The sequence below is a fragment of the Rhodanobacter hydrolyticus genome (assembly GCF_044904645.1).
On record NZ_JADIKK010000008.1, the window covers coordinates 458312 to 688997 of the forward strand.

Below are 230686 nucleotides of genomic sequence, written 5' to 3' on the forward strand. Positions count from 1 at the left end.
TACCGGCGAGATAGGCTTGCGGCGCCTTGGCCACGCGCAGCGTCATGCTGTCGTTGCGCACATGTACGTTGAGCGGACCTGCCGCCGTCGGCGGAGATTTCGCGAAAAGCGGAAGCATCAACAGGCTTCCGGCCGCGATCAACAGAAATCTCGTGCCATGTTTAGCAATGGAATCGGGCAAGTGGCTCGCCTCGTCTGGAACAAAGAGGCGAAGTGTCGCCCAATCGCGCTTGGCCTTGCATGAATGCAGACCACGCAGGTGTTCAGCGCAACTGACTGTCCTTGCTGCCGCGGCGGTTGTAGAGATTGGCAGCATGCTCTGCGTCGTGGGCCTGCTGGCAGCTCACACACAAGCGCACGCCGGCTATTGCAGTACGTCGTGCCGCTGGAATCGACGCGCCGCATTCCTCGCAATGGCTGAGACTGGGACCGCGCTTCAATTGATTGCGGGCACGCTGCACCGCATCGGCGACTGTGGCGTCGATCTGATCCTGTACGGCGCCATCGCCGGCCCATCCGGTCGCCATGGGAACCTCCGCGAGTTATGGCTGATTACACGATATGCGGGTGCCGCGCTCGGATTTCCAGCCGTTTCGGGGTCGCCGCCAAACGACGGATGATGCACCCGCTCGCCTCTTTGTCGTGTGAATCACTCACGCTGGAACTTGCGGAATAGCCGCGAACCGCGTGATTACGTCAACTGAACAGATAGCTGACGCCGCACTCCGCTTGCTGCTCGCTTCCGGCACAGCTGTGCCGGAGCTCCTCGTAGGGTACCAATTGCTGTTGCAGCCATTCGCGCATCTGCGGCCCGAACAGGCCCTCGGCCTTGCGCTTGGCCTTGCCAGGCAGGCCACTCACCGCGTCGTGCTTCCACGGTTCGTTGCGCAGGTCGGCAATGGGCTGGTTGCAGCTGGCGCCAAGCTTGGCTCTGGCGTCGATGTGCAGGAAGGCGCACAGGCGCCGCCACTCGTGGTGCATGTCGCGGGTAAGGTCGTCCAGGAAAACGAAATGGTGGTGCGGCTGCTGCGCGTGCCTGGCATGGATCTGCGCGGCACGGTTCCAGCGACGCGACCAGGGCACGAGGCCAATGCCCATGGTGTTGAAACCTGCGTAACGCAGGCTCGCATCCGTAATCGAAGCCAGTACGTCCTCGCCAGGGCGGATCACGTGCACGAAACGCGCGTCCGGCACGTGTCGCTCGATCTCCGGAATGTAAAGCAAGTGGCTCGGCGTTTTTTCAACCCAGGCCGTACGTCCCTCGGCCTGCGCCCGTGCATCGAGCGATCTTATAAAACCGCGCACGCAACTGCCGGTGCGCAACGGCCACTCCGGGAGAGCGAACATGTCTGGATCGATGTCGCGCAAGGGTTGCAACGCCCCGCGCGCCTGCTTGCGTGCGAAGCCGAGGTGCTGTCGCAGGCGGCGTCGCTGCGGCTTGGCATCAAGATCGCCCCAACGCCACGCCAGATCACCATACAGGTGCTCGAAAAACGCTGTTTCCGGCATGGTCAGAATCGTCGGATGCCGCGCCAACATCGCCTGCACGAGTGTAGTGCCGGAGCGAGGGCAGCCGACGATGAAAATGCGCTGCATGGTGATGCATACCTCTTTTAACGGCCGTACACAAACCTGACTGTACGCCAACGAGCAAGATCGTACGCGGTTGAATGCGTCATGTCACTTTACAAAACGCAACAGGTAATGCTCCTGGCAAAGTGCCGAGGGGCTCGATCCGCGTGTTTGCTAGGCTGCAGCCTTCACAGCGACGGAGCCTGCCATGACGCAAGGCATCCACACCATCGATACCGGCTTTGTGCGACCGCGCTTCGACGCGGCTTATCTCATCGTGGAAAACGGGCGTGGCGCATTCGTCGATTGCGGCACCAATCATGCAGTGCCGCGCATGCTGGCTGCTCTGGAGGACGCCGGTCTCCGACCAGAGGATGTGGACTGGCTGATCCTTACCCACGTACATCTGGATCATGCGGGCGGCGCTGGCGAACTGATGGCATGCCTGCCGAACGCAAAACTGGTGGTGCATCCGCGCGGTGCGCGGCACATGGTCGATCCATCCCAACTATGGGCCGGAGCCAGTGCGGTATACGGCGAACAGGTGATGGAATCGACCTACGGCCGGCTGCGCCCCGTGCCCGTCGAACGGGTGGTCGAAGCACCGGACGGTCACAGCGTCGATCTCGCCGGCCGGAGCCTGCACTGCCTCGACACACCAGGCCACGCCAAGCACCACCTTGCAGTGCATGACGCACGCACCAACGCCTGCTTTACCGGCGACGTGTTCGGCCTTTCCTACCGTGAGTTCGACACGGCGAACGGTCCCTTCGTGCTTCCCACCACCTCGCCGGTGCAATTCGATCCCGAAGCACTGCACGCTTCCTTGCGCCGCCTGGTTGCTTTGAACCCATCGGCGGTATACCTCACCCATTACGGCCGCGTCGAAGAAGTTGGCCGTCTGGCCGGCGACCTGCATGCACAGATCGATGCCATGGTGGCAATTGCGCGTGCCGCACATGGCAAACCAAACCGGCACGCGAGTTTGGTCGAGGCGCTCACTGCACTGTATGCGGCGCGCGCCATCGCGCATGGCTGGACCGAAGGGCGCGATGCGCTCGCTTCATTGCTGGCCATGGATATCGAATTGAACGCGCAGGGTCTGGAAGTTTGGCTGGATCGCGCTTGACGACACACCACGCCTGAAAGCCGCGAGCCTTACTTCAGTACCTTGCGATATACGTGCTGCGTCTTGACCCGCGCATACCCGAGATTTTCGTAAAACGGGTGCGAACGCTCGCGCGCCACGTTGGAACGCACGCCGATCGACTCGAAGCCCTGCGCGTGTGCCCATGCTCGCCATCGGCAACCAGTGCGCGCCCGATGCCCGTGCCGCGCGCCGCCGCATCCACCACCAACCCGACGATCTCGATACGTTCGCCCGATTCCAGCGTGAGACGGCGCTCGATCGCGATCCAGCCGAGCAGCCCACCATTCCCGTCTTGCGCCACGGTCACGTGGTGTTGCGGCAACGGCAGGATCGCGCGCAATCGATCTTCCATAGCGGCCACGCCCAGCGGATAACCCAATTCGCCGGCCAACCGCGCGATTTCCATAGCGTCATCGACGCGCGCGGTGCGCAGCGCGGCCATCTCAGGCCAGCCGCGTGCCGTTCGGTACCGGGCGTTCGATGGCGGTGAGCACCACGCCATCCGAGGTTGGGAATCCGGTCAGCAGGAACTGCGAACGGAACGGGCCGATCTGTTTCTCAGGGAAGTTGATGATGCCAACGATCTGCCGACCGATCAGGTCCTCGGACTTGTACAACGCCACGATCTGCGCACTGGTCTTCCTTTCGCCGTAGGGCCCGAAATCGGCCCACACTTTCCATGCGGGTTTGCGTGCCTCCGGGAACACCTCGACCTTAGTGACCGTGCCCGCCACGATCAGCACTTTCTCGAAATCCGCCCAGGTTATTTCCGTGGTCTCGCTCATCCTTCCAATCTCGTCTTTAATCCGTCGCGTGCCTGCTGCCACCAATAGTTGAGTTGTGCAGCAAGCAAGCCGAAGGGCTTGTGGGTACTGGCCAAACCGTAGTCGGCAAACTGACGCCAGCCATCGTCGCCCTCGGCGATGGCGGCGGCCAGCAATTCACCGAGCGCGCAAGTGGGCGCCAGGCCGTGGCCGCCGAAAGCTTGCGCCCACCATAACCCCGCATCGTCGCCTTCGCCACGGCCGAGTTGCGGCATCTGGTGGCGCGCATAGCTCATCAGACCCGACCACGCGTATTCGATCTTCGCGCCTTTGAGTTGCGGGAACACCTGCGCCAGGTCGTGCCGGAGAAGGCGCTGCACCGCTTGCGGCGACCGGTTGCGGATGGAGATGCGGCCGCCCCACAGCAAGCGCTTGTCGGGCAGCGGCCGGTAGTAGTCGAAGGCAAAACGGCTGTCGTACACCGCCGCGCGCGTGGCGAGGCATTCGTCGAGCCGTTCACCCAGCGGCTCGGTAGCCATCACATAAGTGGCGATGGGCAGCACGGCGCGGTCGATGGGCTTGTACAAGTCGGCGAGGTAGCCGCCGCAGGCGAGCACCACCTGCTCGGCAAGCAGCTCGCCCTGCGCCGTGCCAAGCAGCCAACGCGAACCTTCGCGCTTGAGTCGCCGCACTTCGCTCTGCTCGTGCACGCGCACACCCTGCCCAGCAGCGGCCGCGGCAAGACCGATGGCGTAGTTGAGCGGGTGCAGGTGCAATGCATTGTGCTCGTACAGGCCGTCGCTGTAGCGGGGACTGCGGACGCGTTCGCGCAGTTGCTCCTGCGGCAGCCAGTCCCAACCTACGCCATAGTGCTCGGACAGCAACTGTTGCCGACGGCGCAGCACCTCGGGATCGCGGAACCAGTTGGCCCAGATCACGCCTTCGTCGACCGCATCGCAGGCAATGGCGTACCGCGCAATGCGTGCGCGAATCCGTTCGACGGCCGCCGTCGTGAGGCCGAACAGCGCACGTGCACGCGTTTCGCCAAGCTGATCAAGCAACGCCTGTTCGCCCAGCGAATACCCGGCGAACACGAAGCCGCCGTTGCGTCCCGATGCTCCGAAGCCGACGCGTTCGCGCTCCAGCAACACCACGTCGCGCACGCCGCGTTCGGCCAGGCCCAGCGCGGTGTTGAGTCCGGCGTAGCCGCCGCCGACAACGGCGACACGTGCTTCCTGTCGCCCTTGCAGCGGCGCATACGCTTCGTATGGCGATGCCGTGGCTGCGTAGTACGACGAAACCGATGGTTGCTTCATGCGCGAGCGCCCCTGTGCGACGGCAAGGCGAGCGAGCATAGCCTATTCATTGCGCCAGCCTCATTGAACCAGGCTCACCTGCAGCGGCCGTTCATCGCTGCGCCCGTGGTCGTCCACCACGCGCACGCGGTAATCGCCTGCGTTGTGCGCTTGCCAGAACAGGCTGCTGCCGGGCCTGCCCTGCCCTACGTAGGCATCGTCCACGAACCAGTACAGTGCGTGCACGTCGGCATCAGCGTTAGCCGTGAACGCAATCGCCGTCCTGTCCCGCTGCCCGAGACGCATCGCATAGGTGCTGGCGCGCAGCGGCGAGGTGATCTGCGGCGGCGAGCCGATCGGGCGTCCTGCATCGACGCAAGCCGGATTCTGCGGCGGCTTTCGCCGCGGGATGCCGGCCTGCGCGAACACCTGCGCAAGATCGGACGGCCAGAACTCGAACACTTCCACGTGGGTGTGCTTGTCTGCGTACGGCGGGCAAGCGGGCAAGCCGGTCGCATCGTCGATCACCAGCGGACGGTGGATGGTGTCCACGCGGATCGGCGACTTGCCGGGAATGAACCACGTCCAGCCGCGCTGCGGACACCATTGGCTGGGCAGGTCACCGCTGGCGAGGCAGATTTCCACGCGCTTGAGATTGGCCGGCATGTGCCGCGACGGTTCCTGCATATGCGGGCGTTCCGCCCGCAGCGCATCGACCACCTGGAAGAACAGCGGCGCAGCGGCGTCCACGCCGACGAAGGCGGGGTTCGCCGAGCCATCGAAATTGCCCACCCACACCACCAGCACGTAGGGACCGAAGCTGCCCGCCGTCCACGCATCGTGGAAGGCCCACGAGGTACCGGTTTTCCAGTACACCGGCAGGCGCGTGTTCTCTGCACCGAAGGCCGCATCGGGACGCGGGTTCTGCCGCAGCATGTCCATCACCATGAGGCTGGATGCATCGCTCAGCAAGCGCGTGCCGCCCACCTGCGGGTCGCTCTCGCGCAGGCGCAACGGCTGCAGCACGCCGCGGTTGGCAAGCATCGCGTAGAGGTCGCCCAGTTCCTGCATGGTCACCTCGCCGCCGCCCAGCACAAGGGCAAGACCGTAGTGCTGTTCGCTGGCGAGGCGGCTGATGCCGGCTTCCCGCAGGAAATCGTAGAGGCTTGGCTGGTGCAGCTGCGAGGCCACCCACACGGCGGGGATGTTGCGGCTGCGGATCAACGCCTGAGTGGCGGTGATCGGTCCGAGGAAATGCCCGTCGAAATTTTCCGGCGTATAGGGACCGAACGAACTGGGTACGTCGCGCAGCACCGTCTGTGGATGCAGCACACCCTGATCGAAACCCAATGCGTAGATGAAGGGCTTGAGTGCGGAGCCTGGCGAGCGCTTCGCGTTCGTGCCGTTGTTCTGCCCTTCGATGCCGGCGTCGAAATAATTGGCCGAGCCCACCATCGCCTTGATGCCCATATCGCGGGTATCGATCAGCAGCGCAGCCGCATTGCGGATGCCGCGCGGGGCATTGCGCTGCACATAGTTGGACAGTTGCTGTTCTAGGCTGTGCTGCAGATCGAGATCGATGGTTGTGACTACGCGCGGCGGCAGGCGCTCGCCGCTCACGCGTTGCGCGGCGATCAACTGGTCCACGGCATGCGGCGCCTCGAATGGCAACCTGGCCAGGGGGTGCAGTGTGAGCGGCAGGTCGAACAGCGGCTTGAACGAGGCATCGCGCGGATGCTCTTGCAGCCAACGCGCATAGAGATCGTTGCGTGCCCGCGCCAAGGCGGGATTGATGAGCACGCCGCCCTTCTGCAGCGGACGCGAAGGCTCCTGCGGAATCACCGCCAGCGTCAGCGCTTCCGGCAGGGTGAGGTCGCTGGGTGGCTTGCCGAAATACACGAGGCTGGCCGCGCCCACGCCTTGCACGTTGCTGCCGTAGGGCGCGTCGTTGAGATAAGCCTCGAGGATCTCGCGCTTGGAATGGAACAACTCGAGCTGCAACGCATGCGCGATCTGGCGCAATTTTCCCGACGGCGTACGCGTATCCAGACCCCAAAGCAGGCGCGCAAGCTGCATGGTGATGGTAGAGCCGCCTTGCGGATGGCGATGCCGCACATAGGTGACCCACCCGCCACGCAGCAGGCCCCATGCGTTGAAGCCCGGATGCCACCAGTACCAGCGATCCTCGTGCAGCAGTACACCTTCTACGAGTTGTGGCGAGACCTGCTTCAACGGCACCCATTGGCGGTATTGCTCGTCGCTGGCAAGCGTTAATCGCAGCAGGTGGCCGCTGTCATCGTAGAACGCAGTGGAACTGGGCAGGCGCTCGCGCAATGGCTGGTGCGGCCATAGGCGGCAAGCCACGAGCACAGCCGCCAGCAGCGCAAAGCCGACCAACCCGTTCTGCCAGCGGATGAGCAGGCGCTTTAGCAAGCGTATGGCGAACACCCGCTCCTCGCCCCACTCGTCGCCTCGCTCCCCGGTGCCGCGGCCATCCATGGCAGCTCTCCGCGTGCCCCGGCAAGGAAGGGGTGTTCACGGTTGTGAATCACGGCTGTACCACGTCGAGCACGGCGCCTCCGGGAGCCTGTGCCTGGATGGCACGGTCGTACATCTGCTCGGCATAAGCCGGAGCGACCTGGAACTTGCCGGCGTTGGTGGCCTTGATGCGATAGACGAACTCACGTACGTCCGGCGTGGCCGTGCCGTAGATCACCACGCGATCCTCGCGAATGTCCGCGTACTCGGGCTGCCAGGTCGATGAGTCAAGACCGATGGGCGAACGCCACGCGGCAGGCTTGGGCGTGTCGCTGCCATCGCTGTTGCTGTTGTCGTCGCCACTGCCGTTGTCGCCGGCCGTATTGCTGTCCGCCTGTACCGCAGGTGGCGGCTGGATCACCGGATCGAACCCGCCCGGCAGCAGATCGACGATGGCCACGTTGCCCACGCCCTCGTCGCCGGTGGCGCGGATCTTGATGTGCACGTCGATTTCCTCGCCCACCGTGATCTTGTCCAGTGCCTTGCCGTCGGTGCCGGTGTACTCGCGCACGATCTCGATGCCGTTCTTGATCGCCTCCTTCGAGCTGCTGCGGTCATAGCCGCCCTGCGTGGCGATGCGCCATGCCGGCAGGCTGCCCTGGTTGGTGAAGCGCAGCGCCTTCGCCACACCGTCCCAACTACCGCCCAGCAACATGCCGCCTTGCACCTGGCCGATGGGCTTGGCGCTGCCGTCGGCCAGCACTTCGGCGATGCCCAGCTTGTCCAGGCCGGCGGCGGTGTCGTGCGCGTAGCTGTCCAGCGCCAGTACGGTCATCGCGGACGACAAGGTGTTGTAGTCGTTGTGCGCGAGCGGCCACGAGACGTTCTCGAACACGCGCGAGGGCAGCGACTTCGCCTCCTGCGGGAAGTGTTTGGCGATCAGGTAAAGCACGCTGGCATCGCGGGTCAGCGGGTCGTAGTAGTAGCCATAGTCGAAGTCCTCGGCGGCCTTGGCGCGGGTGAGCAGCTTGAGCGGCCCTGCCATCAGGCGATTCGCCTCGGCATCCTGCTTGAGCAGCTTGTACGAAGCAGCCAGCCATGCGGCGGCCAGGTCGTTCGTCCAATCCTTCGGATACTGGTCCTGCAGACGCTTCTGCACCGCGGCCAACTCATTGGTGGTGACGTTGCCCTGGCGGGTCAGCAGGTACACGGCGTAGGCACGCTCGCGCAGCTGGTCCAGCGTGTCCATGCTGTCGTTGGCGGCCAGTTGCCTGAGGTACTGGTTGCCGGCGTCGAGCATATCCTGCGGCACCGCCATGCCGCGTTCGCGCGCCTCGATCAGGAAGTTCATCGCGTAATCGGAGACGAACGGTTCGGCATCCGGCGTGGCCGACCAGAGGCCGAAACCGCCAGCACCGTTCTGCCGCGAGTGCAGCACGTCGAGGAAGTTCGCCAGTGCCTGGTCGTTGCTGATGGTCTTGTCGCCGAAGGCCGGCTGCAACGCGTGCGCGAACACTGGCACCACTGGCCACTTCGACACCACCAGCCGCGGCATCGCCGAACTCACGATCTGCTCGCTGCAGTAGTTCTGGTAGTTCACCAGATAGCTGGTGATGCCTTGCGCCAGCACGACTGGCAAGGAGGAGATCGCCGCATCACGCGAGGCGTAGGCGTCGTACAGCGGACGCAGCAGCTTCAGGTCGGCCTGGCTGCCCGATTCCACGCGGCCCACGTCGACCTGGGTGCGATAGGCCGATGCCGGCCGCACCGACACGTCAATGCCCTGCTGTGCCGACTTGCCTCCATAGCTGGCGGCGAAGCCCAGATGGCCGGAACCCAACTTGTCGGTTGCCCTGACGCGGAAGCGCAGCACGCCTTCGCGCATCGAGGCGAGGCTCACGTCCTGCGTGGCCGGCCCCAGCACCTGCAGCTGTGGACCGGTCTGCAGCGTTACTGCCACCGGTACCGCCTTCGTACCGATGTCCGTGAGGTTGTTGGCCACGCCCACGCTCACCTCGGCCTCGTCCCCTGGGGCCATCGTGGTCGGCACGTTGGGCGAAAGCACAAAGTCGCCGCGCACCGTGGTGGCGCCCTCCCACGTACCAATGCGGTCAGGCGACACCGCCACGGCCATCACACGCACGCGGCCATTGAAATAGTCGGGAACCGTGTAGCTGAAGTCCTTCTCGCCATCGACGTCGACGATGCCCGACCAGTAGGCCACCGGCTTGTCGCGCTTGCGCTTGAACGGGTTGAGCTGGCGGCTGATCGCCGCGTCGGCATCGCCACCGGCAGCGGCGGACAGCGCCATCAGCTTCTCGAACTCGGGCAGGATCAGGTCGAGGATCTGCGAGGTCTTCACCTCGAGCATCTTCTTTCGGAAAAAGTACTGCAGCGGATCGCCAAGTTTGTAACGTGCGACCTGCAGGATGCCCTCGTCCACCGCGAACAGCACCACCCTGGCCGGTTGCGCCGCATGCAGCTTGAAGGTCACGGTGTCGCCCGGTTTCACCAGCGCGGGCGTGTCCACCGTCAGTGCATCGCGCCGCGCGTCGAGGTTCACCGAGAACGGCTCCACGCCGTAGGACAGCGGACTCATGAAGACCTCGTCGGAGGACGGGTCGCGCACGAACTGCACGTTGACGTAGCCGTTGCCTTCGAAGTCCTTGGGCAAGGTGATGCTCTGCACCGAACTGGTGGTGTCGGCATGGAACCACGCGTGTGCGTAGACCTTGTCGCGCTCGATGGTGATCAGGCCACTGCCCGCGTACGGCGCGTGCACGGCGATATGGATGGTGTCGCCAGGCTTGTAGTCCTGCTTGTCCAGGCTTAGTTGCAGTTCGGCATTGCGATCCAACGAACGCGACAAATTGGCATTGCCAGCCACCGAATAGCTGACGCGGTTGACCTCCTTGCGGTCGTTGCCACGCAGGATCAGCAGCGCGTAGTCGCCGGGCTTGTCCGTGGCGAGCGCGTAATCCATGCCGCCCGCGGGAATCGCCAGCGGCTTCTCGTCCACCGGGATTTCCTTGAGCTTGGACTCGTACTTGTAGACGCCGGAGTCCTGCTTGGTGAGTATCGAGACGTAGCGTCGCTCGACCAATTGCGCCTTGAGACCGTCCAGCGCGATGGATTTCGCATCGGGGCCGATCGCCACCAGTCGCACCTTGCGCTCTGCATTGCGGCTCACGTAGTCCAGCGCGTCGTCGCTCTTGTAGCCCACCAGCCAGTCGTTGGAGGACACCAGGGTCTGCGTGGCGGCGGCCACGCTGCGGCCGCCGTCCGCTTCGTGCGCTTTGGCGAGGAAGTAGAGCTGGTAGGTGGCGTCGGCGTATTTCTTGAGGTCGAGGTCGAATTCGGCATGGCCCTTGTCGTCGGTCTTGCCGTCGGCAAGGTTCTCCTCATAACCCTCCTTGGCACGGCGGATGTCGTAGAAATGGTAGTCCGTCCAGCTGTGGAACGCCGGCCACGCCGGACGCAGCGTGAGCGAGGCTTCCACGCGGCGATCCGCGGCGGGCGTGCCGAACAGGTTCTGCGCATCGACCAGGCCCTTGAGCTGATCAGGCTTCACCCAACCCTCGGCGACCTGCTGAGAGAGCTTGGCGCTCACCTTCATGCGGTCGGGCAGGAATTCCTTCACCTGCACCGTGGTGCTGCCGATCTGCGTATCGGCCTTACCCCCGCGCACGATGTAGAGGTTCACCGCCCACGTGCCGGTGGGCGCGGTTTCCGCCGGCGTGTAGCTCAATTCGCCGAAGCCGCTGGAGTCCATCGCCAAGGGCTGCTGCTTCACCGTGACGCCGCGCGGGTCGACGATCTCGGCCTGCAGCGGAATACCCGCCACGTTGCGCGCCCATTCCGCAGCGCGCACGATCAGGCCGATGTGAAAGGTATCGCCGGGACGATAGATGCCGCGGTCGGAAAACAGATAACCGCTGAGCTGGCCGGCGTTTGCTGCATTTGCCTCGCCACCGATGTCGAAGCGCGAGAAGTCGAGCTGGCGGTCGGAGCTGCCTACCGGCAGGAAGGAAAGATCCTCGCCCTTGCTCACCACGTAGAGCGCGGGCTTCTTCTCGCGGTCCAACCCCTTGAGGCTGGGGAAATGCACCACGCCTTCGGCGCCGGTGGTCTGCGTGAAGAGCGTCTGCCCGTTTACCGCAAGCACCGACACGCTGGCGCCTGCCACCGGTTGGCCGTTGCCGATGGACTGCACGAACACATCCTGGCTCCCGTCCAGCGCCTGCTTCACCAACATGCCGAGGTCGGTGACCACGATGAGGCGGTTGTCGCTGGGCGAGGCATCATTGTTGCCATCGCCGTTGTCGCCGTCGTTGTTGTCACCTGCGTTGTCTGCAGCGTCGTCGGCTGCCGCTACCGTGGTTGCAGCAGCCGGCGCCGCCGCGGATCGACCGGGTGCAGGCGCCAGGCCCTGCTGCGCGAGCGCGCGTGCCTTCACCGCCTCGGCCGCGCGCTTGGCAGCGGCGGCCGGGTCGTAACTGGAAAGGTGCAGCCAGAACACGCCGCGACGTCCCGGCTTGAGGTATTGACCGAGGTCAACACCCTCGTAATGCGCCTGGCTCGGGCCGCCTTGCGGAAACGAACGCTTGATCTCGTAACGTTCGACGATGTGACCCTCGTCGAAGTCATAAGGCAACTGCGGATGGCTGTAGTCGCCCGAATTGAGGCTGACCAGATGCTGCAACTGGTCGGGCAGCACACGGCCGATCTCCACGCGCATGCCAGGCATGTTGCGCGAGACCACCGAGACGCGCTTGCTGCCACCCAGTGACAGCAGCGAACCGTCCGCCATGAAGCGCAGCAGCTTGGGATAATCCGGCACGGTGAACACGCGCGCCACCGGCCGGCCCAGCACGTAGCCGCCGAAGGACTTCACGTCCTTGCCGATGCGAACGTAGATGCGCTGGCCCGGCGTGGCCTGGTATTTGAAGCTCTGCAATTCCTGATAGTCGTTCTCGGTGGGCACCACGTCGAGCTTGAGCACCTGCGACTTGCGCAGCACGTCCTCGCCGACCTCGGATACATCCCACTCGTAAGGCTTGCCATCGTCGGAAGCCTGCTCACCTGGCTTGTTCGCCGGCAACACCCAGGCCTGGGTCACGTCAGCCACGTCGCTGCTGCGTACCGCGCCGCTGAAGTTGGCCACCATCACCTGTTCGGGTTCGTACTTGTCGTTGTTCACCAGCGTGGGTGAAATATCGTCCACCGTGAGGCTGTAGAGGCCGGGGATGCGCACACTGGCCTTGAGCGGATCCTTGGTGCCCATGCCGCCACGCGTGCTGCGCACGCCGCTGTCGATCGTGACCGCCACCGCGCCGTCGTCGTGCGGCAAGGCCAACGGCTGCGAGTGGATCCATGCATGCAGGCGGGTCTGGTCGTAGGTCACGGTGTACTTCAGCGTGTCGCCGCGCTTGCCATCCTTGTCGGCCAGAGCCAGCGCGATGCGCCGTTCGAATTGCGCGGCATCGATGGGATAGCTGAAGTCCACCGGCACGATCACCTGCTTGGCGGTGGCGTCCTGCGGGTCCTGGTAGAACTCGCCCCGTCCCAGCGTGGCGGTGAAGGGTGCAGTGTCGAACTCGAAGCCGTCATCCGCCATCAAGGCCTGCGGCGCGAAGGTCTTGCGCACGTCGAAGCGCACCTTGTAGTGCTGGCCGACCGGCCAGTCCGCCGCGGGCGTAAAGCGCAAGGTATGGTCGTCCACCCAAGTCCATTGGCCCTTGGTGTCCGGGCTCATGGCAATGCCCTCGGTCACCGGCTTGCCGACGCGCTCGATCGGCGCCGCCGATCCCGAGAACGCGAGCTCCAGCGGATGCACCACGACCGGTTGCTTGCCGTAGTCGGTGAGCGCCGGTGCCTGCACCGTCCAGGTGATCTGCTGCGGCTGCGGCGGACGCGGTCGGCTCTGGTACCAGCGCCAGCCGTACCAGCCACCGCCAGCCAACACGACTGCCGCCAGCAAGGTACCGGCCGAACGCAACGGGTTGCGGCGTACGACATGCATCCAGCCGGGTGCCGACCATTGCACGTTGCCGAGCAGCGGCCGCAAGATCCAGCCAAGGACATGCCCCGCCATGCGCAGCAGGCGCACTGGCAACAGGAGCAGGAAACGCAGCAGATCCATGATGCTTCCCTCGATTCATCCGTCGAATGACGCCGGCCCTTGCGGCCGGTGTCGGGGCTCCTGCCACAGGATCAGGCCCCGCACAGCATGCGAGGCCTGATTGGATGGATTTCCCCATGCGCATCCTGCACCACGAATATGGCAGGACGCAGCCGCGATTCTGGCACGGCCATGCCGCGCCAACCAGCGACGGCGGTCAGAGCGTAGCGGCGATCTCGCGCACCACCGGCGCCAGGCTCGGATCCTGCAGCGCCATGTGCATGGTGGCGCGTACCAGCCCTGCCTTGTTGCCGCAGTCGAAACGCGTGCCCTCGAAGCGGTACGCCAGCACCTTGCCCTGTTCCTTCAGCAAGGTATCGATCGCGTCGGTGAGCTGGATCTCGCCACCCGCGCCCGGCGTGGTCTGCTCCAGCAACTGGAAAATCCGACCCGGCAGCACGTAACGCCCCACCACGGCCAGGTTCGACGGCGCATCGGCCGGCTTGGGCTTTTCAACCATGTGGCGGATCTGCGCGCTGCGCTCGTCGATTCGCGTGGCGTCCACGATGCCGTATTTGTCGGTTTCGTTCTGCGGCACCTCTTCCACCGCGATCACGCCGGCACCTTCGCGTTGGCCCAATTCTGCCATCTGGCGCAGCGCGCCCTTGCCGGCACCGTTCCAGATGAGGTCGTCGGGCAACACCACGCCGAACGGCTCGTCGCCCACCACGGGCTTGGCGCACAGCACGGCATGCCCCAAGCCCAGTGCCTCGGGCTGGGTGACGAAGATCGCGCGCACGTGCTTCGGAAGCGTGCCCTGCACCAGCGCCAGAAGCGCGTCCTTGCCCTTCTCCTGCAACTTGGCCTCCAGTTCGTAGGCTTTGTCGAAGTAGTCGGCGATGGCGTGCTTGTAGCGGTTGGTGACGAAGATCAGCGTATCGGCACCGGCATCGACCGCTTCGTCCACCGCATACTGGATCAATGGCTTGTCCAGCACCGGCAGCATTTCCTTGGCCACCACCTTGGTGGCGGGCAGGAAGCGCGTGCCCAGGCCGGCCACGGGGAAGACCACTTTGCGCAAGGGCTTGCTCACTCACTTCTCTCCTGTTTCGTGGCGGCGGATCGACACCACGTTGTCGGGTTGCGGCGCTTCGCTCCAGCGGAACGACGGCAACAGGCCGGACACGCATCGCCGCAACTCTTCGTCGTTATCTGTTGCGACCATGTCGGCCGCCTTGTGCATCGTGGCTTGCAACAGCTCCCACGGTACTTGGCGATGCTGGGCCAGGAAGATCTTGGCATGCGTGGTGGCGCTGTACTGCTCGAGCGGATGGAACAGTTCCTCGAACAGCTTCTCGCCTGCCCGCAGGCCGGTGAAAACGATGGGCACCTCGCTGCCCGGCTTCTTGCCGGCCAGCCGGATCATCTGCTCGGCAAGATCGCGGATCTTCATCGGCTCGCCCATATCGAGCGCGAAGATCTCGCCGCCCTTGCCGAGGCTGGCCGCCTGCAAGATCAACTGGCAGGCCTCCGGGATGGTCATGAAGTAGCGCGAAACTTCTGGATGGGTCACGGTGACCGGGCCGCCATCGCGGATCTGTTTGCGGAACAACGGCACGACCGAACCAGCCGAATCGAGCACGTTGCCAAAACGCACGGTCATGAAACGCGTGCTGGCATGCGCGTCGAGGTTCTGGCACCAGATTTCGGCAATGCGCTTGCATGCACCCATCACGCTGGTGGGATTGACCGCCTTGTCCGTGGAAATCAGCACGAAGCATTCCACGCCCGCCTCGCACGACAGATCGGCCATGGCACGCGTGCCCAGCACGTTATTGAGGAAGGCTGCGCGCAACTGGTGCTGCAGCATGGGCACATGCTTGTAGGCCGCGGCATGGAACACCACCTGCGGCCGCGCCTCGGCCAGTACCCTGCGCATCTGCACGCAGTCCACGCAACTGGCGAGTACACCCTCGAGCAGCAGTTCCGGATAGTTGGCGCGCAACTCCCGCGTGATCTGGTAGAGGTTGTATTCGCTGTGATCGACGACGACCAGCGACAGCGCTCCCAGGCGCGCCACCTGACGGCACAGTTCCGAGCCGATCGAGCCACCGCCACCGGTGACCAACACACGGCGGCCGCCTATCGTCTCGCGGATCGCCGTCCAATCCAGCTCCACGGCATCACGCCCGAGCAGGTCCTCGATCGCCACTTCCTTGATCTCGCCAGGCTGCGCACGTCCTGCGACCACGTCGTCCAGCCTTGGAACCGTCCGGTACGGTAGATCGGTGGCATCGCACAGACTCACCACACGGCGCATCTCGCCCACCGTGGCGCTGGGCAAGGCGATCAATATCATCTCGACCGCCGCTTCGCGCGCGATGGCAGGCAATTGCTCGAACTGGCCCAGCACCGGATGTCCGTTGATGCTGGCGCCGCGCAATGCGGGACGATCATCGAGAAAGCCGACCACCGCGTAACCGCCGCTGCGGAGCAAGTCGCGCGAAAGCACCTCGCCGGCGTGGTCTGCGCCCAGAATGAGCACACGGCGCGTGGAGTTCAACCCGGATATTCCGCGGCGACTGTCCTTCCAATAGCGGTAGGCAAGCCGAGGCAGCCCCAGCGCCAGCGCCAGCACCACCGGATACAACAGCAACATCGTGCGCGGCACGCCCTGCAAGCGGTTGAACATCGACATCAGCAGCCAGATTGCCGCCGAACCCAGCGCCACGGCGCGCAGGATGTTCCACAAATCGGGCAGGCTGGCGAAGCGCCATACGCCCTTGTACAGGCCGGTCAAGCGGAAGACCAAGCCTTGCGCGAGCAGCACGATCGGCAGCTCGAACCAGCGAAAATGCACGACATCTTCCGGCCGCACCGCGTAACGCAACAACTTGGCGACCCACCAGGCGATCGCGGCCATGGCCAAGTCGTGCAACATGACCGCCACGCGAGGATGGATGAAGCCGACAAGCCTACGCAGCGACATGGCGGTCCTTGGTCGGGTGGCGCCGCAGGCAACGTCGCTTGAGCATCAACCAGAGCGCCGCCGCAGCCAGGTAGGCGACGATGCTAATCGGCAAAGCCAGCCGTGGATGACTCCAAGCCAACCAAGCCATCGGCGCAGCGAACAACAGATTCCATGTCATATAGATCGTCCCTCCCCAGGCATGCGTCAAACCGCGCCTGACCAGCCACTGGTACAGGTGTTCGCGGTGCGCACTGTACCAGCGTCGCCCCCGGAAATAACGCGTCAGCAAGGTCAGGCTGGCATCGGCGACGAAGGCCGAGGACAGGATCAATGCCGGCCACAACAGGCTCGCATCGACCCGCCACAGCATCGCTGTGAACGCGAAAATCAGCAGCCCTACGCTGCCGCTGCCCACATCTCCCATGAAAATACGCGCCGGCGAACGATTGAGGCACCAGAAACCCAGGCTGGCCGTGGCAAGGCAGCTGGCAGCCAGCGCCAACGGCCATTGCCCGGCATTCCACGCCAGCCACGCCAACCCGGCTCCCACGAACATGGCCTGCTGGGCCAGCAGGCCATCGATGCCGTCCATGAAGTTGTGCAGGTTGATGCTCCACACACCGGCCAGCAGCAGTGGCAGCAACCACCACCAGGACATGCCGCTTGCGCCCAACGCAACAGCAAACAGCAGTACGGCCAGCAACTGTGCGCCGAAACGCGGCAGGATCGGCAGGGAGCGATGATCGTCCCACCAGCCTGCCAGCGCCACCAGCAGCAGGGCCGCCAGCAAGGCAGCCACCACTGGCCAAGACCATGGCGCCCAGGTGCCAAGCAAGGTGCCGGGAAGACAGACCAAGTTGGCCAGGACGATACCGATGCCGCCGCCGCGCGGCGTGGGGATGGTGTGGGAACGTCGCTGACCCGGGCGATCCAGCATGCCGCGGCGATGCGCGTAACCAATCGCCACGCGTGCCGACATCCAGGCGATGGCGAAGGAGAGCAGCAACCATCCGATAATCCAAGCCACCGGCGTCACTCGTTGGCAACGCCATGGATGGGTCGGATCGTGCTCCAGCTCTTGCAACTGGGGCATTGCCAGTGGTGCGCCTTGGCGCCGAAGCCACAACGGCTGCAGCGATACATCGCCTGCCCCTCCAGCAATTTCTTGGTGAGATCGCGCAGGATCAAGAAGTTCTCGCGCGCCTCGCCTTCGATCCGATCCATCGTGGCGTCGATCAGCGCCATCAGGCCGCGCACCGAAGGACGCAGGCGCAGTTGCCCGGTCAGGAAGCCTACCGCCTCGCGCTGGCCGTCACGCTGCTGGTACAGCCTGGTCAATGCCAGCACCGGCGAGATGCCGTGGTAGCGCTCCAGCAGCTCGCGCAAGAAGCGTTCGGCGCGATCCATCTGCTGCGAACAGGCGTAGCTGTTCAACAATGGCGGCAGGATTTCCGGCACGAAGGCGATATCCGCGCCGACCGCCGCTTCATAGGCCTGCACTGCTTCGGCATGCTGCCCATCCTCGGCGTGCAAACGCCCGGTCAGCATCCAGGCACGCACGCAATCGGGCTGGCACCGGAAGGCATGCTCCAGGTAATCGCGCGCCTCGATACGCGCGCCGTGCTGACGCGAACGCTCGGCCAATTCGCAATAAAACTGGGCGATCATCGGCGACTCGTCCTCGCCGGTCATCGCCTCCAGACGGCGCGCATGCTCGATCGCCTTGTTCCAGTCGCGCTCGTGCTGGTAGATCGCGATCAGGTGGCGCAACGCCGACGGCGCGTGCGCATCCATCGCCACCAGGTCGTCGAACAGTGCTTCCGCTCGGTCGAGCAAGCCCGCGCGCATGTAATCCTCGCCCAGTTCCAGCAGGGCTACGGTCTTGGTCGGCTCGGACAGGTTCGGCCGCGAAACCAGGTGCTGGTGCAACCGGATCGCGCGATCCACCTCGCCGCGGCGGCGGAACAGGTTGCCCAGCGCGAGATGCGTCTCCACCGTGTCGCGGTTGTATTCGGCTAGGCGCAGAAACACTTCGATGGCCTTGTCCTGCTCCTCATTGAGCAGGTAGTTCAAGCCGCGAAAATAGTCGGACGAGAGCTCATTGACCGCCGCACCGGAACGCCTAGCGCTGGCGAATCGCGACGCCCACCAGCCCAGCCCAAAGGCGAGCACCGCCAACGGCAGCAACACGTACCAGGACATCATGCACGCGCCTGCTTCTTGCCGGCTTTCAGTCGGCGGCGATGCCGCAGGCTCACGCCGAGCCATGCGGTGAGGCCACCCAACAGCCAGCCCAGCACCAACGCGGCCAACAGCGCAGCTCCCTTGGGCATGGACACGCGCGCGAAGGCGAAGTCGTAGTCGACCAGGCCGGCATTGAGTGCGCCCACTACCACGCCGGCGGCAACGAAGAAGATGAGGACGAAGATCACGATCAAGCGCATCCGAGGACTTTACCCCATCGTCCGCACCCGGCACAGCAAGCAGACTGAGGCATGTTGCTGCAATTCAGCCGTAAAGACAGATGGAAAACGCAGTTTCGAAGAACCGTCGTTGGTCTCTTCGATCAAGGGGCATCCCAAAAACAAAAAGGCAGGATCGGCTCGCGCCTACCTGCCTTCATGAACTCACTTGGCGTTCCGCCTCAGCCGGTCGTGGCTTCTTCCAGCCGCAGGTTGACGCGTTCGCGCAGCTCCTTGCCGGGCTTGAAGTGCGGCACATGCTTGCCGGGCAACGCCACGGAATCGCCGGTCTTCGGATTGCGTCCCATGCGAGGCGGCCGGTAATGCAGCGCAAAGCTGCCGAAACCACGCACCTCGATGCGTTCGCCCTGCGACAGCGCCTGGCTCATCTGCTCGACCACGCTTTTGACCGCCAACTCGACATCGGCGAACGCAAGATGGGTCTGGCGCCTGGCCAGCGCCTCGATCAATTCGGATTTGGTCATGTTCCCCCAGTCCGCGAATGTGTTGCTGCGCTGCTGACCCGAGGCGGCTCATGCCGCCCCGGGCCATTCTTGCAACGCCTTAGTCGGCCTTGTTCATCTGCTCCTTGAGCAGAGCGCCGAGCTTGGTGGTGCCACCGGCCGCCGAGGAGTACTCGGCCAGCGCTTCCTGCACGTCTTCCTCGTCCTTTGCACGGATCGACAGCGACAGCTGGCGGCCCTTGCGGTCCATGCCGGTGAACTTGGCCTCGACCTTGTCGCCCACCTTCAGGTGCTGGGTGGCGTCGTCGATGCGCTCCTTGGCGATGTCGTTGGCACGGAGGTAACCCTCCACGCCCTCGCCCAGGTCAATCACCGCACCCTTGGCGTCCACTTCCTTCACCGTGCCGGTGACGATGGTGCCGCGCGGGTTGTTGCCCATGAACTGGCCGAACGGATCCTGCTCCATCTGCTTGATGCCGAGCGAAATGCGCTCGCGCTCCGGATCGACAGCCAGCACCACGGCCTCGATCTCGTCGCCCTTCTTGAAGTTGCGCACGAGGTCTTCGCCGGACATCTGCCAGGAGATATCGGACAGGTGCACCAGGCCGTCGATGCCACCGTCCAGGCCGATGAACACGCCGAAGTCGGTGATCGACTTGATCTGGCCGGAAACCTTGTCGCCCTTCTTGTGCATGGCGGCAAACGCTTCCCACGGGTTCGAGCGGGTCTGCTTGATGCCCAGCGAGATGCGGCGACGCTCTTCATCCACGTCCAGCACCATCACTTCGGTCTCGTCGCCGACCTGCACCACCTTGGCCGGATTGACGTTCTTGTTGGTCCAGTCCATCTCGGACACGTGGACCAGACCTTCGACGCCCGGCTCGATCTCGACGAAGCAGCCGTAGTCGGTGACGTTGGAGACCTTGCCGAACAGGCGCGAACCCACCGGGTAACGACGCGAGATGTTCACCCACGGATCATCGCCCAGCTGCTTCAGGCCCAGCGAGACGCGGTTGCGCTCCTTGTCGAACTTCAGCACGCGCACTTCCAGCTCGTCGCCGACGTTGACGACTTCGCTCGGATGGCGCACGCGCTTCCACGCCATGTCGGTGATGTGCAGCAGGCCGTCGATGCCGCCCAGATCCACGAACGCGCCGTAGTCGGTGAGGTTCTTGACCACGCCCTTGATGATGGCGCCTTCGACCAGACGCTCCAGCAGCTGCTCGCGCTCGGCGGAGAACTCGGTCTCGACGACGGCGCGGCGGCTGACCACCACGTTGTTGCGCTTGCGGTCGAGCTTGATGATCTTGAACTCGAGTTCCTTGCCCTCGAGGTAGGTCGGTTCGCGCACAGGGCGCACGTCGACCAGCGAGCCAGGCAGGAAGGCGCGGACGTCCTTGATGTCGACGGTGAAGCCGCCCTTGACCTTGCCGGAGATCATGCCCTTGATGGTCTCTTCCTTGTCGAACGCCTCTTCGAGGTCGTCCCACACCATCGAACGCTTGGCCTTCTCACGCGACAGCTTGGTTTCGCCGAAGCCGTCCTCGAGCGCTTCGAGGGCCACCTTCACGTGGTCGCCGACATTCACTTCGAGGGTGCCGTCTTCGCTCTTGAACTGCTCGATCGGGACGATGCCTTCGCTCTTCAGGCCCGCGTTGATCACGACGACGTCGTTGCGGATTTCCACCACGATGCCAGTGACGATGGCGCCGGGCTTCAGCTTGGCGATGGCCTGCTGGCTCTGTTCAAACAGTTCGGCAAAACTTTCGGTCATGTTGATTCCAGAATGGGAAAGGACGGTTGCGGCGCTCCGGACTGGAAACGCAACGGCAACGGCCCACCGGTTGGGGTGCCTTCGGAGCGCCCTTGCGGGGCACGCCTCGTCACCATGGCTGAGCCCCGGACGTCATTGACCGGGGAACGAAAACCGCCGCACAACCCGTTCAGGGCTGCACGACAGCAAGAACTTTTGCGACGACCTCGTCGATACCCATGCCGGTGGTGTCCACCAGTACGGCCTCCGGCGCGGGTTTGAGCGGCGCGACCGAACGCGACGCATCGCGATGGTCACGCGCCTCGATCTCGCGCTGCAGACTCGACAGTGTAACGCTGAGCCCCTTTTCCTTCAACTGCTTATAGCGCCTTTTGGCCCTCTCGGCGGCGCTGGCGGTAAGGAACACCTTGAACGGGGCATCGGGGAAGATCACCGTGCCCATGTCACGCCCGTCGGCGACCAGGCCCGGCTGCTTGCGGAAGCCCAACTGCAGCTCCACCAAGGCCTGCCGCACCGGGGCAATCGAGGCGATCGCGGAGGCTGCCGCGCCGGCGGTTTCGGTACGCAGTTCGGCGGTGGCGTCATGGCCGTTGACCAGGATGTGGGTATCGCTGCCATCGGCACTGGCCTGGAAACGGATCTTGGTGGTCTGCGCGCAGCGGGTCACCGCCTCGACATCGGACAGATCCAGACCCGCTGCCCCAGCGGCATAGCCCACCGCCCGGTACAACGCGCCGGAGTCCAACAGCCGCCAGCCCAGATGCTCGGCCACGCGCCGGCTGATCGTGCCCTTGCCAGAGCCCGAGGGACCGTCGATGGTCAACACGGGGACGGCGGCTGTTCGGCTCATGGCAGCTCCTGATCAAACGGGACGGGCATGGTATCGCGCCAGCCCCAGCGGCATCGCGTACCATGGCGAAATTCCGGGCCATTCCCCCGCCGATCCGCCATGAACGATCTCCGCCACGCATTCGAGCAGGCCGCCGAGGCCGTGAAACGGCTGGATTACCGCCCCGACAACGACACCCTGCTCAAGCTGTACGCGCTGTACAAACAGGGTTCGGAGGGCGACGCGCACGGCGACCAGCCCGGGTTCTTCGATTTCGTGGGCACCGCCAAGCACGAGGCATGGGCGCAATTGCGTGGCCTGCCGCAAGACGAGGCAATGCGCCGCTATATCGCACTGGTGGATCAGCTGCAGGCCTGAACCATGCAGGTGCCGCTTGCGTCCGAGTGTGGCAACAGGCACATTCATACGATCGTTTGAACACGGTCGTGCCATGAACTATCCCCATTTGTTCGCCCCGCTCGATCTGGGCCACGTCGTCCTGCCCAACCGCATCCTGATGGGTTCGATGCACACCGGCCTGGAAGACAAGGCGGCCGACTACGACAAGCTGGCCGCCTATTTCGCCGAACGCGCCCGCGGCGGCGTGGGCCTGATGGTCACCGGTGGCATCGCGCCCAGTATCCGCGGCTGGTTGAAGCCGTTCGGCGGCCGCCTCTCGATGCCTTGGCACGTGGCGCGCCATCGCAGACTCACCGACGCCGTGCATGCCGAAGGCGGCCGCATCTGCATGCAGATCCTGCATGCGGGGCGCTATGGCTATCACCCGTTGTCGGTGGCGCCATCGAAGATCAAGTCGCCGATCACCCCCTTCACGCCAAAGGCGCTCTCGGCGCGAGGCGTAGAACGCACCATCCGCGACTTCGTACGGAGCGCCGAGCTTGCCCGCGAGGCGGGATACGACGGCGTCGAGGTGATGGGTTCGGAGGGTTACCTCATCAACCAGTTCATCGCTGCCCGCACCAATAAGCGCAACGACGCATGGGGCGGGGACGCCGAACGGCGCATGCGCCTGCCCGCGGAAATCGTGCGCCGTACGCGCGAGGCGATAGGCCGCGACTTCATCATCATCTACCGGCTGTCGATGCTGGACCTGGTCGAAGGCGGCCAAAGCTGGGATGAGATCGTCACTCTGGCCAAGGCCGTGGAAACCGCCGGCGCCAGCATCATCAATACAGGCATCGGCTGGCATGAAGCGCGCGTGCCAACCATCGTCACCAGCGTGCCGCGAGCCGGCTTTGCGTGGGTGACGAAAAAGCTCAGGGGCGAAGTTTCCATTCCGCTGATCGCCACCAACCGCATCAACATGCCCGAAGTGGCCGAGCGTGTGCTGGCCGAAGGCGACGCGGACATGGTTTCGATGGCACGTCCGCTGCTGGCCGACCCCGAATGGGCGAACAAGGCCAGGGCTGGTCGCAGCGAGCACATCAACACCTGCATCGCCTGCAATCAGGCCTGCCTCGACCACGTGTTCCAGAACAAGCGCGCCAGTTGCCTGGTCAATCCGCGCGCCTGCCACGAAACCGAGCTGGTGGTCGCGCCAACAGAGCAACCAAAGCGCATCGCCGTGGTCGGCGCAGGCCCCGCCGGCATGGCTTGCGCCGCCACACTGGCCGAACGCGGCCATGCGGTTACCCTGTTCGACAAGTCCGCGGAAATCGGTGGCCAGTTCAACTACGCCAAGCGGATTCCCGGCAAGGAAGAGTTCCACGAAACCCTGCGTTACTTTCGCCATCGTCTTGCCGATGCAGGCGTCGAGCTGAAGCTAGGCCAGTTGGCCGATGCCGCCTCGCTCAAGGCAGCCGGCTATAGCGAAGTAGTGATCGCCACTGGCGTGATGCCGCGCAAGGTGCGGTTTCCAGGCAGTGATGACCCGCGCGTCCTCGGCTACCTCGACGTGCTGGCACACAACCGGCCGATCGGGCAAAGCGTGGCGATCATCGGTGCCGGCGGCATCGGCTTCGACATGGCGGAATTCCTGGTCGAACATCAACCCTCCCCCGCCACCGACGTGGAGCGCTGGTCGCGCGAATGGGGCGTGGACATCCGGCAGTCGCACCGTGGCGGCTTGCTGAAACCGCAACCGGAAGCGCCGCTGCGCCAAGTCTGGCTGCTCCAGCGCAGTGAAGGCCGCCCCGGCGCACGACTCAACAAGACCACCGGCTGGGTGCACCGCGCCACATTGAAGGCAAAGCATGTGACCATGCTGGGCCAGGTTGGCTACGAACGTTTCGACGACCAAGGCTTGCACATCACCGTCGATGGCCAGCCGCAACTCCTGCCCGTCGACAACGTGGTGATCTGCGCCGGCCAGGAGCCGGATCGCCGCCTGGCCGACGAACTGGCCAGGATGGGCATGACGGCGCACCTCATTGGCGGTGCCGACGTGGCTGCCGAACTCGATGCGAAGCGGGCCATCGACCAGGGAACACGACTGGCCGGCCAGCTCTGAGCGTAAGCAAAGGCGGTCGCGAGGAAAATTTGAAAGTGCGGCCATGAGTAGCCGCCCGTTAGCTCTTCGCGGTCATGGATCGATCGCGCAAGAACGCCACCCAAAAAAACGCCTCGCAGTGCGACGCATCGAAGAGGCCAGGGAGGGGGATGGCCGTTCGAATCCAGCGTCGCCGCGAGGCGTGGGTCGCCACCATCGGGGGAGGGGGGAGGATGGTGGGACGGGGGCATTTTATGAGCGACACATTCAAGTATCCAATATATATTTGGATCGATATTTATATGCGATCCCTATATGTTTGACTTCCGCCAGCTGCGCTACTTCGTCACGGTCGCCGAGGAATTGAGCTTCACGCGCGCGGCGCTCCGCCTGCACATCTCCCAGCCCCCGCTCTCGCAGCAGATCCAAGCCCTGGAGCGGGACCTCGGCGTCCTGCTGCTGGAACGAAGCAAGCGCAAGGTGGCGCTGACCGAGCCCGGCAAGGTTTTCCTTGAGCAAGCACGCCAGATCCTCGCCCAGGCCGAGCTGGCTCGCACTCGAACCGCTGATGCCGCAGCCGGCCACAGCGGCCAGCTGCGGCTGGCTTACACGTTGTCGGTATCGTTCCACCCCGCCCTGCCCCGTACCTTGCTGCGCCATCGCCAGATGGCGCCAGGCGTGGACGTCCAGTTGCGTGAAATGAACAACGCGCCGCAATTCGCCGCCCTTCTGGCCAACGAGATCGACGTCGGCTTCGTGCGCACCGAACCCCGCCACCTGCAAGACGCCCGCAAACTGCGGCTGCGCATGATCGACCGTGAGCGACTGATGCTCGCCCTGCCATCAAGCCATCCGCTGGCCGCCCGCGACAGGCTGCACATGAGCGAAGTGGCCGGGGCGGCCTTCGTCACGCAGCCACGCGAGATGGCCGCCACCCTGCACGACAAGCTCACCACGCTGGCCAACGCCGCCGGTTTCCAGCCCCGCACGGTGCAGCAGGCCCAACAGGTCAGCGGCCTGCTGGCATTGGTGGCCGCCGGCCTGGGTGTGGCGCTGGTGCCGGCGACGATGCGCGCGGTGCATCTAGCAGGGGTCAGCTACGTGCCGCTGGCCGACCACGGCGCCGAACTCCTGCTGGCCGTCGCCAGCAGAGCCGACGAGGCATCGCCGGTGCTGACGCAATTCCTGTCCACGGTGGACGAATTCGCCCGCGATTCCGGCAACTTGTGACTGACGATTCAGCAGGTTATACTTGCCCGCTGATTTTTTCCGTTTGGTATCAGGAGCTCGCCGTGAAGGTGCTTAACTCGTTGAAGTCCGCCAAGGCGCGGCACCGCGACTGCAAGATCGTGCGTCGTCGCGGCAAGGTGTTCGTGATCTGCAAGAGCAATCCGCGTTTCAAGGCTCGTCAGCGCTGAGCACAGCATGACGTGTCGATAAGAAAGGCCGCGTCGATGCGGCCTTTTTTGTGGCCGCATCCCTGGCAGCCACCTTTCGGCCAGCGCTAGCGCGATGTCAAAAATCGCTCTCGGCGATATTTTTGTTCCCGACTACGAGGCGGGAGCTAGGAAGGCAGACCGCCCGTTCTTCAGGCCTTCAACTTCGGTCGCCGGCACGACAACCAGAACAACACCGCGGATATGGACAACGACACCCAGTAATCACTGGGTGCCGGTCCCCACCAGTGGATATGCCATGGAATATAGCGCGGCGCGAAATGCGCTACGCCATAGGCCGGGTTCAGCACGAACCACAGGAAGTCCTCGGTGATCCAGAACAGCATGATGCAGGCGAACACGCGCGCCTCGGCACGCCAGTTCCAGCGGCCGGCGAAGATCAGCGGAAAATGGAAAAACAGCCCCATGCAGGGAAACAGCCATGCGTGATATCCGGTCATGGGCCGGCCGCCCCAGAAGATATCCAGCAGCCAGTGATGCTCGATGCGCCAGGTCGGCAGGTTCGCCGCCCAGCCGGCGGCGCCTTCGATCTGGATCTCCACGTTTGCGAAGAAGAAAGCCAGCAGCACGGTCCAACCCAAGGTCAGCACCAGCACCAGCGGACGCATGGAAACAGAGTCTTCTCCTGCATGCAGGAATCGTTGATCCATCTGGCGCACGCTCAATGCTCCACTGACCCGGTTACTGGCCGCCGGCCTTCGAGTTCGGCCTGCACGATCTGCAGTACACACTGCGCCGCCTGCGGCTGGCCGAGGCGACGTGCATGCTCGCGCATCCGCGCCAGGCGCTGGGGCTCGGCCAGCAGCTGGCGCACGCGGTATTCGAGCGAAACCAGATCTATCGCTTTCAACGCCGCCCCCTGCTCCAGCACATAGTCCGCGTTGCGCTCTTCCTGGCCCGGGACCGGCGCATACACCACCATCGGCACGCCCATCGCCAGGCACTCTGACGTGGTCAGCCCGCCCGGCTTGGTGATCACCAGGTCCGAGCAGGCCATCAGCTGCGGCACTTCATTGGTGAAGCCGAATGGGAACAGGCGTCCCGGATGTTCCGCGGCAAGCAACTTCAACTTGGCCAGCGCCGCCTCGTTGCGCCCGGCCAGCACGACGAGCTGGAAGTCCCCTTCGAGCCGCATCAGGGTGGCAGCCACCTCATCGAGCTTGCCGACCCCGGCACCGCCGCCCATCAGCATGATCGTCTGCCGCGCCGGGTCCAGGCCGAAGCGCCCGGCGCAGGTCCGGCGGTCCTGCGGCTGGGTGAACGCCGGCATCACCGGAATGCCGGTGGTGTGGATGTGCTCCGTCTCGATATGGTTGGCCTGCATGCGGAAAGCGATCTCATCGCTGGCGGCAAAAAAGCCCGTCATGCGCGGAATCACCCACATGCCATGCAAATCGAAATCGGTGACCTGGACCCACACTGGCACCGTGAAGCGCTCGCGCCGGATCTCGTGCATCAGCATTTCGGCGGGAAGGAAGTGCGTGCAGACGATGGCGTCCGGCGCAAACGCATTGATCGCCTTGCGCAGATCGCCCGTGCCCAGCCGCTCGATGGCCCGCCGCAGCTTCTGCATCGGCCCATTCGGATCGGCCTCCGAACTGCGCTGGTAGAGCAGCCCCCACAGGGTTGGGTAACTGCTTATCAGCGTGATGTAGAAATCGGTATAGAGCTTGCGGAATGCGGACGGCACGTAGTCCATCGCATCCAGGTGCCGGGTCTCGACATGCGGCAGCACCGCTTCGGCGGTCAGGCGCAGGGCCTCGGCGGCCCGCATGTGGCCTGCTCCGGCGGAAACGCTGAGAAACAGGATTTTCTGCTGCGGCATGGGGCGGACCGTTGTCAGGTGACCGTCGGCGGGAGCGGCCACGCCCCCGGTTGGCTTGCCAGGCTGGCCACCTCGGTGGCCAGCCGTTTCGCACAAACCCGCAGCCTAGCATTCAGGAATAGCGCACGCCTGTGATTTCGTAATGCTTGACGCCGTTCGGTGCGGTGAACTCGAAACTGTCACCTTCACTCTTGCCGATCAGGGCGCGCGCGATCGGCGAAGACACTGCGATCAGGCCCTGCTTGATGTCGGCTTCGAGGTCGCCCACGATCTGGTAGGTCACCTCGGCGCCGCTGTCTTCGTCCGCCAGGTCCACGATGGCGCCGAACACCACCTTGCTGCCCGGGTTGAGGCGCGACACGTCGATCACCTCCGCGGTGGAAAGCAGCGCCTCGAGCTGGCCGATGCGGCCTTCGATGAAGCTCTGCAGCTCGCGCGCGGCGTGGTATTCCGCGTTCTCCTTCAGATCGCCGTGCGCACGCGCCTCGGCGATGGCCGCGATGATGCGCGGGCGATCTTCCGACTTCAGCCTGTCCAGCTCGGCGCGCAGGCGTTCCGACCCTGCCTTGGTGATGGGGGCGCGATTGCTCATGCGCTCAATTCCTTGTGAAGTTCCTGCAGGCTGTGCACATCCGCGCTGTTGTGGAAGTCCAGCGAATGGACCAGCGCACGCGCGCCTGCAACGGTGGTGGAGTACGTGACGCGCTGCTGCAGGGCCTCGCGCCGGATCGAGAACGAGTCGGCGATGGCCTGCTTGCCCTCGGTGGTGTTGACGATATAAACGATCTCGCCGTTCTTGATCAGGTCGACGATGTGCGGGCGGCCCTCGGCCACCTTGTTGATGCGCTCGCAGGCCACGCCCTGCTCGGCCAGGTATTTCGCCGTGCCTTCGGTGGCGACCAGGCTGAAGCCCTTCGCCAGCGCCTCGCGCGCCACCGGCAGCAGGCGATCCTTGTCCGCGTCGCGCACCGACACGAACACCTTGCCCTTCGGCGGGGTCTTGATGCCGGCGGCGTCATGGCCGCGGGCAAAGGCTGCGCCAAAGCTGCGGCCCACACCCATCACCTCGCCGGTGGAGCGCATTTCGGGGCCGAGGATGGGATCCACGTTCTGGAACTTCAGGAACGGGAAGATCGCTTCCTTCACGGAGTAGTAGCTCGGAATCACTTCCTTGGTCGCGCCCTGCGCCTTGAGCGAACGTCCAGCCATGGCACGCGCGGCGATCTTGGCGAGCGGCACACCCGTGGCCTTCGATACGAACGGCACCGTGCGCGAGGCGCGCGGGTTCACTTCGAGGATGAACACGGTGTCGCCCTGGATGGCGAACTGGGTATTCATCAGGCCGATGACCTTCAGTTCCTTCGCCATCGCGGTGACCTGGCGACGCATCTCGTCCTGCACCTCCGGTGTCAACGAGTAAGGCGGCAGCGAGCAGGAAGAGTCGCCCGAATGCACGCCCGCTTCCTCGATGTGCTCCATGATGCCGCCGACCAGCACATTGCCTTCGGCGTCGGCGATGATGTCCACGTCCACCTCGACCGCATGATCGAGGAAGCGGTCCAGCAGCACCGGCGAATCGTTGGACACCTGCACCGCGTCGCGGATGTAGCGCGAAAGATCGGCGTCGCTATAGACGATTTCCATCGCGCGGCCGCCGAGCACGTAGCTCGGGCGCACCACCAGCGGATAGCCGATCTCGCGCGCCGAGGCCAGCGCTTCTTCCGGCGTGCGTGCCGTGCGATTCGGCGGCTGCTTCAGGCCGATCTTTTCGATCATCTGCTGGAAGCGCTCGCGGTCTTCCGCCAGATCGATGCTGTCCGGCGACGTGCCGATCACTGGCGCGCCGGCAGCTTCAAGCGCACGTGCAAGCTTCAGCGGCGTCTGGCCACCGTACTGCACGATCACGCCCTTGGGTTTTTCCAGATCCACGATTTCCAGCACGTCCTCGAGCGTGAGCGGCTCGAAATACAGGCGGTCGGAGGTGTCGTAGTCGGTGGAAACGGTTTCCGGATTGCAGTTGACCATGATGGTTTCGAAACCGTCCTCGCGCAGCGCGAGTGCCGCGTGCACGCAGCAGTAGTCGAACTCGATGCCCTGACCGATGCGGTTGGGACCGCCGCCCAGCACGATGATCTTGTCGCGGTTGGTCGGGTTGGCTTCGCACTCTTCCTCGTAGGTCGAGTACATGTAGGCCGTGGTGGTGGCGAATTCAGCCGCGCAGGAATCCACGCGCTTGTAGACCGGACGCACGCCAAGCGTGCGACGCAGATGGCGCATGGCGGCTTCGTTGGTGTCGAGCAATTCGGCCAGGCGAGCGTCGGAGAAGCCCATGCGCTTGAGCTCGCGCATGCGCGGCGCGTCGAGCGCGGTGACGCCCTGCTGCTGCACTTCCTTCTCGGTCAGCACGATGTCTTCGAAGGCGGCGAGGAACCAGGGATCGACCCGGCTGAGGCCATATACGTCTTCCAGGGACAGGCCGGCGCGGAACGCGTCAGCCAGATGGAAGACGCGATCCGGACGCGGCTCGCGCAGCTCGCGCTTGAGCGCGTTGATGCCTTCGTCGGAGGTCAAATCCAGACCGGTCGGGTTGAGGCCCGTCTTGCCGATTTCCAGTCCTCGCAGCGCCTTCTGCAGCGACTCATGGAAAGTGCGACCCATCGCCATCACCTCGCCCACCGACTTCATCTGGGTGGTGAGGCGCGCGTCAGCCGACGGGAACTTCTCGAACGCGAAACGCGGGATCTTGGTGACCACGTAGTCGATGGTCGGCTCGAACGACGCCGGGGTCAGGCCGCCGGTGATGTCGTTCTTGAGTTCGTCCAGCGTGTAGCCCACGGCCAGCTTCGCCGCGATCTTGGCGATCGGGAAGCCGGTGGCCTTGGAGGCGAGCGCGGACGAACGCGACACGCGCGGGTTCATCTCGATGACCACCACGCGGCCGTTCTCGGCATTGATGCCGAACTGCACGTTGGAGCCGCCGGTGTCCACGCCGATCTTGCGCAGCACCGCGATCGAGGCATCGCGCAGGCGCTGGTATTCCTTGTCGGTGAGCGTCTGCGCCGGCGCGACGGTGATCGAGTCGCCGGTGTGCACGCCCATCGGGTCGAGGTTTTCGATCGAGCACACGATGATGCAGTTGTCCGCCTTGTCGCGGACCACTTCCATCTCGAATTCCTTCCAGCCGAGCACGGATTCCTCGACCAGCACTTCGCCCACCGGCGAAAGATCGAGTCCGCGCTTGACGATCTCTTCGAATTCTTCGCGGTTGTACGCGATGCCGCCGCCGGAGCCACCGAGCGTGAAGCTCGGACGGATGATGGTGGGATACCCCACCTTCGCCTGCGTCACCAGCGCCTGCTCGAACGTGCGGACCACCTCGGCCTTCGGGCATTCCAGCCCGATTTCCTTCATGGCGACGCGGAACAGCTCGCGGTCTTCGGCCATGCGGATGGCTTCGCGCGACGCACCGATCAGCTCGACGTTGTACTTCTCCAGCACGCCGTTGTCGGCGAGGTCGAGCGCGCAGTTGAGGCCGGTCTGTCCGCCCATGGTGGGCAGCACCGCATCCGGGCGCTCCTTGGCGATGATGCGCTCCACCGTCTGCCAGTTGATCGGCTCGATGTAGACGGCGTCGGCCGTCTCCGGGTCGGTCATGATCGTGGCGGGGTTGGAGTTCACCAGGATGACGCGGTAACCCTCTTCCTTCAGCGCCTTGCAGGCCTGCGCGCCGGAGTAGTCGAACTCGCAGGCCTGGCCGATGACGATCGGGCCGGCACCGATGATGAGGATGCTCTTGATATCGGTACGCTTGGCCATCTCAGCGGGCCTCCTGCATCAGCTTGTCGGACATCATCTTTGCAAACCTGTCGAAGAGATAACCGATGTCGTGCGGTCCAGGGCTCGCTTCCGGGTGCCCCTGGAAGCAGAAGGCCGGACGGTCGGTGAGCGCGAAGCCCTGCAGCGAACCGTCGAACAACGAGGTGTGGGTGACGCGCACGTTGCCCGGCAGCGTGGCCGGGTCGACGGCAAAGCCGTGGTTCTGCGAGGTGATCAGCACGCGGCCGTCGTCCATGTCCTTCACCGGATGGTTGGCACCGTGGTGGCCGAACTTCATCTTCAGCGTCTTCGCGCCCAGCGCCAGACCCATGATCTGGTGGCCGAGGCAGATGCCGAACAGCGGGATCTTCGCGTCAAGGAAAACCTTGGTGGCGGCGATCGCGTAATCGCAAGCGGCCGGGTCGCCGGGACCGTTGGAGAGGAACACGCCATCGGGCTTCACGGCCAGCACCTCGGCGGCAGGCGTCTGTGCAGGCACCACGGTGATGTCGCAGCCCTGCTCGGCCAGCAGACGCAGGATGTTGTGCTTGGCGCCGAAGTCGTAGGCCACGACCTTGAAGCGCCTGGCTGGCTGGTTGAAGCGGGTGTGGTCGAGGTCGTAGACCCCTTCGTTCCACGGATACGACTGGGTGACACTGACCACCTTGGCCAGGTCCATGCCGTTGAGGCCGGGGAAGGCGCGCGCCTTCGCCAGCGCGGCCTCGGCGTCGATCGTCTCGCCGGCCAGGATGCAACCGCTGAGCGCGCCCTTGTCGCGCAGGATGCGGGTGAGCCGGCGTGTGTCGATGCCGGCGATGGCGACGATGCCGTGGCGCTTCAGGTAATCCGGCAGAGTTTCGCTGCTGCGCCAGTTGCTGGCGCGGCGCGGCACGTCGCGCACGATCAGGCCGGCGGCATGCACGGCAGTGGACTCGGCGTCCTCAGCATTGATGCCGGTATTGCCGATGTGCGGATAGGTAAGAGTGACAAGCTGGCGTGAGTACGAGGGATCGGTGAGGATCTCCTGGTACCCCGTCATGGCGGTGTTGAAAACCACCTCACCGACGGTTTCGCCGGTGGCGCCCACGGCGTGGCCGTGGAACACGCTGCCGTCTTCGAGGGCAAGCAGAGCAGGAATGGGCATGGGGAACCGCCTTTCAGGTGCAGCAAAGTCCGCAAGCCGCGAAAAGCAGGCTTGAGAACCTTGGAGGGGAGGACGTTCGGGCGGGTAACAATGATAGGCGTCAAGGCGCTTGCTGTCCACTTTGGCAGAGGCAGATCTCGCACTCTCGTCAACGTCACAACTCCTCACGACGTTACACTGCCAGGACGTTTTCCCAAGGAAGCTAAGGCCCAACCATGAGTCCGGACGCCCTGCTCGATGCCGCACGTTTCGATCGCCCGGACACGCTGGTGCAGCGAGAGCCGTTCCCCTTCATGGTGGCCCATGGCCAGTTGCCCGATGACGCGCGCGGTGACCTGGGTCGCGATTTCCCACGCTACCCCAGCGCCGGCTTCTTCCCGTGGGATCCGGCCGATTGCGGCCCTACGATCAATGCACTAGTCGAACAACTCACCACGCCAGACTTCGCCACCCTGGTTGGCAAAAAACTGGGCATCGACAATCTCGGCCAATATCCGACCCTGGTGACGCTGTGCCGCCTGCTCAACAAGCGCCACGGCACCATCCACACCGACAGCAAGTCCAAGGTGGCCACTGCCCTGCTCTACCTCAACCCGCAGTGGCCCGACACCAGCGATGGCTGCCTGCGCTTCCTGGGCAAGATCGACGATATCGACTCCACCGTGGCACCCGAGCTGCCGCCGCTGTACGGCGAGTTCGCCGTGTTCAAGCGCTGCGACAACTCCTTCCATGGCCACCTGCCCTACGAGGGCGAGCGCCGGGTGATCCAGGTGGCCTGGCTTACCAGCGAGGAGGAAAAGCTGCGCAAGACCAAGCGCGGCAAGTTCTCTCGCCTGTTCAAGAAGCTGTTCGGCAAGCTGGACACGCAGTACGGCGCCGGCCGCGACCGCAACGCCGCGCACCGGGACTGATCACCCCTCAGCGGGTGAAATGCCAGATCACATAGGCGGCGAACACGCCATACAGCAAACCTACGGGCAACAGCCGGCGCGCGTCCGCGCGACCGCGCCGGAAGAGCCACCATAGGTAAGCAATGGCGGTGGCAGTGAGCGCGCCGGACACGATCAGCGGTGTATCGAACAGCCAGGGCGTGGCAAAGATCGCCAGCGCGCTGGGGATGGTGGCCTGGATCATCATGGCGCCGGAGATGTTGGCCAGCGCCAAACGCTCCTTGCCCTGGCGCACCCAGATCAGCGCATTGAGCGTCTCCGGCAACTCGGTCGCCACCGGGCTCAACACCAGCGCCACCAGATGCGGCGGCCAGGCGAGCAATACGCCGATGGCTTCCAGTTGGCCCACAAACACACGCGAGGCCGCCGCGATCACCACGAGCGCGGCCACCGTTTGCAGCAGCGCCCACGCCAACGAGGGCTCCGCCTGACCCGGGCGCAACTTAAGCGGCTCCAGCTCCTCTTCAACGGGTGCCGTGTCCCCGCTGCGCACTTCGCGCCACACGTAGAGTGCATAGGCCAGCAGGAACACCCCGCCGAACGCAGGCTTGAAGGCAAAAGCCACCAGGCCAAGGCCGACCTTGAGCGCGAAGATCGCCAGGAACCATCCCTGGTCGCGGGCCAGCCGTCGATGATCGACCCGCACCAGCCCGTCAGTGCGTTGCAAGCGCCTGCGATGCAGCCACAACGCGACACCGACCACGGCATAGGCGATGGTGGCCAATACCAGCGGCCCACCCATCGCCGCACCCACGCCGATGTCACGCACTGCAGGCGTCTTGCCGAAGACGACCGCGACGAAGGTGACGGCGCTCTCCGGCAGGGCGGTGCCGAACGCAGCCAGCACGGTACCGGTAGCCGTGGCGCCTAGCTTGAGCCTGCGACCCAGCCATTCGACGCCATTGACGAAGTATTCGCAGGCGAGATAGATCGCGCCCGCCGAGGCAAAGAACAGGATGAGGATAAGCAGCATGGGATGCACAGGCCGGGCGAACAGGTGAACCCATGGCGCAACGACACGCGTTCGCCCGGCCGGGTGAACGCATCGCTGGCCAAAGGTCTCGCCGGGCAAGGCGTCGAAGGCGACGCCTACCGTTCGCACCATGGCGCCGCGAGGGCAACCAAGTCTGTTGATGCGAACGCCTCGGGGAAGAGGCTGGCTACTCCCCAATGACAGGCTGGCGATGCTAGCGACCACCGCTGGACATGGCAAGTTTTTGCGTGGTCAAACCGGCGGAGCGAGCACGTCTTCCAGCCGCCAGTGTCCGGAGGCGCGACCGATCAGCCACCGTGCCGCCTGCAGCGCCCCACGGGCGAAGATCGTGCGGTCGGTCGCACGATGCCCCAGCTCCAGCCGCTCGCCCGGCCCCACCAGCAGCGCCTGATGCTCGCCTACGATGTCGCCTCCGCGCACCACGGCAAAACCGATGCTTCCGGGAACGCGTTCGCCCGTGCGACCTTCGCGGCTGTATACCGCCGCGGCTTCCAGTGTGGTGCTGCGCGCAGCAGCAGCAGCCTGCCCCAGCGCCAGCGCTGTGCCCGAAGGCGCATCCTGCTTGCGCCCATGATGGGCTTCGACGATTTCCAGATCCCATTCCGGCACCGCAGCAGCGGCCTCGCGCAGCAGACGCGTCAGCAGTGCCACGCCCAGGCTGAAGTTCGCCGCGCGCAGCAGCGCGATGCGTGCCCCGGCGGCGTCCAGTCGTGCCAGCAGGGCAGCGTCGAGTCCGGTGGTGCCGCTCACCAGGGGAATGCCGTGCGCGAGACAATGGTCCAGCGCTGCCGCCAGACCGACGGGACCGCTGAAGTCGACCACCACGTCGAGGACAGGCGCGCGCGACCAATCGTGCGCATAGCGCAGGCCCTGCCCCAGCCAGACGGGCTCGCCGTCATGCACCGAGCCCGGCGACACCACCGCATGCGCCAGCTCGTACCGGCCATCGGCATGCAACAGCGACAGCAAGGCCTGGCCCATGCGGCCGGAGGCGCCGCTGATGGCGAGGCGGATCGGCGAACTGGTCATGATGGACATCCCGGCAGAAACGGCAAACGGACGTCCAAAGTTAGCTTACGAAGTCACCTTCGACCAGAACTGTTTCACGCCGTCGAACCAGTTGTGCGCGCGCGGCATGTGTTCTTCGGCCTTGCCGTCGTTGAAGCTGGCTTCGAGCTGCTCGAGCAATTCGCGCTGCTGCTTGGTGAGGCGGACCGGGGTCTCCACCACCACGCGGCAGATCAGGTCCCCGGCGCGGCCGTTGCGCACCGACTTCACGCCACGCCCGCGCAAGCGGAAGCTCTGGCCGGTCTGCGTCTCCGGCGGAATGGTGATCGGCACCTCGCCTTCCAGCGTGGGCACCGGCAGTTCCGCGCCCAGCGCCGCCTGCGAGAAGCGGATCGGCACTTCGCAGTAAAGATCGTTGCCCTCGCGCTGGAAGATCGAATGCTCGCGCACGCGCACTTCCACATAGAGGTCGCCCGCCGGCGTGCCTGCCGGGCCGGCTTCGCCCTGCCCGGTAAGGCGGATGCGGTCGCCGTTGTCCACGCCGGCGGGGATCTTCACCGACAGCGTGCGGGTTTCTTCCAACCGGCCTTCACCGTGGCACTTCTTGCAGGGCTTCTCGATGACCTGGCCGCTGCCGCCGCAATGCGGACAGGCCTGCTGGATCGAAAAGATGCCGTTCTGCATGCGCACGCGGCCGTGACCGTGGCAGGTCTTGCATTGCGTGGTCTTGCCATCGTCCGAGCCGCTGCCGTTGCAGTGGTGGCAGTTGACCTGTGACGGAATCTCGATCTTGCGCTCGATGCCGAACACGGCTTCTTCGAGGTCGAGTTCCATGATGTAGCGCAGGTCTGCGCCGCGTCGCGGCTGACGACTGCGCCCACCGCCGAAGATGTCGCCGAAGATGTCGCCGAAGATGTCGCCCATGTCCCCGAAACCGCCGCCACCGCGGCCGCCCATGCCGCCCTCGAAGGCCGCATGTCCGTACTGGTCGTACATGGCGCGCTTCTGCGCGTCGGAAAGCACCTCGTAGGCCTCCTTGGCCTCCTTGAACTTCTCCTGCGCCGCGGGATCGTCGGGATTGCGGTCGGGGTGGTACTTCATCGCCAGGCGGCGGAAGGATTTCTTCAGCTCGACCTCGGTGACGGTACGTTCGACACTCAGGACTTCGTAGTAATCACGCTTGCTCATTGCTTGATCCGCGATTCGATGCGCCGATCAGGAATGAACCAGATCGCTGCCACCGTGGCATAAAACAGACACGACACCCACGGCGCCACGAAGGCCAGCAGGATGCCACCCAGATACATGGCGACGGCGACCTTGCCTTTCCAGTCGCCACCCACCGCTTGCGCCAACAGCGAGGTCTTGCCGCCGTTGGCGCAGATCAGGCCGTATTGCAGCGGCAGCCAGGCGATGGCGCACATCAGCAACACGAAACCGTAGACCGCCACCGGCAACCGGGCGAACTGGTTTTCGCCCATCCACCCCGTGGTCACCGGCATCAGGGACAACCAAAACAGCAGATGCAGGTTGGCCCACAGCACGCTGCCGTCCACCCGCTTCGCCGCATGCAGGAAATGGTGGTGGTTGTTCCAGTAGATGCCCACGTAGACGAAGCTCAGCACGTAACTGAGGAACACCGGCCATTGCGCGGCCAGCACGTCCCAGCCTGCGCCGTGCGGCACCTTCAGCTCAAGCACCATGATGGTGATGATGATGGCCAGCACACCGTCGCTGAAGGCTTCCAGGCGCCCCTTGTCCATCACCTTCCCCTCGAGAAAGCTTGTGCGCTCATCCATGAACGCGAAAGTCAAACGGGCGCCACCTTGGCCGCACTTTCAAAAACGAGCGCCGCTCGCGCGGCGCCCGTTCCGGTTCTAGGTACGGTTACTTCTTGTCGTCCTTCACTTCGGTGAACTCGGCATCGACCACGTCGTCGGGCTGGGCCGACCCGTGCGGGCCGGGCTGCGCACCCGCATCGGCCGGGCCCTGACCCTGGGCGGCCTCCTGCAGCGCCTGGGCAGCCTGCTCGAGCTTGGAGATCTTCGACTCGATCAGCGCCTTGTCATCGCCGTCCTTGACCTTTTCCAGCTCCGACAGCGCCTCTTCGATGCTGCCGATCTGCGCGCCGACCTTGCCGCCGTGTTCCTTCAGCGCGCTGCGGGTGGCGTGCACGAGCTGATCGGCCTTGTTGCGGGTGCTCACCAGCTCGTGGAACTTCTTGTCTTCTTCCTTGTTCGCTTCGGCGTCGGCCACCATGCGGGCGATCTCCTCCTCGGAGAGGCCCGAACCCGCCTTGATCTCGATCTTCTGCTCCTTGCCGGTCTTCTTGTCCTTGGCCGACACGTGCAGGATGCCGTTGGCGTCGATGTCGAAGGTCACCTCGATCTGCGGCATGCCGCGCGGCGCCGGCTCGATGCCTTGCAGGTCGAACTTGCCCAGCGACTTGTTGGCGTTGGCGCGCTCGCGCTCGCCTTGCAGCACGTGCACGGTCACTGCGGTCTGGTTGTCGTCGGCGGTGGAGAACGTCTGCGCCGCCTTGGTCGGCACGGTGGTGTTCTTCTCGATCAGCTTGGTCATCACGCCGCCCATGGTCTCGATGCCCAGCGACAGCGGGGTGACGTCGAGCAGCAGCACGTCCTTGACCGAACCGCCCAGCACGCCACCCTGGATCGCGGCGCCCACAGCGACGGCCTCATCCGGGTTGACGTCCTTGCGCGGCTCCTTGCCGAAGAAGTCCTTCACCGACTCCTGCACCTTGGGCATGCGGGTCTGACCGCCGACCAGGATCACCTCGTCGATGTCGGACACGCGCAGGCCGGCGTCGTTGAGCGCGGTGCGGCAGGGTTCGATGGTGCGCTTGACCAGGTCTTCCACCAGCGCTTCCAGCTTGGCGCGGGTGAGCTTGATGTTGAGGTGCTTGGGGCCGGAGGCGTCGGCCGTCACGTACGGCAGGTTCACCTCGGTCTGGTGCGACGAGGACAGCTCGATCTTCGCGCGCTCGGCGGCGTCCTTCAGGCGCTGCAGGGCCAGCGGATCCTTGCGCAGGTCGATGCCCTGGTCCTTCTGGAACTCCTCGACCAGGTAGTCGATGACGCGCATGTCGAAGTCTTCGCCACCGAGAAAGGTATCGCCGTTGGTGGCCAGCACTTCGAACTGCTTCTCGCCGTCGACCTCGGCGATCTCAATGATCGACACGTCGAAGGTACCGCCGCCCAGGTCGTACACCGCAATCTTGCGATCGCCGCCCTTCTTGTCCAGGCCGTAAGCCAGCGCGGCCGCGGTCGGCTCGTTGATGATGCGCTTCACTTCCAGACCGGCGATGCGGCCGGCGTCCTTGGTGGCCTGGCGCTGGCTGTCGTTGAAGTAGGCGGGCACCGTGATGACAGCCTCGGTGACCGGCTCGCCGAGATAGTCCTCGGCGGTCTTCTTCATCTTCATCAGCACCTTCGCGGAGACTTCCGGCGGCGCCATCTTCTTGCCGTCGGCGGTCGCCACCCAGGCATCACCGTTGTCGTTGGCGACAATGGCGTAGGGCACGATGTGGATGTCCTTCTGCACTTCGGCGTCGGTGAACTTGCGGCCGATCAGGCGCTTCACCGCATAGAAGGTGTTCTTGGGGTTGGTCACGCCCTGGCGCTTGGCCGGCGCGCCGACCAGCACCTCGCCGTCCTTGCTGAAGGCGACGATGGACGGCGTGGTGCGATCGCCTTCCGAATTCTCGATGACCTTGGTGGTGCTGCCGTCCATCACGGACACGCAGGAATTGGTGGTACCCAGGTCGATGCCGATGATCTTGCCCATGTGTTAGCTCCCGAATCTCGTATGCGGCCCCATGGCCGCGCAATGGTTTTCCAGATGGGGCCCGCGTACGGCGAATCAATACCGACGGAGCTCCGGATGTGTCGCGTCCGGTGACGCGTTGTTCAGTCCTTCGCCACGGCCACCAGGGCGGGGCGCAGCAGGCGATCGTTCAACACATAGCCCTTCTGCAGCACGCTGACCACGGTGCCGGCCTCCGCGCCAGGCGACTCGACCATGCTCACTGCATGGTGGCGTTCGGGGTCGAGCGGCTGACCCAGCGGATCGACCTGTGCCAGGCCATGGTTCTCGCCCACCTTGAGCAGGGACTTCAGGGTGAGGCCGAGACCCTGGCGCATCGCCGCCACATCGGCGGTTTCCACCGCCAGGCCGCCTTCCAGGCCATCGAATACCGGCAGCAGCTCGTTCAGCAGCTTCTCGTTGGCGAAGCGGCGGGCCTGTTCCAGATCGCGGTGCAGACGGCGGCGCTGGTTTTCCAGTTCGGCCTTCTCCCGCAGCACGGACTCGCGCTGCTCGATCTTTTCCGCCTCCAGTTCGGCCACGCGAGCCTTTAGCGCTTCCACGTCGGCACTGTTCGCCGCGCTGACGGCATCGGCGTCCGGTGCCGGGTGCTGGTCGTTGTTCTGCATGAGTGACTCCAAACCTCGTCCGTGGCCGGCCATCTGCGCCGACCCATCCAAAAAATGCGGGCAAACCCGCTCCCGTGGCGACTTATGAGGCCGTCGCGGCTCGATTCAAGGCATCGCTGAGCAGCCCGGCGGTGGCCTGCACCACCGGGATCACCCGCTCATAGGCCATGCGCGTGGGGCCGATCACGCCCACCGCGCCCAGCACCCGCCCCGGCGTGCCATAGCTGGCGGTAACCACGCTGCAACCGTCGAGCGCGGCGAAACCGGATTCCTCGCCGATGAACAGCCGCACGCCGGGCGCCCGCGCGCACGACTCCATCAACTGCAGCAGCCCGTTCTTCTGCTGGAACGCTTCGAACAGCTCGCGCAGTCGTTGCAGGTCGGCCAGCTCGGCGCAAGCCATCAGGTTGGTCTGCCCGCTGACCAGCACGTCGTCGCCGTCGGCGTGTGGCGCGAACGAGGCCGTGGCCAGCTCGGTGGCATTCGCCACCAGCCGGTTCAGCTCGCTGCCTGCGGCACGCAGTTCGGCCAGCAGGTGGGCGCGGATATCGTCCACGCGCAGGCCGACGAAATGGGTATTGATGTAGTTCGCCGCCTGCTCCAGCTCGCGACCCTCCAACGGTTTGGCCAATTGCACCACGCGGTTCTGCACCTGGTTGTCGGAAAACACCAGGATCACCAGCACCCGTGCGTCCGGCAGCGGCACGAAATCGAGGTGGCGCAGCGGGAAATCCACCTGTCGCGGTACGGTCACCACGCCGGCGAAACGGGTCATCGCCGACAACAGGGCCGAGGCATTGCCCAACAGGTCGCGTGTGGTGGTCTGCCCCGGCGGCAATTCACGCTGCAGGCGAGCCATTTCCTCGTGCGGCAACGGCTGCAATTCGATCAGGCTGTCCACGAACAGGCGCAGGCCGCGCGGCGTGGGAATACGCCCCGCCGAAGTATGCGGCGAGGCGACCAGGCCAGCCTCCTCGAGGTCGGCCATGATGTTGCGGATGGTCGCCGGGCTCACGTCCAGACCCGACGATCGCGACAGCGTGCGCGACCCCACCGGCTCGCCATCGACCAGATACTGCGCGATCAGGCTGCGCAGCAGGCGCCGGGTGCGTGCATCGAGTTCATGGGAGTGGAGACGGGACATGCGCAGTAGCAATCGGTGAGACGACCAAGAGATAGGGTCTGCGCGCCTGTCATGCAAGCGCCGCGGCATTGTAGCGGGAGGCATGGAGCCTGCGGGGCCGAAGCCGTCTGTGGCGAAAGGGCTGCTGCGCGAGCCTCGCTTTTCGACAGTTCACCAGGAACGTGGCGGAAAGATGGATCGCGCGGCGGTCTTTGCGGCCCTTGCGGCATCTGCCGCGCAGGCTCCTATTACAATCGCCCGATCCCATACGGACTGCCGTCAGCCCGCCATGCTCATCTCGCTCCATGTCCGCCAATTCGCCGTCGTTGAACAGGCCGAAGTCGATTTCGGCGCCGGCCTCACCGTGGTCAGCGGCGAAACCGGCGCCGGCAAGTCGCTGCTGGTGGATGCGCTGCTGCTGCTCGCCGGCGCCCGCGCCGACAGCGGGATGGTGCGCGCCGGCAGCGACCGCGCGGAACTGTCCGCCGAATTCGATCTTGCCGCCCTGCCCGAGGCCCGCGCATGGCTGGCGCAGGAAGAGCTGGACGATGGCGAAGCCTGCCAGTTGCGGCGGGTGATCCGCGCCGAAGGCAGCTCGCGCGCATGGATCAACGGCCGTCCCGCCAGCGCCGGCCAGCTTTCCGAACTCGCCACCCTGCTGGTGGAAATCCATGGCCAGCACGAGCATCAGGCCCTGCTTTCGCGCGCGCACCAGCTCGCCCTGCTCGACGCCTGCGCCGGCCACGGCTCGCTGGCCGGCCAGGTGCGCGAGCTGGCCACGCAATGGCGCGACCTGGGTGCGCGTATCCGTCGCCTCAGCGGTGGCGCGGATCGCGAACAGCGGCTGGAACTGTTGCGCCACGAGCTGGCCGAACTGGAGCAATGGACGCTACCGTCCGCCGAGCTGGCCGAACTCGAAGCCAGCCACAAGCGCCTAGCCAACGCCGGTCGGCTTGCCGAAGGCGCCGCCGGCGTGGTCGAGCTGCTGGACGGCGACAGCGAATTCGCGCTGCGCCGCGCCCTGGGTCGCGCCCATGCCGAGCTGGGCAGGCTGGCCACGCTGGACGAAGCGCTGAATCCCGCGCTGGAGCTGCTGGACAACGCCATGATCCAGTTGGGCGAAGCCGCCGACACGCTGGGCCGCTACGCGCAGGACGTCGATCTCGACCCCGAGCGCTTCGCCGAAGTCGACGCTCACCTCGCCCGTCTGCATGAACTCGGCCGCCGTCACCGCCTCCCCATCGCGGAATTGCACGACAAGGCCACGGCGTTGCGCACCGAACTGGCCGAGCTGGAAGGCGCCGGCGAAGCACTGGAACAACTCGCCGTCCAGCGGGAGCGCGCCCGCACTGACTACGTGCAGGCAGCAGACAAGCTAAGCAAGTCACGTCGCAAAGCGGCAGACAAGCTGGGCAAGGAAGTCGGCGCATTGATGGCTGAGCTGGGCATGGCCGGCGGCGTGCTCGTGGTTGAACTGGAACCTGTCGAAGGCGAGGAGCCCGACCCGCAAGGCCGCGAACGCTGCGAACTGCTGGTCAGCACCAATCCCGGACAGCCGCCGCGGGCGCTGCGCAAGGTGGCTTCCGGCGGTGAACTGGCACGCATCAGCCTCGCCATCGAAGTCGCCACGCTGGGCAACGACAGCGTGGGCACCATGGTGTTCGACGAAGTGGACAGCGGCATTGGCGGCGCAGTGGCCGAGGTGGTGGGCCAGAAGCTGCGTGCACTGGGTGGCCAGCGCCAGGTGTTGTGTGTCACTCACCTGCCCCAGGTCGCCGCGCAGGGCCACGCGCACCTGTTCGTGAGCAAACACAGCGACGACGGCCACACCCGTACGCAGATCCAGCGGCTGGGCGCCGATGGCCGACGCGACGAACTGGCCCGCATGCTGGGCGGGGTGGAGATCACCCGCGAAACGCGGGCTCACGCGAAGCAGATGCTGGAACGCGCGCAGGCCTGAGAGCACGAAACTCGTGACGCTAGCCGCCGGGAAACGCTTAGCAGGCTCTAACCGCTGGCGGGCAGCAGCCCACGCTCGCTGGCCATGCGATACAACTCCAGTTCCGAACCGGCATTGAGCTTGCCCATCACGCTGGCGCGGTGGATGTAGACAGTCTTCTGGCCAATGCCCAGCTCGGCCGCCACCTGCTTGGGCGTGCGCCCGCAGGCCAGCAGCAGGAACACCTCGTGTTCGCGGGTGGTCAGGCGATGCAGCGGATCGAGCGCGGATTCCGGCTGCTCCGCACGGCGCTGGCGCAGGTCGGAACTCAGGAACTGCTCGCCCTGCATCACCGCGCGCAGGCCCGCCACCAGTTCCTCCGGCGCCACGCCCTTGGTTACGTAGCCGCTGGCACCGCGGCGCAAGGCTTCGGACACGTAGGGTTCGCCATCGTGCATGCTCAACACCACGATGCGCGTGCCGGGCGACACGCTGCCCAGGTGTTCGATCAAGGGAAGGCCGCTGCCGTCGGGCAACGACAGGTCCAGCGCCACCAGGTCGGGCCGGTGCTGCGCCACTGCCTCCACCGCGTCGTCTGCGCAGCGGCACTCACCCACCACCTGGAGATCGGGCTCCAGCCCGATCAGCCGCTTGAAACCTTCACGCACGATGGCGTGGTCGTCGACCAGGACAATGCTGTACATGGCCCTACTGTATATGGACCGGCGCCGGTCTGCGCCGGCACTGCCAAACGCCCGTGTACCATCCGCGGATGCGCCTGAAACCCTTCCGCCCACTGCACTCCGGCCCGCTGCTGGGGGCGATCTACGTCCTGCTGTGGCTGCTGCTGTGGCCGACGGAGCAACCCTATTGGGCACTGCCCTACGGTTTGCGCTTCGGCGCGTTGTTGCTGCTGCCCGTGCGTCGCTGGGGCTGGCTGCTGGGCGCCGAACTGATCGCCTCGGCCGGCATGAGCATGCACGATGGACTGCCGATGGGCTGGAGCGGCTTTTTCCTCGGCGACCTGCCCGAACCGCTGGTAACCGCGGCCAGCCTGTGGCTGCTGCGCAGGCTGAATCCGCATGCCGGCACCAGCCTGCACAACCCACAGGAAACGGCCCGCCTGCTGCTGGCCGCGATGCTCGTGGTGCTCGCCACCACGGCGGTGGACATCGGCCTGCTCACGGTGATCCACACGGCCGCGGCCGAAGACGCGCTGATCCACATGTTGGGCAACGAATTGCTGGGCGGCTATCTGGGCGTGCTGCTGATGGTGCCGGTGATGGTGCTGCTGCTGCGCGCCCCTCCCAGCCGCCATGCGTTGGCGGAATTGGCCCTGGACGGCCTGCAGGTGATGCTGCCGGCCATGGCCATCCTGCTGCTGCTTTCCGAACAGGCCACGTCGCAACCGCAGTTCGCCCGTGCGCTATCGCTGGCCCCCGTGCTGTTCTTTGCATTCCGCCATGGCTGGCGCGGCGCCAGTCTGGCCATCACCATCTCCAGTTTCGGGATGACGGTGCTGGATCAGCGCCTCGGCCACGCCCCTTCGGCGGCCGGCTATCTGTTCCTGGCCGTGGCCGGCACCGGAACGCTGATGCTGGGCTCAGCCACGGATGCTCTGCGTCGCAGCAAGCTGCAGGTAGCCGAGCAGAATACCCACCTGGCGGCAGTCAACCGACGGCTGGACCAACTGGCGCGGCAACTGCGAGCCGCTGCGCGCGGCAATCTGCAGGCGGAGGAAAACCAGCGCCGCCACATGGCCGCCGAGCTGCACGACGAGCTGGGCCAGAACATCACCGCGATCCAGACCCACGTGAAACTGGTGCAGGCGCGCCTGCAACAGGCCGGACTGGAAGATATCGGCACCTCGATCAACAGCATCCTCGCGCACATGCGTCGCGCCCTGCATCGCTTGCTGGACGACCTGCGTCCTGCAGTGCTGGACGAGTTCGGCCTGCTGCGCGCGCTGGACGAAGGTCCGATCCGCGACCTGCTGAAGGCTGCGGGCATCCACTATGTCACCGACCTGCATGGCGACCCGCGCCTGCTCGACGACGACACCCGCACCGCGATCTATCGACTGGCGCAGGAAAGCGCCACCAATGCAGTGAAGCACGCCAGGGCCAGCGAATTCCGCCTGCGCCTGCGCATCGGCGAACGCCACGGCGCGATACTCGCCCTACTCGACTTGCGCGACGACGGCATCGGATTGCCCGAGCGGCCGCCACGAGGTGGCCGCGGCCTGCAAGGCATGCGCGACCGTGTCACCTCGCTGGGAGGCCTGTTCCAGTTGCGCCCGGCACCGCGCGGCGTGCATCTGCGCGTATTGCTGCGCAGCAATAACGACTTGCCCGTCACATTTCGGCCTGTCTAGGAATTTTTCCGATACACAGGACGTGAAGGCTTCGTTAGCATCGATCCATCGATGTGGGGGAGCCGCCATCGTGAGATGGCGTACCGGAGTCCTCGTGGGGACGGTGACTCCGGAGAGACGGCAGGAGGCCGTCTGGTCGTTACCTTGGACACAGGCCTGGACGAGCAACTCGCCATGCCGAAACCCAGAAGGTACGAGGCAATCGCGAGGTGGACAGGAGTCCTCCCTCGCGATTTTTTTGTGCCCAAGAAATGCCCGGATGCCCGGATGGCGGTGATCAGCCCTTGCGCGTACCGCGGCTCTTGGGACGAACGTACAGCACTAGGCTGTGATCCTCGATCACATAACCATGGCGCGCCGCGACCTCGCGTTGCAGACGCTCGATCTCTTCGCTGACGAACTCGATCACCTTTCCGCTGTCCACATCGATCATGTGGTCATGGTGCTTGCCGCGATCGAGTTCGTAGACGGCCTGCCCGCCTTCGAAGTTGTGCTTGACGACAATGCCGGCTGCCTCGAACTGGGTCAGCACGCGGTACACCGTCGCCAGGCCGATGTCTTCCTGATGGGCGAGCAGCTTCTTGTAGACGTCCTCGGCAGTGAGGTGGTTGCCCTCCTCCTCGTCGAAGATCTGCAGAATGCGCATGCGCGGATGGGTCACTTTGAGACCGACCCGACGCAGTTCCTGAGTTTCCTGTTCCATCGTTTGCCACCTCACGCCGGCGCGGCGATGCCGAACCGGTAGTGTATCATCCGCTCTTCCACGATCTGGACGTTTCACGCATGCAAAAGCTGATCACCCTGCCGGTTGTCGCGTTGTTGGCGCTTGCCGTTTCCGGCTGCCACCTGGTCTACACGCAGGACGTGCGCCAGGGCAACCTGCTCGACAAGACCATCGACCAGAAGGCGGTGGATCAGCTCAAGCCCGGCCTGACCAAGCGCCAGGTGATGCTGTTGGTCGGCACGCCTTCGGTCGCCTCCCCGTTCAACCAGAGCCGCTGGGACTACGTGTCCACCTATTCGCACCGCGGCGGCCCGATGCAGGTCAGTACCATGACCCTGTACTTCAATGACGACATCCTGGCGCGCATCGAGGGCAGCCCTTACCTCGAAAACAACAAAAACCTGCTCAAGGAAAGCAAGAAGTACAACGTCGATTACCCGGTCAACGACACCAAGGGCGACAAGGACACCAGCGGCAAGGACAGCAAGGATTCCGGCGGCGGTTCGGACTCCGGCAACGACTCCGGCAGCAGCAACAACTAAACTGCGGGTAGCGCCTGCGTCAGCCTTGGCCGGCACGGCGCCGGCGCGAGGCCATGGGGTCAAGGGTCAGCGGCCGGTAAATTTCCACCCGGTCGCCGTCGCGTAGCACATGATCGGCGTCTATCCTGCACGAGAAGATGCCCAATCGCAGCGGCTCCGCCACCTCGGCAGGAAGCGACGGCAAAAAACCTGCCGCCACGACTGCCTGCATAGCAGTGCTTCCATCCGGCAACGAAACGCGGCTGCGCCGTATGTGCTGCGCGCAGGCATGCACTACTTCCACCGTTATGGTCGGCTCAGCCATGCAGGTGGTCCGCGGCAACGCAGAAATCGTCCACCATGCGGTTGGCGAGTCCCTGGAAACCCAGCTTGAGCACGCTGCCGCCGATGCCGGCGTATTCGAAATCTAGCGCCAGCGCCACCTTGCAGCCGTCGTCTCCCAGCGCGGTGAAACTCCAGTGACCGTCCAGCGAACGGAACGGGCCGTCGACCAGATGGATGTCGATGCGATGCGGCCGCTCGGCAGTGTTGCGGGTGGTGAAGCTGTGCCGCAAGCCCATGAAATGCAGGTCGAGGCGCGCCACCAGTACATTGTCGCTGCGCTCGACCACCGCGGATGCCGAGCACCACGGGAAACGCTTTGGGTATGCTTCCACACCATCGACCAGATCGAACATCTGTTCCGGGGAATGGCGTACCAGCGCGCTGCGGCGTATCTCGATCACGGTAGCCTCTATCCTGGTGCATTCATGCTTGAATGCGAGAATCAAACGAGCGCCCATCTATGGGCGCATTCGGTGGTTACTGCATTCTTCCGTGAATGCGAAGATCAAACGGGCATCCATCCATGGATGCACTTCTAAAAGAAGCGCTGCCCCTGAAAGGCACGCAGGCAATGCGGCCGCCCAGAGGCCCGAAGTTTAGCGGACATGGCCAAGAGCAAGGACAAGGACACCACCAAGGGCACGGGCACCATCGCGCTCAACAAGCGCGCGCGGTTCGAGTACCACATCGACCAGCGCTATGAGGCCGGCATCGCCCTGCAAGGCTGGGAGCTGAAAGCGCTGCGCGCGGGTCGGATCAACTTCGGCGACGGCTATGCCATCGTCATTAAGGGCGAAATCTTCCTGGTCGGCGCCTCGATCCCCCCCCTGATCAGCGCTTCCACCCACGTCATCGCCGAAGACCGCCGCACGCGCAAGCTGCTCCTGCACCGCAAGGAGATCGACCAGTTGATCGGCGCAGTGGAGCGCAAGGGCTACACGCTGGTGCCCACCGCGATGTACTGGAAGAACGGCAAGGTGAAGGTGGAAGTCGGCCTGGCCCGCGGCAAGCAGGAACACGACAAGCGCGACACCGAGAAGCAGCGCGACTGGCAGATCGAAAAACAGCGCACGATGCGCTCGCACAATCGGGCGTCCTGACCGCGTTCTGCCTGTTCGGCTTGCGGGCATCGCAAAAAAACTTCGTGCAAGGTGTCGATCCGGCACCCCGCCGTTCGTCGCACCTTTGAAGGCGGATTCATCCCGGCCACAGGAGGCGAACCGATGCGCTGCATAGTGATCGTGAAGGCGACCAAAGACACCGAGGCCGGCCTGATGCCGAGCACCGATCGGCTCGCCGCGATGGGCCAATTCAACGAAGAATTGGTGAAGGCAGGCGTGATGCTGGCCGGAGAAGGCCTGCATCCCAGTTCGCGCGGCGCCCGCGTGCGTTTCGACGGCGCACAACGCACCGTGATCGATGGCCCGTTCACCGAATCCAAGGAACTGATCGCCGGCTTCTGGCTATGGCAGGTGAAGTCGATGGCCGAAGCCATCGAATGGCTGAAACGCGCGCCGTTCGACACCGGCGCCGAAGTCGAGATCCGCCCGGTATTCGAGGCCGAAGACTTCGGCGACAAGTTCACGGATGCCTTGCGCGAGCAGGAAGCAAACCTGCGCGCGCAGATCGGCAACCGCCCATAAACCCCGCCCTGCAAGGAGTACCGCCATGCAATTCGTCGCCTACCTCAACTACGACGGCAATGCCGAGGCCGCCTTCGATTTCTATGCCAGCTGCTTCGGCGGCAAGGTCACCATGCGGGCACGCTATGGCGACGCGCCGCCTGAAATGCCCATGCCTGCGGAGATGCGCGACAAGATGATGCACGTGCGGCTGGAAGTCGGCGACCAGGTGCTGATGGCCTCGGACGCGATGGCGCCGCAATGTCCCTATACGCCGATCAAGGGCTGCTCGGTGTCGATCCAGCTCGACTCGCCGGAACAGGCCGAGCGGATTTTCCACGCGCTGGCCGAAGGTGGCACGGTGCAGATGCCGATCCAGCAGACCTTCTGGGCCGCGCGCTTCGGCTCGCTGGTGGACCGCTACGGCGTGCCGTGGATGATCAACTGCCCGCCCGCTGCATGATGCCTTGCTCCCACGGAGCGATGATGGTCTGATCGGTCGCCATGACGGCGACCGACATCCCCCGCAGCATCGAAGCCATCTGGCGCATCGAATCGGCGCGCATCATCGCCGGCCTCACCCGCATGCTGCGCGACGTGGGCCTGGCGGAGGAACTGGCGCAGGACGCGTTGGTGACTGCGCTGGAACAATGGCCGCAGACCGGCGTGCCGGACAATCCCGGCGCGTGGTTGATGACCACGGCGAAACACCGCGCGATCGACCGCCTGCGCCGTCATCAGCTGATGGAGCGCAAGCACGAGGAAATCGCCCGCGAACTGGAGGCCGAACAGGCCGATGCTATGCCCCGCTTCGACGCCATGCTGGACGACGATATCGGCGACGACCTGCTGCGGCTGATCTTCACCGCCTGCCATCCCGCGCTGCCTGCCGATTCGCGCGTGGCGCTCACCCTGCGCCTGCTGGGCGGCCTCAGCACGCCCGAGATCGCCCGCGCCTTCCTGCAGCCGGAGCCCACCATCGCCCAGCGCATCGTGCGCGCGAAGCGCACGCTGGCCGAGAAACAGGTGCCGTTCGAGGTTCCGCGTGGCGAAGAGCTCGCCGAACGCCTGGACGCGGTGCTGGGCGTGATCTACCTGATCTTCAATGAGGGCTACACCGCCACCGCCGGCGACGACTGGATGCGGCCCGCGCTGTGCGAGGAAGCCCTGCGGCTGGGCCGCATCCTCGCCGGACTGATGCCGCAGCAGGCCTCCGTGTTCGGCCTGCTCGCACTGATGGAACTGCAGGCCTCGCGTACGCATGCGCGCAGCGCACCGGACGGAACGCCGATCCTGTTGCTGGAACAGAACCGCGCGCGCTGGGATCGGCTGCTGATCCAGCGTGGCCTAGCCGCGCTGGATCGCGCGCAACGGCTGGGCGACCACGAAGAGCCGTACACCCTGCAGGCAGCAATCGCCGCTTGCCACGCCCGCGCCAATACCGCGGAGCAAACCGACTGGCACCGCATCGCGGCGCTGTACGCCACACTGGCCGGCGTCACGCCATCGCCCGTGGTGGAACTCAACCGCGCAGTGGCCGTGGCGATGGCCAGCGGGCCAGCAGCAGGCCTTGCGCTGGTCGATACGCTACGCGACGAACCGGCACTGGCGAACTATCACCTGTTGCCGGCAGTGCGCGGCGATCTGCTGCAGAAGCTCGATCGCCACGGTGAGGCCCGCACGGAGTTCGAACATGCCGCGGCGCTCACCCGCAACGCCCGCGAACGCGAACTGTTGCAAGCACGCGCCAAAACCTGTGCGCAGCACACCACCACCGGTTGACGGCGCGAAAAGCGGGGCCACCCGATAGGCGGCCCCGTCAGCGTGAACGGAACTCAGGACTGGCTGTCGTCAGCCGGCGCGGCATCCGCCTCGTCTTCCTTCTTGCCTACCATTTCTTCCAGCGCACCGGCGCCCTTGAATCCGGCGATGGCCGCAATGCCCTTCGTCAGCAGGCCCGCATTCGGATCGAGCTTCTCGGCGCCTTCGACTGCCGCCACGGCACCGGCAACTTCACCCAAGGTATCGAGGATTCCCATGACGTTCTCCGCTTTGGAATGGAGCGGCCAGCATGCGACTAGTCGATTACCGGTGAATGAATCCTGGCGCAAGTTTCTTCGTCGCGAATTTGCGGGATCCGCCGCCCACAGGCGGTCACGAGCCGCAAACGCGCGGCTCCAGGTAGCGTCAAAGCCTTGTGCGGTCAAGATCCGGGCCTGCAGGCCGATAGAAACCCGACGCCCAAACCTTGCAAAGCCACGCTACGATCAGGCCACCTTCGTGCGACATGCAAGGCCTAAGGACTCAAGGGTTCGTTGAATGCTGGCCAGTTCGTACAACCCGTTGCTCGTCGTGTGTTCCCTGCTCGTGGCGATCTTCGCCTCCTACACGGCACTGGGCATGGCCGGCCGCATCACCACGGCACGTGACTCCGGCGCGCGCTGGTGGCTGTTTGCTGGCGCCTGCGCGATGGGATTGGGCATCTGGTCGATGCATTTCGTCGGCATGCTGGCTTTCAGCCTGCCGATTCCGCTGGGCTATGACCCGCTGATCACCCTGCTGTCGTTGCTGATCGCCATTGCCTCTTCCGCATTCGCCTTGTGGCTGGTTTGCCGGCAAACGCTGCCTTGGACGCACCTGGTCGGCGGCGCCCTGCTGATGGGGCCGGCCATTGCCGGCATGCATTACACGGGCATGGCAGCGATGCGCATGAGCCCGGGCATCCAGTACGACGCGTGGCTGTTCGCCCTGTCGGTGGCGATCGCCATCATGGCAGCGGGTGCAGCGCTGTGGATCGCCTTCCAATTGCGCAAGGACTCATCGCACGTATGGCGGAAACGGCTCGGCGCGGCCGTCGTCATGGGCCTCGCCATCGTCGGCATGCATTACACCGGCATGAGCGCCGCGCAATTCCCGCTGGGCAGCATCTGCGGGGCAGCACATCATGGCGTGAACACGAACTGGCTGGCCGTCGTCGTCATCGTCGTCACCCTGGCAGTACTGGCGGCGACGCTCACCGTCTCCGCGTTCGACGTGCGCATGGAGTCGCGCACGGCCGTGCTGGTCAGCTCGCTCGCCGAGGCGAACGAGGAACTCACCTATCTCGCCCTGCACGACAGCCAGACCAAGTTGCCGAACCGCGTGTTGCTGCACGATCGCCTCGAACATGAAATCCTGATCGCCGATCGCGACAAGAGCCGTTTCGCGCTCATGTTCCTGGACCTCGACGGCTTCAAGGCCGTCAACGACGTGTTTGGACATCGCTCCGGCGACATGCTGCTGGTCGAAGTTGCCCAGCGCATACGCGCCAACGTGGGCAACGAGGATACCGTCGCCCGCATCGGCGGCGACGAATTCGTATTGCTGGCCCGTATCGAAGAACCGACGGATGCTGCCCGTATCGCCGAGACCCTAATGAAGGCGATCGGCGAGCCCATCTTCATCGCCAAGCACGAGCTGCATGTGACTTCCAGCATCGGCATCGTCCTCTACCCTGGCGACGGCGCCACCCAGCAGGAGCTGATGACCAATGCCGACGCGGCGATGTACCACGCGAAGGCGTCGGGACAAAAAGGCTATGCTTTTTTCGAAACCTCGATGAACTCCGATGCGCACGAACAGATGCAGATCGCGCGGGAACTGCGCGTAGCCTCGGCACGCGGTGAACTGACGCTGCACTATCAGCCGAAATTCGACGCGCCGAACGGTCCCGTCATCGGCGCAGAGGCCTTGCTGCGATGGTCGCATCCCACGCTCGGGATGATCCTGCCCGGCCACTTCATTCCCATCGCGGAGAAAACCGGCCTGATCGTGCCGATTGGTGAATGGGTGCTCGACGAAGCATGTCGGCAAATGCGCGCGTGGCATGACGCCGGGCATCCGCAATGGACGATTGCGGTGAACCTGTCGGCAGTGCAGTTCGGCCACGATGGACTTATCGAGCTGGTGCGCGGCACGCTGGCGCGCCATGCGCTCGCCCCGCGCTTTCTGACGCTGGAAATCACCGAGTCCACCGCCATGTCCGATGTCGAGGCAAGCCTGGCGACGCTGCAGCAGCTGAAGGACATGGGGGTGAACATCTCCATCGACGACTTCGGCACCGGCTACTCCAGCCTGCTCTACCTGAAACGTCTGCCGGCCACCGAACTGAAGATAGACAAGGGCTTCGTGCGCGACCTTGCCATCGGCACCGAGGACGCCGCCATCGTGTCGGCCATCGTCGCGCTGGGGCAGACGCTCAACCTCAAGATTGTCGCCGAAGGCGTTGAAACCGCCGCGCAGAAAGCGTTCCTCACCCGCATCGGTTGCGACAGCCTGCAAGGCTTCATGCTTGGCGAACCGATGCCGGCCAAGGAATTCATTGAAGCGGTAGCGCAGGATCCGGCTTCCACCGAGGCTCCGAAGTAAAGCGCCCGACTCGATTCTCCCGCAACGCGCTGTGCTGCGAGCCCGCCAGCCGCGATCCGGTCACGGAGCAGCTCCCGCACGTCGAGACCCAGTGGAGGCGCTGAAGGCATGCCGCCGCACACCCTTTCCCACGCGACCAACGATTAAGGAGTATGGTCGCCGTATCCCTCTCGCCACGAGTCGCCCCAATGAGCAAATCGCCTCCGGTTCTGACGGTCGCAGCCATCCACTCCGTGTATTCCAGCAAGAAGATCGGTTCCGTCGTAGAGCACGCAACGAAGTTCCAATCGACAAAACGCTTCGCGCGCGATCCCGAACACACTGGCCAAGCACCGGTGAACCCCAAAGATCCAAAGGGCACCCGCCACCGTTGACAAGGGCGGTTGGCCGCTGCGTCCCAGCACTCACACGCTGACCGTGTAGCACCCCGGCAAACTGACGCAGCATGGGACGGTTGCCGTTGCCGCTGCGAGCCATAGCCTTTCGAAGTTGTGAAGGCCTCAGCCGCGGCACGACTCCAAAGCCTGACGGCCATCGAGAGATGGCCCACGCATTGCATGTGTTGCCAAGCTCGCGCCTCGCGAAGGTGGATCCCTGTCGCCGTCCCGCGGACGGCCCGATGCGCACGCATCGATCGACCGGATTCCCGACCATAGATTCAGACAAGGTTCGATCCACGGTCTCTACGATCCAGAACGCATGACGTGAAGTTCCGCATTCATGCCGCTGTACACGCGATGCAGGCGCCAATTCAGTGCCCGCAACTGATTCAACGCAACCGGCCGGATCATTTGGCTGCTGTTCACTGACAAGCAATCCGGACGTGCAATGATCGATGCTCTTATTTCGTTCAATGACGACAAACGAACTCCGGAATCCGTTCGACACGTCGACATATTCGTGTGACGACGGATGCGAATAATAAGCAGGCATACACCCTGCGTGTCGCCGCTTTTCGGTCTCTTTTTGAGACTCGCGATTTACATTCAAAACAGGGCCACGAAACTCACACAATATTGTGGGTTTTCCTGAAATTTGACAGGAGGCCGTACCGCCATTTCTAGCATCCTTGGATCGACGCTGACTTAGGATTCGGGAGTATGACGGCGCTGTGTTTGAGCGGATATTGATTGTCTGCATGGGTAATGTTTGCCGCAGTCCCACGGCAGAATACCTGTTTCGACAGCGCACGAGATCACGCCACGTTGCATTCAGCAGCGCGGGGCTCTATGCGCCTGCCGGAAGACCCATGGATGCGACTTCCCTGCAATTGCTCGCCGAAAGCGGCATTGACGGCACGTTGCATCGTGCCCGCCAGTTGACACCCGCCATGCTGCACGAGGCTGATTTGGTGCTTGGCATGGAAAAGAGTCATGTCGCAGCGATGATCCAACTTGCCCCCGAAATTCGCGGCAAGGTTTATCTGCTAGATAAATGGTTGAATGAAAACGATATACCCGACCCTTATCGCCAAGAGCGCATTGCATTCGAATACGTACACGAAATGATCACAAAAGGAGTGGATAGCTGGCAGCTTTATCTGTGATCCCTGTTCTCATGTCACGAGATGGTAATCCATATGACCGGCACCCTGGCCCCTCTGCAACGCGATAACGAAATCGATCTGAGCGAATTGCTTGGCACGCTTCGCGACAACAAGTGGCTTATCTGCCGCATTACCGTGATTTTTGTCGTACTCGGCATCATCTATGCTGTAGTTGCAACACCGATCTATCAAGCCACGTCGACAGCGCAGGTGGAACAGAAGGTTCCGGATCTGCCCGGCTTGAGCGCACTCAGCCAGACGCTGGGGGCGGAAGATCCCGAAGCAAGCACCCAATCGGCCTTGATCACTTCGCGCATGGTGGTCGGCGCAGTGGTCGACAAGCTCAAGCTCGCGGTCGAAAGCAGCCCGGAACGCTTTCCCCTGTTCGGCAATTTCATCGCCCACCTCTACGCCTCGCACAATGCCGGCAAGGTGGCGACGCCCTGGTTCGGAATGACCGGCTACGACTGGGGCGGCTCGAAGCTGGACATTTTCCAACTGGACGTACCCGACAATCTCCTGGACAAGCCGCTGACCCTGATCGCAGGCGAGAACGGCGGCTACATCCTGGTCGACGAGAAGGGAAACCTTCTGGTCACTGGCCATACGGGGGAATCCTCCACTGGCCAGGGCATAACCATCCAGGTCAAGACCCTGGTTGCCAATGAAGGCACCCACTTCCGCGTGTTCCGCCATCGCCGGCTGACGGTGACCAACCGGCTTCGCAAGGCCATCAAGGTCAACGAAGAGAGCAAGGATTCGGGCATCCTCGACATGACCTACGCCAACACCGATCCGGTGTTGGCGGCGAATGTGCTGCGGGAGGTGGGCGAGCTCTACGTGCGCCAGGACGTGGATCGCAATTCCGCGGAGGCGGCGAACAGCCTGGAGTTCGTGCGTGAGCAGCTCCCCAAGGTCCGCAGTCAGCTTGAAACGGCCACAGCGGCGCTTAACGCATACCAGCTCCGCGCTCGCTCGGTCGACATCAGCATGCAAACCCAAAGCCTGCTGGACCAGGAGGTCTCCATCCAGACCAACATCCAGCAGTTGCGCCTGCAGCAGGCGGACATGCAGCGCCAGTACACACCCGAGCATCCGGCCTACAAGGCCCTGATGAAACAGATAGGCCAGCTGGAGGCGCAGAAAGGCGGGATAGACAAGCAGGTCGGCAACCTGCCGAATACCCAGCAGGAGCTGTTGAAACTGACCCGCGATGTGCAGGTGAGCAACGACACCTACACCGGCCTGCTCAACCAGGCCCAGCAACTCGACATCGCCCGCGCGGGCACGGTCGGCAATGTACGGATCATCGACAGCGCGGCGGTGGACGTCACACAGCCGATATGGCCGAAGAAGACCATCGTGGTGCTCGGCAGCGCGTTCCTCGGTGGCTTCGTGGCGCTCTTGTGCGTCTTCATACGGCAGGCGCTCAACCGTGGCATCGAAGATCCGGCCGTCATCGAAAACATCGGCCTGCCCGTGTATGCCTCCATCCCGGTCAGCCTGCGGGAGCAGGCATTGCACGACAAGCGCGTCCGCGGATACGGCAAGCAACGCCTGCTGGTCATGGACGCGCCGGCTGACATGGCCACCGAGGCCTTGCGGAGCTTGCGCACCAGCCTGCATTTCGCCCGCCTTGAGGCGAAAAACAACGTGCTGATGATCACCGGTTCCAGTCCGGATGTCGGCAAGACGTTCGTCTCCGCCAACCTCGCCACCCTGGTCGCCCAGGGCAACCAGCGCGTGTTGCTGATCGACGGCGACATGCGCATGGGGTCGCTGCACAGAATCGTGGGCTGCCAGGCCGGGGTCGGCCTTTCCGAATTGATCTCGGGCCAGACCGACCTGGAAGCGGCAATACAACCGGTCGCTCCGTCCTCGCACCTGCACTTCATCGGCCGCGGCAAGATTCCGCCGAACCCTTCCGAGCTGTTGATGAACTCCCGTTTCTCCACGCTGCTCGACCACGTGAAGAAGGTGTACGACCTAGTCATCATCGACACTCCGCCGATCCTGGCGGTGACCGATGCGGCCATCATCGGCCACCATGCAGGCACCGCCCTGATGGTGGTGCGCTTCGGGCTCAACCAGGTGCGCGAAGTCGCCTTGGCACGGCAACGCTTCGAGCAGAACAACATCCACCTCCGGGGCGCCATCTTCAACGCCGTGGAGAAGCGCAGCAGCGGCTACTACTCCTACGCCTACTACGGCGTCGGCAAGGCGACCGCATGAGAAAAGCCCGCCTCGAAGCGACGACAACCGATGTCAGGTACGGCCAGCCGCGCAGGCGCACAGCGACACAGGGTCGGGCGCGCTGCAACTGCGCATGGCGACCGCCGCAAACCCGCCGCCCGTGGACAGAAGCATCCATCGCACATGGGCCGGCAGAGACCGCGCAGCCCCAGGACCCGTTTTCATGACCACTCCGTCGAAGAACTTCGCCCTTATCGGTGCAGCCGGCTACATCGCTCCCCGCCACATGCAGGCCATCAAGGCCACCGGCAACCGGCTACTGGCCGCCTTCGATCCGAACGATTCGGTCGGCGTCATCGACAGCCACTTCCCCGATGCCGATTTCTTCACCGAGTTCGAACGCTTCGACAGGCACGTCGATCTGCGCCGGCGCGCCGGCGATGGCGGCCAGATCGATTACGTCTCCATCTGTTCGCCGAATTACCTGCATGACTCGCACATGCGCTTCGCCTTGCGTTCCGGCGCACATGCGATCTGCGAGAAGCCGCTGGTACTCAATCCGTGGAACATCGATGGTCTGCGGGAAATTGAGCGAGAGACCGGCAAGCGCGTCAATACGATCCTGCAATTGCGCCTGCACCCGGCGATCATCGCCCTGCGCAACCGGGTCCGGCATGGACGACGCGACACCAAGCACGAAGTGGACCTTGCCTACGTCACCTCGCGCGGCCACTGGTATCTGCAAAGCTGGAAAGGCGATCAGAAGAAGTCCGGCGGCATAGCCACCAACATCGGCGTGCACTTCTTCGACATGCTGCACTACATCTTCGGCGCGTTGCAGGCCAACGTCGTGCACCTGCGCAGCGACACGAAGGCGGCGGGCTACCTGGAATACGAAAACGCCCGCGTGCGCTGGTTCCTGTCGGTGGACGTCGAAGACGTGCCCATTCCGGTGCGCGAAAGCGGGCAACGCACCTATCGATCGATCACGGTGGACGGCGAGGAGATCGAGTTCTCTGGCGGCTTTGCGGACCTGCATAACCGCAGCTACGAAGAAATCCTTGCAGGCCGTGGTTTCGGCCTCGATGAAAACCGCGTCGCCATCGAAACCGTGTCGACGATCCGCACCAGCGGCATCGTTTCCGCGGCGAACGACGGCCACCCTTCTCTGCAACGGCGAGCCTGAAGAGCGAACAGCATGGACCACTACCAGCACCCTTCTGCCATCGTCGACGAAGGCGCCCGGATCGGCGCGGGCTGCCGCGTATGGCATTTCGTGCACGTCTGCGGCGGCGCCCGCATCGGCAGGGACGTCTCGCTCGGCCAGAACGTATTCGTCGGCAACAAGGTAGTTATCGGAGACCACTGCAAGATCCAGAACAACGTGTCGGTATACGACAACGTGACGCTCGAGGAAGGCGTCTTCTGCGGTCCGAGCATGGTCTTCACCAATGTCTACAACCCACGCTCGCTCATCGGGCGCAAGGACGAATACCGCGACACCCTGGTCAAACGGGGCGCCACGCTGGGTGCGAACTGCACCATCGTCTGCGGCATCACCATCGGCGAGTTCGCCTTTGTAGGCGCCGGAGCGGTCGTCAACCGGAACGTGCCCGCGTATGCCCTGATGGTAGGCGTGCCGGCACGGCAAGTCGGGTGGATGAGCGAGTTCGGCGAGCAGCTCCCCCTGCCGCCGGACGGACGTGGCGAAGCCATCTGCGCGCACACCGGCGCACGTTATGTGCTGAGAGGGCGGGTGCTGCACAAGGAGGAGCCCGCCGCGTGATCGACTTCATCGACCTCAAGGCCCAGCAGGACCGCATCAAGGATCGCCTCGATGCCGGCATCGCCCGCGTGCTGGCACATGGCCAGTACATCCTCGGGCCGGAAGTGACCGAACTGGAAGTGAAACTTGCCGCCTTCGTGGGCGCCAGGCACTGCATCAGCTGCGCAAACGGAACGGACGCGTTGCAGATCGCGCAGATGGCGTTGGGCGTCGGCGCCGGCGATGAGGTCATCATGCCCGGCTTCACCTACATCGCCACCGCGGAGACGGTTGCGCTGCTGGGCGCGCGGCCGGTCTACGTGGACATCGACCCGCGTACCTACAACCTCGATCCAACCGGGCTCGAAGCGGCGATCACCCCGCGGACGCGCGCGATCATTCCCGTTTCGCTTTACGGGCAGTGCGCGGATTTCGACGCCATCAACACGATCGCGAACAAGCATGGCATCCCGGTGATCGAAGACGCCGCGCAGAGTTTCGGCGCGCTCTACAAAGGTCGTCATTCGTGCAACCTGAGCACCGTCGCCTGCACCAGCTTCTTCCCCAGCAAGCCGTTGGGTTGCTACGGCGACGGCGGCGCACTTTTCACCAACGACGACCGACTTGCCCTAGTGATGCGGCAGATCGCGCGTCACGGCCAGGATCGCCGCTACCACCACATCCGCGTCGGCGTGAACAGCCGGCTGGATACGCTGCAAGCGGCCATCCTGCTGGCCAAGCTGGAAGTATTCGAAGACGAAATCGGCATGCGGCAACAGGTCGCAGCCCATTACGATGCGCTGATCGCGCGAGCCGGCATCGCCGCTCCGCCCCATGTCGAGCCGCACAACTCCAGCGTCTACGCCCAATACACCATCTGCGTGGACGAACGCGAATCACTGCAGGCGCAACTGAAGGACGCGGGCGTTCCCACCGCGGTGCATTACCCGATTCCGATCAACAGACAACCGGCGGTCGCGGACGCCGGCGCGCGCCTGCCGGTGGGCGACGACGTGGCCGCACGGGTGCTCAGCTTGCCCATGCACCCGTATCTGACGGAACCGCAGGCAAACCTGGTCGTGGGAAAGCTCGTCGCGGCATCGATGAAACAGGTCCGGACATGCTCGATCTCCTTGCCAGGTTGATAAGCGGCTCGGTCGATTGGGCCCAGCGCAGGAGCCACGCCCGACGGATGCGCGGGTACGGCGGCATATCGCCGCGCGCCACGATCGGCCTGGGCTCGAAACTGATCGGCCCCAAGCAAAATTTCCTGGTCGGCGAGATGAGTTATCTCAACCAGGCGCATCTCTCGTGCGGACCGCATTCCAGGGTCGTCATCGGCCGCAGCTGCGCCATCGGCTACAACGTGTCGATCAAGGCGATCACCCATTCGCTGGGCAAGCCGACCAACAACGCAGCGGGCCCGATCATCCATCTGGAGCGCGACATCGTCATCGGCGACGACTGCTGGATCGGCGACAACGTCTATATCCGTGAAGGCGTCACGCTGGGCAACAACGTGATCGTCGGCGCCAATTCCGTGGTCACGCGATCGGTACCGGACAACCGGGTGATTGCCGGCGTCCCTGCGCGAGTCATCAAGGAGCTGTGACATGCATGCAGCGTTCACCCCACCCGCGCCCCCGCTCGAGCCTGGCGATATCAGTGGCAGCTTTCCGGACGAGCAAACGCAAACCGTGGTCGCGGAAAAGGCGGAATCGGCACGCATGAAGAAAATCATCTTCGGCAAATGCTATGCGTTTTCCGGCGATGCGGACCTGGAAATTCTGCTCGCGGAAACCCTAAATCTGTACGCGGACGCCGGCAGCCGGAGGCCCGACGTAAACATCCGCATCGGCAAGACCATGCCCGCGCACAAGCCCTTCGCGATCAACCCGAAGGCCCACGAGACATTCGCGCACGGGATGCTGACCTCGTTCCCCGCGGTCGACGTCTACTGGAAACGCGACGACGGCGAGTCCCTGGAGGTGGACGTCGTCATCAAGGCGCGGCACGGCATCCGGCGCATGCTGCACAACCTGCTGTCGATGGAGTACTCGCGCAAGGTCGAGGACTTCGAGCAGATGTTGCATGAGTTCGTGCTCGCGCCCTCATCCTATTTCTTCAAGGATGTGGCGCTGATCCACGCCGCGTCCGTGACGATAGGCGGAAAAGCCTGCCTGCTCGCCGGCACCAGCGGGGTCGGCAAGTCTTCGCTCGTGCTTGCGCTGAGGAATCGCGAGGATGTCGGTTTCGTCAGCGACGACATCGTCGTCGTGTCCGACGCCGCCCAGGTCACCGGCAACATGGCTTGGCCGAAGATCTACGGCTACAACTGCAGCAGCCCTGCGATGAAGAAGGAAGTTCTCGCGGGCCGCGGATGGATCGACCGCATCCATTTCAATATCAAGAACCGCATGAATTCCGCCAAGGTGCGACGCAAGATGTCGCCCGACCGGTTGTATCGCCATGTGGATCCCGCTTCGGCGCCGCTGTCCTGCCTGTACTACGTGATACGCGAAGACGTGCCCGCGATATGCATGTCGGAGCTGAGCCTGGCCGACAGCGTCGACATGACGATCGCCGTCATCAGCGCCGAATACAGCGTCTTCCACGACCATCTCTACTGGGAGCAATACAACGCGCTGGTCACGGCGCACCCGCCGATGCTGACGATGGAAGAAGTCACCGCGAACTGGCGGCGGGTGCTGACGGCAAGCCTTGCCACGGCCGGTCGCTTCAAGATCAGCATTCCCTTCAAGGTGGACCACACGGTCTACCAGAGCAGCGTGACCGACATCGTCGTGGCGGACATGGTTGCGCGGCCATGAAGATCGTCATCCTGACCAACGCCTACCCCTATCTTCCCGGTGAGCAGTTCATCGAGGACGAGATCGGCTATTGGGCCACGTGCGCCGGCGTCAGCGTGACGTTGCTGCCCGCGCTCGCGGCGGGGACGCCGCGCCCGATACCTGCCGGCATCTCGATCGATCTTGGCATGGCGCGCTCCACGAAACTCGGGCGGCTGTGGTTCATGCTGCTGGCGCTGTGCTCCGCGATCTTGCGACGCGAGCTGGGTTACCTGCACCGGTCGCGGAAGACGAGCCCGCACACCGTCGCACGAGCTCTGCTGCATACGTCCAAGGTGCTGGAGCAGGCGGCGCAGCTGCGGCGATACGCCCGGGCGCACGGTCCGGCAGACGTGGCCTATTGCTACTGGAACGAAACGCAGGCCTACGCAGCCGTGCTTGCCAGGGATGCAGGCGCGGTGCGCAGGGTCGTCTCCCGCGTGCACGGTTTCGATCTGTACGAAGCGCGCCGCAGGGACGGCTACATGCCGCTGAAGCGCCAGTTCATTGCCGCCTACGACGCGATCTTCGCACTGTCGAGCGAGGCACGCGCCTACCTGCAGCAGACCTACGGCGCAGCGCCGGGGAACGTCCGCATCGCACCACTGGGCGTGCCGCTGGCCGATGGGCTTGCGCGCCCGAGCGCGACGGGGCACCTGCATGTGGTGTCGGTTTCCTTCTGCCTGCGGGTGAAACGGCTGGACAAGATCGTGGGAGCCGTTGCCCTGCTTGGCCGCCGTCACCCGGAGATCAGCCTGACCTGGACGCATATCGGCGGCGGCCCGTTGCTGGAAGAGATCACGGCGCTGGCGAAGGCGCAGTTGAACGGCCTGAAAAACATTGTCTGCGCTTTCCTCGGCGAACTGCCCAACCATGCCGTCAAGGTGTATTACCTTGATACCCCGGTGGACATGCTGATCAACGCCAGCGAATCCGAAGGTGTTCCGGTTTCCATCATGGAAGCCATGAGCGCGGGGGTGCCGGCCGTCGCCCCCGACGTGGGCGGCATTTCCAGCCTGGTATCCGATCGCTGCGGCGCGCTGCTGGGGCCCTGCCCCGACGTGCAGGAAATCGCCGAAGCGATGGAGCGGGTGGCGTTCGCGGACGGACGCGATGCCCGGCGCGCGCATGCGCGCCAGACGATCGAGGCCGGTTTCGATGCCGCCCGGAACTACCGGGATTTCGTCGCGGACGTGATCGCCATCGGCGCATCCGGCGACAGGCAACCGGCGCCGCCGCTTCGCCCGGCTGCATACCGGATCCGACAGGCGACAAGACGGTGATCGTGACAACAGCTCAACTACACAGGTCGACGGGTGAACATACGAACCGTACTGGCATTTGCCATCGGCCCCATCGCCACCGCCGGGCTTGGCCTGGTGACGGTGCCGGCGATTGCCTGGGTCTTTCCTCCCGCCGACGTGGGGCGATTGAACATCGTGCAGATCGCGGTGTCGTTCGGCGTCCTGCTGTTCAACCTCGGGCTCGATCGCGCCTATGTGCGGGAATACCACGAATGGAGCGATCGCGGGGCTTTGCTGAAAGCCTGCTTCGCTCCGGGATTCGTGCTGTTGCTGCTGGCGATGCTGGTCACGCTGCCGTTCGACGCGCGCCTAACCGACTGGCTGTTCGGCCTTGGGCATGCCGCGTATTACTGGACGCTCGTGGCCTGCGTGATCGTGAGTTTCATATCCCGGTTTCTGTCGCTCATCCTGCGCATGCAGGATCGCGGGATGGCGTTCTCCCTGAGCCAGGTATTGCCCAAGGTGGTCCTGCTGCTGGCGGTGGGCATGCTGGCGCTGCCGGCCTTCTCGAAGTCGTTCGGCGCCCTGGAGGCGGCCTATCTGGCTTCCTTGCTGTCCGTCCTGCTCGCCTACAGCGCGAATACCTGGCGCGAGTGGAGTCCGGCCTTGCTGGCCCCGGTTTCCCGCACACAGGTCCGCGGCCTGGTCGGCTACGGCGTGCCGCTGATCTTTGCCGGTGTGGCCTACTGGGGGCTGGATGCCACCAGCACGCTGGCCCTGCGTTCGCTCTCGACCCTGCCGGAACTGGCGATCTATTCGGTATCCATGAGCTTTGCCGGTGTGGGCGTGGTCTTCCAGACGATCTTCACCGTGCTGTGGGCGCCGATGGTCTACAAATGGGTGGCCCGTGGCGTGGACATGCGACGGGTCGATCACATCGCCCAGCAGGCACTGGCGGTGGTCTGCACCATCTGGGTCCTGAGCGGCGCCTTGTCGTGGCTGACCGACTTCGTGCTGCCAGCGCATTACTCCCAGGTGAAGTACCTGATGCTGTGCTGCATCGGCGAGCCGCTGCTCTACACCCTCTCCGAGGTGACCTGCGTGGGCATCGGGATCACCCGCCGGTCCATGCTGTCGCTGTGGTCCACCGCCGCCGGACTGGTCGTCAATGTCGCCCTCAGCGTGTGGCTGGTGCCGGGCCATGGCGCTGCCGGCGCCGTCGTGGCCAACGCCATCGCGTTCCTGGTTTTCTTCGTGGCGCGGACCGAAGCTTCGGCCTACGTCTGGCGGCCCTTCCCGCGAGCGCGGCTGTATGCGTTCGTCACCGTCGGCGTGGGCCTTTCCATCGCCACGCTGGTGTACGGCCCTCGCGTCGCCGTCCATTTCAGCCTGGTCTGGGTGGCGCTGCTTCCGGTCGTCGTCTGGTGCTTCCGCAACGAATGGAACTACATGTACCGCTCGTTGCTCGATGCGCTCAAGGCGAAGCGCAGCTACCCGCAGCCGAGCGAAGAACCCGAGGCTCTGTCATGACCAGGCCCGCGCACCGTTGCGTGCCGCGCTGCCACGACGGGTCACGCCGGCTTCCTGCAGCAATGTTGCCGTGCGGCCTTGCCACTGCGCCTAGCGTGGCCACCACGGCCAAGTCGAGGCCACGATGATGGCGAAGATCAATGTGTTCGTCTTTGCGGCGCATCACCTGGCCGGCAACATCGCCGCGCAACGGTTCAAGGGTCTGTTGAAGTATCTGGACCCGGCGAAATACCGGATCTTCGTATTCGCCCGCGAACCCGCAGCGGGAGTGAGCGCGAGCGCGTCCACGGCAACGTCGACCGCCGACATCACCGTCTTCCCGTTGCCGGGACACTGTGTGGGCAGCGAGTCTTCTACCGCGGCCTCGCTGCTCACCATGGCGTCGGCCTTCCTGCGCCCGCTGCCGTTCCTGCTTTCCGGGAGCGCCGAACGCGGGCAGCCGTGGCTGGTCAACGCACTGGCGGCGGCCGATCGGCTCTGCGTCGAAAAACGCGATGCGGGCGAGCGCTGCGTGGCCATTGGCACGTATTCGCCGATCGACTCCCTGGTCGCCGCCGCGAGCCTGGCCAGCAGACATCGCATCGGCTGCCTGCAGGACTTCCGCGACGGGCTCGTATTCGAACCACTGGGCAAGCCCGGCTCGCTGCGGACCTGGGTGCGCAGCCTGGTCGAAGGGCGCGTGGTGGCCGCTGCCGACCTGATCACCTCGGTAAGCCCTCCCCTCGTCGCGGATTTCCAGCGGCGCTATCCAGGCAAGGCCGCGGCGATCCTGCCCAACGGCTACGACCCGGCCGACTTCGTCGCCGCGGACAAGCCCATCGATGACGATACGCGGGTCGCCGCCATGCTTGCCCGGCACGTCCCGGCCGGCGCACGACTGATAGGGCATTTCGGGCGCATCGGCGCCAGCGACGGATCGGCCTCGAAGAGCCTCGATTTCTTCGTCGACGCACTCAACGAGTCCCCGGCGGTGGTGGCCGGCAATCACGTGATGTTCGTCGGCGAACTGACGGCGGCCGAGCGCGCGACGCTGGAACGGGCCAGATTTTCGGTCAGTGCGCCCGGGGCAGTCGAACGTACGCTGGCGCTCCAGCTCATGCAGCGCTGCGACAAACTGCTGCTGCTGACCGGCTCCCGTGCCAGCTGCGCCACCGGCAAGCTGTTCGAGTACCTCGCCGCCGGAGCGGACATCGTCTGCGTTTCCGGCGTGCGCAACGCGGCTACCGCCATCCTCGCCGAGACGGGAGCAGGCTGCAGCGTGCTGACCAGTGCGGGAGCATCGGCCGGCGAGGCCTTGCGCTCCGCGTTGTCGCCCCGCCCTGCCGACACGCACCGCGACATCAGTCCCTACAGCAAGCAGTCGCAGGCCGGCATGCTCGATCGCTGGATCTCGGACATGGTGCACTCATGAGCTATGCACACGATCCATCGTCGACATCGTCGGCAGATCTGTTCCTGCCACCGGCGGCGCTATCCGGCGCTGGCAGATACCGGATCACCGTGGGCCACATGTTCCTGGGCACGGCTTTCCTGCTGTTGTTCCTTGCCGTGGTCATACCGAACTCCTTGCCGGTTCCCACCGCGGTGGTGATGGGTCTTGCGTTCCTGCTGGCGCTGCCGGGACTGCGCATCGGCAACGGCTTCAGGAACCTGCTGGCGATGTATGCCTGCACCGTGATCGTGACGATCGCCTACCTCGTCGTGGGCGGCATGCACGATGCGCCACTGCTCGCCATTGCCCAGGTGACGGCGATCTACATCCTTTCGCCCCTGGCGTGGACGGTCATTGCCGAAGCCTTGCTGAGGCGGCTCGGAGCCGAAAAGCTGATCGGCTGGTTCGTCCTGCTGAGCCTGCTTTGCGCCGTGAGCGTGGCCTTGTTCTTCTACCTCTACTTCAGCCGTGGCGCTGCGGCCGTGGCTTTCTTCTTCCAGGGCGCCAACATCAATCAAAACGAGGGATTTTCCGGCGCCACCATGCATGTGTATGGCTCGCTGATCTTCCTGTGCGGTGGCTTCTTCAGTTCGCCCGAACTCATCAGGAGGCGATTGCTGCGGTTGACCCTGCTGGCGGCGCTGCTGATCTGCGCACTCACTTCCGGCCGCTCCGCGCTGATCCTCTCGGTGCCGATGGGCTGGTTGCTGGGCATGATGCTGGCATCGCGCACGACCGAAAGCCCGCATCGCTCGCCGCTCATCAGGATCATCCGCTATGGCCTGCCCATGGTGGTCGCAACGGTGGCCGCGCTTGCCCTGCTGCAGGCCTACACGAAAATCGACCTGAGCACAGTGTTGAACGTCGTCACGGACAAGCTCGCCTCGGGCGGCGGCATGGCCCGGGTGCAGATGGGGCATTCGCTGTTCGCGGGCGTTCTCGACAACGGCGGTCTGGGCTCCGGCCAGGGCGTCGGCGTCCCGTACGTCAGCGACCCCATCCATCCCTGGCGCTACGAACTGGTGTGGCTGGCCACGCTCTACCGGGTCGGAATACTCGGCACGGTGATCTACGCGTTGCCGTTTGTGCTCTATATCCTCATGGCGCTCCGGCTGGCGCTCATCCGTCGCCTTCCGACACGGCACAAGTTCATGTTCTGCGGCCTGGTCTGTGCGCTGCTCGCGACCAACACGAACCCCTATATCGAGGCCTTCGCCTTCCAGTGGATGTACGTCGTCCCGCTGGTGGCACTGTTCATCGAGTATCCGGAATGCCTCAGGAAGGCACCCGAATGAGGCGCCTCAAGGTGCTGCTGTTTTCCAGGTATTCGAGGCGGGGGCCAAGTACCCGGCTACGCAGCCTGCAGTATCTGCCCCTGCTGCGCGATCGTGGCATCGACGTGGAGGTGCATGCGCTGTTCCCCGATGCCTATCTCGAGCGGCTGTATGGCGACCGCCCCTCCTCCGCGCGGCGCATCGCATGGCAATACTACGCCCGGCGGATCAGACAGACCCTGCGTCGCGACACGCACGATCTCGCCTGGGTCGAGGGCGAGCTCTTCCCCTATCTGCCGCACTGGCTCGAGTCGCTGCTCGCGCGCTCCGCCAGGCCGTACGTCGTGGACTACGACGACGCGCTGTTCCACAAGTACGACATGTCGTCCAGTCCGCTGGTCCGGCGCGTGCTGGGCCGCAAGATCGACCAGGTCATGCGCGGATCCGCCTGCGTGATCGCCGGCAACCACTACCTCGCCGCACGCGCCGCGCAGGCAGGTGCCACGCGGATCGAGGTCATTCCCACCGTCGTTGACGAGCATCGCTACACCGTGGTGAACCACGTCGACGAAGGGCGGCCGGTCATCGGCTGGGTCGGCTCGCCGGCCACCGAGGAATACCTGCTGGACAACCGCGACGTGCTGGAGCAGGTCTGCGCCAAACACAACGCCCGCCTGCTCCTGGTCGGACCGCGAACGGAGGTCGCGGGCCAGTTCGGCAGCCTGGTGCCAGAGGTGGTGGCGTGGTCCGAGGACAGCGAGGCCGACATGATCGCCCGGATGGATATCGGCATCATGCCGTTGCGCGACGGCCCGTGGGAGCGTGGCAAGTGCGGCTACAAGATCATCCAGTACATGGCGTGCGGCCTGCCGGTGGTCGCTTCAACGGTCGGCGCGAACGTCGACATCGTGCGGCACGGCGAGAACGGCTTTCTGGCGACGGGGACGGATGCATGGCGTCATGACCTCGAGCAGCTGATCCTCAGCCGGCGGCTGCGCACGCGCATGGGCCTGGCAGGGCGCGCGCGCGTCGAGAACGAATACAACGTGACCGTGCAGGCATCACGGCTCGCGAACGTGCTGCACAGCGCGGGAGGCCACTGATGTGCGGCGTGGCCGGCTTCTGGCAGCCGGGTGGCGGCACGCGGGACTCCCTGCTGGAACAGGTGCGGTCGATGTCGACGCGCTTGATCCATCGCGGGCCCGACGACGGCGGCAACTGGTGCGACGAATCGGCGGGAATCGCATTGGCCCAGCGACGCCTGTCCATCCAGGATCTCTCGCCTGCCGGCCATCAACCCATGCTCTCGGCCTGCGGACGCTACGTCGTCGTGTTCAACGGCGAAATCTACAACCATCTCGACCTGCGCCAGCGGCTGCTTGCGGAAGGCGCGGCACCGGCGTGGCGGGGGCATTCGGATACCGAGACCCTGCTCGCATGCTTCGCCGCCTGGGGCGTCGAGCGAACCCTGCACGTCTGCGTGGGGATGTTTGCGTTCGCGCTGTGGGATCGCCAGCAGCGGGCCCTCACGCTCGCACGCGACCGCATGGGCGAGAAGCCGCTGTACTACGCATGGCAAGGCCATACCTTGCTGTTCGGTTCGGAGCTCAAGGCCCTGAAGGCGCATGCGGCCTTCCGGGCGGATGTCGACCGCGACGCACTGGCCTTGCTGCTGCGCCACGATTGCATCCCTGCGCCGTATTCCATCCACCGGGGCGTCTTCAAGCTTCGTCCCGGGCATCTGCTGCGCATCGCCGCCGATACGCCCCGAGATGCGGCACCCGAGGCGTATTGGCGCTACAACGATGCCGTTCGCGCAGGCCTCGGCAATCCGCTCCCGGGCTCGGACGCCGAAGCGATCGATGCGCTAGAGGAACAACTCGGCGCCAGCATCAGCGCGCAGATGCTGGCCGACGTGCCGCTGGGCGCGTTTCTCAGCGGCGGCATCGACAGCAGCACCGTCGTGGCCCTGATGCAGGCGCGCAGCAGCCGCCCCATCAGGACCTTCACCATGGGGTTCGGCGAGGCCGGCTACGACGAGGCCGCACACGCCAAGGCGGTGGCCAAGCACCTGGGTACCGAGCACACCGAGCTCTACGTGCGCCCCGACGATGCCCTGGCTGTCATCCCGAAGCTCCCCTCGATCTTCTGCGAACCCTTCAGCGACAGCTCGCAGATTCCCACCTTCCTGGTCAGCCAGCTGACCCGCCGCGAAGTGACGGTGGCCCTGAGCGGCGACGGCGGCGACGAGCTCTTCGGCGGCTACAACCGTTATCTCGGAGCCCGCACGACCTGGGAACGGATGCGGCGCCTGCCGCCGTTCGCGCGGACCGCCGGCGCCGGGATCCTGCGCTCCGTATCGCCGGATGCATGGAACCGGTGGTTCGAGCGCATCAAGCCGTTGCTGCCGAAGCGTTGGCACGTGGCCACACCGGGCGACAAGGCGCAGAAGCTGGCCGGCGTGCTTCCGCTGTCGAGCGGCCACGCTTTTTTCCTCCACCTCGCCAGCCAGTGGAAGAACCCGGGCGGCATCGTGATCGGCGCGCACGAACCGACAACCCTGCTGACCGATCCCGATGCATGGCCGGACACCAAAATCCTGGCGCAATGGATGATGGCGATGGATGCGCAGAGCTACCTCCCCGACGACATCCTGGTGAAGGTCGATCGGGCTGCGATGGCCAATAGCCTGGAGACTCGTGTGCCCATGCTCGACCACCGCGTGGTCGAACTGGCATGGCGCGTCCCCTTGCACCAGAAGATACGCGACGGCGAAGGCAAATGGCTGCTGCGCCAGGTGCTGTACCGACACGTGCCCAGGGAGCTGGTCGAACGGCCCAAGATGGGTTTCGGCATCCCGCTCGACAGCTGGCTGCGCGGCCCGCTGCGCGACTGGGCGGAAGCACTGCTCGACGAGAATCGACTGCGCCAGGAAGGTTATTTCCATCCGGCACCGATCCGGCAGAAATGGAACGAACACCTGAGCGGCCGCCACAACTGGCAGCACCATCTATGGCCGGTGCTCATGTTCCAGGCATGGCTGGATGAAAACCGGGGGACATCGCCATGACGTCGCCGCGCACAAACCGCGCGCCCCGCCCTCCCGTTCGCGGACTGCCCGGTGCGCCCGCCGTCCAGCAGGAGACACACCCGTGAAAGCTGTCCTGTTCGCCAATACGGACTGGTACCTCTACAACTTCCGCCGCTCGCTGGCGATGTCGCTGCGACGGCAGGGATACGACGTCCTGCTGATTTCCCCGCCGGGGCCTTATGGAGCGAAGCTCCGCGCCCTGGGCCTGCGGTGGGAGCCCTTGCCGATGGCGCGGCGCAGCCTCAATCCGCTGCGCGAAGCGGCGCTGCTATGGCATCTTGTCCGTCTGTTGCGGCGCGAGCAGCCGGTGCTGGTGCACGGATTCACCATCAAGTGCGCCGTATATGGCTCATTGGCGGCGCGGCTTGCCGGTGTCCCGGCCCGGGTGAATGCGGTGGCAGGCATGGGCTATGTGTTCACCAGCTCGCAGATGAAGGCGCGATTGCTGCGCCCGGTGGTGCGTGGCTTGCTGCGCCTCGCGCTTGGTGGTCGCGGCGCGCGGCTCATACTGCAAAACGCGGACGACGTCGCGTTGTTCCAGCAGGCCGGCCTGGTCGATCCACAACACATCCGCCTGATTCGCGGCTCGGGGGTGAATTGCGCGCAGTTCGCCCTGGCAACACGTACGCGAAGCGCGGACGACGAACGCCCGCGTGTACTGCTGGCATGCAGGCTGCTCTGGGACAAGGGTCTCGACGAATTCGTCAACGCCATCCGGCAGCTACGCCTCCAAGGCTGTTCCCTCCATGCCCTGCTCGCCGGCACGCCGGATCCCGGCAACCCTGCCACGGTTCCGGAAGCAACGATACGAGGCTGGGTGGCAGAGGGGCTCGTCACCTGGCTCGGTCACGTCGATGACATGGCCGGCCTGCTCGCTTCGGTCGATGTCGTGGTGCTGCCGAGCTATCGGGAGGGATTGCCCAGGACGCTGGTCGAAGCCGCCGCCTGTGGACTCCCCTTGATCACCACGGACGTACCGGGCTGCCGCGAAGTGGTGACCGACGATGTCGACGGTTTGCTGGTCCCCAAGGGCAACAGCGAAGCGCTGGCGCATGCCATCCGGCGAGTGCTGGAAATCCCCGGGCTCGCGCAGCGGCTGGGCGAGGCGGCCCGCCTCAAGGCGCGGACGCAGTTCGATGAACACATCGTCATCGAGCACACCTTGGAAGTCTATGCCGAATTGTGCGATCCGCTGGCGGCGCCGGCCGAGTCGTCCCCATAGAAATCCACCTTCGTGCCGTACGCATCCCGCCGCGACACAGCACATGCGCCGTTCGGAGAACCGCATCCCCGCCAAGGAATCGACTGCCGAGTTTGGCCGGGACCACACCTGCCTTCCCCCGGCCATACACGATCGGAGACTCTGCCATGCCATCCTCGCCGCAAGTGACGAATGTCCTGGACTTCCTGCCCGCGACGGAACACGCCGCCCTCCGCGCGGGCAGCAGCTCGTACGATTGCACCAGCGGCATCCAGGCGGCCATCGACAAGGGCGGCAGCAAGGTCTTCGTACCCGCCGGGGTCTATCCCGTAAAGCAACTCAACCTCAAGTCGGACATCGAGCTGTACGGCGATGGACAGACCAGCGAGCTGCGGGCGTACGACAGTTCGCTGGCCTGCGAATTCATGCTCGCCACCTATGTCCGCGATGGCGGCAGCGCCAATGTCGCGGACAACATGCGAAACATCCGTCTGCACGATCTCAAACTCAACGGACGCGTGGCGGAGTTCGGCTACCAGCAGTACTTCTATCTGCTCGCCGTCAACGCCACCTCGGACCTGACCGTCGAGCGGGTGAGCTTCTATGGCTTTCGCGGCGACGGCATGTATGTCGGCTCGGGCACGCTCCGCAGCACCGAACGCCACAACCAGCGCATCACCGTGCGCGACTGCGTGTTCGACGGCGCGGTGAAGGACAACCGCAACGGCCTCTCCATCATCGATTGCGATCAGCTGACGGTGGAGAACTGCCTGTTCCAGAACATCGGCAACGCGAAACTCTCTCACTCGGTGGGCGGCATCGATTTCGAGCCGGATCACCCGTGGAGCGTGTATCGGCACGTGACCATCGCGCAATGCAGGTTCATCGATATCGACACCGTGAACACGGCAGGCATCACGTTTTTCAACGGCCGTCAGGCCGGAGACAACATCCACGACTGGGTCGTGTCCGATTGCCAGTTCAAGAATTGCTATTGGGGCATCGATACCGCGACGAAAGCCAAGACTATCGCGGATGTCGCCGACAACCTCTCCGTGCTCAACTGCCACTTCCTCAATTCGATCCGCGTCGACATCGCGGTCAACGGCCTGAGCGGCACCCAGGTCAGCGGATGCACCTTTCAGCGCTCGCCAGCGGGATCCGGACCGGGCGGCGATGCGGTCAGGCTGGGATCCTTCGCTTATCGGACCAGCGAAAACGCCATCAACACGGTGATCACGGGCAACACGTTCATCGGCATACGCCCGCAGATGGGAGCGATCGGCGTGCTTGGCGCCAACCGGGTGGTATGCGCAGGAAACGTATTCATCGACATCTACGGCTCTTGCATCAACTTCGCCGAAGACAATACCCCGGACAACAGCCGGGACATCGAAGCGGTGATCATCTCCGGAAACAAGGTCAGGCGCAGCAGGGGCTCAGCACCCGGTGCCGCCGTGATGTCATTCCTCAGCACGAGCAGGCAGATGCGCATCACCCGCGGCAATCTGGTGGTGAAGCATTCCATCGAGTACGCCAACGACATCGAAAGCGGCGTAACCACGATCGCGGACGGGGCATCGATCCAATTGGTCGGACTCAAGTGAGCGCGGCCGTCCGATAGCCGCCGCATAGTGCGTCGCCTCATCCACCCAGCGCAGCAGATTTCGAGGCCCGATTGACCGCGCAAGATCAACGCCGGTCGGCGCGCTCTACCGCGCGGCGGAATGCCTCTGTTTCGCTACCTCCGTTCTCCACCCGGTGGTCCCTGCCTCGCGCAGCTAGGCCGGAGGCCGCGGAGTGCCGCTCCGCCTCCAGCGAATGGATCTTCGCCCCCGGTCCCGGACGCGGGGCAAATGCGCCTTGCCGACGCGCCTCCTGGCGCAGCCACATGCGCATGACTGTCGCCATGTAGACGCCGAGAATCAGGCAAAACGCCATGAGATTCGCGCCCGCCGAATGATCCACGCTGCTGACGATCGCACCGATCGACGCCAGGCCCGCCGCAAGCATGACGAGCGTGGCCAAGGTGGCGCGCGGCCCCAGGCCCGCCCCCAGCAGGATATGGTGGATATGGCCACGATCCGGCTTGAACGGCGAGCGGCCCTCGCGCATGCGCCGGCACATCACCGCAAGCGTGTCGAACACCGGCAGCGCCACGCACCACAACACGTCGATCGGCGACAAATGCGTCTGTGGCAGCTGGCTCAAGCGGATGAGCGCCCAGGCCAGCAGGTAGCCGACCAGTGTGCTGCCCGCGTCGCCCAGGAAAACCTTTCCGCCCAGGAGACCGAGGTTGACGGCCAGATAGGGCAGCGTTGCCGCAGCCAGCAGGGCCAGCAACATGATGATCCCACGCAAGGAAGTAGGAGAAGCAAACAGGACGACGGCGGCAATGCTGACCAGGGTCAGACTGCCGGCAAGACCGTCGATGCCGTCCATCATATTGAACGCATTCACCAGGCCGATGACGGCGACTACGGTCATCGGTACGCCAAGCCAGCCAAGCACCACGTCGTGGCCGAAAAGATGCCCCAGCGTGTGGATGTACACGCCAGTGCTGGAGATCACCGTCAGTATCACGATGGTCTGCGTCAGCAGACGATCGCGAACGCTGAGGCCAAAGCGATCATCCAGCGCGCCAAGCAGGGCAAGCACTGCGGCGGTTCCGAGCAAGACTCCCTCGAACCCGTGGAAGGCACCGTAGCAGGCGGCTCCTGCGACCATCCCGATGAAAATCGCCAGACCGCCCACCAGCGGTATTTCGCCAAGATGCTGCTTGCGGTGATCCGGGTGATCGACCAAGCCAAGCACTATGGCAAACGGACGCATAACAGCAATGGCTACCGCAGATGTGGATGCGGCTACCAAACCATCGAGAACCAATCGCAGTTCCAGCATGAGACCTTCGCCTCCTACCCATCTCGAGCGGTCCCCCAAGGTCCGAGCGAGTTCATGTTGTGGATGGTCCAGCCGGCGAGCGGCAAAGGCCTTGACGGCCTGCTATCTACGAACCGCGAATACGACTGGCCGATATTTCATGCATGCCTGGATCAATCCAGTAAAAATAAATGACACGACAGCAACTGCTATGAAAAAGGAAATGGCACTCACGCCAGGCCTTCGAACCTAGCATCTTTAAGATGACAAATCTTGTACAGCGTGAATGTCTTATTCAGACAAGACCGGTTTATATAAGCGCCGCATGAACCGCTTGTTCAAATGGTGTTTCGGGAGATCCAGCTCTTCCGTGATTTAGCGACCCAGATGCACGAATTGCCATGAATTCCTTAATCTCCAGACGGCTCCGCAAAAGCTAAAAAAAATTCGCCAGAGCCAAGATGCGATCAGGCCACGCCGTATAAGTGACCCATCCATGCCTCTTCAGGAAAGGTGGTGCGACACGCATTTCGATGCGATTGGAGCATCGGATTCCGTATGCGCCTCGCCCGTGGCCTCGACTGCGCCCTCGAACCTTGGCCATCAACACGCGAACGGCGGTGATGACCAAGGTTCGAGTCCAACCCGACGATGACCCGGCAGATTCAGGATCGCCTTAATGGGTCGCGCTGTAATTCGCAGCGGCAGCGCTGGTAACCAGAGTCGCCGAAGGCAGCAGCTGGCTCAGGAAGCGGTTCCAGCGGGTAATGCCGGCCGCGCCGACGAATATGACGTCGCCCGGCTTCAACTTGAAGCCGTCTCCGAGGGCGAATGCCGCCGGCGAGCGTGCATCAAGCTGGAAGACCTTGGCCGGAGCGTTCTTCAGATCGTCCGCACCGCGAACGACATAGACTGCCCGGCCATTGGCCGTGACCGGATTGAGCCCCCCTACACGGCCCAGTGCCTGGGTCAGCGTGATATAGGGAAGCGACCTGAAGGTGACCGCCTGAGGGCGCATCACTTCGCCCATCACGTACACCTCCTCGGAATCGTTGTAGGCAAGCAACAGACGATCTCCGGCCTTCAGGTAAATGTCTTTCGCCAGACCCCGGCTGTCGTACAAGGCGGCAAGATCCAGGTGGTAGTTCTGCCCATCGCGGTTGAGTATCAGACCCGACATGTTGGCCTGATCGGAATTGATGGTTGCCGTTCCGAGCGCCTGCCCCAAGGTCAACGGAACCGCTGTGATCGACTGTGGGTCGGTCTTCATGAAGGCGCCCTGGAACGTCACATGCTGGCTGTTGTAGCCGACGATACTGACGTCCACCTGCGGCTTCTCCACATACTTCCCTATCTTCGATTCGATGGCCTGGCGCACCTCTTCGATGGTCATGCCAGCGACCTTGATGGAGCCCACATAGGGATAAAACAGGGTGCCGTCCGAGCGCACCAGGCGACCATTGGCCGCGGTCTGCTGTTGCGTGCCCGCCGGTGAAGTCAGTTCCGGGTGATCCCAGACGGTGATGTAAAGCGCGTCTCCCGGCCCGATGCGATAAGGACCCGGTTGATAAGACAGCAGCGCCTCCGGCACCGATGCAGTCAACATCGGCGATTGATTCTCCGCCAATAGCTGCGGAGTAATGGTTACCAGCTGTATTTGGCTGTTATCGGTCGGCGTGCCGCGAACCAGGCCCTGCCCGGACATATTTTGCCCTGGCGACCATACACAACCGCTGGCCAGCAACGCGAAGCCAAGAACGGTAAAGGCACAAGTCTTTTTCATGATCAACATGTCCTCGAATATTCGATTTGCCGGGAATAACTGAACAGTCAGCTGGCGGCGCTCATAATCCCGCACTTGTATTTTTCGCCCGCACAGAAGCTCCTCGGAAGGCGGAAATCCGCCTTTCGATGGCAACCAGCCGAATCCGATCACTTAAATCAATTGCCGCGTAGAAAACCAGCCGCTGCGGGTGAAAGATCACAGCGCCACATTCCGTGATGCCATACAGGACGTGAAAGAAGCATCACAATCGCCAATCACATTTAGAAGCCGTACACCTAATTACGCCGTCAACCAAAAATCCCTTTATATCGGTCCCAACCTATTCCCTATTACAAAATATCGTGCACCCGGCGTCACCGTCATGGCCACCTCGTCTGTCGGCTCCAGGACGTCGAGAACAGAATTTTCGAATTGCCCCGAACTTGCATGCAGCTGACCGCAAGCCGAGCGGGACGAGCCCTCTATTCCGGGCATCCATGTTGCTGACAAATTTTTGTCCCTAGATGACTCGCAGTGCCACCGCGCGCTCGATGCCCACGATGTGCCGAGAAGCCTGCCGTGCCATTCGAGGATCGGCGCGCCGAACCAGGACGGGTGCCACTCGCCGCAATTCACCGGTATTCGAACCCGATCGCGATGCCCGACGGCAAATTCCTGCTCCGTATCACATGGCGTGAAGTCCAGGCGCGCATATGCTGCGGTTTGGCACGATACTGGCATCATGCAAGCACCCTAAGCAGCCTGTCCAGCCAAATCATTGCGGATGCAAAACATTATGGAAAACAACGAGAAGAAGCCGTTCTGGGGGAAAAATTCCCGCGGATTCTGGCTCATTGTTTGCCTGACGATCAGTGCGGTGGCGGGCTGGGCAATGTTTCAAATGGGCATTCTCCATTGATCCTGGATTAGGGCTCGGGCCGCAAAGCCGTTGCAAGCCGGTTCGTCGCAGCGCCAGGCGCTCGCGGGCGCACATCGAAGCGATGGTCTGTGACGCATCGGCTCGATGGTCGAAGCGCGCTACGCATCCCGGCAGTCGCAAGTGCGGTGGATATGCAGCAATGACGCGCGCAACGAATTGAAGTAATTGCCGCCCAATCGAACGACATTGCACATTAACTCGAGATGACTTCATCTCGGCCGCAGGATCCTACACGTCCTCCGCACGATATACCTTCGCATAGTCGGCACCGCGCTCGCCTCAGCGCAAGCGTGCGTCCCCGTCGATCGGCCGACACGCGCTGCATGCGCATCAGACGCTACCCAAAACACCTCGGGATGACTGTATGCGGAAGCTGGAAAACACCCGACTCGCCATCGTGGGCCTCGGCTATGTCGGCCTGCCCCTCGCGGTGGAGTTCGGCAAGCACTACGACACGCTCGGCTTCGACATCAACCACGCGCGCATCGACGCATTGCGCGCCGGCCACGACCAGACGCTGGAAGTGGATGCCGACGAATTGGCGGCCGCTGCGCATCTGCGCTTCTCCGCCACGCTCGACGATCTGCGCGCCTGCAACGTCTACATCGTTACCGTGCCCACCCCGATCGATGCCGCCAAGCGGCCGGACCTGACGCCACTGGTGAAGGCCAGCCAGACGCTGGCCAAGGTGCTGAAGCAAGGCGACATCGTGGTGTACGAGTCCACGGTCTATCCCGGCTGCACCGAGGAAGTGTGCGTGCCCCTACTCGCCGAAGGCTCCGGGCTGGTCTTCAACCGGGATTTCTTCGTCGGCTACAGTCCCGAGCGGATCAATCCGGGCGACAAGCAGCATCGCGTCACCGGCATCCTCAAGGTCACTTCCGGCTCCACGCCCGAGGTGGCGGATTTCGTCAATCGCCTGTACGGCTCGATCATCACCGCCGGCACGCACCAGGCCAGCTGCATCAAGGTCGCCGAGGCGGCCAAGGTGATCGAGAACACGCAGCGCGACCTCAACATCGCACTAGTCAACGATCTCGCAATCCTGTTCAACAAGCTCGGCATCGACACGCTGGAAGTGCTGGAAGCCGCCGGCACCAAGTGGAACTTCCTGCCGTTCCGCCCCGGCCTGGTCGGCGGCCATTGCATCAGCGTCGATCCCTACTACCTCACCCACAAGGCGCAGGAAGTCGGGCACCACCCGGACGTGATCCTCGCCGGCCGGCGCACCAACGACGGCATGGGTCCGTACATCGCCGGCGAGGTGATCCGGCTGATGGTGCGCAAGGGCATCAACCCGGTGCACGCACGCGTGCTGCTGCTGGGCCTGGCGTTCAAGGAGAACTGCCCGGACCTGCGCAACACGCGCGTGGTCGACATCGTGCAGGCCTTGCGCGACTACAACGCCACGGTGGACGTGCACGACCCGTGGGTGAACGCGGCCGAAGCCGAGCACGAATACGGCCTCGTTCCGCTGGCGGAGCCACCCGCGGCTGCCTACGATGCGGTGATCGTGGCCGTGGGCCACCGGCAGTTCGTGGCGCTGGGCGCCGACGGCGTGCGTGCCTACGGCAAACCTTCGTCCGTGCTCTACGACGTGAAGTACGTGCTGCCGCGCGATGCCGTGGATGGCCGCCTTTGATCAGGATTCGTGCCATGCAGGTAGCGGTTGCGAGCTCCGCCCCTTCATCGATTCATACGTGGCCCTGCCGTTACTTGAACGCAGCGACGAGGCCACCGGAACCCACTCCTGCGACTGGATATACGCATCAGAAATTTCGATAAATGCCGATGTCGCCAATTTCGGCCACCGACACAGCGAGTACTGCAAAGCGCAGTTGACGAATGCGCGCTTCCGTCAAGCCGATACGTTCTTATCGGCGTGAAGCGGTTGGAACTGGAATGAGCACCGGCACATTCACCATATCCATCGACTTTGAACTGTATTGGGGCGTACGCGACACGCGCGGCCTCGATGCTTTCCGCAATCGTCTCGATGGCGCACGGAAAGCCATCCCGCGCATGTTGGACTTGTTCGAGCAACACCAAGTCCACGCCACGTGGGCGACCGTAGGCTTTCTTTTTTGCCGCAACCGCGACGCGGCCCTTTCGGCGGCTCCAACGGTAAAGCCCGGCTACGAGAACAGCGCGCTTTGCCCGTACCGTTACCTGGAGCAGTCCGCCGATCTCGATGGGCGCTATCACTTCGCCCCCGACCTGGTCGACCTGATCGCCGCGACACCCGGACAGGAAATCGCAAGCCACACGTTCTCGCACTACTACTGCCGTGAAGCCGGCCAGACGGTTGCGGCGTTCCGTGCCGATCTCGCCGCGGCCGTTCGCACTGCGGCCGCGCAGGGGATCGCCCTGCGCAGCCTGGTGTTTCCCCGCAACCAGTGGAATCCCGATTACCTGGAAGTGCTGGCCGAACACGGCATCGGCGCTTACCGCGGCAACGAGCATGGTTGGCTCTATGCCGCCACCGATCGTGTTGGCCAGAACGCCGTGCGCCGCTTGGGGCGCCTGCTCGACAGCTATATCAATCTCAGCGGGCATCACACGTATGCGCTGGAAAGCTGCGCCGGCAGGCCGCCACTCAATTTTCCGGCCAGCCGTTTCCTGCGGCCGCACAACCCGCGATTGGCCTGGGCGGACGGCCTGCGGTTGCGCAGGATCACGCATGCGATGCGCCATGCCGCCAAGCGTCAGGAAGTCTTCCACCTGTGGTGGCATCCGCACAATTTCGGCATCGACACCGACCAGAACATGGGCTTCCTGGAACGGGTGATCGAGGAGTTCGAACGCCTGCGGCAACATGAGGGCATGCGCTCGCTGGGCATGGCCGAACTTGCCGATGCACTGGCTGCGCAATGAGCCGGCGGATTCCACGCATCGTCATGCTGTGCGGCGACGGGCCCTCGTCCCGGTTCCTGTACAACGCACTGGCGGGCGAGATGGAGATCCTCGCGGTAGTGACGGAGCGCAAACCATCGGCACGGTCCATGATCCGGTACCGGGTGAGCCAGCTGGGCTGGTTCACGGTCATCGGCCAACTTGCCTTCATCGCATTCAACCGGCTGCTGGCGCGATTGCAGCGCCGCCGCAGCGACGCGTTGATCCTTCGCTACGGATTGCACGCCGCTGCGCCACCTGAGGCCATCGCCCATCAAGTGGACAGCATAAACACCGCAGCGGTGCGTCGCCTGCTCAGAAAACTCGATCCGGATGCAGTGGTCGTGAACGGCACGCGGATCATTTCGCGCAAGGTGATCGATTGCATCCAGCGCCCCTTCATCAACACCCATGCCGGCATCACGCCGCGCTACCGCGGCGTGCACGGCGGTTACTGGGCGCTGGTCCACGACGACGTCGAGAATTGCGGCGTCACCGTCCACCTGGTCGACGCCGGCGTGGATACTGGCGGTGTGTTGTACCAGCAGCGCATCCGTATCGAAGATAGCGACGGCTTCAATACCTATCCGCTGCATCAGCTTGCCGCGGGAATCCCGCTGATGAAGCAAGCCTTGCACGACGTGGTCGATGGCACCCTCGTCAGCCGCGATGGAGTCAGCCCGTCAAGGCTCTGGTATCACCCCACCCTGGGCCAGTACCTGAGATATCGGCTTACCAAATCTGTCAGATAAGAGCGTCGAGCAAGAGCAGAGCGGTCGACGATGAGATAGCCGAAGCGTGGCGGATTCCACGGGTGAGAAAGCGTTCACGCACTCAGCACGCGGAAGCGCCGGTCACATGGTCCGAGGAAGCCGCACATTAACTCGAGATGACTTCATCGCGCCGTACAGGTCCTACACATCCTCCGCACGATATACCTTCGCATAGTCGGCACCGCGCTCGCCCCAGCGCAAGCGTGCGTCCCCGTCGATCGGCCGACACGCGCTGCATGCGCATCAGACGCTACCCAAAACACCTCGGGATGACTGTATGCGGAAGCTGGAAAACACCCGACTCGCCATCGTGGGCCTCGGCTATGTCGGCCTGCCCCTCGCGGTGGAGTTCGGCAAGCACTACGACACGCTCGGCTTCGACATCAACCACGCGCGCATCGACGCATTGCGCGCCGGCCACGACCAGACGCTGGAAGTGGATGCCAACGAATTGGCGGCCGCTGCGCATCTGCGCTTCTCCGCCACGCTCGACGATCTGCGCGCCTGCAACGTCTACATCGTCACCGTGCCCACCCCGATCGATGCCGCCAAGCGGCCGGACCTGACGCCGCTGGTGAAGGCCAGCCAGACGCTGGCCAAAGTGCTGAAGCAAGGTGACATCGTGGTGTACGAGTCCACGGTCTATCCCGGCTGCACCGAGGAAGTGTGCGTGCCCCTACTCGCCGAAGGCTCCGGGCTGGTCTTCAACCGGGATTTCTTCGTCGGCTACAGTCCCGAGCGGATCAATCCCGGCGACAAGCAGCATCGCGTCACCGGCATCCTCAAGGTCACTTCCGGCTCCACGCCCGAGGTGGCGGATTTCGTCAATCGCCTGTACGGCTCGATCATCACCGCCGGCACGCACCAGGCCAGTTGCATCAAGGTCGCCGAGGCGGCCAAGGTGATCGAGAACACGCAGCGCGACCTCAACATCGCACTGGTCAACGATCTCGCGATCCTGTTCAACAAGCTCGGCATCGACACGCTGGAAGTGCTGGAAGCCGCCGGCACCAAGTGGAACTTTCTGCCGTTCCGCCCCGGCCTGGTCGGCGGCCATTGCATCAGCGTCGATCCCTACTACCTCACCCACAAGGCGCAGGAAGTCGGGCACCACCCGGACGTGATCCTCGCCGGCCGGCGCACCAACGACGGCATGGGCCCGTACATCGCCGGCGAGGTGATCCGGCTGATGGTGCGCAAGGGCATCAACCCGGTGCACGCACGCGTGCTGCTGCTGGGCCTGGCGTTCAAGGAGAACTGCCCGGACCTGCGCAACACGCGCGTGGTCGACATCGTGCAGGCCCTGCGCGACTACAACGCCACGGTGGACGTGCACGACCCGTGGGTGAACGCGGCCGAAGCCGAGCACGAATACGGCCTCGTTCCGCTGGCGGAGCCGCCCACGGCTGCCTACGATGCGGTGATCGTGGCCGTGGGCCACCGGCAGTTCGTGGCGCTGGGCGCCGACGGCGTGCGTGCCTACGGCAAACCTTCGTCCGTGCTCTACGACGTGAAGTACGTGCTGCCGCGCGATGCCGTGGATGGGAGGCTGTGATGACGACGCTAGACACCTTGCTGCCGGCAGACCTGCAGCTGCGCATGCGCGCCCGCGCGGACACCTGGCTGGTCACCGGCGCTGCCGGCTTCATCGGTTCCAACCTGGTCGAGGCGCTGCTGGGCCTGGGCCAGGACGTGGTGGGCCTGGACAACTTCGCCACCGGCCATCGCCGCAACCTCGACGAGGTGGAACGGCTGGTCGGCCCGGAGGCGTGGTCGCGCTTCCGCTTCATCGAAGGCGACATCCGCGAGATCGCGGATTGCCGCAGTGCCTGCGCCGGTGTGCGCCACGTGCTGCACCAGGCTGCGCTGGGTTCGGTGCCGCGTTCGATCGAGGATCCGCTGGCCACCCACGCAGCCAACGCCACCGGCTTCATCAACATGCTGGTGGCCGCACGCGACGCCGGCGTCGCCAGCTTCACCTATGCTGCCTCCAGCTCCACCTACGGCGACGAGCCCAGCCTGCCGAAGATCGAGGACCGGATCGGACGCGCGCTGTCACCCTACGCAGCGACCAAGCTGTTCGACGAGATCTATGCCGAGGTGTTCGCACGCTGCTACGGCTTCAAGTCCATCGGCCTGCGCTACTTCAACGTGTTCGGCCGCCGGCAGGATCCGGAAGGCGCCTATGCCGCGGTGATCCCGCAATGGATCGCCACCATGATCCGCGGCGAGAGTGTGTACATCAACGGCGACGGCGAGACCACGCGCGACTTCTGCCATGTCGCCAACGCGGTGCAGGCCAACCTGCTCGCGGCACTGGCGACGGACGGGCAGCGCGACCTGGTCTACAACGTGGCCGTGGGACAGCGCACCAGCCTCAACCAGCTGTTCGAGGGACTGGTACGGCAGCTCGCATCCGAGAACGTGCGCTACGCCAAGGCTGCGATCCACCGCGAGTTCCGTGCGGGCGACGTGCGCCATTCGCTGGCCGACATCACACGCGCCGCCACCCGCCTGGGCTACGCACCTACCCACACCCTGCTGCAGGGCCTGGGCGAGGCGATGCCGTGGTATCTGAAGTTCATCTCCCAACAGGCGGCAGCCTGAGGTTGCCCTTTCCATCCAGCGGCCATGTCGGATGTGGGTAAAAGCCGACCCAATCCGCAGGCTATTCGATAGTGCATGGCGCCGAAAAATAGTTGTCGAGGCAAATCGGAACGCCAAATTCGGCTAACTTTCCCAGCAGCGCCACCGAGAAAGTCGGGCCACCATCGAAGCTGGACTGGAAGTGTCCGCACCACCACACAACGTCGAAGCGGCGCGAATATGCCTCGATCATGCTGCGCTTGGACCATAGGAAATTCATGACCGACAGCAGTCCTTCCTCAAGGCTGCTCCATTCCATAACGCCGCCGTCGATAGAGCCATCGTAGGACCACATCGATTCAGACCACGTCTGCCCGACGCCTCTCGGCTGCCCCTCTCTCCTCACTTGATTGGGATCAAGACCGAGATGACTGGTGATCTCTTCGGGGCAAAGCCCAGTCCCGCGGATTCGGAGTTGTACGGTGTATGTATGCATGGTGGCGTGAGTAGTGAGCATGGCGACGCCCATAGAGGATCTCAAAACGTGTCGGCACCGGTTCGAAAGCGGGCCTGATCGCGCAATGTCACCAATGTTCCGCAAGCGGCTTCACTGACAACGACCACCGCGCGCCCGCACGAAGCGTGAACTGCCGGTCGAGCCGATGATGCACGGGTTCCGCCGCGCCGAGTGCGAGGTCAACCGCGCCTGTCCAGCCCGCTCGCTGGCAGGTCCGGCGCAAACCATCGCAGGCAGTTGCGGCCGGCACGTTTGGCAGCGTAGAGCGCCTGGTCGGCCTGGTCCAGCAGCTCCGATTTTTCGCCCTGTTCGCCGCTGTCGCGCGCGGCGAGTCCCGCACTGATGGTGACGACGCCGTGCGGGCTTCGGCTATGGACGATACGCAATGCCTCCACCCGCAACCGCAGTCGCTGCAGGACGTGTTCCGCCGTCGCACGATCGCGACCCGGCAACAGCACAGCGAATTCCTCGCCGCCATAACGAGCGACGGTCAGGTCGCCGTATGCGTCGGCTTCCTGCTGCAGCGCGCGCGCCACCGCTGCCAGGCAATCGTCGCCCGCCAGGTGCCCATGCGCGTCGTTGTAGGCTTTGAAACTGTCGATATCCAGCAGAGCGACCGCGATAGGCAATCTTTCCTGCGCAACTCGTTCCCACACGCGATCCAGGTTGCGGTAGAAGCCGCGACGGTTCAGCAGCCCGGTCAGCTCGTCGCGGACGACGGTGCGCCGCAATCCCCGCTGCAGGTGCTTGAGCTCCCCCTCCTGGCGCAAATGATGTCCCAGCAGCAAGGCAACGCGTATGGCGTAGGAGACGACACCCATCGCCATCGCGCCGAAGGCAAGGGCACGGTTGCGGTCAAACTGGGCGAAGGCCAGCAGGCACAGGGCCATGCTCAGTACGAACGGGCTGGTGCCGCCCGCGATCAGGTAGGCGCGCCGGTTTGGTCGATACCACCGGAATGCCACGTTGCGCCGCTGGCTGAGCCGCAGACCCACCGCGACGAAGGGCAGGTCCAGGCACAGCTCGGGCAGATAGGATTCGCTGGAAAGAATGAAGCGATTGTGGATCGCCGGAAACACCAGCTCCGCCCATGCGAACACCAGCAACACGACGAAGAAGCGGCGCTCGTCCGCGCGCTTGGCGACGGCAAAGCGCAAGGTCGCACAGGCCACCACGAACAACGCCATCGCGTCGAACATCCACATGACCAGCGAGGCAGTGGATGTTTCCGCGCTGTCTTGCTTTATGACGTCGCGCAACAACGCATAGAACAGACCCGCGGCTGCACAGGCCAGCACGGCATCGAGCGCGCTGGCCCAGCGGTGCAGCGGGCCGACCGGGTTGTATACGGCGGCCAGCGTCAACAGCAGGCTGCTCAGGCAGAAGTAGAAGGTGGGGTCGAACGCCACCAGCGTGCCTTGCGGATGCACCAGCGAGTCGGCCAGCAGGAGTCCAAAGGCCGCCAGTTGCACCGCCAGTGCCAGCAACAGCATCGTCCACCAGGGCCGGTTGTGCGCCACGCTCAGGCGCAGCCTTCGCCCGCCAAGGAACAAGGTGAACAGCATCACCGCTAGTACCAGCGCGTAGCTCCACGACAACACCCGCGCAGGTTCCGCGATCAGCACCGCCGCGTGGACGGCCAGCAGCGGAACGTAGACCTTCGGTGCCAGCGTCTGGATTTTCATGCGCTCGAATGCAATAAGGCCGTTGCACGCAGCCAGCCGTGCGGGATTGGCGCCCTACTCCATCATGGCAAGATCCGCTGCGGACCGAAAGCGAACCTCAAACGCCAGTCTCATGCCGCCTCCGCACGCGCGTCTGCGCAGCCCGTCACCGCAGCGGTTCAAGTCGGAATGCCGTGCCTGACGAGATAGCCACCGGTGAATCGCGGATCGTCCGTCACTTCACGTGCCACAAAATCCGGAGCGCTGAACAAGGCCAGGTGCTCCGGATTCTCGAATTCCGCTTCGGCCAGAAGAAGCCCAGCCAGGTCTCCCTGAAATTCATCCACGGACATCGTGACGCCGCCGATCGCATCGAGCCTGTGCCGCAGCTTCCTGATCCGGCTCCCGGGCAATGAGGAAGCGAGGATCGCGAACTCGTCTTCCGGCAGGTAGATCGACGTGATCAGTCTCGTGTGCCTATCCACGTCCGCTTTGCGCGTAAGCCGCAGCCGGGGCGTGCCCTCACCCACCGGGCGCGCCTCGCGGAGTCGGAGACGGGAACCCGTGACATAAAGATCCGTAATCGCCTCTGTACTCACGATCCGCTCTTGCGGAATGTAGCGACATAGCCAGCGGCGTTCCCTCTCGACGGCCGTGTATTGCGGACGAGGAAATCCAAGGCGATTCGCAAGGTCGAGGTCTATGTCCACAACTTTTCTCTATGGCGATGTACGACCTTGCGTATGGTCGTGTGAGTACGCATCAGAGGTTCCACAAGCATCACGGGGCGTCCCACATCTGCGCCCCCAGGAATGCCCCATCCAGCGGAAGATTGCAGCGGATATGCATGGCCCCCATCAGCCGAACAGGCAATAAAGAACGCGCCGAAGGGACGGGCCTTTTTCTCCAGTCCTTCTGTCGCTGTTGGACGTTATCGGACTATGTGTTGGCGCCACGAGGGCATCGAAAGGCGAGCAAGGGCGCAGCCTCTCAAGGCTCGTTTGGAAAATTCCCCAAGGTGCCCCTTCCCGTGCGCGATGCCCGTCAGCGCGGCGTGCGAAGCGTTGACCCGCGCAGCGCTTCCTCGCGCGCCAGTCCCTCGGCGCAGTCAGTGGCTTCGCCGTCCAGGTCGCACGGCAAGGGCTTGGGCATGTGGCCAGTATGGGATGGCTGGTCAGCACCGACCGTTTTTTGGTCTGTCGAGGTCATTCAATCGGTCTCGGATCGTGGGCAAGATGACGGCGTTGCCGGAATGGTAGCGTCAACCACCGACTTTGCATGGGGCTCGTTTTGAAAAACCCGCCTCGCGCGCGATGCAGACGAGTTGTGCAGCATTGGCGTCCTTCCCAAATGAAAGGCCTCTTTCGCGGGCCAGTGAACCGGGCAAGGGAATTGCAACGGTTCGGGGGCAAGGTGCATCGACGAGGAGCCACCAGACCCTCCGTGCCTGCTCGATTTGCAGCCGAGGTGCCGGGACACCTGTCGATGTGTGTCGCGTGACGCGAGGTCCGACGTCATATCTGCCGCTGCCCCGGGCGATGAATACCTTTCCCCGGCGGGTTGCCGTCACTTCGGCCGCCCCAGTCACGCCGATTCACTCATCGTGTTAACGGCAACACGCGCTCGATCAACAATTTGTACTGGGCGTCGACCATTGCCGCGTTGGGATCGTGCCCGGTGCGTGGCACGAGCACGTAGGCCTTCTGCGGCGCACGGATCGCATCGAAATACTGCCTGGTGATCTGCGGCACGGTGTTGAGGTGGAAGGAATACCCAAGCCAAACGTAATCGTCAACACGTACGAAATGTGGTGGCTCTAGTGTTGGAGCCACCGCTCTCTGCGTCACCATTTATGCTGAAAGGTGCTGGGCCAAGTCAATCCTAAGAGCTTGACCTTTCACTCTCCATCATCTTTTCGAAGCCACAAATCCAGAAGACTTGGATTGTCGGAAACGACAACACTTCCGTCCGGCATCAACACGATTCGATTCTCACGCTCAATAGGGGCCGCCCTACTTCTTTCCGCGTTGATCCACGCCATAGTTCTTTGTCGAACCAAGTCGAGCAGAACGGACTCAGGATTTGCGTTGTGCGTAGCACAGAGGTCCTGATACCAAGCATCTTCCAAGCCGACTGCGCCGTGCTCGACGGCTTGCAACAGAATAATTGCCAGAAGCTCGTTGCCTGACTCTGGTGACCAGGCTGCAATTGGCCGATCCTTTGTTAGAGGAACTTGCGCGAATGACTCGACGTCAAAACCAGAAACACGCCGCCCTTCCCTAACATCATCGATATACTTGAACCGAAACAACAAGGACATTCGTTCTTGGGCCAGCGTATCGTCCATTGGAAGCTTCAAGTTAGCTTCCGAAGAGATTTTCGTCCAAACCAATTCCAACAACACTTTCGTCGGGTTGTCCGAACTAGACGCCATGACGTCCCAAGTGTCTGAGAAGTCCGCGTGGCGGTTGAAATATGGAAATCCGTTGAGCTTTACAATGGACGAGGAACCACACATGACAAGTGACGGCAGGGATATAAAACCCCGATTATTCCCACGTGCGCGATCTTCAAACAGTACTCTGTCGACTCCCTTCCGAAGCGCCTCCTCGCTCTTGTAGCCCTCATAGCCAAGAATCACCCGCACAGGAAAGACGTTCTCCATCAAGGTGCAGAAATGGACGAGTTGAAGGGATTCAGGAAGAAGGTGAACATCGGGAAGCAGCGGGTTGTGACCAGTCAATCTTGCGAACGTCTTCCGCGCGAATGAGAGGTTGTTTTCCGAATAACCGCCTGCGTTCTTGCATTCTCGAGCAAGGTCACAAACCTTCCACATCTTAGCTAACGCATCCAGTAGTTCGTCGCCAAGCAGCGTCTTTTTGACCTCAAAGACGACCAACACATCTTCTATTGGCCAAATGTAATTGTCGGTGTAAGGAATTTTCCGCCCTTGCCCGCGAACAAGCATAAGGTCAACCTGGCTACTAAGACCTCCTCCACTCCCCTCGATAAAGCCACTGACAACGCTCAGGCTCAGGAACGGAGGAACCGCGCGCTCCATAATGTCCCTCGTCAAACCTTCGTACATCGCACCAATGGTTGGTCCGTGCGAGATTCCCTGAGCCTTTAGCCGCGCTGCTTCGGCAGCTTGAAGCGCGCGTAAAACGTCGGCAAGTGTAGTGATCATCCCGTCCCTCAAAAGGCACCGACGTCCCCCAGTTTTGAGTAGCTGGACGGTTTGGAGTCCAATCTCCTTCGGATGGGGATTGGACTCCAAATCGCCGTGCTACTCAAAACGGGGGGACGTCGCTGCAATTCGTTCAGAGGCTTCGCGAGCCTTGGCATTCAGGGACCGCCTTGTGTACGAAATGGACAACCCTACACAAGAGCATACACAAAGTGATAAGACTCCCAGAGACCCCGGGAATACTACAGACGCAAAAAACCCCGCAGATGCGGGGTTCAGTGCGTTTCATGAGTCTCGATGAGACTTCCTGAAACTTCGATTGGTGCCAAGGGGAGACCCGCATAAACTCGTTTGCTATTGAATTTTAACACAAAATAAAATTGACAACTGACATTTGTACCCAAATTTATACCTAAAAACCAAGGACTAGCGCGTTAAAAGTGCCAATCGGCGCGCCAACTGCGTTGCCCTAGCTATGTTAGTCCCCCTTCGGGCATCGAACCAAAATCTTCGTTTGCGTCTCCAGGAACACGAGCCTCCGCTAAGGACCTCACATCCATCACCGGCATAACGCGCCCCATGTTTTGCAAGATGGGAATATAACCAAGCCGATCCGCAGCAGCCGGAAGCATGTCGATATTGAAATCTTTGCTATCACGCGTAAATCCCGCAACCGCTCGGTTTACTTCAACAGCGTATATCTCCATTTTCTGAAGCACTCCACCGACCGTCTCCCGAAATTCGTTATTAATCTCATTGATCACCGCCTGCTCCACAGTCTTCCGAGAGGCTAAATGGAGACGAGCTTTTTCTAGATCATTATCCAATCGCTCATTTATATCGCCGCCCGCATTAATCCCGTCGGACTGCTTCCGAATTCGGCCTAAGATGTCCTCAACTTCTTGCTTGAATTTATCGCCATGCCCCGCGTCGCCAATGGAAAAAACACTGTATTCCTGCAACGTATTTTCCACTAAAACCAACCTCGCCGTGCCTCCCTTAATGCGTTCGACTTGAGCACACCAAGGATGGCCGTTCTGTGGCGAGAACCCAAACAGCAAGAACTCTACATGCTGATCCGATCTGCTTGAACTAAACCAGCCGTCGATGACAGCCATCAAGATGTCGACAAGCTTTTTCGGCTCAGGTGTCGGGGCTTGATCATCGATTTCAGGTTCAACGTTACTGTCTGAATCCGGATAGGCGACTAAGGTCCCAACGAAGCGCTTAAACAGCGCGATAATGGACATGGCTTCGAAGCAATACCCCGCAAAACCGATACCTATCTCGGTGGTGTAGTACGGACTGTCCCATCCGCCGACTGCTGGATTGAGGCTGGAAATGGAATAGCAAGCCATCGGAACCTTATAGAGCTTCGTGGTCAGTTCGGTTCGAGGTGTCCATTTACCATCTGCTCCCAAATCCGCTGCCCTCGCATCCGCGAGCGCGGTAATCTTGTTCTGGCCATACGACTTATCGAGCCAGCAGCAAACCAACGTCATGTATCCCCCTATCAAGAGCGAATGGCTCCTGCTTCGTAAGTATTAACTCTCTACATCGGTCCCAGCCCGCCAGCATGAAGACCTTCTGGTCCCGAAAGCATAACCGCTGCTCGTCTCCCCGAGAGAGCGCCCTGCTGCCTCTGTGGGAGCGTTCCGGTATCTTGGCGACACAAGGAACCAATCCAAGGAGCAGACATGAAAGGCAAAGGAAGGATGGCGCCTCCTGGGACCCGCGCGGTGTGCCACCAACCCAAAGGGATTCTGAGGCGGGGAGATAGAGCTGGTCACAGACGGCGGCAGCCCGTCCACAGACCCTAAGGACGGTCTCCGCGCCGTTAGGCAGTCAAAAGCAGACACAAAATGACCGATGGGGAAGCTTCATGCGCGTTGCTGATCTGGATATCCAAAACTTTCGGGGCGTCCGCCAAGGCCACATCCGATTCAAGAAGCATGCCGTTTTGGTCGGCTCCAACAATGCCGGCAAAACAACCATCATTGAAGCGCTGACGCTTTTGCTGGGTCGCGATCGTTTGATTCGCGACCTTACCGAACACGACTTCCACGGCTCCAACCCGCAACCGGCTGATCGCATTCGCCTCGTCGCCACCATCACCGATTTCCCGGGTGATGATCCAGCTCTAAACATCGATTGGTTTAGGGACGGTCGAGCAGTTCCGAAATGGCTGGATGAGGTGACTGGAAAGGTCAATCCAACGCGGGATGAACCCGCTTGGAAACTATGCTGCCAAATTGGATCTCAGGCCTATTTTGATCGCGATACATTGACCGTTGAAACGGTCCGATACTTCCATGACCACGATAATCCGATAGATCCATTTGTCGAAGATTCGCCTGTCGCGGTTCCTTCCAAACTAATTCAAGACTTCGGCTTCTTCCTCGTGCGGGCCAGTCGAACCTGGGATCGAATTCTTTCCTGGGGGAGTGAGTTGTTTCGTCGAACCGTCGAAGCAGCTGCGGCGCAACCCTCCGAAGCCGTGCTCGCCCAGCGCGACCGGCTCCGCAATCCCGAATCCGCAATTGAGAAAGATCCGCAAATTGCACCGCTCATCGCCAGCGTCAATGCGGAGGTCGCGCGGTGCATCCCATCGGCCCCCACGCTTCGTTTGCGAGTGACCAATACGGATAGTCGCTCAGTTCTGGACGCTGTAGCGCCGCACTTTGGGGTTGAGGGTGGAAATGATGTTCCAGTCTCTCGTCAGGGAAACGGCCTAATTTCGCTTCAAGGACTTTTACTCTTACTTGAACTCGGGCGGTTACGATCGCAGGCGGGTGATGGCTTCATCATGGCGCTCGAGGAGCCAGAGCTTCACCTGCCACCTGCTACACAACAGCAATTGGTACTGCGTGTCCAATCCCTCTCCTCGCAGACGTTTACCACTACCCACTCTCCCTTGATTGCGTCGCTGGCGGATCCGACGTCGGTGATGATGGTGCGTAACACCGATGGGCAATTGACCGCCGAGCCCTTTCTGCTGGCTCCTTTACAACACGATGCACCCAATTGGCTGCGGAAATTCTTTCAGCATTCCCGCACTGATGTGTTAGCCGCGCTTATGCATCCCTTCGTACTCATTACCGAAGGTCGCTCGGATTATCACCTGATCAAAGCCATCTTGAAACCGTTGATGCTGACCCAGGGATGGACGGACCTGGCGACCCAGATCTTCGCTCTGGAAGTTGGCGTAGCACCAACGGAAGACGCACAGGTGTTGGAAACGTCGAACCGCCTCCATCGGCTTCATCCCAACGTATGTTGCCTCGTCGATGGCGATGACGCGGGTATCGGATACGCGAAGGCGCTTCATGGTTCCAAAACGCCACCGTCCGCGGTCATTCGATGGACAGATGGCACAACGATTGAAGATGCGGTTTCTTGGATCTTGAATGGGGAGCAAAACACCATCACGGCGTTGCTCGGTGAACTTCCGAACCTTCCTTCAAAGGATCTTGGCGGAATTGTGGCTCGCCTGAAAGATAAGAAGAACGACATTGTGCTCTATGAAGCCATAGCCGATGCTATTGCGAGTAGCGCCGCATGTCGCCAGCGCGCGTCAGACCTATTCGCGGCGCTAGCCAAAGCGTGTTCCAACCAATCTTCCGATCGTTTCAAGCAAGCCGGCGATAAAACGTGGGTTTTTCAGCAGTGAGTAAGGTCGCGTTTTCCGGGGGCGCAGGCTGTGGGAAAACCCACCAGCTCATGCAACGTTTGAGTGAATACTTGGTAGCGACCCCGCTGGCCCCCCACCAGCGAATACTCGCTCTTACCTTCATGCATGGTTCGCGGCGCCGGCTGGATGAACGCCTCATTGGGGTGCTGGGACTACAACGGCGATACGAATGTGCCACCTTAGATAGTCTTGCCTGGCGGATCGTCCGCCGGTGGCAAGCCCTGGTTGCCCATCAAGGCAAGAAGCTTCCGGAAGCGTCGGATTACGAGGCCATCTGCGATACGGCCGCAGAACTGCTCAACCAGTCGCATGTCAGCCAATGGGTCGCCGCCACCTACCCTGCCCTCGTGCTGGACGAGGCCCAGGACCTGACACCGAATCGCCTCGCAGTAATTATCGCACTATGCCAGCACATGCATTTGCTGGCCGCCGCGGACGAGTTTCAATGCCTCAATGAAACCCTCCGCCCGAATCCAGCGTGGGAATGGCTCCGTGCTGAAGCTGAGATCGTCGAACTCGACCAACCCCAACGAACAAAAATTCAGGAATTGCTCAACGCATCGGCAGCCCTGCGCGGGGGGCAAGCTCTCATATCTGACAGGATTTTTAAAGTTCAGCTCACCGCCCAGGCAGCATTGGCAGGGACCTACCTGGCCAATGAACTAGCGTGGAATGGTAAAGGTCAGCGAATAGCCGTTATCACACCAACAATTGGCAAATTCGCAAATGATGTTATTACCTGGGTAGGCAACAACAAAACGAAGCAGGGAAATGGCCCCTACCAAATTCCATGGGAAAAGGCCGAAGACAAGCTGAGTGAGGAGCTTCTAGCCAAGCTTGAATTGCCAGACGTCGCGTCTTCGACTGCAATCATTGCCGCGCTCGAAGCCATCGGCGATATTTTGCTCAAACGAGACATCACCCAGTGGCTAAACCTACAACGCCGCACACTCGGGCGCACCGAATTTCTTCGTCACCAGGTTGTGGAGGCGATCACACTGTCCATCTCACATCGACGGCGGCAGGGTCGCGGTGATCGGACACGGATCAAAGCCATGTCCATTCACGGCGCCAAGAATCGAGAATTCGATCAGGTCATTGTGCTGTGGCCGGCGGCCGTCCGCGGGGATGCGGACCAGCTTCGCCGATTGCTTTACAACGCTGTCACCAGAGCAAAAGCCAAGTGCCTCGTCCTCGTGCAAGCCCAGGCTGCACTGAATCGCCCACCATTCAAATGATCCTGCAGCTCAGGGTTCACTCAAAAACACCGGCATCTCGTGCGGTCTCACACGGAATATGTAATAAACGACGTGCTGTTCCATTGCTTTTTCTAAAACGGCGGAAAAGTCAGCAATGCTTCTGGTGACCTGCTTTTTGACAAGCAGGCTACGCCAATCGGGACGAGCTTCGTTTGACGATTCCCATTGGAGGAGTCGAACTAGCGCCATATGGGCGAACTGCATGCCTTCGTTCTCTGCAACGAAGTGCACCCATATGTCTGGCTCCACATGCTCTTGGCGAGCTTCTAGATCCCAAGCAAAGAACAGAGACTTCACCTCCCCCGTCAAATCTGTCCTCTGGTTGCCGTTGAAGTCAGTAATCTTGACCTCTTCCATCATCATTTCCCAGTTTTCTACGTGTTCTCCATCAACCTCAGATATTGAAAGAAGTTTTTTCTTCCTTATGCGGAAATGGACTCCAGCTCCCTTCCCGATGTTGTATGCGACATCTCCCACCAGGGCACCTAAAAGATTTTGGCGAAGTGCTTCCTGCAAGGAGATATTAAAATTGGTCCGCGCTTTTTTTAGATGTTTTGCCTCGAATAGCGTCCAGACGCCCTGGAACTTCCAGGCAATAAGAAGCGGCATTCCAACGAGAGTTGCATAGTTCGAAAGGCGATCCAGGTAATCTGGACGAAACGAAAGAACTCTCTCATTCTTCGACTTAACTTCAATGAGAACGGGACGGTCGTTGACCTGGGTCGTAAACCTAGCCAAGAGGTCCGGAACCTGAAATATCTGCCTGGATGTTGCGGGCACTTGTTGCTGGTCGAGCTTGTGAAGTAACTGGCACTTACCGAGCCAACTACAAATCACCGAAAATTCGTCCTCAGCTGGCAACCCTCGTTCTAAACGCTTTACGAGCTTAGCAACGGCCTCCGGATCTGCACCCCAGCCAAGCTCGGCAATTGCTTGATGGATGAGGCGCTCACCATCTTCTGGCATAGTCACAATCTTTACAGTGACCATCACTATTTGCGCTCAGATCTCTTTGACTGCTGGGCTTCCTGCTCCCGATGCTTATAGGTCTCAGCAACGAAATCTATAAACGCGACCGCGGAAGCCACTGCCAAACGAGCATGTCGAGGTTGTAGTCCGCGATGCTTGCCGTCTCTTCCGTGTCCGGTGCCATAAAGGCCTCTGAGCTGAGCCAGATGGTTAGTCAACTGGGTAAGGTTCCTCAATATGCTCCGGATGTTTTCCGCCCCTTTTGTTTCATCGGTGACACCTTCCGGAACCAAACGGAGCTCCTTTGAGAGCTTCTTGGTCAAGTCGCCCAAATCGTCGCTCTTCCCTACTTCAATGCCCTTCTTTACCAAAATCGTCTTGCAACATGACTCCACAAGCTCCTTCGCCGTTCCAATAGCCAAGGCAGGGTCCGTTTCAATAGCTCGCTCCAATCGTTCAATTGCTTTCGCCATTGCGCCTGCGTCCAAAGCGTCCGTCACAGTTCGAGCACGGGAAACAACACGCTGCCCAACATTTGACAAGGACCGATAGGCAAAGCGTGGACGACCGGCGATCAGCTCAACTTCCATGATCTCCCAACCAACCGGTCGGAGCTGATCATTAAAATGAGCAACGAGTTTTATGGCTTCATCACGATCGGGGCGAACAACCGGGTGAACGATTTCGCATAGGAACCGCAGGAACAGATCGGCAGGTCCATCTTCCAGCTGAAATCGACGATCGACATACACCCAATCCCGGTCCCAATCATTGTTATTTACGCAGTGTTGCCAGATGTCACCCGCTGCGTCCTTGAATCGATCGTCGGTGGAGGGCAGCTGCTTCAAGTCATAAAGCCGACTCAAAAATTCAACGTCATCGAGCTTTCCATACCACGTAACATTTTCTAATCTAAGCCCGTCAATGACATTGAGCCTAACTTGCTTAGGCAAATTGGATGCCTCGCTCCGCCACTCTTTCCTTAATTCCCTGGCTGGAACGATCTTTGCGGCATACCAATCACCAGTTTCGTCTTCGAGAAGCGTTTTGAGACGAGCTGTAATCTGCGTTTCCAACTGCTCCCGTCGCACAGCTAGGCGAGCATATTCGGTGGCAGGCACTTGAAAACTGACCTGCCACAGATCCGTTCCGCCGTTCCAGTTGTCGTACCCGGTTAGGTCCGCTCTGGCCGGATATGTTCGAACGATATGCGCCGCCTCTTCAACTCCTTCTGCTTGTAGCAGGGCGTGAACCGTTGCCAGCGTTGTTTCGAGTTGTTTGTCGTCCATTGCCTGCTCTGTCGCCCCCAAGCAATTCGAACTCAGATATCCAGCTTCGGCAAAGACCGAACGATCTTCATGGTTTCAAGGCTTACAGTCACCACGCGCAGGAAGAGCTCCAGCGGGTAGCGGGGATTCTTCACTGTCTCGATTGCCCAATCGTTGGCGTCGTTGACGATACCGCTGTCCTTATCTGGCTTCACACACTGGCGATCGATCACCCATTCCAGGGCGGCCCTGCCATTGACGATATAGTCATAGGCCTCCGGAGGAATGTCTTTCACCGTGATCTCGCTGTTGTAAATCATGGTAGACAGGTCTTTTTCTTTTCCAATTTTTGGAACTTTCATCTTTTCGACGCGGTAATCGATGTCTGAAAGCGCCTTCCCACCTGTTTCCAGTTTCGCTGGATAGGGAGCAACTGATTCGTAATTCAAATGAAGCTCAGCCAACTCTCGCCCAGCCTTCGTGAATCCCAAAAAATCAGACAGCGAATTTACGCACGGAATCCGGGGCAGCTCTTTGGAAAGGTTGTCTGCAAAGCGTGCCCGATAATCACCAGAATGAAGCAAACCATAGACATAATAAAAAACGTCTTCTTTCGTGATTTCAGCCGTTGAAAATTGGTCACTGAAGAACTTCAAGCCTTCATCTGTAATCGCATAGCGTCGGGTGCAATCTTCACTACCTTTGCCAGTAAACATACCGACCTGAGCGTTACCATCCCCACTTTCTTCTGTATCGCCATAGAGGTAGAGCGGGAAGCATTGGGTTCCTCCATCACCGGCAAATTTGAGACCAGGGATGACGTCGACCATCGCCACACTGAATGGCACAGTCCCACCGTTCGATGATACGCAAATCACACGATTTTCCGCTCCCGCGAACGGAAATATGCGCGGCATCTGATAGACCATTTCATTGAACCGCCGATTGAAATAAAGCCACTGCTTATTAAATGGCTTACCCGATGCAATCGAAAGCCCATCTGGCTGGAAATCGAACGTTCGCCCCTTTACCAACTCCTGCTTCAATGATCTCGTCCAGCTAATCTTCGAAGCGTCGGTATCGATGAAGTTATCTATCTTCGCCTCCCGTAGCTTTTTATCGAGACCACCAAATGCTGACTGAAACCGTTCGACCTCTTGATTGTAAAAATCAATCATCCGCTCCATGTTGCGCACTAACTCAACCTTCTTGGCGTTGTAACACCAAGCATCTCGATTGGTAACAACGCCTAATGAAAAGTTGTCGAATAGCTTTTTCTCGCCACTCTTCTTGTCGCCCAATGCAATCAAGTGCTCAAACCCATGATCGCGTTGCCGCAACCAATCCCCATGCGAATCAGGAGTGATAAGGCGCCACCCGCCTGTTGATGAGATCCCATCAATGCTTCCAAAAGTGGCTACACGCGAGAGCTTATCTTCTCGACTTAGGTAATCACCAATGTCGTGAAAATTGATCAAGCCCGACTGCTTAGCCTCAGGATTTTTCAAGAGGATGGTTATTGCCACAGGCGCGCGGCTTCCTCCGCCAAAAATTTTTCCACCTTCTCGGCGCGACACGTCCCCGGAAGTGCGCTGATTGCCACGTAAATGAAACACGTAGATATTGGAAAATTCGCTCACCAGACACTTTCGAAGTCCATCACATGTTCCAGAATCGAGAAACCCTGCATTTGTAACAAAGCCGATAACACCGCGATCCCCTATGCGGTTGCTGGCCCATCTGATTGCACGGATGTAACTATCGTACAGCCCCTTTACAAGGGTAGCGCCAGAACGTGCCGCGTAACTTTCCCGAATGCTTTCATCTAGCCTTGGATAAGCCACATTGTCCGCGTTGTCGTTCTCGCTTTTCTGACCAATGGAATATGGCGGGTTTCCGATGATCACCCGTATATCCAGTGTTTTCTGACGCTTACGCCTTGCGCTGTTGTCGACGAGCAGTTGATCAATAAGATCATCTCTCTCGTACATTTGAAAAGTGTCGGTCAGACAAATACCTTCGAAAGACTGATACCCCCTCCCCACCAAACTATGGTAAACCGCCTCAATATTGATAGCTGCGATGTAATACGCCAGCAACACAATCTCATTGGCGTGGATCTCATTCTTGTATTTGTAAGGCAGCTGTTCCGGGGTAATCAATCCACTCTGCAACACCCTGGTAATGAAGGTGCCAGTGCCGGTAAAGGGATCAAGGATGTGGACACCCTTATCGCCCAAGGTTTGCCCAAATTCCCGTTCAAGCAGATGCGCCACGCTGTGGATAATAAAGTCCACCACTTCAATCGGCGTATACACGATGCCAAGACGCTCTGTCATCTTGGGGAAGGCATTGCGGAAGAATTTGTCGTATAGCTCGACCACAATTTTCTGTTTGCCGGCTGCGTTATCAATTCCTTCGGCACGTTGACGCACACTCTCATAAAACCTTTCGAGCGTATCTGCTTCCTTGTCCAGTCGGTGCTCTTGTAAGGCATCCAACACGGCCTGCATGGCTTTGCTCATGGGATTGTTCTGAGCAAAGCTGTAATCGGCAAACAGAGCATCGAATACCGGCTTGGTAATCAGATGTTGGGCCAACATCTCAACGATTTCCGCGTCACTGGTACTGTCGTTCAGATCGTCCCGCAGCTCATTGGCGAATGCATCAAATGCTATTCGCTCCTTCGTATGAGATGGGTCTTCAATGATGGCGTGGATGCGATCAATATGGGTGCGGGCAATCTTGGCAATGTCGTTGGCCCAGTCTTCCCAATGGTGCCGGTTGCCGCACTTCTGGACGACCTTGGCGTAGATGGCCTTTTCAATCTCTCCGATTTCAAAGGAGAGTTCCGCATTACCCTTTTCGCCAATCTGAGGGACCGCCTCGCCGATGCTAAATTGGCTACGCCCTGCTTTCTTGTTGGTCGTGGTGGCCTTTTCGTGTGCCACCTTCCGCTGAACCTTGTCGGTAATCGCAATGACTTCCATTTTCTTGGAGTCCTGCCCGATCAAGTCCAGCTTATTGATCATCGCGTCGAAGCGGTCATCGTGCGAACGCAGTGCTTGCAGCACCTGCCATACCACCGCATAGGTCTTGTTGTCATTGAGGGCATCGTGCGGCTCGACCCCCGCCGGAATAACCACAGGGAGGATGACGTAGCCGCGCTTCTTGCCTGGCGCATTGCGCATCACGCGGCCGACGGACTGAACAACATCCACCTGAGAATTGCGCGGCGTCAAGAACAGGACGGCATCCAGCGCGGGCACGTCCACGCCTTCCGAGAGGCAGCGCACATTGGAGAGCACCCGGCAGGTGCCTTCGGGCACGTCTGCCTTCAACCATTCCAACTTCTCTTCTTTGATGCTGGCATTCATACCGCCATCGACGTGCTCGGCTTCGCAGGTGAGGCGGGAGGCGGGGTCGATCTCTTCGGCCTCCTGATACGCATCCACTACCGCCTTGAACATACCAGCGATGTTTTTGGAACTGACCTTATGGGTTTTCGAACCCTTGGCGATTTCAATGACCTGGCAAAACGCCACCGCGCGCTGCATGGGGTCATGATCACCGACCAGGTCATCGTTCAACCCCTGCTTGGCCAGGGCTTTCCAGCAGCCGATGATTTTGGCGGCATCGTCCACTTTGATCTGATTGTCGTCACCCGCCAGCAGCGATTGCAGCTTGCGATTAACGTGGCTTTCCTCGACGGCCAGCACTAACACCTTGTAGTCCACCAGAAGCTCACGCTTAACCGCTTCGGAGAAGGTGATGAGGTAGAGCTGCTTGCCGTATTGCTCCTCGTTATCCATCGAACAAAGTTCAACGCCATCGCGCTCGGCCGTGGCTTTGGCACTGTCCGCGAAGATGCGGGGCGTTGCCGTCATGTAGAGGCGCTTCGCACCATGTATGAAGTCGGCGTCGTGGATTTTGACGAAGTGGCTTTCGTCATCGTCGGCGAAGGTGTAGCCGGTGGTGCGGTGCGCCTCATCGCAAACAATCACGTCGAAGGCGTCCAAGCCGAAGTTGGTCTGGGCGTCGTGGATGACGTCTATGGAATGGTAGGTGCTGAACACCACACTCATGTGATCGCTGTCGTGGCGTACCTGCATCGCCTGGGCAAGTCGGCGGGCGTCCGTGGTCGCCGGATAACGTAGCTCGTGAACGAAGGTTTGAACCTCATCGTCCTCCTTCCGGCGTTTCTTCTTACCCACGTCACTGTCCGAGCACACCGCAAAGCTGTGCAGTGGCGTTTCGCTTTCCTGCGTCCATTCCGTGAGGGTCTGAGAGAGCAGCGACAGGCTCGGCACCAAGAACAGCACGCGCTTGCCCTTGCCCGCCATGCTTTCGGCAATCTTCAAACTGGTGAAGGTCTTGCCCGTGCCGCACGCCATGATCATCTTTCCGCGGTCGGCCTTTGAAAGCCCATCGAGAACGGCGCGCACGGCGCTGTCCTGATGTTCGCGCAGCTTCTTCTTGGGTTTCAGCTCGACCTTGTGCAGAGCCTTGAACTTAGACCAGTCGATCTGGCTGTTTTCCAGCGCGAACAAATCAATCTTGCTGACCGGCGTTTGCTGATCGATCAGAGCATCTTCGGCATGGTCCGACCACACATTGGTGGTGCTGACGATCACACGATGGACAAAGGGCTTGCGGCCGGACGCCGTAAAGAAGCTGTCGATATCCGCCTTTTGAAGCTTGTAGTCTTCGGCGTAGAGCTTGCACTGGATGGCATGGAACTCTCCCATTCCCCGCGTTTTTGCTACCAGGTCAATGCCGGTGTCGCGGGCGTCCATCCCCTGTTCCCGAGCCCAGTCGGCATACGTCCAGACCTGCTCGTAGAGATCCTGGTAAGTCGCCTCATGCCGCAGGTAGGCGCAGATCAGCTCTTCAAAGTAGGTGCCCTTCTCCCGTTCAGTGAGGGCAGCGTTGCGGTAGGTGTCGAGCAGATCATGCAAGGCGCTCATTGGAACATCTATCCCCATCAATGACTTAGACCGCCTTCATGGCGGCCAATCTGGTTCATTTTGACATGCCGAGCGGGGCCTGGGATCCCACGCAACAACTTTTCCAGCCCCTGGCCGGGACCTCTAGATTTTTGAAAGCACCTTGATATATTCAGCAAGGGCGCGGTCGGCGCCTGCTGCTCACCCTGGCAAACCCTCGCGGGACGACATCCACTCTGACTTCGTCTGATTCCCTTCCTGTGGCGAATCTGGGCAGTGAGCACCTGGCGTTTGCCCGCAGAAGGAGTCAGTCATGCATTTCATTCCGACCTACCCCTCTAAGGTCAAGAACCTCAAGAAGCAAGCCAAGCGCCTCCATCGCGAAGGTGCGGGCTCTCACGTGTCTCTGCTCGATCAGGTTGCTCAGGGTGCGGGCTACGATCACTGGAACCACGTGATCAAGTGTCTCGAGGAGACGGAGCGGACCCAGGCCGCCCGAGGTCTCCTAGCTGAAATAGAGGCCGTCATCAGGGCTGAGCAGGCCGGAGAAGTCCGGATCGTGCGCACGGGCCCTGAGGCGACCCGTAGTCAGCCTTTCGTTCTCTTCTCAACAGGAACAGGCGATGCCTGGCTACTCGAACCGACGCACGATCGGGCGATTTGCCTGGTCTGGCGAGGCGAACGTCAGCAGGCACACATCAAAGATCTACCGACCAAGATTGAAATTCTCTGGGACGGCACCTTTGAGCTGCGCGGCGAATTCTTCATCGTGGAAACCGAGCATCCAGAAATTGGGTCGCGTGCTATCGCAGGCTTTCCACTGGATCGGCTCCGCCCTTACCTAGAGGCATCCAGATCAGTCGAACGCAAGTTTGACGAAGTCTTCGGCCAAGACGACACCGTGCCACTGACCCAAGATGTCATTGCACACCTGACCAAGACCGGCTGGGATGTAAAGCAGCTTACCGCTGCCGCAAGACAGGGGGCTCGCTATTCACCAACGCGAGATTCGGTCTTGTTTCCACCCGTTTTAGAGGCCTAATCGCCGACGATCTGGCACGCGTATCGCCTGGGGATCCTGGCATTCGCCAGGATCCCCTCCATTAGGTCGATCGACGCAACATCCATTCGACCTGCCGTCTCGCCGACGAAATGACATCGTTGAACAGCATGATCTCGGCGTTCGGTTCCATGTATGTACCCGCAGGTAAATCACTGCCCCGCTTCCCGCCAAGCAACAACACCCGAATGGGTTTTCCCGTATTGGAAGCAAGCTGGCTTCGATAGGCCGTGACCTGCTGATAATCTTCGTGTCTCAACGCGTGTCCCGGGCGCTTGAACTCGATGAGCAAGTATTCCCCGTGAAGGTTTTCATTCAAGAGCAGATCGGGCCGCTTGGATGCATTAGAACCGTTGAAGGCCTTGCCGAGATAGTCTTCGATCTGTTTTTTCAGCGTTTGATTGGAGCTGAAAAGCGAATACTGAGCACCGAAAATCCAGAGGTTCAAAGCAATCGCTCGATGCATCTGGCTTTCAAGCGTGTTGCCGTCACTTGCCAAACGTTCGAGCTGATCCAAGTAAAGCGACCGCCCTTCCGCTTGCTGGACCAGATACGACATGTCCGCAAGGCCGAACTGGTCCAACGCATCTGCGATGGCGCCGATGTCACCCCGCGTCGCCTCGGCGATGTGTTCCATGAGCGCCCTGTAGTCCGTGCGTTCGAGTGCTTCGAGCAAGACAAACACCATAGGCTCGACTTTTGACTCAGGTTCGCCGTAATAGCGGTCCAGCACTCGTTTAATGGCTCGCTCTGCGAATTCACGCTTGTATTCAGGAAGTTTCGCCAGGCGCTCCTGAACTGCTTTCTGCAAACGCGCCTGGGCAAGCTGCATGTCTCGGCCGTATTGCTCCTTGAATGCCGCTCGCAGCTTCGCCTGGGCAAAGACTTCAACCGCCCGAGCAAGTTCACTGTTCTCGACAATGCCGTCCCAGCCAGCCGTCACGTGCGGACCCAGGCCATCCGCGTCAATCTCTCCGAAAACCTTATTGAGCAGCTTGCGCGGAAAATCCTCGCTCTGATCCAGGCCAAAGAAGCTCGGCTTCCCGATCGCTTTTCCATCAACACGGAGGGTAATGCCAGGTTGCCGCAGCCCCGTCTTCCCATCACTGATGGCGAAACGAAGGCGAACTTCGCCGACACTCGGAAGCGTCTCAACCTCCTCGTTGTATGACCCTCTCACATCGTCAATGTCGAGTCGTTTCCCATTGACAAAGATGGCGAAGTCATCCTGCCGACCATATTCCTGCAAAAGCACCTGGCGCAGCTTGTCGGGATCAGGATAAGCAAGACCTTGATGTAGTTGAGTCAGAACAATGGTCGTACCATGTTGATCTTCGGAACAGGGCTCGGCTTGGTGATTAATCGGCAACTGCTCAATGTCTTGAACTTGCGCCAAGTCTTCCAATGTCAATCGGAGCCGACTGCATCGACCTCTTGCTCGCGTTTCAAGAGCCATGACAGACGCTGCCATGAGCCCAGCGAACTTGCCAATGCCTTTGCGCCCTTTGATAAGCCGCTTCTTGCCCCCCGTTCGCTCGCCTCTCCGCGAACGTCGGTCGCGCGCAATAAAGAGGTAATGGCGTGAGATCTCCTCCTCAGTCATACCAGTGCCATCATCTACGATCGTCAAAGGCTCGTCCGTCATCGGCGTCGGCAAGTCGATGCGGACTACGTCCGCATCCGCGTCCCACGCGTTGTCCACGAGCTCCTTAATGGCTTTTTCGGTTGACGCATATTCCTGGCTAAGCAGTGTCGCTAGACGCGAGTCAACTTGAAAATGAAGCTTATCCGTCGCCACTCCCCTTCTCCCTCAGCACCTAGACAATATGAATGATGTATCGGCAGGAGAAGCGCCAAATTGATCCCTGAAATGGTGCATTCCCTCATAACCGCCTCTATCCCCACGGAATCATAGACCAACGCGACAGATACCCTACCAGGGTTGGAGCCCCTATCCAGGCGACCAGGATGCCCGAGGGCGCCTCAACGGGATAATCTCGGTCGAGGCATCAGGGTGAAGAGGAGGCGCACACTCGGTAGCCGTCCAGCAATCCTTACGCAATTTCGGACGCTTTGGTGGGTCGATAGATGGTACCGCCAAGCGTGCAGATGATGCAGCCGAGACCACCGTGGTCAACACATCTGGTCGGAAGCCCAGGACGTTGGCCAGGTGTACTGGGATCAGCTCGCCCAAGGTGAGATAGAGCACAGACCAGAAGGTGAGATGGACGGCCAGCAAGGAAAGATATCCTCGCATCCTCTCTGTTTTGACGTGGCACAGGAAAATAAGCTCTTGCTCTTGATCTGAGCAGATTGGTCCCGTTTCCTACTGCTGCGACAATGTTGTGCTCATGCAAAAATGGCGGCCAAACGGCGTATTACATCCCAGCGGCTATAGGTACTGATTGCGCATGTCCATCGATGACACCGAAGAACTTAGCAACCACGAACGCGAGCACGATTGCCAGCCTTTGCAAACTTGGTCCAAACGCTTGTCTATACCCCCTGCATCCCTGCTTCACCATGCATCTCAAGGCCACCTTACGCTGTTCACCATTCCGCAATTTTGTAAAGCCAGCTACTTTTCTATCCACGAAGATCTAATCCGTGAAGGCCAGGAAAATTCGTCACCACTTGGCTCAGGGGAGGCCATCAACCAGTCGATCTACGTCGGCCCGCGGGATGAAATATACGGTCTGATCTTAAGCGCAGAGGACTGCTCGCAGTTGGCGAAGACCGGCAACGCCGACGTAGCAAGCTTTGACGCCGTTTTCCGTAAGCACTTCGGCATGGTTCGTCGGGACGATCCCACACCTGGGCGACTTGGAAATCCGTTACGACCCGAGGGCTGGCGAATTGTGGGTTACAGAGAGGGCGAAGGCGGTGAACCTGCTGATCCATCGCACTCGCTCCTCATCACGGAGCATCTGAACTGGAAGAACGTGTATGCCCGCGACGCTGATATCGCCGCCTTTTTCGATCGGTTGAACTCCTGGCAGTTCATCGAAGAATTCTGCGTGGATGGCGGAATCACCGAGGATGTTCCGGCCTTCATTTCGACGAAGCTCGACAGGATGATCGATGTCAATCGGAATCTTTGGCGCGATCACGCGAAGCTTGATGACAATGAAAAGACGAAGCGACGCCAGTACGTCGAGAAACTGTTGCGGGAAACATTTGAAGAAGTGCAGGACAAGAAAAAAGCGGGCAACCCTAGAACTTTGGCCAAACTCGCCGCCAGCATCTGTGATCGCACTAATGCATCTCTGACCACTGATTGGAAGCACTACGTCACACCGAGACTGTTGACCCTCATCACGACGGCCAAGATTTTCTGGTCCGCGCCGCATGTCAATTTGGAGGATCCGCTGAGCCACCCGGATCGCTCGGACGTCGAAGCCTTTCTGCGTAAAGCCGGATTTCAGGGCAAGGGCGAGGCGAGCGCTGCAACCACCTTGATCCGCCCCGAAGGCGCGGCCAATGCCACAGGCGCGACCAAGCGACCCAAGCACCAGCTACGCCTCAAGGATGGCTCCCTCTGGCAGTTCACGGAATAAATTTCCAAGCATGATGCCAAATCCTTGTCAAGGATTTGGCATTCCAACAGCTCTGCAATAGTCCGTAAGCCTCCGACGATGTCCATGCCGCGACACCTGCGGCCCGCTGCGCCACAAGACGTGACGGTCACATCCAAGGAGCGCTTCATGCACCACGCGACACAGACCAGCCAGCCGACCAGCACCAAGGGGCTCGCCCCCCACATCCAGTGCCCCGGCAAACCCATCGGTGGGATGGACCACCTCTATCTCGCCCCGGCGACTCACCACGGTCAACACACCGACACCCCATCCAGGTACGCCGTCCGCGCTCGTGACGGCATGGCCATGACTGGCGACAAGCGCAGCCATTGGTACGACCGTCAGAATGAGAAGTCGGCTGCCTACGATCCGACCTTCCCCCGTTCGTTCAAGCTCGGCGACTCCCCGCGCTCCCCGACCGTCTGGTGGGTGCACGAGATCCTGGCCTGGCTCGAAGCTCGTGCCGCCAAGTCCCGCCTGCACTGACGACAAGGGGAAAACCATGCACACCACTGAAACCATCAGTGCGGTCACGGGCAAGACCAAAAACACCCCGCTGGCCAAATTCAAGCGCGGCATGGAGGTCGCGCTTGTCAACGCAGGTCAGTCGATCGAATCGAAGTTCGCCGAGGCCTACGACGACGTCGAATTGGCTCTGGTCAATGAGATCCCTCAGAAGACCATCATCGAAAACCTCAACAACGCTTACGACCTGCGACTCCACCCCAAGCGCTTCCGCGAACTGCTGCACTCGGAGCGCAATCGTCGCCATGAAGCGGGTGATACGGCAACGTGCAAGACGTGCGGCCAGCCGTTGCATGTGAAAGCGCCGCACATCCCGATGGAATCGTCGAAGGCAACTCACACTGCAGATAGCGCCGCCCAGGAGGGCCTGGCATGAAATTCCTTACTCAACCCTATCCCCTGAACTCCTTGCCCGACTTCATGCATCAGTCCGCATGGGAAGTGCACCACTTCATGCAGTGCAGTCATGCGCAAGTAGGCATGGCGTTCGTGGCCGGCATGGTTATCACCTGCCAAGGCCTGGTGGATTTCAAAAGTCCGCTGACCGGCAAGCCGCGTTCCATCGGCATCAACCAGATGATCGTTTCGGAGTCTGGGGATCGCACCACCACGTCTGATGCGTTTGTGCTGGCACCGATCTTCCAACACGACGCTCAGGCGGTGGCGATGCATGAGGAAAAGCTCAAGGCCTATCGTGCAAACCGCACCATATGGATGAATATGAGCAAGAGCCTGAGTCGCCGCTTGGTCAAGCTCAAAACCGATGGTAAAGACACCACGATGCTGGAAGCACAGATCGCCGAACACCAGAGGCAGGAGCCGATCGCGCCACGGTTGCGCCGCCTCATCCGCCAGGACATCACCGCACGATCCAGCATGGATGCCTTGGCAGGTCATAATGAAACACTGTCCTTCGTCACTGACGAAGGGCAGACCCTCTTCGGCAGTGACATCATGCGCCATGTCGGCAAGCTCAACAGCTTCTGGGACGGCACCTCGCCGTTGAGCCTTGATCGCGCCAACGGCGAAACCATCATCGCGCGCGATGCTCGTGTCTCCATGTATTTCAAAGCGCACGAACCCGTTCTCAAGCGCTATATCCAGAAGTACGGCGAAATCGCACGCGGCGCAGGCTTGTGGGCTCGCTTTCTCGTCGCGAAACCCGAGTCACTCAAGGGTCAGCGCGTCGTCATGGGCCAAGAATTCAAGTCGGAAACGCTTCCCGACATTCATGCCCGCATGATGGAGCTGATGGCCATTTACGATGAAAAAATTCTGTCAGGCCCCTTTGAGCGTGATGTCGTCGAACTTTCCGATGACGCTAAAGATCTGTGGTTCCACTTTGCGAAGCAGGTGGAGCATGACCAAAAGCCTGGCTCATGGCTCCACGATGTCAGTGACCATGCATCGAAATTCATGGAAAACGTCGGTCGCCTCGCCGCCACCTTCCACTACTTCAGTGGGGCGGCAGGCAAGATCTCAGCCGTCACTCTGCGCAAAGCCCAGGAGATTGTCTATTGGCATATGTATGAGTACGTCAGGCTCTTTTCGACCTACGGGGCGCTGAGTCCAGCCCATGCGGCGGCCGGCGAACTGATTGACCATCTCCTGGAGCATTTCTGGGAGGGGCCGGGCAAAGGCACCAAAGTGCCGCGCTCGAAAATCCTCACGTCGGGCCCCGAACCCGTCCGCAACGCCGCTGGCCTGAATGCGGCACTTCACCTCCTGCAAGTCGACAACATCGTCAGCGTGTTCAAGAACCCCGAAGAAAACCAGAAGGAATACATCTTCTTGCAGGACTGGTATTTCAGTGCACGCGCCATGCGAACAGTCTGATGCGCTGCACGCCGACCCCGAAAGGGGTCGGTAGTTTTTTATGCTCGTTAAAGCCAGCGACAAAAGATGGGACCGCCCCGGCGTGAGCGAAGATCAGCCCGCACGCTCATCGAGCAACGTGGCGGCCGCGGCCGTCGCCGCACCACCCGCCACAGCCCCCACGCTCGTCACCACCGCCGTGCCACCAGCCATGCCCGCACCACCGGCCGCCAAAGCACCGCCACCCAAAGCAGCCAATGAAGCACTTTCGAGTGCCGCACCGGACAAACTGGCAATGGTCGAACCCAACAGGCCAGCACCGCCAGCGGTGGAGGCGATAACGCCTGCGCCCGCCAAGCACGCACCACCAGTGACCACCGTTCCCGCCACGATCGCGGCGGTTTTTCCCGGGTTCTCGCGCACAACCTCGACGCCATTGATGATCGCATCACCGCCGACCTCGATGGCCTTGGCGATGGCCTCACCAGTTCCTTCGATCGCTTCGCAAATGAAATCCGTGATCTTGCCCATAACGCCCCCTGAGGTAGATGGTGACCAGAGCATACCCAAGCAGACGCCACGAGAAGTACCCACCGTCAGGAAGCATGAAGGTCATGGACGTGGAGCAAACGCAAAATGACCGGAACAAGCAAGTGGATGGATGCGCGAGGAACGTGGAAGTAATACATCGTGTACGAAGGCCACTAGCGAGCACCGTACAGGTTACCGATTGGTGCCTGCCGCATCCCTTGTTCGTCCAGATTTGAACAATGCCCTCCCCCTATAGCCCGCAATTTTGCTAATCATTAGCAAAATTGCGGGGGCCTATGAATAGCCCAGCTACGCATCAGGCCGTTTCGGCATGGGTAGCACCAGAACGACCTAGCTGGCCACAAGCCGTGCGTTCCTCATTCACCCCTTCGCTATCCACGCCGTGTACCACGTGTGATCACGCCGCAGCACTTGCTCGTCTCTTGCGCGCACCATAACGCGCAAACACCTCGTTTCGATTGACTTGAAGTGCAGGCCTCCGCGAGGCTCGCCTGCACCGGATACTGCGTCGCTGTAACTGCTCGAAGTCCGCTGGGTACTGGCTTCGTGTCCCGCCCAACACACGCTTGACCTCGTCCATGCCATTACTAAGCAAGCGCGGCGCGCCGCGCTTGCTATCGGTCGTCGGCATCAGGCTGCGTATGAAGTTCTTGCCCTTGCCATCTTCCACCATCAAGGGCGAGTCCTGTTTGCTCATGTACCACAACGCCACACGCAGACCCATCAGCTTTTCCGTGTCGTTGACATGCACCATCCCCAACCCGTTGAAGCGATAGCGATGTCGATTCGCGTAGCAGTTGAAATAACTGCCTTTGCCAGCGCCCATACGCGCCACCCAGGCTTCCCCCATCTTCTCCGTCAGGTGGCATGCGCTCTGGCGCTCATGCCCATTTAGGAACACCATCAGGTGGTAGTGCATGCCCCGGCAAATCCCGCTTTCACGCTTGACGATGCAGGCGAGAAAATCAGGCACCATCCTCCCCTCGCGCAACTCGCGCAGGTATTGCTTCACAGCTTTGTCGGCCTCCTCGGTATAGCCCCAGTCCTTGGCGTCCTTCCGGAAGTACAGATCGATACGCAGCACCAGGAGGCGTGAGTGACGCTTGAACAATTCAGTGACCAAGTCACAGCTACTTCGAAAGTTGCCCTTCGCCTTGCGATTGAACTTGCGCAGCATGCTCTTGAAAGCCTTCTGACCGCACACACGACGGACATGCCCCGCAAATTGGAACAGCGCCTCGATAGCATCCTTTTCTTCTCTGTGTTCAACCCCGATGGACTCTGGATCCCACCAGTCACAGATCGGATTCCACCATCGCGTGACCGCCTCCCACATGACCGCGACAACCGGATGGAATGAATGGTGCGCATAGGCATGCTGCCAGTCCCGCCCCTCTTCTTCTCGAAACGCGAAAATCTTGCAGGCCGTTTGAATGGCTTGCCCTACCCGGGTTAGCCGGTACACCGTCCCGATGTGCTTCCGTTGATGTCGAAGGAGCACCTGCCTTACAGGCATCATGTCACTCGCCATGACGGTCTTGTGCAAGTCCTTCAAGATGGGCATGTAATCGAGCAGAAGCTGGTCACTAGTGTCAGCGACCGGCACCAATCCATCCGATGTCTCGATGTACACCCTTCGCTCAGCGAAGTGCTCATGGAATGATTCGCGACGAGCGATGTCCGCGATGGTCTGCCCCATGTAGCTGCGATCTTCTTCGTCGATCGCGCGAGATGTGTCGATCAGTGATGTCGTCATGGCGATGATTCTTTGTTGCCCAGATCATGGCCCGACCATGTAATTTATCGATGGGTAGAGATAGGGATAGAGATAGGGATAATTACTGCCCCTATAAAAGCATTGGATAAATAACCGGAATTCGATGCAGCGTAATTACTCAGCGCCGCCGAGCACTGGCATGTCCTTGCATCCACAGATGCTCGACATATACACCATCGTTCGATGTGTTGAGATAGCGTCACAACCACTGCATAGCAGTGACAAAAAGAAAGCGGACATTGACGAGGGGGAGCCCATGGCTCCCCCTGGCTCTATTCCACATCGATGGACTGGCGCTCAAAGCTGTTAGGCCGTCCTCTGCTCTAGCAATTGTGCAACTTTGACAGCCAGCTTGCAGCGCAGATTGATGCCGGATTCCGTTGGTTCCTTCTCACCTTCCGGATAGAACTCCTCGACCACCGCCCGCTCGTCGTCGTCCAGTTCCTCAAACGCACCGTTGACATACCTCCCCTCAGGCAACCAGCTTCATGGCTTCGTCCCATGCACGCTGCTTGATCTGCGCGCCCTGGCCGAACCATGCGGCATCACGGCGGTGATCTTGGCTGCGTGCGCGCCGGTGGTGATCCACGAACTCAGTCACGCTGTTGAGGAACCCCCAGACCGTCCCGCGACTGGAAGTCATCAACGCACCCTGACCACCACCTTCGTACAGCGCTCGCACGGTGGCGACGGCTTGTTCGTTGACCACCGCGGCCTTGGTGCCCTGGCCTTGATAGGTCAGGATGCGGCGTAATAGACCATCCGCGGAATCCGGATCGACCGGGCGATCCACCAGCGCCTTCATACGCGCGACAAAGCTATCCCACGACGATACGGTGACGCCGAGCTGGCGTTTGACCGCATCCGGGTCGAACGCACTTCGGTGCGGTACTTTGATGACCCCATTGGTCTGCCCCAAAGCGATCTGCAACGTGTTATTGCAGACCACGCGGACGCTGGTGAATTGCGCCGTGGTCGCCAGCGTGCCATCGCAGGCGGTTGCTAGTAGAAGGTAGCCATCGACTTTGTCCCGCCCCTTTAGCATGGCGCTCTGGCCAGTACGCGCCAGCGCCCAGAACTTTCGCCCTTCACGCAACACGCCCGCCGTTTCCAATTCAAAGCCGTTGCAGGCAGTCAGGTCACGGTAGAACTCCAGGATCTCACCCGGCTGGACCACCTGGAACCGCTTGCTCACCACTGCAAGCGGAGCCTTGGTGTCAGAGCGGTACAACACCTTTTGCTCTGGGAAGGCGCTGATAACGCCGACGTTGTTTTTGCCACTGATGTAGCGGACTTCGGACTCCTCAATCTCCCAGTCCATACCAGCGTTGACCTTCCAGACGTCAATCGGTTGTTGGGCTTCGAGTCTCTTTCCCAGACCATGCCACGGCTTCTCGCCGGCATAGGCCATCGTTTCGACCAGGTGCATGTTTGTTTCCTCATGTGTAGACGGCATAAAGGCCAAGCATCCGGTTAAGACCGGACGCTTGGTCTATGCATGGATTGTTGGGATTACGGACGAATCGCCATGTCAGGCAGGCTTGCTGCCAAAGGTGTATCCACAATCTGCGCAGCGGTATTTATCGAGCACGTTGTCGTCCACAACCTCACCGAAGGCAGCCCCTGCCGCACATCCGGTTGCACCACCGATGAGCATGGCCAACACGCCGCCGGTGAGCGCACCAACCGCCGATCCGACTGGTCCCGCCAAAGCACCAGCGACAGCCCCTACTTCCGCACCCGACAGCACCAGTGCAACACCACTGGTGGCACCCGCCACCACGCCGATGGTCCCACCGACTTTCTTTCCGTACTGACGGGTTTCAATGCGTATCGAACGGCAGACAAGGCAAGCAGGAGCTCCTTGAATCAGTCCAGAAGACTGCGCGGGTTCATCCAGCGTGTACGGGATCATTGAAGTTTGATCTTGCATCACCATCGCTCCGTTACAAAGGAACATCCATGAATCGATTTGCATGGATGAAGCAGCGGAGGTATCCCTGCTCGCATATGTGATATGTGGCTTAGGATTTGTTCAATCTACGACATCGAATTAGTGTTTTTCATGTGGTCTTGTCCCAACACACAATGGGAAACATAGCCGTGCCCGTCATTCGCGGAATCGACAGAGTCGTTTCATACAAGGCACCTCTGCAAAGAAGGGTCTGTCTACTGAGGACTTAGATAGGCCTCTGGTGTATGAAAGGGGGACGCAGACCACATGAACTCCGTAGAATTCAATGATCAACCAAACGCTACAGGGGCGACGGGATGAAGTCAGAAACGTGGGATGTGCGCCATGTCTACCAGGGACGACGCCTCTTTGCTGTTCCGCACTACCAGCGAGCCTACGCGTGGTCCCGGGCCGACCAGTGGGAGGCGTTGTGGGAAGACATCAAGGCCAAGGCTGAGGACCGCTTGGCGCTTGATCCCAAGCAGATCGCCCCGCACTTTCTGGGAGCCACCGTGGTCGAGCAGCAGCCACGATCAGGCCTGCGCGGGGTGGATACCTTCCACATCATCGACGGCCAACAGCGTCTCACCACGCTGCAGTTCGTGCTGCGCGGCCTAGTAGTGGCCTTCAACGAGGCGACCATCTCCGGGTTGGTGGCCACCTTTGAGGATTGCATGCGCAACGGATCGGCCGACACGATGAACCGCCCGGAGGTGGAGACCTACAAACTCTGGCCCACCTTCCGCGATCAGGCCAATTTCACGCACGCGTTCGCCTGCAACACCTTCGATCACTTGCGCGCCGCGTTTCCCGCCTGTTTCACCCAACAGGGGCACCTGCGTGCTTACGGCGCTCACCCGCCGGCATTAGAGGCCATCTGGTACTTTGCATCGCGGTTCCACGAATGGATTACCGAAGAGGGTGATCACGCCCAGCGGGCCGAGGCGTTGGCCCTGGCGGTGTTGGAAGACCTGCGGCTGGTGATGATCTTTCTGGAAGAGGCCGACGATGCCCAGACCATCTTCGAGACATTGAACGGTCGCGGCGCCGCCTTGAACGCCACCGACTTGGTGCGCAACTTCATTTTCATGCGCGCCGCGCGCGAGAACACCGAGTCAGCCGATCTCTACGAGTCCAAGTGGACGCCCTTCGAGCAGGAACCCTGGACCAACATCGAAACGCGCGGACGCATCAAGCGGCCCCGATTGGAGTGGCTGCTGTACACCATGCTCCAGGCCGAAGGGCGCGCGGAAGTAGACCTAGCCCGTCTCTACAACCAATACAAAGCCTACGCCGCCCCGAGCGGAAAGCCTCCGCTGACCGCGGCCCAGCAGCTCGATACGCTGACCAAGTACGCGGCGCACTACCAGGCGCTCACTTCCGGCGAAGGCCCGCTGCCCATAGCTCACTTCGGGCGGCGCATTACTCCCTACGAGGCCAGCCCCATTCATCCGCTGGCTTTAATGATCTCTACTTCCAATCGCACCGACGCGGAGAAAACCGCCATCTTCAACCTGCTGGTCTCCTTCCTCGTTCGGCGTGCGGTTTGCGGCCTGACGAACAAGGCTTACGCCAACATCTTCATGTCGCTCATGCGACAGTTGAATCGGGAAGAGGTCTCCGTGGCGGCAGTGAGCAAGCACCTTTCCGGCTCCAAGAGCGATACGACCCGCTGGCCGGACGATGCGGAGTTCCAGCGGGCGCTGACCACCTACGCACTCTACAGCGGCAACCTGGACGCACCCAAGGCCCGCCAAATCCTCACCGAGCTGGAGGCCGCGTGGCGGCGCGGGAAGAAAACCGAGGAATTGGTGCTGCCCAATCTCAATAATCTGGACATCGAGCACATCATGCCGCGCAGTTGGTACGCGCACTGGCCGCTAACCGATGGAGCACACGCCACCAAAGAGGAACGCGACCAAGCAACCGTCGCTCAACTGAGCGGACTGGAACTCTCGGACAGGCAGCAAGAGATCCTCAAACGGGATGCAGCGATTAGCACCTTGGGCAATCTCACGCTCTTGAACCTCTCCGTCAACCGAGAGGCGCAGAACAAGTCCTTCTCAGAGAAGAAAACGCTGTTAATCGCCCATAGCAACCTCTCCCTCAACACAGCGCTTATCGCCTTGAGTTGCTGGAACGTAGAAGCAATCCAAGAGCGAGGGATGAAACTGACAAACATCGCTATCGCTCTGTATCCGGGATCTCAATAGGCATCGAGATTTTTATGAGGGATGATCTAAACCGGCATGACTGGAACGAGCCGATGCGGCGCCTTGCCAAAGCAACCGTGGTCGCCATGAAGGAATGACCATCCCAGCCCCTAAGGGCTAGCGAAACTCTCTGATTAGGTAGGAGTAACCCACTTCGGTGATGGAGTTTCTTTGTTTCAATTCCTCACCAGGGCTTAGTGTCCCATGGTGACGGAACTTGAGCTTGCTTTTGCCGTCGTAGAGCACTACGACCTCAGGTTCCGCATCTGCCTGAATGTCGAACTCCATGGTCAGCCCGTGGTGCTTGTCAGTCATCGTTGCACGCCCACCTATGAAATCCGCAAGGGTTGTCGGTTTCTGGGCCTTGTCCACTGCGAAAGTGAGCAAGCATGGATCGGCCTTCTCGATCGTATTGGACAAAATAGATATCAGCTCGAACCTCATGGCTCCCTCCCTAAATACTTCACTTGTTGGAGCATAGCAGTGCTTATCCGATTGGCCACAGACGGGCCTCCCGATTTTGGGTCGTTTGATCATTTGCTATCCCTACTGGACATTGACCTTCGATACTAGCTAATAGGTGGTCACGGGCGCGCGCCCGATAACCTTACCTTTGCCGTCTTCGCAAATGTACTTACCGCAGGTGATGCCGCCTTGGTCAACGTCCGCCGGATTCACCGGGAACATTTCCTTGGCAACATCCACAACCGCTCCCATTGGCGTACCTGTGCCGCCTACGCACTCACCGTTGGACTGGCACTCGACCTGGTATTCGGGGTAGCCCGAAGGTGCCATGTCGAGCACGGTCAACTCTGAGTGGATCGAGACCAACGCATCTCCGATGGCATCCAGGGGTGACTTACCCGGATAGAACGAGGCCACCACATTCCCGTAGGTGTTTGGCGTCACCTTCGAGCTGTCACCCCGCGTTTTGGCTGCCGTGTCTCGCTGGACAGCCTGTAGCATCGCCTGCTGGCTTGGGGCTTGCGTCGGCTGCTGCACTTGAGCAGCTTGCGGTACTGAGCCATGGGCCCTATCACCCGAATCACCCAGCGCACCCGAAAGCGCCGCAGTTGTATCTCTGCTGGTGGGACTGTTATCGGGCGGGCTTCCAGAGTAGTAGCCGTTCGCATCGTAATCCGGCGAATGGGAGCGGCTATACAGGTAGCCGAGGAACACTGCTGTGGCGCACGCCACGATGACGATCAAGAGCACCCACACTCCCTTGCTCATGAAACTCTTCCCCACCAGGGGAGGCAGCATTTGCGTGACTTTCGCTTGTGGTGTGATCGACCGCTCGGTGGCGGGAGCGTGGCTCTGGAGTGCCTCTGCTTGAGCAATCTGCTGCCGACCTGTTGCGAGCTGGGTTTGTGGTGGCGTTGCCAGGGCGATCTGTAGCTTGGCCCGCTTGTACCCAAGAACAAACACGATCAGACGAACGAACACCAGAAAGCCCAAGAACATCAGGCCTGCAAAGTTGAACAACAGCATGATGGCGAACATGATCGCGACTTGAATCCAGTATCGCTGGAGCGGTTTCTGGGTGTTTCGCCATCCTTGGAGCCAGCCTGCGTGCCTTGCTCGTACATTCGGCTGGGGAAACTTGTCACCGTATGCCTTCATCACCATCACTGACAGATTGAAGGCTGTCAGCAGCGTCAAAATCAAAGCTACAGCGTCCATCGCTTTCCCCTAAGTGTTTGGGTCGACTTCAAGCCTGCTCACGAACACGAAGCGCTCCCTGCGGAGCGCTTCGTGTCTGCGGCCAGGTAGTTTCAAGACGGCTCATGCCTCTTGGTGTCAGCCACCTAGATTTGTTTCGACCACGTACTGCGCGTAGGTGGTTGTGTCGTTACGGATCATGGCCTGGATAGCATGTTGAGTTCCGATGTCGTAGTAGTTCACCAGCTTTTCTTTTCCGTTCTTGAATTTGTACTCGGAACCGGCAAATACAAAAACAGGATCGCCGTTCTCGGACATGCTCCATTGGAACAGTTCGTCGATACTCGTCGTGGCGTTGGCATCTAGCTGTTGCAGCTTGGATGACAAGTCCGCATCGAGCGAAGCGAGAGCTTGATCCTTGCTGGCCAGCAAGGAGTCGAGCTTCTTCTTGGTGTTTATGACATCCAGTCTGGCCTGGGGAATCCGGATCCGGTCATCCAATATCTGCCCCTCATCCGACGCTGCTGCGGCAACTGCACTATTGAGATCAGCACGAGCCTGGTTAGGCCACGTGGCGCTGTTGGAAAGATCACCATGTGCGCTCTGGATATCGGCTTGGAATGTTGCAACCGCTTGGTGTAAGGGATCGCTGTTTGTTTCCGCCTCCGTAAAACCATCCCAAAAGTTAGTGACGGCGACCGTGTCGAAGTTATTTTCGACCCGCGCGTTATTCAGCAGATTCTCCAAGTCATGGGCATGCTTAACCTTGGCCTCAAGCTGGTCGTCAGGCGTGTTGTCTGGATATTTCGATGCCAATCCAGATGCCTTCAACGTGGCGAGCCGTTTTTCAGCATCGCTCAGATCGTCTTGGGCATCCTTGCCGTAGGCATCCTTCGCAGACTGATACTGATCTTTCAGCTTTTTGGTCGCGTTGGCTAACGCATTGTTGAAGTAATCATCCACGCCGTTGAAGGTGCACCGGTACTCGACGATCTTCCGACCTCGATCGTCGGTGATCTCGTCCCATTTGACGGAGTCGCATACCTTCCGATTGTCGAAGGCCTGTCCCACCGTGTAGGACTGGTCCTGGTCGAGCGTTTGCTTCTTGACGGCGTCGATGTCGCTATTGCCGCAACCGGCAAGACTGACACTCCACGCCACCACCGACACTTTCGCAGCCGCTCGCAGCACCGAGCGGCCACCTTGACCTGCTTGATTCATGGAAATACCCCTGTCGATTGGAAAGATTCTTTTTCAACCCTTCGCAAGTGAACGCCTTCAGCGTCGTCGCTAGCGAACACGGGGAGGTCGCCCGAAGCGTCTCCCCGCGAGATCGTCATCATAGTAGATCATCTACTAAGCGAATATCGAATAGCTGCTTAACCGATTGCCGCATATAGCTTTAAGGTCCGTTGCCGAATGTCCGAGCGGGCCATGCCAGCACCCAAAAAGACGCCCAAGTCCATCTACCGACCGGAAATCCTGGTCGTCATCGGCCTGTTGCGGGAGATGCGGGAGGCCACAGGTCTGAACCAGACGGCTTTCGCTGCCAAACTGGCAAGGTCGCAGACCTATGTGAGCCAGGCCGAGCGGGGAGCCGTGCGGCTAGATGCCCTACAACTGCGAGATTGGTGCCGTGCTTGCGGCACGAACCTCATCGACTGGGCGCATCGGATGGAAGGGGCGCTAGGCGAGGATAAGGCCCCGCCGCGCAAGAGACGCTGACGCTGCGACGGTAGTACGCGCTATCCCCAAACATCACGGTATAGACCCCAAGGCCCAGCACATCACTGTGCTGGGCCTTGGGGAGCTACTAAGCGGCTAACGGGCCATCACCTACGCCTACTCGTGCGCTTTCATCGCGCCTTCTTCCTTACGGTATTCCAGATACCAACGGATGCAGACTGCCTAGAGGAAACTCGCCACGAACAGCACGACGAACACAAGTAATCCCTCGCCCAACGTAGGGCATGGATAGCCCACCCACGATCGGTCAAACATCACCAAGACTCCTATGAGAAGACGGCTTGCGCATGAATGCCATGTGCAAGGAACAGATGCTGCTCTGCTCAGCGTGGTGATATAGATTTGAAAGTTTGTTGGATGGTCAGGTGGACTGGTGCTTAAGCTGGATGACTTTGACACCTACTCGAAGGCCGTCCAAATAATCTGCCCATGCCTGCATAACTTCCCGTCGCTTCTCTCGGAACTTGACGCGGGCATAGGCTGCTTCCACTTCATCCTTAGGCGCATGAGCCAATTGAGCTTCCAGCACGTCCACATCAATCTCCAAACGCTCACGCCCCAGCGTTCGCAATGAAGCGCGGAAACCATGTGTGGTGTGCTCGCCTTGGAACCCCATATCTCGCAATGCTTTGCTCAAGGCATCTCGGCTGAGATGAGGTGAATTTTGGCGCGCCTGAGGAGGAAATACGTACTCACCTCCCATATTTCGCTCGTGCATCTCACGCAGTACCAATAGCGCCTGTTCCGGTAGTGATGTACTGAAGTCCTGGCCAGTTTTCATTCGATTGGTGCCATCCGGATTCTTTCCAGGGATGCGCCACTCTCCTGCATCCAAATCGATTTCCTTCCATTGGGCACTCGCAACTACACCAGAACGCATAGCGGTTAGAGCAGCCAAAATCAGCGCTGCGCGCACAACGCGGTTCTCATGGGCATCGATAGCCCGCATGACTTCACCTAGCTTGCCGTCGTTGTCGGTCACCGCAGGCATATGGCCACTACGATACGTAGGCAGAATACGATCGAGTCGTAATCGACTTTCATCCGGCCGAAGTCCCTCATTGATCGCGTGATCAACGATGCTACCGAGATATTGACGCGCCTTGCGGGCCAATTGCGGAGTCTCCTTGGCCATCTCCACCAATACAGGGCGCACGTCCTTCGTCTCCAGCCGACGCATATCCAGATCGGCTAACTTGGGGACAAGATACGAATCCACCACAAGGCGAGCCTTGCGGTAAGTTTCTGTTGCCCAACTCGGGCGTTTCTCGGCCATCCATCGCCCCGATACAGCCCGGAACGATGCATGCTCAATCTCAGCACGTAGTAGTGCCTCGGCAGCCAGCTCCTCGTCCGCCACCGCTTCGACTTCTTGGCGAGCCTTACGAACGCCAGCAGTGGTCTTGCCTTGCTTAGCATCACGCTGCACTTCCACAGCTTTGACACGCGCCTCGGCTAGCGACATCTCCGGGTAATGCCCGACAGTCGCCGGTGCGGGACGCGAACCGTCCGGGAGGCGATAACGCACACGCCAGGACTTCCGCCCGGCGGGACTGATCCAGAGCACTAACCCATTACCGTCGGACAGGAAATACGCCTCATCCTTGGGCTTGGCTTTCCGGATATGAAGTTCGGTCAGTGATGCGGCAAGACGCGGCATTAGCTTGAGACCTATTTGGGTACATAGCGAAGAGATTGTACCCAAAATTATACCCACTGCTCCTGGATCTCCTTGGACCGGCCAGGACACCTCTGGACACCAGGCAATAAAAAACCCCGCATTTACGCGGGGTTATCTACGACTCTGGACTGATATGGACAATCTAGAATCTTGCATTGGTGCCCAAGAGGGGACTCGAACCCCTACGCCCTAAAGCGCTACCACCTCAAGGTAGTGCGTCTACCAATTCCGCCACCTGGGCAGGTGTCTTGCTTACTGCTTCTTCTGCGGCGCCGGTGCGGCCGGCACTTCGCCTTGTTGCTTGTTCGCGGCCGGAGCCACGGGTACCGCGGTATTGTTCGCGGCAGCGGGCACTTCCGGGTTTGCCGGAGTGGTCGCAGCCGTCGCCTGCTTGGCGGGGGCCGGCGTGCTCATGCCGGCCATCACGCCAAGATCGGCGCCGCTGCTTTGCGTGGCGCCATGACTGTGCAGGTACACGCCCATGCCGAGGCTCAGCGCGAAGAACAGCGAAGCGAGCACGGCAGTGGCTCGGGTCAGGAAGTTGGCCGAGCCGCGCGCACCGAATACCGTGGCCGAAGCACCGCCGCCGAAACCGGAGCCGGCGCTGGCGCCTTCGCCGTTCTGCAGCAGGATCAGCACGGTCATCGCCGCGGCGATCAGGATGTAAAACACGCTGAAAATGACGAACATGTGTGCAATCGAGCCCGTGGCGACTAGTGCGCCGCTGCGCAGATTCCAAGGAAGTCAGAAGCGGTCAGCGAGGCTCCACCGATCAGCCCGCCATCCACGTCCGACTGCGCGAACAACTCGGCGGCATTGGCCGCCTTGACGCTGCCGCCGTAAAGCAGCCGAGTCAGACGGGCAATCATAGCATCTTCCTTTTGCAATTGGCTACGGATGAACGCATGCATTTGCTGTGCCTGCTGGGGCGTGGCGGTACGGCCAGTGCCGATGGCCCATATCGGTTCGTAGGAGATCACGGCCGTGTCGAACGCCCCGATGCCGCAGGCGGCAAGCACGGCATGCAACTGGCGCGCGACCACGGCTTCGGCTTCGCCGCCCTCGTGTTGTGCCAGCGTCTCGCCCACGCACAGGATGGGCGTAAGGCCCGCGGCACGCGCGGCGATGAACTTGCGCGCCACCAGCGCATCGCTTTCGCCATGGTATTGGCGGCGCTCGGAATGCCCCACGATCACCCATTGCGCGCCGCAATCGGCCAGCATCGCGGCGGAGACCTCGCCGGTATATGCGCCCTGTCCTTCGTGGGCGCTGAGATCCTGCGCACCCACGCCGATGCCGGCCTCGGCACAGGCCGCGGCCACGTCGCCCAGATAGGGGAACGGCGGGCACACCACCACGTCGACGCCTCCCGTGCCGGCGGCGGCGATCTCGCCGCAAAGGGCGCCGGCCATCGAACGGCTACCGTGCATCTTCCAGTTGGCGGCAACAAGCTTCTTGCGCATGTTCGACGTGCATCCGTTCCGATAAAACCGAGATTTTACGCGACGATACGGGACTGGTATTGCTGCGGCGCAACGTCCAAGATGCCACGACCCTCCAGGAGAAACGCATGACGCCAGTCCGCCCGCTCAGCCTCGTCACCGGCGCATCCGCCGGCATCGGCGCCGCCTTCGCTCGTGCGCTCGCGGCACGCGGCCACGACCTGGTGCTGACTGCGCGTCGCGTCGACCGGCTCGAATCGCTGGCCGGGGAACTGCGTCAACAGCATGCCTGCAAGGTGACTGCACTGGCGGCCGACTTGGCCGACCCCGCCGCGCCGGGGACTTTGTGCGATGAACTCGCGCAGCGTGGACTCGCTGTGGATTGGCTGATCAACAATGCCGGCTACGGCGTCCCCGGCACCTTCGTGGCGAACGACTGGCGCACGCATGCGGACTTCCTGCAGGTGCTGCTGACAGCACCCGTCGAACTGGCGTGGCGACTGCTTCCCGGCATGCGGGAACGCGGCTACGGCCGTATCGTCAACGTGGCGTCGCTGGCTGGCCATGTACCGGGCACCGCGGGACACACGCTGTACGCGCCCGCCAAGGCGTTCCTGATCAAGTTCTCGCAAGGGCTCGCGCTCGAGAGCCACGAACGCGGCGTGCACGTCTGCGCGCTATGCCCTGGCTTCACGTATTCCGAGTTCCACGATGTCACCGGTACCCGCATGCTGATGAACAAGCTCCCCGGCTTCATGTGGCAGAGCGCCGAGGCAGTGGTGACCGAAGGCATCGACGCGGTGGAGCGTGGCGAGATCGTGCATGTCACCGGCCGTGTGAACCGCATGATCAAGACCATGTTCAAACTGTTGCCCGACCGCGTGGCCATGAACCTGTCGGCCAGGCAATCCAAGCGGTACCGGGCGCAGGACGCCGCCTGAGCCGCGACTTTCCTTGCCTCATCGAGAGCGGATGCCGGCGCCCTGAAAACCAGCCGCTTTCGCCCTGCTGCCCTTCAGAGAGTGGCGAGGCTTCGCTTGCAATAGTCCGGGATCGCCAAGACTGCCGGCCTGAGGGCCTGGTGCGCCGCGTGCCACAGGCACTCCATCGACGTCTCCGCCGCGGTGGCGTTACCCAATGCGCTCGACACTTCGCGCATGCGTCGTTGCACGGTGTCGTATGCCGTGGCCAGTCCACCGCAGGCTGGTGAGGCCGCGTACTCCAGGGAAGTCGGCAAGGTGCCGGACACGCAAGGGGAATACCAGATCAGTTGTGAGATCGAGGCTCCCCTGCCCAGCCAATAGCGCGACACCTCCCTTTGCCGCGCATTGATGTAAGCCACCTGCGACCAGTAGGCGTCGATCTGCATCGCCATCAGCCTGGCGCCCTTGGGCGCGGCCTCTTCGTCGCTCGGGGGATGGCCTTCCAGCAGCGCCCTTTCCTTCTTGTACAGCGCAGCAGCCTTGGCGACGACATCGTCCTGGCTACCCGCCACGGGTGGTGCCTCGAGAAGCTGGTCGGTCTCCTGCATGTATGCCTTCAACTCGCGCTCGACGAGATCGGCCGAGGATGCCTGGAATGCCATCAGCTGCGCCTTGTCGGCGGCCATCTCCCTGTAGCGGTCGATCACCTGTCCATACTCGTCTTCGCTGGCGGTGACCAAGGCCGCGAAAGTACCGAGCTTGTCCGCCCCCATCTGCCTGTCGGGGGTTTTCCACGACAGTCTGAATCCGTCGGCCCGCATGTTCCCGGTCATCTCGGTCATCGAAGAGCGCAGTGGCTCGTCCTGCAGCTGGACAGTCAACGGCGCCGTGCTGTTGATGACGATCTTGCCCGGCGTCGCGGCGATACCAGCGTTGCCCATTGTCCCGGTCAGCTTCGAACTCAGTCGGACCAGCGCCCCGTTTTCGTCAAGGCGAACAACTTCCAGCGTGCCACTGAACTGGTCGCCGTCGACGCGGGTGATCCTGACTGCGAAGGCCCTGGGTTCCTGCCCTCCCGCCATGGCGCCCTGTCCCGCATTTGCATACAGCCCCGGCACCAGGGTCATGGGCTTCGGCGGCGGCGCTCCGAGGTAAATGCGAACCTGGGACAGGCAGGACAGAGGCAACGCGAGCAGCAACACCGCAAGCAATCGACGCACCAGCGACTTCATTGGATTCCCCAGGTTGCTGCGCACTCGCAGGAACGACCGCGATGTTAGCGAACGCGAGAGGCAGTCAACGGCTCAATTGTGGAAATCCCGAGGCAGCGCCTGACCCATGCCCGTCCGGAGACGGTATGCCGCCACGGGCTTGCAGCGGGCTCCATGCGTGATTCACCGGGCAAACGCTGGCGAGTGCGCGATAGGCGCTCTCGCCAGCGTTTCCGGTCATATCAACTTGATCTCGCGCAGACGCTGTTGCAGGTATTCGTGCGAAGTGATGGGCGCCTCGTAACGCTTCGGATTGTCCGGCGTCACGCACTGCGGCAGCGGATCGAGCACCACGTCGGGATTGGGGTGCAGGAAGTACGGCACCGAATAGCGCGGCTTGCGCGCATTGGCATTCTGCGGGTTCACCACGCGGTGGGTGGTGGACGGGTACACGTGGTTGGTCAGGCGCTGCAGCATGTCGCCGATGTTCACCACGATGGCGTCGCCCTCGGTGGTGATCGGCAGCCACTCGCCTTCGCGGGTGAGCACTTCCAGGCCTTCCGCGCTGGCACCGACCAGCAGGGTGATGAAGTTGATGTCCTCGTGCGCGCCGGCGCGCACGTTCGGCACATTGTCGTCGGTGATCGGCGGGTAGTGGATCGGCCGCAGGATGGAGTTGCCCTGCTCGGTCTTGTCCTCGAAATAGCTTTCGGGCAACCCGATGTGCAAGGCCAGCGCACGCAGCACGCGGGTGCCCAACTGGTCCAATGCTTCGAACAGGCCATAGCCGTACCGGTGGAACTCCGGCACTTCGTTCGGCCACAGGTTGGGTGCCATCACGTCGGCGAACTTCGAGTCGCGCGGGATCTCGCGGCCGACGTGCCAGAACTCCTTGAGGTCGGCGTGCTTGCTGTCCTTGGCGGTTTCCACCTTGAACGGCGTATAGCCGCGCGCGCCGCCGCTGCCCGGCACGTGGTACTTCATCTTGGTCTCGTCAGGCAACGCGAAGAAACGCTGGAACGCATCGTAGGCGCCGTCGACCAGTTCGCGCGGAATGCCGTGGCCGCTGATGCAGCAGAAGCCGAATTCGCGATAAGCCGCGCCGAGCTCGGCCACGAAGGCTTCGCGATCGCTGTCGTAACGACGGATGTCGAGGGTGGGAACGTTTTTCATGGTCGTGTCCAGTCAGGGCTGCGGTCGATTTGTGATACGTCACCGCAGGGACGTTCACGTCGGGCCAATCCTTGGCGACCGGTTCCTCTCACCTGTGGCCGGCACGAGCCGACTGGTTCACGAGCGTTCTGCGACCGATTTTACGACGTCGGCCAGACTTTGCGCCAATCGCTGCACTTCGGCTGCGTCGGCGCCTTCCACGGTGACGCGCACCAGCGGTTCGGTGCCGGAGGCACGCAGCACCACGCGGCCACGGCCGTGTAGGGTGCGTTCCGTATCGGCCAGCGCCTGCAGCACTTCGTCGCCTGCCAGGGCTTCGCGCGCGCCCTCGGCGCGCACGTTGATCATCACCTGCGGCATTTTCTGCAGGTTCCGGCGCGCCTCGGCGAAATCCTCGCCGGCCAGCGCTTCGAACACGGCCAGTGCGGAAACGATGCCGTCACCGGTGGTGACGCGATCCAGGCACAACACGTGGCCGGAGGTTTCGCCGCCCAGCACGCCGCCGTGTTCCTTGAGCTGCTGCAGCACGTAGCGGTCGCCCACCTGCGCGCGCACCAGCGGCACGCCGAGCTTGTCGAGCGCGAGTTGCAGGCCGTAGTTGCTCATCAGCGTGCCGACCACCGGGCCTTGCAGCTGGCCACGCGCCTGCCAGGCGCGCGCGATCACGTAGAGCAGGTCGTCGCCGTCGGCGAGCCCACCGTGGCGGTCCACCATCTGCACGCGGTCGCCGTCGCCGTCGAAGGCGATGCCGACGTCCGCGCCCAGTTCCTGCACTGCGCGCTGCAAGGCCTGCGGATGGGTGGAGCCCACGTCGCGATTGATGTTGAAGCCGTCCGGCTTGTCGCCGAAGGCGACCACTTCGGCGCCCAGCTCGGCAAACACCTTGGGCGCAACCTGGTACGTGGCGCCGTTGGCGCAATCCAGCACGATCTTGAGGCCATTGAGGTTGAAGTCCTCGGCCACCGTGCTTTTGCAGAACTCGGCGTAGCGGGTCACCGCGTCGTCGATGCGGCGCACCTTGCCCAATTGCTCGGAAGGCACGGTGACGAAGGGGGCGTCGATCTCCGCCTCGATGGCGGCTTCCATCGCATCGCTGAGCTTTTCACCGCGCGCGGAAAAGAACTTGATGCCGTTGTCGTAGTGCGGGTTGTGCGAGGCACTGATGACGATGCCGGCCTCGGCGCGCAGCGAATGGGTGAGATAAGCCACGGCAGGCGTCGGCATCGGCCCCAGCATGCGCACGTCCACGCCCGCGGAAACCAGACCCGCCTCCAGCGCGGCCTCGAACATGTAGCCGGAAACGCGGGTGTCCTTGCCGATCAGCACGGTGCGCCTGGCGCCGCCTTTCCGGCTGAGCACGGCACCCAGGGCGCGGCCGAGGCGCAGCATGAATTCGGCGTTGATCGGCCACTCGCCCACCCTGCCGCGGATGCCGTCGGTGCCGAAGTATTTGCGTTCACTCATAAGGGGTTTCCCGAGCAGGTTCCCTGTCCCTGCGCCGGCGCTTCGTGCGCCGACGCCCAGGCGATTCTTTTTCTAGTCTTCGTCCGGCCAGCGCGGAGTCGTCGGCTTCGGATCGCGACGTGGCGCCTCGTCACCCGCATGCACGCCCCGCCAGACCGCCAGCGCATCCATGGTCGCTGCCACGTCATGCACGCGCACCATGCACGCGCCACGCTGAACTGCGATCAACGCGGCGGCGGCGGAGCCGACGGCGCGTTCGGCCGGTGCCTCGCGGCCGGTCAGCGCCCCGATCATCGACTTGCGCGACAAACCCGCGTAGACGCCGCTGCCCAGGTCCGCGAAACGTTCCAGCGCACGCAGCAAGGCCAGGTTGTGCTCGAGATCCTTGCCGAAACCGAAACCGGGATCGACCAGCACCTTGCGCTTGTCGATGCCGGCCAACTCGCAGGCGAACAGGCGGTCGGCGAGGAAGCGGTGCACTTCGCCCACCACGTCGTCGTAATGCGGCGCCTCCTGCATGCGGCGCGGTTCGCCCTGCATGTGCATCAGGCACACCGGCACGCCGAGTGCGGCCACCGCGTCCAGCGCGCCTTCGCGGCGCAGGGCGTAGACGTCGTTGACCATGCCTGCGCCAGCGGCCACCGCAGCCCGCATCACCTCGGGCTTGGAGGTGTCGACGGCGATGGGCAAGGAGGTGCGCGCGGCCAGCTGTTCGATCACCGGGATCACGCGGCGCAGTTCTTCTTCGACGGATACGTCCTCCGCGCCGGGGCGGGTGGACTCGCCGCCCACGTCGAGCATGTCGGCGCCCTGCTCCGCCAGCAGCAACCCATGCGCCACCGCGGATTCCACATCGGCGAAGCGGCCGCCGTCGGAAAACGAATCGGGCGTGACATTGACGATGCCGGCCACGCGCGGGCGATCCAGCACCAGCTTGCGGCCCGCGCAGTCGAGCACGGGCGCGAACATGGCATCCAGGAGGCTATTCATCGTCGCCCTGCCCGCCCAACGCCCCCATGTGGCGGCGGTAGTAGCGCAGCTCCTCGATGGAGTCCCGGATATCCGACAGCGCGGTATGCGCGGATTCCTTGCTGAAGCCCTTGCCGATGGCGGGCGCCCAGCGGCGCGCCAGTTCCTTCAGGGTGGAGACGTCGAGGTTGCGGTAATGGAAGAAGCGTTCCAGGCGCGGCATCTGCCGATGCAGGAAGCGACGGTCCTGGCAGATCGAGTTGCCGCACATCGGCGACTTGCCCGCCGGCACCCAGTCGCGCAGGAAGTCCAGCGTGGCCAGTTCGGCCGCGGCGTGGTCCGCAGTGGAGTCCAGCGCCTGCTGCCATAGCCCCGAACGGCCATGCTGGTTGCGGTTCCAGGTATCCATCGCTTCCAGCCGATCCAGCTCATGGCGGATGGCGAACACCGGGCCCTCGGCCAGTACGTTCAACTCTTTGTCGGTGACGATGGTGGCGATTTCCAGGATCGAATCGGCATCGGTGTCGAGGCCGGTCATCTCCAGATCGATCCAGATCAGGTTGTCGTCGTTGGCTTGGCTCATGGGTTCTCCTTCGCCGCGCAGTCTATCAGCCGGCACGCCATGCGATGATTCGAGGAGCCTGCCGGACTTGGGCCGATCGGGCTGCAAATCCATCCACGCGATCCATCATCACGGCTGCTTCCTGGCCCATGGAACGACCGGGGCCGGCGAAGCGTCGAAAACCCGTCCGCGCCTGGTTGAATTTCGCCTCGACCGTTCAAGTCCCACAGGCTCCTGCATGCAGACTTTTCTCTGGCACGACTACGAGACCTTCGGCGCCGACACCCGGCGCGACCGTCCGGTGCAGTTCGCCGGCATCCGCACGAACATGGAGCTGGAGATCGTCGGCGAGCCGGTGATGTTCTTCTGCCAGCCGCCACGCGACAGCCTGCCCCAGCCCGAGGCCTGCCTGATCACCGGCATCACCCCGCAGCAGGCCGGGCGCGAAGGCGTGAACGAGGCCGACTTCGCCGCACGCGTGCACGAACAGTTCGCCGTGCCGGGTACCTGCGGCGTCGGCTACAACTCGCTGCGCTTCGACGACGAGGTGACGCGGCAACTGCTCTACCGCAATTTCTTCGAACCGTATGGCCGCGAGTGGGAGAACGGCAACTCGCGCTGGGACCTGATCGACCTTGCGCGCATGTGCGAGGCCCTGCGTCCCGAAGGCATGGCATGGCCGACGCGCGAGGACGGCACGCCGAGCTTCAAGCTGGAGCACCTCGCGGCCGCGAATCATCTGCGGCAGGAGCGCGCGCATGACGCGCTCTCCGACGTGCACGCGCTGATCGAGCTCGCCCGGCTGATCCGCGTGCGCCAACCCAGGCTGTGGGACTGGTTCTACGCGCTGCGTCGCAAGCAGCGCGTGTTCGAGCTGCTGGACGTGACAGGCATGACACCCCTCGTGCATGTCTCCTCACGCTACCCGTCCAGCCGGCACTGCCTCAGCCTGATCGCACCGCTGGCGATGCACCCTTCGCGCCCCGGCGAAATCATCGTCTACGACCTCACCACCGATCCCGCCGAACTGCTGGCGCTGGACGAGGACGAGATCGCCGACCGCGTGTTCACTGCGCGCGCCGACCTGCCCGAGGATGTCGCGCGCATCCCGCTGCGCACCGTGCGCGCGAATCGCGCGCCTGCGCTGGCGCCGCTCTCCGCGCTGAAAGGCGTCGACCTGCAGCGCTTGCAGCTCGATCCCGCGCTTTGCCTCGCGCATCGCGACGCCCTGGCCGCCGCCGACGGCCTCGCCGCCAAAGTCTGCCGCGTGTTCGCGCGCGCCGCCGAACTGCCGCCGCCGGAGGATCCCGAACTCGCCCTGTACGCAGGCTTCCTCCCCGACGCGGACAAGCGCCTGCTGCGCGAGGTGCGCGCCACGCCGCCGGAACAACTGGCCACGCGTGCCTTCGCGTTCCGCGATCCGCGTTATGCGGAACTGCTGTTCCGCTACCGCGCGCGCAACTGGCCGGAAACGCTGGATGCCGGCGAACGCGAACGCTGGGAGAACTTCCGTCGCCAGCGCCTCACGCGCCCGACGCCGCTGACCACGCTCACACTTGACGACTACTTCGCCACCCTCGCCGCCCTGCGTACCGATCCGGCACGGCAAGACAAGCTGCCGCTGCTGGACCAGCTGCAGATCTGGGGCGAACAGCTCGCAACCGAACTGACCTGATTTTACTCGTCATCCCAGCGCAGGCCGGACAAGCGCGAAGCGCGCAGAACGCCCGCAGGGCGACCCCGATGGGGTGAGCGCAGCGAGTCATCCAGCGCCCACGCCTATACACCGGGCACAAAGACACTGGATTCCTGCTTCCGCAGGAATGACGATCAAAAGCCAACCGACCGGATCCCGCTGCCCATGCCACACGCCTACTTCACGCCCGCCACGTTCAAGTTCCTGCGCGCACTCGACCGCAACAACAGCCGCGAGTGGTTCCACGCGCACAAGGACGACTACGAGCGCCACGTGCGCGAGCCCTTCCTGCAGCTCATCACCGACATGCAGGCGCCGCTGGCGAAGATCAGCCCGCACTACCGCGCCGATCCACGCAAGAACGGCGGCTCGCTGTTCCGCATCTTCCGCGACACGCGCTTCTCCAACGACAAGCTGCCGTACAAGCCCTGGCAAGGCTCGCGCTTCTTCCACGAGCGCCGCCACGAAATCCCCGCGCCTTCGTTCTACCTGCACATCCAGCCTGGCGACTGCTTCGCCGGCGGCGGCATGTGGCATCCAGAATCCGACGCGTTGAAGAAGATCCGCGCCTTCCTCGCCGACAATCCCTCCGCGTGGAAGAAAGCCACGCAGAGCAAAACCTTCCGTGACCACCTGCAATTCTGGGGCGAATCACTGAAGCGCCCGCCGCACGGCTTCGACCCCGGCCACGAGTTGATCGAAGACCTGAAGCGCAAGGATTTCGCCGCCGGCGAAGGCCTCGACGAAGCCATGGCCTGCTCTACCGAACTGCTGCCGTGGACGGTGGACTGCTTCAAGCGCGTGGCGCCGATGGTGGATTACCTCTGCGCCACGCAGGAGCTGGAGTTCTGACGCTGCGCGCCTCCAGGCTAGCCCTGATTTTCCGGTCATTCCGGCGCAGGCCGTAGGAGCTTCACAACAGCGAAGCTGGTCATCCGGCAGCCGTAAGGCCTGCACAAGCATGATCGCCACTGGATCCCGGCCTGCGCCGGGATGACGGGGCGAAAGCCCAATTGCTCGGGCAGGTCACTCAGGAGTTCTCAGCGTCCAGCCTCCTGATGCATTCCGACAGCGAGGAACCGCGCGGCGGATGCGGTAAGCGGACCCGGAGGACTCATGCTGGCTTTCATCGGCACGCCCGCAGGTTCACCTGCCCCGGCGAGCATGGGCATGATCAGAGCCGGACGGGTTCCATGCTTCGACTTGGCGGTGGCTTCGAGAAAGAGGAACGGGCGCTCAGCACCACCGACCGCGCGATTCAGCCGTGGGCACCCGGTTCTCGCTTCTGGTAACGCATCATCCACAAGCTGACGGCCACGCTTACTAGCGCGGTGATGACTACGTAGTACGCCGGCGCCATGCGGCCGGCATGCACGGCGAGCCAGCCGATCATCGCGGCAGTGCCCGCGCCGAACACGGCATAGGCCACGTTGTACGAGAACGACAGGCCGGAGAAGCGCACCGGCGGCGGGAACACCTGCACCATCACCACCGGCACCACGCCGGTCACGCCCACCAGCAGGCCGGCCAGTGCGTACAGCGGCAGGAAATGCGCACCGCCCGAGGCAAGGTCGGCGAACAATGCCCAGGTGCCTGCGATCAAGAGCAGCGAGCCGGCCAGCAAGGTCCACAAGGCACCGCATCGGTCGGCCAGCCAGCCATAGACCATGCAGCCTGCGGTGAGCGCGCAAGCCGCCAGCGCATTGCCGAGGAAAGCCAGCTTCGGCGGAATGCCAAAGCCCTTCGGCGCCAGCGTGGGCAGCATCAGGATCAACACCACAATGGCAGCGGTCAGCATCCACGTCACCAGCATCGACACCACGACGCCGCGCCGGTGCCCGGCCAGCACCACGCGCAATGGCAGTTCGCGGCTCAGTTGCTGGCGCTCGCGCATCTCCGCGAACACCGGTGTCTCGCTGAGCCAGCGGCGCAGCCACACCGCGGCGAAGCCGAATACGCCGCCGAGCAGGAACGGCACCCGCCAGCCCCATTCCAGCAGTTGTGCGGGGGCCAGCCGCGCGTTGAGCCACGCCGCCAGCAAGGAACCGATCAGGATGCCCGCAGTCAGCCCCGCGGTGAGGCTGCCGCAGGCGAAGCCCACACGCTCGGCCGGCACGTGCTCGGCCACGAATACCCAGGCGCCCGGCACCTCGCCGCCTACCGCGATGCCCTGCACGATGCGCAAGAGCAGCAGCAGCAACGGCGCCAGCATGCCGACCTGCGCATAGGTGGGCAGCAGGCCGATCGCCAGCGTCGGCAATGCCATCAGGAACACGCTGAGCGTGAACATGCGCTTGCGTCCCGAGCGGTCGCCGAAGTGTGCCATCACGATGCCGCCCAGCGGCCGCGCCAGGTAGCCTGCCGCGAAGATGCCGTAGACCTTGATCTGCGCGAGCCAAGACGCCGTGCCATGCGGAAAGAACAGCACGCCCAGTTGCTGCGTGAGAAACACGAACACCACGAAATCGTAGAACTCCAGCGCGCCGCCAAGGGCGGAAAGCAGCAAGGTGCGTGCGTCGCGGCGATCCAGCGGGCGCGCCGCCGGCAAGGGGATGGTTTCGCTCATTGGAGGAACCGGGACCTGCAGTAAATGAGCCCGCAACATAGCGCACCACGCGGCGTTTCGCGCAACCGTTTTCCTCTATGCTCGCGCGGACTGGAATCGCTTGCTGGGGAAGGGCAAACGATGTTCGCCCCCGGCCATCGGCCCAGCCGACCGGCAGGCATCGCGCCACCGCGACGCCGACGTCCATCCACGCAATCGGGAGGGGCTTTCGATGAATCTGGGCAAACGCATGGCCGCCGAGTTCTTCGGCACGTTCTGGCTGGTACTGGGTGGCTGCGGCAGCGCGGTGCTGGCCGCCGGCTTTCCGCAACTGGGCATCGGCTTCGCCGGCGTGGCGCTGGCCTTCGGCCTCACCGTGTTGACCATGGCTTATGCCGTGGGCCATATCTCCGGCGGCCACTTCAATCCTGCGGTGACCTGCGGCCTCGCCGTCGGCGGCCGGTTCCCGATGAAGGAAGTGGTCCCCTACATCGTGGCGCAGGTGATCGGCGGACTCGTGGCCGGCGGTGTGCTGTACCTGATCGCCTCGGGCAAGGCCGGCTTCGACGCCACTGCCAGCGGCTTCGCCGCGAACGGCTATGGCGAGCACTCCCCCGGCGGCTACTCGATGGGCGCCGCGGCGGTGTGCGAGATCGTGATGACCGCCTTCTTCCTGTTCATCATCATGGGCACCACCCACCGGAACGCAGCGGTGGGCTTCGCCGGCATCCCGATCGGCTTTGCGCTGACCCTGATCCACCTCATCAGCATCCCGGTCACCAACACCTCGGTGAACCCGGCGCGCTCGACCGCGGTGGCCTTTTTCCAAGGCACCTGGGCGGTACAGCAGCTGTGGTTCTTCTGGGTGATGCCGATCATCGGCGGCATCGTCGGCGGCTTGGTCTTCCGCTATCTGCGCGGCAACGACGAGTAAGCGGCGCGGCCTCGCTGCAGCACCACAGGCACGCGGCCCAAGGGCCGCGTGTCGGTTTCACGCCTCATAAAGCTCGATCGGCAGGCCGTCCGGATCGGCGAAGAAGACGAAGCGCTTGCCGGTGTATTCGTCCACCCGCACCGCTTCGCAGGACACCCCGCGCGCCGTCAACTCCGTCACGGCGGCATCCACGTCGGCCACCACGAAGGCGAGGTGGCGCAATCCCTGCGCCTCCGGCCATGAGGGTCGCGGCGGCGCGCCCGGGAAGGAAAACAGTTCCAGTTGCACCCCGGCGCCGACTTCCAGGTCGCACTTCCACGAGTCGCGCGCCTCGCGGTAGACCTCGCGCACCACGCGCAGACCCAGCACCTCGCTGTAGAACGCCTTCGAGCGCGGGTAATCCGAGCAGATCAGGGCCACATGATGGACGCCGCGCAGCAAGGGCTCCGCCGCGCTCAGGCCTCCGAAAAAGGAAAGGCCAGCACGTCGGCGATGGCATCGGTGCCGGCGAGGCACATCAACAGGCGCTCCACGCCCAGCGCCACGCCGGCGCAATCAGGCAGGGCGTCGAGCACGGCGAGCAGTCGCTCGTCCATGGGCAACTCGCGCTGGCCGCGATCGCGGCGCCGTGCGTTGTCCCGCGCGAAACGGGCGCGCTGCTCCGACGCATCGTTCAATTCGTGGTAGCCGTTGGCCAGCTCGTATCGGCCGAGATACAGCTCGAAACGCTCGGCCAGCGGCGGGTCGCCGGCGCGCAGCCTGGCCAGTGCGCATTGGCTGGCCGGGTAATCGTGGATCACCGTGATGCGGTTGCGCGGGAACAGCGGCTGCAGCTTGTGGGTGAGCAGCAGGTCCAGCCAGTCGTCGCGGGTGAGCCCTGCCGGATCGATGCCCTGCTCCGCCAGCGGCGCGCACAGGTCGTCGACCGGCGCGTGTGCGGGATCCAGCCCCAGCTCGTCGATGAACAACTGGCGATAGCCCACGATCAACACCTCTGCGCGCGTCCCTTGCAGCGCCAACGCCGCTTCCACCAGTTCGATGGCTTCGTGCATCAGGCGGCGATGGTCCCAGCCGACGCGATACCACTCCAGCATGCTGAACTCGGGATTGTGCCGTCCGCCTGCCTCGCCGTTGCGGAACACGCGGCCCAGCTCGTAGCAGTCGCCCACGCCCGTGGCGAGCAGGCGCTTCAGCGGAAACTCCGGCGAGGTGCGCAGCCAGCGCTCGCGTGCGCCGGCATCGACGTGACCGCTGAACTGCGTGCTGAAGCTCTCGATGTTGGGCTCGGTATTGCCGGCGGCGGAAAGGATCGGCGTCTCCACTTCCAGCACCTTGCGCTCGGCGAAGAAGCTGCGGATCAGGGCGTAGACGCGTGCGCGCAACTGCAAGGCCGGCATGCGGGGAAAGGTCTCGACCGTCATGCCCCGTGCTCCGCCAGCAATGCCAGCAACCGAGCCTCGTCCCACACCGGCACGCCCAGCTCGTTGGCCTTGTCCAGCTTGGAGCCGGCTTCGGCGCCGGCCACCACGAAGCCGGTTTTCTTCGAGACGCTGCCCGCGACTTTCGCGCCCAGCGCTTCGAGCTTTTCCTTCGCCAGGTCGCGGCTCATCGTGGGCAAGGTACCGGTAAGCACCACGGTCTGGCCTTCCAGCGGAAGGGCGGCGGAACGCGCCGAGCGCGGAATCGCATCGAGCAGGCGTTGCATCGCCGCTTCCGCCTCGTGCAGGGCCATCAGTTGCGACGCGTCTGCCAGGTACGCTTCGAGATTGATTGCCGCCGCCTGCGGCAATCCCGCGGTGATCCACTGCGGCTGCCCCGCGTCGAGCAGGTGCTGCAAGGTCGCATATTGCGCGGCCAGCAGCGCCGTGCTTTTCGGGCCGAGTTTGTTGACGCGCGCCATGTCCAGCAGCACGGCGAGGTCCAGGCCTTCGCGCAGCTTGGGCGAAGGCTCGCCCTCGTCGCCGAAACGGATGCCGGCGGCAAGCAACGCATCGACCACCCGCTGGTTGCCCGGCTGCGCGAAGAAGCCGGCGATGGATGCAGCCACCTCGCCGCCGATGTCCGGCAACACGCGCAACACCGGCGCCGGCATGCTGCGCACGAACTCCAGCCGGCCCAGCCACGCAGCCAGGGTCTTCGCCGTGCTCTCGCCGATGTGCATGATGCCCAGCGCGAACAGGAAGCGCGCCAGCGTGGTGCTCTTGCTGGCAGCGATGCCGTCGAGCAGGTTATCCGCCCACTTGGTGGCTATCTTGCCTGCCTTCACCGTCTCGGGCGTGGTGCCGTCGCGCTCGTCGGCGCGGCGCTTCATCTCCAGGAAATCGTCCAGCGTGAGCCGGTAGAGATCGGCCGGCGTATGCACGTAGCCGAAATCCACCAGCGCATCGACATAGCGCTCGCCCAGGCCGTCGATGTCCATCGCACGGCGCGAGGCGAAGTGGATCAGTGCCTCCTTGCGCTGCGCCGCGCAGATCAGGCCGCCGGAGCAGCGGTAGGCCGCTTCGCCTTCCTCGCGCAGCAGCGCCGAGCCGCACACCGGGCAATGCGCCGGCATCGCCCACGGCCGCGTGTGCGGCGGACGCTGTTCGGGTATCACACGCACGACTTCGGGAATCACGTCGCCCGCGCGGCGCACGATCACCGTATCGCCCACGCGCACGTCCAGCCGCGCCACCTGGTCGGCGTTGTGCAGGGTGGCATTGGTGACGGTGACGCCGGCCACCTGCACCGGCGCCAGCCGGGCCACCGGCGTGGCGGCCCCGGTGCGGCCGATCTGGATTTCGATCGCTTCGACCGTGGTGCTCTGTTCCTGTGCGGGAAACTTGTGCGCAATCGCCCAGCGCGGCGCGCGCGCCACGAAGCCCATCTCGCGTTGCCCCGCATAGTCGTCCAGTTTGTAGACCACGCCGTCGATGTCGTAAGGGAGGCTATCGCGCTTCGCGCCGATGCGCTTGAAGTAGGCGACCAGGCCCGCGAAGCCGCGCGCCGTACCCACCTCGGGCGACACCGGGAGACCCCATTCGCGCAGTTGCTGCAGTGTGGCCGAATGCGTGGGCGGCAGTTCGCCGCCTTCCACCACGCCCACCGCATAGGCGAAGAAGCTCAGCTTGCGCTTCGCGGTGATCGCCGGATCGAGCTGGCGTAGCGAACCGGCCGCGCCGTTGCGCGGATTGGCCAGGGTCTTCTCGCCCTGCGTACGGGCGTGCTCGTTGAACGCTTCGAAATCCTTGCGCAGCATGATCACTTCGCCGCGCACCTCCAATACCTCGGGCCAGCCCGCGCCGCGCAGCTTCAACGGAATCGCGCGCACGGTGCGCAGGTTGGCGGTGACATCCTCGCCGGTCTCGCCGTCGCCACGGGTGGCACCCTGCGCGAACGTGCCGCGCTCGTAGCGCAGGCTGATCGCCAGGCCATCCAGCTTGGGCTCCACCGAGAACAGCGGTTCGCTGCGATCCAGGGCCTGTTCGATGCGCCGTTCGAACTCGGCCACCTCGTGGAAGCGGGTCCGCTCGTCCTCGCCCGGCTGCTCGAAGGCATTCGACAACGACAGCATCGGCATCGCGTGCCGCACCTCGGCGAAACCTCCGCTGGCGCGCGCGCCCACTTTCCGGGTGGGCGAATCCGGCGTGGCCAGTTCGGGATGTGCCGCCTCCAGCGCTTCCAGCTCGCGCATCAGGCGATCGTATTCGGCATCGGTGATCGCCGGGTCGTCGAGCACGTGGTAGCGGTGGTTGGCCTGTTCGATGCGCTCGCGCAGGTCGGCGGCACGGGTCTTGCTGTCGGCGGGGACGGGAGATGCGCTCATGGACGCAGTTTAGCGATCCGCACGCCGTGGCGGACGGTCGGCATAAGCGAATCAAAAGCCTTGGAGCGTAGCCTGAACCTCCGGCGGCCACGTCCCCCGGCCGCCAGGGAGGCATCCCATGCGCACGACACGTCTCGCACTGTTGCTGCTCGCCTTCACCCTGCCTGCTCCGGCTTTCGCCAGCGGCGGCCCGCTCGGCATCGACCACCGCCTGCATTACGACAACAGCGGCATCTGGAAGCGCAGCAACCAGAACATTCTCATGTACGGCTCCATCGTGACGGTAGCCGGTGGCGCGCTGGCCTTCGGCGACCAGGACAAGCTGGGCGACACGTTCTGGCGCTCGGTGGACGCGATGGTGATTTCCGGCCTGGGTGCGCAGGCGCTGAAATACACGTTTCAGCGCGAGCGCCCTTCGCAGACGTCCGATCCGAACCGCTTCTTCGAAGGCACCCACGCACAGAGCTTCCCCAGCGGCGAGGTCACCGCGATCACCGCCGCGGTGACGCCGTTCATGGTGAACTACGGCCCCGATCATCCTGCGGTCTATGCGCTGGCGCTGTTGCCCGCCTACGACGCAGTGGCGCGCATGAAGACGCGCGGCCACTGGCAGACCGACGTGCTGGCCGGCGCCGCGCTGGGCGCGGGCGTGGGCATCTGGACCGCGCACCGGAAATCGTCGCTGCTCATCGGCTGGTTGCCGGGCGGCTTCCAGGTCGGCTTCGTGCACCACTTCAAACCCGGCCCGTGATGGCTGCCACGCATCGTGCGGAAACACGCGGCACAGCCACGGGCATGCCGCCCCCGCGACCGTGGACGATGAAACTCCGCTGACTCCGCGCAGGGGCGTGACCGCAGGCAACCTGTCGCAGCAGCTATCATGCGCGCAATGTCCCTGCACGACGCCGAGCCCTCCGACCAAGCCGATGCTGTCGCCACAGCAACCGCGGTCGAGGCGGCACCCGCAATCTCTTCGCGCGAACGCTACCGCGGACTGCTGTGGCTGGTGGCGGCGGCCTTCTTCATGCAGTCGCTCGATTCCACCGTGGTCAATACCGCGGTGCCGGCGATGGCCGAGGCTCTGAAGGAAACGCCGCTGGGCATGCGCAGCGCGCTGACCAGCTACGTGCTGACGCTGGCGATCCTGATTCCGACCAGTCCGTGGCTGTGCGACCGCTTCGGCACGCGCCGGGTGTTCGGCGGTGCCATCGTGCTGTTCGGCGTGGGCTCGCTGTTGTGCGGCGTATCGCAGACGCTGCCCCAGCTGGTGGCGGCGCGCGTGCTGCAGGGCGTAGGCGGCGCGGCCCTGATGCCGGTGGGACGCTACGTGCTGGTGCGCAGCATCGACAAGCGCGAATTCGTGGGCGCGATGAGCACGGTGGCCACCTTCGGCCTGCTCGGTTCGGTGCTGGGTCCGTTGTTGGGCGGCGCGCTGGTGGAATACACCACCTGGCGACTGATCTTCCTGGTCAACGTGCCGGTGGCGATCGCCGGCATGTGGATGAACCGGCGCGACATGCCCGAATACCGGCTCGAACGCGCCAATCGCTTCGACCTCGTGGGTTTCCTGCTGTTCGCCATCGCCTCCGCGCTGCTGCTCGCCGCGTCGGAACTGGCCGGCGCCGATCCGGTGCCGTGGTCCGAGATGGCCGCCTGCAGCGGCATCGCCCTGCTGCTCGGCGTGGTCTATGTGTGGCACAGCCGGCGTACCGCGTACCCGGTGGCCGATCTTTCCCTGCTGCGGGTCCGCAGCGTGTGGGTGGCGCTGGCCGGCGGCCTGTTCACCCGCCTGGGCATCTCCGGCATGTTCCTGCTGCTGGTGCTGTTCCTGCAGGTGGGTTGCGGCTGGTCGCCCTTGGCGGCGGGCCTGATGATGGTGCCGCAGGCGCTGGGCTCGATCGCCGCGAAGTGGGCGGTCAACCGCGCGCTGGTGCATTTCGGCTATCGCCGCCTGCTGCTGGGCAACACCCTGATGGTGGCCTTGCTGCTGGCCGCGTTCGCGCTGTTCGGACAGGGCACGCCGGGCTGGCTGATCGCTGTGTTCACCTTTGCCTACGGCGCCTTCGCCGGCCTGCAGTACACGGTGATGAACACGCTGATCTACAACGATCTGGACATCAAGCACGCATCGATGGCCTCGTCGATGGCGTCCACCGTGCAGTACCTCGCGATGAGCTTCGGCATCGCGCTTTCCACCCTGCTGATGCAGGCGCTGCTGCGCGGGCATGAGCCGCACGATTTCGTGGTCGCGTTCCGCTGGACGGTGGTGTTGCTGGCCGTGGTCACCGCCGCCGCCAGCCGCGTGTTCGGCCAGTTGCGCGAGAACCGGCAGCCCGAGGCACTTGCCGCCACGCCCTGAGCATCGCCACCGCACGGCAACGCGATAGCATGCGGCAATGCCCTCGCCCGGACGCGCCGCATGCACCACGCCAGCGACATCCTGCTCACCCTGTTCATCGTGTTCGTCGCCGCGCAGGTCGGCGGTGAAATCGCGCAGCGGCTGAAACTGCCCGGTGTGGTGGGAGAAATCGCCGCGGGCTGCGTGGTCGGCCCTTCCCTGCTCGGCTGGATCGCGCCGGAACAGGTCGCCACCGGCACGCCGCTGGACGTGCTGGCCGAGATCGGCGTGGTGTTGCTGCTGTTCTCGGTGGGCCTGGAAACGCGGCTGGACGATCTGAAGAAGGTCGGCAAGACCGCCTTGCTGGTCGGCGTGATCGGCGTGCTGGTGCCGTTCGGCATGGGTGCGCTGTGGGCGCACGGCAGCGGCTTCGGCTGGGACAAGGCCATGTTCGTGGCCGCCGCCTTCGTCGCCACTTCGGCCGGCATCACCGCGCGCGTGCTGCAGGAACTGGGCGCGCTGCAGCGCATGGAGAGCAAGGTGATCCTCGGCGCCGCCGTGATCGACGACATCCTCGCCATGCTGCTGCTCGGCGTGGTGGTGTCCCTGCAAGGCGGCGAAGGCTTCGACACCGGCCGCCTGCTGCTGGTGCTGCTCGAAGCTGTGGGCTTCATTGCGGTGATCGGCTGGGGCGGCTCGCAGGTGATGCGCCGCAAATCCCACTGGCTGGACAAGCCGCGCCACGCGCAATCGCCGTTGCTGATCGCGTTGGCGCTGTGCCTCGGGCTGGCCTACGTCTCCACCCTGTTCGGTCTCGCCGCCATCATCGGCGCTTTCCTCGCCGGCATGATCGCCTCCGAAACCCGCCAGCAGCACATGCTGGAAAAGCAGACCCAGCCGCTGCTGGCCTTGCTCACACCATTCTTTTTCGTCGTCACCGGCAGCAAGATCGATCTGCACGAACTGGCCAGCGCCGACGCGTTGTGGATGCTGCTGGTCGTCACTGCGATCGCCGTCGCCTCCAAGCTGATCGGCGGTGGACTGGGCGCGCTGCCGCTGGGCCGGCGCGCCGCCGCCATCGTGGGCTTCGGCATGGTGCCGCGTGGCGAAGTAGGCGTGGTGATCGCCAGTCTCGGCCTCGCTGCCGGCGTGTTCAACAACCGCGTCTACGCGATCATCGTGGCGATGTCCCTGCTCACCGCGATGGTGACGCCGCCGGTGCTCGCGTGGCTGTTGCGTCACACGCCGGCAGACGCCGGCACGGACAGCACGGACACGCCTCCACGATGACGCTGGAATGCTCGCTGTCCATCGCGGCATGCAATCTCGTTCACGCCACAGGAGGGCGGCAACGGCATAAACTTGCGACCGCCAGCACCGATTCGCCACTCACCCAAGGAGGTTCTCCCATGAGCATCAAATCCCTGCTCGCTGTCGCTTTCACCGCCGTGCTCGGCGTCGCCGCCAGCGGCACCGCCGCCGCGCAAAGCAACGGCGTGCTCGTGCGCAACGACGGCATCTATCTGCGTTGCGACCAGTGCGGCACCGTGCAGAGCGTGGAACAGAACATCACCCAGGGCGGCGGTCACGGCACCGCCGGCGCGATCATCGGCGCCATCGCCGGCGGCGTGCTCGGCAACCAGGTCGGCAAGGGCAACGGCAAGAAGCTCGCCACCGTGGGCGGCGCCGTGGGCGGCGGCTTCGCCGGCAACGCGATCGGCAACAACACCGGCAGCAGCACCAGCTGGGTCGTGCGCATCAGGATGGGCAACGGCAGCTACCAGAACGTCCAGGTAAGGGACGCCAGCGCGATCCGCCAGGGCGACTTGGTGCAGGTGGACCAGAAAGGGAACATCACGCGAATCCAGTAAGCGTTGCCAAACCGCATCGAAACAGAACGCCCTGACCGGGGCGTTCTGTTTGAGCGGGACTCGTGCGTGGTTGCTCAGGCAGCCTTCTGTGGCCAGTGACAGATGAACCCGGTGAGGCCAGCCAGACGGCACCTTGTATCGCAATTTGCCCGTCACCCTTCGAGCAGATGCTGCCGACCATCTTCTCCGTGGCTGCACAAGCATGCCGCCTATGCCTCCGAGTGCATAACGATCTGCGATTTGGCCATTCCGCTCTAGCGGATGCTTAACGCCTCCCGTGGTTTTCTGGAATCCGAGCACGCCAGCACCGGAGGCACCGATGTACGACGCACTCACACCATCCATCCACGCGTGGAACGAGCGGGTTCTCGCAACCATTGAAAGATGCGTGGTCCGGCAGGGGCAAATCGACGTGAACCATCTTGCCGGCGAGCTTTCGCAGGTTGCGGCATGGCCCGGTTGCCCGCAGGCCGCCGGACTTTCTCCCGCATCAGAGACACCGTCCTATCGACGGCTGCCGCTCGGCGCGGACGAGGCGCACGGCTATGAAGCGCTGTTGATCCTGTGGCCGCCGGGCCATGCGACGCCGATCCACGACCACGACGGCTTGTGGGGCATGGAATTCGTGCTCGACGGCGTGCTGGAAGTGGAATCCTTCCAGCTCCTCCCGCAACCCACCATCCACCTGGAGCGCGATCACAGCCGGATCGTGGGTGTCGGCGACCACGTCGCGTTTTCCCAGGCCGACTATGCGCATCGATGCCGCAACCTCTCCAGGAACCGCCAGGCGCTTTCCCTGCACGTATACGGCGGCGAACTGAACCGCTATCGCAGCTTCATCCACGACCATGGGCAATGGTCCAGCGAGCTGCATCAGGCCGTGCGCGAAAGTACGACGCTCGCGTAGGCGTCCCCCTCCCTTTCCCTACCAGAGATCTTGACCATGCCGGATATCGCAATCATCGGCGGCGGCGCGGCCGGAGCGGCGCTGTTCGGCGCCCTCCTTTCACGCGACACATCGGACGCTGTGCACTGGGTGACCGGAAGCACGCCCCGCATCGGACGCGGCGTCGCCTATGGCACGTCGCACGATCATCACCTGCTGAACGTGCGGGCGGCCGGCATGAGCCTGTACCCGGACGCGGACGAGAGCTTCGTCGAATACAGCGCAAGGAGCCACGCCGGCTCCAGGCCCACCGACTTCCTGCCGCGCCAGCTGTTTGGCGAGTACATCGAATCGCAACTGGACAGGCGCATACGCAACGCGGAACAGCACGGCCGGCGCTTCGCCATCGTTCCCGCCACCGCCTCGGGCATCCAGCCCTCCGCCAACGGCTACGAGATCGTCCTCGACAATGGCGGCACCTTGACCGCCGGGCGGGTGGTCCTGGCCTTGGGCGCGCTTCCCCCGCGTCCGTTGCGGACGGTTTCGAAGCGCGCGCTCGGCAGCGGTGCCTACGTGTTGGATCCGTGGAGCCTCACCGCGCGTCCGAACCGTCCGCGTCGGCTCATCGTGATCGGCACCGGGCTGACCGCCATCGATACCGTGATCTCGGCCTCCATCCGCTGGCCAGACGTGGAACTGGTCGCCGTCTCGCGCCACGGCTTGCCGCCGTTCGTGCATCCGGCGCTTCCCATCGATCCGTTCCCGCAACAGGCCGAACTCAACGCCATGCTGCTGGCATGCGACGGGCCGGCGCCCGTACTCGCCGAGATCCGGCGCACCTTCCACGAGCACCCGCACGTCGACTGGCGCAGCGTGATCGACGGCATGCGCCCGATCAACGCGAAACTCTGGCAGACCTTCACGCCGCGCCAGCGCAAACAGTTCTTGCGGCACGCGCGCTGGTTGTGGGAATCGGCGCGCCATCGTGTGCCGCCGCAATCGGCCGAGATCATCCAGCAACTGCGCGACGAAGGGCGATTGCAGATCCATGCCGCCCGCGTGCTCGACGTGGATGGCGAAGGCCCGCTCGATGTGACGGTTCGATCCCGCGACAACCAGCTCGTGACCACCCTGCAGTCGGATGTCGTGGTGCAGGCCACAGGCCTGGACACCGCAGCTGCCTTCGCCGAACACTCCCTGGTGTCGGGTCTGCTGCGTGACGGGCTCGCGTCGGCCGATCCATTGCAGCTCGGCGTACTGGCCGAACCGGACGGGCGACTGATCAATGCGGCTGGCGAGATACAGCCGGGACTTCATGCCATCGGATCGCTGCTTAGGGGCAATCTCTGGGAATGTACGGCGATGCCGGAAATCCGCGTCGCTGCCGATGCATTGGCGACTCGATTGAACACGTCGCGAGCGGATTGCGACGAATTGCCCGAGTTGCTTGTCGTGGGCTGACTGGAGATATCAGATCGATTGTTTTCACGAAGAGGAGTGGCAAAAGGATTTTCGGCGGCCCTGAAGACAAGGCGGTGCAAACGGTGTCTCAGCGCGAAAATTCTACTTCTGGCGGGCTCGAATCAACGGGGACGCTACAGATGCTATATAGCGGCAGCGAACTGCTCCCGATAGCTCGCAGGTGGCACACGCAAGCGCCGCATGAAGGCTCTCCGCATGCGTTCCTCGTCCCCGAACCCGCAAAGGAAGGCAATCTGCTTGATGGCAATGTGGTTCTCCTCGAGATGGCGGCAGGCTGTCTCCAGGCGAAGGTCTTCGATCAGCTTGGCGGGTGTGCGGCCGTACTGGTCGACAAATTTGCGCGCGAAGGTACGTGGCGTCATTTTCATGCGAGCGGCCAGACGTTCGATGCTGAGCTCTTCGTCGAGATGCTCGACGATCCAGACATGCAGGGTTTCGAGCTGCGACTTGAGTTTGTGCGTACCTGCACCAGCCTGAGTGGCCAAGGTACGGCTGAATTGTGCCTGCCCGCCGGGTCGATGCAGGAAAACGACGAGGTCTTTGGCAACAGCAAGACTCAGCCGGCGATCGTGATCGACTTCTACCAGGGTTAACGCCAGATCGATGCCCGCCGAGATGCCGGCGGACGTCCAGATGTTTCCGTCGTTGACATAGATGGGATCGAGCTGCACTTGTACAGCCGGAAATTGTGCGAGCAATTCATCGACCGATGCCCAGTGCGTCACGGCACGGCGCCCATCAAGCAGACGTGCCGAAGCCAATAGAAAAGCGCCAGTGCAAACACTGCAGGTGCGCCGCACGATGGTAGAAGCGTGCGCTATCCATTCGACGAGCACCGTGTCGCGCATCGCCTCGGCAACCGTAACGCCGCCGACTACGATCACAGTGTCCAACTCGTGCACATTGACCGATGCAAGCGATCGCGTCTGGATTGCGACGCCGGACGACGTGCGTACCAAATTGCCTGCTGTAGACAGGTAGATCAACTCGTAAAGCGGCGAACTTTCACCCGATAACCGATTGGCGCTGCCGAATACTTCGGCGGGTCCGGCGATATTGAGAGCCAGTGCGTCCTCGAACAGTACGAATGCAACGATTTTCGCGGAAGGCATCGGCGTGGCAGAAAAGGAGGGTTGATTAGCGTTGCGCTACGGAAGCGGAGTCGTCAAGGTCTCATTCCAATCAGACGTTGTCGCATGATGCGTCGGATAGCTGCTCATCGATGATGAGTGTGAGCCTAACTTTGAAGGATGAATTATGAATCACTTATCGATTTTCGCGACCCTCGCCGCACTGGCCGTAACGGCGCACGCATATGCTGCCGACGCTCCGACTCTCACTCCCGAGCTTCAGCCTTTGGACATCGCTTCCGGTACCTGGCAGTACCATGGAGAGAACTTGGCGACGGCTGATCAAAAAGCCGGCAAATGGACGTGGCTGGAAGAGTGCGAATGGTCTGCAAACCATGCCTTCATGTCATGCAGTTTCACCATGAACTGGCCCGACAAGGTCGTAAAGTCGCAGGCTGTAAGTACCTACAACTACAGCGACAAGAGTTATTGGCACTACGAAATGTTCGACTCTGATAACGGCGGTGCCGACCCTTTCATCGCGCGCATGACCATCGCCGGTAACACGTGGACACATTACGGTAACGCCGACAAAAAGACCTATCGTGTTATTTACCACTACGTATCACCGACTCAAGTAACCGTGCGTATCGAATTGTCCAGCGACAATGTTCACTGGGCGACGCTGGCTCAGGGCGAGGGCGTCAAGGACGTCAGAGCAACCGTGCGCAATTCAAATCGTTGAGTTCGGCAACGATTGGTCAACGTGCTGGCGCCTGCAGTTACGTGTTCTTCCGCCTTGTCGACCGATCTGAGCTGTCAGCAGGTCTCGTGCGTAAAGACTAAGGGTGATTTCGACCTTGCCCGTCCTGCATGCCTGGTGCGAGGACGGCCTCTGGCGAAAATGCCGGATGCCTGAGGGTGCAAGGCGCAGGTAGTTTGGGACGCGCATATCGGCTCGCTGTGGAGCGATATGTGTAGCGACAATCCCATCCTCAGAAAAGCAAAACCCCCTGTAAAAACAGGGGGTTTGCAGTTTTGGCGGAGAGAGTTGTGAGTGAGTAACTTCCCGCTCCACCAACGCCCGCGGCGCCTGGTCAGGTCGGAAAGGTTGACCTCCGAAGTTGACCAAGTGGGGGAAGGCTATCGCCAATGTAAAGGACCGGCAATCCTCCCGCCGATCACCGTCTCCGCACGGATGGGTTCCAGCCGTGTATCTATGTAGGATCACGTCAAAGTCCTTTTGTCGGAACCGAACCAGTGACGGAACCTCCCGCTCCTTGGGCTCAGGCGTCCCTTGACGATGCTGATGCCTTCGATTTCTCACTACCACAAGCTACTGCAACCGAAGCGTCGCCACACAACCTGGGACGGCTCTATCAAGACGAGCTGACATCTTCCCCGGACGAGCGGTCCGAACCACGTGCTCGCGTGCTGGCCACGCTCGCGGCCGCGTTGCAGATGCACGACCGGCTCAACTTACCCAAGGACCCCTACGGAGCCATGATGCAGATGGGAGACAGGCGAACCGCCATCCCCTCTGACTGGAAAGGGGAAAGCATTTCGGTATTGGAGCGCCTGGGCTGCCGAGCAACCAATCCTGTCATACGAGCCAGGCTATGTGACATCGCTTGGTTTCTTCAAAGAAACCTGGTGCAGACAGGTCATCAGGCGGCTGCGGCTTATCTTGCGACTGCCAGAGGATTGTGTGATGGCATGATCGCTGACGCCACGGACGGTCAAGTCCCTGGTGTTTGGATCTTGACCTTGCAGAAAGCGCTCCGACGCGGATTACAAATATGCATGCAGCTCCGGCCAGCCGATCCAGAACTCGGCGAACTAGAAGCTTTCATTTTCGATGCCGCCGATCAGTTTGAGGCAAAAGGCAATCCAAGGGCGCTTCTTGCAATGCTGACCCTTGCTTATGACTTTGAGCTCGGGGACCCGGCGGCTTATGCCGGACGCATTGAGCAAGCGGCAACCCAGCAAGGCGAAGGCGGTCCACACATCACCACCGATGCATTGGTTCTGGCTGCAAAAGCTTGGAGGCGAGCCAAAGACACTGACGGGCATGACCGATGCATGATGCAGGCAAGCGAAGCCATGGTGGCGCATGCCAACTCCATCAATCAGGCCTTTTCTGCATCACACTTCCTTCAAGAGGCCATTAACCTTCTTCGGGGGCTACGCTCACCCGCAGCCAAGGATCGGAAACGAGACCTGCGCATTGATCTCATCCGAATGCAAGCAGCCGCGGAAGATGAGATGGGCGTATTTGAGCACCCAGCTGATCTCACCAAACTCATCGAATGGACAACCGAGCACACGAACGGGGTAACCCTTCTCGACGGGCTGTTTCTTCTGGCCGCCATCAATCGGCCGAAGTCCATATCCGACTTAACGACCGAGGCCCGTCGCAACATAGTTGACCACCCTTTGACCGCCATGTTCGGAGTTCAACAACATGACGCCGATGGATATGTGCGGTTCCGTGCGCCCGGAGCCAGCCCTGGACAAGAGTCTCCGGAGGCTTTGGAACATCAGATCGCCAAACAGGAGGAAATACACAGACAAGTAGTCGTCGAAGGACAAATCAAGATTGTCATTCGCAATCTGGCGAGCCATTTCCCGATCAGCGAAGGAGACATCTTGCCTCTGTGTAGGGAAAGTCCCTTCGTCCCTACCGATCTGAGCCGGACATACGCTCGTGGCCTAACGGCGTTCTTCCACGGCGACATGACCACTGCTCTCTCCATCTTGACGCCGCTCCTTGAAGCCTCCTTGGTTTATGTGCTCAAAGGGCACGACGTCGATGTTGTGCGCCATGATGAAGAAGCAGGCACCCAAGAAGACATGACGATTACCCAGCTGTTTAAGAACCTGCGCAAAGAGCTGGACGACATCTTCGGGGACGCCATCACCGGAGACATAGACAGGGTGTTTCTGGCTCGCTCGGGCCCCTGCCTCAGGCACGCTGTTGCTCATGGCACGATGCACGATCAAACCCCCTACATGCCCGACGCAATCTACGCCTGCTGGCTGATCTTGCATCTCTGCCTATTGCCACTTTTTGATCGTTACAAACAGCTTCGTGTTGGCACAGACAGCCAGGAGCCGGCGGCTGAGGATGGAGTTTCAGTTAGCGATGCCGCGGGAGAGATCTAGATGCCGGCCTCGAGAGCCGACTGCTCCGCCAGGGCTGGACCGGCACTCCCCTCCTGGCTCGCCAAACCCCTCGCCAACAGCCAGCTTACGGATCAGAGGAAACCATATCCATCCTGCTGACAACCTGGGGGCGTCGTGCAGGAAACATCCCTCTTAGCTCCAACATCGCCTCTTGGACACTGTTGTAGATCAAGGGGAGCTCGTTTGCCTTGCTTTCCTCCACGACATACATGTGGACGGTCCCGAATGCTGCCGACGCTCCCTTCGCGGATCGCCTCAATCAGCCGTTCGTGGTCCGCCGCATCGGAGGCCTCAACCCGCATCGAGCCATCCGGGCGGATCTCACAGTCGTAATCAACAAGCTCGTTGCCAGCACCGGTTCGTAGGACCACTGAACGCTTGCGGGCCGGTTGCTCCGGCAGATCTTTGGCGCGCCGTTCCTTGACCATCGAGATCCCCTCATCCCGTGCCCTGGCGAAGATCTGAGCATAACGCGCACCGAGGATGTAAGCCCACCACCGGGCCAGCTTGGGATCTCGGGTGCGGAGGGATCGCTTGATGATCCGCAACCCCAGGAAGCCTTGAAGGTCTCTGGGGACCACCAGGCGGAAGTGAAAAACGCCTGAGGTGTGACGCAACAGATGGTGTGCAAGCCGCATGGTTGTTGACCAACCGACTTGACCAAGCGCCGTTTCTCTCAGTTCACAAAAAAGCCCTTAAAAAAGGGCTTTTCGTGAGGTTTGGCGGAGAGAGTGGGATTCGAACCCACGGTAGGCTTACACCTACGGCAGTTTTCAAGACTGCTGCCTTAAACCACTCGGCCATCTCTCCGGATTGTCGTGCCGCCAGCCATGCTGCGCATGGCTCTACGCCAGTTTTACTCGGGACTTCCCGTCCCTCGCCCTTCGGGCCAGCGGCTTCGCCGCTGTTCGCTTCGGCTTCCTGCCTCCGCGAGCAAGACTGCTGCCTTAAACCACTCGGCCATCTCTCCGGATTGTTCCGCTGGTTGCTCGCGTGCCGGCAGCCGGCACGCATCCTATCAGGTCTGCCCGGTGCCCTACCCCGCGCGGCCCTTGCGCGACAGCGCGACCAGCGCCCAGATCGTGATGGCCACGGGAATCAGTGCGCCGAGCAGCGGCAGCAACACGACGGGCTGGCGAATGCAGAGCGGCACCAGTTGGGTGGCGGTGGCATAGGCGACGATGGTGAGTCGCACGTTGCGGCGACGCACGACCCAGGGGCTCGCGATGATCAGCAGCAGTGCGATGCTGCCCAGCACGATGTCCAGCAGGGGCATCGACCAGACGCCGGCAAAGCCGAGGCGGGTGAGGATCACCGAGCCAAGCACCGCGAGCAGGAAATAGCTGCTCCAGTACTCGACCTTGTCCCAGCCGTGCCCGGCAGGCGCGTTCACGCAATCCGCTCCTGGCCGCCCATGTACGGGCGCAGCGCGTCGGGCACGGTGATCGAACCATCGGCGTTCTGGAAGTTTTCCATCACCGCTACCAGGGTGCGGCCCACGGCGAGGCCGGAGCCGTTGAGCGTGTGCGCCAGCTCGGGCTTGCCGGTGGCTGGATTGCGCCAGCGCGCCTGCATGCGGCGCGCCTGGAAGTCGCCGCAATTGGAGCAGGAGGAAATCTCGCGGTAGGTGTTCTGGCTGGGCAGCCACACTTCGAGATCGTAGGTCTTGATCGCGGAGAAGCCCATGTCGCCGGTGCACAGCAGCACCTTGCGGTACGGCAGGCCCAGCAGTTGCAATACCTTCTCGGCGTGGCCGACCATTTCCTCCAGCTGCGCGTGCGACTGTTCGGGCGCGGCGATCTGCACCATCTCCACTTTCTCGAACTGGTGCTGGCGGATCATGCCGCGGGTGTCGCGGCCATAGCTGCCGGCCTCGGCGCGGAAGCACATGGAGTGCGCGGTGAAGCGCATCGGCAGCGCGTCGGCCTCGACGATGCTGTCGGCGACGAGGTTGGTGAGCGCCACCTCGGCGGTGGGGATCAGGTAGCGCTTGCTGTCGCCCACCAGGGTGCTGAAGAGGTCTTCCTCGAACTTCGGCAGCTGGCCGGTGCCCTGCATGGTCGCGGCGTTGACGATCAGCGGCACGTTGCACTCGAGGTAGCCGTGCTCACCGGTGTGCAGGTTGATCATGAACTGCGCGAGCGCGCGGTGCAGCCGCGCCAGCTGGCCGCGCAGCACGGTGAAGCGCGCGCCGGAAAGCCTGGCGCCGGCATCGGCATCGAGCCAGCCGTGACGGGCACCGAGGTCGACGTGGTCTTTTACCTCGAAGTCGAACGTGCGCGGCGTGCCCCAGCGCAGTTGCTCGGCGTTTTCGGTCTCGTCCTTGCCTGGCGGCACGGACTCGTGCGGTATGTTCGGGATGCCCAGCGCGATGTCGGCGAGCTTGGCCTGCACGTCGGCCAGCGCGGCCTCGTTGGCCTTGAGCTTGTCGCCGATGCCGGCGACCTCGGCCATCAGCGGCGCGGTGTCCTCGCCCCTGGCCTTGGCCTGTCCGATTGCCTTGGAACGGGTATTGCGCAGGTTCTGCAGCTCCTGCGTCTCGGTGGCTAAGCGCTTGCGCTCGCTTTCCAACGACTCCACGGCGGACACGTCGAGCTCGAAGCCGCGGCTTTCCTTGAGGCGCGCCGCGGTTTCGGCGAGGCGCGAACGCAACAGGGCGGGGTCGAGCATGGGTGGTTTCCGGGCAGCTGTCGAAAGCGCCGATTATCGCTTTCGCACCCGCTGCGCCGCAACGCGGCCGGTGGGCAGGAGCACACCCTGTGCGCGATTGCCTTGCACTTGGATCAAAGCAAAAGCAATCGCGCACAGGGTGCGCTCCTGCCCGGCTATTTGCCGCGCGCCTTGCGGCGGATCTCGCGCAGCGCCAGCAGCTTGTCGCGCATCTGCGATTCCAGCCCGCGTTCCGCCGGCTCGTAGAACACCGTGCCATCCAGCGCATCCGGCAGGCATTGCTGGTCCAGCGCGACGCCACCTTCGACGTCGTGGTCGTACTGATAGCCGCTGCCGTAGCCCAGTCCCTTCATCAGTTTCGTCGGGGCATTGCGCAGATGCATGGGCACTTCCAGCGTGCCCGTCTCCCCAATCGCGGCCTGCGCGGCGGCGAGTGCCTTGTAGGCGGAATTGCTCTTCGGTGCGACGGCGAGATAGACCGCAAGGTTGGCCAGCGCCAGGCGTCCCTCGGGCATGCCGACCCGCTCGAAGGTGTCCCATGCGTCCAGTGCCATGTGCCACGCGCGCGGATCGGCGAGGCCGACATCCTCCACCGACATGATGGTCATTCGGCGCATGAGGTAGGACGGGTCACAGCCGCCGTCCAGCATGCGCGCCAGCCAGTAGATAGCCGCGTCCGGGTCGGAGGAACGCACGGATTTGTGCAGCGCCGAGATCAGGTCGTAGAACTGCTCGCCCTGCTTGTCGAAGCGGCGCGTGCGGTCGGCCAGCACCTGTTCCAGCGTGGCCTGGTCGATGCGGTTGCCTTCGGCCAGCTCGGCGGCGATCTCCAGCAGGGTGAGCGCGCGGCGCACGTCGCCGTCGGCGGCCTGGGCGATCAGCTGCAGCAAGGCATCGTCCACCTGCAGGTTTTGCGCACCGAGGCCGCGCTCCGCATCCTCCAGCGCACGCCTGAGCGCGGCCACGATGTCGTCCGCCGACACCGCCTCCAGCACGTGCACGCGGCAGCGCGAAAGCAGCGCGGAATTCAGCTCGAACGAGGGGTTCTCGGTGGTGGCGCCGACGAACAGGATCACGCCGCGCTCGATGTGCGGCAGGAAGGCGTCCTGCTGGGCTTTGTTGAAGCGGTGCACCTCGTCCACGAACAGCACGGTGCGCCGACCCTGGGCGAAGTTCACCTCTGCCTCGGCCAACGCCTTGCGTACCTCGGGCAGGCCGGAAAGCACGGCCGAGATCGCCTTGAAGTCGGCCTCGGCGTACTGCGCCACCAGCAATGCCAGCGTCGTTTTGCCGCAGCCGGGCGGTCCCCACAGCACCATGGAATGCAACCGGCCGGCCTCCAGCGCGCGGCGCAGGGCACGGTCGGGCGCCACCAGCCGGCGCTGGCCCACGATTTCATCGAGGTTGCGCGGGCGCATGCGCTCGGCCAAGGGCTTCAGCGCGTCGGGTTCGGCAAACAGGGAGGCGGAGGGCTGAAAGGGATTGGGGGGCATGACCAACATGATACGGCGGCCGGTACGGACTAGCCCGGGCACCCATGACACCGGTTATCATGTGAGGTTGGTACAGCGCGCACGGGGAGCTGCGCATGTCCGGGGGAATCCGCCAGCATCCAGGTCCGCACCACCATCGCCGAAGGCGAGGCGATGGACTGTGCGCGGCTTTCATGACGGTGCTGATGGTGTTGCTGTCGCTGTCGCCCGCGCACGCGGCAGCCCCGACTGATCGCTGGCACACGCTGGAACGGCAGTGGTTCGACACCGTGGGCATGGCCGAGGGCCTGCCCCATTCCATCACCACCGCGCTGGCGGAGGATCGCGACGGCCTGCTCTGGATCGGCACCATGGGCGGCCTGGCGCGCTACGACGGCTATCACATGCGGGTGTTCGAGCAAGCCAGCGCCACGGCCACCGGCCTGCCCGACACCTATGTGCGCACCCTGCTCGCGTTGCCGGACGGCGGCTTGCTGGTGGGCACGAACGCCGGGGGACTGACGCGTTTCGATCCGCAGACCGGGCAGTTCCACAATTATCCGGTGGGCGCCGGCGGCACCGGCAGCCGCAAGATCTACGCCCTGTCGCCCGACGGCGATCATGGCGTATGGGTCGCCACCGACAGCGGGCTGGACCGACTGGACCTGCGCAACGACCGCATCGAACCGATACCCACCGGCGGAGAAGCCGCACCGCGCGATTTCACGGTTTACCAGGACCGTTCCGGGAACGTCTGGCTGGGCAACAACAAGGGACTGTTCGTGCGTTACGCGGGCAGCGCCGATTTCGTGCGGCCACCGCATCCCGCGGGCGTGGTCGACCAGATACTGCGCAGCGAAATCTGGGCCGTGCGCGAAGACGCCGAAGGCCGGCTCTGGGTGGGCAGCGTGCAGATGGGCACGCTCTACCGCGAGGCCGACGGCAGCTGGCGCATGGTGCCGGGCTTCAGCGGCTACGCCGGCGAGGCGCAACAGGCCACGGTGCGCGATTTCCTGGAGGTGGCGCCGAACCGGATGTGGATCGCCACCGACGGCGATGGCATCGTCACCTACAGCCCTGGCGACATCAGCACGCGCGTGATCGCCCAGGACACCTCGCTGCCCTCCTCCTTGCCCGGCAACACTGTGCGTGCGCTGCTGCTGGGGCAGGCTGGCAATGTCTGGGCCGCCACCGACCTCGGCGCCGCGCGCAGCAACGCCAGCGCCAACATCGCGTTTTCCCTGCTGCCTGCGGCCGATCCCGCGCACTCGCTCTCCAACCCCAATGTGCGCAGCGTCTACGTCGATGCAAGCGGCCGGATCTGGCTGGGCATGGCGGTTGGCGGCATCGACATCATCGATCCGGTCGACGCTACCGTGCGTCACCTGCGGCTGGACGGCAAGCAGGCCCGCCGCGACGTGCAGAGCCTCTCCGAGGCGCCGGACGGCTCGATCTGGGTCGGAACCCAGGGGCTGGCGCGCATCGATCCGGTCACGCTGACCCTCAAAGGTTCCATCCTGCCCGAGCTGGACGGCGGTCCGGTGCTGAGCCTGCTCAGGCTGGGACCGTACATGTTGATCGGCACCTACAACGGCGCCTACCGCTACGACACGCGGAACGGCCAGTTGATCCACTACGGCCACGTCGCCAACCAGCCCGACAGCCTCGGCAGCGATACCGTGCACCAGATCGTGCGCGTGGGCACATCGATCTGGTACGCCACCAACAACGGCATCAGCATCGCGCGCGATCCGCTGCAGACCAGCGGCTTCGTAAACCTGGCTCGGCGCGAAGGCGATTCCGGCAGCCTGCCGCAGAACCTGGTGGATTCCATCGCCGTCGACACGCGCGGCCGCATCTGGGTGGGCACGCTGGGCGGCCTTGCCATGTTGCCGAACGGCGACGCATCGCCCTGGCGTTTCCAGCGGTTCGGCATGGAGGCCGGCCTGGTCAACGACAAGATCACCGCCCTGCTGCCCGACGACAACGGCAACGTTTGGGTCAGTACATCCAACGGCATCTCCGTGGTCGACGGCAACAGCCTGCGCATCCGCAACCTCGGCATTCGCGACGGGCGGCACATCGTCAGCTACATCTATGCCGCCGCCGCGCGCGCACCGGACGACACGCTGCTGTTCGGTGGCCTCGGTGGTCTCACCGTGGTGCGCCCGCTTCGATACCGGACCGACGTCCCACAAGCCCCGCTGCGCTTCACCAACGCGCTGGCGGACGGACACCCGCTGCCCTTGCCCGCTGACCACGGCACCCTTGCGTTGTCAGCCTCCCAACGCAGCCTGCGGGTGGACTTCGCGCTGCTCGACTATCAGGCGCAGCAGGAAACCGACTACAGCTACCGCATGGACGGTTTCGACAGCGACTGGATCGACGTACCCAAGGGCACCCTGCCCAGCGCGATCTACACCAACCTGCCCCACGGCCAGTACGTGTTGCACCTGCGCGCCGTGCCGCGCGGATTGCATGCGCACACCGTCGAAAGCCAGCTGGATATCTACGTGGCGCCGCTGTGGTACGAAACCCTGTGGGCACGCCTGCTGGGGATCGTGCTGGCGCTGGCGCTGGTCGTGCTGCTGGTGCATCTGCGCACGCTCTACCTGCGCCACAGCGCCACGCAATTGCAGGCGCAGATCGACGCACACACCCGCGAATTGCTCGCCGCCAACCGGCGGCTGGACCTGCTGGCCAGCACCGACGAACTGACCGGGGTGAGCAACCGCCGCCGCTTCCTCGAACTGGCCGAAGGAGTGCGCTGCGACGCCAGCTCGATGCCCGCCTGCATCGCCCTGCTGGACCTGGATCGCTTCAAGCTGGTCAACGACGAACATGGCCACCTTGCCGGCGACGCTGTACTGCGCACTGCCGCCGGCGTCATCTGCCAGCAATTGCGTACCGGCGACCTGGTCGGCCGCTACGGTGGCGAAGAACTCGTGCTGTGCTTGCCGAACGACACCAGCGAGCAGGCGATGGCCGTCGCCGAGCGGATCCGCAGCAAGCTTCGCAGCACGCTCATCCGGCACGAAGGGCGCGCCATCTCCATCACGGTAAGCATCGGCGTCGCCGAGCTGCGCCCCGGCGAGAGCATGAACTCATGGCTGTCGCGCGCCGATGCCGCGCTCTACGAATCCAAGCACCACGGCCGCAACCGCTGCACGCTGGCCAGCTGACTCAGCCGCCGCCGGCGTCGCCCGCGGCCGGCGAGAACAGGCAGTACAGGCCATAGGCCAGGCCGCAAACGCCGGTGAGCGCCGCCGGGACCAGCAGGCTGTGGTCCTGCATGCGCTCGAACAGCAGCGCGCCGATCGCGCTGCCCAGCATGAAGCACGCCGCCACCAGCACGCACACGCGCAGCCGCAGCCTGTCCACCGGCAGGCCGCGCAACAGGTGGCCGAGGTAGATGCCCATGTCGGTGAAGATGCCGGTAACGTGCGTGGTGCGTATCACCATGCCGCTGTATGCGCTGACCATGCCGTTCTGCAGCCCCACCGCCGCCGAGGCGAGATACAGGCCCGACGAGTCGGCGGCATCAAGCAGCGGCACCGCGGCGAACAGCAGCAGGGATTCCAGCAGCAGCGCCACGCCGTAGCGGCGACCCAGCCGCAGCGTGCTCTGCTGCACGATCACACCGCTCAGCATCGAGCCGAGCACGAACGCGGCGATGGTCAGCGCCCAGTGCAGCACCTCGCCGGCATCGCCCTTGCCCAGCGCGATGCCGAGCAGGCTGGTGTTGCCGGTCATGTTGCTGATGGACTGGTGGCGGAAACCCAGGTAGCCGGCCGCGTTGATCCAGCCCGCGATCAGCGCCAGCACGGCCATGCCGGGCCAGGCCCAGCGCGGCAATTGGCGCAGCACCGGCATCGGCAGGAGATCATCAGTTCTGCAGCGGCTGCACCTGCAACACGGGGGCGTCGCCGATCACGTCGGCGCCCTTGGGTGGCACGAAGGTGAACACCGACGCCGGGATCTCGGCATTGCGCTTCCAGTTCGAGAAACGGATGTCGGTGGTGGAACCGAGCTGGTCCTTGAAGGTCATCCGCGCCAGCCCGTTCGCGTCGAAACCGAGATCGGCATAGGCGAACTGCGGATCCTTGGCGGTGGAAGTGAGGCGCAGCCAGACCAGGCCGTCGTGCTCGCCCTGCTCGGCGACCTTGAACTCCTTGTCCATCTGCTTGAGGTCGGTGAGCACGGTGAGCGGGCTGTGCGCTTCTTCGCCGGACTGAATGCGCACGGTGACCTGCTCCAGCTCTGGGTCGTACATCCACACGCGGCTGCCGTCGGCCACGATGGTCTGCTTGTAGGGAGCAGTGGTTTCCCAGCGGAACTGCCGCGGCGCCTCCAGCGCCAGTGTGCCGCTGCTGGTCTTGCCGGCGTTGCCGTTCGGATCGAGCAGGGCCTGGGTGAAATTGCCGGTGAGCGAATGCAGGCCGGTGGCGAACGCGTCCAGCCGTGCGCGGGCTGCACCGGTGGCGGCCTGTGCTACGCCTGTCAGCGACAGCAGGAGCGCTACGACGACGAGAATGAGGCGTTTCATGGAGACCCTGTGCGCAATGCGATGCGCGCATTGTAAAGGGGAAGGCTTAACCGTTCGACGCTGACCGCAACGCCAGGGCTCGCTCTTCTCTGCCGGGAGTACGCAAGGAGATGCCGTGGATGACGTCGGCGTTGAGGAGCAAGGCAGGCAAGATGAGGAAGTCTTGCCTTGTTGCCCGATTGGAGCGATCCGTCTTGCCGGCTCGTCTCAAGAATCGCCCCTCACTCCAGCCCTATCCCAGAGGGGGGGAAGGAGCGAATCGCTCAACCCTTGGGCGGCGGCGGTGCCAGCACTTCGCGATTGCCGTTGTGCTGCGGCGCGCTCACCACGCCGTCCTGCTCCATCTGCTCGATCAGGCGCGCGGCGCGGTTGTAGCCGATGCGCAAATGCCTTTGCACACCCGATATCGAGGCGCGGCGTGTCTGGGTGACGATGGCCACGGCCTTGTCGTAGAGCTGGGCATCGGCGTCGCCGCCCTCCTCGCCCTCCTGCGGCAGGCCGGAGTCGTTGATGAACTTGCCGTCGGAGGTGGCCTGCACTTCCTCCAGCACGCCTTCGATGTATTGCGGCGCGCCCTGCGCCCGCAGCCAGTTCACCACGTTGTGCACCTCGTGGTCGTCCACGAAGGCGCCGTGCACGCGCTCGGGCATCGCGGTGCCGGGCGGCAGGTAGAGCATGTCGCCGTGGCCCAGCAGCGCCTCGGCGCCGGACTGGTCGAGAATCGTGCGCGAGTCGATCTTGCTCGACACCTGGAACGCGATGCGGGTAGGGATATTCGCCTTGATCAGGCCGGTGATCACGTCCACCGACGGACGCTGCGTGGCCAGCACCAGGTGCACGCCGGCGGCGCGCGCCTTCTGCGCGAGGCGGGCGATCAGCTCCTCCACCTTCTTGCCGACGATCATCATCATGTCGGCGAACTCGTCGATGATGATGACGATGTAGGGCAGCGGTTCCAGCGGCTCGGCGGCCAGGTTCGGCATCTCGGGATTGGGGCGGAACAGCGGGTCCAGCAGCGGCTGGCCCGCGTTCTCCGCATCCTTCACCTTCTTGTTGAAGCCGCCCAGGTTGCGCACGCCCACCGCGGCCATCAGCTTGTAGCGGCGCTCCATCTCGGCCACGCACCAGCGCAGCGCGTTGGCGGCTTCCTTCATGTCGGTCACGACCGGCGCGAGCAGGTGCGGGATGCCCTCGTACACCGAGAGCTCCAGCATCTTCGGGTCGATCATGATCATGCGCACATCTTTGGGGCTGGCCTTGTACAGCAGGCTCAGCACCATCGCGTTCACCGCCACCGACTTGCCCGAGCCGGTGGTGCCGGCCACCAGCAGGTGCGGCATCTTGGCCAGGTCGGCCACTACCGCGCGGCCGCCGATGTCCTTGCCCAGCGCCAGCGCCAGCGGCGACTTGGTCTGGTCGTACTTGTCCGAGCGAAGAATCTCGGATAGGTAGACGATCTGCTTCTTGGTATTGGGCAATTCCAGACCGATCACGTTCTTGCCTGGGATCACGTCCACCACGCGCACGCTGACCACCGATAGGCCGCGCGCGATGTCCTTGTCCAGGCTGGATACCTGCGAGCCGCGCACGCCGGGCGCCGGCTCCAGCTCGAAGCGCGTGATGACCGGGCCGGGATACACGCCCACCACCTTGGCATCGATGCGGAACTCCTTGAGCTTCAGTTCCACCTGGCGCGACAGCACTTCCAGCGTTTCTTCCGAATAGCCCGGGCCCTGCTCCGGCGCTTCGTCCAGCAGCGACAACGGTGGCAGTTCGCCCGGCTGCGAGGCGCCGGTGAACAGCGGAATCTGCGTTTCCACCTTTGCCCGCTCGCTCTTGGCCACCGGCGTCGGCGGCGCTTCGATGCGTACCGGCTCGCGCTTGGCCTGCTTCACGGCCTCGGCCTTCTTCACCACGTCACGCTCGGCACGCGCCTGCTGCGCCTTGATCACATCGGGCGCCGCGCGCAGCTTGCCGCGCAGCCATTCGACCGCGCGCAGCGTGGCCTGCCCGGTCCAGTCCATCACCTTGAACCATGACAGACCGGTGGCCAGCGTCACCGCGACGAGGAACAGCGCTAGCAGCAGCAGCGGCGCGCCCTTGTCGCCGAAGGCGGCGAGCAGGCCATGCGCTACCGCACGACCGATCACGCCACCGGCGCCTTCCGGCGCCATCGTGCTCTGCGGGAAGTTGAGCCAGCACAGCCCCGGCGCGGTGATGAAGAAGAACACCGAGCCGACCAGCCGCAGCGAGGACTCCCACGGCTGCACCGGCAAGACGCCACGCTGACGCAACACCGGCACGCTGAGCGCCAGCAGCAACAAGGGGAAGAAATACGCCACGCCGCCGAACAGGTAGCGCAGCAGGTCGGCCACATAGGCACCCACCGTGCCGCCGAGGTTGCGGCTGTGCGCGACCACGCCGGCATGCGACCAGCTCGGATCCTGCGCGTCGTAGCTGAACAGGCACACCAGCAGGTACAACGCCAACGCCAGCAACACCAAGGCACCCGCCTCGCGCAGGCGGCGCTTCAACTCGTCGCTCAGGCCGGCCGACTCCTTCTTTTGTTTGACGTTTGCGCTTGGCGCCACCGGGACGTGCTTCCGTAATGTCGATAGTCCAGGCAAGTCTACACAGGCGGCGCAGGCTTCAGTAGCCGCCGTATCCCTTGAATCGGCCGCCCACCTTCCCCATCCTTGCGGTTCCACGTCGTGCCGGCCACGGCGATGAAACCTGCACGGCGGTTGCGGCGAATAGCCCTGCAACCGCCGACCACCCTGAGGAACCCGCGCATGACCGCCACGCCCAAGCACACCCGCCTGCTGATCCTCGGCTCCGGCCCTGCCGGCTACACCGCCGCGGTCTATGCCGCGCGCGCCAACCTCAAGCCGACCATGATCACCGGCCTGCAACAGGGCGGGCAGCTGATGACCACCACCGATGTGGACAACTGGCCGGGCGATGTGGAAGGCCTGCAGGGCCCGGCGCTGATGCAGCGCATGGCCGAGCACGCCGAGCGCTTCCATACCGAGATGATCTTCGACCACGTCCACTCGGTGGATCTCGCCAAGCGCCCGTTCCGCCTCACCGGTGATTCCGGCGAGTACACCGCTGATGCCCTGATCATCGCCACGGGTGCCACCGCCAAGTACCTCGGCATCGCCAGCGAGGAGAAGTTCAAGGGCAAGGGCGTGTCCGCCTGCGCCACCTGCGACGGCTTCTTCTTCCGCGAGCAGGAAGTGGTGGTGATCGGCGGCGGCAACACCGCGGTGGAAGAGGCGCTGTACCTCTCCAACATCGCCAGCAAGGTCTATCTAGTGCACCGCCGCGACAAGCTGCGCGCCGAGAAGATCATGCAGGACAAGCTGTTCGAGAAGGCCGCCGCCGGCAAGATCGAGCTGGTGTGGAACCACACCGTGGACGAAGTGCTGGGCGACGACTCCGGCGTCACCGGCGTGCGCGTGAAGGACGTCAACTCTGGCGCCACCCGCGACATCGCCGCTACCGGCTTCTTCGTCGCCATCGGCCACACGCCCAACACCGGCATCTTCGCCGGCCAGCTGGAAATGCACGACGGCTATCTCAGGATCAAGAGCGGCCAGAACGGCATGGCCACCATGACCTCGGTGCCCGGCGTGTTCGCCGCTGGCGACGTGGCCGACCACGTGTACCGCCAGGCGATCACCTCGGCCGGCTTCGGCTGCATGGCCGCGCTGGATGCGGAGCGCTGGCTGGAGCAGCAGAAGCCGGCTGGCTGAATCACCGCGTCCCAAGACTTGAAAGCGCCCTGATCTTGTCCGTCATCCCAGCGAAAGCCGGGATCCAGCGTCTTAAGAACATGGCGCGCGAAGGCGCTGGATTCCGGCTTGCGCCGGAATGACGAGCCAAGGCATAGAGATTGAACCGCATGAGCGTCGCCACGCTGCACTACATCCACGACCCGCTGTGCGGTTGGTGCTACGCCGCCCAGCCGCTGGTGGGCGCGGCCATTGCACAGTTGGGTAGCCGCCTCGCGCTGCGCCTGCACGGCGGCGGCCTGTTCGGCGAGCCACGCCGCGTCGATGCCGCGCTGGCGCAACATATCGTGCATTCCGACGAACGCATCGCCCAGCTCAGCGGTCAGCCGTTCGGCGAGGCCTATAAGCAGGGCCTGCTGGCGGACGACGGCACCGTGCTGTATTCGCTGCCGCCCATCGCCGCCGTGCTGGCCGCCGAATCGCTGGATGCCGCGAAGGCCTACCCGATGCTGGTCGCGATCCAGAACGCGCACTACCGGCGCGGCCTGCGCGTGGCCGAACCGCAAGTACTGGCCGAACTGGCCGAAGAGATCGGGCTGGAGGGCGACCCGTTCGCGCAGGCCCTGGCGCGTGCCGACGGCCATGCTCTGTTCGAACACGTCGAGGCCAGCCGCCGCCTGCTGGGCGAAGTAGGCGGCCAGGGCTTCCCCACTTTGCTGCTGGACATCGACGGACGCCGCGCGCTGCTGCCGCACCACCACTACTACGGCCGCCCCGACGCCTTCGTGCAGATGCTGGCCGCGCAATTGCCCGCGCTGCACTAGGCCGCGGATTCCCCGGTAGGAGCGCACCCTGTGCGCGACGGCTTTTCGTTTCGATAGGAGCACAAGGCCATCGCGCACAAGGTGCGCTCCTACACAGTGGCTAATATCGCCCGCATGCCCGAAGCACGCTTCCACCCACGCATCGCCGAGATCCCAGCCGCCGACTGGGACGCGCTGCGCCCCGACGCCAATCCCTTCGTCTCGCACGCCTTCCTGCACACACTGGAGGACAGCGGCTGCATCCGCGCCGGCTGGGGCTGGCAGGCCCACCACCTCGGCCTGTACGAACACGGCCGGCTGCGCGCCGCCGCGCCGCTGTACCTCAAGGGCAATTCGCACGGCGAGTTCGTGTTCGACTGGAGCTGGGCCGCCGCGTGGGAACGCGCCGGCGGCGACTACTACCCCAAGCTGCTGTGCGGCGTGCCCTACTCGCCGATCACCGGACCGCGCCTGCTGGCCGGCGGCGATGCCGGGCTGCAACGCGCCCTCGTCGATGCGATGCGCGACGAGGCCGAACACCTGCAACTCTCGTCCGTGCATGCGAACTTCCTGCTCGCGGACGAAGCCGATGCCTTCGGCACCGACTGGCTGGCGCGTTCCGACGTGCAGTTCCACTGGCACAACCGCGGCTGGCGCGATTTCGACGACTTCCTCGCCGCGCTCAACCACAAGAAGCGCGCGAATATCCGCCACGAACGCGCCCGCGTGGCCGCCACCGGCCTGCGCGCAATCTGGTGCGATGGCGCCACGCTCAGCGAGGCCGAATGGGACGAAATACATGCGCTCTACCTCGCCACCTTCGACGCCAAGGGCAACCACGCCGCGCTGACGCCGACATTTTTCCGCCGGCTGGGCGGCATGGCGCAACTCGCGTTGGCATACGACACGGATGGCATCGCCGCGATGGCGCTGTTCCTCGAAGGCGACGGCGTGCTGTACGGACGCTACTGGGGCAGCCGCGTCGATGTGCCTGGCCTGCACTTCGAGCTGTGCTACTACCGCGGCATCGAATACGCGATAACGCAAGGCTTGCGGAGCTTCGAGCCCGGCGCGCAAGGCGAGCACAAACTGGCACGCGGCTTCCTTCCGGTGCGCACGCACTCGCGGCATCTGCTGGTGCACGAGGGTTTCCGTACTGCCGTGCGCGAAGCCTTGCGCGGCGAATCCGCATCGATGGACAGCTACGCGGAAGAGTGCATGGTGCACAGCCCTTATGCCCGACGCAATACACAAGGCGGCGAACCATGATCCGCCTGCCCAGACTCGATTCCGACTCGCCGGCACGCTTTCCCGCTCCGGACACGGCGCTGATCGAACCGAATGGCCTGCTCGCGTTCGGTGGCGATCTTTCGTCCGCACGGCTGCTGGCCGCCTATAGCCAGGGCATCTTTCCGTGGTACGGCGAAGGTGAGCCTATCCTGTGGTGGTCGCCCGACCCGCGCTGCGTGTTCCGCACCGAGGCATTGTGCACCAACCGCAGCCTGCGCCGGCAACTGCGCGGCAAGTCGTGGCGCATAAGCGTGGACGAGGCATTCGACGCCGTAATCCGTGCCTGCGCCGCGCCGCGCGGAGAGCACGGCGGCACCTGGATCATCCCGGAAATGATGGCCGCCTACTCCACGCTGCACCGGCTGGGCCACGCGCACAGCGTGGAGGTATGGGACGGTACGCGACTGGTGGGTGGCGTCTACGGTGTGGCAGTCGGCCGGTTGTTCTGCGGCGAATCGATGTTCAGCGTCGAAAGCGGTGGCTCCAAGCTCGCCCTGGTGGCGTTGGCGGCCCTGCTGCGGCAATGGGGCTGGCCGCTGATCGATGCGCAGGTGGCGAATGCGCACACGCTGAGCCTGGGCGCCGAGGAAATGCCACGGGAGAACTACCTGCGCGAAGCGGCGCAGCTCACTGCCCTGCCCGGCCGCGTGGGCAGCTGGGCACCCTGCGCTTCACAGGTTCAATTCGGCGACTGCGGCGGCGCGTGACGCGCGACGGCAACGAAGATCGCGGAGGCCGGGCGCCCCGTGTCCGGGTGCAAGGGCTCGACCAACTGCACGAGATCCAGGCCGGCTCGCTCGAAAGCGGCCACCCACGTGCCCAGCGTCCGAAAATACCAGGGGGCCGCCTGACCGAAACCCTCGCCACATCCAACCCACGAACCCTCGCGCCAGCCATCCGCGTACGGCTCACCGGCCATCGCAGGATGCAAGGTCTGCACGATCAGTGCGCCACCCAACTCCAGCAGGCGCGGCACCGCGGCGAGCAGGGCATCGACCGAGGCTCCACCGAGCAACGAGAAATTGCAGATCACCGCATCGGCCCGTTGATCCAGAGCACCCGAAGCGATGGCCTCGTAGGACATGACGCGAAAATCGCCGCCGCCTTTGGCACGGGCCGCTTCAACCAGTGCCGGTACCGCATCCGTGCCGAGTACCTGCACATCCTTTTCCGCCAGCGCCCGCGCAAGCCAGCCTTCACCGCAGCCCACGTCGATCGCCGTGCGGGGCGAACGTGCAAGCACGGCGTCGATAATGGCCCGATCGGTCACCAGCTTCCGGCTTTCGATGCTCCCCTCGCGCACCGCACATTCCCAAGCCCGTGCGTTCGCGCGCCAGGCATCGAGGATCAGGGCCTCCTGCGCGCCGTCAGTCACTCGGTTCAGCCGCCGCGTGCGGCGTACTTGCGCGCCACGTAGTCGTCGAGGATGCCCACGAACTCGCTGGCGATGTGCTCGCCGCGCAGGGTCATCGCCTTCTCGCCATCGATGAACACCGGCGCCGCCGGCGCTTCGCCATTGCCCGGCAGCGAGATGCCGATGTTGGCGTGCTTGGACTCGCCCGGCCCGTTCACCACGCAGCCCATCACCGCCAGGGTGAGGTTCTCCACGCCGTCGTATTTCACGCGCCACGCCGGCATCTGTGCGCGCACGTGTTCCTGCACGGTCTTCGCCAGCTCCTGGAAGAATTCGCTGGTGGTGCGCCCGCAGCCGGGGCATGCGGTGACCAGCGGCGTGAACGAACGCAGGCCCATGGTCTGCAGCAGCTCCTGCGCCACGATCACCTCGCCGGTGCGCGAGGCGCCCGGTTCCGGCGTGAGCGAGATGCGGATGGTGTCGCCGAGGCCTTCCTGCAGCAGCACCGCCAGCGCGGCGCTGGAGGCGGTGATGCCCTTGGAACCCATGCCCGCCTCGGTCAAGCCAAGGTGTAGTGCGTAGTCGCAGCGCGCGGCGATGTCGCGATACACCGCGATCAGCTCCTGCACGCCGGACACTTTGCACGACAGGATGATGCGCTCGCGCGGCAGCCCGATCTTCTCGGCCAGCGCGGCGGAATCCAGCGCCGAACGGATCAGCGCCTCGCGGGCCACATGGCTGGCATCCCACGGATCGGCGCGCAGCGCGTTCTCGTCCATTAGGGTGGCGACCATGCTCTGGTCCAGCGAACCCCAGTTGGCGCCTATGCGCACCGGCTTGCCGTACTGGATCGCCTTCTCGATGATCGCGCCGAACTGCGCATCCTTCTTCTTGCCGAAGCCCACGTTGCCGGGGTTGATGCGGTACTTCGCCAGCGCTTCGGCGCAGGCCGGCTCCTGCTCCAGCAGCTGGTGGCCGTTGTAGTGGAAGTCGCCGATGATCGGCACGTCCACGCCCATCATCGCCAGCCGCTCGGCGATTCGCGGCACCGCGGCCGCCGCAGCCGGCGTGTTCACCGTGATGCGCACCAGTTCGGAGCCGGCGCGCGCCAGTTCGGCGATCTGCTTCGCCGTGGACACCGGATCCTCGGTGTCGGTGTTGGTCATCGACTGCACCACGATGGGCGCGCCGCCACCCACGCGCACCTTGCCGATCTGTACGCCGACGCTTGGACGACGCGCCTGCGGCAGGGCTTCGCGGGGCTTCGTGCTGATGGAATCGTTCATGCGGGCAACCATGTATCCGTCACCGCGTGGCGTGCGGCGTGAAGGCATAAATTCTACCGGAACGCTCATGACAATCGACCGCTCCGTACATCAGGCATTACCTGCACAACCGCCGCCAAGTCACTGTTACGCAAGACCCGGCATCGGCAAGACGTGCTAGGCTCGGCTGCTCATGCTTTCGCCCGACGACCGCCCCGCTCCACCCCGCCACATCCTCACACCCAGCACGCTGAACCGGCTGGTGCGCGGGTTGCTGGAAGATGCCTTGCCGCTGGTGTGGATCGAGGGCGAGCTGTCCAACGTGGCGCGCCCGGCCTCCGGACATCTCTATTTCACGCTCAAGGACAGCGGCGCCCAGGTGCGCTGCGCGATGTTCCGCCCGAAAAGCGCCGCGCTGCGCTTCAAGCCCGTCGATGGCATGCAGGTGCTGTTGCGTGCACGGGTGGGCCTGTACGAACCGCGCGGCGAATTCCAGCTGGTCGCCGAGCACATGGAACCGGCCGGCGAAGGCGCGCTGCAACGCGAGTTCGAGCGGCTGAAGGCGCAGCTGGATGCCGAAGGTCTGTTCGACGCCGCGCGCAAACGACCGCTGCCCCGCTACGCACGACGCATCGGCGTCATCACCTCCGCCACCGGTGCGGCGATCCGCGACGTGCTCAGCGTGCTCGAGCGGCGCTGGCCGCTGGCCGAGGTGGACGTGCTGCCGGTGCCGGTGCAGGGCCGCGAAGCGCCACCCGCCATCGTCGCCATGCTGAAGAGGGCCTCGGCCAGCGCGCGCTACGACGTGCTGCTGGTCACCCGCGGCGGCGGATCTCTGGAAGACCTGTGGGCCTTCAACGACGAAGCGGTGGCGCGCGCCATCCATGCCAGCGCGGTGCCCGTGGTGAGTGCGGTGGGTCACGAGGTGGACTTCAGCATCGCCGACTTCGTGGCCGACCTGCGCGCGCCAACCCCATCGGCCGCCGCCGAACTGCTGGTACCCGATGCGCAGGCCACCGTGCGTCACCTGCGCCAGCTGCGGCAACGCCTGGCGTTGTTCGAGCAGCGCCGCCTGCAATCGCTCACCCAGCGCGTCGACCACCTGCTCGCGCGCCTGCAGGCGCAGCGTCCGCAGGCACGGCTCGCGCGCGACCGCGAACGCCTTGCCCATCTGCGGCACCGCCTGCTTGGCGTGCTGCGCGAACGCCAGCAGCGCGACCGCGCCCGGCTGGACCGCCTGCATGGCCGCCTGCTGGCGCGCCATCCGCAACAGCGGCTTCCGCTGCTGCAACGGCAACTGGCCGAACAATCCCAACGCCTGCGCCAGGCCATCGCCCGCCAGCTGGAACGCGACCGCCATGCCCTGCAGCAAGCCGCCCGCACGCTGCACGCCGTCAGCCCGCTGGCCACGCTGGAACGCGGCTACGCCATCTTGTTCGACGGTGACGGAAGGATCGTACGTGCGCCCGATGACGTGGGCGAAGGCGAACATCTGCAGGCCCGTCTGGCGACCGGCGAACTGAAGTTGCGGGTGCTCGGCAAGTAATCCGTCGAGGCCGGCTTTCGTCTCTGCCTCGAAACGACCTGCGCGATCAGTCGGCGTCGCGGCGCGCCCTGTCGGCCAGGCGCACCATCGCATCGGCCGCGTTGACGAATTCCGAAGGCATCATCACGATGATCATCGTGTTCTGCTCGGCGCCGACCTCGGTAAGCATCTGCATGCGCCGCAGTTCGATCGCCATCGGCGTCTGCGCCATCTTGGTCGCCGCTTCGGTGAGCTTCAGCGCGGCATCGTGCTCGGCCTCGGCCTTGATGATGCGTGCACGCTTCTCGCGATGCGCCTCGGCTTCCTGCGCCATCGCGCGCTGCATGGATTGCGGTATCTCGACGTCCTTGATCTGCACCATGTCGACCTCGACACCCCATGGCTCGGTGACCTTGTCGATGATCTTGCCCAGGGTGCTGGACAGCTTCTCCTGCTCCTTCAGCAGTTCGTCCAGCGAATGCTGGCCGATCACGCTGCGCAAGCTGGTAAGCGCGGTCTGCCGCACCGCGTCCTCGAAACGCGCCACCTGCACGATGGCCCGCTCGGGATTGACCACCTTGTACCAGACCACGGCGCGCACCTTCACCGGCACATTGTCGTTGGTCATGGTTTCCTGGGGCTCGATGTCCTGGGTCATCACCCGCATGTCCACGATCAGCATGCGGTCGATGGCCGGGATGATCCACGTCAACCCGGGCCCGCGGGTGGCGCAATAGCGCCCAAGCCGGAACACCACGCCACGCTGGTACTGCTGCAGCACGCGCAGACCGCTCAGGGCGAACAGCAGCAGCAGCAGGATGACGAAAGCATAGCCAGACATGGGATCACCCGTTGAAAGCAAAGCCGGAGACTTCAGTGTACGCGCAGGGATCACGCCATGCCCTCCGGCGACCCGATGCGCAACGAGCCCCCGCCGCCGCAGCCGCTACGACGACTGCCCTATGCCTGAACCGTGCGGTGGACGGTGCCGCGCAAAGCGTGGCTCAAGCATCGCCGGGGCCGGTCGCCCGCACGTTCCAGCCCATCGCTTCATAAAGCTTGTAGCGCCACACGCCGACGTATTCATGCAGCGCCACGTCGGCCACCGCGAAATTCCACGATTGCGGCCACCAATCCATGCGTTCCTTCAGCCAGTCGCTGCGCACCGGCGTGATCGCCACGCCGAAATGCGCGAAATACAGGCTGGCGCGACGCAGGTGCGTGGCCGAGGACACCAGCAACACGCGTTGTGCGCCGTAGGCGTGCAACAGGGGCGCGCTGAACTGGGCGTTCTGCCACGTATTCATGCTGCGCGGTTCCAGCAGGAGGTCGGCGGCCGATACGCCCATGCGCTCCAGCGCAGCCGCATATACCGCGGCTTCCGACTCGCCGATGTGCCGTGCGTCGCCACCGCTCACTTCGAGGCGGCAATCCATCCCGCTTGCCTTGCATTCGCGATACAGCGCCAGCGCTTCGTTGATGCGGCTGTGCGCCGGCTCTCCCGGCTCCGCCGTGCCATCCGCTGCACGCTGCGCGCCGGCGCCCAGCAGCACGATGGCGTTGCGCGGCGACCAGGCAATCGTGGGGCGCCGCGCATACGGCCCTTGCAGGCTGTCCAGCAGCCACGCCGGCAGCAGGCCGCAGCCTGTCGCGAGGAACAGCAACACGGCCAGCCACAACGCGACGGCAGCCGTGCGCCGCCGCTTCAGCACACGCAATGCCAGGCCCAGCAGCACGAGCACGATCAGCACATCCATCGTCATCGCATCCACGCTCCATCCATCGAAGCCACTGCCGAAGCCAGCGGCAAAAGCCCGAGGGTAATGCAAGGCATGACGCCGTGGCGCGCATCGCCTACGCTGCATCGCATGAGTGACTCCTTGCACACCCTCGTTGCCGCCTGTCGCCACGTCGAGGACATCAAGAAAAGCCGCTTCCTTGCCCAGTCCGCGCCGGTCGCCACCCCGGAGCAGGCGCTGGCTTTCGTGCGCGAGGTGTCCGCCGCGGATGCCACGCACAACTGTTGGGCCTACCGCATCGGCCAGGAATACCGTTTCAATGACGACGGCGAACCCGGCGGCACCGCAGGGCGGCCGATCCTGCAGGCCATCGAGAGCCAGGGATTCGACCGTGTCGCGGTGGTGGTGACGCGCTGGTACGGCGGCATCAAGCTCGGGGCGGGCGGCCTCGCTCGCGCCTACGGCGGCACGGCCGCGGAATGCCTGCGCACAGCCGAGCGCGTCGCGATCGTGGCGACGGTGCGCTTGGGCCTCAGCTGCGACTTCGCGGAACTGGCCCTGCTCAAGGCGCGTCTGCGCGAGCTGGGAGCCGAACCGACGCAGGAACAATTCGGCGCGCACGGCGTGACGCTGGAACTCGAGCTGCCCGCGCAGCGCGTTGCCGAAGCCGAGCAGCGCATCGCCGACCTCAGCCGTGGACGCATCACGGCTCGCCGCATGGATTGAACCTTCCGCCGTACTGCCGGCAAACCGCCATGGTTCGGGCTTGAGGAACGCCGATGCGTTGCGCACACTGCGCGGCCACACGCGGGCCGGCACCGGACAAGGGGTTCGATGCCCAACGCCGCGTCATCGGGGGAACCCATGCAACGCCTGCCCGGCCTCGACCTGCTGCGCGCCATCGCCATCGCCTGGGTGATGCTGTTCCACTCCTGGATGATCGGCGGCATCGGCGGTCCGCTCCAGCCCGTCGCCGACTACGGCTGGATGGGCGTGGACCTGTTCTTCGTGCTCAGCGGCTACCTGATCGGGCGGCAGCTGCTGGAACCGCTGAGCCGCGGAGAGCCCCTGCGCTTCGGTGCGTTCTACCTGCGTCGCGCGTTCCGCATCCTGCCAGTCTTTTTCAGTGTGCTGGCGGTGTACGTATTGTTTCCCGGCTGGCGCGAAGCGCCGGGCATGCAACCGGCATGGCAATTCGTCACCTTCACGTTGAACCTGCTGATCGACTACCAGCACAACCAAGCGTTCTCGCACGCGTGGTCGCTGTGCGTGGAGGAACATTTCTACCTGCTGTTCCCGTTGCTGGCGTGGTGGCTGGCGCAGCGTCCGTGGCGTGGTCTGGTCATCGGTTGCAGCGTGCTGGTCGTAGCGATGGGGATGCTGCTGCGCGGCTACGCCGTGCTTCACGGCAAGGACTGGCTGGAATGCATCTACTACCCGACATGGACGCGATTGGATGGCCTGCTGGCCGGCGTGCTGCTGGCGACGATCCAGGCGTATCGCCCACGTTGGTGGGCCGGCATGCAGCGGCGCGCCAACGCGCTCGCCATCGCGGGCCTGCTCCTTGTCGCTGCCGCCATCTGGCTATTCCGCGACAAGACCGGTTTCACCGCCAGCGTATTCGGCTTCCCGCTGCTTGCACTGGCGATGGCCCTGCTGGTGGCTGCTGGCGCAGCCAATGCCAGTTGGCTGGGGCGCTGGCGCATCCCGGGTGCTGGCTGGGTCGCCGGCATTTCGTACAGCCTCTACCTGAGCCACAAGCTGGCGATGCATGCGGTATACGAAACGTTGCCGCAGTGGCCCATGGTGCACGGGATTGCCGCCTTCGCCGCGTACGCGCTGGCCATCCTCGCCGCAGGCGCGCTGCTGCATTACGCAGTCGAGCGTCCCTTCCTTCGCTTGCGCGCACGACTGATGGAGGGCCCGCGCAAGCACGGCGTGATGCAGGCAGCCTGATTGAATCGCCCCGCGCCGTCCCCATCTGGAACGGACTGCCGCCCGACCGCATCGAGCCCATGAGCGATTCCGCCCAGCCCCGCCCCACCCGCCGCATCGGTGCACTGCGCCAGTTGTGGCCCTTCCTCAGGCCGCATTGGCCGCTGGCGTTGGGCTGGCTGGTGTTCCTGGGCATATCGTCCAGCGCGACGCTGGTACTGCCGATGGCGATACGACGGATCATCGACCACGGTTTCGCGCATGCCGATCCCGCGATGCTCAACGCCACCTTCCTCGGCCTGTTCGGCGTGGCGCTGGTGCTGGCCGCGGCCACCGCGGCGCGCTACTTCTGCATCACCCTGCTGGGCGAACGCGCGCTGGCCTCGCTGCGCAGCCAGCTCTATGCGCACGTGATCGGCTTGGACGTGGGCTTCTTCGAACGCAGCCGCGTGGGCGAACTCAATTCGCGCCTTGGCACCGACACCGAGGTGATCCAGGCGCTGGTCGGCTCGGGTATCTCGGTGGCACTGCGCAGCGCGGTGATGCTGTTGGGCGCCAGCGCGATGATGGCATGGACCAGCCCGCGTCTCGCCGGCCTCACCGCGCTGGTGATCCCCGCCGTGATGCTGCCCATCCTGGTATTCGGCCGGCGTGTGCAGAAGCTGTCGCGCGCCAGCCAGGATCGGCTCGCGGACGCCGCGGCCATCGCCAACGAAACGCTCAACGCCGCACCTGCGGTGAAGGCCTACGCGCGTGAGCAGATCGAAAGCAGCCGTTACGCCAATGCCATCGCCCGCGCGCTGGTCTCGGCACGTCGCCGCATCGGCATGCGCGCCTGGCTCACCGCCGCGGTGATCGTGCTGTTCTTCGGCGCGATCACCCTGGTGCTGTGGGCCGGTGCGCGTGACGTGATGGCCGGCACGCTGTACGTGGGCGTGCTGAGCCAGTTCGTGCTGTACGCGGTGTTCGCCGCCGGCTCGGTGGCAGGCCTTTCCGAAGTATGGGGCGATGTATTGCGCGCTGCCGGCGCAACCGAACGCATCGTCGAGCTGTTCGGCGAGCATGCCGACATCGCCAGCCCCGCACAGCCACAAGCGTTGCCGCGGCCGGTGCGCGGCGCGCTGCGCTTCGAGCACGTGCGCTTCCACTATCCCAGCCGTCCGGATGCGCCCGCGCTGCATGACTTCAACCTCGCCATCCAACCCGGCGAAACGGTGGCACTGGTCGGCCCATCCGGCGCCGGCAAAAGCACGGTGCTGGCACTGCTGCTGCGCTTCTACGATCCGCAATCCGGCAGCATCCGCTTCGACGACACCGACCTGCGCGCGCTGGCGCTGCCCGAACTGCGCGGCGCCATCGCGCTGGTACCGCAGGAAACCGCCATCTTTGCCGGCAGCGCGGCCGACAACATCCGCTTCGGCCGCGCAGACGCCAGCGACGACGACGTGGTCGAAGCCGCGCGCGCCGCCGAAGCCAACGACTTCATACGCGCCCTGCCCGAATGCTACGCCGCCGAGCTCGGCGAACGCGGCGTGCGCCTCTCCGGTGGCCAGCGCCAACGCATCGCGATCGCCCGCGCGATCCTGCGCGACGCGCCGCTGCTGCTGCTCGACGAAGCCACCTCGGCACTGGATGCGCAATCCGAAGCCGCGATCCAGCAGGCGCTGGCGCGACTGGAACAAGGCCGCACCACCCTCGTCATCGCCCACCGGCTTGCCACCGTGCAACGCGCCGACCGCATCGTGGTGATGGACGGCGGCCGCATCGTGGCCCAGGGCACGCACGAAAGCCTGCTGGCCGAAGGCGGCCTTTACGCGGAGCTGGCGCGGCTGCAATTCGTGGCGTAAAGCCATGTCTATGCGAAAGCTCACGCTTTGCGCGGCCACGCTTCGCGTGGGCATTAGCGCGCAGGACGCACCGTAACGGATGGTTGGTGCCCGAGGCGGGGGTCGAACCCGCATAGCCTTGCGGCCGAGGGATTTTAAGTCCCTTGCGTATACCAGTTTCGCCACTCGGGCGGCGAATGAAATGCCTGTGCGCAGGCGGCACGGATCGTAAACGAAAAACCCGCCAGAAGGCGGGCTTCGATACGCGGGTTTGGAGGCCTAGGTCGGAATCGAACCGGCGTACGCGGATTTGCAGTCCGCTGCATGACCACTCTGCCACCAGGCCAAACTGCGATGAAACTGGAGCGGGAAACGAGACTCGAACTCGCGACCCCGACCTTGGCAAGGTCGTGCTCTACCAACTGAGCTATTCCCGCTTGGTGAGCCGTCAATGATAGCAGAAGAACATCATATGGGAAGCCCTGGCCTGCCAACTCGATACCCTGTCCCAAACGACGAAGCCCCGGCAAACCGGGGCTTCGTGCCTGAAACTGGAGCGGGAAACGAGACTCGAACTCGCGACCCCGACCTTGGCAAGGTCGTGCTCTACCAACTGAGCTATTCCCGCTTGGGAGGGCGCATTCTAATACGCGAACGCGCTGCGTCAAGCCTTCAATCGTCGCTGCGCGCAGCGAATTTCGATGGTGCGTCGCCGCGCAGGCTGGGCCATGCCGCGCGCAGGTAGTACAGGCCCGACCAGATGGTGAGCACGCCGGCGAACACCAGCAGGGCTTCGCCGATATGGTACAGGCGCAGCGCGGTGGCTTCCTTCTCGTGCTGCACGATCAGCACCACGAGTGCCACGATCTGCATCACCGTCTTCAGCTTGCCGATGAAGGCCACCTTCACCGTGGCGCTCAGGCCGACTTCGGCCATCCATTCGCGCAGCGCCGAAATGCTGATCTCGCGCCCCACGATCACCGCGGCAGTCACCGCCATCACGATGCCGGACCAGCCTTCCGGGTGCGACTGCACCAGCAGGAACAGGGTCACCGCCACCATCAGCTTGTCGGCCACCGGGTCGAGGAAGGCACCGAAAGCCGAAGTCAGGTTCATGCGTCGCGCGAGGAAGCCGTCCAGCCAGTCGGTGATGGCGGCGAGCAGGAACACGACAGCCGCGGTGATGTTGTGGCCGTGGAACGGCAGATAGAACACCACCACCATCACCGGCAGCAACAGCACGCGGAACAGGGTCAGCCAGGTGGGAAGGTTGATGTGCATGGGAGCGCCTGCGGATTTGCCACAGTGTCGCATGCCGTCGCGTCACAGCGCAGCGCGGCCATGCATGGCGTTCAGCCGTGCAATGCGTCGTAAATGCGTTCGGCCAGGCCGCGATCGATGCCTTTCACGCGCATCAGTTCTTCCACGCCGGCGGCTTCCACGCCGGGCAGGCCGCCGAAAGTCTTCAGCAGTGCGGTACGGCGACGCGACCCCACGCCGGGGACGTCTTCCAGCACGCTGCGCTCACGGGCCTTCTCGCGGCGCTTGCGATGGCCGCTGATCGCGAAGCGGTGCGACTCGTCGCGTACCGCCGCCACCAGGTGCAGCGCAGGCGAAGTCGGGCCGGGATGGATCTCACGCCCCTGGTCGACCAGGATGAGGGTTTCCTCTCCTGCGCGCCGTGCCGGCCCCTTGGCCACGCCGATCACGTGGATGCCGGTGACGCCGAGTTCCTTCAGCACGTCCAGCGCCTGCGCGACCTGGCCACCGCCGCCGTCGATCAGCAGCACGTCGGGCCTGGCACCCTCGCCTTCGGCCACCTTGCGGAAGCGCCGGGTCAGCGCCTGGTGCATGGCGGCATAGTCGTCGCCGGGCGTGATGCCGCCGATGTTGAAGCGGCGGTAGTGCGATTTCTCCGGCCCTTCCGGCCCGAACACCACGCAGGACGCCACGGTGAGCTCACCGCGCGTGTGGCTGATGTCGAAGCATTCGATGCGTCGTGGCGGCTCGGCCAGTTCCAGCAGTTTTTGGAGGTCCTCGAAGCGAGTGCCCAGCGTCTGCCTGCTGGCCAGCCGTTGGGTGAGCGAGGCCTGCGCGTTGCGCTCGGCCATCTGCAGGAAGCGCGCGCGTTCGCCGCGTACGCTGCTCTTCAGTTCCACTGTATGGCCGCTTTGTTCCGTCAGCACTTCGGCAAGGAGCGCCTGTTCGGGCAACTCCTCGCCCAGGATCAGTTCGCGCGGCACCGGCCGGTCCAGGTAGTACTGCGCCACGAATTGCGCCAGCACGTCGGCCGGCTCGGCGTCCAGCGGCAGGCGCGGGAAAAAATCCCGCGTACCCAGGCTGATGCCGTCGCGGAAGAACAGCACGCTGACGCAAGCCATACCCGACTCGATGCGGCAGGCGATCACGTCCATGTCGGCACTGGCGCCTTGCACGTGGTGCTGTGCCTGCAACTGTCGCAACGCGGCCACCTGGTCGCGCAACGCGGCGGCCCGCTCGAAGTCCAGCTTCACGCTGGCTTGCTCCATCGCCGCGGCCAATTCGTCGATCACCGCACTGCTGCGGCCTTCCAGGAACATCTCGGCGTGGCGCACGTCGCCGGCATAGTCGTCTTTCGTGACCAGCCCCACGCACGGCGCGGTGCAGCGGCCGATCTGGTATTGCAGGCAGGGGCGCGAGCGGTTGCGGAAATAGCTGTCCTCGCACTGACGCACCTTGAACAGCTTCTGCATCAGGCCGAGACTCTCGCGCACCGCGAAGGTACTGGGATACGGCCCGAAATAGCGCCCCGGCATGTTCCTCGCACCGCGGTGGAAGGCCAGCCGCGGATAGTCCTCGCCGCCGGAAAGATAGATATAGGGATAGCTTTTGTCGTCGCGCAACATGATGTTGTAGCGCGGCTTGAGCGACTTGATGAGCTGCGATTCCAGCAGCAGCGCCTCGCCTTCCGTACGCGTGACGGTGGTTTCGCAGCGCGCGATCTGCGAGATCATCGCAGCGATGCGCGGCTCCAGGCGGGGCTTGAGGAAATAGCTGCCCACACGCTTTTTCAGGTTGCTGGCCTTGCCCACGTACAGCAGCTCGCCGTCCGCGTCGAAATAGCGGTAGACGCCGGGCGAGGTGGTCAGGGTGCGGACGAAGGCCTTGCCGTCGAAGGCCTGCGGCGATGTGGATTGCATGTGTAAATTCTAGCCGGTTCGGTTGCGCACGGCCGGTATCATGGCACTCCTGTCGAGGGCCTGACGGAGACCTTCATGGGTTGCCTGCCGATCCCCATCCTGTTCTTGCTCGGCGTGCTGATCGGCGATTGGCTGTGGGGCGATCGGGGAGCGTTGTGGGGAGCAGGCATCGGTTTGCTGCTTGGGCTGATTCTGTTCGTCATATTTATCGTGAAGCTGCGACAGCGGCGTTGATCTTGTCGGCCACTCCGATGCAGGCCGAAACCTGGTGGCCTTGTAGCCAGTTCCGCATCCTCGGTCCTGCTGCTCCTTCTTGTAGGAGTTAGGAAGAGAGAGTGCTCGCGTTATCGCGAAGAACAGAACGGTTCCGGTCACCTGCCGATGCCAGAGTTCTTTCTCTTGCTGGACTATCTCTCCGGCCCATACATTGGCCCGAAGAGAAGAGCCGGAGAAATGGCATGGCTCACGATCGGAACTACGAACTGGCCGCGCTGAGGATTTGAGAGCAGCCCACACCCACGCAATCGACGCCACGACCGCGCCGCACCGTATCTGGGCGCTGAGGACCGTGCCGTGCGAATTCTCGTTCCGGCTTTCACGGGTCACACCAACGCAAGCCGGAGTCCAGCGACCAGGGTGCTTGTACAGCCATGATCGCTGTGGACTCCGACCGACCAGGGACGACAGCAGAAGTCCGGCTGGCCGGGATTTCAGGAAGTTCAGCGATCGGCGTCGCGCAGGCGTTCGATCAAGCCGGCGACGCCGCGTTCGGCCAGATTCACTGCCGCCGTGAAACCGGCCGCATCGCCATACCACGGGTCGGGGAATTCCAGCGGGGACGCCACGCCCGTCCATTCCAGGAACAACGCGGCCCGCTCCATCTGTTCCGGCGTGGCGGCAAGCTTGTGCAGGCCGCGCAGGTTGTCGCGATCCATCGCCAGCAAGAAGTCGTAGTCCGTGAAGTCGGGCGCGTGCAGCTGGCGCGCGCGGTGTCTCGACAGGTCATGGCCCGCGGCGCGCGCCGCCGCGACCATGCGAGGGTCGGCGCCCTCGCCCGCATGCCAGCCGCTGGTGCCGCAGGAGGCCACGACCACATCCAGGCCGGCCTCGGCCAGGCGCTTGCGCGCCACGACTTCCACCAAGGGCGAACGGCAGATGTTGCCCAGGCAGACGAACAGTAGGCGCCGCTCGCTCACCCTTGCGTCTTCAGCCATCGCTCGGCACGCGCGAGATCGGCTTCGGTGTCGATGCCGGGTGGGAACGGTTCGGGCGTGAGGCGTACCGCGATGGCGTGGCCGTGTTCCAGCACGCGCAATTGCTCCAGCGACTCGGCCTGTTCCAGCGGCGTGCGTGCCAGCCGCGCGTACTGTGCCAGGAAGCCGGCGCGGTATGCATAGATGCCGATATGGCGCAGGAACGGCACGCCCGGCGGTACCGCCTCGCGGCTCCCGGCGAAGGCATCGCGCGCCCACGGCAATGGTGCGCGGCTGAAATACATGGCGCGGCCATTCGCGCCATGCACCAGCTTCACCACGTTGGGATCGAACAATTCATGGGCGTCGGTGAGCGGCGTCGCCAACGTGGCCATCGGCGCCTCGTCCTCGGCCAGCGCACGCGCGACTTCGCGGATGCCCGCAGCCGGTGCAAACGGCTCGTCGCCTTGCAGGTTCACCACGATGGCGTCGTCGGCCCAGCCGCACAGCGCGGCGCACTCGGCGAGGCGGTCGCTGCCGGAAGCGTGGTCGACGCGTGTCATGCACACCTTCACACCCTGCCCTGCCAGCGCATCGACGATGCGAGCATCGTCCGTCGCCACCACCACGTCCGCCGCTCCCGCCTGCAAGGCCCGCTGCGCCACGCGCACCACCATCGGCACGCTGGCGATTTCGCGCAGCGGTTTGGCCGGCAGACGAGTGGAACCGTAGCGGGCGGGGATGGCGACGATGAAGGGCGGGACGACGGACATGGTGGACTCGCGATCAGGTTGGCCGCGACTTTAACCGAAGTGCCGTTGCCAGCCGGAGGATGCACGGATGTCGCAAAGTCGAGCCCACATCCGGCCCCTCTCCTGCATGGAGCGGGGCAAAGCACCGCGTGGTGAAACCCCTCCCTTGTCGGGAGAGGCGCCAAGCGTCGCATGAGGGAATCCCTCTCTCAGCGAGGGAGGGTGCCGGCAAGCGGGCGAGGGTTCGGCCGGAGCACGGCACCCCACACCCTTCGCCCTACTGTCAGTCCGCGACTTCCAGTGCGAAGCCGCAGCTGTTGGCCAGGTCCATGAAGCCCGGGAACGAAGTGGCCACATGACGGCAGTCATTGATGCGCACCGGCGCCTGCGCCACCAGCCCGGCGACCGCGAAGCTCATCGCGATACGGTGATCGGTGAGGCTCTCGATCGTACCGCCGGCAAGCGTGCCGCCGTGAATGGTCGCGCCGTCGGGCGTCTCGTCCACCGCAATGCCCAGGGCGCGCAGGCCTGTCGCCATCGCAGCGAGGCGGTCGGATTCCTTGACGCGCAATTCGGCGGCGCCACGGATGACGGTGCGGCCTGCGGCCATCGCCGCCGCGACGAACAGCGCCGGGAATTCGTCGATCATGTCCGGCACCAGTGCTTCGGGCAGTTCGACGCCGTGCAACGGCGCGTGACGCACCACCAGATCGCCCACCGGCTCGCCGCCGCTTTCGCGCGGGTTTTCGATGCGGATGTCCGCACCCATCAGGCGCAATGCTTCCAGCAGGCCGGTACGGCGCGGGTTGAGCCCCACGGCGGGCAGCTTCAGCTCGGAACCGGGCACGATGCTGGCAGCGACCAGGAAGAACGCGGCAGAGGAGAAATCCGCCGGCACGTCCACGTCCGTGGCGCGGAGCGCGTGGCCACCGGACAGCTTGGCCTGACCGGGTTCGAACGCGATCGGCCAGCCGAACGCGGCCAACATGCGCTCGGTATAGTCGCGCGTGGGATGGGGCTCGATGACTTCGGTCTCGCCTTCGGCGTACAGGCCGGCCAGCAGCAGCGCGGACTTCACCTGCGCGCTCGCCACCGGCAATTCGTAGCGGATGCCCTGCAGGCGCTGGCCGCCGCGCACGTGCAGCGGCGGCAGGCCGTCCTGTGTATCGATACGTGCGCCCATCGCGGCCAGCGGGTTGGTGACGCGACGCATGGGGCGTTTCGACAGCGAGGCATCGCCGATCAGGGTGCTGTCGAAGGCTTGCCCGGCCAGCAGGCCGGCGAGCAGCCGCATGCCGGTGCCGGCGTTGCCGCAATCCAGCGGGTCCGCGCTGGCACGCAGGCCATGCAGCCCCACACCATGCACCACGCGCTCGCCCTCGGCCGGCGTCTCGATGCGCACGCCGAGCTGCTGCAGCACGGCGGCGGTGGCACGGGTGTCCTCACCCTCGAGGAAGCCGCGGATGCGCGATCGGCCTTTGGCTAGCGCACCGAACATCAGCGCGCGGTGCGAAACCGACTTGTCGCCCGGCACGCCCACGCTGCCGCGCAGTGGACCTGCGCGGCCACTGCACCAATCCATCTTCCCGCTCATGGCAACGCCACCGGATAGGAACCCAGCACGCGCAGTTGCGCCACCGACTGTTCGATCTCTTTCACTGCTGCCTGCAAGGCTTCGTCCTGGATGTGGCCGGAGACGTCGATGAAGAAGGCGTACTGCCATTTGCCCGAATGCGCGGGGCGCGACTCGATGCGATTGAGGCTTACCCCGTGTGCGGCGAACGGGCTAAGTACGTGGTACAGCGCGCCCGGCTGGTCGTTCACCGTGATCAGCAGCGAAGTACGGTCGTTGCCCGACGGTGGGAACAGCGAACGGCCGATGACGAGAAAGCGCGTGGTGTTGTCCGCCCGATCCTCGATACCGGTGGCCAGCGTCTTGAGGCCATACACCTTGCCGGCCGTCTCGCCGGCGATGGCACCGGCGTCATCGGCATGGCGCGCCAACCGCGCGGCCTCGGCATTGCTGCTCACCGCCTCGCAGGTCACGTGCGGCAGGTTCATGCGCAACCAGGTCTTGCACTGCTGCAGCGACTGCGCATGCGCATAGACGTGCTTGATGGATTCCAGACCGGCCGCCATCGAATGCAGGCACTGGTGCACGCGCAGCTCCACTTCGCCGCAGATGCGCGCGTCGGAAGTGAGGAACATGTCCAGCGTCACCTGGATCATGCCCTGCCCCGAGTTTTCCACCGGCACCACGCCGAAGTCCGCATGCCCAGCGGCGACCTCCTGGAACACTTCCTCGATGCTGCCCAGCGGCAATCCGTAGGCGGCATGGCCGAAGTGCTTGCGCACCGCCTGCTCGCTGAAGGTGCCCTCGGGACCGAGGTAACCGATCTTCAGGGGGTCTTCCTGCGCGAGGCAGGAGGACATGATCTCGCGGAACAGCCGCACCATCTCCGCATCCGACAGCGGCCCCTTGTTGCGGTCCACCACCATGCGCAGCACGTGCGCCTCGCGCTCGGGCCGGTAATAGTCGATGGCGGAAAGGCCTTCGCCTTTCACCCGCGCCACTTCCTGCGCCCAGTTGGCACGCTCGGAGATCAACTCCTGGATCTGCCTGTCGATGCTGTCGATGCGCTCGCGCACGTCGGTCAGCGAGGTCTTGCTTTCGGTCATGATGGATAGCTGGATGGATGTCTGGACGGATGGAAGGCCAAATGCATGATGCCTGAAAGGCTCAACCGTGTCGCGCCGCGAAGTCGCGCATGAATGCAGTCAGCGCATCCACCGCCTCCGTCGGCACCGCGTTGTAGAGTGAGGCGCGCATGCCGCCCAGCGCCTTGTGCCCCTTGAGCGCGAACAGGCCGGCCGCCTCGGACTCGGCTAGGAACAGGGCATCGAGCGCGCCGTCATGCAGGGTGAACGGCACATTCATGCGCGAGCGGGCAGCAGGATCGATCGCGTTGCGGTAGTAGCCGCTCGAGCCGTCTATAGCGGCATACAGGCGTTCGGCCTTGATGCGGTTGCGCTTCCCCATCGCGGCGAGCCCGCCCTGTTCCTTCAGCCACTGAAAGGTCAGACCCGCGAGATACCAGCCCCAGGTATTCGGCGTGTTGAGCATGGAATCGTTCGCCGCATGCTCGGCATAGCGGAAGATCTTCGCCATCGGCCGCGTCGTGCGCGCCAGCAAGTCGCGGCGCACGATCATCAGCACCAGGCCGGAGGGACCGATGTTCTTCTGCGCACCGGCGTAGACCAAGCCGAAGCGGCGCACGTCCAGCGGCGCGGAGAGAATGTCGGAGGACATGTCCGCCACCAGCGGCACGCTGCCGGTGTCCGGCACCTCGTGAAACTGCACACCATGGATGGTCTCGTTCGGCGTGTAGTGCACGTAGGCGGCGCGCGGATCGAGTTTCCACTCCATGCGCGGCGGCAGGCTGCGGTAGCCCTCGCTCTTGCTGCTGGCAGCCACGTTCACGCGTACGTAGGACGCAGCTTCGTTCGCAGCCTTCTCGCCCCAGTGGCCGTTGACGATGTAGTCGGCGCTGTCGCCCTCGCCTGCCAGGTTCATCGGGATCTGCGCGAAATGCTGGGTCGCGCCGCCTTGCAGGAACAGCACGGCGTAGTCGTCCGGGATCGCGGCCAGTTCGCGCAGGTCGGCTTCCGCCTTCGCCGCCATCGCGATGAAACGCTTGCCGCGATGCGACTGCTCCATCACCGACATGCCGCTGCCGTTCCAGTCCAGCAGTTCGCGTTGCGCACGCTCAAGCACTTCGCACGGCAGTGCCGCCGGACCCGCACTGAAATTCCACACCTGGCTCACCGATTGCTCCACGTGATTGCGTTCGCCGCATTATGGCGCGGCGCAGCATGGAGCCGTCAATGAGATCTTTAGCCGAGAAGTACGGTCAAGCGTGGCCGCTCAAAATCTCGCAATCAGAAACGATCGCAAGACATGCAGCACTCGAGGCTGGGACGGCCCCTCGGCTGATCCTCACGATCCTGGCCAATCGCAAGTTTCAGAAACGCATCCACAACACCAGCGCGATACCCAGCGCCAGTACGGCGGCCGTGACGATCAGCCACCAGACCTCCCCCCGCGGGCCGGCGACGTCTTCGGGTAGCGCCGATGTCACCGGCTCGGACGGCGTGACCTCGGGTTCCGCCTCCATCCCCGGCGCATCGAGCACGAAGCGATGCGGCCCCAGGCTGATCTGGTCACCTGGCCGCAAGGCCAGGCGTTGCACCGTCGCACCGTTCACGCGCAGCGGATAAGTCGCCGAGGCCTGCACTACTTCAAGTACCAGGTGATCATCCTGCCAGTTCAACTTGAGGCTGACTGTCTCACCCTGCGGCAGTTCCAGCGGGCAGCGGCCATAAGGCCCGAGCTCGAGGCCATCGCCGATGGAAAACACGCGTCCCGACAAGGCGCCGGCCAACGCACGCAACGCTGCGGTGCAGTGCGCCTGCAGCGGCGCCATCACGGTTTCACGCTGCTCTGGCGCAACATCGTCGCGCAGCAGCATGCGGCAATCGCCCACGCTCAGCATGTCGCCGGGACGCAACAAGGCGCGCTCACGCACCGGCCGCGCGTTCACGTAGACACGTGTTGCCGAGGGCAGTACCGCAAGCACCCAGCCACGCTGGTCCTGCTCAATGCGCAGATGCCGCGGCGCAGCCTGCCCAGCCGACAAGACCAGGTCGTTGTCCGCCGCACTGCCTATCCGCAATTGGGGTGCCGTCCACGGAAAATCCTCGCGAGCGGAATGGAGAAACTCGATGCGCATTGCCGTACTAATCCTTGGACCGCAGCACTCTAGCATGCGGTTCCTGAGTGCTTGCTCACGTTTCCGCATGCCCGATGCATGGCATGGCTTATCATGCCTGCCCGCCTTCGGAGCCCACGCATGCCCAGCATCGACATCCAGCGCCCCCACAACCTGCCGCTGCCGGAAGCGCGGGCTGTGGTCGACAAGGTCGCCGCGCGCATGCATGAGAAGTTCGATATTGCAGGCCGCTGGGAGGGCGACGTCTTGCATTTCTCCCGCCCAGGCGTGAACGGCCAGATTGCGGTCGGCAGCGATGCGATCCGCGTGCACGCCGAGCTGGGCCTGCTGCTGTCTCCGCTGAAGGGCATGGTCGAACAGGAGATCCGGCGCAAGCTGGACGAGCATTTTGCCTGACCGACCCGGCGATTCTTGGCGACACCATCCGTGGCGCCATTCGGGCCATCGCTGACGCGCTATCGGATATCCCCGAGGCAATATTTTGACCGGACGCCCTGCCGTGGCATAATCGCCGGCTTGTGCGGCCGCTATGGCCGCTCTCCGACCCGGAACACATGGCCAAAGACGACGTCATCGAAATGGAAGGCACGGTTCTCGAAACCCTGCCCAACACCATGTTCCGTGTGCAGCTGGAGAACGGGCACGTTGTTATCGCCCATATCTCCGGCCGCATGCGCAAGCATTACATCCGCATCCTCACGGGCGACAAGGTCAAGATCGAAATGACCCCGTACGACCTGAGCAAGGGGCGGATTACCTACCGCATGAAATAAGACGATTGCCGGCATCGGCACGAAAAGGCCGCGCAGTGCGCGGCCTTTTGTGTGCCTGAAGCCCGCGATTACTCGACAACAGCCGGCAGCCGCTCCGCCGCCTCGCAATCCACCGACAGCTCGCCGTCCTGCACGCCCAGCGTGACCTTGCCGCCGCCGGCCAGCTTGCCGAACAGCAGTTCGTCGGCCAAGGCACGCTTCACCTTCTCCTGGATCACCCGCGCCATCGGGCGGGCGCCCATCTGCGCGTCGAAACCGTGCTCAGCCAGCCAGCGGCGCGCCTCGGCGTCCACATCCAGGCTGACATGCTTGTCGGCCAACTGCGCTTCCAGCTCGATCAGGAACTTGTCCACCACGCGCAGGATGTGCTCGAAGTCCAGCGAATTGAACTGGATGATCGCGTCGAGACGGTTGCGGAATTCCGGCGTGAAGGCACGACGGATCACCTCCATCGAGTCGGTGCGATGGCTCTGCTCCACGAAGCCGATGCTGCGTCGTGCCGCCTGCGCCGCGCCTGCATTGGTGGTCATCACCAGGATCACGTTCTTGAAATTCGCCTCGCGCCCGTTGGTGTCGGTGAGCACGCCGCGATCCATTACCTGCAGCAGGATGTTGTAGACGTCAGGGTGTGCCTTCTCGATCTCGTCCAGCAACAGCACCGCGTGCGGATGCTTGGTCACCGCCTCGGTGAGCAGGCCGCCCTGGTCGAAGCCCACGTAACCCGGGGGAGCACCGACCAGGCGCGACACCGAGTGCGCCTCCATGTACTCGGACATGTCGAAGCGAATCATTTCGATGCCGAGCTGCATGGCGAGCTGGCGGGTGACCTCGGTCTTGCCCACGCCGGTAGGCCCGGCGAGCAGGAAGGAACCGATCGGCTTGGCCGGATCGGCCAGGCCGGAGCGCGCCATCTTGATCGAGGCGGCCAGCGCCTCGATTGCCGCATCCTGCCCGAACACCACCATCTTGAGGTTGCGCTCCAGGTTCTTCAGCACATCGCGGTCGGAAGCCGACACCTGCTTGGCGGGGATGCGCGCCATCTTGGCGATGATGTACTCCACCTCGGGCACGTCGATCTTGCCGGTACGCTGTGCCTCGGGCAGCAGGCGCTGGCGGGCGCCGGCCTCGTCGATCACGTCGATGGCCTTGTCCGGCAGCAGGCGGTCGGGGATGTGCTTCACCGACAGGTCCACCGCCGCCTTCAGCGACTCGTTGGTGTAGATGACGTTGTGGTGTTCCTCGAAGCGCGAGCGCAGGCCCTTGAGGATCTCGATGCTGTCGGCCACCGTAGGCTCGACCACGTCGATCTTCTGGAAGCGGCGGGCCAGCGCGCGGTCCTTCTCGAACACGCCGCGGTATTCCTGGAACGTGGTCGAGCCGATGCAGCGCAGCTCGCCAGAGGCGAGCAGCGGCTTGATCAGGTTACTGGCATCCATGGTGCCGCCCGAGGCGGAGCCGGCGCCGATGATGGTGTGGATCTCGTCGATGAAGAGGATCGCGCCCGGTTGCTTCTTGAGCTGGGCGATCACCGACTTCAGGCGCTTCTCGAAATCGCCGCGGTACTTGGTGCCAGCCACCAGCGCGCCCAGATCGAGCGACCAGATGGTGGCGTTTTCCAGCACCTCTGGCACGTCGGCGTCCACGATGCGCTTGGCCAGGCCTTCGGCCAGCGCCGTCTTGCCCACGCCGGCGTCGCCGACGTAGAGCGGATTGTTCTTGCGGCGGCGGCATAGCACCTGGATGGTGCGCTCGATTTCATCGGCGCGGCCGATCAGCGGATCGATCTTGCCTTCCAGTGCGCGCTCGTTGAGGTTGCTGGCGAACTCGGCAAGCGGATTGCCCTTGGCTTCGCCGCTTTCCTCGCTTTCACGCTCGCTGCCGCCGGACGTGCCTGCCGCCGGCTCCTCGCCCACCTTGGCGATGCCGTGGGAGATGTAATTGACCACGTCGAGCCGGGCAATCTCCTGCTGGTGCAGGAAGTACACGGCATGGGAGTCCTTCTCGCCGAAGATCGCCACCAGCACATTGGCACCGGTGACCTCCTTCCGGCCCGAGGACTGCACGTGATAGACCGCGCGCTGCAGCACCCGCTGGAAACCCAGCGTCGGCTGGGTGTCGCGCTCGTCGCCGTGCGGCAGCACCGGCACGGTCTCGGCAATGATCTTCTCGAGCTCGCGGGTGAGTCGCGCCAGGTCCACGCCGCAGGCACGCAACGCCCCCAGCGCGGACTGGTTGGCGGTGAGTGCGAGCAGCAGGTGCTCCACGGTCATGTATTCGTGGCGCTGCTCGCGGGCCTGCTTGTAGCACTGACCGATGGTGACTTCGAGATCCTTGCTGAACATCCGGACCGTCTCCGTTGCAATGGCGGGGCGGCAAAGCCGCGATGGCTACAAAATGGGGCCTGCCTGGCTTATTTCCATAGTGCCGCCAAGGCGGTCACTGGAGTTTTTCCATGGTGCAGAGCAGAGGGTGCTGATGAGATCGTGAATATTCGTTGACCTGGGTGACCTTGGTCTCGGCCACCTCGCGGGTGAACACGCCGCACACGCCCTTGCCACGGGTATGCACGTGCAGCATCACCTGCACGGCATGCTCCTGGTCAAGGCTGAAGAAGCTGCGCAGCACCTCGACCACGAAATCCATCGGTGTGAAGTCGTCGTTGAGCAGCACTACCTGGAACAATGGCGGCCGCGCCACCTCGGGCTTCGCGGTCTTGAGCGCCAGGCCGTGGCTGCTTTCGTGATCGTTGTCGGGTTCGTGGGCCATGGATGACTGTGTTCGTGGAACGGTTGCGAGTATACCGCCGCGCCACCTGCCGGCCTCGCGACGACCGCAGCGGGATATAAGAGCCTGTCCACGATCTTCAAGTGCCCCGCGTTGCCATCGGGTGGTCGTCAGGGGTAGTGCATGGCGCAGCGCTTGCGTGGCTGGCAAGCCATGCGCTGCCGCATGGCGGCCACCCGATGGCAACCCGCGGGGCCGGGTCTGTTTGCCCGCATCCCTGCGCCATCCCTCCGTCGTGGACCGACGTCCACTCCTTCGTTCCTCCTTGGCCTGCGGGCAAACAGACCCCGGCGCGGGGCGCTTGAAGATCGTGGCCACGCTCTGATGGCACAATGTCGCCTTTTCCAGTCCCCGCATGCCATGCCTTCCGCTTCCGCCATCGACGCCATCTGGCGCCCGCACGTCACCGTGGCCTGCGTGGTGAGCGATGGCGCGCGCTACCTGATGGTCGAGGAAGAAGTGAATGGCAGGCTGGCGTACAACCAGCCTGCCGGCCACCTCGAAGACCGCGAGCGACTGGTCGATGCGGCGGTGCGCGAGACACTGGAAGAAACCGGCTGGACGGTGGAACCCACCCATCTGATCGGCGTGCACCAGTGGCGCAGCACCGAACACGGCGAAGGCATGATCCGCTTCAGTTTCGCCGCGCGCCCCGACCGCCACGATCCGGCGCGTCCGCTGGACGCGGGCATCCGCCGCGCGCTATGGCTGGACCGCGCCGAAATCGCCGCGTTGGGCGGACAGCTGCGCAGCCCGCTGGTGCTGGCGAGCATCGACGCATGGCTGGCCGGCGCCCGCCTCCCGCTGGACGTGCTGCACGCCTGGCCGCACGGCACCACGCCATGAAGGTGATGCTGGGCGTTTCCGGCGGCGTCGATTCCTCGGTGGCGGCGTTGCTGCTGCAACAGGCCGGCCATGAGGTCGAAGGCCTGTTCATGCAGAACTGGGAGGAAGACGATCGCTCGGGCCCCTGCACCGCCGATGCCGACCGCAAGGACGCGGTGGCCGTGTGCGGCCGGCTCGGCATTCCCTTCCATGCGCGCAATTTCGCCGCCGAATACTGGGACGGCGTGTTCGAGCACTTCCTCAGCGAATACCGCGCCGGCCGCACGCCCAACCCCGACGTGCTGTGCAACCGCGAGATCAAGTTCAAGACCTTCCTGGACGAGGCTCACGCACTTGGCGCGGAGAAGATCGCCACCGGCCACTACGCCCGCGTGAGCAACACGGATGGCGAATACCGCCTACTGCGCGCGGCAGACGCGACCAAGGACCAGACCTATTTCCTGCACGCGCTGGGCCAGGCGCAACTCGCCGCCACGCTGTTCCCGGTGGGCGAAATCGAGAAAACGCGCGTGCGTGGAATGGCGCTCGCCGCCAATCTTCCCACCCACGCGAAGAAGGACTCCACCGGCATCTGCTTCATCGGCGAGCGCGACTTCCGCAGCTTCCTCGCGCAATACATCCCGGCACGGACCGGCGAGATGCACACGCCCGAGGGCGAGTTGGTCGGCGAACACCAGGGCGCGATGTACTACACGCTGGGCCAGCGCAACGGGCTGGGCATCGGCGGCCGCCACGGCGCCAGCGGCGAACCGTGGTACGTAGTGGGCAAGGACGTGGCGTCCAACGTGCTCTACGTGGCGCAAGGCAATGCCAACCGCTGGCTGGATTCGCACGCGCTGCGCAGCGAGGCGCCGACCTGGGTGGCTGGCCGTGCGCCGGCCGGCCATTTCCGCTGCACTGCCAAGACCCGTTACCGCCAGGCCGACCAGAGCTGCGAAGTGCACGTGCTGGAAGACAGCCTTGAAGTCCGCTTCGACACCCCGCAACGTGCAGTGACCCCCGGACAATCGGTGGTGTTCTACGACGGCGAGGCCTGCCTCGGCGGCGCGGTGATCGCCGCCACCGATGCGCCTTTCGGCGGCTTACCCAATATACGAAACGAGAATTGACGGTGCTTGACGCTTTTGCGATGAACGAGGAACGCGTGCTGGCGTTGGCAGGCCTCTACCAGGCCTGCGCACTGGTGCAGCAGCTCGCCAACCAGGGCCGCTGCGACGAGACCGCGATGGATGCCGGCATCGCCAGCGTGTTCCGCATCGATGCGCCTTCCGTGGTGGGCGTGTACGGCAACATCGCCAGCGTGCGGCTGGGCCTGCGCACCCTGGTGTCCCAACTCGACGAAAGCGGCGACGACATGAGCGTGACACGCATGGCGATGACCGTGATGCGGCTGGAGCGCAGCCTGTCCGGCCGGCCGGAGCTGCTGGACCGCCTGCAGCAGGGCATCCGTGCCGCGCAGCGGCAGGCCGAGCATTTCGGCCAGAGCTCCAGCCAGGTCACCGCGCGTCTGGCCGAGCTCTACGCGTCCACCCTGTCCACCCTGCGTCCGCGTGTGATGGTCAATGGCAACCCGCAACATCTGCAGCAATCGGCCACTGTCGAGAAGGTGCGCAGCAACCTGCTCTCGGCGGTGCGCTCTGCTGTGCTGTGGCGCCAGCTCGGCGGCCGCCAGTGGCAACTGCTGCTGTTCCGCAAGCAATGCAGCATGCTGGCGCGGGGACTGCTCACAGGCTCCACGCTGGGCGGTCGCTGAAGGCCATGCTTTCCCTTCTCCCTGCGGGAGAAGGGGGCCGCGCTGCGCCGGATGAGGGTGTGAACGAGGCGCGGCGGCGAACCGTGCGACAAGGCTAACTGCCGCGCTCCAACCGTACCTTCCCCCTCTTCCGCAGAGAGAGGAGCTCGACAGCCGAGACGGCAAGCGCCGTTCAGATCTGCTAGCCGAGCAGTTTCAGTCCTGGCAGCTGCTTCGCCAGGGCGCGCAGCAGCTTGGCGAAGGCGGCCAGATCGGAGCCCCACGGCGTGGCCTCGCGCCAGTACAACGCGATCTCGCGACCCGATACCTGACCTTTGATCTTCGCCAGCACGATGTCGGGCTTGGAAGCCAGCCGCTCGTGCGCCAGCACAGGGACCAACGCGTGGCCGCCGCGCAGGCTGACCAGGGCAGCCAGGCTTTCCAGGCTCACGTCCTGCACGTGGCCGTCGCCATCGGCGTGGCTCTCGGCCATCAGGATCGCGTCCGCCTTTTCCAGTTGCTCCAATGCCACGCTGCGACGGCCGGCCAACGGATGATCGGCGCGCAGCATCGCTTCCCATGGTTCGAAGAACAGCGGCTGCATCGCGATGCCGCTGGCCAGCGGCGCGAGCGGCGCCAGCACGGCATCCAGCTCGGCCTCGTGCAGGCGGCGCAGCAAGCCGCGCGGCTTGCCCTCGGAGATGCCCAGCCGCACACCAGGAAAATGCTGCGGGAAGGGTCCGATCAGATGCGGCAGCAGGTAGGGACCCAGCGAGGCCGGTACGCCAAGCCGCAGCTCGCCGCCAAAGGCCACCGCACCGGCACGTGCGGTCTGCTGCAGCAGTTCCGCCGCGGCGATCAGGGCATCGATGCGTTCCAGCAGCCGCCAGCCGCCCGCTGTAGGCACCACTTTGCGGCCGCCGCGTTCGAACAACGGGGCACCCAGCGCCTGCTCCACCTTCTGCACCTGGTGCGACAGCCCGGACGGGCTGATGTGCATGGCCCGCGCCGCGCTGTTGAAGCTGCCGTGGCGATGCACCGCCTGCACCATCATCAGGTCGCGCAGCGAGACCGCCGAAATGTGCGAAGAGATCATCCGTGCGCCCGTGGTTGCCGCCATGGGCGCAGCATAAACGACGAAGCCCGGCACGCGGCCGGGCTTCGCTTGTTTCAAGCCACTTTCCCTTTGGGAGGGCGGAGACGCGTGCAGCTTATGCAGCGACGGTATCCGCGACTTCCTTGTAGTCCTGGATCTTGTCGAAGTTCATGTAGCGGTAGATCTTCTCGCCGTTGGCGTTGATCACGCCGATGTCGGCCATGTACTCGTCCCTGGTCGGGATTCGGCCGAGGCGCGAACAGATCGCCGCAAGTTCGGCCGAACCCAGGTACACGTTGGAGTTCTTGCCGAGGCGGTTGGGGAAGTTGCGGGTGGAGGTGGAGAACACCGTGGCGCCCTCGCGCACCTGCGCCTGGTTGCCCATGCACAGCGAGCAGCCCGGCATTTCCATGCGTGCGCCGGCGGTGCCGAAGGTGCCGTAGACACCTTCGTTGGTCAGCTCACTGGCATCCATCTTGGTCGGCGGGGCGACCCACAGCTTGGTCGGGATGTCGCGCTTGCCTTCCAGCAGCTTGGCGGCCGCCCGGAAGTGACCAATATTCGTCATGCACGAGCCGATGAACACCTCGTCGATGGTGGCGCCAGCCACGTCGCTGAGCGTCTTCACGTCGTCGGGGTCGTTCGGGCAGGCCACGATGGGCTCGTGCACGTCGGCCAGGTCGATCTCGATCACGGCGGCGTATTCGGCGTCGGCATCGCGCTCCAGCAACTGCGGATTGGCCAGCCAGGCTTCCATCGCTTTGATGCGGCGCTCCAGGCTGCGCGGGTCCTTGTAGCCCTGCGCGATCATCACCTTCAGCAAGGTGATGTTGCTGTTGATGTATTCGATGATCGGCGCCTTGTCGAGATGCACCGTGCAACCGGCAGCCGAGCGCTCGGCCGAGGCATCGGACAGCTCGAACGCCTGCTCCACCTTGAGGTTCGGCAGACCTTCGATTTCCAGGATGCGGCCGGAGAAGATGTTCTTCTTGCCCTGCTTGGCGACGGTGAGCAGGCCGCTCTTGATCGCATACAGCGGGATCGCGTTGACCAGGTCACGCAGGGTGACGCCCGGCTGCAGCTCACCCTTGAAGCGCACCAGCACGGATTCCGGCATGTCCAGCGGCATCACGCCGGTGGCGGCGGCGAAGGCCACCAGGCCCGAGCCGGCCGGGAACGAGATGCCGATCGGGAAGCGCGTGTGGCTGTCGCCGCCGGTGCCGACGGTGTCGGGCAGCAGCATGCGGTTGAGCCAGCTGTGGATCACGCCGTCGCCCGGACGCAGTGAGATGCCGCCGCGCGTGCTGATGAATTCCGGCAGCGTGTGATGGGTCTTCACGTCCACCGGCTTCGGATAGGCCGCGGTGTGGCAGAACGACTGCATGACCAGGTCGGCCGAGAAGCCCAGGCAGGCCAGGTCCTTCAGCTCGTCGCGGGTCATCGGGCCGGTGGTGTCCTGCGAACCGACCGAGGTCATCTTCGGCTCGCAGTAGGTGCCCGGGCGCACGCCCTGGCCTTCCGGCAGGCCGACCGCGCGGCCGACCATCTTCTGCGCCAACGTGTAGCCCTTGCCGGTATCGGCCGGCTGCTGCGGCAGGCGGAACAGCGTGGACACCGGCAGGCCCAGCGCTTCGCGCGCCTTGGCGGTGAGGCCACGGCCGATGATCAGCGGAATGCGGCCACCGGCGCGCACTTCGTCGAACAGCACGTCGGACTTCACCTGGAATTCGGCGATCACTTCGCCGTTCTTCAGCGCCTTGCCGTCGTACGGGCGCAGTTCGACGACGTCGCCCATCTCCATCTTGGAGACATCGAGTTCGATCGGCAGCGCGCCGGCATCTTCCATGGTGTTGTAGAAGATCGGGGCGATCTTGCTGCCCAGGCACACGCCGCCGAAGCGCTTGTTCGGGATGAACGGGATGTCTTCGCCGGTGAACCACAGCACCGAGTTGGTGGCGGACTTGCGGCTGGAACCGGTGCCGACCACATCACCCACGTAGGCCACCAGGTGACCTTGCTTGGTCAGGTCCTGGATGAGCTGGATGGGGCCGCGCTTGCCGTCTTCCTCCGGCTCGAACGGCGCGCCGTCGCGCTTGTTCTTCAGCATGGCCAGCGCGTGCAGTGGGATGTCCGGGCGCGTGGTGGCGTCCGGGGCCGGCGACAGGTCGTCGGTGTTGGTTTCGCCCGGCACCTTGAACACGGTGACGGTCAGGCTCTGCGGCACTTCCGGCTTGCTGGTGAACCACTCGGCGTCGGCCCAGCTCTGCAGCACGGCCTTGGCGTTGGTGTTGCCCGGCGCGCTATTGGATTGGGCCTTTTCCTTGACGTCATGGAAGGCGTCAAACATCAGCAGGGTGTGCTTGAGCGCGTTGGCGGCGACGGTGCCGATCTGCGCGTCGTCGAGCAGCTCGATCAGCGGATGGATGTTGTAGCCGCCCAGCATGGTGCCGAGCAGTTCGGTGGCCTTCTCGCGCGAGATCAGCGCGCACTGCTCGGTGCCGAACGCCACAGCGGCCAGGTACGAGGCCTTGACCTTGGCCGCATCGTCCACACCAGCCGGCACACGGTTGGTGATCAGGTCGACGAGGAACGCTTCTTCGCCAGCCGGCGGGTTCTTCAGCAGTTCGACCAGCTCGGCGGTCTGCTGGGCCGACAGCGGCAGCGGCGGGATGCCCAGCGCGGCGCGCTCGGCAGCATGTTGGCGATAGGCGGTAAGCATGTGGCTCGTCCTGTGGCGGGGATTGGCTGCTCCCCTGCATGCAGGGGAGCGAAGGGTGGCGAGGATCGCCGGTGTCGGCGCGATCAACCGCTTCTTTCAGCCGCCAATTTTGCCAGCCGGCCCGCGCCCCCAGCAACGGAAACCTGTTTCCGGCAGCATTCGAAATCGTGCAATGCCGCCTTGCGATACCGCTCACGTTCAGTGGCGTAGCATCGCGGCAGTTCCCATCGCCAGATTCGAGCCACCGGAGTCAAGCCATGCAGGATTCATTCGCCACCCGCGACACCCTCGCCGTCAACGGCCGCCAGTACCGCATCGCCAGCCTCGCCAAGCTCGGCCAGCGCTTCGATATCAAACGCCTGCCCTACTCGATGAAGATCCTGCTGGAGAACCTGCTGCGTCACGAGGACGGCGTCAATGTGACGGCGAAGGAAATCGAGGCGGTGGCGAACTGGGATGCGAAGAAGGAGTCGGGCACCGAAATCGCCTTCATGCCCGCGCGCGTCGTGCTGCAGGACTTCACCGGCGTGCCCTGCGTGGTCGACCTGGCAGCGATGCGCGACGCGGTGGTGAAGCTGGGTGGCGATGCCAAGCAGATCAACCCGCTGGCGCCGGCGGAACTGGTCATCGACCACTCCGTGCAGGTGGATGTCTTCGGTTCGGAATCCGCGCTGGAGAAGAACGTCGAGATCGAATTCCAGCGCAACCAGGAGCGCTACAGCTTCCTGCGCTGGGGCCAGAAGGCCTTCGACAACTTCAAGGTGGTGCCGCCGCGCACCGGCATCGTGCACCAGGTGAACCTGGAGCACCTGGCGCGCGTGGTGTTCACGGGCGAGGAAAACGGCGAGCCCTGGGCCTACCCGGATACCGTATTCGGCACCGACAGCCATACCACGATGATCAACGGCATCGGCGTGCTGGGCTGGGGCGTGGGCGGCATCGAGGCCGAGGCCGCGATGCTGGGCCAGCCCTCTTCCATGCTGATCCCGCAGGTCGTGGGCTTCAAGCTCACCGGCAAGCTGTCCGAAGGCGTCACCGCCACCGACCTGGTGCTCACCGTCACCCAGATGCTGCGCAAGCTGGGCGTGGTGGGCAAGTTCGTGGAATTCTTCGGCGACGGCCTCAAGCACCTGGCGCTGGCCGACCGCGCCACCATCGGCAACATGGCGCCGGAATACGGTGCCACCTGCGGCATCTTCCCCATCGACCAGGAAGCGCTGAACTATCTGCACCTGTCCGGCCGCAGCGAGGAACAGATCAGGCTGGTGGAAGCCTATGCGAAGGCACAGGGCCTGTGGCACGACGAACACACGCCGCACGCCGAATTCACCACCACGCTGGAGCTGGACCTCGCCAACGTGAAGCCCTCCATGGCTGGCCCCAAGCGCCCGCAGGACCGCGTGCTACTCGGCGACGTACGCAAGAGTTTCAAGGACGCCGTCGTCGGCCTCACCAGCGCACGCAAACCGATGGCTACCACGATCGAGCGCTTCGCCGGCGAAGGCGGCGACACCGCGGTGGGCCACGAGGAGAGCGCCTTCGGCGAAGGCGAGCATGTCGAATTGAATGGCGACAAGTTCAAGCTGGGCGACGGCGCCGTGGTGATCGCCGCGATCACCTCCTGCACCAACACCTCCAATCCCGCGGTGATGCTGGGCGCCGGCCTGGTGGCGAAGAAGGCCGCGGCGAAGGGCCTGAAGGCCAAGCCATGGGTGAAGACCTCGATCGGGCCGGGCTCGCTGGTGGTCTCCGACTACCTCGAGAAAACCGGCCTGCTGAAGGAGCTCGAAAAGATCGGCTTCTACATCGTCGGCTACGGCTGCACCACCTGCATCGGCAATTCCGGTCCGTTGCCGGCCGAGATCAGCAAGGGCATCGCCGACGGCGACCTTGCCGTGGCCTCGGTGCTCTCTGGCAACCGCAACTTCGAGGGCCGCGTGCATCCGGAAGTGAAGATGAACTACCTGGCTTCGCCGCCGCTGGTCGTCGCCTACGCGCTGGCCGGCACGCTGGACATCGACCTCACCAGGGATCCGATCGGAACCGGCACCGATGGCCAGCCGGTCTACCTCAAGGACATCTGGCCGACCGACAAGGAAATCTCCGACACCATTGCCGGCGCGATCAATCCGGCCATGTTCGAGAAGAACTATGCCGACGTGTTCAAGGGCGACAGCCGCTGGAACCACATCGCCTCGCCGGACGGCTCCGTCTACCAGTGGGGGGATTCGACCTACATCAAGAACCCGCCCTATTTCGACGGCATGACCATGGAGACGGGCAAGATCGAGGACATCCACGGTGCGCGCGTGCTCGGCCTGTTCGGCGACTCGATCACCACCGACCACATCTCGCCAGCCGGTTCGATCAAGAAAGACAGCCCGGCAGGCCGCTTCCTGATGTCCAGGGGCGTGGAGCCGAAGGACTTCAACTCCTACGGCTCGCGTCGCGGCAACGACGACGTGATGGTGCGCGGCACCTTCGCCAACATCCGCATCAAGAACCTGATGCTGGACGGTGTCGAAGGCGGCTACACCCTGCACGTGCCCAGCGGCGAACAGATGGCCATCTACGATGCGGCGATGAAGTACAAGACCGACGGTACGCCGTTAGTCGTGCTCGCCGGCAAGGAATACGGCACCGGTTCCTCGCGCGACTGGGCGGCCAAGGGCACCCTGCTGCTGGGCGTGAAGGCGGTGATCGCCGAGAGCTTCGAGCGCATCCACCGCTCCAACCTGGTGGGCATGGGCGTGTTGCCGCTGCAGTTCGAAGACGGCCAGAACGCGCAGTCGCTGGGCCTGACCGGCAGGGAGACCTTCGACATCGCCGGACTGCAGGACGGTGGGTCGAAGACCGCGGAGGTCACCGCCACGGGCACCGACGGCAAGAAGAGGCAGTTCAGCGTGAAGGTGCTGCTGCTCACGCCGAAGGAGCGCGAATTCTTCCGCCACGGCGGCATCCTGCAATACGTGTTGCGCCAGCTGGCAAGAAGGAAAGCTGCCTGAGTGCAGCCGCGACACCCTTGAATCGCGGCAGGCGTCATTGGTGAGCAGTGCGGCCATGGATGGCCGCCCGTTTGATCCCCGCGGTCATGGACGATTGCAGTGAGAACATGCTGCGCGCCTTGCCGCCGTACGCGCGCGCATGCTCCAATGCGGTGAGGGGTATCGCTCTCCCGGGCGATCGCGATCAGGAGTCGAGCAAGCACATGAGCAACGAGCGTCCATGGCTGGATCATTATCCGCAAGGCGTGCCCGCCGAGATCGACCTCAACGCCTACGCCTCGGTCGCCGCCGTACTGGAAGAAGCGTTCCAGCGCTTCCGCGACCGCCCTGCGTTCGCCAATTTCGGCAAACGCCTCAGCTATGGTCAGATCGATGTCCTGAGCCGTCAGTTCGCCGGCTACCTCACCGGCGTCCTCAAGCTCGGCAAGGGTGATCGCATCGCGATCATGATGCCGAACGTGCTGCAATATCCGATCGCCCTGTATGGTGCGTTGCGTGCCGGGCTGGTGGTGGTCAACACCAACCCGATGTACACCGCCCGCGAGTTGAAGCACCAGCTGGTGGATTCCGGCGCCAAGGCCATCGTGGTGCTGGACAACTTCGCCGCCACCCTGCAGCAAGCGGTGGCCGACACCCAGGTGCAGCACATCGTCACCACCGGCATTGGTGACCTGCTCGGCTTTCCCAAGGGTGCGCTGGTCAACTTCGTGCTCAAGCACGTCAAGAAGATGGTGCCGCCCTACAGCCTGCCGCAGGCGGTGCGCTTCCGTGACGCGCTGGCGCAGGGCGCCGCGCATCCGTTGCCCCGGGTGGAACTCGGCCATGGCGACCTCGCCTTCTTGCAGTACACCGGCGGCACCACCGGCGTGGCCAAGGGCGCCATGCTGACCCACGCCAACATGGTCGCCAACATGCTGCAGGTGGGCGCCTGGATCGGCGACGCGCTGAAGCCCGGCGAGGAGGTTGCCATCGGCGCCCTGCCGCTGTACCACATCTTCTCGCTGACCGCCTGCGGCATGGTGTTCACGCGGCTGGGTGCGCTCACGCTGCTGATCACCAATCCGCGCGACATGCCCGGCTTCGTCAAGGAACTGAAGCAGGCGCCCTTCTCGATCCTGCCCGGCGTCAACACCCTGTTCAACGGCCTGCTCAACACGCCCGGCTTCGCCGAAGTGGATTTTTCGCACCTGAAAATTTCGCTGGGCGGCGGCATGGCGGTGCAACGTCCCGTGGCGGAGCGCTGGCAACGCGTGACGGGCTGCGCCCTGGCGGAAGCCTACGGCCTCACCGAAACCTCGCCCGGCGTGTGCATCAACCCCACCGACCTGAAGGAATACAACGGCTCGATCGGCCTGCCGCTGCCCAGCACCGAGGTGGCGATCTGGTCGGAAGAGAACCAGCCATTGCCGACCGGCGAAGTGGGCGAACTGATGGTGCACGGCCCCCAGGTGATGAAGGGCTACTGGCAGCGTCCCGACGAAACCGACAAGGTGCTCGCTGCCGATGGTTGGCTGCACACCGGTGATATCGCCAGGATGGACGAAGCCGGCTACGTCTACATCGTCGACCGCAAGAAGGACATGATCCTGGTGTCCGGCTTCAACGTGTACCCGAACGAGGTCGAGGACACGGTGATGCAGCATCCGGGTGTGGCCGAGGTAGCCGCGGTGGGCGTTCCGGACGAGCATTCCGGCGAGGTGGTCAAGCTGTTCGTTGTCCGCAAGGACCCGAACCTTACCGAGGAAGCGCTCAAGCAGTTCTGCCGCGACAATCTCACCGGCTACAAGCGGCCCAAGTTCATCGAATTCCGCGATGCCCTGCCCAAGAGCAATGTCGGCAAGATCCTGCGCCGCGAGTTGCGCGACGAGAAGAAAGCCGCAGCCGTCGCCCACTGAAACGGCGAAGGCCCCGCCAGGGCGGGGCCTTCGAGTCCACCGGTTTCGCGGAATCACGCAATCGCGGTCAGTCCTTCCAGGACTCCAGGATATCGGCGTAACCGCCCAGCAGGTTCCACAACGGCACCTGCTTGTCCTCGGGGATGCATACGTAGGAAAAACCGACGTGATGGTCGGCCACACGCGCCACCTGCGCCTCCAGATGGATGTGCAGGTCGCTGCCGAAGATCATGTCCAACAGCCAGCTCTGGCCCACTTCTCCGGTCCAGCCCAAGGGGCGACGCAGCAGCACGCCAGTTGCCGAGATGTCCACCAGCTCGGTGGGGTGCGATTCAACACCGCGGCTCATCAGCACCGTCGTCTCGATCTGCATGCGCGCCGGGCGCAAGTGTTCGCTTTCGCTGCCGGGCATTTCGTTGCTGTCCTTCACCATGAAAGCTCCTCGATTGTCACATCTCGTCGCTACGGCGACAGCCCCGCGGATCGCACCAGCAAACCGTGCCCGCCATCACACTCAAGCAAACCACATGCCATCTCTGAAAGTGGCGTCATAACGCGCTTCGTCCCATATTTCGCGCGCGGCAACTGACGCATGCCGTCGCGTCGGACACCCAAGGTCACTTGAGCGATTCGCCCGGCGATATCGCCACGAGCCAACCGCAGAGTGTTCCACATGCAAGGCATGCATGGTACCCACCCACACGTCACACTCGCTGGACTTGTCGCCAGCCAATCGCTACTCTTCGCCCACGCGTGGCGCCACGGCCAGTCCTGGCAGTGATGGCGCCCACCTGATGCCCCAGCCAGACCACTCGATTCGTTGACGACGTTTTCCACGTCGCCGCATAGCCTTGCACCGGCCAGACACGGCTCGCGCTCCGCGCCGTCGCCTGGCAGAAGGCAACCCAAAACAGACGCACTGCCGGCCGCCTTGCGGCCCAATGACACGCATCGATGAGCACCGAGCCAGTCGGGCCGCAGGGCCCGGACGCATCGCAGGACAACTTGCGGGACAACCAGGCGGCGCATCCCCAGCAGCAGGAAATGCCGCTGGCGATCGTGCGTGGCGAACCGGTGCTGCAAATGCCGCAGGATCTGTACATCCCGCCGGATGCGCTGGAAGTTTTCCTTGAGGCGTTCGAGGGTCCGCTGGATCTGCTGCTGTACCTGATCCGCCGGCAGAACCTGGACATTCTGGACATTCCGATTGCCGAGATCACCCGGCAGTACATGGAATACATCGACATGATGCGGGAAACGATGCGGCTGGAGCTGGCCGCGGAGTACCTGCTGATGGCAGCGATCCTGGGCGAGATCAAGTCGCGCCTGCTGCTGCCGCGGCCACCCGCCGAGGAAGGCCTGGAGGACGACCCACGCGCCGAGCTGGTGCGCCGCCTGCAGGAGTACGAGCGCTTCAAGAAGGCGGCCGAGGACATCGAGTCGCTGCCCCGAATGGAACGCGACACGGCCGTTGCGCAGGCCGACACCGGCGAACGCAATGTGATCAAGCTGCCGCCGCCGCTGGATCTCAAGGAAATGCTGCTGGCGCTCAAGGACGTGCTGCATCGTGCCGAACTGTTCGGCCATCACGCGATCAAGCGCGAGGCACTCAGCGTCCGCCAGCGCATGGGCGAGTTGCTGGGCAAGCTGGAAGGGCCGGCTTTCCATCGCTTCGAAACGCTGTTCGACGTCAGCGAAGGGCGCCTCGGCGTGGTGGTTACCTTCCTGGCCATGCTGGAACTGGCCAAGGAAATGCTGATCGAGATCGTGCAGGAGGCTCCGCTGGCACCGATCTATCTGAAGGCGCGCGTGGATGCCGAGGCGGTCCTCGCCGACGCGATGGAGCAGGACGACGCGAACGATAGGGGCGCCGCGGAACCGGCGTTCGAGACGCCGGACATCGCCGGCAACGGCACGCACTGAATCGGCACCGGGAACCATGCAGATCGAGCAACTCAAACCCATCGTCGAAGCGGCCCTGCTCGCCGCCAGCCAGCCGATGACCGTCGCCCAAATCGGCGACCTGTTCAGCGAAACCGACGAAGTCGGCCACGAACAGATCGCCCGCACGCTGGAAGCGCTGGGCGCCGACTGCGAAGGCCGCGGCGTGGAACTGAAGGAGGTCGCCTCCGGCTTCCGCTACCAGGTACGCCAGGACGTGCACCCGTGGATCTCCCGCATGTGGACCGAGAAGCCCAGCCGCTACTCGCGCGCCTTGCTGGAGACGCTGGCGCTGATCGCCTACCGGCAGCCGATCACGCGCCCGGAGATCGAACAAATCCGTGGTGTCGTGGTCTCCAGCAACATCATCAAGACGATGGAAGAACGCGAATGGATCCGCGTGGTCGGCTACCGCGACGTGCCCGGCAGGCCGGCGCTGTTCGGCACCACCCGCGCGTTTCTTGACTACTTCAACCTGAAATCATTGGATCAGCTTCCACCGTTGTCCGAAATCCGCGACATGGAAGATCCGCAGATGGGCTTTGAACAGACCCCGCTGCCCGCCCGCGTCATCAAGGACCTGCCGATCGATCCGGACGAAGAGGAAGCGGCCGAGGCGGAAACCGACGAGCACGAAGCCACCCACACCGAGGCGGACGAGCACGGGCACGAAGCCGTCCATCACGAAACAGACGAGGCGGACGCCGGAGCCGCCGCCGAAACAACCGAACACCCAGCCGAAGCCGGCGAAACCGAACCCTCCACTGCCGATGAGGCAGCGGCCCCCGCGGACGCCGAAGACGGCGAAACCGCACAGAATTCCTGAGGAGCAACGCGCATGACTGCGCCGAAAAAATCCACACTTTCCCTCAAGCGCGCGCCGGTCACCGAGAACGCGTCGCTGGAAGAGCGCCTGCACAAGGTGCTCGCCAACGCCGGCCTCGGCTCGCGCCGCATGCTGGAACAGCGCATCCAGGCCGGCGAGATCGAACTCAACGGCCAGGCCGCCACCATCGGCACCAGCGTGCATGCGGGCGACCGCGTGGTGGTCGACGGCAAGCAGTTCGTGGTCGCCACCGACAACCGCGGCGACACCGAGGTGCTGATCTACCACAAGCCCGAGGGCGTGCTCACCACGCGCGACGACCCCGAAGGCCGCCCCACCGTGTTCGAACAGCTGCCGCGCCTCAAGGGCGCGCGCTGGGTCGCCGTGGGTCGCCTCGACATCAACACCACCGGCCTCCTGCTGCTCACCACCGACGGTGAACTCGCCAACGCGCTGATGCACCCCAAGAGCGGCATCGAGCGCGAATATCTCTGCCGCGTGCACGGCGAGGTACCCGACGAGGTGATCGAAAAGCTCAAGGCCGGCGTGGAACTGGAAGACGGCCCTGCCCGCTTCGACGAAATCGCCGTGATCAGCCGCGGCGGCAGCCACAGCTGGTTCCGCGTGGTGATCCGCGAAGGCCGCAACCGCGAAGTGCGCCGCCTGTGGGATTCCCAGGGGTTCCTGGTCAGCCGCCTCAAGCGCATCCGCTACGGCAACATCGAACTGCCGCGCACCCTGCGCCGCGACGACAGCGCCACGCTGGACGAGGAATCCGTGAAGCAGCTGCGCCAGGCCGCCGGCCTCGGCGCGCCGCAGCCCGTGCTCACCTTGAGCCCGGTGCTGCACCAGCGCCGCGCCAACCGCAACGTCACCGAATACCGCCCCGAGAGCGGCTCCAGCAGCGGCTGGAGCAGCGGCCACCAGGACGAAGCACGCGAACTGCGCGCCTACGACCGCATCCGCGAAGAACCCGTGCGCGGCCGGCAGCAGCGTCGCCACCCCGGCAAGGAAGTGAACGGCAACGTTGCCCGACCGGAACGCGCGACCGGCAACGGCTTTCAGCGCAAGAACAAGCGCGGCATCGCACCCGGCCAGGAACTGCCCTCGGTGCGCACCTGGTTTGCCGGCGACAGCCGTGATGGCGGCGCGCGCCCGGCCGGCGGCGGCCAAGGCAACAAGCGCCGTGGCGGCAAGCCCGGCGGTGGCGCCGGTGGTGCGCGCGGTGGCGCAGGCCATGGCGGCTTCGCGAATGCCAATCCGTACGGCAGCGGCTTCGGTGGCAGCCAGGGAAGTGGCCATAGCGGACACGGCGGGCATGGCGGTTTCGGCAACAGCCACGGCGGCGAAGGCCGCCCGGCCGGCAACCGTCAGGGCGGCCGTGGTCGCCCGCAAGGCCAGGGCGGCAATCGGCCGCCGCACGGCGGCGGTCGCCCCGGTGGCAACCGTCCACATGGTCGCGGCGGCAGCGGCGGCGGTCGTTCCGGCAATCGCTGATTGCCGGCGATGATCCGTATCTATCACAACAACCGCTGCAGCAAGTCACGCGCCACGCTGGCGCTGCTGGAAGGCCGCGATGTCGAGGTGGTGAACTACCTCGACACGCCGCCCGATGCGGCCGAGTTGAAGCATCTGCTCAAGCTGCTCGGTATTCCTGCACGCCAGCTGTTGCGCAACGGCGAAGCCGTCTACGCGCAGCTCGGCCTTGCCGACCCCACGCTGGACGAAGAAGCCTTGATCACCGCCATGGTCAGGCACCCGATCCTGATCGAACGCCCCATCGTGGTTGCCAACGGCAAGGCGGCGATTGGCCGGCCGCCGGAAGCGGTGCTGGAAATCCTGTAACCACCTCGCATCATGGCTCGTCATTCCGGCGTAGGCCGGAATCCAGAAGTCGAATGGCCTGAATGAGCGGGATCGTTACCGGATCCCAGCCTTCGCCGGGATGACAAGCGAAAGCCGAAACCGTTACGCACAGGACACACCGGCAATCCAATCAGGCTCGATCGAGCGTGAAGGCGTCGGCGTCCATCCATGCCGGGAAGCGTTCGCGATGCGCGAGCAACGGCGCGGGGTCGAGGGTAAGCGTGGCTACCTGTTCCAGCGCACCGCATTCCACCAGCGGCTCGCCGACCGGGTCGATTACCGCGCTGTCGCCGGCGTAAGGCAGTTCATTGCCGTCCACGCCCACGCGGTTCACGCCGATCACGCAGGCGAGGTTCTCGATCGCACGGGCGCGCAACAGCGTGCGCCAAGGCTGGCGCCGCGGCGCGGGCCAGTTGGCCACGAAGATGGCAATGTCATAGTCCATGCCGCCGGCAGCGCTTTCCAGCCGGCGGTTGCGCAGCCATACCGGGAAGCGCAGGTCGTAGCAAACCTGCGGCAGGATGCGCCAGCCCTTCAGTTCCACGATCAGCCGCTCGCTGCCGCCGCCGTAACGCGTATGCTCGCCGGCCATGCGGAACAGGTGGCGTTTGTCGTATTGCTGGAACGTGCCGTCCGGCCGCATCCACAGCAGCCGGTTATAGACCGTGCCGGCTTCGCGGATCGCCAGACTGCCGCAGATCACCGCGCCTGTCTCGGCGGCCAGCGCGCGCAGCCATGCCACGCCCTCGCCATCCATGGTGTCCGCACTGGCACCTGTGTCATTGCTGAAGCCGGAAAGGAAGGTTTCCGGCAGCACGACCAGATCGCTGCCGCGCGCGCGGCGTACCAGCTTGCCGTAATAGTCGCGGTTGGCCGGCGCATCGTGCCAGCGGGTGGCTCCCTGCACCAGCGAAACCGTCAGCGGCTGCAGGCCCACGCCATCTCCACTCACAGCCGGCACAGCCGCTCGGCGGCCGCCTCCATGGTGACATCGCTCTTGGCAAAGCACAGGCGCAGCAGGCGCGTGCCCGGCGCGGCTTCGCAGAACGGCGTCAGCGGAATCGCCGCCACTCCACCCTGCTCCACCAGCCAGCGGCTGAAGGCGAGGTCGTCCTCGTCGCGGATGGCGGAATAGTCCACCAGTTGGAAATAGCCGCCCGGCACGTCGAGCAGCTTGAAGCGCGAAGGCGCCAGCAGCGCGCGGAAACGGTCGCGCTTGGCCTGATAGAACGCAGGCAATTCAAGGTAATGCTGCGGGTCGCTGGCAAGGAACTCGGCGAATGCGGCCTGCGCTGGGTGGAAGCTGCAGAAGGTGAGGTACTGGTGCACCTTGCGGAATTCCACGGTAAGCGCACGCGGTGCCACCGCATAACCCAGCTTCCATCCGGTGCAATGGTAGGTCTTGCCGAAGGAGGAGATCACGAAGCTGCGCGCAGCGAGCTCCGGATGGCGCAGCACGCTCTCATGCTGCCTGCCGTCGTAGACAATATGTTCGTAGACCTCGTCCGACAGCACCACGATGTCCGTGCCGCGCACGATCGCCGCCAGCTCTTCGAGATCGGCCGCGGACAGCACCGCGCCGGACGGATTGTGGGGGCTGTTGATGAGGATCATGCGCGTACGCGGGGTCACCGCATCGCGCACGCGCTGCCAGTCCACCGAGAAAGCCGGAGCGATCAGCGGAATGTGCACCGCCTTCGCCCCCTGCAGCTCGATCGCCGGCTCGTAGCTGTCGTAGGAGGGGTCGAAAACGATCACCTCCTCGCCCGCGCGCACCACCGCGGCGATCGCCGCGAACAGCGCCTCGGTGGCGCCGGAGGTGACGGTGATTTCGGCGTCCACGTCGGGGCGGTGGCCGTACATGCGCTCGGTCTTGGACGCGATCTGCTCGCGCAGCGGCGCGGTGCCGTGCATCGGCGCGTACTGGTTCCTTCCCTCGTTCATCGCCCGCGCCAGCGCATCGCGCAGGCCCAGCGGCGGTTCGAAATCGGGAAAGCCCTGCCCCAGGTTCACCGCCTTGTGCTCCAGCGCGAGCTGGCTCATCACGCTGAAAATGGTGGTGCCAACCTTGGGGAGCTTGGTGTCGATCTTCATCGCATTGCCGTATGGAAGTCCAAACGAAAGCGTAGCATGGTCACAACGCGCGCTTCTTGCACTCCTCGTGCTTGCTCAGGGTGGCCGAAGGCAGGCGTTCGGCAAGGAAGTCCACCAGCGCGCGCACGCCCGGCAACATGCCGCGTCGGCTGGGATAGATGAAGTGCATGGTGCCTTCCGGCGCGCTCCATTCCGGCAGCAGCACTTCCAGCTCGCCGCTGGTCACCGCCGGTGCGCAGACGAACTCCGGCAGCAGGGTCACGCCGACACCGCGGCGTGCCGCCTCCAGCAACACGGCGAAGTCGCCGCAGATCAGCCGCGCGTCCACTTCCACGTTGACGCGCTCGCCGCTTGCGTCGATCAGCTCCCAGGTCTGCGGGCCTTCGTGTTCCTGCATCGACAGCGCCGGGAATTTCGCCAGCTCGCCGGGATGCTTGGGGCGCCCCAGCGCAGCGAGCAGCTTGGGGCTGGCCACCGGCAGCACGCGCGACTGGCCGAAGCTGCGCACCACCATGTTGGTGTCGGTATCGAGCTTGCTGCGCACGCGGATCGCGAGGTCATAACCTTCGCCGAGCAGATCCACGCGGCGATTGCTGGAAAGCACGCGCACCTGCAGACGCGGGTATTGCGCCATGAAGTCAGGCAGCACGTGGGCGAGGATGGTCTGGGTCAGCGACACCGGGCAACTCAGGCGCACCACGCCGCGCGGCTCGGCCCGCAACTCGTCCACGGCTTCCTGCGCTGCGCGTGCTTCCTCCAGCACCGCGCGGCAATGCGCATAGAAACGCTCGCCCACTTCGGTGACCACGAAGCGGCGCGTGGTCCGCTGCAACAGACGCACGCCAAGCCGATCTTCCAGTTGCGCTACCCGTTTGCTGAGCCGCGACTTGGGCATGCCCAGCGCCCTTCCTGCTGCCGAGAATCCGCCGTGCTCGACCACTGCAGCAAAGAAATACAGGTCGTTGAGATCCTGCAGTGCCCCGATCAATTGCGTCATGGTTGTTTCCCGCTTCGAACAACACCCCAGATCCGGCCAGCTTAATTGGCAGATTGTTTCGAATACACCTGCAGTAGACACCACTCCGGGCTTCCGTCGCCCCACCCCTGCCATCAGTCATGTTGCCAAACCCGCATTCGGCGCTTGACGGTCAAATTTTCAGTGTTATAGTTCACTACAACACCACTTAACGACTTCACCAGAGGAGCAATGCCATGAACGCGAAGCTCAACTCCCACAACCCGGCCGTCGCAACCCACGACGTCTTCACCACCACCCTGGTCCCCGCCCGCCGCTGGATCGCCTCCGCCGTAGCAGTGGTGATGACCAGCCTGACCCTGGCCGTGGTGAGCCTGCCGACCCACGTGCCCGCAGTGGCCTGGATCAACGGCATCCATGTGACCAACCTGACGCCGGTCGAAGTCACCCCCACGGCCGCCGACATGAAGGCCGCCGCCACGCTGGAACACGCTGCGGTGGGTGTCGCCAACGGTGCCGCCGTGCAGCTCGGGGCGCAACTGGCCATGCCCTACTATTCGTTTGGCACCACGAGCGCTAGCAGCAAGGAATAATCCATGACCATCACCTGGAACGACAGCATCCCGATCTATCGCCAACTGCACCAACGCGTGGTGGCGATGATCCTGGATGGCGCCTTGAACGAGGGCGACCCGCTGCCATCAGTGCGCCAGGTAGCCGCGGATTTCCAGATCAATCCGCTGACCGTGTCGAAGGCGTACCAAGAGCTGGTCGATGAACGCTTGGTTGAAAAAAGGAGGGGACTGGGCATGTTTGTGATCGAGGGTGCACGCGAAGAACTGTTGAAGTCCGAACGCGAGCGTTTCCTGCGCGAGGAATGGCCCGCGCTGTATGCCCGCCTGCAGCGGCTGGGCCTGGACCTGAAGACCCTGCTGCGCGAGGCGCCGTCCGAGCCGGAGAAGCACGCATGAACGCAGTCATCTCTGCCCGCGGTCTGGGCAAGCGCTACAAGAACGCTGCCGCGCTGGACAACGTGAGCTTCGAGATCCAGCCCGGCCGCATCGTGGGCCTGATCGGCCCGAACGGCGCCGGCAAGACCACCGCGCTGAAGGCGATCCTCGGCCTCACCGACTTCCAGGGCGAACTGGACGTACTCGGCCTCGATCCGCGCAAGCAACGCGGCAAGCTGATGGAGCAGGTCTGCTTCATCGCGGACGTGGCGGTGCTGCCGCGCTGGATCCGCGTGAGCGAAGCGGTCGATTTCGTCGCCCACACGCATCCGCGCTTCGACCGCAAGAAGTGCGAAGCCTTCCTCGCCCGCACCAAGCTCACGCCCAACCTGCGCGTGAAGCAGATGTCCAAGGGCATGATCGTGCAGCTGCATCTGGCGCTGGTGATGGCCATCGACGCGCGCCTGCTGGTGCTGGACGAGCCTACGCTGGGCCTGGACATCCTCTACCGCAAGCAGTTCTACCAGAGCCTGCTGGAAGACTACTTCGACGAGAACAAGACCATCATCGTCACCACGCACCAGGTGGAGGAAGTCGAGCACATCCTCACCGACCTGATGTTCATCCGCGACGGCAAGATCGTGCTGGACGCCGACATGGACGCCGTGGGCGAACGTTTTGCCGAAGTGATGGTTGGCGCCGAACGCGCTGCCGAAGTCCGCGCCCTGAAGCCGCTGGACGAGCGCCAGGTATTCGGCAAGAGCATCTTCCTGTTCGACGGCGTGGCACGCGCGCAACTGGAGGCGCTGGGCGAAGTACGCCGCCCCTCCGTCAGCGACCTGTTCGTCGCCACCATGAAAGGAACCTACGCATGAAAACCTTCTACTGGCTGGTGAAACGCGAATTCTGGGAACACCGCGGCGGCTTTCTATGGGCGCCGGTGATCACCGGCGGCGTGTTCCTTCTGCTTAACCTGATGGGCATCATCGGCGGCGAGGTGATCGGTGCGCAGCACGGCTTCCACTTCCTGTTCAACGACAGGATCCACATCCTCGACCACGCGCTGACCGCGGAAGAAGCCGCCAAGGCCGGCGCCTTTATGGACGTGATGATGTATTCGACTTCGTTCATTATCAGCGTCGTGCTGGGCTTCGTGGTGTTCTTCTATTGCCTCGGCGCGCTGTACGACGACCGCCGCGACCGCAGCCTGCTGTTCTGGAAGTCGCTGCCGCTGTCCGACACGGCCACCGTGCTGGCCAAGGTGGTTGCCGGCACCTTGCTGGCCCCGTTCATCGCCGTGATCTGCGGCGTGCTCACCGGCATCGCGATGTTGCTGCTGTTCACGGTTGCGTTGTCCTTCCACGGCATCGGCGCCTGGCACCTGCTTGTCTATGCACATCCGTTCCAGGTCATCGTCAACCTAATCGGCAGCATCCCGCTGTACGCGATGTGGGCATTGCCGGCCACCGGCTGGCTGTTGCTCTGCTCCGCCTGGGCACGCAGCAAACCTTTCCTGTGGGCCGCCGTGCTGCCGGTGGTAGTGGGCGTAATGCTGGGCTGGTTCAACCTGATGGGCACACGTTCCGTCGGTGGCGGCTGGTACTGGAAAGACGTGGTCTGCCGCATCCTGCTCAGCGTGTTTCCGGGCAGTTGGCTGGGCGCGAGCAGCTACCAGTCCGTGAGCAGCGGCGCTGAACACACCCTGGACGTACTGGACCTCGGCAGCGCCTACAGCGTCATGGCGGCGCCCAGCTTCTGGATCGGCGCCATCGCGGGCCTCGCCCTGCTGGCCGCAGCGATCTGGCTGCGCCGCTGGCGCGACGACACCTGATAACCCATCGGATTCATTCACACGGGGAGCGACACCATGAAGAACATCGCGATCACCGGCAGCACCCTTGCGCTGATCCTGCTGTTGCCTCTGACGGCCTGCAGCCAATCGTCCGACAGCGGCTCCAACAACAACGTGCCACAAGCTCTGCAGGAGGCGCAGCAGCAGACCTCGCCGTCGGTCATCCACGCGGAGGTCCAGAAGGGAATCGACCAGGCGAAGCGGGAACTTCAGACCAAGGACATCAGCGTCGGCAATGTGCACTTCAACAGCAAGGGCAAGCATGACGACGATGACGACAACAAGCTGCCCAAGGCCGTCATCACCCCGCAGGGCACCCTGGTGATCGCAGGCAAACCCGTCGATGCCACGCCCGAGCAACACACCATGCTGTTGGATTACCGCCAGCAGATCATCGGCATCGCCGATGCCGGCATGGACATCGGCGCCAGCGGCGCGGACATCGGCGTCGCCGCGGCGAAGCAGGCGATCATGGGCGCGTTCACCGGCAAGAGCGACAAGGAAATCGAGGCGAGCATCAAGCCGCAGACCGACGCGATCCAGGCCGCTGCCCTGCGCCTGTGCAAGCGGCTGCCCGGCATGCTGGCCTCGCAGCAGAAGCTGGCCGCCTCCATGCCTGCCTTCCAGCCCTATGCGACGATGACGCAGAAGGACGTCGACGACTGCAGCAAGGACATGACCGACCAGAACGGCAAGAAGGGTGTCGCCGTGTTCTCGGACTGATCGATAGCCACGCCCTTTGCCCAATCAAGCACAGAGCCCATCATGAAGCACGCTAATCGCACGCTGATCGCCACCGTACTGGCATGCTCCCTCGCCGCCTGCCACGTTCCCGACACCACCATGGAGAACGGCGCGATCAGGCTGTACGGCGACGTGGTGACCTTGCATGTCGACGGCGCGTCGGAAGCGAACATCGCCGCCGACGGCGGGTTCACGGTCGGTGGCAACGCCGTGGTGGTCACGCCGGCCGAACGCGCCCTGCTTGCGCAATACAACCAAAGCGTGCGTGACGTACGCAACACCGGCCTCGCCATTGGCAAGGCTGGTGTCAGCATGGCCACCAAGGCCATTACCACCGCAGTCTCGTCTTCTTCCGGCAACGCGGACAAGGCGACGAAGGCTGGGTCGGACCGCATCGAGAAGCTCAGCCTCGACATCTGCAAGGACACCGCCGCCATCAAGGATGCGCAGGATCAACTTGCCGCGCAATTGGTGGCCTTCAAGCCCTATGCGGCCATCGTCAGCGCCGACGACGTGGCGAGCTGCGAGAAAGATGCCAAGGATTGAAGCCGCCTGACATGCGCGGGCGTGGTTGCTCGCTATGTCAGGCCGCCTTGCATGGACGGCCAGATCACCGGTACTTCCGAAGCGCCGCGAGGGACTGCGGTGTCACCAGTCGGTGCTACCGCTGCGTGTGGAATTCCTGCGCCACTCGTTCGGCCTCGGATTGATACTCAACGCTCTGGCCCATGTGGTACGGGCATCGCGTAGGCGCCACTCCGGGATTGGCAGGACACCGTTTCCAGCGTGCTCGGCCCGCTGCATTTCGCGAAAGTGCCGTTCATGCTATGCCTGCGGGTGCCGGCGGCACACCCAAGTTTCCGGCAAATGCAGGCGGAGGCCGCCACGCCTGCCGGCGCGTAAGCGCCACCTTCGTCGCATACAGGGCTTGCCTTGAATACGACTGCCAAACAGCCGCTCAAACATTGGCGCACGCCCGTGCAATCGAAGCTCGCCGCGCTATGGACATCGGTGATGCGCTACGTCTGCCGCGACTATTTCGAGCTTTATACGCCGGGGAAATTGCAGGAAATACTGCGAGCCAGACCAGGGCCGCTCGGCCCGGCAACCCAGGGCGGGCAGATAGGCACATGTTTGATGATGGTCGTTCCCAGCCTCATGACTTCCTCTCCATCGCCGTAGGCATACGCACGAGCCGCTGATTCAACCTTGCGTCCGGATTGCTTACAGCTCAGGTTGGCAATCCAGGCCATGCGTGGCACTTCTATCAGGGCTTTGCAGTGCTGGAAGCTGCACTGACGGCGCTCGCGGTGTGGTACGCACGGCATTGGCCGCGAGCACTACGCACGATGTAAGCACCAGCCAGCTCAGCCTTCGTGGATACCCCCTTTGGTCAAGGCCAAGGGATCGAGCAGCTTCTGCAATTCGGCCTTCGACAAACCAGTGGTCTCCAGCGCCACATCCATGATCGGTCGATGCTGCTTGTAGGCCTGCTTGGCGGTAGCCGCCCCCTTCTCGTAGCCGATGACCGGGTTCAGCGCGGTGACCAAGATCGGGTTCATCGCCAGCGCCTGGTTCACCCGCGTCTTGTTGACGTTGAAACCTGCGATGGCCTTGTCGGCAAGCAGGCGCGAGACGTTGGCCAGGATGCCCAGGGATTCGAGCAGGTTGTAGGCGATCAACGGCAGCATCACGTTGAGCTGGAAGTTGCCGGACTGGCCGGCGATGGTGATGGCCGCATCGTTGCCGATCACCTGCGCCGCCACCATCGCCGTAGCCTCCGGGATCACCGGGTTCACCTTGCCGGGCATGATCGAGGAGCCGGGCTGCAGCGCGGGCAGCTCGATCTCGCCCAAGCCGGCGAGCGGGCCGGAGTTCATCCAGCGCAGGTCGTTGGCGATCTTCATCAACGCCACGGCCAGCACCTTCAGCGTACCGGAAAGCTCTACCGCGTCATCCTGCGCGGCCATGCCCTCGAACGGGTTTTCCATCGCTTCGAAGCGCACGCCGGTGAGTTTCTTGAGCTCCTTCGCCACCGCGGCACCGAACTTCGGATCGGCATTGACGCCGGTACCCACCGCGGTACCGCCCTGTGGCAGGCGACACATACGCTTGAGTGCGTCTTCGATGCGGGCAATGGCTGAGCCGATCTGCGCCGCCCAGCCGGACAGCTCCTGACCAAAGGTCACCGGCATCGCATCCATCAAGTGGGTGCGTCCGGTCTTGGCTACGTGGCGCAGCTGGCGCGCACGCTGGTCGATGATCTTCTTCAAGTGCTTCAGCGCGGGCAGCAACTGTTCGTGCGCGACCAGGGCGGCGCTGACGTGGATCGCGGTTGGAATCACGTCATTCGAGCTCTGCCCGTAATTGACGTGGTCGTTCGGATGCACCTTGGTGCCGGCGCGCGCAGCTAGATGAGCAATCACCTCGTTCGCGTTCATGTTGGTGCTGGTGCCCGAGCCGGTCTGGAACACGTCGATGGGGAACTGCGTGTCGTATTCGCCGGCCGCCACCGCCAGCGCGGCCTTGCGGATCGCCACGGCCTGCCCTTTCTTCAGGTAGCCCAGCCCGTGGTTCGCCTCGGCGGCGGCAGCCTTGATCAGCCCCAGCGCGCGGATGAACTCGCGCGGCAGGCGCAGCCCCGAGATCGGGAAATTGTCGATCGCGCGCTGGGTCTGCGCGCCGTAGAGCGCGTCGCTGGGCACCTTCAGCTCGCCCATGCTGTCGTGTTCGGTGCGGAAGTTGGCCATGTCGGTTCTCGCGGAAATGGATTGTTTGCCCGTCATCCCGGCGCAGGCCGGGATCCAGTGAAGTATGCGTGCGCAGCACACGAAACAGGCTTTGCGTACTACGCACGAGTAACCAAACCGGACCCCGATCTGCACCGGGATGACAAGCAAAAACCACTATAAGCCTGCGGGCATCGACCCGCCGTCAATGTAAAATGGGCGTTTTCCCGTGCCGGAACACCCCGATGTCGAACCATGCCCTCACCGCCCTGTCGCCGCTGGACGGCCGCTACGCCAGCAAGGCTGAGCCGCTGCGCCCGATCTTCAGCGAGTTCGGCCTGATGCATCGTCGCGTGCACGTGGAGATCGAGTGGCTGCTGGCGCTGGCCGCCGAGTCCGGCATCGCCGAACTGTCTCCCTTCACGCCTTCGCAGGTGTCGCAATTGCGCGCCATCGCCAGCGGTTTCGCCGTCGAAGACGGCGCGCGCATCAAGGCCATTGAAGCCACCACCAATCACGACGTGAAGGCGGTGGAGTACTTCATCAAAGAGCGCATCGGCAACGACGCCGCGCTGGCCCAGGCCAAGGAGTTCGTGCACTTCGCCTGCACCAGCGAGGACATCAACAACCTGTCCTACGCGTTGATGCTGCGCGACGCGCGCGAACAGGTGCTGCTGCCCGCCTTCGACGGCATCATCGCGAAGCTGCGCGAACTGGCGCACACCAACGCTGCGCTGCCGATGCTTTCGCGCACCCACGGCCAGACCGCTTCGCCCAGCACCCTGGGCAAGGAGCTGGCGAACGTGGTGGCGCGGCTGGAGCGCCAGCGCAAACAGCTCGCCGCGCTGGAGATCCCCGGCAAGATCAACGGTGCGGTGGGCAACTACAACGCCCACGCCATCACCTATCCCGAGATCGACTGGCGCGCGTTCTCGCAGCGCTTCGTGGAAAGCCTGGGCCTGGACTACAACCCGTACACCACGCAGATCGAACCGCACGACGACGTGGCCGAATACTGCGATGCGGTGCGTCGCGCCAACACCATCCTGATCGACCTCGCGCGCGACGTGTGGGGCTACATCTCGCTGGGCTACTTCAAGCAGAAGCTCAAGGAGGGCGAGGTCGGCTCGTCCACCATGCCGCACAAGGTCAACCCGATCGACTTCGAGAACGCCGAGGGCAACTTCGGCCTCGCCAACGCACTGCTCGGGCATTTCGCCGAGAAGCTGCCGATCAGCCGCTGGCAGCGCGACCTCACCGACTCCACCGTGCTGCGCGCGCTGGGCACCGCCTTCGGCCACACCCTGGTGGCGCTGGAGTCGCTGCAGAAAGGCCTGGGCAAACTCACCGTAAACGCCGACCGCCTCGCCGCCGACCTCGATGCCAGTTGGGAAGTGCTGGCCGAAGCCGTGCAGACCGTGATGCGCCGCTACGGCCTGCCGCAGCCCTACGAGCAGCTCAAGGCGCTGACCCGCGGCCAGGGCATCACGAAGGAATCGATGCGCGAGTTCATCGGCAAGCTGGAACTGCCCGCCGACGCGAAGCAACGCCTGCTCGACCTCACGCCGGGCGGCTACATCGGCTTGGCCGAGGGCTTGGCGCGGGATATCTGATCCACCGCGTACATGCTCGCCAGCATCGGCCGATCTGGCTGGCCACGACGCCAACCGAAGATTACATTCACCCCGAGCATAGGCCCGCAGGACCGGCGCGGGGAGGAACCACGGGTGGCCACGCTTTGAGGAGCGACGAAGTCGAAGGGCCGTCGTGCTATTGGCGCTTCGACTTCGCTTGCTGTCGCAAGCTACGCTCAGCTGGGACGGTGAATATCGGGCCGCGTGTCTCCACACGCGGCCCGATACGCATCAGGCGTGGGCAGGCTTCTTCGGCGCTTCCGCCGCCAATGCTTCGCGCACCGCCGGGCGCTCGCCCACACGCTTCTGGAAGGCCAGCAACGCCTGGAAGCCCGAAAGGTCCAGCTCCACATGCTTCGCCCAGTTGGTCACGGTGAACAGGTAGGCATCGGCCGCGGTGAATTTGTCGCCCAGCAGGAAAGGCTGCTTCGCCAATACGTTCTCGATGAACTGGTAGCGACGCTTCAGGTATTCCTTGCGCTCGACGCGGGTGGCCTCGGGCGTATCCGGCTTGAACAACGGGCTATAGCTCTTGTGGAGCTCCGAATTGATGTAACCCAGCATCTCCTGCAAGTGGTAGCGCGGCAGCGTGCCGTTGGCCGGAGCGAGGCCACTGGCCGGGTTCTGGTCGGCTAGATACTGCACGATCGCCGGGCCTTCGGTCAGCACTTCGCCGCTGTCCAGCTCCAGCACCGGCACGTAACCCTTGGGATTGACCAGCCAGAAATCCGCGCCGCTCTCGGTGCGCTTGGCCTTGCCGTCGACTTTCTCCAACTGCAGCTGGATGCCGGCCTCGAGCGCCACGATATGCGGGGAAAGCGAGCAGGCGCCGGGGGAGTAATAGAGCTTCATGCGATGACTCCAGGTGGGGGACGGGAAACGGACACGCGCAAGCGAAACCGCGCATCCGAACCGCCGATGCTACGCCGCCATGGTTACCATTGGATACCATCCATCCACCAATTAGCCGCAGAATGCGGTAACCCCACGGTTACCACCGCCTACGCCAGCATCGAGCCGTCCCATGGGCCTACCCGTACGCAAGAGCAAGGTCGCACCACCACCCGCCTGCCCGCTCACCGAAAGCCTGGCGCTGCTACGCGGCGCCTGGGCACCGAATGTAGTCTGGTGCCTCAGCGGCGAACCCCGCCGCTTCGGCGAACTGCGCCACGACATCCCGCGCATCTCTGCCCGCGTGCTCAGCGCCCGCCTGCGCGAACTGGAATCGCGCGGCCTGGTAAGCCGTCATCTGCTCGACACTTCCCCGCCCTCGGCCGAATACGCACTTACCGAACTGGGCCGCGAGCTGCTGCCTGCGATCAGTGCGTTGGCGCAGGTGGGGCAGAAACTGATAGCGGAGTGGGATTCGCGTGCTTCGTTGGGGAAGAAGGTGCGGGTGGTGGGCTGACTCCACCCAGTCAGTTTCCGACCAGTTCATCGTAAGGCGGCAGGTTGAGGACAGTCCGGGCCGCTTCGTCGTAGGCACGCTCCAGATCCTCGGCAGCGCGAATGCGATCCTCTAGGAGCTGGTATTCCTCCGGCTCGGCATCGCCCTCCGCGAGCGCCGCGCGCAGGCTCCGGATCTCGGAGGCCACGGCCTGGATTGCGACGATCAGGGTTTGATGGCTGATGCTAGGCATATCTACCCTCGTCGATCGCAACGGGAATCACAGCCCCGCCATTCCGCACTGCTGGACGACCGCTGCGCGGGCCATGTTGTCCAGCGCGCCCTTGAAGGCCTCCACCGTCATGCGCGTACGGGGCTTGAGCTGGTAATGATGCCCTTGCAGCTTGCTGTTGTAGGGACTGGTCTTGAGCTTGTCGTCCTTGCGGATGCGGATGACTTCATCTGCGTATTCCGTTCCAGCCGGAATGAAGAATTCTTTGCTCGGGAACCACCCGGCCACGTCGTGCAGCGAGGTGCCGCCGTCCGGCAGCACCTCCGGGCCATCCTTGCCACCGGCGATTACCGTGACGTCCGCCTGGCTGGTGACCATCTTTTTCAGCTTGTTGCTGAAATACTGCTTCGACTCCCAGCGGGGATCGAGCACTCCGTCACCGGGATACACCCCAAGCTTGAAGCTCTTGAAGTCGCCGCCCATGACTGACCGATACAAGTCGACATCCGTCGTCGCCATCGCACATGCTCCCTGTCTTGAACCCGCGTAGGGATGCTAAACGAGAATCTCGCCTGGACACTGCGAGGTGAAACATATCATTCCACCTCATCCGATCCCTCGTTGACACCCTCGAACAGGAAGGTCGACAGGTAGCGCTCACCGGTATCCGGCAGCATGGCCAGCAGCACTGAGCCTTCAGGCGCGCTCTGCGCCACCTGCAGCGCTGCGGCCAGCGTGGCGCCGGAGGAGATGCCGGTGAAGATGCCTTCCTTCTGCGCCAGCGCGCGCGAGGTGTCGCGGGCCACGGTGTCTTCCACTGTCACCAGCTGATCGACCACGTTGCGGTTGAGCACGGCAGGCACGAAGTCCGGGGTCCAGCCCTGGATCTTGTGTGGCGCCCATTCCTTGCCGCCCAGCAGCGAGGCCACCGCGGGTTCGGTGCCGATCACCTTCACTTCCGGCCGCGCCACCTTGAGCACCTCGCCCACGCCGGTGAGCGTGCCGCCGGTGCCCCAGCCGCTGACGAAATAGTCGAGGCGGCGGCCGGCGAAGTCGCGCAGGATTTCCGGTGCGGTGGTCTGGCGGTGATAGGCCGGATTGGCCGGATTCTCGAACTGGCTGGCCCAGAACCAGCCATGCTTGGCGGCCAGTTCGCGCGCCTTTTCCACCATGCCGGTACCGCGCGCGGCGGCGGGGGTGAGCAGCACCTTGCCGCCGTAGGCGCGGATCAGCTTGCGCCGTTCGATCGAGAAGGTCTCGGTCATCACCGCCACGAAAGGATAACCGCGCGCCGCGCACACCGCCGCCAGCGCCACACCGGTGTTGCCCGAGGTGGCCTCGACCACGGTCTGGCCGGGCTTGAGCGCACCGCGCTGCTCGGCGTCGAGGATGATCGCCAGAGCTAGGCGGTCCTTCACCGAGCCCGCGGGGTTGAAAGCCTCCACCTTCACGTACAGCTCGACGTGTTTCGGCGCAAGGCGATGCAGGCGGACGATGGGCGTGTTGCCGATGGTGTCGAGGATGCTGTCGTAAATCATGGCGAGGCTCCGGGTGGTGGCTGCACGCGATCATGCGCGCGATGGTGCAAGGTTTCCGTCAAGCGCGGCGGCGGACCGGTTCGCGGGTTATCTGCGCAGTCTGCACCGGACGCAAGCGTGACGGCACGGGGGCAGGTTCGTCCAGGGGCGGCGCGCCGAACCAGGCCAGTCGCTCGGCCAGTCCAGCCACCTCGCCCAGTATCAGCAAGGCGGGCGACCGCACCATATGGGCCGTCGCGCGTTCCGGCAGGTCGGCCAGCGTGCCGATGACTACGCGCTGATTGGCGCGCGAGCCGTTTTCGATCAGAGCAAATGGGGTGGAGGGGACTCGCCCGTGCGCCAGCAGCCGTTGTTGCAGGCGATCGAGGCCGGCCACGCCCATGTATACCGCAAGGGTCTGGCGCTCCTGCGCCAGCGCGGGCCAGTCCAGCGTATCCAGCGACTCGCGGCAGTGCGCAGTGACGAAGCGCACCGACTGCGCGTGGTCGCGATGGGTGAGCGGCACCCCGGCGTGCGCCGCGCAGGCCAGTGCCGCCGTGATGCCAGGCACTACTTCATAGGGAATGCCGTGCTCGCGCAGGAATTCCAGCTCCTCGCCGCCGCGGCCGAACACGAAGGGATCGCCGCCCTTCAGGCGTACCACGCGACGACCCGCACGTGCATGGCCGAGCAGCAACGCATGGATCTCGTCCTGGGTCGCATGATGATTGCCCGCCTGCTTACCCACCTCGATGCGCTCGGCGTCGCGGCGCGCGAGCTCCAGCACCTCGGCGCTCACCAGGCGGTCGTGCAGGATCACGTCAGCCTCATTCAGGGCGCGCAGGCCACGCAGGGTCAAGAGACCGGCGTCGCCCGGGCCTGCACCCACCAGCACCACCGAGCCGGCCTGCTCGACCGGCACGGTGCGCAACGCCTGCTCGGCGGCAGCGGCCGCCTTTTCCGGTTGCCCCTTGCGCAGCAGCGCAGCCACCGGCCCGGTGAACAGTTCGGTGTAGAAACGGCGCCGCGCGGCAAGTTCGGGATGGCGGCGGCGGATGCGCTTGCGCAGGCGCGCCGAAAGTTGGGCCAATGGGCCCAGCGAATGATCGAGCAGGGTTTCCAACTGCTCGCGCACCCGCCGGGCAAGCATCGGTGCCGCACCGCCGCTGGATATCGCCACCACCAGGGGCGAACGGTCGACCACGGCCGGTACATGGAAGCTGGACAATTCGGCATCGTCCACCACATTGACGAACACGCGCCGCAGGCCGGCCAGTTCGGCGACGCGGGCATTGAGCGTGCGGTCGTCGGTGGCGGCCACCGCCAGCCAGGCGTAGTCGAGCCACGTCGCCGAGAATTCGCCGGCACGATGCGCGACGCGACCTTGCCGCACCCAGCGTTGCAGCCGCGGCGTCAGCTCGGGGGCGCCCACGGTGACCTGTGCGCCGGCTGCCAGCAGGGCAGCCGCCTTCCGCTCCGCCACGACGCCGCCACCCACCACCAGCACGGCACGTCGGGAAAGGTCGGCGAACAACGGATACAGCTTCATGGCACGGTCTTCGTCGATGGCGGCGATGGAGCCGACCACGCTACGCATCGCGCCATCCGGGCGGAAATGACTTTGGCGACGCGGCATATGCCGGCGAAGCATGAAACCAGGGCAGGCCGCCCAGACAGGAGGCCCCGCCCAGGAAACCGCGACACCCGCGGTCATGAATGCACTGTTTGAACGTCTATACGTATAGACGTCCGAACAAAAAAGCATATAGACTCGAAGGCATGGCCACTACAAACGCCAAGCCAGGACCATCCAGCACTGTCCCCGCACAGGACCGTGCGATGCGATGTATGCGCGCGGAACATCACGATTTTCCGCGCCTCATCCGCCATCGCCCCTGACCACTGGATTGCCATGACCCTCACGCAGCTCCGCTACCTCGTCGCCATCGCCGACTGCCGCCTCAACATCACCGCCGCCGCCGAGCGCGTGCACGCCACGCAGCCCGGCGTCAGCAAACAGCTCAAGCAGCTGGAAGACGAACTCGGCCTGCTGCTGTTCATCCGCAAGGGCAAGAGCCTGGATTCGGTCACCGACGCGGGCGTGCGGGTCATCGAGCGCGCGCGCATCATCCTCGCCGAGGCGCTGAACATCCGTTCCATCGCCGCCAACCTGCGCAACGAGGCTCACGGCGAACTGCGCATCGCCACCACGCATACGCAGGCACGCTTCGCCCTGCCCGCTTCCATCGCCGCACTGAACCGCCGCTACCCGCAGGTGAGCGTGCATCTGCAGCCCAGCGGCGATGCCGAGGTGCTGGATTTGCTGGAAAGCGGGCGCGTCGATCTGGCCGTGGTGAGCACCTCCGGCCCGGCGCCGAATGGCGGCATCGCTTTTCCCGCCTACCGCTGGAGCCGAGTGGTGCTGGCACCGCAGGACCACCCGCTGGCGAAGCCGGGCCGCGCGCCCACGCTGGACGAACTGGCCGCGCAACCGCTGGTGAGCTACGACTCCTCGAAGCGACCGGAGTCCTCGCTGCGGCGAGCCTTCGCCGCCGCCGGACTGGCGCCACAGATCGCCATGACCGCTGCCGATGCCGATCTGATCAAGACCTACGTGCGCGCCGGCATGGGCGTGGGCGTGTTGGCCGAGATGGCCTTGCAGCCGGGCGAGGACGCCGACCTGCGCGTGATCGAGGCCGATGCGCTGCTGCCGCTGTGCACGACCTGGATCGTGCTGCGCAAGGACAGCGTGCTGCGCGACTACACGCTGGAATGGATCGCGCAGTTCGCGCCGCACCTCGACCGCAACGACGTGCGCCGCCAGCTCACGCTGGGCATCGCGCCGGAAAAGCCGCCGCGCGTGCCGCACTGGCGCGAGCGGCTGGCCGCCACGCCGATCACGGCGCCTCGTGCAGCCCGCATTCGCGCTTGAGCCCGAAGAAGCGGGTGTCCTCGGCATCCATGCCCGGTTCCCAGCGATGCGTGGTGTGGGTGTCGCCGATGGAGATGTAGCCCTGCTCCCATAGCGGGTGGTAGGGCAGCGCATGCTTTTGCAGGTAACGGCCAACATCGCGGTCCGTCCAGTCCGCGATGGGGTGCAGCTTCCAGCGCCCTTGCCGCCATTCCACGAAATCGATGGCGCGACGGCTGCGCGACTGGTCCCGACGCAGGCCGGCGAACCAGCCCCGCACGCCCAGCTCGGCCAAGGCGCGCTGCATCGGCTCGATCTTGCGGATGCGGTTGTAGCGGTTCAGCCCCTCGATGCCCTGCTCCCACTGCTTGCCGTAGCGCGCCTCGGCCCATGCGCGGCCGATGACGGGCCGGTAGACCTTGAGGTTGAGCGACAACCGTTCGGTAAGCGTATCGACGAACTGGTAAGTCTCGGGAAACAGGTAGCCGGTATCGATCAGGATCACCGGGATACCCGGCTCCTGGCTGCCGAGCAGATGCAGCGACACCGCTGCCTGCGCGCCGAAGCTGGACGACAGAGCATGCGCGCCCGGCACGTTCTCCAGCATCCAGCGCACGCGCGTCTCGACATCCTGCCGCCCCAGCCAGTAGTTGAGCGCGAGCAGCGCCTCGGCATCGTTGCCGTCACCGGGAAGCGCCGGCGTACTCATGCGACCACCTCCGCGGGGATCTTCCTGTTCTTCAGCACGCCACTGCGCAGCAAGAAGTCGCCGAAGTGTTCGCCGGGCGCCCGGTCCGCGGCATAGCTGGCAAACAGGGCATCCAGCGCTTCGAGCAGGGTCGCCTCGTCCACGTTCTCGCGATAGGTCTGGTTGAGCCGCTGGCCGCTGAAGTCCGCGCCGAGACGCAGGTCGTAGCGACCGATCGCTCGCCCCACCAGCGCGATCTCGCCGAGGTAGGGCCGCGAGCAGCCGTTCGGGCAACCGGACAAGCGCAGCAGGATGGGCTCATCGAGCAGGCCGTGGCTGTCCAACAGCGATTCCAGCCTGGGCAGCAGCTGCGGCAGATAGCGCTCGCTCTCGGCCATCGCCAGGCCGCAGGTAGGCAATGCCACGCAGGCGATGGCATGGCGGCGGATGCCGCTGTAGCGCCGGTAACCGCCCATGCCGTGGGCAGCGACAATGGTATCGATACCTGCACGATCGTCCCCGGCCACATTGGCGATGATGAGGTTCTGGTTGCAGGTGAGCCGGATGTCGCCGCCGTGTACGCGCGCGATTTCGCGCATGCCGCTGAGCCAGCGCGCTTCCTCGTTGTCCACGAGGCGCCCGGACTCCACCTGCAAGGTGAGATGCCAGCGGCCGTCGTGGCCTTCGATCCAGCCGTAGCGGTCGCCGTTGTGGTCGAAATGGACCGGCCGCTCCGTTTCCAGCGCGAAGCCGGCGCGCTTTTCGATTTCCGCCTTCACCGCCGCCAGGCCGTGCGTGTCGATGGTGTACTTGAAGCGTGCGTGCTTGCGCTCCTCGCGATTGCCCCAGTCGCGTTGCACGGCAATGATGGCCTCGGACAATGCCAGCAGATCTCCGGGCGCCACGAAGCCGATCACGCTGGCGAGGCGCGGGTAGGTGGTGGGGTCACCGTGCGTGGCACCCATGCCACCGCCGATGGCCACGTTGAAACCCACCAGTTCGCCGCGCTCCAGTATCGCGATCAGGCCGAGATCCTGTGCGAACACGTCGACGTCGTTGAGCGGTGGGATCGCCACGCCGATCTTGAACTTGCGCGGCAGATAGGTGGCACCGTACAGCGGCTCGTTCTCGGCTTCGGCGGCCTCGCCCACCAGCTTCTCGCCGTCCAGCCAGATCTCGTGGTACGCGCGGGTCTTCGGCTTGAGGTGCTCGGACAGCCTGGCCGCCCAAGCATAGGCCTCGGCATGCGCCTGCGACTGCACCGGATTGGTGTTGCACACCACGTTGCGGTTGACGTCGCCGCAGGCGGCGATGGTGCTGGCCAGCGCAGCGTCGATGGCGGCGATGGTCGGCTTGAGGTTGTGCTTGACGATGCCGTGCCACTGGAAGGTCTGCCGCGTGGTAATGCGCAAGCCGCTGGAAGCGTAGTCGCTGGCGATCCTGTCGAAGGCCAGCCATTGCGCCGGCGTCATCACGCCGCCGGGCAGGCGCGCACGCACCATGAAGGCGTAGGCCGGCTCAAGCTTTTGCTTGCGACGCTCTTCGCGCAGGTCGCGATCGTCCTGCTGGTAGCTGCCGTGGAACTTCAGCAGCTTGTCGTCGTCTTCGCTGATCGCGCCGGTAACCGGGTCGGCCAAACCTTCGGCGATGCTGCCGCGCAGGAAACGGCTGGCGGTCTTGATGTGTTCGAGATGGGAAGGCATGGGGATAGCTTGCTTCTTTCGAAAGTGCCGCCATGGATGGCGGCTTCCTGATTTCCGCGTTCGTCGACGAACGCATGGATTCCCAAGGTTCGGCGATGGATTGCCGCTCCTCGACTCTCGCGTTCACGGACGAACGCTTCAATAAACATCCCGGGCGTAGCGCCCTTCCTGCAGCAACTCGGTCAACCAGCCACGTGCGTCTTCGCTGGAGAGGCCGCCATGGGCCACCGCCACTTCCACCAGGGCCTCGTTCACGTCCTTGGCCATGTGCGTGGCATCGCCGCAGACGTAGAGGTGGGCACCATCGCGCAGCCGCGCGTACAGCTCGCGACCATGTTCCCTGAGCTTGTGCTGCACATAGGTCTTGGCCGCGCCGTCGCGCGAGAACGCGAGGTCGAGCCGGTCGAGGCCGCCGTCCTTGAGCGCCTGCTGCCATTCGACCTGGTAGAGGAAATCCCGCGCGAAATGGCGGTTACCGAAGAACAGCCAATTGCGACCAGCAGCCCCCACCGCCAGGCGCTCCTGCACGAAGGCACGGAACGGCGCCACGCCGGTACCCGGGCCGATCATGATGATGTCGCGGCTGCCGTCCGCGGGCAGGCGGAAGCGCTCGTTCGGCTCCACGAACACCGGCACGCGCGCGTCGTCGGCCGCCGTGGCGAGGAAGGACGAGGCGGCGCCGGCGTGCTCGCTGCCGTACGCGTGGTAATTCACGACGGCGATGGTGAGGTGTACCTCGTCCTCGCCCACCGCCTTCGGGCTGGAAGCGATGGAATACAGCCGCGGCGTGAGCGGCCGCAACGCGGCCACCAGTTGCTCGGCGTTCCACTGCACCGGATAGCGACGCAACACGTCGATGGGCTGGTGCGTGTCGAGAAGACGACCCAAGGCCTCGCGCTGCGCTGGTTCCAACACGTGGGCCAGCTCGGTATCGCCGCCGTCGGCGGCATGTGCAGCCAGCAGCGGGCGGCTGAGTTTGGTCAACTCGCGCTCCTGGCTGAGCCAGCGTGCCAGCGGCAGGCGACGCCCGTCGTGCGCCACTTCCTGCTCGCCGTCGAGGCCGAGCAGGCGCAGGTATTCGCCTACCAGCGCGGGCGGATTGCGCGGCCACACGCCCAGCGCGTCACCGGGCTCGTAACGCAGGCCCGAGCCCTGCAGGGAGAGTTCGAGATGGCGCACCTCGCGACTGCTGTCGCGCGAAACGATGCGCTGGTTGTCCAGCACCTCGGCAGCAAACGGATGCTCGCGCCCTTGCAGCACGCTGCTCACCGCATGCAAGCTCGGGCGAGCACCGGTTGCGCCCAGCGTTGCCGGGGCATCCAGCACTTCGCGCGCCTTCTCCAGCACGCCATCGCTCCAGCTCGCGCTGGGTGCCTCGAAATCCACGTCGGCCTCCCCCAGCTCGGCGAAACGCCGCGCACCCAGCTCGGCGAAGCGCGCGTCCAGACGACGACTGACCGCGCAGAACTGCGGGTAGCTGGAATCGCCCAGGCCCAGCACGGCGAACCGCAGTTGCGGCAGCTTTGGAGCACGCTTGCCGGCGAGGAACTCGACGAAACCGATGGCGTCGTCCGGCGGATCGCCGTCGCCCTGGCTGCTGATCACCAGCACGAGATGCCGCTCCTGCGCCAGTTCGCGCACGGGATAGGCGCCGGTGCGCAGCAGCCGCACGTTCAACCCCGCGGCGGCGGCACGCTCGGCCAGCCGTTCGGCCACGCGGCGTGAATTGCCGGTCTGGCTGCCGTAGAGCACGGTGAGGCGTTCGTCCGCCGCGGCATTCGCCGCCGGCGGGGCGGCTGCCGGCAACGCGACGCGCGTGGCTTGCGCCGCCAGCGCGGCCGTCCATGCCGACACCCAGTACAGGTCGGCCGGCGGCAGGCCTTCGGTCAACCTGTTCAGCAACGCGAGCCGTTCCGCGGCAAGCGCCGGCGCAGGCAGGATGGGGCGTGTGGCAGCACTCACGTGACTTTCCTTTTGGACGTCCAAACGCCCATTCGTGCATGCTATTGCCGCCGCGCCCATGTAAAGAAAACATTTGTGTGCATGTGCTTATGCGGGCCGCTCATTTCCGGCATGCCGGCATGCGTGCTGACATGCGTCAGCCACCCTTCTGCGAGCACCGATGAGCAACCTGCCGGAATTCCTCGTCTTTGCCCTCGTCGGCACCGCCGCCCAACTGGTGGACGGCGCGCTGGGCATGGCCTACGGCGTGACCTCGGCGGGCCTGCTGCTGGGGCTGGGCATGCCACCGGTGATGGCCAGCGCCAGCGTGCACTACGCCGAAACCTTTACCTGTGGCGCGTCGGGACTGAGCCATCTGCTGGCGGGCAATGTGCGGCGACGGCTGTTCCTTGTGCTGGCGATCCCCGGCGCAGTCGGCGCCCTGCTCGGGGTATGGCTGGCCGTGCATATGCCTGCATCGTGGATGCGCATCGCGCTGACGCCCTACCTGCTGGGCATGGGCCTGTTCCTTTTGCTGCGCAAGTCGCGTCGGTCCGGCGAACGCACCGAGCCACCGCGCGGCACGTCCCTGCTCGGCGTGGTCGCCGGCTTCCTGGACGCCGTCGGCGGCGGTGGCTGGAGCGCGCTCACCGCCACCGCCCTGCTCGCCCGCGGCTTGCAGCCACGCGTGGTGATCGGCAGCGTGCATCTGGCCAAGTGTGTGGTGAGCATTGCCGCCAGCGCTGCCTTCCTGTTCGGCATTGGCGCTGGCCATGTGGTCGCCGTGCTTGGCTTGATCGCAGGCGGCATCCTTGCCGCGCCGTTCGGCGCGTTCTTCATCCGGCGGATTCCGGCGCGTGCCGCCACCGTGCTCGCTGGATTAGCGGTGTTGGCGTTGGGTATCAACAACGTGGTACGGATGCTGTATTAACTTGGCTTTGCCCGCTTCCCCTTTTGGGGCCGGGTCAGGAAAGGCATTCGCAGGGGCTTCGCGACAGATTGGACTGAGGGCCATACGAAACTGAGGATTCATACGCTCGTCGTCCCGGCACAGGCCGGTGAAGCTCCACGACAGCGAAGCCGGTCATCCGGTGGTGATCGTTTCCATTCGACCCATGCAGTCACTGGACCCCAGCTTTCGCTGGGATGACGATCAACACTAAGAGCGCTTCGCTTCACTTTGGCGCCGCTTTGCTTCGGCTCTTCCGTTCTTGCCGTTGCTCCCGCGTGCTGGAGCACACCGATTTTCCGGGGTCTCTATGCGACGGTAAGGCGTGGAGGATCAGGCCGCGCAGGGGTGGCGGGCGAAGGCGCTCCGAAACTTGCGAGACGACAAGCAGAAACTGTCCGCCCCGCAAGCGAGAAAAACGATCAGCGAGTAAAGCATCGCCAACGCTGCCGATTACAATGCGCCAATGAAACGCGCCCCCACTCCCCGCAAGCCCACTCTCCCCATCGAAGTCCGCGGCTCCGCCCGCCACCCGCTGGGCATGCCGCCGGCGCAATTCCTGCGCGACTACTGGCAGAAGCGCCCGCTGCTGATCCGCAACGCCTTCCCGGATTTCGTGCCGCCGATCGCGCCGGAAGACCTGGCCGGCCTAGCCTGCGAGGACGGCGCGCTGTCGCGATTGATCCGCCACGACGAGGCGCGCGAACGCTGGCAGGTGAAGACCGGTCCGCTGGCCGAAGCCGACTTCGCCAAGACCGGCGATGCCAACTGGACGCTGCTGGTGCAGGACGTGGACAAGTGGGACGCCGACGTGGCCGCCCTGCTGGAACCCTTCGCCTTCCTGCCGAGCTGGCGCGTAGACGACATCATGGTTTCCTATGCCGAGCCCGGCGGCGGCGTTGGCGCGCACGTGGACCAGTACGACGTATTCCTACTGCAGGGGCTGGGCCAGCGGCACTGGGCGATCAGCACCGATCCCGATGCGCCGCGCGATTTCCGCACCGACATCGAACTGAAACAGCTGCGCCAGTTCGAGCCCACCCACGAATGGCTGCTCGATCCGGGCGACATGCTCTACCTGCCACCCGGGGTACCGCACGACGGCGTGGCTTTCGGCGGCCCGTGCATGACGTTCTCGGTGGGCATGCGTGCGCCCTCGCAAGGAGAGCTGACCGGTGACCTTGCCGACTACCTCGCCGAGCGGCTGCACGAAGACCAGCGCTACACCGATCCGGACCTCGCACCGGCCAGGGCAACCGGCGAGATCGACGAGGCCGCGCTGGCGCGGCTGCGCAAGACATTGCCGTTCGCTGCCGCACTGGATGAAGAAACCCTGCGTGACTGGTTCGGCCGCTTCATCACACGCTATCGGAACGCGCAGACCCCGGCCCTTCCCGACCGCTCCCTGGACGAAGCCGCGCTGCGCAAGCAGCTCGCTGCTGGCGCACACCTGCTGCGCCACCCGTGGTCGCGCATGGCCTGGAGCCGAGGCAAATCCGGCTGCGCCTTGTATGCGAACGGCCACGCGTGGCCTGCGCCACCCGCACTGGCGAGACAGCTGTGCGCGCAAAGCGAAATCGCGCCAGGCGCGGCGCCTTCGGCGGCAGTGCTTGCCTTGCTGCTGGCCCTGGTCAACGACGGTCATCTGGTCCTGCGCAAGGCGCGCCGCCGGTGAATATCCAGACGGAAAGCACCCGGGACGACGGCCGCCGCGCCATCGACAGCCGCGAAGCGCTGGCCGCCGCGCGCCTGCAACTGCTGGCCGCCACGCGCAACCAGTTGGTGCTGCACCTGCCCCTCCTGGGTCGCGATGACTACGCCAACGATGCGGAACTGGCGGAACTCAAGCGCATCGCCACTTCCGGCCGGCGCGCCGACATCCGCATCCTGCTGCACGACCCGGCTGCCGCGCTGCGCGACGGCCATCGGTTGATCCTGCTGTTCCAGCGCCTGCCCAGCGCGATCGCCATCCGCACGCCGGTGGAAGACGCGGACCGCCAGAACACCAGCGGCTGGCTGGTCAACGACACCGGCGGATACCTCTACTTGCCCGACGCCAGTCAGCCACAGGGGCGCATGGCGCTGACCGACCGCCCCGCACAGGTGCCGCTGCAGCAGCAGTTCGACGAGATCTGGGGGCGCTCCGTCCGTGCCAGCGAATTGCAGAACCTGGATTTGTAGCGCCTGCTGAACGCACGGCCCATGGCTATTCGCTTTTGGTCGCAATCGGCCGAATCGGGCCGTTCCCGGGTTGCCGCGTCGCAGCAGCCCGGGTCTATAATTAACAACATTTTTCCGGCGATCCCCGCCCCCGAGATCGCTGCAAGCCTCCCTTCCCCTGCCGGTGGTGACGTGAGTACAAACCTGATCCGCGAGTTCTCCGAATCTTCCCAACTCGCTGGCGGCAACGCCGATTACGTCGAATCCTTGTACGACTCCTGGCTCACCGATCCCGCGTCGGTGCCCGCCGAATGGAGCAAGTATTTCGAGACGTTCAAGGGCCGCGAGGCCGGCGACGTGCCGCACGGCGGTGCCATCTCGCGCATCGAGGCAGCCCAGAAACAGCGCCACGTCGCGGTGGCCGCCCCGGTCAGCGACGAGCACGCGCGCAAGCAGGCCGGTGTGCTGCGCATCCTGACCGCCTACCGTTCGCGCGGCCACCTCGCCGCCAACCTCGACCCGCTGGGCCTGGCCCACAAGATGGAAGCGCCCGACCTGGGCCTCGCGTTCCACGGGCTTGCCGACGCCGATCTCGACACCGAATTCGACTGCGGCAACTTCGCCGGCGGCGGCCAGCGCATGAAGCTGCGCGAGCTGCTGGCACGCCTGAAGAAGGTGTACACCGGCACGGTGGGCACGGAGTTCATGCACATCTCCGACCACGCGCAGCGCAACTGGATCTACTCGCGCCTCGAACAGGCCAACGGCAGCGCCGGTCTCGACAAGGCCGGCAAGCAGCGCGTCCTCGACGGCCTCACCGCCGCGGAAGGCCTGGAGCGCTACCTCCACACGAAATACGTAGGCCAGAAGCGCTTCTCGCTGGAAGGCGGCGACAGCCTGATCCCGATGATCGACGACGTGGTGCGGGCCGCCGGCGACAACGGCATCAAGGACGTGGTGATCGGCATGGCCCACCGCGGCCGCCTCAACGTGCTGGTGAACATCCTCGGCAAGCCGCCGAAGACCCTGTTCAACGAGTTCGAGGGCAAGTTCGAGCACCACGACCACGACGATGGCGCCCATTCCGGCGACGTGAAGTACCACATGGGCTTCTCCGCCGACGTGCGCACGCCGCAGGGCGGCACCCACGTGGCGCTGGCGTTCAACCCCTCGCATCTGGAAATCGTCAACCCGGTGGTGGCCGGCTCCGTGCATGCGCGCCAGGTGCGCCGCAAGGACGGCAACCGCACCACCGCCTTCCCCGTGCTGATCCACGGCGATGCGGCGATGGCCGGCCAGGGCGTGAACATGGAACTGTTCAACATGTCGCAGGCCCGCGGCTTCAAGGTCGGCGGCACCTTGCACATCGTGGTCAACAACCAGGTGGGCTTCACCACCTCCAACCCGCAGGACGCCCGCTCCACGCTGTACTGCACCGACCTCGCCAAGATGGTGAACGCGCCGGTGTGGCACGTGAACGGCGACGATCCGGAAGCGGTGATCCAGGTCACCCGGCTCGCCTACGAATTCCGCAAACAGTTCCGCAAGGACGTGGTGATCGACCTGGTCTGCTACCGCCGCCACGGCCACAACGAGGCGGACGAACCCTCCGCCACGCAGCCGGTGATGTACCAGGTGATCAAGAAACTGCCGACCACGCGCGAGCTGTACGCGCGCGCGCTGGTGCAGCAGGGCGTGCTGGCCGACGGCGACGCCCAGAAGCAGTTCGACGCCTACCGGGACCGCCTTGAAGCCGGTTCGGCGATGACCGAACTGCATCCGTCGCTGACCAAGGACGTCGAGGTGGACTGGAGCCGCTTCCTCGGCAACAAGCTTTCCACTCCGGCCGACACCAGTCTGCCGAAGGCGAAGCTGATCGAGCTGGCCAAGCGCATCCTGGACATCCCCAAGGACATCACGCTGCAGTCGCGCGTCGCCAAGATCTACGACGACCGCCGCAAGATGGCCGCCGGCGAGCAGCCGGGCGACTGGGGCTTCGCCGAGAACCTCGCCTACGCCAGCCTGATCGACGAAGGCCACAACCTGCGCCTGGTGGGCCAGGACGCCGGTCGCGGCACCTTCTTCCACCGCCACGCCGTGCTGCACGACCAGAAGGACGGCCATACCTTCATGCCGCTGGCCACGCTGCGCGCCGACGCGGACGTGGAAGTGATCGACTCGCTGCTCAGCGAAGAAGCGGTGATGGCCTTCGAATACGGCCACGCCACCACCGACCCGCACACGCTCAACATCTGGGAAGCGCAGTTCGGCGACTTCGCCAACGGCGCGCAGGTGGTGATCGACCAGTTCATCAGCTCCGGCGAAGCCAAGTGGGACCGCCTGTGCGGCCTGGCGCTGTACCTGCCGCACGGCTACGAAGGCCAGGGCCCGGAGCATTCCTCCGCCCGCCTCGAGCGCTTCCTGCAGCTGTGCGCGATGGAGAACATGCAGGTCTGCGTGCCAACGACGCCGGCGCAGGATTTCCACATGATCCGCCGCCAGATGCTGCGCCCAGTGCGCAAGCCGCTGATCGTGATGACGCCGAAGTCGCTGCTGCGCCACAAGCTGGCCGTCTCCACGCTGGACGAGCTGGCCGACGGCAGCTTCCAGCTGGTGATCGGCGAGCACCGCGACCTCGCGGCGAAAAAGGTCAAGCGCATCGTGCTGTGCGCGGGCAAGGTCTATTACGACCTGCTGGAAGAGGCCGAGAAGCGCGGTGCAAACGACGTCGCCATCGTGCGCGTGGAACAGCTCTACCCGTTCCCGCGCGCCGAAGTCGTGGCCGAACTGGATAAATACCCCTCCGCCAAGGAAGTGGTGTGGTGCCAGGAAGAGCCGATGAACCAGGGCGCCTGGTTCCAGATCCGCCACCACCTGCAGGCTTGCGTGGGTGCCAAGCAGAGCCTCTCCTACGCCGGTCGCGCACGTTCGGCCGCACCGGCCGCGGGCCACCTCAACGACCACGTGGCCGAGCAGGCTGCGCTGGTCGAGCAGGCGCTGGTCGCGCCGGTCGGCACCGACCACTCGGCAGAATAAAATCACCCAGACCGATTTTCGCGCCCATAGCCGGGCGCAAAACCACAGGATCAACCCATGTCCACTGAAGTCAAAGTCCCCGTTCTGCCCGAGTCGGTCTCCGACGCCACCATCGCCACCTGGCACAAGAAGGCCGGCGAGGCGGTGAAGCGCGACGAGAACCTGGTCGACCTGGAAACCGACAAGGTAGTGCTGGAAGTGCCGGCCCCGGTCGACGGCGTGCTCAAGGAAATCAAGTTCGAGAGCGGCGCGACGGTGAACAGCCAGCAGGTGATCGCGGTCATTGAGGAAGGCGCGGCCGCCGCAGCGGCTGCCCCGGCGACTGCCCCGGCGCCCGCCGCCGCAGCTCCCGCTCCCGCGCCTGCCGCGCCGAAGGCTGCCGCTGCCGAACTCTCGCCGGCCGCCCAGCGCGTCGCCACCGAGAACAAGGTCGATCCGTCCGGCATCGCCGGCACCGGCCGCGACGGCCGCATCATCAAGGAAGACGTGGTCAACGCCGGCTCGCGTCCGGCGGCTGCGCCTGCCGCACCGGCGGCCGCCACTCCGGGCGCACGCCCGGAAGAGCGCGTGCCGATGACCCGCATGCGCGCCAAGATCGCCGAGCGCCTGATGCAGTCGAAGAACTCGATCGCCATGCTCACCTCGTTCAACGAAGTGAACCTGGCCGCGGTCAGCAAGATGCGCAAGGATCTCGGCGAGCAGTTCCAGAAGGAGCATGGCGTCAAGCTCGGCTTCATGAGTTTCTTCGTCAAGGCCACGGTCGAGGCGCTGAAGCGCCACCCGATCATCAATGCTTCGGTGGACGGTAACGACGTCATCTACCACGGTTACCAGGACGTCTCCATCGCCGTCTCCACCGACAAGGGTCTGGTCACCCCGGTGCTGCGCAATGCCGAGAACATGAGCTTCGCGGACATCGAGAAGGGCATCGCCGACTACGCCAAGAAGGCGCGCGACGGCAAGCTCACCCTGGAAGACCTGCAGGGCGGCACCTTCACCATCACCAACGGCGGCACCTTCGGTTCGCTGCTCTCCACCCCGATCGTGAATCCGCCGCAGAGCGCCATCCTCGGCATGCACACGATCAAGGATCGCGCCATCGTCGAGAACGGCCAGGTGATCGCCGCGCCGATGATGTACCTCGCGATCAGTTACGACCACCGCATCATCGACGGCAAGGACGCGGTGCTGTTCCTGGTGGACATCAAGAACCAGCTCGAAAATCCGCACAAGATGCTGCTGGGCATCTGATGCCTCGCGCCCCTCTCCCGCCGGGAGAGGGGTTGGGGTGAGGGTTCGGCACCGCCGCAACGCCTCGCTCCGCCCGTACCCTCACCCGGCCTTCGGCCACCCTCTCCCGCCGGGAGAGGGAAAAAGCGAGAAACGACATGAGCGACAAATTCGACGTCATCGTCATCGGCGCCGGCCCGGCCGGCTACGTGGCCGCGATCCGCGCCGCGCAGCTGGGCCTGAAGACCGCCTGCGTGGATGCCTTCACCGGCAAGGACGGCAAGCAGGCACTGGGCGGCACCTGCCTCAACGTGGGCTGCATCCCGTCCAAGGCGCTGCTGGATTCCTCGCGCCAGTACTGGAACATCGCGCACAACTTCCCGGTGCACGGCATCAGCGTGAAGGACGCCAAGGTCGACATGGCCACCTTCATCGGCCGCAAGGACAAGATCGTCAAGCAGTTCACCGGCGGCATCGGCCAGCTGTTCAAGGCGAACAAGGTCACCCCGTATTTCGGCACCGGTAAGCTGCTGAAGGGCAACAATGTCGAGATCACCGCGGCCGACGGCTCCAAGCAGACGATCAGCGCCACCAACGTGATCCTCGCCTCGGGCTCGGTGCCGATCGAGCTGCCGTTCGCCAAGTTCGATGGCAAGAACATCGTGGACAACGCCGGCGCGCTGGACTTCACCGAAGTGCCGAAGCGCCTGGGCGTGATCGGCGCTGGCGTGATCGGCCTCGAACTCGGCAGCGTGTGGCGCCGCATGGGCTCGGAAGTGACGATCATCGAGGCGCTGCCGGACTTCCTCTCGGTGGCCGATGCCGACATTGCCAAGCTCGCCGCCAAGGAATTCGCCAAGCAGGGCCTGGACATCAAGCTCGACGCCAAGCTCAACAAGGCCGAGGTGAAGAAGGACGGCGTGCACCTCACCTACACCGACAAGAGCGGCGAGCAGCAGCTGGTGGTCGACAAGCTGCTGGTGGCCGTGGGCCGCCGCGCTTACAGCACCGGCTTGCTGGCCGAGGACACCGGCGTGAAGCTGGACGAGCGCGGCCGCATCATGGTCGACGAGCACTGCCACACCGGCGTCGACGGCGTGTGGGCGATCGGCGACGCGGTGCGCGGCCCGATGCTGGCGCACAAGGGTTCCGAGGAAGGCGTGGCGGTGGCCGAGTGGATCGCCGGCAAGGCCGGCCACGTCAACTACGACACCGTGCCCTTCGTGATCTACACCGAGCCGGAAGTGGCCTGGGCCGGCAAGACCGAGAAGGAACTGAAGGATGCCGGCATCCCGTACAAGGTCGGCACCTTCCCGTTCGCCGCCATCGGCCGCGCCGTGGCGATGAACGAGGCCGTGGGCCAGGTGAAGATGATCGCCCACGCCGATACCGACCGCATCCTCGGCGTGCACATGGTTGGCCCGGGTGTGTCCGAGCTGATCGCCGAATGCGTGGTGGCGATGGAGTTCAAGGGCTCCTCCGAAGACCTCGCCCGCATCGTGCACGCCCACCCGACCCTGTCGGAAGCCGTGCACGAGGCGGCGCTGTCGGTGGACAAGCGCGCCATCCACAAGGGCAACTGATCGCCCCGCAGCGACAATGCGGCCCGCTCGTGGCGACATGAGCGGGCCGTTCTTTTTCTAGGGCATTGGCCAAATAACGAGGCGTAGAGTCACATGGATCTCGACGACAAAATCAGGAGCCCGAAAGGACTGGTGGCCTGCCTTCGCGATATGGGCAACGGCACAAGCCGGCTTTTCTTCGATGACGTCATCGCCGATAA

Annotated in this window: 197 protein-coding genes, 6 tRNA genes and 1 riboswitch (2 of these 204 cut by a window edge); of the genes, 96 read left to right on the forward strand and 107 right to left on the reverse strand. The window is 63.8% G+C overall.

What is annotated here, in order from left to right; all coding sequences use genetic code 11:
• The 3 genes from ISP25_RS04495 to ISP25_RS04505 form a co-directional block, all read right to left on the reverse strand.
• On the reverse strand, positions 1 to 118 hold the beginning of the coding sequence (locus ISP25_RS04495; RefSeq protein ID WP_404611976.1) for a hypothetical protein. Its footprint begins 986 nt before the window's first position; the window shows 118 of its 1104 coding nt (coding positions 1–118); its start codon is at positions 116 to 118; its stop codon lies off the left edge, out of view.
• Positions 119 to 263: 145 nt separating this feature from the next.
• Positions 264 to 527 (reverse strand): DksA/TraR family C4-type zinc finger protein, encoded by a 264-nt coding sequence (locus tag ISP25_RS04500; protein ID WP_404611978.1) that lies wholly within the window; start codon positions 525 to 527, stop codon positions 264 to 266.
• 169 nt (positions 528 to 696) lie between these two features.
• Positions 697 to 1596, reverse strand: a complete 900-nt coding sequence (locus ISP25_RS04505; RefSeq protein ID WP_404611980.1) for a sulfotransferase family protein — start codon at positions 1594 to 1596, stop codon at positions 697 to 699.
• A gap of 184 nt (positions 1597 to 1780) precedes the next feature.
• Here ISP25_RS04505 and ISP25_RS04510 point away from each other — a divergent pair, with 184 nt between their 5' ends.
• Complete coding sequence (locus tag ISP25_RS04510; protein ID WP_192157247.1) at positions 1781 to 2701, forward strand: MBL fold metallo-hydrolase; 921 nt, start codon at positions 1781 to 1783, stop codon at positions 2699 to 2701.
• 34 nt (positions 2702 to 2735) lie between these two features.
• Here the strand turns inward: ISP25_RS04510 and ISP25_RS04515 are convergent, their stop codons facing one another.
• From ISP25_RS04515 to cmk, 13 genes are all read right to left on the reverse strand, one after another.
• Complete coding sequence (locus ISP25_RS04515; protein WP_404611982.1) at positions 2736 to 3164, reverse strand: GNAT family N-acetyltransferase; 429 nt, start codon at positions 3162 to 3164, stop codon at positions 2736 to 2738.
• 1 nt (position 3165) lies between these two features.
• Positions 3166 to 3507, reverse strand: a complete 342-nt coding sequence (locus ISP25_RS04520) for a tRNA-binding protein (protein ID WP_404611984.1) — start codon at positions 3505 to 3507, stop codon at positions 3166 to 3168.
• Entirely contained in the window at positions 3504 to 4802 is a 1299-nt protein-coding gene (locus ISP25_RS04525; RefSeq protein ID WP_404611986.1) for an NAD(P)/FAD-dependent oxidoreductase, read from the reverse strand. The genes ISP25_RS04520 and ISP25_RS04525 overlap by 4 nt, the downstream gene beginning before the upstream one ends.
• A gap of 60 nt (positions 4803 to 4862) precedes the next feature.
• A complete protein-coding gene (gene pbpC, locus ISP25_RS04530; protein WP_404611988.1) occupies positions 4863 to 7280 on the reverse strand; it encodes a penicillin-binding protein 1C in 2418 nt (805 codons plus the stop codon).
• Positions 7281 to 7329: 49 nt separating this feature from the next.
• On the reverse strand, positions 7330 to 13401 hold the full coding sequence (locus ISP25_RS04535) for an alpha-2-macroglobulin (protein ID WP_404611990.1): 6072 nt from the start codon (positions 13399 to 13401) through the stop codon (positions 7330 to 7332).
• A 196-nt stretch (positions 13402 to 13597) separates the two neighbouring features.
• Positions 13598 to 14473 carry a UTP--glucose-1-phosphate uridylyltransferase GalU gene (gene galU, locus ISP25_RS04540; protein ID WP_192157235.1) on the reverse strand — a complete coding sequence of 292 codons (876 nt, stop codon included), beginning with the start codon at positions 14471 to 14473 and terminating at the stop codon, positions 13598 to 13600.
• On the reverse strand, positions 14474 to 16369 hold the full coding sequence (locus tag ISP25_RS04545; RefSeq protein WP_192157233.1) for a polysaccharide biosynthesis protein: 1896 nt from the start codon (positions 16367 to 16369) through the stop codon (positions 14474 to 14476).
• Positions 16356 to 17330, reverse strand: coding sequence for an MraY family glycosyltransferase (locus ISP25_RS04550; protein WP_404612086.1), 975 nt, complete (start codon positions 17328 to 17330; stop codon positions 16356 to 16358). Before ISP25_RS04550 ends, ISP25_RS04545 begins: the two co-directional genes overlap by 14 nt.
• A 53-nt stretch (positions 17331 to 17383) precedes the next feature.
• Positions 17384 to 18553: a lipopolysaccharide assembly protein LapB gene (gene lapB / locus ISP25_RS04555; protein ID WP_404612088.1), complete on the reverse strand. Its 1170-nt coding sequence runs from the start codon at positions 18551 to 18553 to the stop codon at positions 17384 to 17386.
• Positions 18553 to 18795, reverse strand: a complete 243-nt coding sequence (locus ISP25_RS04560; protein WP_192157227.1) for a lipopolysaccharide assembly protein LapA domain-containing protein — start codon at positions 18793 to 18795, stop codon at positions 18553 to 18555. Before ISP25_RS04560 ends, lapB begins: the two co-directional genes overlap by 1 nt.
• Positions 18796 to 18995: 200 nt before the next feature.
• A complete protein-coding gene (locus ISP25_RS04565) occupies positions 18996 to 19298 on the reverse strand; it encodes an integration host factor subunit beta (RefSeq protein WP_404611993.1) in 303 nt (100 codons plus the stop codon).
• Positions 19299 to 19377: 79 nt separating this feature from the next.
• Positions 19378 to 21051 (reverse strand): 30S ribosomal protein S1, encoded by a 1674-nt coding sequence (rpsA, locus tag ISP25_RS04570; protein ID WP_192157223.1) that lies wholly within the window; start codon positions 21049 to 21051, stop codon positions 19378 to 19380.
• Positions 21052 to 21220: 169 nt separating this feature from the next.
• A complete protein-coding gene (gene cmk, locus ISP25_RS04575; protein ID WP_192157221.1) occupies positions 21221 to 21901 on the reverse strand; it encodes a (d)CMP kinase in 681 nt (226 codons plus the stop codon).
• A 99-nt stretch (positions 21902 to 22000) separates the two neighbouring features.
• Between cmk and ISP25_RS04580 the strand changes: the two genes are divergently transcribed.
• From ISP25_RS04580 to ykgO, 4 genes are all read left to right on the forward strand, one after another.
• On the forward strand, positions 22001 to 22258 hold the full coding sequence (locus tag ISP25_RS04580) for an acyl-CoA-binding protein (protein WP_192157219.1): 258 nt from the start codon (positions 22001 to 22003) through the stop codon (positions 22256 to 22258).
• A gap of 73 nt (positions 22259 to 22331) precedes the next feature.
• Positions 22332 to 24350 (forward strand): oxidoreductase, encoded by a 2019-nt coding sequence (locus ISP25_RS04585; protein ID WP_404611996.1) that lies wholly within the window; start codon positions 22332 to 22334, stop codon positions 24348 to 24350.
• Positions 24351 to 24644: 294 nt separating this feature from the next.
• On the forward strand, positions 24645 to 25559 hold the full coding sequence (locus ISP25_RS04590) for a LysR substrate-binding domain-containing protein (RefSeq protein WP_192157215.1): 915 nt from the start codon (positions 24645 to 24647) through the stop codon (positions 25557 to 25559).
• Between the two features lie 62 nt (positions 25560 to 25621).
• Complete coding sequence (ykgO, locus tag ISP25_RS04595) at positions 25622 to 25747, forward strand: type B 50S ribosomal protein L36 (RefSeq protein WP_007080705.1); 126 nt, start codon at positions 25622 to 25624, stop codon at positions 25745 to 25747.
• Positions 25748 to 25917: 170 nt separating this feature from the next.
• Here ykgO and ISP25_RS04600 read toward each other — a convergent pair whose 3' ends face one another.
• From ISP25_RS04600 to carA, 5 genes are all read right to left on the reverse strand, one after another.
• Entirely contained in the window at positions 25918 to 26394 is a 477-nt protein-coding gene (locus ISP25_RS04600; RefSeq protein ID WP_404611998.1) for a hypothetical protein, read from the reverse strand.
• A gap of 53 nt (positions 26395 to 26447) precedes the next feature.
• Complete coding sequence (locus ISP25_RS04605) at positions 26448 to 27653, reverse strand: MGDG synthase family glycosyltransferase (protein ID WP_404612000.1); 1206 nt, start codon at positions 27651 to 27653, stop codon at positions 26448 to 26450.
• A 70-nt stretch (positions 27654 to 27723) separates the two neighbouring features.
• A complete protein-coding gene (gene greA, locus ISP25_RS04610; RefSeq protein WP_192157209.1) occupies positions 27724 to 28203 on the reverse strand; it encodes a transcription elongation factor GreA in 480 nt (159 codons plus the stop codon).
• Complete coding sequence (gene carB / locus ISP25_RS04615) at positions 28200 to 31427, reverse strand: carbamoyl-phosphate synthase large subunit (protein ID WP_192157207.1); 3228 nt, start codon at positions 31425 to 31427, stop codon at positions 28200 to 28202. Before carB ends, greA begins: the two co-directional genes overlap by 4 nt.
• Position 31428: 1 nt before the next feature.
• The gene (gene carA, locus ISP25_RS04620; RefSeq protein WP_192157205.1) at positions 31429 to 32571 is read right to left on the reverse strand and encodes a glutamine-hydrolyzing carbamoyl-phosphate synthase small subunit; all 1143 of its coding nucleotides are present in this window, start codon (positions 32569 to 32571) and stop codon (positions 31429 to 31431) included.
• Positions 32572 to 32786: 215 nt separating this feature from the next.
• On the opposite strand from carA, the gene ISP25_RS04625 reads away from it, so the two are divergent.
• A complete protein-coding gene (locus tag ISP25_RS04625; protein WP_404612003.1) occupies positions 32787 to 33482 on the forward strand; it encodes a 2OG-Fe(II) oxygenase family protein in 696 nt (231 codons plus the stop codon).
• 7 nt (positions 33483 to 33489) lie between these two features.
• On the opposite strand, the gene ISP25_RS04630 is transcribed toward ISP25_RS04625, so the two are convergent.
• The 7 genes from ISP25_RS04630 to hrcA form a co-directional block, all read right to left on the reverse strand.
• Positions 33490 to 34494, reverse strand: a complete 1005-nt coding sequence (locus tag ISP25_RS04630; RefSeq protein WP_404612005.1) for a sodium:calcium antiporter — start codon at positions 34492 to 34494, stop codon at positions 33490 to 33492.
• Between the two features lie 18 nt (positions 34495 to 34512).
• Positions 34513 to 34702, reverse strand: a riboswitch (yybP-ykoY riboswitch).
• A 44-nt stretch (positions 34703 to 34746) separates the two neighbouring features.
• Positions 34747 to 35544, reverse strand: a complete 798-nt coding sequence (dapB, locus tag ISP25_RS04635) for a 4-hydroxy-tetrahydrodipicolinate reductase (protein ID WP_404612007.1) — start codon at positions 35542 to 35544, stop codon at positions 34747 to 34749.
• A gap of 45 nt (positions 35545 to 35589) precedes the next feature.
• Entirely contained in the window at positions 35590 to 36711 is a 1122-nt protein-coding gene (gene dnaJ / locus ISP25_RS04640; protein WP_192157197.1) for a molecular chaperone DnaJ, read from the reverse strand.
• Positions 36708 to 37286: a TMEM175 family protein gene (locus ISP25_RS04645; RefSeq protein WP_404612009.1), complete on the reverse strand. Its 579-nt coding sequence runs from the start codon at positions 37284 to 37286 to the stop codon at positions 36708 to 36710. The genes dnaJ and ISP25_RS04645 overlap by 4 nt, the downstream gene beginning before the upstream one ends.
• A gap of 124 nt (positions 37287 to 37410) precedes the next feature.
• Positions 37411 to 39327 (reverse strand): molecular chaperone DnaK, encoded by a 1917-nt coding sequence (gene dnaK, locus ISP25_RS04650; RefSeq protein ID WP_404612011.1) that lies wholly within the window; start codon positions 39325 to 39327, stop codon positions 37411 to 37413.
• Positions 39328 to 39449: 122 nt separating this feature from the next.
• Entirely contained in the window at positions 39450 to 39974 is a 525-nt protein-coding gene (gene grpE, locus ISP25_RS04655; RefSeq protein WP_192157191.1) for a nucleotide exchange factor GrpE, read from the reverse strand.
• 82 nt (positions 39975 to 40056) lie between these two features.
• Positions 40057 to 41118 carry a heat-inducible transcriptional repressor HrcA gene (gene hrcA, locus ISP25_RS04660; protein ID WP_192157189.1) on the reverse strand — a complete coding sequence of 354 codons (1062 nt, stop codon included), beginning with the start codon at positions 41116 to 41118 and terminating at the stop codon, positions 40057 to 40059.
• A gap of 268 nt (positions 41119 to 41386) precedes the next feature.
• On the opposite strand from hrcA, the gene recN reads away from it, so the two are divergent.
• A complete protein-coding gene (gene recN, locus ISP25_RS04665; protein WP_404612014.1) occupies positions 41387 to 43057 on the forward strand; it encodes a DNA repair protein RecN in 1671 nt (556 codons plus the stop codon).
• A 47-nt stretch (positions 43058 to 43104) separates the two neighbouring features.
• Here recN and ISP25_RS04670 read toward each other — a convergent pair whose 3' ends face one another.
• Positions 43105 to 43740, reverse strand: coding sequence for a response regulator transcription factor (locus ISP25_RS04670; RefSeq protein WP_192157185.1), 636 nt, complete (start codon positions 43738 to 43740; stop codon positions 43105 to 43107).
• A 68-nt stretch (positions 43741 to 43808) separates the two neighbouring features.
• Here ISP25_RS04670 and ISP25_RS04675 point away from each other — a divergent pair, with 68 nt between their 5' ends.
• Complete coding sequence (locus tag ISP25_RS04675; protein WP_404612016.1) at positions 43809 to 45410, forward strand: MASE1 domain-containing sensor histidine kinase; 1602 nt, start codon at positions 43809 to 43811, stop codon at positions 45408 to 45410.
• Positions 45411 to 45687: 277 nt separating this feature from the next.
• Here ISP25_RS04675 and fur read toward each other — a convergent pair whose 3' ends face one another.
• Positions 45688 to 46113, reverse strand: a complete 426-nt coding sequence (gene fur, locus ISP25_RS04680; protein ID WP_404612018.1) for a ferric iron uptake transcriptional regulator — start codon at positions 46111 to 46113, stop codon at positions 45688 to 45690.
• A gap of 80 nt (positions 46114 to 46193) precedes the next feature.
• Here fur and ISP25_RS04685 point away from each other — a divergent pair, with 80 nt between their 5' ends.
• Positions 46194 to 46676 carry an outer membrane protein assembly factor BamE gene (locus ISP25_RS04685; protein ID WP_192157178.1) on the forward strand — a complete coding sequence of 161 codons (483 nt, stop codon included), beginning with the start codon at positions 46194 to 46196 and terminating at the stop codon, positions 46674 to 46676.
• 19 nt (positions 46677 to 46695) lie between these two features.
• Here the strand turns inward: ISP25_RS04685 and ISP25_RS04690 are convergent, their stop codons facing one another.
• Both ISP25_RS04690 and ISP25_RS04695 read right to left on the reverse strand, forming a co-directional pair.
• Positions 46696 to 46980 carry an RnfH family protein gene (locus ISP25_RS04690; RefSeq protein WP_404612020.1) on the reverse strand — a complete coding sequence of 95 codons (285 nt, stop codon included), beginning with the start codon at positions 46978 to 46980 and terminating at the stop codon, positions 46696 to 46698.
• Positions 46973 to 47401, reverse strand: a complete 429-nt coding sequence (locus ISP25_RS04695; RefSeq protein ID WP_192157174.1) for an SRPBCC family protein — start codon at positions 47399 to 47401, stop codon at positions 46973 to 46975. Before ISP25_RS04695 ends, ISP25_RS04690 begins: the two co-directional genes overlap by 8 nt.
• 204 nt (positions 47402 to 47605) lie before the next feature.
• Between ISP25_RS04695 and smpB the strand changes: the two genes are divergently transcribed.
• The 4 genes from smpB to ISP25_RS04715 all read left to right on the forward strand — a co-directional run bounded on the left by smpB (position 47606) and on the right by ISP25_RS04715 (position 50404).
• Positions 47606 to 48100, forward strand: a complete 495-nt coding sequence (smpB, locus tag ISP25_RS04700) for an SsrA-binding protein SmpB (protein ID WP_192106547.1) — start codon at positions 47606 to 47608, stop codon at positions 48098 to 48100.
• Between the two features lie 123 nt (positions 48101 to 48223).
• Complete coding sequence (locus ISP25_RS04705; RefSeq protein ID WP_404612023.1) at positions 48224 to 48643, forward strand: YciI family protein; 420 nt, start codon at positions 48224 to 48226, stop codon at positions 48641 to 48643.
• 25 nt (positions 48644 to 48668) lie between these two features.
• On the forward strand, positions 48669 to 49085 hold the full coding sequence (locus ISP25_RS04710; RefSeq protein WP_404612025.1) for a VOC family protein: 417 nt from the start codon (positions 48669 to 48671) through the stop codon (positions 49083 to 49085).
• Positions 49086 to 49126: 41 nt separating this feature from the next.
• Complete coding sequence (locus ISP25_RS04715) at positions 49127 to 50404, forward strand: RNA polymerase sigma factor (RefSeq protein WP_404612027.1); 1278 nt, start codon at positions 49127 to 49129, stop codon at positions 50402 to 50404.
• 53 nt (positions 50405 to 50457) lie between these two features.
• On the opposite strand, the gene ISP25_RS04720 is transcribed toward ISP25_RS04715, so the two are convergent.
• Positions 50458 to 50661, reverse strand: coding sequence for a hypothetical protein (locus ISP25_RS04720; protein WP_192157165.1), 204 nt, complete (start codon positions 50659 to 50661; stop codon positions 50458 to 50460).
• Positions 50662 to 50944: 283 nt separating this feature from the next.
• Between ISP25_RS04720 and ISP25_RS04725 the strand changes: the two genes are divergently transcribed.
• The 16 genes from ISP25_RS04725 to ISP25_RS04800 all read left to right on the forward strand — a co-directional run bounded on the left by ISP25_RS04725 (position 50945) and on the right by ISP25_RS04800 (position 72761).
• Positions 50945 to 53029: a putative bifunctional diguanylate cyclase/phosphodiesterase gene (locus tag ISP25_RS04725; RefSeq protein ID WP_404612090.1), complete on the forward strand. Its 2085-nt coding sequence runs from the start codon at positions 50945 to 50947 to the stop codon at positions 53027 to 53029.
• A 1111-nt stretch (positions 53030 to 54140) separates the two neighbouring features.
• Complete coding sequence (locus tag ISP25_RS04730; RefSeq protein WP_192157162.1) at positions 54141 to 54575, forward strand: arsenate reductase/protein-tyrosine-phosphatase family protein; 435 nt, start codon at positions 54141 to 54143, stop codon at positions 54573 to 54575.
• Between the two features lie 33 nt (positions 54576 to 54608).
• Positions 54609 to 56807, forward strand: coding sequence for a polysaccharide biosynthesis tyrosine autokinase (locus ISP25_RS04735; protein WP_192157161.1), 2199 nt, complete (start codon positions 54609 to 54611; stop codon positions 56805 to 56807).
• A gap of 184 nt (positions 56808 to 56991) precedes the next feature.
• Positions 56992 to 57954, forward strand: a complete 963-nt coding sequence (locus ISP25_RS04740) for a Gfo/Idh/MocA family protein (RefSeq protein ID WP_404612030.1) — start codon at positions 56992 to 56994, stop codon at positions 57952 to 57954.
• 12 nt (positions 57955 to 57966) lie between these two features.
• Positions 57967 to 58554 (forward strand): UDP-2-acetamido-3-amino-2,3-dideoxy-D-glucuronate N-acetyltransferase, encoded by a 588-nt coding sequence (wbpD, locus tag ISP25_RS04745; protein ID WP_404612032.1) that lies wholly within the window; start codon positions 57967 to 57969, stop codon positions 58552 to 58554.
• The gene (locus ISP25_RS04750) at positions 58551 to 59678 is read left to right on the forward strand and encodes a DegT/DnrJ/EryC1/StrS family aminotransferase (RefSeq protein ID WP_404612034.1); all 1128 of its coding nucleotides are present in this window, start codon (positions 58551 to 58553) and stop codon (positions 59676 to 59678) included. Before wbpD ends, ISP25_RS04750 begins: the two co-directional genes overlap by 4 nt.
• Positions 59654 to 60145, forward strand: a complete 492-nt coding sequence (locus ISP25_RS04755) for an acyltransferase (RefSeq protein WP_192157156.1) — start codon at positions 59654 to 59656, stop codon at positions 60143 to 60145. Before ISP25_RS04750 ends, ISP25_RS04755 begins: the two co-directional genes overlap by 25 nt.
• A gap of 1 nt (position 60146) precedes the next feature.
• Positions 60147 to 61364, forward strand: a complete 1218-nt coding sequence (locus ISP25_RS04760) for a hypothetical protein (RefSeq protein ID WP_404612036.1) — start codon at positions 60147 to 60149, stop codon at positions 61362 to 61364.
• Entirely contained in the window at positions 61361 to 62665 is a 1305-nt protein-coding gene (locus ISP25_RS04765) for a glycosyltransferase (protein ID WP_404612038.1), read from the forward strand. The genes ISP25_RS04760 and ISP25_RS04765 overlap by 4 nt, the downstream gene beginning before the upstream one ends.
• A gap of 33 nt (positions 62666 to 62698) precedes the next feature.
• Complete coding sequence (locus ISP25_RS04770; protein ID WP_404612040.1) at positions 62699 to 64156, forward strand: lipopolysaccharide biosynthesis protein; 1458 nt, start codon at positions 62699 to 62701, stop codon at positions 64154 to 64156.
• A 124-nt stretch (positions 64157 to 64280) separates the two neighbouring features.
• A complete protein-coding gene (locus ISP25_RS04775) occupies positions 64281 to 65567 on the forward strand; it encodes a glycosyltransferase family protein (protein ID WP_404612042.1) in 1287 nt (428 codons plus the stop codon).
• Complete coding sequence (locus tag ISP25_RS04780; RefSeq protein ID WP_192157148.1) at positions 65564 to 66883, forward strand: hypothetical protein; 1320 nt, start codon at positions 65564 to 65566, stop codon at positions 66881 to 66883. Before ISP25_RS04775 ends, ISP25_RS04780 begins: the two co-directional genes overlap by 4 nt.
• Positions 66880 to 67965: a glycosyltransferase family 4 protein gene (locus tag ISP25_RS04785; RefSeq protein WP_404612044.1), complete on the forward strand. Its 1086-nt coding sequence runs from the start codon at positions 66880 to 66882 to the stop codon at positions 67963 to 67965. The genes ISP25_RS04780 and ISP25_RS04785 overlap by 4 nt, the downstream gene beginning before the upstream one ends.
• Positions 67965 to 69932: an asparagine synthase (glutamine-hydrolyzing) gene (gene asnB / locus ISP25_RS04790; RefSeq protein WP_404612046.1), complete on the forward strand. Its 1968-nt coding sequence runs from the start codon at positions 67965 to 67967 to the stop codon at positions 69930 to 69932. The genes ISP25_RS04785 and asnB overlap by 1 nt, the downstream gene beginning before the upstream one ends.
• Positions 69933 to 70014: 82 nt before the next feature.
• Entirely contained in the window at positions 70015 to 71175 is a 1161-nt protein-coding gene (locus ISP25_RS04795) for a glycosyltransferase family 4 protein (RefSeq protein WP_404612048.1), read from the forward strand.
• A 146-nt stretch (positions 71176 to 71321) separates the two neighbouring features.
• Positions 71322 to 72761, forward strand: coding sequence for a glycosyl hydrolase family 28-related protein (locus tag ISP25_RS04800; protein ID WP_404612050.1), 1440 nt, complete (start codon positions 71322 to 71324; stop codon positions 72759 to 72761).
• Between the two features lie 85 nt (positions 72762 to 72846).
• Here ISP25_RS04800 and ISP25_RS04805 read toward each other — a convergent pair whose 3' ends face one another.
• Positions 72847 to 73830 carry an undecaprenyl/decaprenyl-phosphate alpha-N-acetylglucosaminyl 1-phosphate transferase gene (locus ISP25_RS04805; RefSeq protein WP_404612052.1) on the reverse strand — a complete coding sequence of 328 codons (984 nt, stop codon included), beginning with the start codon at positions 73828 to 73830 and terminating at the stop codon, positions 72847 to 72849.
• A 15-nt stretch (positions 73831 to 73845) separates the two neighbouring features.
• Between ISP25_RS04805 and ISP25_RS04810 the strand changes: the two genes are divergently transcribed.
• Positions 73846 to 74229: a hypothetical protein gene (locus ISP25_RS04810; protein WP_404612054.1), complete on the forward strand. Its 384-nt coding sequence runs from the start codon at positions 73846 to 73848 to the stop codon at positions 74227 to 74229.
• Positions 74230 to 74710: 481 nt separating this feature from the next.
• Here the strand turns inward: ISP25_RS04810 and ISP25_RS04815 are convergent, their stop codons facing one another.
• Complete coding sequence (locus tag ISP25_RS04815; protein ID WP_404612092.1) at positions 74711 to 75739, reverse strand: polysaccharide biosynthesis/export family protein; 1029 nt, start codon at positions 75737 to 75739, stop codon at positions 74711 to 74713.
• 639 nt (positions 75740 to 76378) lie between these two features.
• Here ISP25_RS04815 and ISP25_RS04820 point away from each other — a divergent pair.
• The 7 genes from ISP25_RS04820 to ISP25_RS04850 all read left to right on the forward strand — a co-directional run bounded on the left by ISP25_RS04820 (position 76379) and on the right by ISP25_RS04850 (position 83011).
• Positions 76379 to 76729 carry a hypothetical protein gene (locus ISP25_RS04820; protein ID WP_404612056.1) on the forward strand — a complete coding sequence of 117 codons (351 nt, stop codon included), beginning with the start codon at positions 76379 to 76381 and terminating at the stop codon, positions 76727 to 76729.
• Positions 76730 to 77103: 374 nt separating this feature from the next.
• On the forward strand, positions 77104 to 78381 hold the full coding sequence (gene tviB, locus ISP25_RS04825) for a Vi polysaccharide biosynthesis UDP-N-acetylglucosamine C-6 dehydrogenase TviB (RefSeq protein ID WP_404612104.1): 1278 nt from the start codon (positions 77104 to 77106) through the stop codon (positions 78379 to 78381).
• Complete coding sequence (locus tag ISP25_RS04830) at positions 78368 to 78625, forward strand: hypothetical protein (protein WP_404612106.1); 258 nt, start codon at positions 78368 to 78370, stop codon at positions 78623 to 78625. Before tviB (ISP25_RS04825) ends, ISP25_RS04830 begins: the two co-directional genes overlap by 14 nt.
• Before the next feature lie 16 nt (positions 78626 to 78641).
• A complete protein-coding gene (locus ISP25_RS04835; RefSeq protein ID WP_404612108.1) occupies positions 78642 to 79613 on the forward strand; it encodes a polysaccharide deacetylase family protein in 972 nt (323 codons plus the stop codon).
• Positions 79614 to 79636: 23 nt separating this feature from the next.
• On the forward strand, positions 79637 to 80383 hold the full coding sequence (locus ISP25_RS04840; protein ID WP_404612110.1) for a formyl transferase: 747 nt from the start codon (positions 79637 to 79639) through the stop codon (positions 80381 to 80383).
• A gap of 298 nt (positions 80384 to 80681) precedes the next feature.
• Entirely contained in the window at positions 80682 to 81959 is a 1278-nt protein-coding gene (gene tviB / locus ISP25_RS04845) for a Vi polysaccharide biosynthesis UDP-N-acetylglucosamine C-6 dehydrogenase TviB (protein WP_404612112.1), read from the forward strand.
• Positions 81959 to 83011, forward strand: coding sequence for an SDR family oxidoreductase (locus ISP25_RS04850; protein ID WP_404612114.1), 1053 nt, complete (start codon positions 81959 to 81961; stop codon positions 83009 to 83011). The genes tviB (ISP25_RS04845) and ISP25_RS04850 overlap by 1 nt, the downstream gene beginning before the upstream one ends.
• A 61-nt stretch (positions 83012 to 83072) precedes the next feature.
• On the opposite strand, the gene ISP25_RS04855 is transcribed toward ISP25_RS04850, so the two are convergent.
• The 6 genes from ISP25_RS04855 to ISP25_RS04880 form a co-directional block, all read right to left on the reverse strand.
• The gene (locus ISP25_RS04855) at positions 83073 to 83519 is read right to left on the reverse strand and encodes a DUF4279 domain-containing protein (protein ID WP_404612116.1); all 447 of its coding nucleotides are present in this window, start codon (positions 83517 to 83519) and stop codon (positions 83073 to 83075) included.
• Between the two features lie 167 nt (positions 83520 to 83686).
• Positions 83687 to 85192, reverse strand: a complete 1506-nt coding sequence (locus ISP25_RS04860) for a GGDEF domain-containing protein (protein ID WP_404612118.1) — start codon at positions 85190 to 85192, stop codon at positions 83687 to 83689.
• A gap of 158 nt (positions 85193 to 85350) precedes the next feature.
• Positions 85351 to 85881 carry a hypothetical protein gene (locus ISP25_RS04865; RefSeq protein WP_404612120.1) on the reverse strand — a complete coding sequence of 177 codons (531 nt, stop codon included), beginning with the start codon at positions 85879 to 85881 and terminating at the stop codon, positions 85351 to 85353.
• A gap of 888 nt (positions 85882 to 86769) precedes the next feature.
• Positions 86770 to 87003, reverse strand: coding sequence for a hypothetical protein (locus tag ISP25_RS04870; RefSeq protein WP_404612122.1), 234 nt, complete (start codon positions 87001 to 87003; stop codon positions 86770 to 86772).
• A 65-nt stretch (positions 87004 to 87068) separates the two neighbouring features.
• Positions 87069 to 88358, reverse strand: coding sequence for a DUF6602 domain-containing protein (locus ISP25_RS04875; RefSeq protein WP_404612124.1), 1290 nt, complete (start codon positions 88356 to 88358; stop codon positions 87069 to 87071).
• A gap of 473 nt (positions 88359 to 88831) precedes the next feature.
• Positions 88832 to 89860, reverse strand: a complete 1029-nt coding sequence (locus tag ISP25_RS04880) for a hypothetical protein (protein ID WP_404612126.1) — start codon at positions 89858 to 89860, stop codon at positions 88832 to 88834.
• Between the two features lie 380 nt (positions 89861 to 90240).
• Between ISP25_RS04880 and ISP25_RS04885 the strand changes: the two genes are divergently transcribed.
• Together ISP25_RS04885 and ISP25_RS04890 are read left to right on the forward strand one after the other, a co-directional pair.
• Positions 90241 to 92028 carry an ATP-dependent nuclease gene (locus ISP25_RS04885; protein WP_404612128.1) on the forward strand — a complete coding sequence of 596 codons (1788 nt, stop codon included), beginning with the start codon at positions 90241 to 90243 and terminating at the stop codon, positions 92026 to 92028.
• Positions 92025 to 93287 carry a UvrD-helicase domain-containing protein gene (locus ISP25_RS04890; RefSeq protein ID WP_404616271.1) on the forward strand — a complete coding sequence of 421 codons (1263 nt, stop codon included), beginning with the start codon at positions 92025 to 92027 and terminating at the stop codon, positions 93285 to 93287. Before ISP25_RS04885 ends, ISP25_RS04890 begins: the two co-directional genes overlap by 4 nt.
• 9 nt (positions 93288 to 93296) lie before the next feature.
• Here ISP25_RS04890 and ISP25_RS04895 read toward each other — a convergent pair whose 3' ends face one another.
• Genes ISP25_RS04895 through ISP25_RS04905 form a run of 3 tightly spaced genes read right to left on the reverse strand, consistent with a single transcriptional unit; the run spans position 93297 to position 100512 of the window.
• Positions 93297 to 94298 carry a hypothetical protein gene (locus ISP25_RS04895; RefSeq protein WP_404612130.1) on the reverse strand — a complete coding sequence of 334 codons (1002 nt, stop codon included), beginning with the start codon at positions 94296 to 94298 and terminating at the stop codon, positions 93297 to 93299.
• Between the two features lie 2 nt (positions 94299 to 94300).
• On the reverse strand, positions 94301 to 95566 hold the full coding sequence (locus ISP25_RS04900) for an abortive infection family protein (protein ID WP_404612132.1): 1266 nt from the start codon (positions 95564 to 95566) through the stop codon (positions 94301 to 94303).
• Positions 95567 to 95598: 32 nt separating this feature from the next.
• A complete protein-coding gene (locus ISP25_RS04905; RefSeq protein ID WP_404612134.1) occupies positions 95599 to 100512 on the reverse strand; it encodes a DEAD/DEAH box helicase in 4914 nt (1637 codons plus the stop codon).
• A gap of 292 nt (positions 100513 to 100804) precedes the next feature.
• Here ISP25_RS04905 and ISP25_RS04910 point away from each other — a divergent pair, with 292 nt between their 5' ends.
• The gene (locus ISP25_RS04910) at positions 100805 to 101533 is read left to right on the forward strand and encodes a hypothetical protein (RefSeq protein ID WP_404612136.1); all 729 of its coding nucleotides are present in this window, start codon (positions 100805 to 100807) and stop codon (positions 101531 to 101533) included.
• A gap of 61 nt (positions 101534 to 101594) precedes the next feature.
• Here the strand turns inward: ISP25_RS04910 and ISP25_RS04915 are convergent, their stop codons facing one another.
• Positions 101595 to 103349: an ATP-binding protein gene (locus tag ISP25_RS04915; RefSeq protein ID WP_404612138.1), complete on the reverse strand. Its 1755-nt coding sequence runs from the start codon at positions 103347 to 103349 to the stop codon at positions 101595 to 101597.
• A 613-nt stretch (positions 103350 to 103962) separates the two neighbouring features.
• On the opposite strand from ISP25_RS04915, the gene ISP25_RS04920 reads away from it, so the two are divergent.
• The 4 genes from ISP25_RS04920 (at position 103963) to ISP25_RS04935 (ending at position 107490) form a co-directional block, all read left to right on the forward strand.
• The gene (locus tag ISP25_RS04920; protein WP_404612140.1) at positions 103963 to 105108 is read left to right on the forward strand and encodes a hypothetical protein; all 1146 of its coding nucleotides are present in this window, start codon (positions 103963 to 103965) and stop codon (positions 105106 to 105108) included.
• A gap of 147 nt (positions 105109 to 105255) precedes the next feature.
• A complete protein-coding gene (locus tag ISP25_RS04925; RefSeq protein ID WP_404612142.1) occupies positions 105256 to 105615 on the forward strand; it encodes a helix-turn-helix transcriptional regulator in 360 nt (119 codons plus the stop codon).
• A gap of 16 nt (positions 105616 to 105631) precedes the next feature.
• Positions 105632 to 106030, forward strand: coding sequence for a hypothetical protein (locus tag ISP25_RS04930; RefSeq protein WP_404612143.1), 399 nt, complete (start codon positions 105632 to 105634; stop codon positions 106028 to 106030).
• On the forward strand, positions 106027 to 107490 hold the full coding sequence (locus ISP25_RS04935; protein WP_404612144.1) for a YfjI family protein: 1464 nt from the start codon (positions 106027 to 106029) through the stop codon (positions 107488 to 107490). Before ISP25_RS04930 ends, ISP25_RS04935 begins: the two co-directional genes overlap by 4 nt.
• Positions 107491 to 107583: 93 nt before the next feature.
• Here the strand turns inward: ISP25_RS04935 and ISP25_RS04940 are convergent, their stop codons facing one another.
• The 4 genes from ISP25_RS04940 to ISP25_RS04955 form a co-directional block, all read right to left on the reverse strand.
• On the reverse strand, positions 107584 to 108000 hold the full coding sequence (locus ISP25_RS04940) for a hypothetical protein (RefSeq protein ID WP_404612145.1): 417 nt from the start codon (positions 107998 to 108000) through the stop codon (positions 107584 to 107586).
• Between the two features lie 418 nt (positions 108001 to 108418).
• A complete protein-coding gene (locus ISP25_RS04945) occupies positions 108419 to 109777 on the reverse strand; it encodes a YagK/YfjJ domain-containing protein (RefSeq protein WP_404612146.1) in 1359 nt (452 codons plus the stop codon).
• 493 nt (positions 109778 to 110270) lie between these two features.
• The gene (locus ISP25_RS04950) at positions 110271 to 111227 is read right to left on the reverse strand and encodes a DUF932 domain-containing protein (RefSeq protein ID WP_404612147.1); all 957 of its coding nucleotides are present in this window, start codon (positions 111225 to 111227) and stop codon (positions 110271 to 110273) included.
• 102 nt (positions 111228 to 111329) lie between these two features.
• Entirely contained in the window at positions 111330 to 111776 is a 447-nt protein-coding gene (locus tag ISP25_RS04955) for a hypothetical protein (RefSeq protein ID WP_404612148.1), read from the reverse strand.
• 293 nt (positions 111777 to 112069) lie between these two features.
• Between ISP25_RS04955 and ISP25_RS04960 the strand changes: the two genes are divergently transcribed.
• Positions 112070 to 113965 carry a DUF262 domain-containing protein gene (locus ISP25_RS04960; protein ID WP_404612149.1) on the forward strand — a complete coding sequence of 632 codons (1896 nt, stop codon included), beginning with the start codon at positions 112070 to 112072 and terminating at the stop codon, positions 113963 to 113965.
• 117 nt (positions 113966 to 114082) lie between these two features.
• Here ISP25_RS04960 and ISP25_RS04965 read toward each other — a convergent pair whose 3' ends face one another.
• The 3 genes from ISP25_RS04965 to ISP25_RS04975 all read right to left on the reverse strand — a co-directional run bounded on the left by ISP25_RS04965 (position 114083) and on the right by ISP25_RS04975 (position 116848).
• Entirely contained in the window at positions 114083 to 114409 is a 327-nt protein-coding gene (locus ISP25_RS04965) for a hypothetical protein (protein WP_404612151.1), read from the reverse strand.
• A 129-nt stretch (positions 114410 to 114538) separates the two neighbouring features.
• The gene (locus tag ISP25_RS04970; protein ID WP_404612153.1) at positions 114539 to 115648 is read right to left on the reverse strand and encodes a hypothetical protein; all 1110 of its coding nucleotides are present in this window, start codon (positions 115646 to 115648) and stop codon (positions 114539 to 114541) included.
• Positions 115649 to 115765: 117 nt separating this feature from the next.
• Positions 115766 to 116848, reverse strand: a complete 1083-nt coding sequence (locus ISP25_RS04975) for a hypothetical protein (RefSeq protein WP_404612155.1) — start codon at positions 116846 to 116848, stop codon at positions 115766 to 115768.
• Positions 116849 to 117061: 213 nt separating this feature from the next.
• Here ISP25_RS04975 and ISP25_RS04980 point away from each other — a divergent pair, with 213 nt between their 5' ends.
• The gene (locus ISP25_RS04980; protein ID WP_404612157.1) at positions 117062 to 117352 is read left to right on the forward strand and encodes a helix-turn-helix domain-containing protein; all 291 of its coding nucleotides are present in this window, start codon (positions 117062 to 117064) and stop codon (positions 117350 to 117352) included.
• 382 nt (positions 117353 to 117734) lie between these two features.
• Here ISP25_RS04980 and ISP25_RS04985 read toward each other — a convergent pair whose 3' ends face one another.
• The 4 genes from ISP25_RS04985 to tpiA all read right to left on the reverse strand — a co-directional run bounded on the left by ISP25_RS04985 (position 117735) and on the right by tpiA (position 120517).
• Entirely contained in the window at positions 117735 to 119033 is a 1299-nt protein-coding gene (locus tag ISP25_RS04985) for a tyrosine-type recombinase/integrase (RefSeq protein WP_404612159.1), read from the reverse strand.
• A 177-nt stretch (positions 119034 to 119210) separates the two neighbouring features.
• Positions 119211 to 119295: transfer RNA gene (locus ISP25_RS04990), tRNA-Leu, on the reverse strand.
• Between the two features lie 11 nt (positions 119296 to 119306).
• Positions 119307 to 119744 (reverse strand): preprotein translocase subunit SecG, encoded by a 438-nt coding sequence (secG, locus tag ISP25_RS04995; protein WP_404612161.1) that lies wholly within the window; start codon positions 119742 to 119744, stop codon positions 119307 to 119309.
• 23 nt (positions 119745 to 119767) lie between these two features.
• The gene (tpiA, locus tag ISP25_RS05000) at positions 119768 to 120517 is read right to left on the reverse strand and encodes a triose-phosphate isomerase (protein WP_192155322.1); all 750 of its coding nucleotides are present in this window, start codon (positions 120515 to 120517) and stop codon (positions 119768 to 119770) included.
• Positions 120518 to 120624: 107 nt separating this feature from the next.
• On the opposite strand from tpiA, the gene ISP25_RS05005 reads away from it, so the two are divergent.
• Complete coding sequence (locus ISP25_RS05005) at positions 120625 to 121437, forward strand: SDR family NAD(P)-dependent oxidoreductase (RefSeq protein WP_192155321.1); 813 nt, start codon at positions 120625 to 120627, stop codon at positions 121435 to 121437.
• A 74-nt stretch (positions 121438 to 121511) separates the two neighbouring features.
• On the opposite strand, the gene ISP25_RS05010 is transcribed toward ISP25_RS05005, so the two are convergent.
• The 5 genes from ISP25_RS05010 to orn form a co-directional block, all read right to left on the reverse strand.
• Positions 121512 to 122651 carry a hypothetical protein gene (locus tag ISP25_RS05010; RefSeq protein WP_404612163.1) on the reverse strand — a complete coding sequence of 380 codons (1140 nt, stop codon included), beginning with the start codon at positions 122649 to 122651 and terminating at the stop codon, positions 121512 to 121514.
• Positions 122652 to 122867: 216 nt separating this feature from the next.
• Complete coding sequence (locus tag ISP25_RS05015) at positions 122868 to 123803, reverse strand: isopenicillin N synthase family dioxygenase (RefSeq protein WP_404612165.1); 936 nt, start codon at positions 123801 to 123803, stop codon at positions 122868 to 122870.
• Between the two features lie 117 nt (positions 123804 to 123920).
• Positions 123921 to 125267 (reverse strand): phosphoglucosamine mutase, encoded by a 1347-nt coding sequence (gene glmM, locus ISP25_RS05020; protein WP_404612167.1) that lies wholly within the window; start codon positions 125265 to 125267, stop codon positions 123921 to 123923.
• A 72-nt stretch (positions 125268 to 125339) separates the two neighbouring features.
• Positions 125340 to 126257, reverse strand: coding sequence for a dihydropteroate synthase (folP, locus tag ISP25_RS05025; RefSeq protein WP_404612169.1), 918 nt, complete (start codon positions 126255 to 126257; stop codon positions 125340 to 125342).
• The gene (gene orn / locus ISP25_RS05030) at positions 126250 to 126819 is read right to left on the reverse strand and encodes an oligoribonuclease (RefSeq protein ID WP_192155314.1); all 570 of its coding nucleotides are present in this window, start codon (positions 126817 to 126819) and stop codon (positions 126250 to 126252) included. Before orn ends, folP begins: the two co-directional genes overlap by 8 nt.
• Before the next feature lie 217 nt (positions 126820 to 127036).
• Here orn and sbcB point away from each other — a divergent pair, with 217 nt between their 5' ends.
• Positions 127037 to 128473, forward strand: a complete 1437-nt coding sequence (gene sbcB / locus ISP25_RS05035; RefSeq protein WP_404612171.1) for an exodeoxyribonuclease I — start codon at positions 127037 to 127039, stop codon at positions 128471 to 128473.
• 186 nt (positions 128474 to 128659) lie between these two features.
• Positions 128660 to 129346 (forward strand): DUF2461 domain-containing protein, encoded by a 687-nt coding sequence (locus ISP25_RS05040; protein ID WP_192155310.1) that lies wholly within the window; start codon positions 128660 to 128662, stop codon positions 129344 to 129346.
• Between the two features lie 406 nt (positions 129347 to 129752).
• Here ISP25_RS05040 and ISP25_RS05045 read toward each other — a convergent pair whose 3' ends face one another.
• The gene (locus tag ISP25_RS05045; RefSeq protein WP_404612173.1) at positions 129753 to 131060 is read right to left on the reverse strand and encodes an MFS transporter; all 1308 of its coding nucleotides are present in this window, start codon (positions 131058 to 131060) and stop codon (positions 129753 to 129755) included.
• Between the two features lie 211 nt (positions 131061 to 131271).
• Between ISP25_RS05045 and aqpZ the strand changes: the two genes are divergently transcribed.
• Entirely contained in the window at positions 131272 to 131973 is a 702-nt protein-coding gene (gene aqpZ / locus ISP25_RS05050) for an aquaporin Z (protein WP_404612175.1), read from the forward strand.
• A 57-nt stretch (positions 131974 to 132030) separates the two neighbouring features.
• On the opposite strand, the gene gloA2 is transcribed toward aqpZ, so the two are convergent.
• From gloA2 to ligA, 3 genes are read right to left on the reverse strand one after another with little or no spacing between them, the layout of a single operon-like run.
• Complete coding sequence (gene gloA2, locus ISP25_RS05055) at positions 132031 to 132414, reverse strand: SMU1112c/YaeR family gloxylase I-like metalloprotein (protein WP_404612177.1); 384 nt, start codon at positions 132412 to 132414, stop codon at positions 132031 to 132033.
• Positions 132415 to 132428: 14 nt separating this feature from the next.
• A complete protein-coding gene (gene epmA, locus ISP25_RS05060) occupies positions 132429 to 133394 on the reverse strand; it encodes an EF-P lysine aminoacylase EpmA (RefSeq protein WP_404612179.1) in 966 nt (321 codons plus the stop codon).
• The gene (ligA, locus tag ISP25_RS05065) at positions 133391 to 135778 is read right to left on the reverse strand and encodes an NAD-dependent DNA ligase LigA (RefSeq protein ID WP_404612181.1); all 2388 of its coding nucleotides are present in this window, start codon (positions 135776 to 135778) and stop codon (positions 133391 to 133393) included. Before ligA ends, epmA begins: the two co-directional genes overlap by 4 nt.
• 118 nt (positions 135779 to 135896) lie before the next feature.
• On the opposite strand from ligA, the gene ISP25_RS05070 reads away from it, so the two are divergent.
• From ISP25_RS05070 to ISP25_RS05095, 6 genes are all read left to right on the forward strand, one after another.
• On the forward strand, positions 135897 to 136529 hold the full coding sequence (locus ISP25_RS05070) for a phosphatase PAP2 family protein (protein ID WP_192155296.1): 633 nt from the start codon (positions 135897 to 135899) through the stop codon (positions 136527 to 136529).
• Positions 136530 to 136667: 138 nt separating this feature from the next.
• Complete coding sequence (locus ISP25_RS05075) at positions 136668 to 138137, forward strand: MFS transporter (protein ID WP_404616272.1); 1470 nt, start codon at positions 136668 to 136670, stop codon at positions 138135 to 138137.
• Between the two features lie 60 nt (positions 138138 to 138197).
• On the forward strand, positions 138198 to 139406 hold the full coding sequence (locus ISP25_RS05080) for a cation:proton antiporter (RefSeq protein ID WP_404612183.1): 1209 nt from the start codon (positions 138198 to 138200) through the stop codon (positions 139404 to 139406).
• A gap of 119 nt (positions 139407 to 139525) precedes the next feature.
• Complete coding sequence (locus tag ISP25_RS05085) at positions 139526 to 139987, forward strand: glycine zipper 2TM domain-containing protein (protein ID WP_404612185.1); 462 nt, start codon at positions 139526 to 139528, stop codon at positions 139985 to 139987.
• 412 nt (positions 139988 to 140399) lie between these two features.
• Entirely contained in the window at positions 140400 to 140894 is a 495-nt protein-coding gene (locus ISP25_RS05090) for a cysteine dioxygenase (protein WP_404612187.1), read from the forward strand.
• Between the two features lie 36 nt (positions 140895 to 140930).
• Complete coding sequence (locus ISP25_RS05095) at positions 140931 to 142334, forward strand: FAD/NAD(P)-binding protein (protein ID WP_404612189.1); 1404 nt, start codon at positions 140931 to 140933, stop codon at positions 142332 to 142334.
• A gap of 143 nt (positions 142335 to 142477) precedes the next feature.
• On the opposite strand, the gene ISP25_RS05100 is transcribed toward ISP25_RS05095, so the two are convergent.
• The gene (locus ISP25_RS05100; RefSeq protein WP_404612191.1) at positions 142478 to 143467 is read right to left on the reverse strand and encodes a GlxA family transcriptional regulator; all 990 of its coding nucleotides are present in this window, start codon (positions 143465 to 143467) and stop codon (positions 142478 to 142480) included.
• A 145-nt stretch (positions 143468 to 143612) separates the two neighbouring features.
• Between ISP25_RS05100 and ISP25_RS05105 the strand changes: the two genes are divergently transcribed.
• A complete protein-coding gene (locus tag ISP25_RS05105) occupies positions 143613 to 144170 on the forward strand; it encodes a DUF1579 family protein (RefSeq protein ID WP_404612193.1) in 558 nt (185 codons plus the stop codon).
• A gap of 515 nt (positions 144171 to 144685) precedes the next feature.
• On the forward strand, positions 144686 to 146590 hold the full coding sequence (locus tag ISP25_RS05110) for a DUF7380 domain-containing protein (protein ID WP_450088473.1): 1905 nt from the start codon (positions 144686 to 144688) through the stop codon (positions 146588 to 146590).
• Positions 146591 to 146682: 92 nt separating this feature from the next.
• Here ISP25_RS05110 and ISP25_RS05115 read toward each other — a convergent pair whose 3' ends face one another.
• The 5 genes from ISP25_RS05115 to ISP25_RS05135 form a co-directional block, all read right to left on the reverse strand.
• The gene (locus tag ISP25_RS05115) at positions 146683 to 147249 is read right to left on the reverse strand and encodes a DUF6538 domain-containing protein (RefSeq protein WP_404612197.1); all 567 of its coding nucleotides are present in this window, start codon (positions 147247 to 147249) and stop codon (positions 146683 to 146685) included.
• A gap of 82 nt (positions 147250 to 147331) precedes the next feature.
• A tRNA-Ser gene (locus ISP25_RS05120) sits at positions 147332 to 147421 on the reverse strand.
• Between the two features lie 226 nt (positions 147422 to 147647).
• On the reverse strand, positions 147648 to 148004 hold the full coding sequence (locus ISP25_RS05125) for an LrgA (RefSeq protein WP_404612199.1): 357 nt from the start codon (positions 148002 to 148004) through the stop codon (positions 147648 to 147650).
• On the reverse strand, positions 148001 to 149281 hold the full coding sequence (gene serS / locus ISP25_RS05130) for a serine--tRNA ligase (protein WP_404612201.1): 1281 nt from the start codon (positions 149279 to 149281) through the stop codon (positions 148001 to 148003). The genes ISP25_RS05125 and serS overlap by 4 nt, the downstream gene beginning before the upstream one ends.
• 155 nt (positions 149282 to 149436) lie before the next feature.
• A complete protein-coding gene (locus tag ISP25_RS05135) occupies positions 149437 to 150774 on the reverse strand; it encodes a replication-associated recombination protein A (RefSeq protein ID WP_404612203.1) in 1338 nt (445 codons plus the stop codon).
• Positions 150775 to 150869: 95 nt separating this feature from the next.
• Between ISP25_RS05135 and ISP25_RS05140 the strand changes: the two genes are divergently transcribed.
• Positions 150870 to 153935: a ligand-binding sensor domain-containing diguanylate cyclase gene (locus ISP25_RS05140; protein WP_404612205.1), complete on the forward strand. Its 3066-nt coding sequence runs from the start codon at positions 150870 to 150872 to the stop codon at positions 153933 to 153935.
• Position 153936: 1 nt separating this feature from the next.
• On the opposite strand, the gene ISP25_RS05145 is transcribed toward ISP25_RS05140, so the two are convergent.
• From ISP25_RS05145 to ISP25_RS05155, 3 genes are all read right to left on the reverse strand, one after another.
• Complete coding sequence (locus ISP25_RS05145; RefSeq protein ID WP_404612207.1) at positions 153937 to 154626, reverse strand: YoaK family protein; 690 nt, start codon at positions 154624 to 154626, stop codon at positions 153937 to 153939.
• A gap of 13 nt (positions 154627 to 154639) precedes the next feature.
• A complete protein-coding gene (lolA, locus tag ISP25_RS05150) occupies positions 154640 to 155299 on the reverse strand; it encodes an outer membrane lipoprotein chaperone LolA (RefSeq protein WP_192155274.1) in 660 nt (219 codons plus the stop codon).
• Between the two features lie 263 nt (positions 155300 to 155562).
• Positions 155563 to 157890: a DNA translocase FtsK gene (locus ISP25_RS05155; RefSeq protein ID WP_404612209.1), complete on the reverse strand. Its 2328-nt coding sequence runs from the start codon at positions 157888 to 157890 to the stop codon at positions 155563 to 155565.
• A 201-nt stretch (positions 157891 to 158091) separates the two neighbouring features.
• On the opposite strand from ISP25_RS05155, the gene trxB reads away from it, so the two are divergent.
• The 4 genes from trxB (at position 158092) to aat (ending at position 161836) form a co-directional block, all read left to right on the forward strand.
• Positions 158092 to 159057: a thioredoxin-disulfide reductase gene (gene trxB / locus ISP25_RS05160; RefSeq protein ID WP_192155270.1), complete on the forward strand. Its 966-nt coding sequence runs from the start codon at positions 158092 to 158094 to the stop codon at positions 159055 to 159057.
• Positions 159058 to 159206: 149 nt separating this feature from the next.
• On the forward strand, positions 159207 to 159860 hold the full coding sequence (locus tag ISP25_RS05165; protein WP_404612211.1) for a DsbA family protein: 654 nt from the start codon (positions 159207 to 159209) through the stop codon (positions 159858 to 159860).
• A 114-nt stretch (positions 159861 to 159974) separates the two neighbouring features.
• The gene (locus tag ISP25_RS05170; protein WP_404612213.1) at positions 159975 to 161108 is read left to right on the forward strand and encodes a GNAT family N-acetyltransferase; all 1134 of its coding nucleotides are present in this window, start codon (positions 159975 to 159977) and stop codon (positions 161106 to 161108) included.
• Positions 161105 to 161836: a leucyl/phenylalanyl-tRNA--protein transferase gene (aat, locus tag ISP25_RS05175; protein WP_404612215.1), complete on the forward strand. Its 732-nt coding sequence runs from the start codon at positions 161105 to 161107 to the stop codon at positions 161834 to 161836. The genes ISP25_RS05170 and aat overlap by 4 nt, the downstream gene beginning before the upstream one ends.
• Here aat and ISP25_RS05180 read toward each other — a convergent pair.
• The gene (locus ISP25_RS05180; protein ID WP_404612217.1) at positions 161809 to 162504 is read right to left on the reverse strand and encodes a class I SAM-dependent methyltransferase; all 696 of its coding nucleotides are present in this window, start codon (positions 162502 to 162504) and stop codon (positions 161809 to 161811) included. The two genes, aat and ISP25_RS05180, sit on opposite strands and share 28 nt — an antisense overlap.
• A 5-nt stretch (positions 162505 to 162509) precedes the next feature.
• Positions 162510 to 163769, reverse strand: coding sequence for a flavodoxin-dependent (E)-4-hydroxy-3-methylbut-2-enyl-diphosphate synthase (gene ispG / locus ISP25_RS05185; protein ID WP_404612219.1), 1260 nt, complete (start codon positions 163767 to 163769; stop codon positions 162510 to 162512).
• 172 nt (positions 163770 to 163941) lie between these two features.
• Between ispG and xseA the strand changes: the two genes are divergently transcribed.
• Positions 163942 to 165294, forward strand: coding sequence for an exodeoxyribonuclease VII large subunit (xseA, locus tag ISP25_RS05190; protein ID WP_404612221.1), 1353 nt, complete (start codon positions 163942 to 163944; stop codon positions 165292 to 165294).
• 46 nt (positions 165295 to 165340) lie between these two features.
• On the opposite strand, the gene ISP25_RS05195 is transcribed toward xseA, so the two are convergent.
• Both ISP25_RS05195 and ISP25_RS05200 read right to left on the reverse strand, forming a co-directional pair.
• On the reverse strand, positions 165341 to 166114 hold the full coding sequence (locus tag ISP25_RS05195; protein ID WP_404612223.1) for a slipin family protein: 774 nt from the start codon (positions 166112 to 166114) through the stop codon (positions 165341 to 165343).
• 163 nt (positions 166115 to 166277) lie between these two features.
• Positions 166278 to 167036 carry a YdcF family protein gene (locus ISP25_RS05200; protein WP_404616273.1) on the reverse strand — a complete coding sequence of 253 codons (759 nt, stop codon included), beginning with the start codon at positions 167034 to 167036 and terminating at the stop codon, positions 166278 to 166280.
• 105 nt (positions 167037 to 167141) lie between these two features.
• Between ISP25_RS05200 and ISP25_RS05205 the strand changes: the two genes are divergently transcribed.
• The 3 genes from ISP25_RS05205 to ISP25_RS05215 all read left to right on the forward strand — a co-directional run bounded on the left by ISP25_RS05205 (position 167142) and on the right by ISP25_RS05215 (position 170794).
• Complete coding sequence (locus tag ISP25_RS05205) at positions 167142 to 167738, forward strand: IMPACT family protein (RefSeq protein ID WP_404612225.1); 597 nt, start codon at positions 167142 to 167144, stop codon at positions 167736 to 167738.
• 138 nt (positions 167739 to 167876) lie between these two features.
• Positions 167877 to 168968: an acyltransferase family protein gene (locus tag ISP25_RS05210; protein ID WP_404612227.1), complete on the forward strand. Its 1092-nt coding sequence runs from the start codon at positions 167877 to 167879 to the stop codon at positions 168966 to 168968.
• Positions 168969 to 169027: 59 nt separating this feature from the next.
• On the forward strand, positions 169028 to 170794 hold the full coding sequence (locus ISP25_RS05215; protein ID WP_404612229.1) for an ABC transporter transmembrane domain-containing protein: 1767 nt from the start codon (positions 169028 to 169030) through the stop codon (positions 170792 to 170794).
• Between the two features lie 84 nt (positions 170795 to 170878).
• Here ISP25_RS05215 and ISP25_RS05220 read toward each other — a convergent pair.
• The 6 genes from ISP25_RS05220 to uvrC form a co-directional block, all read right to left on the reverse strand.
• A tRNA-Leu gene (locus tag ISP25_RS05220) sits at positions 170879 to 170965 on the reverse strand.
• 80 nt (positions 170966 to 171045) lie between these two features.
• Positions 171046 to 171119, reverse strand: a tRNA-Cys gene (locus tag ISP25_RS05225).
• Between the two features lie 15 nt (positions 171120 to 171134).
• Positions 171135 to 171210: transfer RNA gene (locus tag ISP25_RS05230), tRNA-Gly, on the reverse strand.
• A 115-nt stretch (positions 171211 to 171325) separates the two neighbouring features.
• A tRNA-Gly gene (locus tag ISP25_RS05235) sits at positions 171326 to 171401 on the reverse strand.
• A gap of 44 nt (positions 171402 to 171445) precedes the next feature.
• Entirely contained in the window at positions 171446 to 172054 is a 609-nt protein-coding gene (gene pgsA, locus ISP25_RS05240; protein ID WP_192155250.1) for a CDP-diacylglycerol--glycerol-3-phosphate 3-phosphatidyltransferase, read from the reverse strand.
• A gap of 71 nt (positions 172055 to 172125) precedes the next feature.
• Entirely contained in the window at positions 172126 to 173952 is a 1827-nt protein-coding gene (gene uvrC, locus ISP25_RS05245; RefSeq protein WP_404612232.1) for an excinuclease ABC subunit UvrC, read from the reverse strand.
• 75 nt (positions 173953 to 174027) lie between these two features.
• On the opposite strand from uvrC, the gene ISP25_RS05250 reads away from it, so the two are divergent.
• A complete protein-coding gene (locus ISP25_RS05250; protein ID WP_404612234.1) occupies positions 174028 to 174186 on the forward strand; it encodes a hypothetical protein in 159 nt (52 codons plus the stop codon).
• A gap of 485 nt (positions 174187 to 174671) precedes the next feature.
• On the opposite strand, the gene ISP25_RS05255 is transcribed toward ISP25_RS05250, so the two are convergent.
• The 6 genes from ISP25_RS05255 to ISP25_RS05280 all read right to left on the reverse strand — a co-directional run bounded on the left by ISP25_RS05255 (position 174672) and on the right by ISP25_RS05280 (position 180687).
• Positions 174672 to 175148, reverse strand: coding sequence for a low molecular weight protein-tyrosine-phosphatase (locus ISP25_RS05255; protein ID WP_404612236.1), 477 nt, complete (start codon positions 175146 to 175148; stop codon positions 174672 to 174674).
• Positions 175145 to 175918: a 3-deoxy-manno-octulosonate cytidylyltransferase gene (gene kdsB, locus ISP25_RS05260; RefSeq protein ID WP_404612238.1), complete on the reverse strand. Its 774-nt coding sequence runs from the start codon at positions 175916 to 175918 to the stop codon at positions 175145 to 175147. The genes ISP25_RS05255 and kdsB overlap by 4 nt, the downstream gene beginning before the upstream one ends.
• A 262-nt stretch (positions 175919 to 176180) precedes the next feature.
• Positions 176181 to 177491, reverse strand: a complete 1311-nt coding sequence (gene aroA / locus ISP25_RS05265) for a 3-phosphoshikimate 1-carboxyvinyltransferase (RefSeq protein WP_404612240.1) — start codon at positions 177489 to 177491, stop codon at positions 176181 to 176183.
• Positions 177488 to 178576, reverse strand: coding sequence for a prephenate dehydratase (gene pheA, locus ISP25_RS05270; RefSeq protein WP_404612242.1), 1089 nt, complete (start codon positions 178574 to 178576; stop codon positions 177488 to 177490). Before pheA ends, aroA begins: the two co-directional genes overlap by 4 nt.
• Before the next feature lie 61 nt (positions 178577 to 178637).
• Entirely contained in the window at positions 178638 to 179723 is a 1086-nt protein-coding gene (gene serC / locus ISP25_RS05275) for a 3-phosphoserine/phosphohydroxythreonine transaminase (RefSeq protein WP_404612244.1), read from the reverse strand.
• A 196-nt stretch (positions 179724 to 179919) separates the two neighbouring features.
• Complete coding sequence (locus ISP25_RS05280) at positions 179920 to 180687, reverse strand: FHA domain-containing protein (RefSeq protein ID WP_404612246.1); 768 nt, start codon at positions 180685 to 180687, stop codon at positions 179920 to 179922.
• A gap of 120 nt (positions 180688 to 180807) precedes the next feature.
• Here ISP25_RS05280 and ISP25_RS05285 point away from each other — a divergent pair, with 120 nt between their 5' ends.
• Both ISP25_RS05285 and infA read left to right on the forward strand, forming a co-directional pair.
• Positions 180808 to 181083 carry a polyhydroxyalkanoic acid system family protein gene (locus ISP25_RS05285; protein WP_404612248.1) on the forward strand — a complete coding sequence of 92 codons (276 nt, stop codon included), beginning with the start codon at positions 180808 to 180810 and terminating at the stop codon, positions 181081 to 181083.
• Between the two features lie 158 nt (positions 181084 to 181241).
• Entirely contained in the window at positions 181242 to 181460 is a 219-nt protein-coding gene (infA, locus tag ISP25_RS05290) for a translation initiation factor IF-1 (protein WP_077485337.1), read from the forward strand.
• Between the two features lie 68 nt (positions 181461 to 181528).
• Here infA and clpA read toward each other — a convergent pair whose 3' ends face one another.
• Together clpA and clpS are read right to left on the reverse strand one after the other, a co-directional pair.
• Positions 181529 to 183802 carry an ATP-dependent Clp protease ATP-binding subunit ClpA gene (clpA, locus tag ISP25_RS05295; protein WP_192155232.1) on the reverse strand — a complete coding sequence of 758 codons (2274 nt, stop codon included), beginning with the start codon at positions 183800 to 183802 and terminating at the stop codon, positions 181529 to 181531.
• A gap of 94 nt (positions 183803 to 183896) precedes the next feature.
• Positions 183897 to 184226, reverse strand: a complete 330-nt coding sequence (gene clpS, locus ISP25_RS05300) for an ATP-dependent Clp protease adapter ClpS (protein WP_192155230.1) — start codon at positions 184224 to 184226, stop codon at positions 183897 to 183899.
• Positions 184227 to 184604: 378 nt separating this feature from the next.
• Between clpS and ISP25_RS05305 the strand changes: the two genes are divergently transcribed.
• The 3 genes from ISP25_RS05305 to hflD are packed head-to-tail and all read left to right on the forward strand — an operon-like array spanning position 184605 to position 186843.
• Positions 184605 to 185090 (forward strand): NUDIX hydrolase, encoded by a 486-nt coding sequence (locus tag ISP25_RS05305; protein ID WP_404612251.1) that lies wholly within the window; start codon positions 184605 to 184607, stop codon positions 185088 to 185090.
• Positions 185087 to 186199 carry a tRNA 2-thiouridine(34) synthase MnmA gene (gene mnmA, locus ISP25_RS05310; protein ID WP_404612253.1) on the forward strand — a complete coding sequence of 371 codons (1113 nt, stop codon included), beginning with the start codon at positions 185087 to 185089 and terminating at the stop codon, positions 186197 to 186199. Before ISP25_RS05305 ends, mnmA begins: the two co-directional genes overlap by 4 nt.
• Positions 186200 to 186219: 20 nt before the next feature.
• Complete coding sequence (hflD, locus tag ISP25_RS05315) at positions 186220 to 186843, forward strand: high frequency lysogenization protein HflD (RefSeq protein ID WP_192155462.1); 624 nt, start codon at positions 186220 to 186222, stop codon at positions 186841 to 186843.
• Positions 186844 to 187024: 181 nt separating this feature from the next.
• On the opposite strand, the gene ISP25_RS05320 is transcribed toward hflD, so the two are convergent.
• Positions 187025 to 187918 carry a LysR family transcriptional regulator gene (locus ISP25_RS05320; RefSeq protein ID WP_404616274.1) on the reverse strand — a complete coding sequence of 298 codons (894 nt, stop codon included), beginning with the start codon at positions 187916 to 187918 and terminating at the stop codon, positions 187025 to 187027.
• 115 nt (positions 187919 to 188033) lie between these two features.
• Positions 188034 to 190637 (reverse strand): bifunctional aconitate hydratase 2/2-methylisocitrate dehydratase, encoded by a 2604-nt coding sequence (locus tag ISP25_RS05325; RefSeq protein WP_404612255.1) that lies wholly within the window; start codon positions 190635 to 190637, stop codon positions 188034 to 188036.
• Between the two features lie 257 nt (positions 190638 to 190894).
• On the opposite strand from ISP25_RS05325, the gene acnA reads away from it, so the two are divergent.
• Positions 190895 to 193642 (forward strand): aconitate hydratase AcnA, encoded by a 2748-nt coding sequence (acnA, locus tag ISP25_RS05330; RefSeq protein WP_404612257.1) that lies wholly within the window; start codon positions 190895 to 190897, stop codon positions 193640 to 193642.
• 203 nt (positions 193643 to 193845) lie between these two features.
• On the forward strand, positions 193846 to 195537 hold the full coding sequence (locus tag ISP25_RS05335) for an AMP-binding protein (RefSeq protein WP_404612259.1): 1692 nt from the start codon (positions 193846 to 193848) through the stop codon (positions 195535 to 195537).
• 67 nt (positions 195538 to 195604) lie between these two features.
• Here the strand turns inward: ISP25_RS05335 and ISP25_RS05340 are convergent, their stop codons facing one another.
• Positions 195605 to 195970, reverse strand: a complete 366-nt coding sequence (locus tag ISP25_RS05340) for a PilZ domain-containing protein (RefSeq protein WP_192155219.1) — start codon at positions 195968 to 195970, stop codon at positions 195605 to 195607.
• A gap of 611 nt (positions 195971 to 196581) precedes the next feature.
• Between ISP25_RS05340 and ISP25_RS05345 the strand changes: the two genes are divergently transcribed.
• Genes ISP25_RS05345 through arsC form a run of 4 tightly spaced genes read left to right on the forward strand, consistent with a single transcriptional unit; the run spans position 196582 to position 200149 of the window.
• Positions 196582 to 197460, forward strand: a complete 879-nt coding sequence (locus ISP25_RS05345; RefSeq protein WP_404616275.1) for a segregation and condensation protein A — start codon at positions 196582 to 196584, stop codon at positions 197458 to 197460.
• A gap of 16 nt (positions 197461 to 197476) precedes the next feature.
• Complete coding sequence (gene scpB / locus ISP25_RS05350) at positions 197477 to 198304, forward strand: SMC-Scp complex subunit ScpB (protein WP_404612261.1); 828 nt, start codon at positions 197477 to 197479, stop codon at positions 198302 to 198304.
• Positions 198305 to 198316: 12 nt separating this feature from the next.
• Complete coding sequence (locus ISP25_RS05355) at positions 198317 to 199801, forward strand: pseudouridine synthase (protein WP_404612263.1); 1485 nt, start codon at positions 198317 to 198319, stop codon at positions 199799 to 199801.
• Between the two features lie 9 nt (positions 199802 to 199810).
• Entirely contained in the window at positions 199811 to 200149 is a 339-nt protein-coding gene (arsC, locus tag ISP25_RS05360; RefSeq protein WP_192155212.1) for an arsenate reductase (glutaredoxin), read from the forward strand.
• A gap of 151 nt (positions 200150 to 200300) precedes the next feature.
• Here the strand turns inward: arsC and ISP25_RS05365 are convergent, their stop codons facing one another.
• Genes ISP25_RS05365 through ISP25_RS05375 form a run of 3 tightly spaced genes read right to left on the reverse strand, consistent with a single transcriptional unit; the run spans position 200301 to position 203261 of the window.
• The gene (locus ISP25_RS05365) at positions 200301 to 201101 is read right to left on the reverse strand and encodes an amidohydrolase (protein ID WP_404616276.1); all 801 of its coding nucleotides are present in this window, start codon (positions 201099 to 201101) and stop codon (positions 200301 to 200303) included.
• Between the two features lie 17 nt (positions 201102 to 201118).
• A complete protein-coding gene (locus tag ISP25_RS05370) occupies positions 201119 to 202264 on the reverse strand; it encodes a pyridoxal phosphate-dependent aminotransferase (protein ID WP_404612265.1) in 1146 nt (381 codons plus the stop codon).
• Positions 202265 to 202304: 40 nt separating this feature from the next.
• Positions 202305 to 203261 (reverse strand): LysR substrate-binding domain-containing protein, encoded by a 957-nt coding sequence (locus ISP25_RS05375; protein WP_192155206.1) that lies wholly within the window; start codon positions 203259 to 203261, stop codon positions 202305 to 202307.
• A 215-nt stretch (positions 203262 to 203476) separates the two neighbouring features.
• On the opposite strand from ISP25_RS05375, the gene ISP25_RS05380 reads away from it, so the two are divergent.
• From ISP25_RS05380 to ISP25_RS05410, 7 genes are all read left to right on the forward strand, one after another.
• The gene (locus ISP25_RS05380; RefSeq protein WP_192155204.1) at positions 203477 to 203833 is read left to right on the forward strand and encodes a hypothetical protein; all 357 of its coding nucleotides are present in this window, start codon (positions 203477 to 203479) and stop codon (positions 203831 to 203833) included.
• Positions 203834 to 203836: 3 nt separating this feature from the next.
• Positions 203837 to 204211 (forward strand): GntR family transcriptional regulator, encoded by a 375-nt coding sequence (locus ISP25_RS05385; RefSeq protein ID WP_077485172.1) that lies wholly within the window; start codon positions 203837 to 203839, stop codon positions 204209 to 204211.
• Positions 204208 to 205065 (forward strand): ABC transporter ATP-binding protein, encoded by an 858-nt coding sequence (locus tag ISP25_RS05390; protein WP_192155202.1) that lies wholly within the window; start codon positions 204208 to 204210, stop codon positions 205063 to 205065. The genes ISP25_RS05385 and ISP25_RS05390 overlap by 4 nt, the downstream gene beginning before the upstream one ends.
• Positions 205062 to 206021, forward strand: a complete 960-nt coding sequence (locus ISP25_RS05395) for a hypothetical protein (RefSeq protein ID WP_404612268.1) — start codon at positions 205062 to 205064, stop codon at positions 206019 to 206021. Before ISP25_RS05390 ends, ISP25_RS05395 begins: the two co-directional genes overlap by 4 nt.
• Before the next feature lie 36 nt (positions 206022 to 206057).
• On the forward strand, positions 206058 to 206765 hold the full coding sequence (locus ISP25_RS05400; protein ID WP_404612270.1) for a YggN family protein: 708 nt from the start codon (positions 206058 to 206060) through the stop codon (positions 206763 to 206765).
• 42 nt (positions 206766 to 206807) lie between these two features.
• Positions 206808 to 207332: a hypothetical protein gene (locus ISP25_RS05405; protein WP_404612272.1), complete on the forward strand. Its 525-nt coding sequence runs from the start codon at positions 206808 to 206810 to the stop codon at positions 207330 to 207332.
• 387 nt (positions 207333 to 207719) lie between these two features.
• Complete coding sequence (locus ISP25_RS05410) at positions 207720 to 207968, forward strand: hypothetical protein (RefSeq protein ID WP_404612274.1); 249 nt, start codon at positions 207720 to 207722, stop codon at positions 207966 to 207968.
• Between the two features lie 185 nt (positions 207969 to 208153).
• Here ISP25_RS05410 and ISP25_RS05415 read toward each other — a convergent pair whose 3' ends face one another.
• Positions 208154 to 209536, reverse strand: a complete 1383-nt coding sequence (locus ISP25_RS05415) for a class II fumarate hydratase (protein WP_404612276.1) — start codon at positions 209534 to 209536, stop codon at positions 208154 to 208156.
• A 224-nt stretch (positions 209537 to 209760) separates the two neighbouring features.
• Here ISP25_RS05415 and purB point away from each other — a divergent pair, with 224 nt between their 5' ends.
• On the forward strand, positions 209761 to 211128 hold the full coding sequence (gene purB, locus ISP25_RS05420) for an adenylosuccinate lyase (protein WP_404612278.1): 1368 nt from the start codon (positions 209761 to 209763) through the stop codon (positions 211126 to 211128).
• Positions 211129 to 211380: 252 nt separating this feature from the next.
• Here purB and gstA read toward each other — a convergent pair whose 3' ends face one another.
• The gene (gstA, locus tag ISP25_RS05425) at positions 211381 to 212001 is read right to left on the reverse strand and encodes a glutathione transferase GstA (RefSeq protein WP_192155194.1); all 621 of its coding nucleotides are present in this window, start codon (positions 211999 to 212001) and stop codon (positions 211381 to 211383) included.
• A 172-nt stretch (positions 212002 to 212173) separates the two neighbouring features.
• Here gstA and ISP25_RS05430 point away from each other — a divergent pair, with 172 nt between their 5' ends.
• Positions 212174 to 212557: a winged helix-turn-helix transcriptional regulator gene (locus ISP25_RS05430; RefSeq protein WP_192155193.1), complete on the forward strand. Its 384-nt coding sequence runs from the start codon at positions 212174 to 212176 to the stop codon at positions 212555 to 212557.
• A gap of 10 nt (positions 212558 to 212567) precedes the next feature.
• Here the strand turns inward: ISP25_RS05430 and ISP25_RS05435 are convergent, their stop codons facing one another.
• From ISP25_RS05435 to cysG, 4 genes are all read right to left on the reverse strand, one after another.
• Positions 212568 to 212789 (reverse strand): hypothetical protein, encoded by a 222-nt coding sequence (locus tag ISP25_RS05435; RefSeq protein ID WP_192155192.1) that lies wholly within the window; start codon positions 212787 to 212789, stop codon positions 212568 to 212570.
• Between the two features lie 27 nt (positions 212790 to 212816).
• Positions 212817 to 213251: a Tse2 family ADP-ribosyltransferase toxin gene (locus tag ISP25_RS05440; RefSeq protein ID WP_450088474.1), complete on the reverse strand. Its 435-nt coding sequence runs from the start codon at positions 213249 to 213251 to the stop codon at positions 212817 to 212819.
• Positions 213252 to 213364: 113 nt separating this feature from the next.
• Positions 213365 to 214306, reverse strand: a complete 942-nt coding sequence (cysK, locus tag ISP25_RS05445) for a cysteine synthase A (protein ID WP_404612282.1) — start codon at positions 214304 to 214306, stop codon at positions 213365 to 213367.
• 58 nt (positions 214307 to 214364) lie between these two features.
• Positions 214365 to 215834, reverse strand: coding sequence for a siroheme synthase CysG (gene cysG, locus ISP25_RS05450; protein ID WP_404616277.1), 1470 nt, complete (start codon positions 215832 to 215834; stop codon positions 214365 to 214367).
• Between the two features lie 363 nt (positions 215835 to 216197).
• Here cysG and ISP25_RS05455 point away from each other — a divergent pair, with 363 nt between their 5' ends.
• Positions 216198 to 217217 carry a LysR substrate-binding domain-containing protein gene (locus ISP25_RS05455; protein WP_192155189.1) on the forward strand — a complete coding sequence of 340 codons (1020 nt, stop codon included), beginning with the start codon at positions 216198 to 216200 and terminating at the stop codon, positions 217215 to 217217.
• Here ISP25_RS05455 and ISP25_RS05460 read toward each other — a convergent pair.
• The 3 genes from ISP25_RS05460 to ISP25_RS05470 all read right to left on the reverse strand — a co-directional run bounded on the left by ISP25_RS05460 (position 217183) and on the right by ISP25_RS05470 (position 221549).
• Positions 217183 to 217905: a phosphoadenylyl-sulfate reductase gene (locus ISP25_RS05460; protein WP_192155187.1), complete on the reverse strand. Its 723-nt coding sequence runs from the start codon at positions 217903 to 217905 to the stop codon at positions 217183 to 217185. The two genes, ISP25_RS05455 and ISP25_RS05460, sit on opposite strands and share 35 nt — an antisense overlap.
• Positions 217902 to 219587, reverse strand: coding sequence for an assimilatory sulfite reductase (NADPH) hemoprotein subunit (gene cysI / locus ISP25_RS05465; protein ID WP_404612285.1), 1686 nt, complete (start codon positions 219585 to 219587; stop codon positions 217902 to 217904). The genes ISP25_RS05460 and cysI overlap by 4 nt, the downstream gene beginning before the upstream one ends.
• A gap of 138 nt (positions 219588 to 219725) precedes the next feature.
• Positions 219726 to 221549 (reverse strand): assimilatory sulfite reductase (NADPH) flavoprotein subunit, encoded by a 1824-nt coding sequence (locus ISP25_RS05470; RefSeq protein WP_404612287.1) that lies wholly within the window; start codon positions 221547 to 221549, stop codon positions 219726 to 219728.
• Positions 221550 to 221709: 160 nt separating this feature from the next.
• On the opposite strand from ISP25_RS05470, the gene ISP25_RS05475 reads away from it, so the two are divergent.
• The 7 genes from ISP25_RS05475 to ISP25_RS05505 all read left to right on the forward strand — a co-directional run.
• Positions 221710 to 222459, forward strand: a complete 750-nt coding sequence (locus ISP25_RS05475) for a sulfite exporter TauE/SafE family protein (protein WP_192155181.1) — start codon at positions 221710 to 221712, stop codon at positions 222457 to 222459.
• Between the two features lie 484 nt (positions 222460 to 222943).
• A complete protein-coding gene (locus ISP25_RS05480; protein ID WP_404612290.1) occupies positions 222944 to 224152 on the forward strand; it encodes a JmjC domain-containing protein in 1209 nt (402 codons plus the stop codon).
• Entirely contained in the window at positions 224149 to 224658 is a 510-nt protein-coding gene (locus ISP25_RS05485) for a DUF7931 domain-containing protein (protein WP_404612292.1), read from the forward strand. Before ISP25_RS05480 ends, ISP25_RS05485 begins: the two co-directional genes overlap by 4 nt.
• A gap of 171 nt (positions 224659 to 224829) precedes the next feature.
• Positions 224830 to 227673 carry a 2-oxoglutarate dehydrogenase E1 component gene (locus ISP25_RS05490; RefSeq protein WP_404612294.1) on the forward strand — a complete coding sequence of 948 codons (2844 nt, stop codon included), beginning with the start codon at positions 224830 to 224832 and terminating at the stop codon, positions 227671 to 227673.
• Between the two features lie 57 nt (positions 227674 to 227730).
• Complete coding sequence (gene odhB, locus ISP25_RS05495) at positions 227731 to 228924, forward strand: 2-oxoglutarate dehydrogenase complex dihydrolipoyllysine-residue succinyltransferase (RefSeq protein ID WP_404612296.1); 1194 nt, start codon at positions 227731 to 227733, stop codon at positions 228922 to 228924.
• Between the two features lie 137 nt (positions 228925 to 229061).
• A complete protein-coding gene (gene lpdA, locus ISP25_RS05500) occupies positions 229062 to 230486 on the forward strand; it encodes a dihydrolipoyl dehydrogenase (protein WP_404612298.1) in 1425 nt (474 codons plus the stop codon).
• 93 nt (positions 230487 to 230579) lie between these two features.
• Positions 230580 to 230686: the start of a hypothetical protein gene (locus ISP25_RS05505; protein ID WP_404612300.1), read on the forward strand. 163 nt of this gene lie beyond the right edge of the window; the window shows 107 of its 270 coding nt (coding positions 1–107); its start codon is at positions 230580 to 230582; its stop codon lies off the right edge, out of view.

Coding starts and splice junctions, on each gene's coding strand:
- ISP25_RS04550 (WP_404612086.1), bottom strand. CDS start 17,330: ATGTCGGCACGCGTGGCGATTGGTTACGCGCATCGCCGCGGCATGCTG.
- cysK (WP_404612282.1), bottom strand. CDS start 214,306: ATGATTTACGACAGCATCCTCGACACCATCGGCAACACGCCCATCGTC.
- ISP25_RS04775 (WP_404612042.1), top strand. CDS start 64,281: ATGATGGCGAAGATCAATGTGTTCGTCTTTGCGGCGCATCACCTGGCC.
- ISP25_RS04690 (WP_404612020.1), bottom strand. CDS start 46,980: ATGGCTGAGCCGACCATAACGGTGGAAGTAGTGCATGCCTGCGCGCAG.
- smpB (WP_192106547.1), top strand. CDS start 47,606: ATGGCCAAGAGCAAGGACAAGGACACCACCAAGGGCACGGGCACCATC.
- ISP25_RS05095 (WP_404612189.1), top strand. CDS start 140,931: ATGCCGGATATCGCAATCATCGGCGGCGGCGCGGCCGGAGCGGCGCTG.
- lolA (WP_192155274.1), bottom strand. CDS start 155,299: ATGAAACGCCTCATTCTCGTCGTCGTAGCGCTCCTGCTGTCGCTGACA.
- ISP25_RS04875 (WP_404612124.1), bottom strand. CDS start 88,358: ATGATCACTACACTTGCCGACGTTTTACGCGCGCTTCAAGCTGCCGAA.
- ISP25_RS04975 (WP_404612155.1), bottom strand. CDS start 116,848: ATGAATCAAGCAGGTCAAGGTGGCCGCTCGGTGCTGCGAGCGGCTGCG.
- recN (WP_404612014.1), top strand. CDS start 41,387: ATGCTCATCTCGCTCCATGTCCGCCAATTCGCCGTCGTTGAACAGGCC.
- ISP25_RS05355 (WP_404612263.1), top strand. CDS start 198,317: ATGACTGCGCCGAAAAAATCCACACTTTCCCTCAAGCGCGCGCCGGTC.
- ISP25_RS05320 (WP_404616274.1), bottom strand. CDS start 187,918: ATGATCTCTTCGCACATTTCGGCGGTCTCGCTGCGCGACCTGATGATG.
- ispG (WP_404612219.1), bottom strand. CDS start 163,769: ATGAACGATTCCATCAGCACGAAGCCCCGCGAAGCCCTGCCGCAGGCG.
- ISP25_RS04945 (WP_404612146.1), bottom strand. CDS start 109,777: ATGACGACATCACTGATCGACACATCTCGCGCGATCGACGAAGAAGAT.
- rpsA (WP_192157223.1), bottom strand. CDS start 21,051: ATGACCGAAAGTTTTGCCGAACTGTTTGAACAGAGCCAGCAGGCCATC.
- ISP25_RS05135 (WP_404612203.1), bottom strand. CDS start 150,774: ATGCCCCCCAATCCCTTTCAGCCCTCCGCCTCCCTGTTTGCCGAACCC.
- dnaJ (WP_192157197.1), bottom strand. CDS start 36,711: ATGAGCAAGCGTGATTACTACGAAGTCCTGAGTGTCGAACGTACCGTC.
- ISP25_RS05045 (WP_404612173.1), bottom strand. CDS start 131,060: ATGAGCGAAACCATCCCCTTGCCGGCGGCGCGCCCGCTGGATCGCCGC.
- ISP25_RS05005 (WP_192155321.1), top strand. CDS start 120,625: ATGACGCCAGTCCGCCCGCTCAGCCTCGTCACCGGCGCATCCGCCGGC.
- ISP25_RS04705 (WP_404612023.1), top strand. CDS start 48,224: ATGCGCTGCATAGTGATCGTGAAGGCGACCAAAGACACCGAGGCCGGC.
- pbpC (WP_404611988.1), bottom strand. CDS start 7,280: ATGGATGGCCGCGGCACCGGGGAGCGAGGCGACGAGTGGGGCGAGGAG.
- ISP25_RS04895 (WP_404612130.1), bottom strand. CDS start 94,298: ATGGTCACTGTAAAGATTGTGACTATGCCAGAAGATGGTGAGCGCCTC.
- ligA (WP_404612181.1), bottom strand. CDS start 135,778: ATGAGCGCATCTCCCGTCCCCGCCGACAGCAAGACCCGTGCCGCCGAC.
- mnmA (WP_404612253.1), top strand. CDS start 185,087: ATGAAGGTGATGCTGGGCGTTTCCGGCGGCGTCGATTCCTCGGTGGCG.
- ISP25_RS05080 (WP_404612183.1), top strand. CDS start 138,198: ATGCACCACGCCAGCGACATCCTGCTCACCCTGTTCATCGTGTTCGTC.
- ISP25_RS05435 (WP_192155192.1), bottom strand. CDS start 212,789: ATGCCTAGCATCAGCCATCAAACCCTGATCGTCGCAATCCAGGCCGTG.
- ISP25_RS05085 (WP_404612185.1), top strand. CDS start 139,526: ATGAGCATCAAATCCCTGCTCGCTGTCGCTTTCACCGCCGTGCTCGGC.
- ISP25_RS04985 (WP_404612159.1), bottom strand. CDS start 119,033: ATGCCGCGTCTTGCCGCATCACTGACCGAACTTCATATCCGGAAAGCC.
- ISP25_RS04525 (WP_404611986.1), bottom strand. CDS start 4,802: ATGAAGCAACCATCGGTTTCGTCGTACTACGCAGCCACGGCATCGCCA.
- ISP25_RS05405 (WP_404612272.1), top strand. CDS start 206,808: ATGAAGCACGCTAATCGCACGCTGATCGCCACCGTACTGGCATGCTCC.
- cysG (WP_404616277.1), bottom strand. CDS start 215,834: ATGAAGCTGTATCCGTTGTTCGCCGACCTTTCCCGACGTGCCGTGCTG.
- aat (WP_404612215.1), top strand. CDS start 161,105: ATGATCCGCCTGCCCAGACTCGATTCCGACTCGCCGGCACGCTTTCCC.
- ISP25_RS05195 (WP_404612223.1), bottom strand. CDS start 166,114: ATGTCTGGCTATGCTTTCGTCATCCTGCTGCTGCTGCTGTTCGCCCTG.
- lpdA (WP_404612298.1), top strand. CDS start 229,062: ATGAGCGACAAATTCGACGTCATCGTCATCGGCGCCGGCCCGGCCGGC.
- ISP25_RS05070 (WP_192155296.1), top strand. CDS start 135,897: ATGCGCACGACACGTCTCGCACTGTTGCTGCTCGCCTTCACCCTGCCT.
- ISP25_RS05140 (WP_404612205.1), top strand. CDS start 150,870: ATGTCCGGGGGAATCCGCCAGCATCCAGGTCCGCACCACCATCGCCGA.
- dapB (WP_404612007.1), bottom strand. CDS start 35,544: ATGACCAGTTCGCCGATCCGCCTCGCCATCAGCGGCGCCTCCGGCCGC.
- ISP25_RS05480 (WP_404612290.1), top strand. CDS start 222,944: ATGAAACGCGCCCCCACTCCCCGCAAGCCCACTCTCCCCATCGAAGTC.
- ISP25_RS04590 (WP_192157215.1), top strand. CDS start 24,645: ATGTTTGACTTCCGCCAGCTGCGCTACTTCGTCACGGTCGCCGAGGAA.
- ISP25_RS05335 (WP_404612259.1), top strand. CDS start 193,846: ATGAGCAACGAGCGTCCATGGCTGGATCATTATCCGCAAGGCGTGCCC.
- dnaK (WP_404612011.1), bottom strand. CDS start 39,327: ATGGGCAAGATCATCGGCATCGACCTGGGTACCACCAATTCCTGCGTG.
- kdsB (WP_404612238.1), bottom strand. CDS start 175,918: ATGTCCGTCGTCCCGCCCTTCATCGTCGCCATCCCCGCCCGCTACGGT.
- ISP25_RS04860 (WP_404612118.1), bottom strand. CDS start 85,192: ATGAAAATCCAGACGCTGGCACCGAAGGTCTACGTTCCGCTGCTGGCC.
- infA (WP_077485337.1), top strand. CDS start 181,242: ATGGCCAAAGACGACGTCATCGAAATGGAAGGCACGGTTCTCGAAACC.
- clpS (WP_192155230.1), bottom strand. CDS start 184,226: ATGGCCCACGAACCCGACAACGATCACGAAAGCAGCCACGGCCTGGCG.
- ISP25_RS05325 (WP_404612255.1), bottom strand. CDS start 190,637: ATGCTTACCGCCTATCGCCAACATGCTGCCGAGCGCGCCGCGCTGGGC.
- ISP25_RS04625 (WP_404612003.1), top strand. CDS start 32,787: ATGAGTCCGGACGCCCTGCTCGATGCCGCACGTTTCGATCGCCCGGAC.
- glmM (WP_404612167.1), bottom strand. CDS start 125,267: ATGAGTGAACGCAAATACTTCGGCACCGACGGCATCCGCGGCAGGGTG.
- ISP25_RS04830 (WP_404612106.1), top strand. CDS start 78,368: ATGGCCGCCTTTGATCAGGATTCGTGCCATGCAGGTAGCGGTTGCGAG.
- ISP25_RS05455 (WP_192155189.1), top strand. CDS start 216,198: ATGACCCTCACGCAGCTCCGCTACCTCGTCGCCATCGCCGACTGCCGC.
- ISP25_RS04800 (WP_404612050.1), top strand. CDS start 71,322: ATGCCATCCTCGCCGCAAGTGACGAATGTCCTGGACTTCCTGCCCGCG.
- ISP25_RS04685 (WP_192157178.1), top strand. CDS start 46,194: ATGCAAAAGCTGATCACCCTGCCGGTTGTCGCGTTGTTGGCGCTTGCC.
- ISP25_RS05280 (WP_404612246.1), bottom strand. CDS start 180,687: ATGCGCATCGAGTTTCTCCATTCCGCTCGCGAGGATTTTCCGTGGACG.
- ISP25_RS04855 (WP_404612116.1), bottom strand. CDS start 83,519: ATGGGCGTCGCCATGCTCACTACTCACGCCACCATGCATACATACACC.
- ISP25_RS05380 (WP_192155204.1), top strand. CDS start 203,477: ATGAACGCGAAGCTCAACTCCCACAACCCGGCCGTCGCAACCCACGAC.
- ISP25_RS05345 (WP_404616275.1), top strand. CDS start 196,582: ATGCCGCTGGCGATCGTGCGTGGCGAACCGGTGCTGCAAATGCCGCAG.
- fur (WP_404612018.1), bottom strand. CDS start 46,113: ATGGAACAGGAAACTCAGGAACTGCGTCGGGTCGGTCTCAAAGTGACC.
- ISP25_RS04835 (WP_404612108.1), top strand. CDS start 78,642: ATGAGCACCGGCACATTCACCATATCCATCGACTTTGAACTGTATTGG.
- ISP25_RS04545 (WP_192157233.1), bottom strand. CDS start 16,369: ATGTCGCTGCGTAGGCTTGTCGGCTTCATCCATCCTCGCGTGGCGGTC.
- ISP25_RS05205 (WP_404612225.1), top strand. CDS start 167,142: ATGAGTGACTCCTTGCACACCCTCGTTGCCGCCTGTCGCCACGTCGAG.
- ISP25_RS04950 (WP_404612147.1), bottom strand. CDS start 111,227: ATGCACCTGGTCGAAACGATGGCCTATGCCGGCGAGAAGCCGTGGCAT.
- uvrC (WP_404612232.1), bottom strand. CDS start 173,952: ATGCAATCCACATCGCCGCAGGCCTTCGACGGCAAGGCCTTCGTCCGC.
- clpA (WP_192155232.1), bottom strand. CDS start 183,802: ATGTTCAGCAAGGATCTCGAAGTCACCATCGGTCAGTGCTACAAGCAG.
- ISP25_RS05395 (WP_404612268.1), top strand. CDS start 205,062: ATGAAAACCTTCTACTGGCTGGTGAAACGCGAATTCTGGGAACACCGC.
- ISP25_RS05015 (WP_404612165.1), bottom strand. CDS start 123,803: ATGAAAAACGTTCCCACCCTCGACATCCGTCGTTACGACAGCGATCGC.
- acnA (WP_404612257.1), top strand. CDS start 190,895: ATGCAGGATTCATTCGCCACCCGCGACACCCTCGCCGTCAACGGCCGC.
- ISP25_RS04815 (WP_404612092.1), bottom strand. CDS start 75,739: ATGTCCGGGCAGGGCCTGGTTCGCGGCACGCCGACCGATAACAGCCAA.
- ISP25_RS04740 (WP_404612030.1), top strand. CDS start 56,992: ATGACCACTCCGTCGAAGAACTTCGCCCTTATCGGTGCAGCCGGCTAC.
- ISP25_RS05390 (WP_192155202.1), top strand. CDS start 204,208: ATGAACGCAGTCATCTCTGCCCGCGGTCTGGGCAAGCGCTACAAGAAC.
- ISP25_RS04710 (WP_404612025.1), top strand. CDS start 48,669: ATGCAATTCGTCGCCTACCTCAACTACGACGGCAATGCCGAGGCCGCC.
- ISP25_RS05100 (WP_404612191.1), bottom strand. CDS start 143,467: ATGCCTTCCGCGAAAATCGTTGCATTCGTACTGTTCGAGGACGCACTG.
- ISP25_RS04630 (WP_404612005.1), bottom strand. CDS start 34,494: ATGCTGCTTATCCTCATCCTGTTCTTTGCCTCGGCGGGCGCGATCTAT.
- hflD (WP_192155462.1), top strand. CDS start 186,220: ATGAACGAGGAACGCGTGCTGGCGTTGGCAGGCCTCTACCAGGCCTGC.
- ISP25_RS05375 (WP_192155206.1), bottom strand. CDS start 203,261: ATGACGCAATTGATCGGGGCACTGCAGGATCTCAACGACCTGTATTTC.
- ISP25_RS04930 (WP_404612143.1), top strand. CDS start 105,632: ATGCACACCACTGAAACCATCAGTGCGGTCACGGGCAAGACCAAAAAC.
- ISP25_RS04955 (WP_404612148.1), bottom strand. CDS start 111,776: ATGCAAATCGATTCATGGATGTTCCTTTGTAACGGAGCGATGGTGATG.
- ISP25_RS04585 (WP_404611996.1), top strand. CDS start 22,332: ATGAACTATCCCCATTTGTTCGCCCCGCTCGATCTGGGCCACGTCGTC.
- ISP25_RS04500 (WP_404611978.1), bottom strand. CDS start 527: ATGGCGACCGGATGGGCCGGCGATGGCGCCGTACAGGATCAGATCGAC.
- odhB (WP_404612296.1), top strand. CDS start 227,731: ATGTCCACTGAAGTCAAAGTCCCCGTTCTGCCCGAGTCGGTCTCCGAC.
- ISP25_RS05075 (WP_404616272.1), top strand. CDS start 136,668: ATGTCCCTGCACGACGCCGAGCCCTCCGACCAAGCCGATGCTGTCGCC.
- ISP25_RS05285 (WP_404612248.1), top strand. CDS start 180,808: ATGCCCAGCATCGACATCCAGCGCCCCCACAACCTGCCGCTGCCGGAA.
- carA (WP_192157205.1), bottom strand. CDS start 32,571: ATGCCCATTCCTGCTCTGCTTGCCCTCGAAGACGGCAGCGTGTTCCAC.
- ISP25_RS05250 (WP_404612234.1), top strand. CDS start 174,028: ATGGGTTGCCTGCCGATCCCCATCCTGTTCTTGCTCGGCGTGCTGATC.
- ISP25_RS05215 (WP_404612229.1), top strand. CDS start 169,028: ATGAGCGATTCCGCCCAGCCCCGCCCCACCCGCCGCATCGGTGCACTG.
- ISP25_RS04980 (WP_404612157.1), top strand. CDS start 117,062: ATGCCAGCACCCAAAAAGACGCCCAAGTCCATCTACCGACCGGAAATC.
- ISP25_RS04970 (WP_404612153.1), bottom strand. CDS start 115,648: ATGGACGCTGTAGCTTTGATTTTGACGCTGCTGACAGCCTTCAATCTG.
- epmA (WP_404612179.1), bottom strand. CDS start 133,394: ATGACGGTCGAGACCTTTCCCCGCATGCCGGCCTTGCAGTTGCGCGCA.
- ISP25_RS04905 (WP_404612134.1), bottom strand. CDS start 100,512: ATGAGCGCCTTGCATGATCTGCTCGACACCTACCGCAACGCTGCCCTC.
- ISP25_RS04910 (WP_404612136.1), top strand. CDS start 100,805: ATGCATTTCATTCCGACCTACCCCTCTAAGGTCAAGAACCTCAAGAAG.
- aroA (WP_404612240.1), bottom strand. CDS start 177,491: ATGAGCGGGAAGATGGATTGGTGCAGTGGCCGCGCAGGTCCACTGCGC.
- ISP25_RS04670 (WP_192157185.1), bottom strand. CDS start 43,740: ATGTACAGCATTGTCCTGGTCGACGACCACGCCATCGTGCGTGAAGGT.
- cmk (WP_192157221.1), bottom strand. CDS start 21,901: ATGAGCCGAACAGCCGCCGTCCCCGTGTTGACCATCGACGGTCCCTCG.
- ISP25_RS04515 (WP_404611982.1), bottom strand. CDS start 3,164: ATGGCCGCGCTGCGCACCGCGCGCGTCGATGACGCTATGGAAATCGCG.
- ISP25_RS04520 (WP_404611984.1), bottom strand. CDS start 3,507: ATGAGCGAGACCACGGAAATAACCTGGGCGGATTTCGAGAAAGTGCTG.
- orn (WP_192155314.1), bottom strand. CDS start 126,819: ATGAGCCAAGCCAACGACGACAACCTGATCTGGATCGATCTGGAGATG.
- ISP25_RS04885 (WP_404612128.1), top strand. CDS start 90,241: ATGCGCGTTGCTGATCTGGATATCCAAAACTTTCGGGGCGTCCGCCAA.
- ISP25_RS04765 (WP_404612038.1), top strand. CDS start 61,361: ATGAAGATCGTCATCCTGACCAACGCCTACCCCTATCTTCCCGGTGAG.
- ISP25_RS05170 (WP_404612213.1), top strand. CDS start 159,975: ATGCCCGAAGCACGCTTCCACCCACGCATCGCCGAGATCCCAGCCGCC.
- ISP25_RS04720 (WP_192157165.1), bottom strand. CDS start 50,661: ATGGGAATCCTCGATACCTTGGGTGAAGTTGCCGGTGCCGTGGCGGCA.
- ISP25_RS05440 (WP_450088474.1), bottom strand. CDS start 213,251: ATGGGCGGCGACTTCAAGAGCTTCAAGCTTGGGGTGTATCCCGGTGAC.
- ISP25_RS05115 (WP_404612197.1), bottom strand. CDS start 147,249: ATGCGGCTTGCACACCATCTGTTGCGTCACACCTCAGGCGTTTTTCAC.
- ISP25_RS04935 (WP_404612144.1), top strand. CDS start 106,027: ATGAAATTCCTTACTCAACCCTATCCCCTGAACTCCTTGCCCGACTTC.
- arsC (WP_192155212.1), top strand. CDS start 199,811: ATGATCCGTATCTATCACAACAACCGCTGCAGCAAGTCACGCGCCACG.
- greA (WP_192157209.1), bottom strand. CDS start 28,203: ATGAGCAATCGCGCCCCCATCACCAAGGCAGGGTCGGAACGCCTGCGC.
- ISP25_RS05415 (WP_404612276.1), bottom strand. CDS start 209,536: ATGGCCAACTTCCGCACCGAACACGACAGCATGGGCGAGCTGAAGGTG.
- ISP25_RS04735 (WP_192157161.1), top strand. CDS start 54,609: ATGACCGGCACCCTGGCCCCTCTGCAACGCGATAACGAAATCGATCTG.
- ISP25_RS04900 (WP_404612132.1), bottom strand. CDS start 95,566: ATGGACGACAAACAACTCGAAACAACGCTGGCAACGGTTCACGCCCTG.
- ISP25_RS05305 (WP_404612251.1), top strand. CDS start 184,605: ATGCCTTCCGCTTCCGCCATCGACGCCATCTGGCGCCCGCACGTCACC.
- ISP25_RS04850 (WP_404612114.1), top strand. CDS start 81,959: ATGACGACGCTAGACACCTTGCTGCCGGCAGACCTGCAGCTGCGCATG.
- ISP25_RS04565 (WP_404611993.1), bottom strand. CDS start 19,298: ATGACCAAATCCGAATTGATCGAGGCGCTGGCCAGGCGCCAGACCCAT.
- serS (WP_404612201.1), bottom strand. CDS start 149,281: ATGCTCGACCCCGCCCTGTTGCGTTCGCGCCTCGCCGAAACCGCGGCG.
- ISP25_RS04785 (WP_404612044.1), top strand. CDS start 66,880: ATGAGGCGCCTCAAGGTGCTGCTGTTTTCCAGGTATTCGAGGCGGGGG.
- ISP25_RS05210 (WP_404612227.1), top strand. CDS start 167,877: ATGCAACGCCTGCCCGGCCTCGACCTGCTGCGCGCCATCGCCATCGCC.
- ISP25_RS05145 (WP_404612207.1), bottom strand. CDS start 154,626: ATGCCGGTGCTGCGCCAATTGCCGCGCTGGGCCTGGCCCGGCATGGCC.
- ISP25_RS05010 (WP_404612163.1), bottom strand. CDS start 122,651: ATGAAGTCGCTGGTGCGTCGATTGCTTGCGGTGTTGCTGCTCGCGTTG.
- grpE (WP_192157191.1), bottom strand. CDS start 39,974: ATGCAGAACAACGACCAGCACCCGGCACCGGACGCCGATGCCGTCAGC.
- cysI (WP_404612285.1), bottom strand. CDS start 219,587: ATGCCTTCCCATCTCGAACACATCAAGACCGCCAGCCGTTTCCTGCGC.
- xseA (WP_404612221.1), top strand. CDS start 163,942: ATGCTTTCGCCCGACGACCGCCCCGCTCCACCCCGCCACATCCTCACA.
- ISP25_RS04760 (WP_404612036.1), top strand. CDS start 60,147: ATGCATGCAGCGTTCACCCCACCCGCGCCCCCGCTCGAGCCTGGCGAT.
- lapB (WP_404612088.1), bottom strand. CDS start 18,553: ATGTCCTGGTACGTGTTGCTGCCGTTGGCGGTGCTCGCCTTTGGGCTG.
- ISP25_RS04580 (WP_192157219.1), top strand. CDS start 22,001: ATGAACGATCTCCGCCACGCATTCGAGCAGGCCGCCGAGGCCGTGAAA.
- ISP25_RS04925 (WP_404612142.1), top strand. CDS start 105,256: ATGCACCACGCGACACAGACCAGCCAGCCGACCAGCACCAAGGGGCTC.
- ISP25_RS05340 (WP_192155219.1), bottom strand. CDS start 195,970: ATGGTGAAGGACAGCAACGAAATGCCCGGCAGCGAAAGCGAACACTTG.
- secG (WP_404612161.1), bottom strand. CDS start 119,744: ATGTTCGTCATTTTCAGCGTGTTTTACATCCTGATCGCCGCGGCGATG.
- wbpD (WP_404612032.1), top strand. CDS start 57,967: ATGGACCACTACCAGCACCCTTCTGCCATCGTCGACGAAGGCGCCCGG.
- tviB (WP_404612104.1), top strand. CDS start 77,104: ATGCGGAAGCTGGAAAACACCCGACTCGCCATCGTGGGCCTCGGCTAT.
- pheA (WP_404612242.1), bottom strand. CDS start 178,576: ATGACCGAAAGCAAGACCTCGCTGACCGACGTGCGCGAGCGCATCGAC.
- ISP25_RS04780 (WP_192157148.1), top strand. CDS start 65,564: ATGAGCTATGCACACGATCCATCGTCGACATCGTCGGCAGATCTGTTC.
- ISP25_RS05385 (WP_077485172.1), top strand. CDS start 203,837: ATGACCATCACCTGGAACGACAGCATCCCGATCTATCGCCAACTGCAC.
- folP (WP_404612169.1), bottom strand. CDS start 126,257: ATGAATAGCCTCCTGGATGCCATGTTCGCGCCCGTGCTCGACTGCGCG.
- pgsA (WP_192155250.1), bottom strand. CDS start 172,054: ATGCACATCAACCTTCCCACCTGGCTGACCCTGTTCCGCGTGCTGTTG.
- ISP25_RS05400 (WP_404612270.1), top strand. CDS start 206,058: ATGAAGAACATCGCGATCACCGGCAGCACCCTTGCGCTGATCCTGCTG.
- ISP25_RS04920 (WP_404612140.1), top strand. CDS start 103,963: ATGTCCATCGATGACACCGAAGAACTTAGCAACCACGAACGCGAGCAC.
- ISP25_RS05460 (WP_192155187.1), bottom strand. CDS start 217,905: ATGAGTACGCCGGCGCTTCCCGGTGACGGCAACGATGCCGAGGCGCTG.
- sbcB (WP_404612171.1), top strand. CDS start 127,037: ATGCAGACTTTTCTCTGGCACGACTACGAGACCTTCGGCGCCGACACC.
- ISP25_RS05370 (WP_404612265.1), bottom strand. CDS start 202,264: ATGAAGATCGACACCAAGCTCCCCAAGGTTGGCACCACCATTTTCAGC.
- purB (WP_404612278.1), top strand. CDS start 209,761: ATGTCGAACCATGCCCTCACCGCCCTGTCGCCGCTGGACGGCCGCTAC.
- hrcA (WP_192157189.1), bottom strand. CDS start 41,118: ATGTCCCGTCTCCACTCCCATGAACTCGATGCACGCACCCGGCGCCTG.
- asnB (WP_404612046.1), top strand. CDS start 67,965: ATGTGCGGCGTGGCCGGCTTCTGGCAGCCGGGTGGCGGCACGCGGGAC.
- ISP25_RS04715 (WP_404612027.1), top strand. CDS start 49,127: ATGACGGCGACCGACATCCCCCGCAGCATCGAAGCCATCTGGCGCATC.
- ISP25_RS04505 (WP_404611980.1), bottom strand. CDS start 1,596: ATGCAGCGCATTTTCATCGTCGGCTGCCCTCGCTCCGGCACTACACTC.
- tviB (WP_404612112.1), top strand. CDS start 80,682: ATGCGGAAGCTGGAAAACACCCGACTCGCCATCGTGGGCCTCGGCTAT.
- ISP25_RS05200 (WP_404616273.1), bottom strand. CDS start 167,036: ATGACGATGGATGTGCTGATCGTGCTCGTGCTGCTGGGCCTGGCATTG.
- ISP25_RS04940 (WP_404612145.1), bottom strand. CDS start 108,000: ATGGGCAAGATCACGGATTTCATTTGCGAAGCGATCGAAGGAACTGGT.
- scpB (WP_404612261.1), top strand. CDS start 197,477: ATGCAGATCGAGCAACTCAAACCCATCGTCGAAGCGGCCCTGCTCGCC.
- ISP25_RS04560 (WP_192157227.1), bottom strand. CDS start 18,795: ATGCGCTTGATCGTGATCTTCGTCCTCATCTTCTTCGTTGCCGCCGGC.
- ISP25_RS05165 (WP_404612211.1), top strand. CDS start 159,207: ATGAGCGTCGCCACGCTGCACTACATCCACGACCCGCTGTGCGGTTGG.
- tpiA (WP_192155322.1), bottom strand. CDS start 120,517: ATGCGCAAGAAGCTTGTTGCCGCCAACTGGAAGATGCACGGTAGCCGT.
- ISP25_RS04960 (WP_404612149.1), top strand. CDS start 112,070: ATGAAGTCAGAAACGTGGGATGTGCGCCATGTCTACCAGGGACGACGC.
- ISP25_RS05430 (WP_192155193.1), top strand. CDS start 212,174: ATGGGCCTACCCGTACGCAAGAGCAAGGTCGCACCACCACCCGCCTGC.
- ISP25_RS04600 (WP_404611998.1), bottom strand. CDS start 26,394: ATGCGTCCGCTGGTGCTGGTGCTGACCTTGGGTTGGACCGTGCTGCTG.
- ISP25_RS04675 (WP_404612016.1), top strand. CDS start 43,809: ATGCGCCTGAAACCCTTCCGCCCACTGCACTCCGGCCCGCTGCTGGGG.
- ISP25_RS05105 (WP_404612193.1), top strand. CDS start 143,613: ATGAATCACTTATCGATTTTCGCGACCCTCGCCGCACTGGCCGTAACG.
- ISP25_RS04535 (WP_404611990.1), bottom strand. CDS start 13,401: ATGGATCTGCTGCGTTTCCTGCTCCTGTTGCCAGTGCGCCTGCTGCGC.
- ISP25_RS04840 (WP_404612110.1), top strand. CDS start 79,637: ATGCTGTGCGGCGACGGGCCCTCGTCCCGGTTCCTGTACAACGCACTG.
- gstA (WP_192155194.1), bottom strand. CDS start 212,001: ATGAAGCTCTATTACTCCCCCGGCGCCTGCTCGCTTTCCCCGCATATC.
- ISP25_RS05475 (WP_192155181.1), top strand. CDS start 221,710: ATGAGCAACCTGCCGGAATTCCTCGTCTTTGCCCTCGTCGGCACCGCC.
- ISP25_RS04645 (WP_404612009.1), bottom strand. CDS start 37,286: ATGGACAAGGGGCGCCTGGAAGCCTTCAGCGACGGTGTGCTGGCCATC.
- ISP25_RS04880 (WP_404612126.1), bottom strand. CDS start 89,860: ATGACGTTGGTTTGCTGCTGGCTCGATAAGTCGTATGGCCAGAACAAG.
- ISP25_RS05040 (WP_192155310.1), top strand. CDS start 128,660: ATGCCACACGCCTACTTCACGCCCGCCACGTTCAAGTTCCTGCGCGCA.
- trxB (WP_192155270.1), top strand. CDS start 158,092: ATGACCGCCACGCCCAAGCACACCCGCCTGCTGATCCTCGGCTCCGGC.
- aqpZ (WP_404612175.1), top strand. CDS start 131,272: ATGAATCTGGGCAAACGCATGGCCGCCGAGTTCTTCGGCACGTTCTGG.
- ISP25_RS04965 (WP_404612151.1), bottom strand. CDS start 114,409: ATGAGGTTCGAGCTGATATCTATTTTGTCCAATACGATCGAGAAGGCC.
- ISP25_RS04755 (WP_192157156.1), top strand. CDS start 59,654: ATGCTCGATCTCCTTGCCAGGTTGATAAGCGGCTCGGTCGATTGGGCC.
- carB (WP_192157207.1), bottom strand. CDS start 31,427: ATGGCCAAGCGTACCGATATCAAGAGCATCCTCATCATCGGTGCCGGC.
- ISP25_RS04510 (WP_192157247.1), top strand. CDS start 1,781: ATGACGCAAGGCATCCACACCATCGATACCGGCTTTGTGCGACCGCGC.